This is a genomic window from Streptomyces sp. NPDC052299, from assembly GCF_040679335.1.
Classification (GTDB): domain Bacteria; phylum Actinomycetota; class Actinomycetes; order Streptomycetales; family Streptomycetaceae; genus Streptomyces.
Genome location: NZ_JBFAUP010000003.1, coordinates 1 through 225,272 on the forward strand (window position 1 = coordinate 1; position 225,272 = coordinate 225,272).

Genomic DNA, 225,272 nt, shown 5'->3' on the forward strand with positions numbered 1-225,272 from the left:
TACAAGGTGGACGACTCGGTCAACACCCACGAGGGCTGGGGACTCGGCAGCTACTGCTACTTCAACGTCGACCCCAGCATCCGCCAGGACCACGGTTTCGAGGCTCCGGTCAAGGCCGGTGTGAAGTTCCACGACCTGCTCGTCGTCTCGCTCGGCGGCCAGGGCCAGTACAACCACGTCATCAACGACACCGGGGCCCCGACCTCGGGTACGGAGACGGTCCCGTCACAGGTGGTGTCGTTCCCGTAGACCGCCGGCGGTACGGGACTCCGGTCGCCGGAGTCCTCCGCCGGGACGCCCGCCCCGTCGCTTCCGGCGGGGCGGGCGTCTGCGTGTCAGGGGCGGCCGCCCGCCATCAGGGATTCGAGTCCGGCGAGCCCCTCCAGGACGAACGCGCCCAGGCCGCGCGCCCCGATGGTGTCGACCCAGCGCACGAAGGCGACCTTGAAGACGGCGATCCCCGCCTCGGCCGCCAGACTCGCCGCCGGTTCGCTGACGCCGCGGGCCCGCAGGGCCTCCCCCATCGCAGCGGCGAGCGACGCCAGCTTGACCAGCTCGCGTTCCTGGAGCTCCGCGTTGGCCGCGATGATCCGCTGCCGTTGCCTGGCCTGCGGGTGCCGCTCGTCCAGCACGGCCGCGGCGGCCTGGAGCCCCGCCGCCACCGCGTCGATCGGGGGCGCGGACGGCGGCGCCCCGGCGAGGCCGCCGACCAGGCGTTCCTGCAACAGGGCGGAGCCCGCGAACAGCACCTCGCGCTTGTCCGCGTAGTGCCGGAAGAACGTGCGTTCCGTGAGCCCGGCCCGCTTGGCGATCTCGGTCACGGTCGTCTGCTCGTAGCCCCGCTCGGCATAGAGCTCCATGGCTGCCTGTTCCAGCCTGCCGCGCGCGTTCGGCTCCCATCGACCCATGCGGCGAGTCTATGGGATGACAGTCACTGACATCAGAGGTAGGCTGATGACAGTCGCTGACATCAGGGGTCCGGCAGCGTTCCCGCCGCCCGGATCGTCAGCCCGTTCAGGAGGTTCCTCATGCGTGTATTCATCACCGGCGCGTCCGGCTGGATCGGTTCCGCGGTCGTCCCCGAGCTCATCGGGGCCGGTCACCAGGTCGTCGGGCTCGCCCGTTCGGACGCCTCGGCCGAGGCGCTGGCCGCCGCGGGTGCCGAGGTGCGGCGCGGATCGCTGGACGACCTGGACGTGCTGCGCGAGGCCGCCGCCGACGCGGAGGGGGTGCTCCACCTCGCGTTCAAGCACGACATCGCGTTCTCCGGGGACTTCCAGGGCGCCACCGACGCGGACCGGAAGGCCATCGACGCCTTCGGGGACGCGCTCGCCGGCTCCGGCAAGCCCTTCGTCATCGCGTCCGGGCTCCTCGGGCTGGCCCCCGGCCGGGTCGCCACCGAGGAGGACGGGCAGGCCGCCGACCCGGACGCGCCCACCGGCGGTCCCACCGGCCGCCAGGACAACGCGCGGGCGACGATCGCCCTCGCCTCCCGCGACGTCCGCTCGTCCGTCGTCCGGCTGCCCCCGACGGTCCACGGCGACGGGGACCAGGGCTTCGTGGCCGGCCTCATCGCCGCCGCCCGCGCCAAGGGCGTCTCCGGCTACGTCGGCGACGGCTCCCAGCGCTGGCCGGCCGCCCACCGCACGGACGCCGCCCACCTGTTCCGGCTGGCCCTCGAAGACGCCCCCGCCGGCTCCACGCTGCACGCGGCGGCCGAGGAGGGCGTCGTGCTGCAGTCCGTCGCCGAGACCATCGGCCGTCACCTCGGCGTCCCCACGGCCTCCGTCGCCCCCGAGGACGCGCCCGGCCACTTCGGCTGGCTGGCCGGCATGGTGAGCCTGGACTCGCCCGCCTCCAGCGCCCGGACCCGGGAACGCCTCGGCTGGAAGCCGGCCGGGCCCGGGCTCATCGACGACCTGGACGAGGGGCACTACTTCGGCGCGCCGGGAGCGTGACGCCCAGGGGGTGTCCGACCGGCCCCGACCGGCAGGACGCCCCCTGGCAACCGTCGTCCTCACTGATCGCGGCGGTGCACCGCGCACACCGCCACGGCCGCCGCGACCAGCGCCCACAGGACGTAGACGGCCCATGCTCCCGCCTCCGACCAGGGGTAGAGCTCGGCCGGGGTCCGCGGAAGCGCACCGCCCGCCAGGCGTTCCCAGGCGCTGTACGGCAGGGTGTGCCGGAGCACCGCCGTCAGGTGGCGGCGGTCGCTGAGGACCATGGGGAGCAGGAGCAGCACCACCACGCACGCCACGACCGACGTTCCCGTGTGCCGGACCACCGTGCCCAGCGCGAAGCCCGTGAGCGCGGCGACCGGGGCGAGCAGAGCGGAGGCGGCGAGGACCTGGAACGTTCCCGGGTCGCCGAGGGCCACCTCGGCGCCGCGTCCGGACAGGATCGCCCAGGTCGAGGCGAAGGAGACGGCGGCGACGAGCACGCCGAAGGCCGTCGCGACGGCGGCGAGGACAAGGGCCTTGGCGGCCATCACCGAGCGCCGGGCCGGCACGGCGGCGAAGGTCGTGCGGATCAGCCCGGTCGCGTACTCGCCGGTGACCGACACGGCCCCGATCGCGGCGAGCGCCAGGACCAGCACCAGGGCGGAATTGTTGGTGAAGGCGTCGACCAGCGCCAGGCGGTGGCTGACGAAGAACTCCTGGCTGCCCTTGTCGTACTGGTACCAGTACTTGTAGTGGTCGTAGGCCGTACCGGCGTTGAACGCGACGACGGCCAGTGCGGCGACTGCGTACAGCCAGGGCGTCGAGCGCAGCGACCACGTCTTCAGCCACTCGGCGGCGATCAGGTCGGTGAAGCGCACGCGGGCCTCGACGCGCGTGACGGGGGCGGCGGTGGCGGTGGTCATCGGGGGTCTCCTGCCGGGTACTGGACGCTGTCCGCGGTGATTTCCATGAACGCCTGCTCCAGCGAGGCGCCGGGCGTGGTCAGTTCGTGGAGCAGGACCCGGTGGCGCAGGGCGAGTTCGCCGACGCGCTCGGCGGGGAGCCCGGTCACGACGAGCCGGTCGCCGTCCCCGGCCACCGAGGCGCCTTCGGCGGTCAGCAGCGACGTCAGGTCCGCCGCGTCCGGAGTGCGTACGGTGACGCTGCGGCGGGTGGAGCGGGCGGCGAACGCGCTCAGGCTCTCGGCGGCGATGAGCGCGCCGCGCCCGATGACGACGAGCCGGTCGGCGGTGTGCTCCATCTCGGACATCAGGTGGCTGGAGACGAAGACGGTACGGCCCTCGGCGGCGAGCCGGCGGAAGAGTCCGCGCACCCACAGCACGCCTTCCGGGTCGAGGCCGTTGAGCGGTTCGTCGAAGAGCAGGACGGGCGGGTCGCCGAGCAGGGCCGTGGCGATGCCGAGGCGCTGGCGCATCCCGAGCGAGAAGCCGCCGACGCGGCGGCGGGCCGCTGCCGCGAGGCCCACCTCTTCGAGGACCCGGTCGACCCGGGCGCGGGGGATGCCGTTGCTCCGGGCCAGCACGGCGAGGTGGGCGCGGGCGGTGCGGCCGCCGTGGACGTCGCCCGCGTCGAGCAGGGCGCCGACGTGGCGCAGTCCGCGCGGGTGGTCGCGGAAGCGGCGGCCCCCGACGGTGACCGTTCCGGCGGTCGGCTCCACCAGGCCGAGGAGCATGCGCAGGGTGGTGGTCTTGCCGGCCCCGTTGGGCCCGAGGAAGCCGGTCACCTCGCCCGGCCGGACGGTGAAGGTCAGGTCGTCCACGGCGGTGGCGCCGCCGTATCGCTTGGTCAGTCCGTTGGCTTCGATCACGGGTCCCACCCTGCTCGGCGGGGCCGTGCCGTGTCGTCGGGCCGTCGCTGACATCCGGGCGGCCCGGAGTGCACCCGTGGGTGTACAACCGTGGGCCGATGCGCGGGGGTTCGGCTCTGGTTACGCTCGGCGCATGTCCAACTCACCGGTCCTTCCCCTGCTCAAGCGCGTCCCACCGGGCGCGTGGGTGGCGACCGCGTGGTTCGCGGGCATGGTGCTCACCCTCCTCACGCGGGTCCGGCTGCCCGGCGAGGAGCAGGCGTCCGTCCTGCCCGGGGTCCTCTTCTACCGCTGGGACGGCCTGCTGACCCACCTGTTGTCCACGGCGCTGCTCCTGGCCGGCTGCCGGTGGCTCACCCGTCGCCCGCTGGGCGCCATGGCGGTGCTGCTCGCCGCCTCCGCGCTCGCCACGATGCCGCTCGGAGTGGCGGAGATCCCGCTGACCCAGTTCCTGGCCGTCGATGTCGCCCTGTACTTCACGGCCGCCGCCCGCCCGCTGCGCACGGGTGTCCTCGCCCTCGTCCTGTCGGTCCTCGTCCTGGTGGCCTACGTGAGCTACCGGGTGCTCGCGGGCTGGAGCGCCGGTACGTCGGCGGAGCTGGCCGTCGCCCTGACGGCCGTCGTCGCCTGGCTGGTGGGCCGCTCGGTGTACGAGAGCCGCAAGCACGACGCGGACCTGAGAGCCAGGGCCACGGACCGGGCGCTCGTCGCCGAACGGCTGCGCATCGCCCGCGAGATGCACGACATGGTGGCCCACAGCGTCGGCATCATCGCCCTCCAGGCGGGCGCTGCGGCCAGGGTCGTGCACACCCAGCCGGACGCCGCGCGGGAGGCGATGAGCGCGGTGGAGGCAGCCGGCCGGGAGACGTTGTCGGGGCTGCGGCGGATGCTGGGCGCGCTGCGGGAGACCGGGCCCGGCCAGGACGCGGCGGAGCACGAGGACGCGCCGCTGCGGCCCGCCGAGTCCCTGGCCGACATCGACCGGCTCGCCCGGACCACGACCGCCGCCGGGGTGCGGGTCGAGGTGGACTGGCGGGGGGTACGGCGCGCGCTGCCACCGGAGTTGGAGCTGTCGGCGTTCCGGATCGTCCAGGAGTCGGTGACCAACGTGGTGCGCCACGCGGAGACCGACGCCTGCCGGGTCCGCGTCGAGTACGGCGTCGAGGAGCTGGCCATCGAGATCACGGACCGGGGCCGGGGCGCGCGGCGCGACGCGGGGCGCGGCACGGCCCCCGGGTTCGGCCTGGTCGGCATGCGGGAGCGGGTGGCCCTGCTGCACGGCGAGTTCAGCGCCGCCCCGGCCCCCGGCGGAGGCTTCCGGGTCACCGCCCGCCTCCCGGTGCCGGCGCCGGAGCGTGCCCGGGGGGCGACAGCCGCGCCGCCGGAGCCGGAGCCGGTCCGGGGGGTGGCGGGATGAGCGGCGGGACGGGCGGCGGGCAGCCCGACGTGCCCGTGCGCGTCGTGCTCGCGGACGACCAGCCGCTGGTGCGGACCGCGCTGCGCATGGTCATGGCGGACACCCCGGACATCGAGGTGGTCGGCGAGGCGGGGACGGGCGAGGAGGCGGTCCGGCTGGCCGAGCGGCTGGCCCCCGATGTCGTGGTGATGGACATCCGGATGCCCGGCATGGACGGCATCGAGGCCACCGAGCGCATCACGGCACAGTGCGGCGGGACGCACGTGGTGGTTCTGACGACGTTCGACGACGACGATTACGTGTACGGGGCGCTGCGCGCCGGGGCGGCCGGATTCCTGGTCAAGGACATGGCGCTGGACGACATCCTGGCGGCGGTCCGGGTGGTGGCCTCGGGTGACGCCCTCATCGCGCCGGGCGTCACCCGACGGCTGATCAAGGAGTTCGCGGCCCGGCCCTCGCCCGCCGCACCGGCCCCGGCGCCGCTGACCGCGATCACCGACCGGGAGCGGGAGGTGCTGGTGCTCGTCGGCGGCGGGCTCTCGAACGCGGAGATCGCCGAGCGCCTGGTCATCAGCGTCGCCACGGCGAAGACGTATCTCACCCGCCTGCTCGCCAAGCTGGGGGCGCGGGACCGGGTGCAGCTCGTCATCATCGCGTACGAGGCGGGGCTGGTGTCCCCGGGACGGTGACGGCGGGGGGGCGGCGACGGCCCGGACCGGGACGCCCCCCTACAGCCAGCCCTTCTCCCGCGCCACCCGGACCGCCTCGGCTCGGTTGCGGGCGGCCAGTTTCTGGATCGCCATGGAGAGGTAGTTGCGGACGGTGCCCTGGGAGAGGTGGAGGGCGGTGGCGATCTCCGCGTTGGTCGAGCCGTCCGCTGCGGTGCGCAGGACCTCGCGTTCGCGGTCGGTCAGCGGGTTGGCGCCGTCGGCGAGGGCGGCGGCCGCGAGACCGGGATCGATGACGCGTTCGCCGGCGAGCACCTTGCGTACCGCTTCCGCCAGTTGGGAGGCGGGGGCGTCCTTGACCAGGAAGGCGTCGGCGCCGGCCTCCATGGCGCGGCGCAGATAGCCGGGCCGGCCGAAGGTCGTGACGACCACGACCTTCACGTCCGGGAGGGCGTCGCGGAGCCGGGCCGTCGCCTCGATCCCGGTCATCCCGGGCATCTCGATGTCCAGGAGCGCCACGTCGACGCCGTGCTCCCGGGCGACCGCCAGGACCTCGTCGCCGCGGGCGACCTGGGCGACCACCTCGATGTCCGGTTCCAGGCCGAGGAGCGCCGCCAGGGCCTCGCGCACCATGGACTGGTCCTCCGCGAGGAGAAGTCTGATCATGCTCATTCCGCGGATCCTAGGCCGGATTCGAACGGAACGCTGAGGACCATGGTGAAGCCTTTGCCCGAACGGGGCTGGGTGGCCCGGGTGGTGAGGGTGCCGTCCACCGAGGCCAGGCGTTCGGTGAGGCCGGTGAGGCCGTTGCCGGGCGTGGTGCCGGCGGCGCCCCGGCCGTCGTCGGCGACGGTGAGTTCGAGCACCCGCCCGTCCAGCGTCTGGCGGGGCGTCAGGGTCACCGTGCAGCGGTGCGCACCGCTGTGGCGCACGACATTGGTGACCGCCTCCCGCAGCCCCCAGGCGAGCACTTCCTCCGCCTTCTCGGACAGCCCGTCGGGGACGTCGGCCGGGACGTCGGCGTCGACCCCCGCGGCGGCCAGCGCGGTGCGGGCGCCGGCCAGTTCGCCGGGGAGGGTCGGCCGGCGGTATCCGGTGACGGCACTGCGTACGTCCACCAGAGCCTGGCGGCTGACCTGTTCGATGTCCGCGACCTGGGCGGCCGCCAGTTCGGGCCGGTCGGGGAGCATCCGGCCGGCCAGCTCGCTCTTGAGGGTGATCAGCGAGAGGGAGTGGCCGAGCAGGTCGTGCAGGTCGCGGGCGAGGCGCAGGCGCTCCTCGTTGGCGGCGAGCTGCGCGACGGTGGCCCGTGCCTGGCGCAGCTCGATCGTGGTGCGGACCAGCTGCCGTACGCCGGTCATGGCGAAGCCGCCCAGCAGGGCCGGGAAGACCAGCGCGGTGACGGTCTCGCGTGGGTCCTCCAGGGTCGCCCCGACGCCCACCAGGACGGCGGTCACGACGGGGATCAGCCACCGCGCGGTCCGCATCGGCATCGTGGCCCCGGCCGACACCGCCACGTACACGAAGAGGACCAGCCAGGGCGTGCCGAACGTCAGCGACAGCAGGACCGCGACGGCCCCGAGGAAGGCGATCGAGGCCCGGACCCGGAAGGGGTCGAGCGCCTTCGACGTGTGCCGGAAGACCAGGACCAGGTAGGCGCCGACGAAGACCAGCAGCCCGAGGACGCCAAGCGCGGTCGCCCACGGGGTGTGGTTGCCGTCGGCGAGGTCCTTGACCGGCGCGCTCATGAAGGCGAGCCAGATGCCGATCCACAGCAGCTTGATCCCGGCCTGCCGGGCGGTCGCGGGCGGTCGCCCGAGACCCACCGACGTCTCGTCGTCGTTCACGCCTTCAACGTGTCCTTCCGGTAGAGCCAGGCCGCACCGCCCGCGAAGAGCAGGAAGTAGACCCCGAGGACGGCAACGTCCCTGGCGTGCGGCGCGCCGCCCATCTCGACGGCCTGGCCGAGTGCAGCGTACGCGTGCGTGGGAAGCCACTCGGAGATGTTCTGGAGCCACTGCGGGAAGGTCGCGCTGGGCATCCAGAGGCCGCCGAGGATGGAGAGCCCGAAGTAGATGATCATCGTGACCGGGCGGACCGCGTCCCCGCTGGTGAGGTAACCGATGGCGACGCCGAGCGCGGCGAAGACGAGGGAGCCGGCCCAGATGACGCCGGTCAGCGCGAACCACTGCCAGAGGTCGAAGCGGACGTGTTTGACCGAGGCGGCGACCAGGAAGACCACGACGATGCAGGGCAGGGTGACCATGGCGGCGCCGGCGATCTTCGCGAGGACGTAGCCCCGGCCGGGCAGCGCGGTCAGCCGCAGCTGGCGCACCCAGCCCTTCTCGCGCTCCTTGGCGATGCGCTCGCTGTTGCCCATCAGGACGGCGGTCAGGGCCCCGAAGGAGGCCATGGAGACCATGAAGAAGGACTGGAGGGTCAGATCGGTGTGCGGGATCGTGTCGGTGTCGTTCTGGGTGCCGGAGATCAGCAGGTAGATCACCGACGGGTAGATGACCGAGAAGAACATGAACTTCTTGTTCCGCAGGGTCCGGGTGACTTCGAGCCGGATCAGAGTGGTCACGAGTTCCTGGCCTCCTCGGCCTCGGTGATGGCGACGAAGGCCTGCTCCAGGCCGAGTCCGGCGACTTCCAGTTCGCGCGGGTAGAGGCCGAGGCCGTAGACCGCGTGGACGGTCGCGTCGGCGTTGTGGGACTGGATGCGCACCCGCCGGCCGTTGACGTCGAGCGAGGAGAGGAACGGCAGGGCGCGCAGGGCGGCCAGGTCGATCGCGCCCTCCAGCTCGAAGGAGATCCGGCGGGCCCCGGCCTTCGCCTTGATCTCGGCCGCGGTGCCGTCGGCGAGGAGGCGGCCCTTGTGCAGGACCAGGACGCGGTCCGCGATCGCGTCGGCCTCTTCCAGGTAGTGCGTGGCGAACAGGACGGTACGGCCCTGCTCGGCCTGCTCGCGCATGGTGGCCCAGAACGCCTGGCGGGCGGTGACGTCCATGCCGGTCGTCGGCTCGTCGAGGACGATGAGGTCGTTGGCGCCGGCGGTGGCGAGCGCGAACCGTACGCGCTGCTCCTGGCCGCCGGAGAGCTTGTTGACCATCCGGCCGGCGATGGACGCGATGCCCGCCCGGGCCAGCACGTCACCGACCGGGTGGGGGCGCGGGTGCAGGTCGCAGGCCAGCCGGACCAGTTCCTCGACGGTGACGTCCTCCATCAGGCCGCCGCTCTGCAGCATGGCGCCGACCCGGCCGGCCCTGATGGCCTCCTGGGGGGTGGTGCCGAAGAGGCTGACGGTGCCGGAGTCGGCGGTGCGCAGGCCGAGGAGCAGGTCGAGGGTGGAGGACTTGCCCGCACCGTTGGGGCCGAGGAGGGCCACGGTCTCGCCGGGGTGCAGGTCCAGGGTGAGCCCGTCGACGGCGCGCACGTCCCCGTAGACCTTGCTGACCCGGTCGAAGCTGACCACCGCGGTCCTCGTCGCGGTCGCTCCGGTGGCTGTCGTTGTCATGCGTCCAGGCTGGCGGACCGGGGGGTGCGCGCGGCAGGGTCAGCGGTCGTGAATCCGGGATGACAGATGTCATGTGCCGGGGGTGATGGACGTACGGGGCGGCCGGTGCCCGTCAACGCCGCCGCCCCCGGCCGGAATCCGGTCGGGGGCGGCGGGCCGTGGTGCGGGCGGGTCAGCCGTTGCCGTCGAGGTCGATCGTGACCGTGCGCTCGGCGGGGGTCTTCCCCGTCAGCGCGCCCTTCATGGCGTAGGCCACGTCGTCCGCGCTGAGCTGGTGCTTCTTGCCGTCACCCTTGGTGATCATGACGCCGTCGAAGACACCGGCGCAGAGCCGGTCGATGGCTTCCTTGTCGTAGACGTCGACCAGCTTCCCGTCGACCGCCTTCATCGACAGGATCTGCGGCAGGGACTTCGCCGGGCCGAACGGGATCTCCTTGCCACCGGCCCGGATGGTGATCAGGCCGGACATCGCGGGCTCCGCGAACTCCTTCATCGCCCGGTCCAGTTCGGCCTGGGTGATGGTGGGTTCCTTGGTGACCACGGGCAGTTCGACGGTCCGGGCGCTGCCGGTCTCGACCTGGGCGCGGTACGCGTCCCGGACGGAGCCCATCGACTTGTTGACGTCGATCGCCTTGCCGGGCTTGCCCGGTACGGCGATGGCCTTGCCCGGCTCGAACTTGATGGTGCCGTCCTTCACGGTGCCGGAGTCACCGGCCAGGTCCTGGAGCGCGACACCCAGCTTCTCCTCGTCCACCGGGAAGACCGGCTCGACGGTCCGCTCACCGCCGAAGAGCGAGCCGATGACGGAGACCGGGTTGTAGTCGCTGCCGGCCGCGGCGCGCACGGTGGCTTGGCTGTCCAGGGAGAGCCCGGCCTTGTCCGGGGCGAGCCGCGTCTCCTTGCCGTCCACGCTCAGCTTGAGCGGCGTCGCGGCGCGCTTGGCGAGCGCGGCGTCCAGCTTCTCGACGCCGTCCTCCTTGGTGCCGCCGCCGATGTCGACGCCGAGGACCGTGGTGCCCTTGGGGACGTCGGAGTGGTTCATCAGGAGTCCGGCGCCGTACGCGACACCGAGCAGGCAGACGACCGCCGCACCGAGCAGGACCAGCTTCGAGCGGCCCTTCTTGGCCGGGGCCGGCTTCGGCGCGGGCCGGGCCGCGGCGGCCGGCTTCGGCGCCGCGCTTCCCGGGCCGCCGGGGCCGCCGGGCCCGGTGCCCATCGGGTCGCCCGGGACGTTCCGGCCGCCGGGCACGACGGGGATGCCGCTGTTCAGGGTGTCACCCGAGACGTTGCCGCCGGGGCCGCCCGGGGGCGGGGCGAACTGCGGGGTGAGGATGGCGGTGTCGTCGGACATGCGCGGCGGCGCGGCGCCCTGCCCGGGGCCGCCCGGGTTCAGCGGACCGGGACCCGGCGGGAAGGGGCCGGGGCCGTCGAGGTCCGGGGTGAGCGGCGAACTGCCCGCGGCCGGGCCCGTGGTGGGGCCGGCCGGGCCGGGGGTGCGGACGCCCAGGTCGGGGGTGGAACGCGGACCGCCGGGCGCCTCCGGGGCGTCGTTCCGCGGCCCGTCCGAGAAGTACGGCAGGTCGGTACGGGGGCCGGAGGGCGGGGAGACCCGGCCGGGGCCGGTGGGGGCGCCGGGGCCGCTCGGAGCGCCGGCACCGCCGGGAGCCCCTGGCCCGCCGGCACCCGGTGCCGGGAAGCCCGCGCCGTCCGTGTCGCCGGGGCCGCCGTCCGTCGGGGGCTTCGCGGCCGCCGGGGGCTTGCGCGGGGCGAACCAGTCGCTGCCGCCGCTCTTCTCCTTGGCCGGCTTCCCGGACTCCGCCGCGGCCGCGTCCTCGCCGGACTCCGCGGCCGGCGCCTGGGGGGTCTGCGGTGCGCCGCCCGGCGCGGAGGCGCCCGGACGCGGGGTCGAGCCGGTGCGCTCGCCCTCGCCCTCGGCATCGCTCATGGGCGTACGCATGACAACGGGCGGGATGGGGCGCGAGCCCGGAATGTTGATCCGGATGCGCGTCGTCAGCGTCGTCTCGGTCTTCGGCTCATCGGGCCGGTCCGCGCCGCCGGGTTCCTGAAACCCTTCCGGGGCGTCCTGCGACGGGTGCGTCGACGGATACTGGCGGGATCCGTACGGCGGCGTACCCGAGGGGTACGCGGCTCCTCCGCGACCCTGGGGCCCGGAGGACGAACTGTCAGTTTCACGACTCAAAGCAGGTTCTCCCGATTGGCTCCGCCGCCCGTACTTCCCCCGTGCCACAGCCCGGGCGCGCGAACCACCATACTGGCCGCCGCCCGCACACACCCCGCCACCGGGGGAAACGACTGCGCACCCCCCGGACGTACAGGGGGCATCACGGGATCGGACGGAGCACATTACTTGGCAGGTCGGCCGCTTTCGGCCCGCTGCCCGGACGATCGCGGCATGGTGGCACAGATCACAGCGACGGCCATTCCACCCAGCATGAAGAGCCCGAGGCCGAGCGCGTCACCGAAGACATAGTCCCCTTCGGGGCGCCCACTGAGGAGAAAGACGACCGAAATCAGCCATCCCGCCGCGGGAGCCACGGCGCCCGGCTGGGTGCCCGTCAGCGTGCGCCCGCCGTGGAAGAGGCCGGCGGCTGCCGCCAGGGCGAGCAGCAGCCCACCCGGGAACCAGGCGGCCTGGACGAGCGTTCCGGCGATGCCCACGACGGCGCCGAGGACCGCGAGCCCGAACAGGGCGGCGATCCGGGCGGGGTTGAGGGGTGCGGCCAGACCGCTGGCCGGAATGTCCTTCTTCTGTGCGCCCGTCCGGTCGCCGCCCGCCCGCGCCCTGCTGCTGCCGCTCACCGGTCCGCCCCCGGCACTCCCGCGAAGAGGTCCCGTTCGCGTTCGCCCGCCGGAGCGCCGGGCGTGCCGTCGGCCAACTCGTAGTACTCCGTGGTGAACACCGGCTGCCCCAGGTCGTTCGACAGCGCGAAGTAGGGCCCCTGGACGGCGATCTGGGTGGCGTGCGCCCGCATCGCGGCCGTCTTCGCGCCCTCGTATCCGGTGCCGTCGATCACGGTGGTGATCCGGTCCTCGTCGACCACACCCGGTACGTCGCCGATCGCGGCGATCCCCGGGAAGGCGTCCGGGGCCTCGGCGCGCAGCGCGGCGAACCCCTCCTCGGCGACCGGGCGCGGCACCCGGTTCCAGTAGACCTTCGCGACGGTGTGCGCGGCGCCGGAGCCGGGCCGGTACGCGGCGTCGGCGGCCAGCTCCACGGCTCGGGTGGCGACCCGGTGGGCCTGGATGTGGTCGGGGTGGCCGTAGCCCCCGTCGGGGTCGTACGTCACCAGGACCTGGGGGCGCACCTCGCGGATGACGTCGACGAGGTGCCCGGCGGCCTCGTCCAGGTCGGCGGACCAGAAGGCGCCGGGGCGGTGATTCTGCTCGGCGCCCATCATCCCGGAGTCCCGGTAGCGGCCGGGGCCGCCGAGGAAGCGGTGGTCGGTGACGCCCAGCTCCTTCATGGCCGCCGCCAGCTCACCGAGGCGGTACGGGCCCAGGGCGTCGTCGCGGTCGGAGGCGAGACGGCCGAGCGCGGGCGGGATGATCTCGCCCTCCTCGCCGAGCGTGCAGGTCACCAGCGTGACCAGGGCGCCCTCGGCCGCGTACCTGGCCATGGTGGCGCCGTTGTTGATCGACTCGTCGTCCGGGTGCGCGTGCACCAGGAGCAGCCGCCGGGCGGGAAGGTCCGTCATGGCACCAGCCTACGATTCCCCGGGACGGCCGCCCGCCGACGGGTGACCCGCTCAGAACTTGATGCCGCCGATCATGCCCGCCACGTTCGTCGTCACCTCGGAGATGGTGGGTGCGATGGACGAACTGGCGAGATAGAAACCGAGCAGCGCGCAGACGACCGCATGTCCTCCCTTCAGTCCGGACTTCCGGATCAGCAGGAAGACGATGATCGCCAGCAGCACCACCGCCGAAATCGAGAGCGCCACGGCGGTTCACCTCCATCTGTACGGTCGGGACGGGCAGCACGCATGGAGCCAGCAGGTTCATACCCACCGAGCGCTACGGATCATAACTATCCGTGGCAACGCATTGTTCGGGTCACAGCAGCACGAGGGGCGCACGGACGAGCGCTGCCGATAGGTTCGGGCGCATGACTTCGTCAGAGATCACGTTTCCGCTCCAGCTGGCCAGGACCATGAGATTCACCCTCGGGGCACCGCGTGCGTTCACGGTGTCACCCGACGGTGGACGCGTGGTCTACCTGCGCTCGGGTTCGGGTACGGACCGCGCGGGGCAGCTCTGGGCACTGGACCTGAACGAGGGCTCCGAACCGCGAGAACGCCTGGTGGCCGACCCGCAGGCGCTGCTGGGCGGTGCACAGGAGCGTCTGTCGGCGCAGGAGCGCGCCCGGCGGGAGCGCAGCCGCGAGGGCTCCTCGGGAATCGTGGGATACGCCCTGGACGGAGCCGCGGAGTCGGCCGCGTTCGCGCTGTCGGGGAAGGTGTACGTCGCGGATCTGGGCGCCGGCACGGCGCGCGCGCTGCCCGTTCCCGGCCCGGTGATCGATCCGCGCCCTTCCCCGGACGGGCGACACGTCGCCTATGTGTCCAAGGGTGCCCTGCGCGTGGTCGGGGTGGACGGCGAGGCGGACCGGGCGCTCGCGGAGCCGGAGGACGCCCATGTCACGTACGGGCTGGCGGAGTTCATCGCGGCCGAGGAGATGAGCCGCAACCGGGGCTTCTGGTGGTCGCCGGACTCCGCCCGGCTGCTGGTGGCCCGGGTCGACGACGGCCCCGTGCGGCGCTGGTGGATCGCCGACCCCGCGCATCCCGAGCAGAAGCCGGCCGAGGTCGCGTACCCCGCGGCGGGCACGCCCAACGCGGTGGTCGGGCTCCATGTCGTGGACCTGGACGGCAAGCGCACCGAAGTGGTCTGGGACCGGGCCCGGTTCCCGTATCTGGCGCGGGTGCACTGGTCCTCGTACGGGGCTCCGCTGCTCCTCGTCCAGGCCCGGGACCAGCAGAGCCAGCTGTATCTGGCGGTGGACCCGGAGACCGGGGCGACCCGGACCGTGCACGTGGACGAGGACCCGGTCTGGCTGGAGCTGTTCCCCGGGGTGCCCGCGTGGGCGCCGGACGGGCGGCTCGTGCGGGTCACGGACGAGGGCGGGGCACGGCGGCTCGCGGTCGGCGACCGGACGCTGACCGGGGGCCAGTTGCACGTCCAGTCGGTGCTGGACATCGGGGACTCCGACGTCCTGGTGACGGCGTCGGCGGGCGAGGAGGCGGCCGCGCCGGAGACCGGCGAGACCCATGTCTACCGGGTCAACGAGCTGGGCGTGGAGCGGGTCTCCGAAGGCGTCGGCGTGCACACGGCGGTCCGGTCGGGCCGGGTGACGGTGCTGGTCTCGGCGACGCCGGAGCGGCCCGGGACGACGGCGCGGGTGCTGCGGGACGGCAAGGAGATCGCCGTCGTGGAGAGCCGTGCGGAGCGCCCGGTGCTGACCGCGCGGCCGGTGCTCACCGAAGGGGGCGCACGGCGGATTCCGTGCGCCGTGTTGCTCCCCACCGGGTACTCGGAGTCGGACGGTCCGCTTCCGGTCCTGATGGACCCGTACGGCGGACCGCACGGGCGCCGGGTCGTGGCCGCCCACAATCCGCATCTCACCTCGCAGTGGTTCGCGGACCAGGGCTTCGCGGTGGTCGTCGCGGACGGACGGGGGACGCCCGGCCGCTCACCGGCCTGGGAGAAGGCGGTCAAGGGCAATCTGGCCCTCAGCCTCGACGACCAGGTCGAGGCCCTGCACGCGCTCGCGGAGCGCTTCCCGCTGGACCTGGGCCGGGTGGCCGTCCGGGGCTGGTCGTTCGGCGGCTTCCTGGCCGGGCTGGCCGCGCTGCGACGGCCGGACGTCTTCCACGCGGCGGTCGTCGGCGCCCCGGTCACCGACCAGCGGCTCTACGACACCCACTACACCGAGCGCTACCTGGGCGACCCGGCACAGAGCCCCGAGGTGTACGCGTACAACTCGCTGCTCACCGACGAGGGGCTGTCGCACGCGGCCGAGCAGGTGTGCCCGATGATGATCATCCACGGCCTGGCGGACGACAACGTGGTCGCCGCGCACACCCTGCGGCTCTCCTCGGCCCTGCTCGCCGAGGGCCGCCCGCATGAGGTGCTGCCGCTGAGCGGGGTGACCCACATGACCCCGCAGGAGAAGGTGGCCGAGAACCTCCTGCTGCTCCAGGTCGACTTCCTGAAGCGGTCACTGGGCCTCTGAACTACCAGCCGGGCGGCGGCTGCGAGGGCGGCGGGGGCGGGCCGAAGCCGCCGCCGCCCTGCGGGTAGCCGTAGCCGGGCCCCTGCCCGGGATGCGGGGGCGTGGCCGGTGCGGGGCCCCAGCCCGGGCCGCCGCTGCCGGTCCAGGGGTCCTGGCCCGGGGCGCGGACCGGGCCGGGCACGGCGAGGGCGATGAGCGCGGCCACGGCGGCCAGCACCTGGAAGACCGTGCTGAGCAGGCTGAGCTGGAGCTCGGTGGACAACTGGTCGAAGTGCTGGAGCGTTTCGTAGTGGACCATCCGGACCACCCCGAACACCCCGCCGGGCAGCAGCACCGCCCCGGCGACCAGGCCGAACGGGCGCGCGTGCGGGGCCCGGGCCGCGGCGCTGATCCCGGCGGCCACGCACAGCAGGGCCAGCGTCACGGTGGCCCAGCCGGGCGGCGGCCCGGTCAGGTACTGCCCGATCCGGTCTCCGCCCACGTACCAGTCGGGGAAGAGCTCCGGAATCCGGACCAGCTGGCGGATCTCCCAGGCGATCAGCACGGCCCCGGCGGCGCACAGCACCAGGAAGGCCATCACGCCCGCGCCCGGGCCCGGACCGGTCGGCGTCCGCTCGTAGGAGTCGACGGGCGGACGGCGGCCCGCACCGGCGGTGATGATCATCGCGGCGGCCGCGGCGACGGCGACGAAGGCGCAGATCAGGGCCCGCGAGCGCAGGTCGTCGGAGTACGCGGACTCCATCCGGCGGGTGCCGATGGTCCAGAGGCCGGGAAGCCGCACGGCGAGGGTGACCACCCCGGCGACGACGAGCGCGGAGGCGGCGGACGCGGCACGCAGGGCTGCCACGGTGACGGCGACGTACACCACGAACAGGACGAGGTCCGTGCCCGAGGTGGTGGGGAGGGCCCGCGGGGGGGTCTCGTCGTACAACCCCGACCAGTACCGCCACAGTTGACCAAAACCTGTCGCGTCGACGTCCCGTATCAGCCAGCACGCGGTGATCACCGCGAGCACGGCGGACAGGACGGCTCCGGTGACTCTTGCTCCGCGGGTGAGTATCACACCGGTGATACTTCCGTGCGTCCGCCCTCCGGACAAGAGGGCCCGCACCGCCGCCCGTACGGCGACCGGCCGGGGGGCGTCACACCCCACCGGCCGGTTCCACGGCACCCGCACGGCCGTACGTTGTCGATGATGCCGCGTCCGTATATCGGGGACGTTGCCCGCGTGTTAACGCCGCGTCAGACCGCCCGGCTGCTCCCGGAGGGCGGGGGCGGGCCCTCGTCGCGGTCCGCCGGTCCGGGCCGCTCCCCGGCCTCCGGCGCCTCTGCCGCCTCGGCCGCCCGCTCGGCCGCCTCCCCCTGACCGCCCTCCCCCGGCACCGGGTCGAGGGTGCCCTCCGGCGGGACCACCCGCTTCTCCTCCGCGAAGTGGCAGGCGGAGGGGTGCCGCGCGGGGGTGTCCACGTCCTGGAACGCCTCCGGGACCGCCAGCAACGGCACCTCCAGCTCGCACCGCTTCTGGGCCTTCCAGCAACGGGTGCGGAAGCGGCAGCCGGAGGGCGGGTTGGCGGGCGAGGGCACGTCGCCGTGCAGGATGATCCGCTCGCGGAACTCCCGCGCCGCGGGGTCCGGCACCGGCACGGCGGAGAGCAGCGCCTGCGTGTACGGGTGCGTGGGGTGGTCGTAGATCTCCGCGTCGGTGCCGATCTCCACGAACCGGCCCAGATACATCACGCCGACCCGGTCGGAGATGTGCCGCACGATGGAGAGGTCGTGTGCGATGAAGACGTAGCTCAGGTTGAACTCGGCCTGGAGCCGGTCCAGCAGGTTGACGACCTGTGCCTGGACGGAGACGTCGAGCGCGGAGACCGGTTCGTCGGCGACGATGATCTCCGGGTTGAGCGCGAGGCCGCGGGCGATGCCGATGCGCTGGCGCTGGCCGCCGGAGAACTGGTGCGGATAGCGGTTGATGTACTCCGGGTTGAGCCCGACCACGTCCAGGAGCTCCTGCACCTTGCGGCGCCGGCTGCCCTTCGGGGCGACCTCGGGGTGGATCTCGTACGGCTCCCCGATGATGTCGCCGACCGTCATGCGCGGGTTGAGCGAGGTGTACGGGTCCTGGAACACCATCTGGATGTTGCGGCGCACGGCCTTCAGCGCGCGGCCGGACAGCTTGGTGATGTCCTCGCCCTTGTACCGGATGGCCCCGGCCGTCGGCTTCTCCAGCTGGACGAGCAGCCGGGCGACCGTCGACTTGCCGCAGCCGGACTCCCCCACGACGCCCAGCGTCTCGCCGGCCGCGAGGTCGAAGGTGACCCCGTCGACGGCCTTGACCGCGCCGACCTGCTTCTTGATGAGGATGCCCTGGGTCAGCGGGTAGTGCTTGACGAGGTCGCGCACCTCCAGGATCGGTTCGCCGCCCGCGTACGCGCTCTCCCGGCGCGACTTGGACAGCAGGGTGCGCGCGGTCTCGCCCTCCTCGCGCGCTTCCTTGCGCCCCGAGTGGTCAGCGTGCATCGAGCGTCTCCTTCCAGAAGTGGCAGGCGCTCTTTCGGTGCTCGGCCACGTCGTACAGCGGCGGCACGTCGGTGCGGCAGACGTCCTGGGCCATCGGGCAGCGCGGGTTGAAGGCGCAGCCGGGCGGGATGTGCAGCAGGTTGGGCGGCAGCCCCTTGATCGCGTACAGCTCCTGCCCCTTCTGGTCCAGGCGCGGGATGGAGGCCAGCAGGCCCTTGGTGTACGGATGGGCGGGCGCCTTGTAGATGTCGTGCACGGGCGAGGTCTCCACGATGCGGCCCGCGTACATCACGGCGATCTTGTCGGCGACGTCCGCCACCACGCCGAGGTCGTGGGTGATGAGGATCAGGCCCATGTTCAGTTCGCGCTGGAGCTCCGCGAGGAGGTCCATCACCTGGGCCTGGACGGTGACGTCGAGGGCGGTGGTGGGCTCGTCCGCGATGATCAGGGAGGGCTCCAGGGCGAGCGCCATGGCGATCATGATGCGCTGGCGCATGCCGCCGGAGAACTGGTGCGGATAGTTGCCCACCCGTTCCTTGGCGGCCGGGATGCGGACCCGGTCCATCAGCTCGACGGCCTTGGCCTTCGCGTCCTTGCGGGACATCCCGCGGTGCACGACGTACATCTCGCCGAGCTGCTCGCCGACGGTCAGGACGGGGTTGAGGGAGGACAGCGCGTCCTGGAAGATCATGGCCATCTCCTGGCCGCGGATCTTCCGGCGCTCCTCCTTCTTCATCTTCAGCAGGTCGCGGCCCTTGAACAGGATCTCGCCCTGCGGGATCTTCCCCGGGGGCATGTCGAGGATGCCCATGACCGCCTGTGCGGTGACCGACTTGCCGGAGCCGGATTCGCCGAGCACCGCGAGCGTCTCGCCCTCGGCCACCGAGTAGTTGACCCCGTTGACGGCCTTCACCACCCCGTCCCGGGTGTGGAACTCCACGTGCAGATCGCGCACTTCGAGCAACATGGCAGCGGACTCCTCAGCGCAGCTTGGGGTCGAGGGCGTCGCGCACCGCGTCGCCGAGCATGATGAAGGCCAGCACCGTCACCGCCAGCGCGCCGGCGGGCCAGAGGAGCATGTGCGGGGCGTTGCGGATGTACTGGGACGCGGCGGAGATGTCGATGCCCCAGGAGACGGCGGGCGGCTTCAGGCCGACGCCGAGGAACGACAGGGTGGCCTCCAGCGAGATGTACGTGCCCAGCGCGATGGTCGCGACGACGATGACCGGGGCGACCGCGTTCGGCGCGATGTGGCGCAGCATCATCCGGCCGTTGGACGCGCCGAGGGCCCGGGCGGCCTGGACGTAGTCGTTGTGCTTGGCGGTGATGACGGAGCCGCGGGCGATGCGGGCGATCTGCGGCCAGCCCAGCAGGACGATGAAGCCGATCACCGGCCAGACGGTGGAGCTGGTCACCACGGAGAGGAAGACCAGGCCGCCGAGGACGACGGGGATGCCGAAGAAGATGTCGGTGAGCCGGGACAGGACCGCGTCCCACCAGCCGCCGAAGAACCCCGCGAGGCCGCCGAGGACGCTGCCGATCAGGGCGACGCCGAGGGTGGAGCAGATGCCGACGGTGACGGAGTTGCGGGCGCCGTAGACGACGCGGGTGTAGACGTCGCAGCCCTGTCCGTCGTAGCCGAAGGGATGGCCGGGCTGGGAACCCTGCTGGGCCTTGCCGAGGTCGCAGTCGAGCGGGTCGCCGGAGGCGATGAGCTGCGGCCAGATCGAGATGACCACCAGGAACAGGATGATCAGCGCGGAGATGATGAAGACCGGGTTGCGGCGCAGGTCGCGCCAGGCGTCCGACCACAGGCTCTGCGGTTTGGTGTCCGGCCCGGTCCCCTCGGGCCCGCCGGGGGTCTTCTCCAGGCTGTCGCCCTCCGCGAGCGCGAGGTCCGTGGGCCCGCCGGCTCCGGCGGCCGAGATCGCCTCGTCCGGTGTCTGCTCAGGCATAGCGGATCCTCGGGTCGAGTACGGCGTAGAGGAGGTCGACGATCAGGTTGGCCGCCAGGAAGACCAGCACCAGGACGGTGACGAAGCCGACGACGGTCTGCGAGTTCTGGCGCAGGATGCCCTGGTAGAGCTGGTAGCCGACGCCATGGATGTTGAAGATCCGCTCGGTCACGATCGCCCCGCCCATCAGGGCGCCCACGTCCGTGCCAATGAAGGTGACGACGGGGATCAGCGAGTTGCGCAGCAGGTGGCGGATGACGACGCGGCGCCGGGGCAGCCCCTTGGCGGTCGCGGTGCGGACGTAGTCGGCGCGGGTGTTCTCGGCGATCGAGGTCCGGGTGAGCCGGGTGACGTACGCCAGTGAGACGGAGGCGACCACCAGGCCCGGGATGAGCAGCTCGTTCAGGGGGGCCTCGGGCGAGACGGACGGCTTGATGACGCCCCACTCGACGCCCAGGAGCAGCTGGAGCAGCAGACCGGTGACGAAGGTCGGGATCGAGATCACGACGAGCGTCAGGATGAGGACCGTGGTGTCGACCGGCCGGCCGCGGCGCAGCCCGGTGACGACGCCGAGGCTGATGCCGATGACGATCTCGAAGACGATCGCGACGAGCGTGAGGCGGATGGTGATGGGGAAGGCGGTGCCCATCAGCTCGGTGACCTTCTGCCCGTTGAACGCGGTGCCGAAGTCGCCGGTGAAGACGTTGCCCATGTAGGTGAGGTATTGCTGCCACACCGGCTTGTCGAGGCCGAATTCCGAGCGGAGTTGGGCGGCGGTCGCCGGGTCGCACTGGCGGTCGCCGCAGAGACCCGCGATGGGGTCACCCATCACGTTCACCATCAGGAAGATCAACAGCGTGGTGCCGAAGAAGACCGGGATCATCTGCAGCAGCCGCCGGATCACATAACGTCCCATGAAGGGCTCCGGGGGTCGCGGGGACGGAGGCTCGGGAGTCGGGGGACGGGGAAGCCGGGCGGCCGGTGCGTCACCGCACGGTCGCCCGGCTCCGTCCCTTACTTGACCTTGATCTGCTCGTACACCGGGACGCTGAACTGGTTCAGCGAGACGTTGGTGACGTTCTCCGAGTAGCCGGCGCTGCCGTTCTGGTACCAGAGCGGGATGACGGGCATCTGCTCGACCATGACCTTCTCGGCGTCCTGGAAGGTGGAGACGGCCTTGGCCTTGTCGGACTCGGCGTTGGCCTTGTCCACGAGGTCGTCGAACTGCTTGTTGCTCCACTTGCCGTCGTTGGACGAGGCGTTGGTGTAGTACACGGGCTGCAGGAAGTTCTGGATGAGCGGGTAGTCCATCTGCCAGCCCGCGCGCCAGGCGCCGTGCAGCTTCTGCTGGGAGACCTGGCTGCGGAAGTCGGCGAAGGTGCCGACGGGGGCGCCCACGCACGCCTTGTTGTTGCCCATGACCTTGTTGATGCTGTTGCAGACGGCGTCGACCCACTCCTTGTGCGAGCCGGTGTCACCGTTGTACGAGATCTTGAGCTGGCCGCCGGGGATGCCGCCGCCGTCCTCGATCATCTTCTTCGCCTCTGCGGCGTTGTACGTGCACTCCTTGCCGCAGAGCCCCTTCTTGAAGCCGCCGTCCTCGCCGAGGACCGGGGAGGTCCAGTCGGACGCGGGGGTGCGGGTCTTCTGGAAGATCTGGTCGGTGATCTGCTGGCGGTTGATCGCCATCGACAGGCCCTGGCGGACCTTGACGGCGCCGGCGGTGTCCCAGTTCTTGTCGTAGAAGGGGAAGGCGAGGGTCTGGATGATGCCGGCCGGGGTGTTGATGTAGCGGTCGCCGAGGTCCGACTTGACGTTCTTGAGCTGCGAGGCGGGCACGTCGTCCACGAGGTCGAGGTTGCCGGCCGTCAGGTCGGTGTAGGCGGTGTTGTTGTCGGTGTAGACCTTGAGGTCGATGCCGCCGTTCTGCGCCTTGTCGTCCCCGGGGTAGTCGTCCCACTTGCGCAGGCTCATCGAGGAGCCCTTGGTGTACTTGTCGATGGTGTACGGGCCGTTGCCGACGGGCTTGGAGAGCCAGCCGGCGTGGTCGGTGTAGAAGGACTTGGGGAGCGGGGCGAAGGCCGGGTAGCCGAGGGTGTCGGGCCACAGCGAGAACTTCTGCGACAGCTTGACCGTGAAGGTCTTGTCGTTCACGACCTTGAGGCCGGACATGGTGGTGGCGCTGGCCTTGCCGGACTCCGGGTGGACCTTGTCGTAGCCGTCGATGTAGCCGAAGAAGTAGGCGTTCTTCTGGTTGTTCTTCAGGAGGGCGCCGTAGTTCCACGCGTCCACGAAGGACTTGGCGGTGATCTTCTCGCCGTTGCTGAAGGTCCAGCCGTCCTTCACCGTGACGGTGAAGTTCTGGTTGTCCTTGGTCTCGATCTTCTCGGCGAGCATGTTGGTGGCCTCACCGGTCTTCGGGTCGTACTTCTTCAGACCCCGGAAGATCATGTCGAGGACCTTGCCGCCCTGCACCTCGTTCGTGTTGGCCGGCTCCAGCGGGTTCTGCGGGTCACCCCAGGACGAGCTGACGATCCCGTCGGCGCCACCTCCACCGCCACCGCTGTCGCCCCCGCCGCAGGCCGTCGCCGCCAGGGCGACGGCCGCCGCACATGCGGCCCACTTGACGTGTGTGGCTCCGCGCATGGAGTGCCTCCTCGTTGTGCTCCGGCTTACGTGAGGTCAAATATCACCTCAGAACGGGGCGTATGCATATCTACTCCACCCATTCGGGCACGTCGACGGCCTTCCGGACGTCCGCACCCCCGCCCGGACACCGGATTCCGGACGCGTACACGACACCCTGACGGACCGCACCACCCCCTCTGACGAGCGACGAAGCAATAACGGCGGGGCAACGAACCGGCATCGACCGCATAGCGCCACATCCGGATGTACGAATTCCGAGACAACGCCGCCCGGATATCGGACTCAATGCCCGGATTGAATTGAATTGCAGGTCAATATCCCCAGGGGCAGGCAAACGCAGGGTAAAAGACTCGCCAAGCGGGAGTCATGTAAAGGCCAAGGTGCCAAAGAGCGGACCAAGGCGGCTCGACATTCATTGACCCTGCGTGAATTGCGTTGAAAAAGTCCGGGTAGCCCGTGGGTGTGCCCTGCGGAGTCCTTCGACCCTCCGGGCCAGGAGCACCATGACGATTCCAACCTCGAACGCAGCAGCCACCCTTGAGGCGGCGGATGTGACGGCGACCCTTCCGCCGGAGTCCGCCTCGGGCAAGGGGGGTGACGGCCGGTCACCCGGAAAGCTCGCCTGGCGCCGCTTCAAGCGGGACCGCACCGGCGTGATTTCCGCCTATGTGGTCATTTTCTTCTTCGTGGTGGGCATTGCCGCCCCGCTGATCGCGAAATTGTACGGAAAGGACCCGTACACGACGTACGGGCAGAACGACACCAGTCTGCTGGACGACTTCGGTTCCCCGGTCCTTCCCAACGGCGGGATCAGCGGCGACTTCTGGTTCGGCATCGAGCCCGGCCTCGGCCGGGACGTCTTCACCTTCCTGCTCTACGGCATCCGCAACTCCCTGCTCATCGCCGCCGCCACCACGCTGCTCGTCACCGTGATCGGCATCGCGATCGGCGTCACCGCGGGCTACCTCGGGGGCAAGACGGACTACCTGGTCGGCCGGGTCATCGACATCCTGCTGGCCTTCCCCTCCACGCTCTTCTTCATCGCCTTCTGGCCCGTACTGCTCTCGATCCTGGTCGACCCGGAGGAGAACACCCCGGTCTGGCTGACCGTGGTCACCCTCATCTCGGTCATGACCGCCTTCGGCTGGGCCTCCATCGCCCGTCTGCTGCGCGGTGAGGTGCTGGCCCTGCGGGAGCGCGAGTTCGTCGAGGCCGCCAAGGTCACCGGCGCGTCCCCGGCGCGGATCATCTTCAAGGAACTGCTGCCCAACCTCTGGACGCCGATCCTGATCCAGGCCACGCTCGCGCTGCCCGCCTACGTGACGGCGGAGGCGGGTCTCGCCTTCCTCGGCGTCGGGCTGACGTCCCCGACCCCGGACTGGGGCGTGATGATCCAGCGCGGCTCGGACGTCTACCAGAGCGACATCACCTTCATGCTCTTCCCCGGCGCGTCGATGGTGATCTTCGTGATCGCCTTCAACCTCCTCGGCGACTCCGTGCGCGACGCGCTGGACCCCAAGACCAAGCGCTGAATCCGCCGTACTCCGGACGGGCGACGGGGCCCACCCGGATCCACCGTTTCTCCACTCGACCAGAGCAGGAAGCCATGTCTCTCTCCCGCAGAAACTTCGTCATCGCCACGTCGGTCGCGGCCGGCAGCACGATGGTGCTCTCCGCCTGCAGCAGCGGCAGCTCCACCGCCGGCAAGGGCGACAAGAGCAAGGGCCACGGCGGCGCCGACAAGTACACCGGCTCGGTCGTCGTCGGCACCAAGGAGGACTCCACGGGCGCCGCTCCGGAGATCCCCGGCGCCAAGAAGGGCGGGACGATCCGCGGCATCGCGCCGGACGACTTCTCGCACCTGGACCCGCAGCGCATCTACTTCTCGTGGAACTCCGCCGTCGGTGACCTCTTCATCCGCTGCCTGACCGGCTACAAGATCGCCTCCGACGGCTCGATGAAGCTCGTCGGCGACCTCGCCACCGACCCCGGCACCACCAAGGACGGCGGCAAGACCTGGGAGTTCACGCTCAAGGACGGCCTCAAGTGGGAGGACGGCAAGGAGCTGACGGTCGAGGACGTGCGCCACGGCATCGAGCGCGGCTTCGCCAGCTTCACCACCGAGGGCGCCGGCTACGCCCAGCAGGCGCTCACCGGCAGCACCGACTTCCGCGGCAAGTACAAGGGTCCGTTCAGCGGCAAGCACCTCGACTCGGTCGTCACGGACGCCGCCAAGAAGACCATCACCTTCAAGCTGGCCGAGGCCCGCCCGGACTTCAACTTCACCCTGGCGATGACCTCCTACGGCGCCGTCCCGGTCAAGGGCGACAGCAAGGACAAGTACGACAAGGACCCGGTGTCCTGCGGCCCGTACCGCATCAAGTCGCACTCCGTCGACAAGTCGATGACCCTGGTCCGCAACGAGCACTGGGACCCGAACACCGACGCGATCCGCAACGCGTACCCGGACCAGTTCGTCTACGAGTTCGGCCCCGAGGGTCTCCAGGCCGCCGACCGCCTGATCGCCGACTCCGGCGACGACCAGTACGCCGTCATGGCGTACAGCGGCGTCCCGGCCGAGCGCATCCAGAAGGTCCTCACCGACGCCGAGCTGAAGAAGCGCACCTTCAACGGTCTGCTCACCGGCATCTACTACTACGCGATCAACACCAAGCGCATCACCGACCTGAAGGTGCGCCAGGCCCTGATCCACGCGTGGCCGCTGGAGCAGATCCGCAAGATCTACGGTGGCCCGTCGGCCGGTGACTACGCGACCTCGATCCTGAGCCCCGACATCATGGGCTACGCCAAGGACGACGTCTACGGCAAGCTGAAGAAGCCGCAGGGCGACCCGGAGAAGGCGAAGGCGCTGCTGAAGGAGGCGGGCAAGGAGGGTCAGAAGATCGTCTACGCCTTCCCGCAGGGCAACACCTACGACAAGACCAAGGTCGTCATCGAGAACGCCCTCAAGGCGGCCGGCTTCGAGCCCGTCCTCAAGCCGCTGGAGTCCACCAGCTACTACGACGGCGTCCAGAAGATCGACAACAAGTTCGACGTGATGTGGTTCGGCTGGTCCCCGGACTGGCCGACCGGCTACACGCTGATCCAGCCGCTGTTCGACGGCGGCACCATCGCGGACGGCGCGAACAACATCTCGCAGCTCAACGTCGACTGGGTCAACGAGGCCATCAAGAAGAACGTCACCATCGCGGACCCGGCCGAGGCCGGCAAGGCGTGGGCCGCGCTCGACAAGCGGATCATGACGGAGGAGGCGCCGATCATCCCCGAGACGTTCCAGCGCCGCTTCTACCTGTACGGCTCCAAGGTCGGCGGCGCCATGTTCCACCCGCTGTGGTCCTCGGCCGTGTTCTACAAGCTCTTCGTGAAGGCCTAGCCGACACCCCCCGAGGCGGGGCGCCCACGCGGCGCCCCGCCCGCTCCCCTCCCCCTCGTCGGCGTCTGCCAGGGAAATCCATCGCCATGTTCCGCTTCCTCCTCCGCCGGGCAATCGGCGCACTGGTCATCCTGCTGATCATCAGTGCCATCACCTTCGTCCTCTTCTACGTCGCGCCCCGCGACCCCGCCCGCGCGGCCTGCGGCAAGATCTGCACGCCGGAGACGCTGGCGCTGGTCAAGCAGAACCTCGGCATCGCCGACCCGCTGCCCGTGCAGTACTGGCACTGGCTGGAAGGCGTGTTCGTCGGACGCGACTACAGCTCGTTCGGCCACTGCCCCGCCCCGTGCCTGGGCTACTCGTTCCGCAACAGCGAGCCGGTCTTCAGCACCATCCAGGACCGCTTCCCGACGACGCTCTCCCTCTCCGCCGGCGCCGCGGTCGTCTTCGTGCTCTTCGGTGTGGGCACCGGCATGCTGGCCGCCGTGAAGCAGGGCAAGGCGCTGGACAAGATCGCCTCCTCGGCGTCCCTGATCTTCTCCTCGATGCAGATCTACATCGTCGGCGTGGTCGCCATGTACTACCTCTGCGACCAGCTGCACATCCTCAGCCGCCCCAAGGACGTCCCGTTCACCCAGGACCCGGCCGGCTGGTTCTCCGGGCTGCTGCTGCCCTGGCTGGTGCTGGCGCTGATCTTCACCGCCAACTACACGCGTATGACCCGCTCCCAGATGGTCGAGTCGATGAGCGAGGACTACGTCCGCACCGCCCGGGCCAAGGGCCTGTCCCGGCGCACCGTGTTCTTCCGGTTCGCGTGGCGCGGCGCGATGGGCCCGATCGTCACCATCTTCGGTCTCGACATCGGCCTGCTGCTCGGCGGCGCGATCATCACCGAGAAGGTCTTCGGTCTGCACGGCATCGGCGCCCTGTCGATCAAGGCGGTCTACGACAACGACCTCCCGATGATCCTGGGTGTCGTCCTGGTCGCGGCGGCGGCGATCGTCTTCTTCAACATCGTCGTGGACGCCGTCTACGCCCTCATCGACCCGCGCGTGCGCCTCGCCTAGGGAGAGACCCCATGAGCACCCCCTTCCTCTCCGTACGCGATCTGCGCGTGCACTTCTCCAGCGAAGACGGCCTGGTCAAGGCCGTCGACGGGCTCTCCTTCGACCTGGAGCGCGGCAAGACCCTCGGCATCGTCGGCGAGTCCGGCTCCGGCAAGTCCGTCACCAACCTGGCCATCCTCGGACTGCACCACCCCGACCACACCGAGATCGAGGGCGAGATCCTGCTCGACGGCCAGGACCTGCTGTCCGCGTCCGAGCGGGAGCTGGAGCGGCTGCGCGGCAACAAGATGTCCATGGTCTTCCAGGACGCCCTGGCCTCCCTGTCGCCGTACCACACGATCGGCAAGCAGATCGGCGAGACGTTCCGGAAGCACACCGGCGCCTCCAAGCAGGAGGCCCGGGCACGGGCGATCGAGATGCTCACCAAGGTGGGCATCCCGCAGCCGAACCTGCGCGTGGACGACTACCCGCACCAGTTCTCCGGCGGTATGCGCCAGCGCGCGATGATCGCCATGTCGCTGGTCTGCGACCCCGCGCTGCTGATCGCGGACGAGCCGACGACCGCGCTGGACGTCACCGTGCAGGCCCAGATCATGGACCTGCTCAAGGACCTCCAGCAGGAGTTCGGCACCTCGATCATCTTCATCACCCACGACCTCGGGGTCATCGCCGACATCGCGGACGACGTCCTCGTGATGTACGGCGGGCGCTGTGTGGAGCGGGGTACGAAGAAGGAGGTGCTGCGCACGCCGCAGCACCCGTACACCTGGGGCCTGCTGGGCTCGATGCCGAGCCTCGAAGGCCCGGTGGACGTGCCGCTGTCGCCGATCCCCGGCACCCCGCCGAGCCTCCTCAACCCGCCGAGCGGCTGCCGCTTCCACCCGCGGTGCTCCTTCACCGAGCAGGTCGGCGGCGACCGCTGCTCGGCCCAGCAGCCTCCGCTGGACCTGGTGTCCGGGCGCGGGGCGGCCTGCCACCTGACCCCGGAGCAGCGCGTGGAGTTCTTCACCGACTTCGCCGGCACCCGGGCCAACTGACGTACAAGAGACGGGACTTTCCCACCATGAGCAGCACCGATCCCCTCCTGGACGTCTCCGGACTCACCAAGCACTTCCCGATCAAGGGCGGCTTCCCGATCCGGCGGACCGTCGGGGCCGTCCAGGCCGTGGACGGACTGGACTTCACCGTCGCCGAGGGCGAGAGCCTGGGCCTGGTCGGTGAGTCCGGCTGCGGCAAGTCGACCACGGGCCGGCTGGTCACCCGGCTGCTCGAGCCGACCGCGGGCCGGATCGCCTACCGCGGGCAGGACATCACGCACGCCACCCGCAAGCAGCTGGCGCCGGTCCGCTCCGAGATCCAGATGATCTTCCAGGACCCGTACGCCTCGCTGAACCCGCGCCAGACGGTCGGCAAGATCGTGTCGGCGCCGATGGAGGTCAACGGCATCGAGCCGCCCGGCGGCCGCGAGGCCCGGGTGCGGGAGCTGCTGGAGACCGTCGGGCTCAACCCGGAGCACTACAACCGCTTCCCGCACGAGTTCTCCGGCGGCCAGCGTCAGCGCATCGGGGTCGCCCGCGCGCTGGCCCTGGAACCGAAGCTGATCGTGGCGGACGAGCCGGTCTCCGCGCTGGACGTGTCGATCCAGGCGCAGGTGGTCAACCTGCTGCAGAAGCTCCAGAAGGAGCTGGGGATCGCCTTCCTGTTCATCGCCCACGACCTGGCGGTCGTACGGCACTTCTCCCAGCGCGTCGCCGTGATGTACCTCGGCCGGATCGTGGAGATCGCGGACCGCGACGACCTGTACGGGAATCCCCGCCACCCCTACACGCGGGCGCTGCTCTCCGCCGTGCCCGAGGCCACCGCGGACGACACGCCGGCCCGTGAGCGCATCCGGCTCACCGGCGACGTCCCGTCCCCCGTGAACCCGCCCTCGGGCTGCCGCTTCCGCACCCGCTGCTGGAAGGCGACGGACAAGTGCGCGAGCGAGACGCCCCCGCTGGTGCGGATCTCCGGCAGCCGTGAGGGCCACCTGACGGCCTGCCACTACCCGGAGGACTCCCAGTCGGTGGCCGCCGTCCCGCAGGCCCGCCAGGCGGACGCCAAGCCCGCCAAGAGCCTGGAGAAGGACGGCGGGTCCGAAGACCGCGAGGCGCGAGGCTGACACCCCTCGCCTCGGCCCCGGGGCCGTACGCCCGGCGCGGGACCCGACCGGTCCACGCCCGCCGTACGGCTCCGGCCGGGGGAACCGAGCCCGCATCGGCCCACTGACCCGAGCACCCTGCGAGCCCGGTTCCCGGTACACGGGAAAGGCGCCCCGGAACCGATCGGTTCCGGGGCGCCTTTCGTCGCGCGCGGCGGGTTACGAGGCCGCGTGCACCACGTCCTTCTCCTCCGCGAAGTGGCAGGCCGACTCGTGGGCGGCCGGCGTCTTCGAGGCCTTGAAGCGCTCGGGGACCGCGAGGAGCGGCACCTCGGTGGCGCACTTGTCCTGGGCCTTCCAGCAGCGGGTGCGGAAGCGGCAGCCCGAGGGCGGGTTGGCCGGGGAGGGGACGTCACCGGAGAGGATGATCCGCTCGCGGCCCTCACGGGCCTCCGGGTCCGGGACCGGAACGGCCGACAGCAGCGCCTGGGTGTAGGGGTGCGTCGGGTGGTCGTAGATCTGGACGTCCGTACCGATCTCGGCCATCTTGCCGAGGTACATGACGCCGACCCGGTCCGAGATGTGCCGGACGATCGACAGGTCGTGCGCGATGAAGAGGTAGGACAGGTTGAACTCGTCCTGGAGCTTCTCCATCAGGTTGACGACCTGCGCCTGCACCGACACGTCGAGCGCGGAGACCGGCTCGTCGCAGATGATGATCTCCGGGTTGAGCGCGAGGCCGCGGGCGATGCCGATGCGCTGGCGCTGACCGCCGGAGAACTGGTGCGGGTAGCGGTTGATGTACTCCGGGTTGAGGCCGACGACGTCCAGGAGCTCCTGGACCCTGCGCCGCCGGTCGCCCTTGGGGGCCACCTCGGGGTGGATCTCGTACGTCTCGCCGATGATGTCGCCCACCGTCATGCGGGGGTTGAGCGAGGTGTACGGGTCCTGGAACACCATCTGGATGTTGCGGCGCACGGCCTTCAGCGCGCGGCCGGACAGCTTGGTGATGTCCTGGCCCTTGTAGAAGACCTCGCCGGCGGTGGCCCGCTCCAGCGACATCAGCAGCTTGGCGACGGTGGACTTGCCGCAGCCGGACTCGCCCACGATGCCCAGCGTCTCGCCCGCGTACAGGTCGAACGAGATGCCGTCGACGGCCTTGACCGCGCCGACCTGCTTCTGGAAGAGGATGCCCTGCGTCAGCGGGAAGTGCTTGACGAGGTTGCGCACCTGGAGGATCGGCTCCCCCTGCGACACGGGCGCGTCGATGGCGGCTACGGCCTCCGCCTCGGTCGCCGCGTCGACGGTCTCCACCTCGGAGACGTTGGGGGTGGCGTCCACGGACTCCTTCGAGATGTCAGCCATGGATCGTCTCCTTCCAGAAGTGACAGGCGCTGCGGCGGCCGGCCAGCTCGGTGCCGTCCTGCTCGGTCACCGGCTGGAGGGCCGGGATGTCCGAACGGCAGATGTCCTGGGCCATGGTGCAGCGCGGGTTGAACGCGCAGCCCGACGGCACGTGCAGCAGGTTGGGCGGCAGGCCCTTGATCGCGAAGAGCTCCTGGCCCTTCTGGTCCAGGCGCGGGATCGAGGCCAGCAGACCCTTGGTGTACGGGTGCGCGGGGCGCTTGTAGATCTCGTGCACCGGGGCGGTCTCGACGATCCGGCCCGCGTACATCACGGCGATCTTGTCGGCGACGTCCGCGACGACACCCAGGTCGTGGGTGATCAGGATCAGGCCCATGTTGTACTCGCGCTGGAGCTCCGCGAGCAGGTCCATCACCTGGGCCTGGACGGTCACGTCGAGCGCGGTGGTCGGCTCGTCCGCGATGATCAGGTCCGGCTCCAGGGCGAGCGCCATCGCGATCATGATGCGCTGGCGCATGCCGCCGGAGAACTGGTGCGGGTAGTCCGAGACCCGGGCCGCGGCGGCCGGGATCTTCACCTGGTCCATCAGCTCGATGGCCTTGGCGCGGGCTTCCTTCTTGGACAGGCCCTGGTGGACCCGGAACATCTCGCCGAGCTGGTAGCCGACGGTGAGGACCGGGTTCAGCGAGGACAGCGCGTCCTGGAAGATCATGGCGATCTTCTGGCCGCGGATCTTCCGGCGCTCCTCGTTGGACATCTTGAGCATGTCCTGGCCGCGGAAGAGGATCTCGCCCTTGGGAATCCTGCCGGGCGGCATGTCGAGGATGCCCATGATGGCCTGCGCCGTCACGGACTTGCCGGAACCGGACTCACCGAGGACGGCCAGGGTCTCACCGGCGTCCACGCTGTAGTTGACCCCGTTGACCGCCTTGGCCACACCGTCGCGGGTGTGGAACTCCACGTGCAGGTCACGGACTTCGAGCAGGGGACCGACGTGGTCGTCACCCCGGCGTGCGGACGGGACTTCGGCGGTCTTGTTGATGGTGGCCACGTTCGCCCTCCTATCGCGACTTCGGATCGAAGGCGTTGCGGACGGCTTCGCCGAGCATGATGAACGCCAGAACGGTGATGCTGAGCATGATCGACGGGTAGATCAGGATGTGCTGCGCCACCCGGATCTGGCTCGAACCGGTCGAGATGTCGATGCCCCACGAGATGGTCGGGTCGGCGAGACCGAGGCCCAGGTACGACAGGGTCGCCTCGGCCGAGATGTACACGCCCAGCGAGATGGTGGCGACGACGATCACCGGCGCCATCACGTTCGGCAGGATGTGCCGGAACATGATCCGGCTGGTGCTCGCGCCGAGCGCCCGCGCCGCTTGTACGTAGTCGGACGCCTTGGCGGTGATCACCGCGCCGCGCATGACACGGGCGATCTGGGTCCAGCCGAGGAACGCCAGGGCGAGGACGACGACCCAGACCTTGCGCTCGCTGAAGGACTGGAGCACGACCATCGCGCCGAGCAGGAAGGGCAGGCCCAGGAAGATGTTGGTGAAGCCGGAGAGGACCGCGTCCACCCAGCCGCCGAAGAATCCGGACAGCATGCCGATGAGGCCGCCGAACAGGGTCACCAGCACGGTGACGCACACGCCGACGGTGATCGAGGCGCGGGTGCCGTAGATGACGCGGGCGTAGACGCTGCGGCCCTGCCCGTCGTATCCGAGCCAGCCCTCCGAGCCGATCTTGCCCAGCTCGGGCTTCTTCAGGAAGTGCTTCCCGAGGTCCGCGTGGGTCGCCGAGGCCCCGGTGAACAGGCCGGGGAAGACGGCTATCACCAGGAGGATGACGATGAGGACGGACGACACCAGGAAGTACGGGTTGCGGCGCAGATCGGCCCAGGCGTCGCCCCAGAGGCTGCGCGCCTTGGCGGCCTTCGCCACGGAGGTCGGGTCCGTGACGGGACCGTGGACGTCCTCGGGCGCGGGTGCGGTCTTGGTCACGTCAGGCATAACGGATCCTCGGGTCCAGGACCGCGTACAGCAGGTCGACGATCAGGGTCATGAACAGGTAGACGAGCACCAGGATGGTGACGAGGCCCACCAGGGTGGTCCCTTCACGCCGGGTGATCGACTCGAAGATGGTGCCGCCGACGCCCTTGACGTTGAAGACGGACTCGGTGACGACCGCACCGCCCATCAGGGCGCCGAGGTCGGTGCCCAGGAACGTGACGACGGGGATCATCGAGTTGCGCATGAGGTGCACACCGATGATGCGGCGCTTCGGAAGCCCCTTGGCAACGGCCGTGCGCATGTAGTCGGACCGCAGGTTCTCGGCCATCGTCGTACGGGTCAGCCGGGCCACGTACGCGAGGGAGAGCGAGCCGAGCACGATGGCCGGGGTCAGCAGTTCGCTCCAGGTCGCCTCGTTCGAGACGTTGGGCGAGATGACCCCCAACTGGTCGGCGAAGACGGACTTCACGATGTGCGCCAGCACGAAGACGGGGATCGAGATGATCAGCAGCGTCAGGATGAGGACCACGTTGTCGGCCAGCCGGCCGGCACGCAGACCCGCGACCATGCCCAGGCCGATGCCGAGGATGATCTCGATGACGAAGGCCATGCCCGCAAGGCGCAGCGTGACCGGGAAGGCGTCGCCGAGCACGTCGGTGACGGGGCGCCCGCTGGCTATCTGGGTGCCGAAGTCCGCATGAAGGATCATGCCCTTCATGTAGTCCCAGTACTGCACCAGAATCGGCTGGTCCAGTCCGAGCTTGTGCCGCATCGCTTCCAGAGTGGCCGGGTCGGCCCCCTTGTCCCCGAAGAGCCCGCGCACGGGGTCGCCGGGCAGCGTGTAGACCATCAGGAAGATCAGCAGCGTTGTCCCGAGGAAGACCGGGATCATCTGGAGCAGTCGTCGTGCGACATAGCGCCCCATCATGCCTCCATGTAATAGGCGGCGGCAGCCGACGGGCCCTCCCCCGCTCCGACTGCCCCTGAGGGTGGGTCGGTTGCGTGGAAGGGCCCCCCGGCCACTGCGTGCGGCAGGCGCGGGACCGTTCTTCAGGGGTCCCGCACGTGCGCGCGGACTACGTCGGTGTGATTACTTCTTGACTTCGATCTGCGTCAGGATCGGGTCGCCGTCCTGGGCGTAGTCGACGTTCTGGACCTTCTCCGAGTAGCCGGCGTTGACCTTGTAGTACCAGAGCGGGATGGAGGGCATGTAGTTCACCAGCTCCTTCTCGATCTTCTGGTACGCGGCGACGGAGTCCTCGAGGGAGGCGGCGGAGTCGGCCTTCTTGATCTCCGCGTCCAGGCCCTTGTTCGAGAAGTCGCCCTGGTTGCCCGCGGCGCCGGTACGGAACAGGTCCGAGATGAAGTTGGCGTTCACCGGGTAGTCGAGCACCCAGCCGGAGCGGTACAGGGACTTGACCTGCTTGTCGTCACGCGCGTTGGTGTCGGCCTGGAAGTCGGCCTTCGAGTCACCGGTGCACTTGACGCCGGTCGACTGCGTGATGCTGTTGCAGACCGCCTCGACCCATTCCTTGTGGCCGCCGTCGGCGTTGAACTGGATCGAGATCTTGTTGCCCGGGACGCCGCCGCCGTCCTTGATGAGCTGCTTGGCCTTGGCGGGGTCGTACTTGGTGACGTCGCCGGTGGCGTTCGGCTGGTAGCCGAGCACGCCCTTGGCGACCCAGCCGGTGGCGGGCTCGCGGGTGCCCTGGAGCACGGTCTTGGTGATCGTGTCGCGGTCGATGCCCATCGACAGGCCCTGGAGGACCTTCGGGTCGATGTTCTTCCACTGGTCGGTGTAGAACGCGACGGCGATCGTCTGGATGGCGGAGTACGCCTTGTCCACGGCGCGGTCACCGAGGTCGGACCGGTAGACCGGGAGGTCCTTCGGGCCGATCTGGCGGAGCACGTCGACGTTGCCGGACTTCAGGTCCTCGTAGGCGGTCTCGAGGGTGGTGTAGTTCTTGAAGATCACACCGCCGTTCTTCGCCTTGTCGAGACCCTTGTAGTCGTCGTTGCGGACGACCTTGATCTGCTTCTTGTGGTCCCAGCTGACGAACTTGTACGCGCCGTTGCCGACCGGCTTCTCACCGGCGGCCTTCGGGTCCGCGTAGAAGGACTCGGGCAGCGGCGAGAAGACCGTGTAACCGAGCTTGTACGCGAAGTACGGCAGCGGGGCGTTGAGCTCGATGGTGAACGTGTAGTCGTCCACCTTCTTCAGACCGGACATGGTGTCCGACTTCGGCTTGGCCTTCGCGTCCTCCGGGTGGACGTCCGCGAAGCCCTTGATGTCGCCGAACCAGGACGCGTTGGTCTGGTTGTTCTTGATGTTGGCGGCCCAGTTCCAGGCCTTGATGTAGGACTCGGCCGTGACGGGGGTGCCGTCGTGGAACTTCCAGTCCTTCTTGAGCTTGACCGTCCAGAGCTTCGAGTCCTTGGTGTCCACGGACTCGGCGTTGATCATCTCAAGCTTGCCGGACGGGTCGTAGTCCACCAGCTGCGAGAAGATCGCGTCGGTGACGATGCTGCCGTTCGACTCCATCGTGTTCGCCGGCTGCAGCGGGTTCTGCGGCTCGCCGACCTCGACGGAGAAGATGCCGTCCGGGTTCACAGCGCCCTTGGCGGCGGGCTTGCTGCCCTTGTCGCCGTCGTCGTCGCCGCCACCACAGGCAGTCGCAGCCAGGGCGATGATGGCCGCTCCCGCGACCCACTTGGCGCTCTTGGCACCACGCATGGGTTTCCTCCTCATGAGTCCACTTTTGACTACAAGAAGGGCACTGGGTTGATACACCGACACCCCTGACGGTGATCGTTTCAGTGCCCTTAGTGTGCTCGTGAGTCGGCGCACTCCCCACAGTGCGTGACCCATTGACCCGAGCTCAATGGAGCCAACTATTAAGTACGACTGGGCCGTAAACCACACTTAAAGGGTCTCGGTTTGACAACATCCGGCCGTCACGAGGATCAAAATCCGGACAAACTGATCCCAGACAGACACCCCCGAAACGGACTGTTAACACATGTTTCGGAGAGCAACCTCCGATAATCGGACGTTTCTGTCTCACATGCTGGTCGGGCAAGCCTAAAACCGGTTGACCATGGCTCAGGGCCCCCACAGTGTCTGTGAGGGCCCTGGGCTACGGCAATGCCTGGAGCTGACGGATCGTCGGCCGGAAATCGCCTGCCGGCGCCGGCTCAGCCGTGCTTGGCGCGCGAGGCGGTGCGGCTGCGCTCCTTCTGGTCGAGGACGACCTTGCGGATGCGGACGGCCTCCGGAGTCACCTCGACGCACTCGTCGTCGCGGCAGAACTCCAGCGACTGCTCCAGCGAGAGCTTGCGCGGCGGGACGATCGCCTCGAAGGAGTCGGCCGACGAGGACCGCATGTTCGTGAGCTTCTTCTCCTTGGTGATGTTCACGTCCATGTCGTCGGAGCGCGAGTTCTCGCCGACGATCATGCCCTCGTACACCTCGGTGCCGGGGTCGGTGAAGAGCACGCCGCGCTCCTGGAGGTTCGTCATCGCGAAGGCGGTGACGGCACCGGCGCGGTCGGCGACCAGCGAGCCGTTGTTACGGGTCGTCAGGGTGCCGAACCACGGCTCGTGGCCCTCGTGGATGGAGTGCGCGATGCCCGTGCCGCGGGTGTTGGTCAGGAACTCCGTACGGAAGCCGATGAGGCCGCGCGACGGGACGACGAACTCCATGCGGACCCAGCCGGAGCCGTGGTTCGACATGTTGTCCATGCGGCCCTTGCGGACGCCCATGAGCTGCGTGACGGCGCCCATGTGCTCCTCGGGCACGTCGATCGTCATGCGCTCGACGGGCTCGTACGTCTTGCCCTCGACGTCCTTGGTGACCACCTGGGGCTTGCCGATGGTCATCTCGAAGCCCTCGCGGCGCATCTGCTCGACCAGGATGGCCAGCGCCAGCTCACCGCGGCCCTGCACCTCCCAGGCGTCGGGGCGCTCGGTGTCCAGGACGCGCAGCGACACGTTGCCGATGAGCTCGCGGTCCAGGCGGTCCTTGACCTGGCGGGCGGTGACCTTGCGGTCCTTGACCGCGGCCTTGGCGTCCGCGCCCTTGCCGGTGCCGCCCCGGCCGACGAGCGGCGAGGTGTTGGTGCCGATCGTCATGGAGATCGCGGGCTCGTCCACCGTGATCAGGGGCAGCGCGACCGGGTTCTCCGGGTCGGCGAGCGTCTCGCCGATCATGATCTCCGGGATGCCGGCGACGGCGCAGATGTCACCGGGGCCGGCCACCTCGGCGGGCTTGCGGGTGAGCGCCTCGGTCATCATCAGCTCGGTGATGCGCACGTTCTGGATCGAGCCGTCGCGCTTGATCCAGGCGACCGTCTGGCCCTTGCGCAGCTCGCCCTGCTCGACGCGGAGGAGCGCGATGCGGCCGAGGAAGTTGTCGGCGTCGAGGTTGGTGACGTGGGCCTGGAGCGGCGCGCCCTCCTCGTACGTCGGGGCCGGGACGTGCTCCAGGATCGCGGAGAAGAACGGCTCCAGGTTGGTGGAGTCCGCCGGGACCGTGCCGTCCTCCGGCTTGGTCAGCGAGGCGATGCCGTCACGGCCGCACGCGTAGACGATCGGGAACTCGATCTGCTCCTCGTCCGCGTCCAGGTCGAGGAAGAGGTCGTAGGTCTCGTTGACGACCTCGTCGATCCGGGAGTCGGGGCGGTCCGTCTTGTTGATGCACAGGATGACGGGCAGGCGCTGCTGGAGCGCCTTGCGCAGCACGAAGCGCGTCTGCGGGAGCGGGCCCTCGGAGGCGTCGACCAGGAGCACGACCGCGTCCACCATCGACAGGCCGCGCTCGACCTCGCCGCCGAAGTCGGCGTGGCCGGGGGTGTCGATGATGTTGATGGTGATGACGTCGCCGCCATCCTTGGGGTGGTACTTCACGGCCGTGTTCTTGGCCAGGATCGTGATGCCCTTCTCACGCTCCAGGTCGTTCGAGTCCATCATGCGGTCGTCGAGCGACTCGGCGGCGTGCGCGGCGAACGAGCCGGCCTGCTTGAGCATGGCATCGACGATGGTCGTCTTGCCGTGGTCGACGTGGGCGACGATGGCGACGTTACGGATGTCGTGGCGCGTGGGCATGGTGTGGCTTGCGCTTCTCTCGGATCGGGGATTCAGGCGCCTGGGTCGGTCTTGAGTCCTCGTACGCCCGCCGGGCGGACGCGCCACGGCTAGTCCCATGGTACGGGGCGGCCACGACTGCGGCCTCCCCGGCAAGTTCCGGGCCGGTGGAGGGCACGGCTCTGCCCGCCGGCGGACCGGCGGGCAGAGGGGTGGCGAGCTGCTTCCGGGCTACTTCCCCGAGCGGGCCGGGGCGCCCGCGGCCTGCGGGGCCTTGTAGCCGATGTCCTGGTAGTGCGGGACCCCGAGGCCGAAGGCGCCGACGTTCACGAGTTGCCTGCTGGTGGCGACGAGCTGGGGGCGCTGGAAGAGGGGGATCGATCCCGCGGCGGCCCAGATGCGGGCGTCCGCCTTGCGCATGAGGTCCTGGGCGGCCTTCTCGTCCAGCTCCGACGCCGCCTGGTCGAAGAGCTGGTCGATGTGGTCCGTGCCGACGCGGGTGTAGTTCTGCTCCACGAGCAGCGAGCCGTCGGACGCGGGCAGCGGCTTGGCGAAGATCGGGCGGTCGTCGGTGGCCGGGTAGGCGGTGGCGGGCCAGGAGTACAGGGCCATGTCGTAGTCGCCGGAGGCCACGTGGTCGCGGAAGTAGCTGTCGTCGGAGACCTTGGTGATCTCGGTGCGGATGCCGATCGTGTCGAGCATCGCGGCGATCTTCTCGCCGACGCTGCGCAGACCGGCCGAGCCGGGCCCGGACGGCAGGACGAAGCGCAGGCTCAGCGGCTTGCCGTTCTTGCCGAGCGGACCGCGCGCGGTGTCGGCCGCCCCGGCCGGCGCGGCGGTCCCCGCGGGCGCGTAGGCCCCGGCGGCGCCTCCGGGCTGCCGGTCCTGCGCGCGGACCGCGTCCCGGGCGTCCTCCGAGGTGCCCGTGGAGCCGAGGTGCCCGGCCTGCCGCAGCAGGGCGACGCTCTGCGCGGCGGCGTCGGGGGCCGGGGCGAGGACGTGGGTCCCGCCGGGCTTGTCGTCGCCGACGATGTAGAGGCCGTCGTCGGCGGCGGGCTCGCCCGCGGCCCGGTCCCCCTTGCCGTCGTCCGCGTCCTTGCCGGCGCTCCCCTTCTTCTCGTCGGCCTTCGTGTCGGCGTCCTTCGTCTTCTCGCCCTCGCTGCCGGCCTTGGTGCCGTCGCTCCGGCTCAGCGCGCCCTCGCGCGTCCAGCCCGCGTCGGCGAGCAGCGCCTGCGCCTGCTCGGTGTCCTGCTTGCCGAGCGCGTCGCTGCCGTCCCGGTACGCGGGCTGCCCGGCGACGGCGAGATGGCTGCCGAGCGGCTGCGCGGGCAGTCCGAGGGGCTTGAGCACGGTGTCGGCCAGCTCCTGGCGGTCCAGGGCGCGGGCCACGGCCCGGCGCACCCGGTCGTCGGCGAGCGGTCCGGTCTCGCCGTTCAGCGCGAGCTGGGTGTAGGCGGGCTCCAGGGACTTGCGGACCACGTAGGCGCGCAGCCCGCTCTGCTCGGTGGCGTACGCGTCGGCGGCCCTGGCCTTGTCGTCCCGGGCCTCCTGCTCCTCCTCGGCCGCCTCCTCGTCGGTGCCGTGCGCCACGGCCCAGGAACGCAGGGCGTCCGCCGGGCTCTGCGCGGCGCCGGGGCCGTGGGCGGGCGGTGCCCCGGCCGTGCCCTCGCGGGCCGCCTGGGCGATGCGGTGGGCGGTGGTGGAGTCGATGTCGGCGATGTCGACGGCGCCCTCGGCCAGCGCGTCGGTGCGGTCCTCCGGCTTGACGGCCTTGAAGACCAGCGAGTCCAGCTTGGCGCGGCCGCCCCACCAGCGCGGGTCGCGGGTCAGCGTGACGGAACCGGCCTTCTTGTCCACCTCGCGCAGCCGGAACGGCCCGGCCGTCGCCTTGAGGGTGGTGCGCGCGCCGTCGTTGAAGGCGTCCGGGGAGCCCGTCACCTGCTTCGGGTAGAGGGGCGAGAACAGCGAGCGCCAGTCCGCGTACGGCTTGGCGAAGGTGACCTTGACCTCCAGGTCGTCGTGGCCCCGCTCGATCTTCTCGATGCGTTCGTACCCGGCGTTGCGGGCGGTCCAGAACGCGGAGTCCTTGCCGCTGAGCGCCCGCCACTGGGCGACGAAGTCCGGGGCGCCGATGCCCCGGCCGTCGCTCCAGACGGCCTGCTGGTTGAGCCGGTAGACGACGACCTGGCGGGGCTCGGTCTCGGTCACCTTCGCGGATTCGAGGTAGTCCGGGTTGAGCTGCGGCCGGCCCTGGGCGTCGAGCGGGAAGAGCGTCGGGAGCAGTGCGCCGGTGATCCGGGTGGTGGCGCTGTCGGCGTCCGCCTGGAAGGCGTTGAAGGTGGCGGGGAGCGCGTCGATCGCCCAGGTGACCTGGCCCCCGTCGGCGACCTGGGCGCGGGCGGCGCGGGCCACGTCCTGCGGTACGGCGGCGACGTGCGCGTTCTCCTCGCCGCCCGAGCTGCATCCGGCCAGTACGGGGAGGGTGAGGACGCCTGCGGTGAGGAGGGCGGGGATGCGCCTCTTTCGGGCCGTCCCGCGCGGGACGCCGACGTGGGACATGGCTGATACCTCCGGGGACGGCCCGGCCCGCACCGGGAATGGGCCTGATTGAGCGTTTTTGGTGGCATTTGCAGTTGATCACACTGGTTCCGCCCCTCCACTGAAAACGCCCTCGCGCGGGAACGCCGTGCCGACACGGCGCGTACGCCCCGAAGCCCACCCGTACGGCGGAGCGCCGCGGCCCGGGTGGGGACCGCGGCGCTCCGGCCGGTGGGGTTCCGGTCAGCCGAGGAGCTTGACGATCTCGTCGGTCGTGCCGGTCTCCCCGAGGCGCGGGAAGATCCGCTGGAGGCTGTTGTCGTGGGCCTCGCCGCTCATGTCGGTCATCGCGTCCGTGGCCAGGGTGACGTGGTAGCCGTGCTCGTGCGCGGAGCGGGCGGTGGACTCGACGCCGATGCTGGTCGCGATGCCGGCCACCACGACCTGGGTGACGCCCCGGCGGCGCAGCTGGAGATCGAGGTCGGTGCCGTAGAAGGCGCCCCACTGCTGCTTGGTGACGATGATGTCGCCCTCGCGCGGGCCCATCTCGGGGACGATCTCGGCCCAGTCGGCCGCGGGCTGCCCGGACCGGGCGGGGCCCTCGGTGCGGCCGGGGGCGCCGCCGGTGACGCGGACGAGGACCACGGGCAGGCCCTTGGCCCGGAAGGCGTCGGCGAGGGTCGCGGCGTTCGCGACGACACCGGCGGAGGGGTGGGCGGTGGGCAGGGCGGTGATGCCCTTCTGGAGGTCGACGACGATCAGGGCGGTGTTCGGGTCGAGAACGGTGGCGGTCATGGTGGTGCTCCTTGGTGGCGCTTGGGGGGATCAGGTACGCCCGCGCAGGGCGCGGTCGGTGACGGTGAGGACGATGAGCAGGACGCCCAGGACGGCGGCGACGGCGGCCATCAGGTGCAGCCCCCGGTCTCCGGCCGACTGTCCGTAGGCCAGCGCGATGAGGCTGGAGGCGGTGATCGCCCCGATGTACTGGGCGGTGCGCTGGAGGCCGGCGGCCGAGCCGACGGAGGCGGGCGGCGCGTACGCCTGCACGGCCGCCTGGTTGCTGGTGCCGATGAGCCCCTGCGGGATGCCGAAGCAGGCACCGGCGAGCAGCAGGACGGCGACCGGTGCGTCGCCGGACAGCAGGAAGAGCATTCCGGCTCCGGCGGTGAGCAGGACGCAGGCCAGGACGAGCGGGCCCCGGATGCCCCTCGTACGGGCGCCGAGCAGCGAGCACACCAGGGCGGCGACGGACATCGGCAGCATGAGGAGTCCGGTGTGTCCGGAGGAGTAGCCCCGGGCCTCCTCCAGCCACTGCGTGTATCCGTACATCACGCAGTAGATCAGCAGGTAGCTGACGCCGTGCCGGAGGTACGTGCGCGAGAGCGCCCCGTTGCCCGCGAGCATCCGCAGGTCGATGAAGGGGGCGGGGGCCCGGAGCTGCCACCACACCAGGGCCGCGGCGAGCGCGGCGAACGGCGCGAGCAGCCACCACATCGGGTGCGCGAGGTCGAGCAGGAAGAAGACCAGGACGGTGAGCGCGGTCGCGAACAGGCCGATGCCGAGCGGATCGAGCCCCAGCCGGGGCGCCGGGCCGCCGGCCGTGCGGGCGCGGGGCGGGTCGGCGGGAATCCAGAGCAGGGCCGCGCCGAGGGCGATCAGCGCCACGGGCACGTTGACGGCGAAGATCCCGCGCCAGCCGGCCGTCATGACCAGCAGCCCGCCGAGCGTCGGCCCGACCGCCGCACTGCCGAGCGCGGCGAAGGAGAGCCTGGCCAGCACCGGGCGCGGCGTCGGCCGCCCGATCCGGGCCGACTCGTCGCGCAGCACCGCCATGGCGGCCGGGTAGGCGGCCGACGTACCGACGCCGAGCAACAGCCGCGAGACGATCAGCTCGCCGAAGCCCTGCGCGAAGGCGCCGACCAGGCCGGAGGCGACGACCACGACGAGACCGGCGAGGAAGACGCGGCGCGGCCCGAGGACGTCGGCGAGCCGGCCCAGGACGGGCTGGGCGACGGCGCTGGCGAGGTAGAGGACGGAGATCAGCCAGGCGGTGTCGGCGGCGCCGACGGAGAAGTGGTGCCCGATCGCCACCAGCGCGGTGGAGATCATGGTGGTGTTCAGGGGGTTGAGCAGCGAGCCGAGCAGCAGCGGTGCGGTGAGCCGGGCACCGAAGCCGGGCTCGGACGCCACCCGGTCGGGGCCGGCCGCCGCGCGCACCACCCGGGGCAGCACCTCGCGAGCCGTCACGAACCGACCAGGCGTTCGATGAGGGCCGCGGCCTCGGCGACCGTCCGCCGCTCATGGCCGTCCAGCTCGGCGGCGACGGCCTCGGCCAGCCAGTTCCGCTTGGCGGCCCGGACCTGGGCGAGCGTCGTGCGCCCGACTTCCGTGACCGACATGACGGACTTCCGCCCGTCGGCCGGGTCCGGCGCCCGCTCGACCAGCCCCTGCGCCTCCAGCGCGCCCAGGGTCAGCCGCATGGACTGCGGGCGGACGAATTCGGCGCGGGCCAGGTCCGCGGTGGTCGCGGCGCCCCCGTCGTCCAGCCGGGCCAGCACCGAGCGCTGGGTCGGCGTCAGCAGCGACTCCGACGAGGACGAACGCAGCCGCCGCAGCAGCCGGCCGACCACGGAGGCCAGCTGGTTCGCCACCTCTTCGGCCGTGGGGTCGGGGCCCGCCCCGGATGATTGCGTCATACATGCACCGTACGAGAACGACAGGGTGCCTTGCAAGGCACCCTGTCGTTCTCCGCCTCGTGTCGCGACCGTCCACAGAGGGACATAGCCTCACAAACGTGACGCCGTCCGAGAGCCGCACCCGGATCCTCGTACCGGGCCGGGCCGTGCTCGCCGTGCTCCTGACGGTGTGCTGGCTGGCCCTGGCCCCCGCGCCTGCCGCCCGCGCCGACGACCCGGTCACGCTGTCCCGCGACGGGCAGATCACCGACAAGGTGGGAGCCCTCGGCGGACGCCGCCCCCAGGTGGTCACGGCGCTCGACCGGCTCTACGCCGAGCACCGCCTCCAGCTCTTCGTGGTGTACGTACGCGACTTCTCCGGACGCTCCCCGCAGGACTGGGCCGACGCCACCGCCGACCGCAACGGCCTCGGCCGCGACGACGTCCTGCTCGCCGTCGCCACCCACGCACGGCAGTACGCCTACTCCGTCGACCAGGACGCCCCCCTCACCGACCCCCAGCTCCGGGACGTGGCGAACACCGCGATCGAGCCGGCGCTGAAGGAGAACGACTGGCCGGGCGCCGCGATCGGCGCCGCCGACGGCTACGGCGCCGTCCTGTCCGGCGAGCCCGTACCCGCCCCCGCGATCACCCCCGGCCCCTCCGACCCGGGCTCCGGCTCGGGCGGCACCAGCACCGGGGACCTCCTCCTGCCCGTCGTCCTGCTCTGCGCGGTCGCGGCCGTCGCCGCGTACGCGTTCCTGCGGCGCAAGCGGCGCGCCACCAGCCGTACGACACCCGGCACGACCGGCTGGGGCGGCGGCGCGCCCCAGCCCACCCCGCTGCCGGAGCTCGACGCGAAGGCCAAGGAGACGCTGGTCGCCACCGACGACGCGGTGCGTACGAGCGAGGAGGAGCTGGGGTTCGCCACCGCCCAGTTCGGGGAGGAGGCCGCCGCGCCGTTCGCCGAGGCGGTGGCGTACGCCAAGGGGGAGCTGACCACCGCGTTCCGGCTGCGCCAGCAGCTGGACGACGCGTTCCCGGAGGACGACGCGACGCGACGGCGGATGCTGGACGAGATCGTCAGCCGCTGCGCGGACGCCGACGGCCGCCTCGACGCGGTCTCCGAGGACTTCGACCGGCTGCGCGAGCTGGAGCGGGGAGCACCGCAGGCCGTGGCCGCCGCCGGAGCCGCGCTCCACGAGCTGACCGGCCGCGTCCCGGCCGCCGGGACCGCGCTCGCCTCGATGCGCGAGCGGTACGCGGACCAGGCATCGGCCCCCGTCGCCGCCGATCCCGGCCAGGCCGAGGACCGGCTCGCCTTCGCGACCGCGTCGCTCGACCGGGCCCGGCAGGCGGTGGACGGCGGCGACCACGCGGCGGCGGCCGTCTACGTCCGGGCCGCCGAGGGCGCGCTCGACCAGGCGGCCACCCTCGTCGACGGCGTGGAACGGCGGGCCCGCGAGCTGGACGGGGCGGCCGACCGGCTGTCCGCCGCGCTCACCGAGCTGGACACCGACCTCGCGGACGCGGGCGGGCTGCTCGACGGCACGGCGCAGGGGGCGTCCACCGCCGACCTGAGCGGCCGGATCGCCCGCGCCCGTGCGGTGGCCGGCGAGGTGCGCGAGGAGCGGGGCGGGCGGTACGACCCGATCGACGCGCTGCGCCGGGTGGAGGAGGCGGACCGGGCTCTGGACGAGGCGCTGGCCGGGGCGCGTGAACGGGAACGGGGCGACACCCGGGCGCGCTCGCTGCTCGACGGCGCACTGCTGACCGCGCGCTCCTCGGTGGCGGCGGCCGCGGACTTCGTCACGACGCACCGCGGGGCGGTCGGAAGCACCGCCCGTACCCGGCTCGCGGAGGCGCAGCGCCGGCTGGAGCGGGCGGCCGCGTCGGCGGGCACTGGCGACCCGCATGCCGCCCTGGCCGAGGCGAACCGCGCTGACGCGCTGGCCGTCGAGGCGCGCGGCCTGGCCGAGCAGGACGTACGCGGGTACGGCTACGGCGGGCGCGGCGGCCCCGGCGGTATGGCGGGCGGAGGTGGCGGGGGCATGGGTGGCGCGGTGCTGGGCGGAATCATCCTCGGCGGCCTGATGGGCGGGGGCGGCGGGCGCGGCGGATTCGGGGGCGGATTCGGCGGGGGCGGGGGCTTCGGAGGCGGCGGGCCCGGCAGCTTCGGCGGCGGCGGGACGCGGGGCCGCCGGGGCGGCGGCGGGCGCTTCTGACCGCGAGCCTCACGTACAGCGGCGAGCGTCCCGTACGGCGGACAGGCTCCCGTAGAGCCGATGCGTAACCCCACGAGCGGCACCACCCGACAGGAGAGGCACCCATGAGCAAGCAGACCGTCCTCGGCCGTGTCACCCAGCTGGCGAAGGCCAACATCAACGCCCTGCTCGACCAGGCCGAGGATCCGCAGAAGATGCTGGACCAGCTGATCCGCGACTACACCGCCAACATCTCCGAGGCGGAGCAGGCGGTGGCCGCCACCATCGGCAACCTCCGTCTGATGGAGCAGGACCACCAGGAGGACGTCGAGGCGGCGCGGGAGTGGGGCGGCAAGGCGCTCGCCGCGAGCCGCAAGGCCGACGAGCTGCGGGCGGGCGGCTCGGGCCCCGAGGCGGACAAGTTCGACAACCTGGCCAAGGTCGCGCTGGGCCGGCAGCTCCAGTCGGAGAAGGAGGCCAGGACCGCCGAGCCGACGATCGCGGCGCAGACCGAGGTGGTCGACAAGCTCCGGGCGGGCCTGGACCGGATGAAGGCGAAGCTCTCGGAGCTGAAGGCCAAGCGGGACGAGCTGGTGGCGCGCGCCAAGTCGGCGGAGGCGCAGAACCGGATGATGGACGCGGTGAAGGACGTCGACGTCCTGGACCCGACCAGCGAGCTGAGCCGGTTCGAGGACAAGGTGCGGCGCGAGGAGGCGCGGGCCCTGGGCAAGCAGGAGCTGGCGGCCTCCTCGCTGGACGCGCAGTTCGAGGAGCTGGACGCGCTGGGCGACAGCGCCGAGGTGGAGGCCCGGCTCGCCGCCCTGAAGACCACGAAGTGAGCCGCGCCGCCCCTAGAACATGCTGAGCAGCTCCTCCACCGAGCGTTCGGCGGCCGGTCGGCCGTCGGGCAGCGGCAGTTCGAACCAGACGGTCTTGCCGCGCGGGGTCCGCCGCGCCCCCCAGGCCGCGCTGAGGAGCCCCACCAGCTGGAGGCCCCGGCCGCCCTCGTCCGTGTCCCGGGCGCGCCGGCGCCTCGGCTGGACGAGCCCGGCGTCCCACACCTCGCAGACCAGGGTGCGGTCGCGCAGCAGGCGGAGCCGGATCTCGCCCTCGCCGTAGCGCAGGGCGTTGGTGACCAGCTCGCTGACCAGCAGTTCCGTGGTGTCGATCAGGTCATCGAGGCCCCAGCTGGTGAGCTGGCCCCGGGCCAGCTCACGGGCGCGGCCGACCGAGCGGGGCTCGCGGGGCAGCCGCCAGTCGCCGACGGCTTCGGTGGGCAGGCCCTGGATGCGGGCCATCAGGAGCGCGATGTCGTCCTCGCCGTGCCGGGTGTGCAGCGAGCCGAGGACCCGGTCGCAGACGTCCTCCAGCGGCTGGGCCGGTTCGACCAGGGCCTTGCGGAGGGCGGCCAGGCCCTCGTCCAGCGGGTGGTCGCGGGACTCGACCAGGCCGTCGGTGTAGAGGGCGAGGAGCGCACCCTCCTTCAGCTCGACCTCGACCTCCTCGAACGGTTCGCCGCCGACGCCCAGCGGCATCCCCGGTGGTACGTCGAGGAGCAGCGCGGCCTCCCCCGGCTCGACCACGGCGGGCGGCAGGTGGCCCGCGTTGGCGAAGGTGCAGCGCCGGGTGACGGGGTCGTAGACCGCGTAGACGCAGGTCGCGAGGTACACCTCGGAGAGGTCCGCCTCACGGGACTTGTGCGCGGCGCGGGCGGGCCACTGGGCTCCCCCGCCACCGGAGGCGGAGGCGGCACCGGGGGCACCGAGGCCCCGGGCGACCTCGTCGAGCGCGGACAGCACCTCGGCCGGTTCCAGGTCGAGCAGGGCCAGGGTGCGTACGGCGGTGCGCAGTTCGCCCATCGCCACGGCGGCGCGCAGGCCACGCCCCATCACGTCGCCGACGACGAGGGCGGTGCGGTGTCCGGGCAGCTCGATCACGTCGAACCAGTCGCCGCCGACCTCGTTGGCGGTGTTGCCCGGGAGGTAGCGGCAGGCGATGTCCAGCCCGGCGGCCTCCGGGTCGCCCGGGGGCAGCAGGCTGCGCTGGAGGATCAGCGCGCGTTCGTGCTCGCGGCGGTAGAGGCGGGCGTTGTCGATGCAGACGGCGGCGCGGGCGGCCAGCTCGGTCGCGAGGGCCCGGTCCCGGGCGTCGAACGGCTCGCTGCCCTTCGTGCGGGAGAAGCGGACGAGGCCCACCACCGTGTCGTGGGCGACCATCGGCACGGCGAGCGTGGACTGCACGAAGCCCCCGTCGTCGCCCGGCACGTCCTCGATGCGGCCGGTGCGCAGCGCGACGGCGCACGGCGAGCCGAAGGGGTAGCGGTGGACGGAGCCGAGGGCGGGGGGCGCGGCGTCGCCCGGCGGGCCGGAGGCGCCGCGGGCCGGGTGGGGCAGGGCGTCTGACACCGCGCTGGCGAAGGCGACGCGGCGCAGTTCGGCGGAGCCCCCGGCCGGCTCCTGGCCGAGCGGGCTCCAGCCGCCGGGCGCCGCCTCGTCCCCGGTGAGCAGGGCCTGGTAGAGGTCGACGGAGGCCAGGTCGCAGAAGACCGGGACGGCCACGTCGAGGAGTTCGCGGGCGGTGGTCTCCAGGTCCAGCGAGTTGCCGATGCGGGCGCTCGCCTCGTTGAGCAGGGCGAGGTTGCGGCGGGCGCTGGCGGCCTCGCGGGCGGCGGTGTGACGCCGGGTCACGTCGGTGGCGAGTCCGGCGATGCCGATGGGGCGGCCCGATCCGCTGTGCACCCGGTAGAGGTTCATCGACCAGTGGCGGCGCTCGGTGTCGCCGGGGGCCGTGCCGACGAGCTGGAGGTCGGTGACGGAGTTGCCGGTCTCCAGGACCCGTTCGAGCGTGGCGGTCAGGCGGTCGGCCTCGGCGCCGGTGAGGTAGTCGCCGACGGTGCGGCCCCGGTGGTCGTCGGCGCGGCCGCCGAAGACGGTGGCGAAGCGCTCGTTGGCCCGGACGACGGTGAGGTCGGTGCCGAACAGGACGAAACCGAAGGGAGATTGGCCGAAAATCGCCTGCGAGGCGGCGAGGTCCGTCTCGATGCGGCGCAGGGCGCGGACGTCCACGACGATGCAGACCGCCGCCCGTTCGCCGGTGGCCGTCTCGCTGGGCATCACATAGATCTCGGCGAGCCCGTGCGCCCCGCCCTCGCCGGGCATCCGGAAGGGGACGAGTCCCGTCCACTCCTTGCCGTCGAGCACTTCGCCGACCCTGCGGTGGCCCTCGCGGCGGACCTCGCCCGGCAGGAACGCCTCGACCGGGTCCTTGCCCACCGCCTCGTGGGCGGCCACGCCGAAGAGACCGGCGGCCCGGCGGCTCCACTGCTCGATCAGGCCGTCGGGCCCGATCGAGAAGGAGGCGACTCTGATGTAGTCGTAGATCGAGCCGGGCGGACTGCTCTGCCACACGACGTCGCCCGCTGTCCCAGGTATTTCGCTCACGCGACCGTCCCCTCCAGCTCACACACCGGACCGGTCATGCCCGCAGTATTCAGCACTACGGCCCCGTCCGGCACGGCGTTCACGATCACAGCACGGTCTCAGTCCCTTTCAGCCAGGTTCGGCCCCGACCTCCGGTGATCGCTGTGCGTCCCACCTCACTCCTAACCAGGCAGAGCCAGCTCGAACCACACCGTCTTGCCGCTCTTTCCGCGCCGGGTCCCCCAGCGCCGGGCCGCACAGGCCACGAGCTGCAGTCCGCGGCCGCTCTCGTCGTCGGGTCCCGCCCTGCGTTCGGTGGGTGGCTCGGGGAGGGGATCGGAGACTTCCACCAGCAGGCCCGGCCGGGCGGTGGAGCGGTCCCCGTCCTGGTGGGGGCGCAGCAGCCGCACCCCGATGGGGCCGGGCGTGTAGCGCATGGAGTTGGTGACCAGCTCACTGACCAGCAGCATCGCCTCGTCACCGACGGCGGCGTCGAGCCCCCAGCCGCGCAGGGTGTCCTGGACCGCGTGGCGGGCGGTGCGCACGGCACCGGGAACAGCCGGAAAGCTCCATTCGGCTCGATCGCCTTCGGTATCGGTCACGCCGATCACTCCCAGAGCCGGCAACGGTGACGCCCTGTCCGTGCGGGGCAAACAGCACATACCCGATATTGATGAGCAAATACCGCCGGGCTCGACACGCGGGGCGTACGGGTGTACGGCGGCGCGCACGTACGAGTGCCCGGGAAGCGGGGGCGCACACACGGAAGGTCGCGCGCCGCGCCATGATCCGCGCGCCGCCCTCAGGCCAGGTCGCCCGACGCCCGGAGGTCGTCGAAGAGCAGCTGGTCGACGGGCGGCACGCGGTCGCGGTCGGCGTACGAGAACCACGCCACGTCCTCGATCTCGCTGCTGGCTCTCAGCTCGCCGCTGAACCCGGCGGTGTAGCAGGCCATCCGGACCACCGCACCGTCCGGCAGGCCGGGCCCGCCGGCCTCGTACGTCCCCACGTGCACGACGGACTCCGCGTCGATACGGACCGTCAGCTCCTCCTCGATCTCGCGCACCAGGGTGTCGAGGTCGCTCTCGGCGCCCTCCCGCTTGCCGCCCGGGATGTAGAAGACGTCCTTTCCGCGCGGGCGCGCGCACAGGATGCGGCCCCCCTCGATCCGCACCCACGCCACCGTGTCGATCAGCACCGGCGCGTCCCCGCCCTCCAGTTCACCGATCGCCTCGGCCAGCCACTTCTTCTCCTCGGCGCCCGTGGCGCGGGCGATGCGCAGCATGCCCTGCCGGAAGAGCGTGGGCGCCCGCTCGGCCCGCACCGGCTCGCCGTCCCGGTAGAAGAAGCTCGTCGGCACGTCGAGGAACGCCTGCCGCCTGCGCAGGACCGCCGCCTGCCCGGCGCGGTCCGGAAGGTGGTGCAGGAACGCGAGCAGCGTGAAGAAGCGCTGCCCGTCGGTGATTTCGGCCTCCTTGGGGTGCCCGAGCCGGGCGTGCAGCTCCTCGCGTCCGGCCTCGGTGAGGGACAGGACCCGGCGGGGAGCGGCGCCCGTCCCGGGCTCGCTGCGCTGGTCGACCAGGCCCGCCTTCACCAGCCGGGAAATGGCCGGATAGAGCGCCCCGTCGCTGACCGGGCGGATGTGGCCGCTGAGGGCCTGGATGCGGGCCTTCAGCTCGTATCCGTGCAGGGGCTCCTCGAAGAGGAACCCCAGGATCGACAGTTCCAGCACGCGCCGAGCTCCTCACCACGTCCGTCATCCGCTTGCCCGTCCGGCGCCCTCATGTTATCTCTTTCCGCTGTACCTCGATTCGAGGTACAGCGGAAAGAGGGGGCGGTCATGGAGGCGGCGGAGCACCGGCGCACGCTGGTGGTACTCGCGTATCCGGTCTACTTCGAACTCCTCGCGGGGGTCACGGCCGGGATCATCAACATGGTCTGGGTGGCCCGGCTGGGCGGGGCGGCGGTCGCCGCGGTGGCAGCCGCCACCAACGTCGAGAACCTGCTGCTCGGCGTCGTCCTGGTCGCGGGCTCCGGCACGACCGTGCTCGTCGCGCGGGCCAGGGGTGCGGACGACCCGGCGGCGCTGCGCTCGGCGGTGCGCGGCGGCTGGGCGCTGTGGGCGCTGGTCACGCCGGCGGTCGCGGTGGGTGGTTACCTCTGCCGCGCACCGCTGGCGCGGCTGGTCCTCGGGAGCGGTGACGGCGGCGCGGCGGCCCTGGCCACCGGCTACTTCGCGATCGCACTGCCGGGCATCGCGGTGTTCTTCGCGACCAACGTGGTCGACGGCGTCCTGAAGGGCACGGGTGACACCCGCACCCCGATGAGGCTCGCGGTCCTCGCGAACGGCCTGATCCTCGGTCTGGACCCGCTGCTCATCCTGGGGTTCGGGCTCGGGGTGCGCGGCGCGGCGATCGCCACGGTGCTGGGCCGGACCGCCGCGCTCGCCTGCGGTCTGGTGGCGCTGCGCCGCAACGGCGTCCTGCGGCGGGCCGCCGCCACGGCCGGTGCGGGCCGGGTGCGCGGGGGCCTGGCCGCCGACGCGCGCGGGACCGCCGCCACGGGCCTGCCCATGTCGGCCGACTTCGTCGCACGGATGGCGGGGGCGCTCGCGCTCGTCGCCGTCGTCGCCCGGATCGGGGTGGCCGAGGTCGCCGCGTACGGGATCGCGACGAAGGCGATGTACGTCGCGACGATGGCCTTCTACGCGGTGCGCCAGGCCGCCGCGATCCGCACCGCCCATCTGCTCGGCGCCGGGCGCGACGCGCGGCGGGCCATCGGGCGGCAGGCGCTGCTGGTGGCCTCGGCGCTCGGTCTCACGGCCGCGGCCGTGCTCCTCGCGGGCGCGCCCTGGATCATGCGGGCCTTCGGCAGCGAGGGAGCGGTGGCCGGGGCCGGGGCGCTCTATCTGCGCTGCGCGGGACCGTATCTGCTGCTACTGGCCTGCTTCATCGCGCTCGGCGGCGTCTTCGAGGGCAGCGGCGCGAGTCCGGCCCTCGCCCGCGTCACGGCCTGCGGGGTCGCCGTCCAACTCGTGCTGGCGTACGGCATGTCGGGGTGGGGGCTGCCGGGCATCTGCCTGGCCATGGGCCTGTCGATGGCGGTGCAGTGCGCCGCCCTCGCTCCCCTGTACCGGCGCACGGCGCACTGAGCCCCGCGCGCCCCACACCCCCTACGACTGGGCGGTCTGCCCGACCCGCTCCACCCAGTACAACTGCTTGTGCCCTCGGTCCTGCAGCTTGTCGGCCGCCCGCTGGGCCTCGCCCTGCGTGGCGTACCTGCCCACGCGGTAGCGGTTGCCGTTGTCGTCCTGCCGTATCACCAGCCAGGGGAGCACGGCACCGCTGTCACTCATCGTGTTTCTCCCGAGCATCGCGCCCCTCCCCTGACCGATGTGCACACTTCTAAGGAACTCCAGGAAACCCCGGTACGCATATGCCTGACCCTACGCCTGACCTTCACGCAACGGATACGACTTTGCACAAAGAGGTACCGATCCGGCCAGGAACGGACCAACGCCCTGGGGGCGCATTCTCGCGAATGCGCCCCCAGGGCGTTGCGGTGGAAACGGGCATGACAATCAGGGCAGGCCCGACCCGCCCGCCGGTCACCTCACGGGGAGGCGGTACCCCACCCGGTAGCGGTCGGCCGGCACCACCACGTCGGCGGTCTCGACGGGCCGCCCCGACGCGTAGAAGGTCCGCTCGACCACCATCACCACATGACCGGGGACCCCGCCCAGCGCCAGGAGCTCCTCCGCAAGCCCCGGGCGCGCGCCCACCTGCTCGGCGACGTTGTCCACGATCACGTCGATGGCGGCCATCCGCTCGACCACCCCGCAGCCGCCCAGCGGACCCTCCTCGGGCAGCATCACCGGCGTGCGCCCGGTGATGGCCAGGGGCTCCCAGGAGGTGGAGAGCATCACGGGCTCACCCGCCTCCCGGAACACGTAATGCGTGCGCATGACGCGGTCGCCGGGCTCGATCGCGAGGCGGGCGGCGATCTCGGGGCTCGCGCCCTCCTGCTCGCTGCGCGACTCCCAGGTCCCGCGCACCCCGTCCGCCGCCTGCTCCTGACGGAACGGGCCCGCGCCCGCCTCGGGCCGGAAGCCGGAACGCTCGACCATGCGGGGCACCGGCCGCTCGCGCACATACGTCCCCGAGCCGGAACGGCCCTCGACCAGGCCCTCCGCCATCAGGACCTTGCGCGCCTCCAGGGCGACGGTGTCCGAGACCCCGTACTCCTCGCGGATGCGCGCCTGCGACGGCAGGCGCGTATGCGGCGGCAGCAAACCGTTGACGATCTTCTCCCTCAGATCGCTCGCCACGCGCAGATAGGCGGGCTGCTCACCGAAAGCCACAGGCCACTCCCCAAGAGGTTGACGGACTGCGACAGCGTCGCAACCGTGGGTTCCGGACCGCAAGCGCAGGCCACGGTTTCACTCGAAGTGATGACATTCCTCGGGCCTGCGCATAGTCCGCGGCGCGTGGGCCGACACCCCTTTGAACCGCCTTTGCCAAACCCTTGACCGCGTTTGGTCCAGACCAATAACTTCTGGCCTCATGCGTCGAAGAACCCTGTCTTCACTCGCCATCGCCGCCTGCGCCTTCACGCTCGCGGCCTCCCTCTCCCCCGCCGCCAACGCCTCGTCCGGACACGGGAGCCATGACCGGCCCGGCGGCACCGGCGGCCACCACGGCTCCGCCACCGACTACAAGCGCGTCGGCTACTTCACCCAATGGGGCGTCTACGGACGCGACTTCCAGGTCAAGGACCTGGAGACGAGCGGCACCGCGGCCAAGCTCACCCACATCAACTACTCGTTCGGCAACGTCGGCGCGGACGGCAAGTGCTTCACGGGCAACGTGCCCGGCGAGGCCGACGCCTGGGCGGACTACGTCCGCCCGCTCGACGCGGCCGGCTCCGTGGACGGCGTCGCCGACACCGACGACCAGAAGCTGGCGGGCAACTTCAACCAGCTGCGGGAGCTCAAGGCCAAGCACCCCGGCCTGAAGGTGATGATCTCGCTCGGCGGCTGGAGCTGGTCGACGCACTTCTCCGACGCGGCCCGCACCGCCGCGTCCCGCAGGGCGCTCGTCGCCTCCTGCATCGACCTGTACATCAAGGGCAACCTGCCGGTGGACGGGACGCGCGGCGGCGAGGGCGCGGCCGCCGGGCTCTTCGACGGCATCGACATCGACTGGGAATGGCCGGGATCGGCCGGTGACACCGACACGGTGTACCGCCCGGAGGACAAGCGGAACTTCACCGCCCTGGTCCACGAGTTCCGCACCCAGCTGGACGCGTACGCGAAGCGGACCGCGCAGGCCCAGAAGGGCCGGCAGCACGGCGCGAAGCCCAGGCACTACGACCTCTCGGCGTTCGTCCCGGCCTCCCCCGAGAAGATCGACGCGGGCTTCGACGTGCCGCGCATCATGCGGGACTTCGACTTCGTGAACCTCCAGGGCTACGACTTCCACGTCTCCGGCGAGGCGAGGACCGCCCAGCAGTCCGCGCTGTATGCGAAGGGCGACTACAGCGTCGACCGGACCGTGCGGGACTGGCTGAAGCGCGGCGCCCCGGCACGCAAGCTGGTCATGGGCATGCCCTTCTACGGCCAGGGCTGGACGGGCGTGACCGGCGGCGGCGACGGCCTCGGACAGCCGGCGGCCGGCCCCGCCCCGGCGACCTGGGCGGCCGGTTACGAGGACTACAAGGCCCTCAAGAAGCTGGCCGAATCCGGTACGTACAAGGTGCACCGGAACGTCCGCGACGGCAGCGCCTGGCTCTTCGACGGCACCACGCTGTGGACGTACGACGACCCCCAGGTGCTGCGCGCCAAGACCGCGTACATCCGCGACCACCGGCTCGGCGGCGCGATGTTCTGGTCGCTGGACGGTGACACGGAGGACGGCGAGCTGATCACGGCCGTCGACCGCGGGCTCTCCCACCGCTAGGAACACCCGGCAAGGGGCGGCTGCCGGTGCGCGGCTGCCCCTTTCGCGTGCGCGCGGTCCGCGACGGCGTGATGCGGAATCCCCGCTTGGGGAAACCCCTGGGCATTCGCCGGGTGCCTGGCAGCCCCGCCGGACTGCTCCCCACACTCGTGCGTCGGCACCGCCCTCATCACCCCACGGGACGGTGGCCGGATTCCGCCTGTACGAGGTGAAGGGACACCCCCGTTCCTATGTACACAGGAAGAGCCAGGAGGCTTCTGACGGCCACTCTGGCCTGTGCGTGCGCCTCCGCCATCGCCCTCCCCGGCACGTCGGGGGCCCCGGCACCCCCGGCACCCCCGGCAGAGCCTGCGGGATCGCGGAGCGGGCGGGGCTGAGCCAGGGGCCCGGCTGGTACGCGGTGGCGCTGGCCGAGGGCGCTGCACGCGGAGGGCCGGATCAGGCCGTTCGGCGGTGAGTTCGGGCGCGCGGCGGCTCTGCTGCGTCGTACGGCGGAGCTGGAGAGCGCCCAGGGGCAGGGCGACCCGGCGACCCGCCGCTGGCACGCCGATCTCGCGGAGGCGCCGGCCCGCTCCGGGGCGGTGGACGAGGCGGAGTCGGTGCTCGACCGGGCCCGCGCCCAGGCGGCCCGGCTCGGCCGCACCGGCGTTCTCGCGACCCTGGACCGGGCGGCCGCGGTGGTGTGCGAGGAGCGCGGGGGGGCTGACGGCTGCCGCGGTGGGTTACGAGGAGGCCGCCGCGCGCGTGCGGGCCGCCGGGTACGCCCTGGAGGAGGCGCGGACCCGGGTGGCACTGGGCCGGGTGCGCCGCCGCCTCGGCGACGAGGGCGCCGCCCATGCCGCGTTCACGCAGGCGCTCCGCGTGTTCACGGCGGCGGGGGCGGGCCTGGGTCGCGGGGGTGCGGGCGGAACGGGACCGGGCCGAGGGGGCGCCGCCGCTCCAGCGGGACGACCGGGCGTGGCCGGAGCGGCTGAGCTCGACGGAGCGCAGTGTGGTGACGCGGGTGGCGCAGGGGGCGACGAACCGGGAGATCGCGGCGGGCCTGACCCTCAGCGTGAAGACCGTGGAGGCGGCGCTCACCCGGTCCTATCGCAAGCTGGGTGCGAGGTCCCGGGTGGAGATCGCGCGCATCGTGATGACCCGCCCTGGGACGTGACACCCGGTCAAGATCTTTGCGCGCGACCCCTATTGACGCGCACACACCCATGAGTATGGTCTAGACCTAAGGTGAGCCGTGGTCGCCCTGGGCGGCCGTCGGCGTGCGCGGGGCTGCGGGCGGCGCCCTCTCGCCACCGGCCGTACCCCTGCCCCCACCGTGCCGGCACCCCCTGACAAGGCCGCTGCCCGGTGCGGGCATGTCCGACCGCTGCCGTCACCCCGCGGCAGTCCCCAGCGAAGGAGTTGGCATGAACGCGAAGCGAAAACTGGCCCTCGTGCTCGGTGCGGGAGTCGCCCCCCTGCTCGCGGTGGTCCTGCCGGCCACCACGGCCAGTGCGCACGGTTACGTCTCATCGCCGCCGAGCCGCCAGGCGCAGTGCGCGTCGGGCGTGGTCGACTGCGGTCAGATCAAGTACGAGCCGCAGAGCGTCGAGGGCCCCAAGGGCCTGCGCAGCTGCAGTGGCGGCAACTCCCAGTTCGCCGAGCTGGACAACGACGCCAAGGGCTGGAAGGCCACTCCGGTCGGGAGCTCCACGAACTTCTCCTGGACCCTGACGGCCCGTCACGCGACGAGCACCTGGCAGTACTACATCGGTGGCACGAAGATCGCCGAGTTCAACGACAACGGCGCCCAGCCCGGCGCCACCAAGACCCACCAGGTGAACTTCGGCGGCTTCAGCGGGAAGCAGAAGGTGCTCGCCGTCTGGAACATCTCCGACACGGCCAACGCGTTCTACGCCTGCATCGACGTGAACATCGGCGGCGGCAACGACGGCGGAGGCGACGGCGGGGACCCGCCCGGCGACTGCACCGCCTCGGCGTGGGAGGCGGGCCGCGTGTACAACGGCGGTGACACCGTCTCGTACAACGGGCACACCTGGCGCGCCAAGTGGTGGGTGCAGGGCGACCAGCCCGGCACGACCGGCGAGTGGGGCGTCTGGGAGGATCTCGGCGCCTGCTGACCCACCCCTCTCCGCGGGGCCCCGGCCCCGCGGAGAGGTACGTACGGGACCGGACTCACGCCGCGTACGACCCGGTCCGCGCGCTGCCCGCGGAGGCGAGGACCTTGCGCGTGACGCGCTCGGCCATGGCGGCGACCAGGGTGCGCGGGCGGCGCGGCAGCAGGTGCGCGGACAGGGCGTTGCCGAACCCCGGGGTGACGTAGGCGCGGTCGCGGTCGAGGGCGGCCAGCGCGGCGCGCACGACAGGCTCCGGCGTGCTCATCGACCCGTTGACGGCCGCCTCGCGGGTCCCGATGGCCTCGAAGAACGGCGTGTCGACGGGCCCGGGGCACAGGGTGAGCACACGCACGCCGCGGCCGCGGCACTCCTGGCGCAGCGAGAGCCCGAAGTTCAGCACGAACGCCTTGGCGGAGCCGTAGACCGCGAAGTACGGGGCGGGCGTGAAGGCCGCGGTGGAGGCGACGTTGACGACGGCGCCGGTGCCGCGTTCCAGCATGCCGGGGAGCAGGGCGTGGGTGAGCCCGACGAGCGCGACGACATTGACCATCAGCTGCTCGTGGTCGCGCTCCGCGTCGATGTCCTCGAAGCGGCCACAGGTCCCGAACCCCGCGTTGTTGACCAGCAGCCCGATCCGCAGGCCGAGCGCGTCGAGCCGGTCGGCGACGGCACGGGCGGCGCCGGGCTCGGCGAGGTCCTGGACGAGGACGTGGGCGCGTACGCCGTGCTCGGCCTCCAGCCGCGACGCGAGGGCGGTGAGCCGGCCCTCGGAACGGGCGACCAGGACGAGGTCGTGCCCGCGGGCGGCGAGCTGCGCGGCGAACTCCGCGCCGAGCCCGGAGGAGGCACCGGTGACGAGGGCGGTTGCGGACATGGAGGTCTCCTTGGAGAGGCTGAACGAGCCGAACACCTGCAACACCAGAGTACCTATTACCGAGCTAACTGCAACAGCGATGTCCCACATACTCAAGAGATGGCGCACCGGTGTTACGTTTCAGGGGTCCGGGCAGCGGAGCGAACGAGGAGTGGACGATGGCCGGCGAGACAACGGCACGGCCGCTGCGGGCCGATGCGGAGCGCAGCGTGCGCCTGATCCTGGAGGCGGCGGAACGCCTGCTCTCCAAGGACCCCGGCGCCTCGATGGAGCAGATCGCGGCCGAGGCGGGCGTCTCCCGCACGACGATCCACCGCCGCTTCGCGCACCGCCAGGCGCTGATCGACGCCCTGGCCCTGTCGGCGGCCCGCCAGCTCGCCCAGGCGGTGGACGACGGCCGCCCCGGCACCGCCCCGCCCCTGGTGGCCCTGCACCGCATCACCGCCAACGTCCTGGAGGTCAAGGGCGCGTGGACGTTCGCCCTGAGCCTCCCCGCCACCCCCGGCACGGAGGCGGCCGCCCTCCACGAGGCGATGACCGAGCACTGCCTCACGGTCCTGGCCCGCGCCCGCGAGGACCACCTCATCGCCCCCTCGGCCGACCTCCCCTGGCTGCAACGCGTCTACTACGCCCTCCTGGGCGAGACCCTGCACGGCAACCCGAACGACCCGGTGACGGACCCGGACGCACTGGCGGCGCGCGTGGTGGAGACGTTCCTGCACGGGGCGGGAGGGCGGGGCTGAGGGGGCCGGAGTGCCGACGGCTGGCTCACGCGGCCCTGGGGTCGGTACCTTCACGAGGTGACCGGCTCCCCGGACCTGGCTGCCGTCGCCGCGCTGATCGGCGACCGCACGCGCGCGAAGATTCTGCTGGCCCTGCTGGACGGCGGCCCGATGGCGGCCTCCGCCCTGGCCGAGCGGGCGAAGGTCTCGGCCCCGCTCGCGAGCGCGCACCTACGAAAGCTGACGGCCGGCGGTCTGCTGGCGGTGCAGCCGCTAGGACGTCAGCGCTTCTACCGGCTCAGCGGCCAGGCCGTAGCCGACGCCCTCGAGGCGCTGCTGCTCGTCGCGCCCCGCGTGCCCGCCCGCTCGTACCGCGAGGCGTCCGAGAACGCCGCGCTGCGACGCGGGCGGATGTGTCACGACCACATCGGCGGCCGAACGGGCGTGACGCTGACGAGAGGACTTCTGGACGGCCGTTTCCTCGAATCCCGCGGGCCCGTTCTGCACGTCACCCCTCGCGGGGCACGGGCTTTCGGCCGCCTGGAGATCGACGTCGGCGAACTGGCCCGTCAGCGACGCCCGCTGACCCGCGCCTGCGCCGACCGGAGCGAGCAGGACCACCACCTCGGCGGGACCCTCGGCGCCACCCTCGCTTCGGAGTTCTTCCGCCGGGGCTGGCTGCGCACGAGCGAGCGCAGCCGCGCCGTCTCGGTGAGCGAGCACGGCCGCGAAGTGCTGCTCGAACACTTCCGGCTGCACGACTGCGGCAAGGGGTGAACGCCCGGCGGACGGGCGCGCGTCGGCCCACGGACACTTCAACCGGCGGTTAACCGATCCGGTCCTAGCGTGGCGCCATGCCCGAACACGACGATGCGCTCTCACTGGCCGAGCGAGTGAACCGCCTGCAGATCCGCGCCGATCTCACCGACCTGGCCGACCGCTACGGCCATCTGCTCGACGACCGCGACTGGCCCGGCATCACTTCCTGCTTCACCCGGAACGGCCGTCTGAAATTCAAGGGCGGCGAGATCACCGGCCGCGAGCAACTGGATGCCTTCTACCGCGCCCAACTACCGAAGAACGAGTTCACGTTCCACTACCGGCACTCCCACGTCATCACGATCATCGACGACGAACGGGCCACCGGCGTGGTCACCGCACACGCCGAACACGGCCGCGACGGCACCTGCGTCCTGGCCGCGGTGCGCTACTACGACGACTACGCCAAGGAGGACGGCGTCTGGCGCCTCGCCTGCCGGAAGATCCGGTCCCGCTACTGCCTCGATTGGCCCGACATGGCGCGAGACTTCCACGAGGGCGCCCTCAGCCCACTGATGCGGGCCCCGGTCCCCCACGCCGGGCAAACAAGCCGTTCCTGACCACCCCGGAACGCCCGAAGGGGCCGACCCCACCGGAGTCGGCCCCTTTCGCACGGCGTGTCTTCCACGTCAGCGACGTGAAGATCCGCCCCGGCTCACACGTTGAACCGAAACTCCACCACAACCGGTCTGACCTGCGGGTTTGCGGGCGCGTCCCAGCACGGGATTTTCGACAAAGTAACAAGAGGCTTCGACACCGAGACCACTATCCAACATCCGCGGGCGCCGGTGCGCGGATGCTCCCCTGTTCGTCTCCAACTTCCCACACCATGAGGGCGAGGCTGTCCATCGATGATGCCGGTGCCCTAGTTGAGGTTGAACCAGCTAGCGCCGCGCCCCTGACTTGAGCCGAACAGCCTTTTCCCACGCCCGACTCCCTCGCCGCGCTGGACACATCCGGTTGAAGCATCGCCAGTACCAGGAACCGTCGGCCCGACGGCGCAGGTCCACTTCCTCCCCCTTGCATGCATCGCACCGAGGGGGTTTTGCGAAGTCCTCCGCATGCTCGTGAGTCAGGATCTTGCGTGCGAAGTGGCCACCCTTGATGGTCAGCATGACCTCACGCGAACGGCTCTGCGAGAGGGAGTTGAGGCTGCCCAGCAGAACCGTGTGCTCGTCGATCACGACGATCTTCTGGTGCATTACGTTGACGGAGACGACCGTCTGCACCACTGCCCGGAGCTGCTTGACCAATTCGGTCTGCTTCTTCTGACCCGTGTCGTAGGGATCACGCACGAAGACCGTCACCCGGACACCTCGGCGCACGGCCTCGTCCAGCACCGGCAGCAGCCCGATGAGACGTTTCGCGGTCCACGGAGACCAGATCCACAAGGAGTTGCGTGCTTCTGCCAGCCGTGAGGCAAACGTCTCGTAGAACGAGATCTCGTCGTCGACGTCGGAGACTTCAACATGACGGGAGAGGACATTGGCGAGACGCGTGCCGAAGGGACCGAGAGGGACGTCTGGCCGCTCGCCGGGGGCGATCAACTGAGTAGCCGGGACCGTGCGGACGCGTCGGTCGCTGATGAGGGCAGCCAGCCTACCCATGGCGGTCTGCTCACCCGCAGCAAGGATGCGCCTTCGGCTTCCGACGACGTAAAGCCTGGTCTGAACGCGGGTGACGGCGACGTTGAAGAGTCGTATCCCATTGCGCTCCCAGGCTGACGCTCCAGGCGCCCGGGATGCCCGGGACATCCAGAGACCGTCACCGTAGTCGTCCTCCACGGTGTCGAAGATGACCACGGGGAACTCGCGGCCCTGAAATCGATGAGCCGTTCCGACTTCTGCGAGCCGACTGCCGGCGCCCTCGCTGTCCCGGAGCGCCTCCAAGGTGGCTTCGGCCTGTACCGGATACGGCGTCACGACACCGGCCTCCTCACCGTCCTCTCTGTGCAGATCGATCAGGGCTCGTGCGAGCAGTGAGCCGGCCGGCCACCATCCCTTGCGACGGCCGGTTCGGTGGACCTGGGCGAGGTTCTGCAGCCCGTCGGTGTCGATGATCACGATCTCGGGGTCGTCCGAGGCGCGCCGCGCTGCACGCTGCTCAATACCTGGGCCGGGTTTCAACACGCCGTCGTACGCGAGTGAGTTCGCCAGACTCATGACGTCGTGGCCGAAGCGGTGCTGAACATCCAGTACGACGCAGCCTTGGTGATTCACAGCTGCCATCGGGGACTCGATATCGAAATGCTCGTAGACCTCACGCAGGATCCAGCGGGCAACGTCGGGCCGCTTGCTTCCGTCGAGTTGCGGCATCACGGGACCGAGCTGCATGAAGTCCCCAAGGAGCACCGCAGTGGTCTTCGCCTTTCCTACGGCCAGGAGTACCTCGGGCAGGGTCGCGGCCCCGGCCTCGTCGACAAGGACCACGTCGTAATCGCCCTCGAAGACCGCCTTCGTGGTACGAAAGCGGGCGAGGGTAGTGGCTACGACCTTGGCACCACGAATGATCTCGCCCTGGGCGTCACGCGCAAGCTTGTCGTACTCCTCCTGGAGTTCGCGATGACGGCGTTCCAGCACCGGCCGACGCTCTTGATCCTGCGCCACCCGAGGTTTCAGGTCCGCCACCTGTGCATGGCGTCGGGGATGACCGAGTCGGTCGGCCTCCTCGATACGAGCTTCAGCCGCTTGGGAAAGCCCAAGTTCCCTGGCGAGAACGGCCAGGTGGGCGCCCTCCGCCAGATGGTGTCGCCGGGCCTGTTCCAGGGCCTTGTCCACCCTCTTCAGGGTCGTCTGCCGGAGCTCGATTTCCTGCTTGCTGAACGGAATCCGAGCCCCGAGTTCCGCCAGCTGTGTCGCGACGGCGTCCTCCTGCCGGGCCAAGACCGATCGAGCGTCCACCGCCTTCTGACCGGCCTGGCGCGCGTCGGCGCGCGCCGTCTCCAGTCGAGTTCGCGCAGTTTCCCGTTCCCGCTTTGCCCGGCGCCTCGCAAAGCCTTTCAGCTGTTCAAGACCATCCACGAGCTCCTGAGCCGCCGCACACTCCCTGTCGGCAACCAGTGCCTTCGCCTCCAAGTCGGTCACTGCCCGGCGGAGTCGTTCCAGGCTTTCCTGATACTCGTCGTACGACTTCCAGTCGGTTTGAGCCTGCTTCGTCGCCCTCACCGCTTCGAGCGCGGCCTGGTGGGACCTCTCCAGCCGTACGGCAGTGTCCTCCGCATCCTTGGCATCCCGGCGTGCCTGATCGAGCGTCTGCTCCAAAGCCGCGGAAGCTCGGGCAGGATCGTCGAGTCGGACACGGTCTGCGGCGTACGCCACAGCGTCGAAGTCCGTAAGGCCCCGCTCCAGCTCCTCCAACTGCTGGGCCCGCTCCCGGGCCTCAACCAGCTGAGCGGCGACAGCACGGCGGCGCTCATCGGTTTCGGTCAATCGGTGGCGCACCATCAGCGTGAGGCAGACACTCGCGTCCTCCGCAATCTCCCTCAAGTGAGGCGGCCCCACGCGGACGAGCTCGCCATCACCATGCCGACGCTCTTTGACCACACCCCATAGGGCGTTGTCCACCGCGATATTGGTGGCCGAGACCAACAGGACCCGCTTCCCCCGGGCAACGAGATCGCTGATGGCGCGTTTGAGAACCGTGGTCTTGCCAGTGCCCGGCGGCCCCCACACCAGCCACAGACCCTCGCCCATGCATGCCCGATAGGCGCGATCCTGAGCAGGCAGGAGCATGCCGGGCGGCAGTCCAATGGCAGCAAGGCGCCCCGTGCCCGCCTCGCCTCGGGCCATGAGATGGGCCAGCGGAGCATCGGCGAGCGAGGCCATGCCTTCCCGCAGCGCCTTGACGAGGAAACCGGTGGGCTGCGGCTTCATCCACAGACAGGGATCCGCCGGGTCTGCGAACTCGGGAACACGCACGCGAAGCGCAGTGCCGTCCTTATACACGTCGAGCACGGAGTGACCTGCGTCAATGTCGCTCTCATCAGGTCCGGCCAGTCGCAGACTGTCCCCCTGGAGCTGGTCCGTCCCGGTTTCGGACCCGCGCACGTCGACTACGTACTCCCCAGGTTTCCGACCCCGGGCCGCTCGCCCCAGGAGGCGCCACCGTGGCTCGCGAGAAGCCACGCCTTCATGTGCCACCCAGGCGTCCAGTGCCGAGACGACTTCTTCCTGCCAGCCCACGTTCCCCCGCTAAAACCGCGCTGCCCGGACCTTGATCAGTGGTACCAGTCCGCACTCGCGTTCACCACTGGCAATCCCGCCAAGGTGCGGCGTCCACATCCCATTCCGGCAGGACTCAGCCAGGAAGGTGGCATCCGGGTTAGTTGCCGTTAGATCCCCACCAGCCGAACGCGATCGCCGCAGAGTTTGACCATGTCATCGATATCAGAGGTCAGCATGATCACCGGTCGATGCTGTCGCAGCGCGGCCTCGGCGACCGCCGCATCGATCGCGTACTTATGCCCGTGCAAACCAGCATCCATCAGCAACTTCGAGGCAGCCCTCGCCTCCTCGTCGCCGACCGGGACGACCCGCAGCCCGGAAAGCACCCAGTTCAGGCGGGACTTGTTCGTACGCGCGTGGACGGCTTCGATGATGGTGAGCGCACTGATGACGACCTCCATGCCGCGCGAGCGCGCCTCAGCGATCAGAGCCACCACCTGCTCGTCGTCGGCGAGCAGCTTCGAGAGTCCCTCACTGTCGAGGACCAGCGTCCCCTCGTGACTCAGCGTGCGGCGGGCCACTCGGCCTCCTCGGCGAACACCTCGTCGAAGACCTGCCGCGCCCGTTGACGGGCCGGCTCGGAGACCGGCCCCTTGCGGCTCTCGTAGTCCGCCAGGTACTCGTCCAGGACCTGCCCCCGCAGCTCACGCTCGACCGCCTCGGCGATGAACGCGGAGAACTCCCGCTTCCCCACCCGCGCCCGGATCGCCTCCGCGGTCCCCTCCGGCAGCGACAGGCTCACCCGCGTCGCCGGCCCTTCCCCGATGCTGTACGTCGTCTCAGCCATGCCCCCGATTGTGTCAAACGAGTAGGAAAAGTGCCACGTCCGCACTACCTTCACAGCTCGACCAACGCCCTGCTCACACAATTCCCAGCACGGGCGCCCTCATCCCATCCCAGCACCATCCCAGCCCGGGAGAAAACAAAGGGCCCGACCCCGAAGAGCCGGACCCTTTCTGACCCGCATGTTTGCCAGATCAGCGACGTGGTGACGCGTCACCCGCTACACGTTGAAGCGGAACTCCACCACGTCCCCGTCCTGCATCACGTACTCCTTGCCCTCCATGCGGGCCTTGCCCGCTGCGCGGGCTTCGGCGACCGAGCCGGTTTCGATCAGGTCGTCGAAGGAGATGATCTCCGCCTTGATGAAGCCCTTCTGGAAGTCGGTGTGGATGACACCGGCCGCCTCGGGGGCCGTGGCGCCCTTCTTGATCGTCCAGGCGCGGGTTTCCTTGGGGCCTGCCGTGAGGTACGTCTGGAGGCCCAGGGTGTCGAAGCCGACGCGGCCGAGGGTGGCGAGGCCGGGTTCCTCCTGGCCCATGGACTGGAGGAGTTCCAGGGCCTCGTCGTCGTCCAGCTCGATCAGCTCGGACTCGATCTTGGCGTTCAGGAAGATCGCCTCGGCGGGGGCGACCAGGGCGCGCTGTTCGTTCTTGAAGTCCTCGTCGACCAGCTCGTCCTCGTCCACGTTGAACACGTAGATGAAGGGCTTGGTGGTGAGCAGGTGGAGCTCGTGGAGGAGGCGGCCCTTCTCCGTGGAGGCCGTGATGCCCGCGTGGAAGAGGGTGTCGCCGGCTTCGAGGATCTTCTGCGCCTCCTCGACGGCCGCCAGCACCGCGACCTTCTCCTTCTGGAGGCGGGACTCCTTCTGGAGGCGCGGGATCGCCTTCTCGACCGACTGGAGGTCCGCGAGGATCAGCTCGGTGTTGATCGTCTCGATGTCGTCCTTGGGCGAGACCTTGCCGTCGACGTGGACGACGTTCTCGTCCTTGAACGCGCGGATGACCTGGCAGATCGCGTCCGACTCGCGGATGTTCGCGAGGAACTTGTTGCCCAGGCCCTCGCCCTCGCTCGCGCCCCGCACGATGCCCGCGATGTCCACGAAGTCCACCGTCGCAGGCAGGATCTTCTGCGAACCGAAGATCTTCGCCAGGGCGTCCAGACGGCGGTCCGGGACGCCGACCACGCCGACGTTCGGCTCGATCGTGGCGAACGGGTAGTTGGCCGCCAGCACGTCGTTCTTGGTCAGGGCGTTGAACAGGGTCGACTTGCCGACATTCGGCAGTCCGACGATTCCGATACTAGTACTCATGCCACAAACGTCCGCTCAGGATCAAGAAGGGTGGGGTCGGCCGCGACGGCGGCCCAGGCGCGCCATCGTCCACGTGCGCGTATCACGGTACAGGGACCGGGGCGAGGAGATCTCCTCGGTCAGAACCAGTGCAGGCAGTGTGGGGAGACGTCGCTCGCGAACAGCGCGTCCGCGCGGGCAGCGGCGGCCGGGTCGTGGGCCCGGATGTGTCCGGCCCGTACGAGGGTGCTCGGACGGGTGCCGCCGAGGTAGACCGAGCCCAGGTCCCGGACGTCCAGGGACAGGTCGGGCCGCCGGTCCGTGGCCACGCACTCCGCCCTGCCGTCGCGGACCGCGAGCAGGTAGCGGCCGTGCTCGCCCAGGAACGGGTCCGCGACGTCCAGCACGAGCTCCCCGTCCGTGAACCAGCCGCGCGCCGTCAGCGCACGCGGTACGTCGAGCAGGCGCACCCAGAGCCAGTCGGTGTGGCCGCCGACCTCGCCGGCCCGGACGTCCGCGAGCTGCCAGCGCAGCGGGTGCTCCGGCGGAACGTGCCGGAACACGACCTGGGAGACCAGGTCGTGCCCGAGGGCGTACCGGGCCAGGGCGGTGAAGGCCGCGTCGCCGAGGGCGATGGTCTCGTCCACCGTCAGGGTGCCGGACTCGGTCGAGTAGCTCGCGTACCCGTCCGGAGCACCGTCGGCGTCCCGGTGGACGGCCACGTAGCGGGGGGCCCGGGAGACCGGCGGCTGGCCCGCGCCCAGCTCCCACCAGCGGTGCGGCCGGGACAGCGCGCCGGGCTGGGCGCGGCGGTACCGGTCGTAGACCGCTTCGAGGAGATCGCCGCAGTCGGCGCGGCGCAGGACCTCGACGGAACCGGTGGCGTCGTCGGCCGCCCCGCCCCGCGCCTCCGCCCACTCCCCCTTGTGCCGCGCCACCGTCAGCCGCGCCGTCGACGTCGCCGGGCCGTACCCGAAGCGGCCGTAGATCCGCGCCTCCGACGCCAGCAGCACCGACAGGAACTCGCCCCGCTCCCGCACCTCGGCGAGCTGGTGGCGCATCATCGCGGTGAGCGCGCCGCGTCGCCGGTGCGAGGGCAGGACGCCCACGGCGGTCACTCCGGCGGCCGGGACGGGCTTTCCGCCGGGCAGGGTGAGCTCGAAGGAGTACGCGGCGGCGGTAGCCACGGGCTTCCCGTCCGGGGCCACGGCGAACAGGCCGCGGTCCATCTCCAGGGCCGACCACCAGCGTCCGCCGTCCGCGACCGGGGTCTCCGGGAACTGCCCGAAGGCCGTGTGGACGGTCTCGACGAAGACCTCGAAGTCCTCGTCGGTCGTGGGACGGATCTCCATCACTGCCGCTTCTCCTCGGGTTCGAAAGGGGCCCAGCGTACGGGTGGCCGCGCGCCGGGCGCACCGGATTACTCGTGGGCGGTGCGCAGGGTCACGGCACCGCGGAAGCCCCCCGGCGCCATCCTCGACATCGCGTCCAGCGACGCGTCCGGCACCGGCAGCAGATGGGCGTCGACCCAGGTGTCCCCGGTCGCGCCGTTCGCCCACGGGTCGTCGATCACCACCGCGCCGGGCACGACGCCGTGGCAGAGGACCCAGTGCGGCACCTCGAACCCCTGCATCGCGGCGAGCGAGAGCAGCAGGAGTACGTGCTCCCGCCGCCCGATCGCCTCCCGGACCGCGCTCAGCGGGAAGGGGTGCGGGTCGACCGGGACGCCGGTGCGCTCGGCCTCCGTGCGGGACACCCGCTGGAGCAGCGCGCGCCACTCCTGGTCGCCCGGGCCGAGGTGGTCGAGCATGACGGGCCGGTCCGTGTCGAGGTGGACCGTCACCCCGGACGACGGCCGTGCCCGGCGCAGGGCCACGCCCAGGCCGACGGGCTCGCAGGCCATGAAGTTGGTCGCGTCCCGCCAGAGCGTCAGCTCCGCAGTGCGGTCCAGCGCCTCGCGCGGCAGGACGCCCGCGTGCGCCTGCGCGACGAGGGCGGTGACGGCGCCGCAGCTGAAGTGGGTGGTCTGCCCGTAGTACGGGGGCGCGGTCACCGCGTCGTCGTTCAGCCAGCGGACGTAACCGGCATCCGGTCCCGCCGCGCCCTCCGACTGCGAGAGCGGCGGGTCCAGGGCGGCGAAGCCCGCGGCGGCGGCCTCCTCCGGCGTGACCGTCCAGCCTTCCCACTTCAGCTGGACGAGGCCCCGGTCGCGCGCGTGGGCGGCGACGGCCTCGATGACGGCCGGTACGTCACCCACGGCGTCCACGATCTTCAGATACGCCGTGCCCGGGCGGGCGGTCACGAGCGCGGCGCCCGCCCGCTCCTCGCCGTCGCCGTCGCCGGGGACGGCCACGAGGTGCGGGGCGTGGGCGGCGCGGTCGACCGCGCCCCAGCGCTCCGCCACCTCCGGGGGCACTGGCGGGGCCGGTGCGGTGCCGGGCTCGTACGGCATGACGATGCTGTTCACGGACGGCCCGGGGCCTTCCTGCCGGGAGGACGTCATTCGATTGCTCCAGAGAAGGTCACGCGCGGGACTGCCTCAGCACCCACACGAAGTACGGCGCGCCCACCAGCGCGATCATCAGCCCCGCCGGAACCTGGGAGGGGGCTGCGACGGTGCGCCCGAGCGCGTCCGCCACGCACACGAGCACCCCGCCGAGCAGCATCGCGACCGGGATCGTCCGGGCCTGCCGGGCGCCCACCAGGGAACGGGCGAGGTGCGGGGCGACGAGGCCCACGAAGCCGACGACACCGATGGCGATCACGCTGAGCGCGGCGAGCACCGCGGCGATCGCCAGGGCCGCGAAGCGGGTGCGCGCCACCCTGACGCCGACGATGCGCGGGGTGTCCTCGTCGACGGCGAGCAGGTCGAGCCGTTCGCGCATGGACAGCAGGACGGGGAGGGCGAGGGCCAGGGCCACGGCGACCGGGACGGTGTCCGAGAACGTACGGCCGTAGGTCGTGCCGGAGAGCCAGGTGAAGATGCGGGGCGTGTTGTACGGGTCGGCGCGCAGCAGCAGGAACGTGGTCACGGCGCTGAGGCCGTACCCCATGCCGATGCCGATCAGGACGAACCGGTCGGGCAGGAAGCCCCCGCGCCAGGCCAGCAGGGCGATCACGGCGAAGGTGGCGAGCCCGGCCGCGACGGCGACCGCGACGAGCACCGCCTGTCCGCCGCCGAGGCCCGAGGTGACGACGCCCGCGGCACCCAGTCCGGCGCCCGCCGTGATGCCGAGGATGCCCGGCTCGGCGAGCGGGTTGCGTACGGTGCCCTGCACCACGCTTCCGGCGAGTCCGAGCGCCATGCCGGCGAGGATCGCGGCGGTGACCCGGGGCACCCGGTCGTCCAGGGCTGCCCCGATCAGGCCGGGGGCGTTGCCCTGGATCCAGAGGGCGAGGTCCCCGGTCTTCAGCCAGAGGCTCCCCGCCAGGGTCCCGACGAGGGCGGCCACGGCCAGCAGGGCCGCCGCGGCGGTCACGACGAGGAGGTAGGCGCGCCGGGAGCGTGCGGCGACCCTCGCCCGCGGCGGCTGCTGGGCCCGGCCCGTGTCGCGCAGCCGCAGCGCGAGGACCACGATCACGACCGAGCCGAGCAGCGCGGTCGGCACCCCGGTGGGGATGGAGGCCGCCCCGTCCGCCCCCTGCACGGCGCGCAGGACCGCGTCCGCGAGCAGGATGAGCAGCGCGCCGAGCAGGCCGGCCGCGGGGATCAGGAGCAGGTGCCGGCGCAGCGCGCGGACCCGCCCGGCGATGAGGCGGGCCAGGACGGGGGCGCCGAGGCCGACGAACGCCATCGGGCCCGCGAGGGTGACGGCGGTGCTGGTGAGGAGGACCGCGCAGACCACGGCGAGGACCCGGGTGCTCCGGATCGGCACGCCGAGGGTGGCCGCGGTGTCGTCCCCCAGGTTCATCACGTCGAGCCGCCGGGACAGCGCGAGGGCGGCACAGAGCACCAGGACGACCAGGGGGACGGCGCGCAGCGACGCGTCGATGTCGAGCTGCGAGAGCGAGCCGCTGCCCCAGGCGTAGAGGCCGGTGGTGTTCTGCTTGAACAGGATGAGGAGCATCCCGGTCGCGGAGTCCAGGGCCATCGCCATCGCCGATCCGGCGAGGATGAGGCGGGTGCCCGCGGTGCCCGCCGCCCGGCCCGCCAGGAGCAGGACGAGCGCCGCCGCGACCAGACCGCCGGCGAAGGCGACGACGCCCGAGGCCCACAACGGTACGGAGAGGCCGAAGGCGGCGACGAGCGAGACGGCGAAGTAGGACCCGGCCGAGACCGCGAGGGTGTCGGGCGAGGCCAGCGCGTTGTGCGTGACGGACTGGAGCAGCGTGCCGGCGCAGCCGAGGGCGAAGCCCACCGCGACGCCCGCGAAGAGGCGCGGCAGGCGGGAGCCGGTGAGGATCTCGCCGACCGGCGCACCGTCGGCGCTGTCCCGCTGCCCGGTGAGGTGGCGCAGCAGGTCGCCGACGCCGACGCCCGAGGTGCCTTGGGTCAGGTGCCACAGGCCGACCAGGACGGTGGCGGCGAGGAGGACCGCGAGGACGGCCGCTCCGGCGGGGGCCCCGCCGCGTTCCCGGGGTGGACGCGGCGGGGCCTCCGCTGTGCGTACGGCGCTCACTTCTTGTCGAGTACGTCGACGTAGGCGTCGATCGCCTGCTCGTTGGAGCGGGGGCCGCCCGCGCCCCAGACCCGCGCCGGGAAGGCGTGGGCGCGGCCTTCCTCGACGGCCGGAAGCTTCTTCCAGATCGGGTTCTTCCGGAGCGCGGCGACGTAACCGCCGGCGCCTTCGTCGTTGGCGTAGAAGAGGTTGGCGTCGCCCACCGCGACGAGTCCCTCGACGTCCGTCTGCGCGAGGCCGTAGGCGGGGTCGACGCCTCCGTCGCCGTGCTCCTTGTTGACGCTGCTGGTCCACGCGGGCTTCAGGCCGAGTTCCTTGCCCAGTTCGGTGAAGAGGGCGCCGTCGCTGTAGGGGCGGACGGTGAGGTTGTTGCCCTCGAGCCAGCCGTCGAAGAACACGAAGTCCTTCGTCGGCAGGTCGGCGTCGGTGACCTGCTGCTTCGCCTTCGCGAGGTGGGCGTCGAACTCCTTGAGGACCTGGTCGGCGCGCTCGGTGCGGCCCGTGGCCTCGCCGATCATGCTGAAGACCTGGCGCATGTTCCCGATCGGGTCCTTCGGGTTCGCGCCGCGCGTGGCCAGCACGGGGACGCCCCGCTTCTCCAGCTTCTTGATCATCTCGTCCTTGGCGTCGAACGCCTCCACGACGATGAGATCGGGCTCGGCCGCGTAGAGGGTGTCGAGGTCGGGCTCCTCACGGGTGCCGATGTCGGTCACCCCGCTGGGCAGCTTCTCGGCGCTGACCCAGGTGCTGTAGCCCTTGGCGTCGGAGACTGCGGCGGGGGTGACGCACAGGGTCAGCGCGTCCTCGACCTGCTGCCACTCCAGGACCGCGATGCGCTGGGCGGGCTTGTCGAGCTTCACCTGCCGGCCGACGCCGTCCGTGAGGGAGACCGGCCCGGTCGACGTGGTGGTGGTGTCGTCGGCGCAGCTCTTCGACGCGGGGGCGGCCTTGGCGCTGCTCCTGGCCGTGACGTCGGCGGCGTCGGTCGTGCCGCAGGAGGCGAGGGCGAAGACGGCGAGCCCGGTCGAGGCTGCGGCCGTCAGGCGGCTGACGCGGTTCATGGAGGGTCCTCTTTCTCAAATGTTCGAGCTGTGCGTCGGAGCGCGGCACGGCCGCTCCGGAAAAGGGGTGGCGTCCTCGTCAGGTGAGGTGGCGCCCGAGGGGGTCGATGCGCAGCCGGCCCGTACGCGGGTCGAGGGCGACGTCGACGCGGATGTCGTAGACCTGGCCGATGTTCTCGGCGGTGAGCACGTCGGCGGGCGCGCCCGCCGCGTGGATGCGGCCGGCGTGCATGAGGACCAGCGTGTCGGCGACCCGGGACGCCTGGTCGAGGTCGTGGAGCACGATGCCGACGGCGAGGCCGTGTCGTTCCACGAGGTCCCGCACCAGGTCGAGCGTCTCGAACTGGTAGCGCAGGTCCAGGTGGTTGGTCGGTTCGTCCAGCAGCACGACGCCGGTGTCCTGGGCGAGGCAGGCGGCGAGCCAGACGCGCTGCATCTCGCCGCCGGAGAGCTCCCCGACCTGCCGGTCCGCCATGTCCCGGACGCCGGTGACGCCCATGGCGCGGTCGACGGCGGCGCCGTCCTCGGGGGCCGGTCCGGCGAAGCCGCGCCGGTACGGGTGACGCCCGAACGCCACGACCTCCGCGACCGTCAGCCCCTGCGGGGCGGGCCGCGACTGGGAGAACAGGGTGACCTCGCGGGCGAAACCGCGGGGACTCAGCAACGCCGCGTCGCGCTCGGCCGCTCCGTCGGCGCCGCCGAGGGTGACCCGGCCGCCGTCCACCCGGTGCAGCCGGGAAAGGGCGCGCAGCAGCGTGGACTTGCCGCTGCCGTTCGGCCCCACGAGGGCGGTCGCGCGGCCGGGCTCCAGGGTGACCGAGACGCCGTGGACGACCGGTTCGCCGCCGTAGCGCAGCACCAGGTCCCGCCCGTGGAGCGCGGACGCCGGCGCGGCGGGGCCGTCGGCGAGTCTTCCGGCACGGCGGAAGGGGCTTGTGAGCATGACGAGGTCCGGGTGATCGGAGGGGCGCGGTGTGGGCACCCCCGCTCGGCCTTCACGGGCCGGGCCCGCAGGCCCTGCCTTACGCGGGCAGCACCGCATACGGGCGTACGCGGGCAGCACCGTGCACGGCGAGCAACAACTAAGGGTTACCTAACTCGAAGAAGACTATATTCCGCTTGTCAGGCGGACAATCCGGGGTTCTCGCCACCCGATACGGGATTCCGGACATCCCGGGAGGCGGTCACGGCTCCGAGGAACGCGCCGGGCGTGGTGCCCATGACGCGCCGGAAGGCGGCGATGAAGGAGCTGGGCTGCGCGTAGCCGAGGAGCTCGGAGACGGACGTCACGTCGAAGCCGTCGGACAGGAGCGTCAGCGCCCGGTGCACGCGCAGCATCTGCCGCCACTGTGCGAAGGAGAGCCCGGTCGACCGGCGGAAGGCGCGGGTGATCGTGCGGTCGCTGGTCTCCAGCAGCCGCGCCCACTCCTCCAGTGAGCGGCTGTCGGCGGGATCGTCCAGCAGGGCCTCGGCGATGGCGTCGATCCGTGCGTCGCCGGGCAGCCGCAGCGCCAGCTGGTGCTCCGAGGGCTCGATCACGTCGAACACGACGGCCTCCGCCCGCAGCCGGGCCGCCTCGGCGAGGTCCGTGCGCGACAGGTGGGTCAGCAGCGATACGAGCAGCGGGGTCATCGCGATGGCCTTCGGCTCCCCGAACGCGAACGGGGTGCGGTCCGGGGCGAAGAAGGCGCTGTGGAAGCGGGCGCCCTCCGTCGCCCGGCCCGCGTGCACCACTCCGGCGGGCATCCAGAGCCCGTGCCCCTCGAAGACGGTGAAGACCCGGTCGCCCACCCGGGACGTCAGCGTCCCGCCGCGGACCCAGACGAGTTCGTGCAGCCGGTGCGCGTGCTCGGCCCACTCCGTGGGGGCGGCGACGATCCGGAAGTCGGCGACGACAGCACCGGAGTCCGGCACCCGCTCGGGAAGCGCCCCGGCCCGGCGCAGCACCGTGCCCGCCTCGCGCCGCCACAGCCCCGGGCTCACCTCATCACGGGACGACCGGACCATACGGGCGAGTCTAAGCCGCGCCCCCGACCCGGTTCCCGTTGCGCCGTGTGGCATCGAACTCATCGCCAAGGTCGGCCAAAGGGCGTGTCCCGCACCTGATTCCGGCATCCCGGCGACCTACGTTGTCCCGGTGGAGCAGCACAGGACACGTCCCCCGCAGCGCAGGCAGGCCCGGCAGACCCCGTTGTCCCCGCTGGGGGCGGCCAAGGGAGCCAGGAAGGCCGACGGCACGGGGGCCCTCGGTCACCGGGTGATGAGCGCGCCCGCCGGGCGGCCCGTCCCGCCCGCCGTGGGCGCCCTGCGCCGGCTGCCCAATCCCCGGCTCACCGGGATCGGCGCCGGGCTCTTCGCGGCTGCCGCGATGTTCCTGATCGGCTGCGTGGACTGGCTGCTGTTCGACGAGTCCGCCGTCGTGTTCGGCGTACTGTTCCTGCCGGTCAGCGCGCTCACCGCGCTCTGGGTGCGGCCTGCGGACCTGGTGACCGCGCCCATCAGCGTGCCCATCGCCTTCGCGCTCGGCATCGCCCCCATCGCCGGGGGCGGCGGGGGCCTCGGCGGCCGGACCATGGCCGTCGTCACCGCGCTCGCCGTCCACGCCGGCTGGCTGTACGGCGGCACCCTCGTCGCGGGCCTCATCGCCTCCGTACGCAAGGTGCGGCTGATGCGGGCCCGGCAGCGGCGCCTGATGCCGGCCGCGCAGACCGCCCGGCCGGCCGCCGCGGCACCGGCACCCGCGGGGCGCTCGGCGGGGCGGCCGCCCCGCCGGCCCTCGCAGCGCTGAGCCGCCTGCCCCGCGCCGGGCCGTCAGCCCGAGGCGGCGGCCTTCGCGGCCATCGCCGCGCCCACGATCCCCGCGTTGTTCTGGAGCTCCGCCGGGACCATCTCCGCCCGTACGTGTTCGATCAGCGGCAGGAACTTGTCGGCTTTACGGCTGATTCCGCCGCCGATGATGAACAGTTCGGGCGAGAACAGCATCTCCACATGGGCCAGGTACTTCTGGACCCGGCGGGACCAGTGGTGCCAGCCCAGGTCCTCGTCCTCCTTGGCCTTCGTGGAGGCGTGCTTCTCCGCGTCGTGACCGTGGAGCTCCAGGTGGCCGAGCTCCGTGTTGGGGACGAGCCTGCCGTCGATGAAGAGCGCGCTGCCGATCCCCGTACCGAAGGTCAGCATGATCACCGTGCCCTTGCGGCCCCGGCCCGCGCCGAACGTCATCTCGGCGATGCCCGCCGCGTCCGCGTCGTTGAGCACGGTGACCGGGAGGCCCAGCTTGTCGCCGAGCAGCCGGCGTGCGTCCTGGTCGATCCAGCCCTTGTCGACGTTGGCCGCGGTGCGGGTGAGGCCGTCCGTGACGACCCCCGGGAAGGTGATCCCCACCGGGCCATTCCAGTCGAAGTGGCCGACGACCTCGGCCACGCACCCGGCCACGTCCTTGGGCGTCGCCGGGTGCGGTGTCAGTACTTTGTGGCGCTCCCGCGCCAGGTCTCCGCGGTCCAGGTCCACGGGAGCACCCTTGATCCCGGATCCGCCGATGTCCACGCCGAAGATCTCCATGTGATCCACGGTACGGGCAGCGGCGCGCGCCCACTCCCGGAACGGCGCCCGAGGGCCCCGGTTACTCGCCCTTCAGGGCCGCCGCCTCCGCGCGCAGGTCGCGGCGCAGTTCCTTCGGCAGCGAGAAGACGATCGACTCCTCGGCGGCCTTCACGATCTCGACGTCCTCGAAGCCCCGCTCGGCCAGCCACGCCAGCACGCCGTCGACCAGCACCTCGGGCACCGAGGCGCCGGAGGTGACGCCGACCGTGGACACGCCCTCCAGCCACGCCTCCTCGATCTCGTCGGCGCCGTCGACCAGGTGGGAGGCGCCCGCGCCCGCGCCGAGGGCGACCTCGACCAGGCGGACCGAGTTGGAGGAGTTCTTCGAGCCGACGACGATCACCAGGTCCGCGTCGGCGCCCATCTGCTTCACGGCGGTCTGGCGGTTCTGCGTGGCGTAGCAGATGTCGTCGCTCGGCGGCGAGATCAGCAGCGGGAACTTCTCCTTGAGGGCGCCGACCGTCTCCATCGTCTCGTCGACGGAGAGGGTGGTCTGGGAGAGCCAGACGACCTTCGACGGGTCGCGCACCTCGACGTTCGCGACGTCCTCGGGGCCGTCGACCAAAGTGATGTGGTCGGGGGCCTCGCCGGAGGTGCCGATGACCTCCTCGTGGCCCTCGTGGCCGATGAGGAGGATGTCGAAGTCCTCCTGCGCGAAGCGCACGGCCTCCTTGTGGACCTTGGTGACCAGCGGGCAGGTCGCGTCGATCGTGGCGAGCTTCCGCTCGGCCGCCTCCTGGTGCACGGTCGGGGCGACGCCGTGCGCGGAGAACATCACGATCGAGCCCTCAGGGACCTCCGCCGTCTCCTCGACGAAGATCGCGCCCTTCTTCTCCAGGGTCTGCACGACGTACTTGTTGTGGACGATCTCGTGGCGCACGTAGACCGGGGAGCCGTACTGCTCCAGGGCCTTCTCCACGGCGATCACGGCACGGTCCACGCCCGCGCAGTAGCCACGGGGAGCGGCGAGGAGGACGCGTCGGGGGGTCGTAGCAGTCATGCGTCCCATCGTAAGGCCGTATCGGACGGGCGTGGGGGGCAGCAGGTCGGGAGACTGATCTTGACGCGACCAATGGAGGGCTCATGGCCGACAGCGGTACGGAATCCGGCAGCCACGGCTCCACGGAACAGGCGGCGCTGCGGCGGACCCTCGGCTTCCGGGACCTGGTGGTCTACGGGCTGCTCTTCATCGCCCCGATGGCCCCCGTCGGCGTGTTCGGGACTCTGGACGCGAAGTCGGACGGGGCGGTCGCGCTGGTGTACGTCGCGGCGACCGTCGTGATGGCGTTCACCGCGTTCAGTTACGCACAGATGGTCCGGGTCGCCCCGATGGCCGGGTCGGTGTTCGCGTACGCCCGCAAGGGTCTCGGCGAGGGGCCGGGATTCATCGCCGGGTGGATGGCGATGCTGGACTACCTGCTGATCCCGGCGGTGGCTTACCTCTTCAGCGGGATCGCGATGAACTCGCTGGTCCCCGAGGTCTCGCGGTGGGTGTGGACGGCGCTCGCGGTGGTGGTGACGACGCTGCTCAACCTGTGGGGCGTGCGGGCCGCCGCCCGGGTCGGCTTCGCGGTGCTGGCGATGGAGATCGTGGTGCTGCTGGTGTTCGTGGTGTCCGCCGTGGTGGTGCTCGTACGGGACGGGGCGCAGCGGGGCTGGCTTTCGCCGCTCACCGGGGATTCCGGTTTCTCCACGACGGCGGTGCTGGGCGCGGTGTCCGTGGCGGTGCTCTCGTATCTCGGGTTCGACGCCATCGCCTCGTTCGCCGAGGAGGTGACGGGCGGCTCGGGGCAGGTGGCGCGGGCGGTGCTGTTCTGCCTGGTGCTCGCGGGTGCGCTGTTCGTGGCGCAGGCGTATCTGGCCGCCCTGCTGGAGCCGATGACCTCGGCGGAGCTGACCGCCGATCCGGGGGCGCAGGGCTCGGCGTTCTACGACACGGTGGACGCCGCGGTGGGGACCTGGCTGCACGATCTGGTGGCGGTGAGCAAGGCGGTCGGGGCGGCGTTCGCGGCCCTGGCGGGGCAGGCGGCGGCGGGGCGGCTGCTGTTCGCGATGGCCCGCGAGCGGCGGCTGCCCGGGCTGCTGTCGCGGGTCGATCCGCGCTCCGGGGTGCCCCGGGTGGCGATCCTGCTCGCGGCCGTCGTGACGCTGGTGGCCGCGGTGTGGGCGGCGCGGCGCGACGACGGGCTCGACCATCTGGTCTCGGTCGTGGACATCGGGGCGCTGACCGCGTTCGTGCTGCTGCACGCCTCGGTGGTCGGCTGGTTCGTGGTGCGGCGGATGGAGGGGGCGCCGAGCTGGTGGCGGCATCTGGTGGTGCCGGTGGTGGGCGCCGGGGTGCTGATCGCGGTGATCGTGGAGGCGACGGAGAGCGCGCAGGTGGTGGGCACCTGCTGGCTGGTCGTGGGGCTCGTGGTGGTGCTGGTGCAGCGGGGGCGGCGGGGCGTGGCCCCGTAGGCCGGGACGGGTCCTCCTGTCGGTCCCGGCGGTTACGCTCGCTCGCATGGCTCTGAACACTTCCCCGGAAGCGCCGCTGCCCGTCGGTGACGTGTCGCGGCTCATCGGCGGCTGGATCGACCGGCTCGGTTCGGTCTGGGTCGAGGGCCAGATCACGCAGTTGTCGCGGCGGCCCGGCGCCGGGGTGGTGTTCCTGACGCTGCGCGACCCGTCGCACGACATCTCGGTGAGCGTGACGTGCTTCCGGCAGGTCTTCGACCGGATCGCCGACGTCGTCTCGGAGGGCGCGCGGGTCGTCGTCCTCGCCAAGCCGGAGTGGTACGCGCCCCGGGGGCAGCTGTCGCTGCGGGCGACGGAGATACGGCCGGTCGGCATCGGCGAGCTGCTGGTGCGCCTCGAACAGCTGAAGAAGTCCCTGGCCTCCGAGGGGCTGTTCGCCCTGGACCGGAAGAAGCCGCTGCCCTTCCTGCCGCAGTTGATCGGCCTGGTCTGCGGCCGGGCCTCGGCGGCCGAACGGGACGTCCTGGAGAACGCCCGACGCCGCTGGCCCGCCGTCCGCTTCGAGGTCCGCAACACCGCGGTGCAGGGGGTGCACGCGGTCAGCCAGGTCGTGCGGGCGGTCAAGGAGCTGGACGGCATCCCGGACGTGGACGTGATCGTCGTGGCGCGCGGCGGCGGCAGCGTCGAGGACCTGCTGCCGTTCTCGGACGAGGAGCTGATCCGCACGGTCGCGGCCTGTCGTACGCCGGTGGTCTCGGCGATCGGGCACGAACCGGACTCCCCGCTGCTCGACCTCGTCGCGGACGTGCGGGCGTCGACGCCCACGGACGCGGCGAAGAAGGTCGTGCCCGACGTGGGCGAGGAGCTGGACCGGGTGCGGCAGCTGCGGGACCGGGCCCTGCGGACGGTCCAGGGGCTGCTCGACCGGGAGGAGCGGGGCCTGGCCCATGCGCTGGGGCGGCCCTGCATGGAGCACCCGCAGCGGATGGTGGACGAGCGCGAGGCGGACGTGGACGCGCTGGCCGGGCGCGCCCGCCGGGTGCTGGGCCATCTGCTGGACCGGGCCGATTCGGAGCTGGCCCACACCAGGGCCCGGGTCCTGGCGCTGTCGCCCGCCGCGACGCTGGAGCGCGGTTACGCGGTGCTCCAGCGCGCCGACGGGCACGTGGTGCGGGAGCCCGCGGAGGCGGGCGCGGCCGGGGAGCCGCTGCGGGCCCGGGTGTCGGGGGGCGAGTTCGCGGTGCGGGTCGCGGAGTAGCGGGCCGGGATCGACACAGGAGCCGGACACATAGGGTGGATGACATGACGGACGACGGGACGGCGGCCGCCGCAGCGACGAGCCCGCTGGGCTACGAGCAGGCACGCGACGAGCTGATCGAGGTGGTGCGCCGGCTGGAGGCGGGCGGGACCTCGCTGGAGGACTCCCTCGCGCTCTGGGAGCGCGGCGAGGAGCTGGCGAAGGTGTGCCGGCACTGGCTGGAGGGCGCCCGCGCCCGGCTGGACGCCGCGCTCGCGGGCCCGGCGGACGACGAGGCGTAGCGGCTTATTCCGGCTTGGCCGAGTGAGTCTCCCCACTCCCCATTTAGTTGAAAGTTAATGCACTTTCCCCGTACGGTGATCGTCGTGGCCGGGTCCTCCGCGCCCGTGGCCCGATCCCCCCGTGTACGTCCGGAAGGTAATACGCACGATGTCCCTCGTTCTTGACCCCGCCGCCCAGGACCTCCTCTTCCGCGAGGCCCGCACCGCCAACACGTTCACCGACGAGCCGGTGACGGACGAGCAGGTCCAGGCCATCTACGACCTGGTCAAGTACGGCCCGACCGCCTTCAACCAGTCGCCGCTGCGCGTCGTGCTGGTGCGCTCCGACGAGGCCCGCGCGCGTCTCGTCCAGCACATGGCCGAGGGCAACCAGCCGAAGACCTCGACCGCGCCGCTGGTCGCGATCCTGGCCGCGGACAACGAGTTCCACGAGGAGCTGCCGGCCCTGCTGCCGCACTTCCCGCAGGCCAAGGACATGTTCTTCTCGGAGCGCCCGGTCCGCGAGTCCGCCGCCTCGCTGAACGCCGCCCTGCAGGCCGCGTACTTCATCATCGGTGTGCGCGCCGCCGGCCTGGCCGCCGGCCCGATGACCGGTTACGACGCCGCGGGCATCGAGAAGGAGTTCCTGGACGGCGACCACAACGTCCTGATGGTCGTCAACATCGGCAAGCCGGGCGAGGACGCCTGGTTCCCGCGCCTGCCGCGCCTGGCGTTCGACGAGGTCGTCAAGACCGTCTGAGCCACGGCCGTACGAGCCACCGCCGTTCCCGGAACGGCGAACACGGGGAAGGCCCCGGAGCGAGTGCTCCGGGGCCTTCCCCGTGTTCGTGCGCCGTACGGCGGTCAGGACGTCTTCAGCGCCGCCGCCATCTCCTCCAGCCGCTCCGCCCCGGCCGAGCCGGTCACCACCGTCGTGGCGCCCTTCTCCTCCCGCACCAGCGCGTCGTACTTCGGGCCCTCCCAGCGCTGCCAGGTCTGCCCGGCGACCTCCTGGGTGCGCCCGGTGTCCTTGGCCTCCTGGCTCACCTGGCTGATGTAGGACTTCGCCGGGGCCGTGGACTGCTCCACCGCGACGTACTTGCCGTCGGGGTCGAGGAAGCCCAGGTGCCAGCTGTTGCCCTTGTCCCGTTCGTACGTGACCGAGGTGGGCTTCCAGCCCGCGGGCAGGCCGTCGGGGGCCGCCACCGGATACGGGGCGGCGCGCCGCGCGGTCAGGAGCTCGACGCGGTAGTCGACCGCCTTGACCGGATCGGCCTTGTCGTCGTGCGGGATGAAGATGTAGACGACACCCGCCACGGCGGCGATCGCCAACAGCGACAGGATCATGTCCCGGACGGTCTGCTTGCCTTGCTTGCTTGCCACGCACCCATGGTCGCATCAGCGCCCGTGCGGCCGAACCGGGGGCCACCCCGCTCAAACGTGCCCCGGTCTGCTCATTTTATCGGCCTGGCGATAGAGTCAGATCACCCTCATCCGGTCGTCGCCGTACAGAAAGGTGCGCTCCGATGTCCGAGCATCATCTGCCGTCCCAGCTGGAGGTCTCCCCGGAGGCCCCCGACCGCAACCTCGCCCTGGAGCTGGTCCGGGTGACCGAGGCTGCCGCCATGGCCGCCGGGCGCTGGGTCGGCCGCGGGGACAAGATCGGAGCCGACGGCGCCGCCGTGAACGCCATGCGGACCCTCGTCTCCACCGTGTCCATGAACGGCGTCGTCGTCATCGGCGAGGGCGAGAAGGACGAAGCCCCCATGCTGTTCAACGGCGAGCACATCGGGGACGGCACCGGGCCCGAGGTGGACATCGCCGTCGACCCGATCGACGGCACGACCCTCAACGCCAAGGGCATGCCGAACGCGATCGCCGTCCTGGCCGCCGCGGACCGGGGCGCGATGTTCGACCCGTCCGCCGTCTTCTACATGGACAAGCTGGTCACCGGCCCGGAGGCGGCCGACTTCGTGGACATCAACGCCCCCGTCTCGGCGAACATCCGCCGCGTCGCCCGGGCGAAGAACTCCACGCCGGAGGACGTCACGGTCGTCGTCCTGGACCGCCCGCGGCACGAGGGCATCGTCAAGGAGATCCGGGAGACCGGCGCCCGCATCAAGTTCATCTCCGACGGCGACGTGGCCGGATCGATCATGGCCGCCCGCGAGGGCACCGGCGTGGACCTGCTCATGGGCATCGGCGGCACGCCCGAGGGCATCATCTCGGCCTGCGCCATAAAGTGCCTCGGCGGTGTCATCCAGGGCAAGCTCTGGCCGAAGGACGAGGCGGAGCGGCAGCGCGCCCTGGACGCCGGGCACGACCTGGACCGCGTGCTGTCCACGGACGACCTGGTCAGCGGGGACAACGTGTTCTTCGTGGCGACCGGGATCACCGACGGCGAGCTGATGCGCGGGGTGCGCTACCGCTCGGAGACGGCGACCACGGAGTCCATCGTCATGCGGTCCAAGTCCGGCACCATCCGGACGATCAGCTCCACCCACCGGCTGTCGAAGCTGCGGGCCTACAGCGCCATCGACTTCGACCGCGCGAAGTAGCCACCGCGCACCCGGCGGAAGAGGCGCCCCCCCATGTGCGGTGGGGGCGCCTCTTCGCACGTGCGGATACGGAACCGGTGGGGCCCGGTCAGCCCGCGGCCTTCAGCTCCACGTCGCGCCGTCTGCGGCGGGCCAGCGCCACCCGGCGCTCGGCGGCCGTGAGACCGCCCCACACCCCGTACGGCTCGGGCTGCATCAGGGCGTGCTCGCGGCACTCGACCATCACGGGACAGCGCGCGCAGACCCGCTTCGCGGACTCCTCGCGCGAAAGGCGGGCGGCGGTCGGCTCCTTCGACGGGGCGAAGAACAGCCCGGCCTCGTCCCGGCGGCACACCGCCTCCGAATGCCAGGGGCCTGCCTGGTCCTCCCGAGCGGGGACCCGCTGCGGGGGGACGGCGGCGACCTGCAGGGGCTGATGCGGCAGTTGCAGCACGGTCCACTCCTGACGACGGCTTCGCGAGCGAGAGACGATGCAGCAGTCCCTACCCGCTGTGCGCGCGCCTATGCACTGAGTGGCACTCAGGTCCGTACCGCGCAATTGCGGTCGAGGCTCTTTTCGGCCGGATGAAAGCGGAGGGAAACGGCTCAGTGACCGAGGTGCTTACGCAGCCGGTCCTGAAGGTCCGTGATGAACTTGCCGCGTTTCGGCTTCGCCTCGACGCTGCCGAACACCGAATAGCCATTGACGACGACCACGGGCGCCTCGGGATCGGCGGATTCCAGCGTGCGGACTTCGAAACTGCCGAAAATACCCGTTCCGCTGCCGCGCATCGAGATGTTCTCGGGGACCCGGATCTCCACGCTGCCGAAGACGGACGTCGCGTTGATGACGGTGAGACGCTGACCGAAAAGCGCCTCCGTCAGGTCGATTTCCACGCTGCCGAACAGCGAGAACGCGTTGGTGCGGGGGCCCACCCGCCAACGCCCCCTGCGGGTCGAGCTGCTGAAGATCGCCACCAGATTGTCCGCGGGACCGGCGGCCGGCTCGGGGCCGTACGCGTACGGCGTGCCGGCGGCGGCCCTGGGTGCTCCGCCCGGCGACGGCAGGTCCCGTACGAGCGGTTCGAGCTCGCCGACGGTCTTGGCGCGGTAGACGGAGTCGACCCGCTCCGCGTGCTCGTCGGCGGTCAGCCGGCCCTCGGCCAGCGCCTCGCGCAGGATGTCCGCGATCCGGTCGCGGTCCGCGTCGGAGGCACGGATGGCGTCGGTGTCCGCCGGTGCGGTGGGCTGCTGGGGCTGCTTGTCGAGGTCCACCGCCCCAGCGTACCGAAACGCGATAGATCGCGACAGGGGCGGGGGCGGCGCGGCGGGCCGCGAGAACGGCGCCCGGCACGCCCGGATGCGGCCCCGGCCGGTTGAGCCCTACCTCACAGGCCCGCCGGTCCCGGCGCGTCCTACCCTGGTGGGTGCGCTGTCCAAGGGTGGCCAGCCACTGTCTGCCGAGTGAGGAATGGCCGTAATGCCAGAGTTTGCGTACTCCGATCTGCTCCCGCTGGGAGAGGACACCACGCCGTACCGCCTGGTCACGGCCGAGGGCGTGTCCACCTTCGAGGCCGACGGGCGTACGTTCCTCAAGGTCGAGCCGGAGGCGCTGCGCACCCTGGCCGCCGAGGCCATGCACGACATCTCGCACTACCTGCGGCCCGCGCATCTGGCGCAGCTGCGGCGGATCGTGGACGACCCGGAGGCCTCGTCCAACGACAAGTTCGTCGCGCTCGACCTGCTGAAGAACGCGAACATCGCCGCCGCGGGCGTCCTGCCGATGTGCCAGGACACCGGCACCGCGATCGTCATGGGCAAGCGCGGGCAGAACGTGCTGACCGAGGGCGGTGACGAGGAGGCCCTGTCGCGCGGCATCTTCGACGCGTACACCAAGCTCAACCTGCGCTACTCGCAGATGGCCCCGCTGAACATGTGGGAGGAGAAGAACACCGGCTCCAACCTCCCCGCGCAGATCGAGCTGTACGCCACCGACGGCGGCGCGTACAAGTTCCTCTTCATGGCCAAGGGCGGCGGTTCGGCCAACAAGTCGTTCCTCTTCCAGGAGACCAAGGCCGTCCTCAACGAGGCGTCCATGATGAAGTTCCTCGAGGAGAAGATCCGTTCGCTGGGCACCGCGGCCTGCCCGCCGTACCACCTGGCGATCGTCGTCGGCGGTACGTCCGCCGAGTTCGCGCTCAAGACCGCGAAGTACGCCTCCGCGCACTACCTGGACGAGCTGCCCTCCGAGGGCTCCCCGACCGGGCACGGCTTCCGCGACAAGGAGCTGGAGGAGAAGGTCTTCGAGCTGACGCAGAAGATCGGCATCGGGGCGCAGTTCGGCGGCAAGTACTTCTGCCACGACGTCCGCGTGGTGCGCCTCCCCCGGCACGGCGCCTCGCTGCCCGTCGCCATCGCCGTGTCCTGCTCGGCGGACCGCCAGGCCACCGCGAAGATCACCGCCGAGGGCGTCTTCCTGGAGCAGCTGGAGAAGGACCCGGCCCGCTTCCTGCCGGACACCACCGACGAGCACCTCGACACCGAGGGCGACGTCGTCCGCATCGACCTGAACCGCCCGATGGACGAGATCCTCGCGGAGCTGACCAAGTACCCGGTCAAGACCCGGCTCTCGCTGACGGGACCGCTGGTCGTGGCGCGCGACATCGCGCACGCCAAGATCAAGGAGCGCCTGGACGCGGGCGAGGAGATGCCGCAGTACCTGAAGGACCACCCGGTGTACTACGCGGGTCCGGCGAAGACCCCCGAGGGGTACGCCTCCGGTTCCTTCGGCCCGACGACGGCCGGCCGCATGGACAGCTACGTCGCGCAGTTCCAGGCGGCGGGCGGCTCCAAGGTGATGCTGGCGAAGGGCAACCGCTCCAAGCAGGTCACCGACGCGTGCGGCGAGCACGGCGGCTTCTACCTCGGCTCGATCGGCGGCCCCGCGGCCCGGCTCGCGCAGGACTGCATCAAGAAGGTCGAGGTCGTCGAGTACGAGGAGCTGGGCATGGAGGCGGTCTGGAGGATCGAGGTGGAGGACTTCCCCGCGTTCGTCGTCGTGGACGACAAGGGCAACGACTTCTTCACCGAGCCCGCCCCGGCGCCCACGTTCACCAGCATCCCGGTGCGCGGCCCGGGCCTGGGCTGAGCCCCGCGCCGCCGGAGGGGCGTGCCCTTCCGGCGGCGGTCAGCCGTCGAGCAGCCCCGAGGGAGCAAACCGGGCAGGTCCCGTGCCGGCTGGTGTCGATGGAGCAAGACCTTGTGGGTCGCTGGCCTGCGGGGCTTCCTGGGCCAGGCCAGGAATCCCCCGCTTCAGCTGGGGAGGGTTCAAAGGGTGCGGATTACCGGTTTTGGCGCCCACGGGCGGGAAGGGGCCCGAGCAGCCAACGGTCCGCGCGGTGAGCGCGTGTTCCGTTTTCTGGTGGCCGGATACGCCGTCTCTTCGTACGGCACGTTCCTCAATATGGTGGCGCTCAATCTCTTCGTCTACGAAACGACGGGGCGGGCGCTCGCGATGGGGCTGTTCATGGCCCTGCGGCTGGGTGCCGGATTCCTCGCCGGGCTGATCGCGGGCGGGCTGCTCGCGCGGTGCTCGGCGAAGAGCGTGATGCTCTGGACGAATGTCGCGCAGGGCGCCGTGATGATCCCGCTGATTCTCGCGCCGGACGGCCTGCGTACGCCCGCCCTGTTCGCCGTCTCCGTGGTCGTCGGGGCCTGCGGGACGCTGTTCATGGTGGCCCTGCGCAGCTCCGTGCCGGAGATGGTGGGCGAGGAGCGGCGGTCCTGGGCGAACTCGTTGACCGTGACGGGGCGTTCGCTGGCGATGGTGGCGGGCTTCGCCTCGGCGGGTGTGGTCGTGTCGCTGGTGGGGTACACCGCCGCGTTCGTGGTGGACCTGGGCACCTTCGCCGTCTGCGCGCTGACGGTGGCGCTGCTGCCGGTCGTGGGCGGCGGGAAGGGGCGCGCCGATGCGGTGCCCGCCGAGGAGGACGGGCCCCGGCGGCGGAGCCCGGTCGCGTTCGCCGCGCTGGCCGCGGTGCCCGGTCTCGGGCTGATGGTGGGGCTGCGCGGGGTGGACGCGCTCGGCTCCTCCTCGCACAACGCGGCGCTGCCCGTGCACTCCGCCGCGCTGGACGACGCGCACCCGGCGCTGTTCGTCAGCGCGTTCTGGTGCCTGTGGGCCGTCGGGAACATCGTGGCGCAGCAGGTGATCCAGCGGTACGCGCGCCGCACCGGCCGGTCCGTGGGCGCGGCGGGCTTCGGCTACGGGACCTGCGTGATGTCGGCGGCGTTCATCCTGGCGTTCGCCGGGTTCCCGGCGGCGGCCACGGCCGTGATCGCGCTGGTCGCGGGCGCGGCGGACGGCCTGACCGAGGTCTCGTACACCTCGCACCTCCAGACCCTGCCGGCCGGGCCCCGGGCGCACGCCTTCGGGCTGTCCGCGACGGTGGAGAACCTGGGCTTCGGGGCCGGGATGATCGCCGTGGCGACGGCCCTCGAACACTTCAGCCCGCTCGCGGTCGTCGGCTGGTCGCACGGCGCGGCCCTCGCCGTCGCGGTGGTGTTCCTGGTGCGCACCGCGGTATCGCGGCGGGCGCGGACGGCCGCGTCGGCGCCGTGACGGGGCGGCGCCCGGGGTGAAACCGGGCCCCTACACGTACATCGGAAATCAGCCAATCTCGCGCGACCTCTGCGGCGCCCGCCCGACGGTGCCGGCCGGACCCGCGGGGACTCGGCACGGACCGGAGCGGGGCCCCGGGCGCCCGTCCGGCCTCCGCGGCGCCCCGCGGCGCACCGCCGCTTTCGCGCACCGGGTCGCCCGCCGGGCTTGCGGGGCACCACACGAATGCGGTGGGTTGTCCGGCGTTGCCGGAGAACTCCGCACCGCCGGGCGGCAGCGCCACCCTCACCACTCCGGAAAGGCGGACACCGCATGACGCCGGTCCCCCACCGCAGCCATGCCGACGACCTGCTCACCTTCATCGCCGCCAGCCCCTCCCCGTACCACGCCGTGGCGAGCGCGGCCCAGCGGCTGGAGAAGGCGGGCTTTCGTGAACTGCGCGGAACCGACGACTGGACGGGCACCACGGGCGGCGCCTTCGTCGTCAACGGGGGCGCGCTGATCGCCTGGTACGTTCCCGGGTCGCTGCCCGCCCACACCCCGTTCCGGATCATCGGCACGCACACCGACTCGCCGAACCTGCGGATCAAGCCGACGCCCGACACGAGTTCGGCGGGCTGGCGGCAGGTCGCGGTGGAGATCTACGGCGGGGTTCCCCTCAACACCTGGCTCGACCGCGACCTGGGCATCTCCGGACGGCTCGCGCTGCGCGCACCGGGTGGCGGGACCGAGTCCCGGCTGGTGCAGATCGACGAGCCGCTGCTGAGGGTCCCGCAGCTGGCGATCCACCTGGACCGCACGGTCAACGACGGGCTTGCCCTGGACCGGCAGCGCCACATCGCGCCGGTCTGGTCGCTCGGCCCGGCCGACGAGGGGGCGCTGCTGCGCCGGGTCGCGGCGGCGGCCGAGGCGGAGCCGGACGAGGTGCTGGGCTGGGACCTGATGCTGCACGACGTGCAGGCACCCGGCTATCTGGGCGCGGAGCGGGAGTTCCTGGTGTCGTCGCGGCTGGACAACCTGGTGTCGGTGCACGCGGGGGTGACCGCGCTGACCGCCGCGGCGACGGCCGCCGAGCCGCCCGCGTACATCCCGGTGCTCGCGGCCTTCGACCACGAGGAGGTCGGCAGCGGCTCGGACACGGGGGCGCAGAGCCCGATGCTGGAGCGGGTGCTGAGCCGTTCGGTGTCGGCCCGGGGCGGCAGCGGCGAGGACTGGGCGCGGGCGCTGGCCGGGGCGTACTGCGTGTCCGCCGACATGGCGCACGCGGTGCACCCGAACTACGCGGAGCGCCACGACCCGGGCCACCAGCCGCTCCCCAACGGCGGCCCGACGGTCAAGGTCAACGTCAACCAGCGGTACGCCACCGACTCGACCGGGATCGCCCTGTTCGCGTCGGCCTGCGAGCGGTCGGGCGCGCCGTGGCAGCCGTTCGTCTCCAACAACGCGATGCCGTGCGGCACGTCGATCGGTCCGCTCACGGCGGCCCGGCTGGGTGTGCCGACGGTCGACGTGGGGGTCCCGGGCCTCTCGATGCACTCGGCCCGTGAGCTGTGCGGGGCGCGCGACCCGGGCCATCTGGCGTCGATCCTGACGGCGTTCGTGACGTCCGCGTAAGGGGGTACGGGGAAGGGCCGCGCGGCCTCTCCCCGTACCCGTGCCCGCTGGGGGTTACGCGAAGCGCTGCTTCGCGGTGCCGTCGCAGGGTTGCAGCGTCAGCGGGTCGTGTGCGCCCGCCAGGGTCGCGCACAGGCCCGTGGCCGCGGCCGGGCGGAGGGTGCCCGACTGGCGCACGAAGCGCTGGTTGGCGGCGCCCGAGCAGTTGTAGAGGATGAGCGGGGCACCGGCCTTGTAGTCGGCGCCGGGGACGTCCAGGCAGCGGTCGTGGCTCAGCTCGGTGCGCAGGGTCCGCGTGCCGGAGTCGTACCACCAGCCCTGGTTGCGGCCGCCGTGGCACTCCCAGCCGGTGACCCCGGTGCCGTTGCGGGTGACGGACGCGGGGGCGTCCAGGCAGGTCGAGGCCGCCTCGCCGCGCAGCGGCCCGAAGACGTCGTCCCAGGCGACCGGCTGGAGCACGGGCTGCCCGGTGCTCGCCGGGTCGGCGCAGCTCGCCTCGCGCAGGCCGGAGTTGTAGATCTGGGTCAGGCAGGAGGCGAAGGCGCCGTGCCCGGCCGCGTTGGGGTGGAAGGACTGGCGCACCGAGTTGGAGTCCGGCGGGAAGTGCGACAGGTCGATGTAGAGGCCGCGCGCCCAGGTGGACTCGCTGCACACCTCGTGGCCGTGGAAGAGCCGCGAGTTGTCGAGGTAGACCGCGCCGGTGTCGGCCGCCGCCCTGCGCATCCCGCGCTCGAATGCGGGAACGGCGGTGTTGCGGCCCCAGGCGGCGTCGGAGTCGTATCCGGCGCAGCCGCCGGGAAGCTTGCCGGGGAAGTCCGGGTTGTCGGCGAAGTCCGGTCCGATGGGGCTCGGGTAGCCCATGACCACGAGCTTGTAGTCGCTGTCCGCGTAACCGGCTCCGGTCATCACGGTGCGCAGGTCGCGCACGGTCTTCTCGACCTTGGGGACCAGCCCGTCCACGCGGGCCTGCCAGCCGGGGGCGTACTTGGGCTCGCAGGTGCCCTGGGAGAGGACCCAGCGCGTGACGCAGTCCGTCATGACCGGCCCGAACTGGAGGTCGTCGTTGGCGCCCGCGACGAGCACGATCATCTTGATGCGGGTGTTGCGCGCCTTGATGGCCAGGTTGTCGCTCTGCACCAGCTCGTCGGCGTACTGCCTGGAGCCGCCGATGACGATGTTTCCGGTGTACGCGCCGGAGCACGAGACGTTGTACGTGACGTCGGCGGGGATCGCCGTACGGTGGATGGCGGCGTCGGGCGAGCGGTGGCACCAGTTGTCGGGGCCGTTGGTGCCCGCCTCGTACGTGCCGACGCCCTCGCCGGAGATCTCGCTGTCGCCGAGCGAGATGAGCCCCGTCCTGCGCTCGGCGAGCGGGCGCTCGGCCGGGTCGCCGTACAGCCGGGTGGCCTCCGCGGCGCGGATGGCCTCCAGTTCGGGCGGCAGGGGGGTGGATGCGGTACTGGTGGTACGGGGCTGAGCGGCTGCCGGTCCGGCGGCGGCGGTCATCCCGCCGAACGCCGCCGCGATGGCCGCGGCGGCCGCGACGGTACAGCGGAGTCTGTGCCTGGTGCGCCTCATTGCGCCTCCCCGGGTTGTGGTTACCCCCGGTATTTACTGGTCGGTAGGCGACTTGGGAATACATCGAACAAGACAAGTGCTCATCTTTTTGGGTGACTTCAGAGAGGTTGAACGATGACGGATCAGGGAACCGCAGGGGGCTACCGCGTCGAGCACGACTCGATGGGCGAGGTCAGGGTCCCCGCCGCCGCGAAGTGGCGCGCCCAGACCCAGCGGGCCGTGGAGAACTTCCCGGTCTCCGGCCAGCGCCTGGAGCGGGCCCACATCGAGGCCCTGGCCCGCATCAAGGCCGCCGCCGCCAAGGTCAACGCCGAGCTGAAGGTCCTCGACCCGGACATCGCGGAGGCCATCCAGGAGGCGGCCGCCGAGGTGGCGGAGGGACGCTGGGACGCGGAGTTCCCGGTCGACGTCTTCCAGACCGGCTCGGGCACCTCGTCGAACATGAACACCAACGAGGTCCTGGCCACCCTCGCCACCGAGCGCCTGGGCCGCCCGGTCCACCCCAACGACCACGTCAACGCCTCGCAGTCCTCCAACGACGTGTTCCCCTCCTCGATCCACATCGCCGCCACCGCCGCGGTCACCGCCGGCCTGATCCCCGCCCTGGACCACCTGGCCGCCGCCCTGGAGCGCAAGGCGGAGGAGTTCGCGACGGTCGTGAAGTCCGGGCGCACCCACCTCATGGACGCCACGCCCGTCACCCTCGGCCAGGAGTTCGGGGGGTACGCCGCCCAGATCCGCCACGGCGTCGAGCGGCTGCGCGCCTCGCTGCCCCGCCTCGCCGAACTCCCCCTCGGCGGCACGGCCGTGGGCACCGGCATCAACACCCCGCCCGGCTTCTCCGCCGCCGTCATCGCCGAGGTGGCCCGCGTCACCGGCCTTCCGCTCACCGAGGCCCGCGACCACTTCGAGGCGCAGGGGGCCCGGGACGGCCTGGTGGAGACCTCGGGCCAGCTGCGCACCATCGGCGTCTCGCTCACCAAGATCTGCAACGACCTGCGCTGGATGGCGTCCGGGCCGCGCACCGGCCTCGCCGAGATCACCCTGCCCGACCTGCAGCCCGGCTCCTCGATCATGCCGGGCAAGGTCAACCCGGTCATCCCCGAGGCGGTCCTGATGGTCGCCGCCCAGGTGACCGGGAACGACGCCACGGTCGCCGCCGCGGGCGCCGCCGGGAACTTCGAGCTGAACGTCATGCTCCCGGTCATCGGGAAGAACCTGCTGGAGTCCGTACGGCTGCTCACCAACGCCTCCCGGCTGCTCGCCGACCGCACGGTGGACGGCATCACGGCGAACGCCGAACGGGCCAGGGAGTACGCCGAGTCCTCGCCGTCCGTCGTCACCCCGCTGAACAAGTACATCGGCTACGAGGAAGCGGCCAAGGTCGCCAAGAAGTCGCTCGCGGAGCGCCGGACGATCCGTGAGGTCGTCCTCGAATCGGGCTACGTGGAGCGCGGAGACCTGACCGAACAGCAGCTCGACGAGGCCCTGGACGTGCTGCGCATGACCCGGCCGTGACGGGCGCCGCCGCGCCGGGGCGGCGCGCTCCGTAGGATCTCTCCATGACGGGTACCGGAGGGACCGAGCGCTGGGCGCCGGGTGACCAGATTCTGTGGCGCTACCGCGGCAACGGCCCCGGACGGCCGGATTCCGCCGCTCACGCGTTCCACATCTGCCGCCCGGTCACGGTCGTCCAGGACACCGAGGACCTGCTCGCGGTGTGGGTGGCGCCCGGCACCGAGTGCGTCAAGCCGGTCCTGGCGGACGGCACCGACGTGCACGCCGAACCGCTCGCGACCCGGTACACCGCCCCGCGCACGACGGCCCGTTCGCCCTGGCTGGGCAACGGCGTCCTGAAGCTGGCCAGGCCCGGCGAGCCCTGGTCCGTCTGGCTGTTCTGGGAGCGCGGCTGGCAGTTCCGCAGCTGGTACGTGAACCTGGAGGAGCCGCGCACCAGGTGGGCCGGGGGCGTCGACTCCGAGGACCACTTCCTGGACATCTCCGTCTACCCGGACCGCAGCTGGCTCTGGCGCGACGAGGACGAGTTCGAGCAGGCTCAGCGGGTGGGCCTGATCACGCCGGACACGGCACGCCGGGTGCGCGCGGCGGGCCGCGCGGCGGTCGGCCTGATCCGCTCCTGGGGGGCGCCGTTCCGGGACGGCTGGGAGGACTGGCGACCCGATCCGGCCTGGCGGGTGCCCGAACTCCCGGACGACTGGGACCGCCGGCCGGACGGTTCGGACCGTACGGCTTCCGCCATGCCGTCGTGAGACCCTTGATGCACCCCAGGGGGGCAAACGTAGGATCGTCCCGAGGAGCGCGGCCAGGCCCCAACCGGCAGGCGGGGTGCAGCACCTGACCGCGAGTCATCGGCTCGTCGCGCGGACCGCGCCCTCAGAGGGGCGCGTCGGCGTCACGAGTCGCACGAGTTGCCCGCATCGCATGAGCCACTACGAGGGGGTGGAGACGTGCCCGCCGAACGCTGCCGCCCCCATGGAAACGTTGTCACCGGCATCCTGATCGGACATCGCGTTTCGGCCCCGTTCGACGGGGAAGGCGATGTCAGCCGTTGTTATCGCCGCTCCTGCCGGGGCACAGTAGCGCCCCACAAGGTGATTGCCTCATACAACCGGCCCGGACGGACGGAATCCCACGCGTGACGGAGCATCCCACCTCCCACGAAGGCCGGCAGCCTCTCGCCGCCCGGCCGCAGGAACGCACCCGGCCGCGGCAGCGGGACGCCGCCGTGGCGGCCGCCGCTGCCGCCACGGCGATCCCGGCACCCGCCAAGGGCCCCGCGGGCGCGGCCCCCGACCCCCAGGCGGCGACGCGGCGCGAGGGCGACCGGCTGCGCTTCGTGGGGGCCGCGACCCGGCGGATCGCCCGGGGCATCGACCTGGACGAGATCGTGCTCGGGCTGTGCCGGGCCAGCGTGCCGACGTTCTCCGACGCCATACTCGTCTACCTCCGCGACCCGCTGCCCGTCGGTGACGAGCGGCCGGTCAACCCGTTCGTGCTGCGGCTGCGCCGCTCGGACCGGCTGCGGCTGACCGACGAGGAGACGGAGAGCCTGTCGGAGACGGAGCGGCTGCGGCTGCCCGCCCTCGACCCGCAGGCCGACCTGATGCCCGCCGCCGAGCTGTGCGAGGTCCGGCCCGGGAGCGCTCTCGCCGAGGTGCTGCGCGGGGTCCGGCCGGTCTTCGGCGACTCCGCGGCGGCCCGGGTCGCGCTGCCCGAACTGCTGGGCGCCGACCGCTCGGTGCCGTCCGGCCACCGGGTGGTCCTGGCCCCGCTGCGCGGCCGGCGGCGGGTGATCGGGGCGGCGGTCTTCCTGCGCGGCGCCGAGCGCCCGGCCTTCGAGGCCAACGACCTCCTGGTCGCCGCCCAGCTGGCCACGCACACCGCCCTCGGCATCGACAAGGCCGTGCTCTACGGGCGCGAGGCGTACATCGCGGACGAGCTCCAGCGCACCATGCTGCCCGACTCGCTCCCCCAGCCGACCGGCGTGAAACTCGCCTCGCGCTACCTCCCGGCCGCCGAGACGGCCCGGGTCGGCGGCGACTGGTACGACGCGATCCCGCTGCCCGGCAGCAGGGTCGCCCTGGTCGTCGGGGACGTCATGGGCCACTCCATGACCTCCGCCGCGATCATGGGCCAGCTCCGGACCACCGCGCAGACCCTGGCCGGGCTCGACCTGCCCCCGCAGGAGGTCCTGCACCATCTGGACGAGCAGGCGCAGCGCCTCGGCAGCGACCGCATGGCAACCTGCCTGTACGCGGTGTACGACCCCGTCGCGCACCGCATCACCGTCGCCAACGCGGGCCACCCGCCGCCCGTCCTGCTCCACCTGGGCGGCCGCGCCGAGGTCCTGCGGGTGCCCCCGGGCGCCCCGATCGGCGTCGGCGGGGTGGACTTCGAGGCCGTCGAGCTGGACGCACCGGCGGGCGCGACCCTGCTGCTGTACACCGACGGGCTCGTCGAGTCGCGGCTGAGGGACGTGTGGACGGGCATCGAGATGCTGCGGGAACGGCTCGCCGCGACCGCCCGGCTGACCGGCCCGGACCACTCGCCGCCGCTGGAGGCGCTGTGCGACGACGTGCTGGACATGCTGGGCCCCGGTGACCGCGACGACGACATCGCGCTGCTCGCCGCCCGCTTCGACGGGATCGCGCCGAGCGACGTCGCCTACTGGTTCCTGGACCCGGACGACTCCGCCCCCGGCCGGGCCCGCAGGCTGGCGCGCAGGGCGCTCAGCCGGTGGGGCCTGGACGACCTCTCGGACTCGGTGGAGCTCCTGATCAGCGAGGTGGTCACCAACGCCGTGCGGTACGCGGAGCGCCCGGTCACCCTGCGGCTGCTGCGCACCGAGACGCTGCGCTGCGAGGTCGGCGACGACTCCCCGCAGCTGCCCCGGCAGCGCCGCGCCAAGGACATGGACGAGAACGGGCGCGGCCTGTTCCTGGTCAACCGCCTGGCCCGCCGCTGGGGCGCGACGCGCCTGTCGACGGGCAAGGTGGTCTGGTTCGAGATGCCGGTGCGCGGGTAGCGCCCGGCCCGGGAGACGACGGCGGGCGGTGTACGAGGCTCCTCCTCGTACACCGCCCGTTCGCGTCGCCGGGTCCGGCGGGTCAGCGGGTCACTGATCGTCGTTGTGGCCGGGCTTCTTGTCCCCCGGGAGGCCCGGGAGGTCCACGGAGGACGAGGGGTCCGGGCCCGGTTCGGTCGACGGGTTGGGGGGCGGTTCGCTCGTGGGGCCGCCCGAGGGCGAGGCGGGCGGGGAGCTCTGCGGGGACTCGCTGGCCGGCGGGGGCTCGGAGGACGCCGAGCCGGACGGCGAGTCGGAGGGCTCGGGCTTCTCGGACGGCGAGGTGCTCGGGCTCGGCGAGTGGGAGGCGGGCGGCGGGCTGACCGCGGCGCCCATGTCCGTGTCGAGGTCGAACTCGCGGGCCTTGCCGACGGAGTGGCCCATGTAGTCGGCCCAGATCTCGGCCGGGAAGCCGCCACCGTTGACGCGTCCGCCGCCACCGGCGCCCTGGAGGGTCACCTGCGCGTTCTTCTTGATCGTTTTCCCGTCGTCGTCGGTGCGGTCGAAGGCGGCCTCGCCGAACAGCCCGACCGAAGTGACCAGGTTGGAGGTGTAGCCGGTGAACCAGGCCGACTTGTTGTCGTCGGAGGTACCGGTCTTGCCGGCGATGTCCTTGTCGGAAAGCCCTTCCGCGTCGCGGACCGACTTGCGGGCCGTACCGTCGTCGACCACGCCGGTCAGCACGGACGTCACCGAGTCCGCCGCCTGGCGGGAGATCACCTGGTCGCCGATGGCGTCGGGCAGGTCGAGCGGGGCGTCGCCCTGGTGCACGGCCGACTTCACGATCTGCGGGGTGACCTGCTTGCCGTGGTTGTCGAGCGTGGCGTAGACCCCGGCCATCTCCAGCGGGCTCGCGCCCATGGAGCCGAGGGTCATCGCGGGCGCGGCCTCCAGCCCCTTCACGTTCATGCCGAGCTCACCGGCGGTCGCCAGCACCTTGTCCATGCCGACGTCCACGCCCATCTGCGCGAAGACGGAGTTGACGGACTGGTTCATCGCGGTCTGGACGGTGATCTGCCCGTAGTTCTGGTCGTCCTCGTTCTCCGGCGCGAAGTACCGGTCGCCGCCGACGACCGGGCGCTTGCTGGTGCCGTCGTAGCGGGTGTTCGCGGTGATCCGCTCGTCGTCCTGCGTCTTCGACTCGTTGTCGAGGGCGGCGGCGAGGATGACCGGCTTGAAGGTGGACGCGGGCTGGTAGTCCCTGCGCCCGGCGTTCGAGATCCAGTGCTCGCTCTGGCCGCGTCCGCCGTACAGCGCGACCACCGCGCCGGTCTTCGGGTCGACCGAGGCGGCGCCCGCCTGGATGTCCTGGTCGAGCTTGCGCTTCTTGGTGTCCAGCTTGTCGAGCAGCTTGGCCTCGACCGACTTCTCCAGCTGCGCCTGCTTCTTCTTGTCGATGTTGACGGTGATCGTCCAGCCGCCGAGGTCGAACTGGTCCTCGGTGATGCCCGCCTGCTTGATCACGGCCTCGCGGGCCGCCTGGACGATGTAGCCCTTCTGGCCGGCCGTTCCGTTCAGCGGCTTGGGTTCGTGCGGCACCGGGAACGTCTGCTTCTGGCGCTTGGCGGAGTCGAGCCAGCCCTCCTCCACCATGTTGTCCAGCGTGTAGGCCCAGCGCGCCTTGACGAGCCGCTTGCCGTTCGGACCGGCGACGGCCCAGTCGTACTGGCTCGGTGCCTGGAGCAGCGCGGCGAGGTAGGCGCCCTGGGAGACGTTCAGGTCCTTGGCGTCCACGCCGTAGTACGCCTGCGCTGCGGCCTGGATGCCCCAGGCGCCGCGTCCGTAGTAGCTGGTGTTGATGTACCCGGCGAGGATTTCCTTCTTGGACTTCTTCTGGTCCAGCTTCAGGGAGATGACCAGCTCCTTGAGCTTCCGGCTGACCGTCTGCTCCTGGTCCAGGTAGTAGTTCTTGACGTACTGCTGCGTGATGGTCGAGCCACCCTGCTTGCCCTTGCCGGACAGGGTGTTGAGCAGACCGCGCGCGGTGCCCTTGAAGTCGACGCCGTGGTCCTTGTAGAAGGACTTGTTCTCGGCGGCGACGAAGGTGTCCTGCACCTCCTTGGGCACTTCGGCGAGGCTCACGATCTCGCGGTTCACCTCGCCGGTCCTGGCGAGGAGGCTGCCGTCGGCGTACTTGTAGACGTTCGCCTGCAACTCCATCTTGGGGTTGCCCTCGGGCACGTCCACGAGCATGTAGAGCACGGCGAAGGCGCCCATGCCCAGCAGGATCACCCCGAGGGCGGTGCCCAGTAGTTTGCGCCAGGTGAAGAGCCTGCGTATGCCGCCGCTCTTCGCAGCCTGCCGCTGGGCTCGTCGCGCTTCCGCTCGACCCATCGCTTGGTCGCTCCCGTTTCTCTGCTCTGCTCTGCCGAATCAGTCCGGACCTGCCAGCTAACACCGTTGGCAAGGCCGAAAAGCCCACGATCCGAGGTTTTACGGACGTGAGAATCAGCACCCGTCCCCGATGGAACCGACTCCTGAGGGGTGCGCAAGGTTGCGAGAACCATTAATGTGTAATCACATTGCTAGCGATCGGCTAGCCGACCACCACGGGGGCCACCATGATCGATCCGCACGACCCCAGCACCGCCGCCCAGCCGCCCGCCGGGCTCGCCCCGGACGCGCCGGACATGCCGGAACCGCAGGTCCGGGAGACGAGGGCGCACAGCATCGCCGGCGGCCTCGGCCTGCTGCTGACCGTGCTCGGCGTGATCGCCGGCATCGCGCTCGCCATCGCCGGGGGCGTCATCGGCTCGAACGGGAACAACGCCGTGGGCATCCCGCTCTGCGTCCTGGGCGTCCTGCTCGCCATCGCCTCGTTCTTCTGCATGGGCGGTGTGAAGATGGTCGCACCGGGCGAGGCCCGGGTGATCCAGCTGTTCGGCCGGTACGTGGGCACCATCCGCACCGACGGACTGCGCTGGGTGAACCCGCTGACCTCCAGCCGCAAGATCTCCACCCGGGTCCGCAACCACGAGACCGCCGTCCTCAAGGTCAACGACGCCTACGGCAACCCGATCGAACTCGCCGCGATCGTCGTGTGGAAGGTCGAGGACACCGCCCAGGCGCTCTTCGAGGTGGACGACTTCCTGGAGTTCGTGGCCACCCAGACCGAGTCCGCCGTCCGGCACATCGCCCTTGAGTACCCGTACGACGCCCACGAGGAGGGCGGCCTGTCGCTGCGGGGCAACGCCGAGGAGATCACCGAGAAGCTGGCCGTCGAGCTGACCGCCCGGGTGCAGGCGGCGGGCGTGCGGATCATCGAGTCGCGCTTCAGCCACCTCGCGTACGCCCCCGAGATCGCCTCCGCGATGCTCCAGCGCCAGCAGGCGGGCGCGGTCGTCGCGGCCCGGCAGCAGATCGTCGAGGGCGCGGTCGGCATGGTCGAGATGGCGCTGACCCGGATCGCCGAGCAGGACATCGTGGAGCTGGACTCGGAGCGGAAGGCGGCCATGGTGAGCAATCTGATGGTGGTCCTGTGCGGTGACCGCGCCGCCCAGCCGGTCCTCAACACGGGCACGCTCTACCAGTGACCGAGGAGAGCCCGGGGGAATCGCCCCGCCCCCGGCCGCGGCAGCGCAAGCAGATGCTGCTGCGGCTGGACCCCGCCGTGCACGACGCACTGGCCCGCTGGGCGTCGGACGAGCTGCGCAGCGCGAACGCCCAGATCGAGTTCCTGCTGCGCCGGGCGCTCGCCGAGGCGGGCCGGCTGCCGGGCGGCGCGGCCCCCATCCCCCGCCGGGGGCGCCCGCCGAAGGCCGCCGAGGAGCCACCGGGCGAGGAGTGACAGGTCAGAGGCCCGTCCCGCGAGGGGCGGGCCTCTGACGTGCACCTTTCGGGTGTACCCCCCGCGTATACACGGCAGGTATACACACCATGTAGAGTGCTTCGCATGTCAATCGGCCACACCCTGCTCGGGCTCCTGGAGTCCGGCCCCCGCCATGGTTATGACCTCAAGCGGACGTTCGACGAGAAGTTCGGGCACGACCGCCCCCTGCACTACGGGCAGGTCTACTCGACCATGTCCCGGCTGCTGAAGAACGGCCTCGTCGAGGTCGACGGCGTGGAGAGCGGGGGTGGCCCCGAGCGCAAGCGGTACGCGATCACGGACGCCGGCATCACCGATGTCGCCACCTGGCTCGCGCAGCCCGAGAAGCCGGAGCCGTACCTCCAGTCGACCCTGTACACCAAGGTCGTCCTGGCCATGCTCACCGGCCGCGACGCGGCCGACGTGCTGGACGCCCAGCGCTCCGAGCACCTGCGCCTGATGCGCATACTCACCGACCGCAAACGCCGGGGCGACCTCGCCGACCAGCTGATCTGCGACCACGCCCTGTTCCATCTCGAAGCCGATCTGCGCTGGCTGGAACTGACCGCCGCCCGCCTCGGCCAGCTCCAGAAAGTGGTGGCCCCGTGACCCCCGCCGGCTCCCTGCTCTCCGCGCACGACCTGCACAAGACCTACGGCTCGACCCCCGCCCTCGACGGCGCCTCGTTCTCCGTCCACCCCGGCGAGGTCGTCGCCGTGATGGGCCCCTCCGGCTCCGGCAAGTCCACGCTGCTGCACTGCCTGGCCGGGATCATCACCCCGGACTCCGGCACCATCACCTACGACGGCCGCGAGCTGTCCGCCATGTCCGACGCGGAGCGCAGCGCCCTGCGCCGCAGCGACTTCGGGTTCGTCTTCCAGTTCGGCCAGCTCGTGCCCGAGCTCACCTGCGTGGAGAACGTCGCCCTGCCGCTCCGCCTGGCCGGCACCCGCCGCAAGGACGCGGAGCGCACCGCCCGCTCCTGGATGGAGCGCCTGGAGGTCGAGGACATCGGCGCCAAGCGCCCCGGCGAGGTCTCCGGCGGCCAGGGCCAGCGCGTCGCCGTGGCCCGTGCCCTCGCCGCGTCCCCGAAGGTGATCTTCGCGGACGAGCCGACCGGCGCGCTGGACTCCCTCAACGGCGAGCGCGTCATGCAGCTGCTCACCGACGCCGCCCGCTCCTCCAACGTCGCGGTGGTCCTGGTGACCCATGAGGCCCGCGTCGCCGCCTACTCCGACCGCGACATCACCGTGCGCGACGGCCGGGCCCTCGACCTGGAGCACGCCGTATGACGCTCCTGGACGAGAAGCGGCCCCCGGCCCCCGCCCCCGCGCAGCCGCCGTCCCGCCCCTCCCGCACCGCCCCCTGGCTGCGCGACCTCGCCCTCGGCGTCCGGTTCGCCGCCGCCGGCGGGCGCGAGGGCTGGACCCGCACGCTGCTCACCGCGATCGGCGTCGGCCTCGGCGTCACGCTGCTCTTCCTCGCCGCCTCCGTGCCGCACGCGCTCGACGCGCGCAACGACCGCGACACGGCCCGCAGCGAGACGAAGATCTCCGAGAACCCCGACGCGCAGGGCAGGAAGTCCGACACCTCGGTCCTGCGGATCGGGGCGGACAGCGAATACCACGACCGCAGCATCAGCGGCTATCTGATGCGCGCGGAGGGCAGCCACCCCGTCCTCCCGCCGGGCATCGACGCGATGCCCGGCGCCGGCGAGATGGTCGTCTCCCCCGCCCTGAAGGACCTGCTGGACGACCCGGACAACGCCCTGCTCAAGGAGCGGTACCCGTACAGGATCACCGGCACCATCGCGGAGGACGGCCTGCGGTCGCCCAACGAACTGTGGTTCTACGCCGGCAGCGACACCCTGACCCCGGCCACGGGCGGCCACCGCGTCACCGGATACGGCGACCCCGAACCGACCCCGCCGCTCGCCCCGCTGCTCGTCGTGCTGGTGGTCATGGGCTGCGTGGTGCTGCTCGCACCCGTCGCCATCTTCATCGCCACCGCCGTGCGCTTCGGCGGCGACCGCCGCGACCGCCGGCTGGCCGCGCTGCGCCTGGTCGGTACGGACATCAGGTCGACCCGGCGGATCGCGGCGGGCGAGGCCCTGTTCGGCTCCGTGCTCGGTGTGCTCATCGGCCTCGCCCTCTTCCTGGTGGGGCGGCAGTTCGTGAGCCACATCGAGGTCTGGGACGTCAGCGCCTTCCCCTCGGACCTCGCCCCCGACCCGCGGCTGTGCCTGCTCATCGCGTTCGCCGTCCCGCTGACCGCCGTACTGGTCACGCTGTCCGCGATGCGCTCCGTGGTCATCGAACCGCTCGGGGTCGTGCGCAACAGCCGGGCCCGCAAGCGCCGCCTGTGGTGGCGGCTGCTGCTCCCGCTCGCCGGACTCGGCGTCCTCGCGCTCAACGGTCAGTCCGGTGAGTACGAGGTCGTCCACCCGGACGTCATCGTCACCGGCGCGGTCCTGGTCCTCGTCGGACTCGCCCTGCTGCTGCCGTGGCTGGTCGAGGCGTGCGTGAACCGGCTGCGCGGCGGCCCGGTGCCCTGGCAGCTCGCCACCCGCAGGCTCCAGCTGAGCAGCGGGACCGCCTCCCGCGCGGTCAGCGGCGTCACCGTGGCGGTGGCCGGCGCGGTGGCCGTGCAGATGCTGTTCGCCTCGATGAACGCCGACTTCAACAAGGTCACCGGACAGGACCCCAGCCGCGCCCAGTTCTACGCCGTGTCGCAGCAGGTCGGCGGCAACGCCGCCGTGGAGACCATCAAGGAGTTCCGCGCCACCAAGGGCGTCACCGCCGTCATCGGCATGATCGAGGCGTACGTCAGCAAGCCCGGGAAGTACGGCGAGGACGACATCCAGCCCACCACGTCGCTGAACGTCGGTGACTGCGCGACCCTGCGCGAGGTCGCCCGCATCGACTCCTGCGAGGACGGCGATTCCTTCGTCGTGCACCCCAGGAACGACAAGGAGATGGCCGGCTGGATGGACAAGACCGCCCGCAAGGGCAAGGAGGTCGAGTTCGAGTCGGGAAGCGGCAGGAAGCTGCGCTGGACGCTGCCCGCCGACGCGAAGACCGTCGTCAGCCGCAAGGACCCGATCGGCGAGGACCGCTGGGGGATCATGGTGACCCCCGGGGCGATCGACGCGACCACCCTGCCGGGCGCGATCACCGCCTCGCAGATCCGCATCGACGAGAGCGTCCCGGACGCCGCCGAGTACGTGCGCAACACCGCGGCCCGCATCGACCCCGGCATGCGCCTGGTCACCCTGACGTCCGTCTCACGCGACCGCCAGTACGCCAGCGTCCAGACCGGCCTCCAGGTCGGCGCCACGGTCACGCTGCTGCTGATCGCCGCCTCCATGCTGGTCTCCCAGCTGGAGCAGCTGCGCGAACGCAAGCGGCTGCTCTCGGTGCTGGTCGCCTTCGGCACCCGGCGGGCCACCCTCGCCTGGTCGGTGCTCTGGCAGACCGCGCTCCCGGTGGTCATCGGGCTCGCGGTCGCGGTGGCCGGCGGCCTCTCGCTCGGCGCGGTGCTGTGCTGGATGGTCGAGAAGGAGGTCGACGACTGGCTGGTGTTCCTGCCTCTCGCCGGAGCGGGCGGGGCGCTCATCCTGCTGGTCACGCTGCTGTCCCTGCCGCCGCTGTGGCGCATGATGCGCCCGGACGGGCTGCGCAGCGAGTGACGCCGCGGAGGGCGGCCGGACTTCAGGTCCCGCCGCCCTCCGTCACGCGTACCGGCAGCGGCCGCAGCGCCTCCCGCAGCGCCGCCGCCAGCTCCTCGAACTCCTCCTGCCGCGCCGCCCCGGTCCGCATCGCCAGCGCCACCCGCCGCGTCGGGGCCGGGTCCGCGAAGTACCCCGTGGTCAGCGCCTCGTTGCGGGCCGTCTCGACGGTGACCGCGGTGCGCGGCAGCAGTGTCACGCCGAGCCCGCCGGCCACCAGCTGCACCAGCGTGGAGAGCCCGGCGGCGGTCGTGGTGACCGGCGCTCCCTCCGTACGGCCGGCCTCGCGGCAGATGTCGAGGGCCTGGTCGCGCAGGCAGTGCCCCTCGTCCAGGAGCAGCAGCGGGAGCTTCCGGAGGGCGTCGCGGGGGATGTCGGCGCGCCCGCCGAGCGGGTGGCCGCGGTCCATGACGAGCACGAAGTCCTCGTCGAAGAGCGGGAGCTCGCTGACGCCGGGGACACCGAGGGGCACGGCGAGCAGCAGCAGGTCGAGCCGTCCGGTGCCCAGCCCCTCGATCAGCGAGGAGGTCTGCTCCTCGTGCACCTGGAGGTCGAGGGCCGGGTAGCGCTCGTGGACCAGCCGCAGCACGTCCGGCAGCAGATACGGGGCTACGGTGGGGATCACGCCGAGCCTGAGCACTCCCGTGAAGGGCGCGCGGACCGCCTCGGCCTCCTCCATCAGCTCGCCGACGGCGTCGAGCACGACCCGTGCCCGCACCGCGAGCCGTTCCCCGGCGGGCGAGAGCAGCACCTTGCGCGTCGTACGCTCGATGAGCTGGGCACCCAGTGCCTCCTCCAGGGCGGACACGGCCCCGGAGAGCGCGGGCTGACTCATCCCGATTGCGGCCGCCGCGTCCCGGAAGTGCAGATGTTCGGCGACGGCGACGAAGGCGCGCAGCTGCGAGAGGCTGGGCTGTTTGGGACGGTTGCCCGGATTGCTCTGTACCACTGATAGGTACCTCCGATCATCACGACCGAGTGTAGCTATTTCCGCGATCAATGCACTCTGTGCCAAGGTGGAGATCGTCCAACCCCCAGGAACTCCCTCAAAAGGGGAGGACCTACGCTGCAAGGAGAGCGCGTGCTCACTGTCGGTGACAAGTTCCCCGAGTTCGACCTGACCGCCTGCGTGTCGCTGGAGAGCGGCAAGGAGTTCGAGCAGATCAACCACAAGACCTACGAGGGTCAGTGGAAGATCGTCTTCGCGTGGCCGAAGGACTTCACCTTCGTGTGCCCCACCGAGATCGCCGCCTTCGGGAAGCTGAACGACGAGTTCGCCGACCGTGACGCCCAGATCCTCGGCTTCTCCGGCGACTCCGAGTTCGTGCACCACGCCTGGCGCAAGGACCACCCGGACCTCACTGACCTGCCCTTCCCGATGATGGCCGACTCGAAGCACGAGCTCATGCGTGACCTCGGCATCGAGGGCGAGGACGGCTTCGCGCAGCGCGCCGTCTTCATCGTGGACCAGAACAACGAGATCCAGTTCACGATGGTGACCGCCGGTTCCGTGGGCCGTAACCCCAAGGAGGTCCTGCGGGTCCTCGACGCCCTGCAGACCGACGAGCTGTGCCCGTGCAACTGGAGCAAGGGCGAGAACACCCTGGACCCGGTCGCGCTCCTCTCGGGCGAGTGAGCTGATACCACCATGGCCCTCGACGAACTGAAGTCCGCCATACCGGACTTCGCCAAGGACCTGAAGCTGAACCTCGGCTCGGTCATCGGCAACAGCGAGCTCCCCCAGCAGCAGCTCTGGGGCACCGTCCTGGCCTGCGCGATCGCCTCGCGCTCGCCGAAGGTGCTGCGCGAGCTGGAGCCGGAGGCGAAGGCCAGCCTCTCCGCGGAGGCGTACACCGCCGCGAAGTCGGCCGCCGCCATCATGGCGATGAACAACGTCTTCTACCGCACCCGCCACCTGCTCTCGGACCCCGAGTACGGGAACCTGCGCGCGGGTCTGCGGATGAACGTCATCGGCAAGCCGGGCGTGGAGAAGGTCGACTTCGAGCTGTGGTCGCTCGCCGTCTCCGCGATCAACGGCTGCGGCCAGTGCCTCGACTCGCACGAGCAGGTGCTCCGCAAGGCCGGCGTGGACCGCGAGACCATCCAGGAAGCCGTCAAGATCGCCTCGGTGATCCAGGCGGTGGGTGTGACCCTCGACGCCGAGGCCGTGCTGGCCGAGTAGTCGCCGTACCCTGAATACGGGAAGGGCCCCGAGGACGACCGACCGTCCGAGGGGCCCTTCTTCCTGTGCGTACGCGCTACGAGGCGTCCGGCGACGACTCGTCGCCGCCCTTCTCCGACCTCTCCGGCGGGCCGGCGGAGGCCCGGGCGGGCGCCGCGTCCAGCGCGGTCGCCCCGTGCGGTGGCGGCGAGTGGCGGCGCGACTCCTCCTGCCCGTAACTGCGCAGATAGCCGACCACCGTGTTGGTCACCGCGACCAGCGGCACCGCCACCACCGCACCGCCGATCCCGGCGATCATGCCGCCCGCGGCGACCGAGAGCACCACGGCCAGCGGGTGCACCCGCACCGCCCGGCCGAGGATGAACGGCTGGAGGACATGGCCCTCGATCTGCTGCACGGCGAGGACCACGGCCAGCACCATCAGCGCGGTGAACACGCCCTCCGTGACGAGGGCGACGACGACCGCCAGTGCCCCGGAGACCACCGCGCCGACGAGCGGGATGAAGGCGAACAGGAAGATGAAGACGGCCAGCGGCACCGCCATCGGCACGTTGAGGAAGTAGATCCCGAGCCCGATGAAGATCGCGTCGATCAGGGCCACGATGACCGTGCCGCGCACATAGGCGGTCAGCGTCCGCCAGGCGCGCGGTCCGGCCCCGGCGACACCGGGCCTGGCCTGCGCGGGCACCAGCTTGAGCACCCACTGCCAGATGCGCGCGCCGTCGTAGAGCAGGAAGAGCGTCGAGAACATCGCGAGCAGCGCGCCGGTCATGAACTCCACGACCACGGTGACGCCCTGGAGGCCCGCGGTGGTGATCGCCTCGGTGTTGGTGCCGACGGTGTCGCTGAGGTTCTTGGCGATGTCGTTGATCTGTTTGTCGGTCACATGGAACGGGCTGTCGAGGAGCCAGTTCTTGAGGTCGTCGATCCCCTTCGTCACCTTGTCGGACAGGGTGTCGATGTTGTCCATGACCTGCCACACCACGAACCAGCCGACCAGGCCCATGATGACGAAGCCGGAGATCGCGGTGACGGCCGTCGCCAGTCCTCTCGGCAGCCCGTGGCGCCGCAGCCGGGCCACGGTCGGCTGGAGCAGCGCGGTGACGAGCAGCGCGGCGACGAAGGCCAGCACGACCAGTTGCACGGCGCTGATGACCCGCATCAGCACCCACAGGGTCCCCGCCAGCACCAGCAGCCGCCAGCCCGCCTCGGCCGCGACCCGCATCCCCCACGGGATCGCCGCGACCGGATCGGGCCGCGCGGCCACGGTGGGCGCGTAGCTGGGCGGAGCGGGCACCTTGTCGACGTGGGCCGGTTCGTCCTTCCCGGCCCCCGCGGCGACCGGACCGGACGGGCCCCCGAGCAGGGGGTCGTCGGCCTCCGTCTCGGCCCGTCGTTCGTCAAGGCGCTCGCTCAGCCTGCTCAGCTCGGCACCCAGTTGTCCGAGCCACCCCGGCAGTTTCGACATGACGTTTCCTCTACCCCCGTCCGCTCACCCCACCGCTCCCCCGGGAGCGTTCCGCACGACCGTACACGCGTGAAGCCCCCCACCGAAGGACGGCGAGGGGCTTCACGAGGTTGAGCTGGTGAACCCTGCTTCTAGTACCAGTGGTTGGCCTGCCAGAAGGACCAGGCACCGCAGGGGCTGTCGTAACGGCCGTTCATGTAGCTGAGGCCCCACTTGATCTGGGTGGCCGGGTTGGTCATCCAGTCGGCACCGGCCGAAGCCATCTTGGAACCGGGGAGGGCCTGTACGAGACCGTAGGCGCCCGAGCCCGGGTTGCTCGCCCGGTAGTTCCAGCTCGACTCGTGGTTCACGATGTTGCTGAAGCACTGGAACTGGTCGGCCGGCACGATCTGCCGCGCCATGGCCTGGACCTCGGCCACGGTGTACGAGCTCTGCACGGCGAACGACGCGGTGGAGCGGACCTCGGAGCGGCTGGCCCGCTCGCGCTCCTTCCGGTCCTTCTCCGCCTGGCGCTCGCGCTCCAGCCGGTCCTCGGCGGCCTGCTTCTTGGACTTCGCGTCCTTGGCGGCCTGGACGCGGGCGGTCTCTTCCGCGGACTTCTTCGCGGCGGCGTCGGCGGCGGACGCCTGGGCGTCGGCCTGCTGCGTCAGCGAAGCGGTCTGCACCTGGGCCTGCTGGCCCGCGGGGATGTCTGCGAGCAGCGTGGTGTCGGCTGCGGTCGCCTCGAAGTTGTTGTCGTCGGCAGCAGGGGTGCTGCCCGATGCAACGCCTACGACGGCGCCTACGGTGGTGACCGCGGTGGCGGATGCCACGGCGAACCCCCGGACCGAAATCCGGCTCACACGGTGTCCTTCCAGCATCGCCCGCTTAGGTGACCTCGCGGGCGCAATCGTGCCCCTGACACTGGCCTCCCTACTGCTTGGGTCACGGGAGGCACGGGCCCGGTGGGCGACTCCCCTGGAGGAGCGCCGCGTGGTACTCGCGGGCGGCATACGGACGGCGGTTGTTGAGTTGTGTGGTGCGTGGCGCCTCTGGAGGTGCCGGTGTGCCGTATGCGGGGCCTGACGGAAGCAAGACTCTGCCGGAACGGGCCCGCGGGAAGCAATTCTCCGTTGCGTGTGAAAGGTCACACCCCGTTTGGCGGACCTGAATTACGGAAAAGGCGCCGCAACACAGCGCCGCCCGGCTAGGCTGCTTGGCCCGCCGGGCGGCGTCAACGTCCCAACCCGTATCAGATCTGACCTTCCTCCAGCATTTCGGTCACCAGTGCGGCGATGCGGGAACGCTCCGAACGCGTGAGCGTCACATGAGCGAAGAGCGGGTGCCCCTTCAGCTTCTCGACCACGGCGACCACTCCGTCGTAACGGCCGACCCTGAGGTTGTCCCGCTGGGCCACGTCGTGCGTGAGCACGACCCGGGAATTCGTGCCGATCCTGGACAACACGGTCAGCAGGACGTTCCGTTCGAGCGACTGGGCCTCGTCCACGATCACGAAGGCGTCGTGCAGGGAACGGCCCCGGATGTGGGTGAGCGGCAGGATCTCCAGCATGCCGCGCCCCAGCACCTCCTCGATGACCTCGCGCCCGGAGACGGCCGAGAGGGTGTCGAAGACGGCCTGCGCCCAGGGGCTCATCTTCTCGGCCTCGCTGCCGGGGAGATAGCCGAGCTCCTGCCCGCCCACCGCGTACAGCGGGCGGAAGACCATCACCTTCTTGTGCTGCCCGCGCTCCAGCACCGCTTCGAGCCCCGCGCAGAGCGCCAGCGCCGACTTGCCGGTGCCGGCCCGGCCGCCCAGCGAGACGATGCCCACCTCCTGGTCGAGCAGCAGGTCCAGGGCGATGCGCTGTTCGGCGCTGCGGCCGTGGATGCCGAACGCCTCCCGGTCGCCGCGGACGAGCCGCACGTTGCCCTCGGGCGTGACCCGGCCGAGCGCCTTGCCGCGTTCGGACTGGAGGACCAGCCCGGTGTGCACGGGCAGCTCGGCGGCCTCGGGGACGTACAGCGTCTCCTCGGTGAAGAGCAGGTCCACCTGGTCGGCGGCGAGCGACAGTTCGGCCATGCCCGTCCAGCCGGAGTCGGTGATCGCCAGCTCCGCGCGGTACTCCTCGGCGAGGAGGCCGACCGATGACGCCTTGATGCGCAGCGGGAGGTCCTTGGAGACGACCGTGACGTCGTACCCCTCGGCCTGGAGATTGCGCGCGACCGCCAGGATGCGGGAGTCGTTGTCCCCCAGCCGGTAGCCGGCGGGCAGGACGCCGGGGTCGGAGTGGTTGAGCTCGACGCGGAGCGTCCCGCCGAGATCCCCCAGGGGGATCGGCGCGTCCAGCCGGCCGTAACGGATCCGGAAGTCGTCCAGCAGGCGCAGGGCCTGGCGCGCGAAGTAGCCGAGCTCCGGATGGTGCCGTTTGGCCTCCAGTTCCGTGACCACGACGACGGGGAGCACGACCTCGTGCTCGTCGAAGCGGGCCATGGCGTTCGGATCGGCCAGCAGGACGCTGGTGTCGAGGACGTAGGTGCGCCTGTCGGGCAGGCGGCGCTTTGTGCTGGTCACCACGGAAGGACGTACCCCCTCGGAAGAGGCTGGCGTGCGACGGCGGGCCGTCGCGGAGCATCCCGCTTGTCATCGGCGCCCACCTGGTTGGCGACCGGGCGCCGGCCTGTCAGGGATATGCCCTCATACCCGGTCGGCCATGCCGACCGGATCTCTTCCGGAGGGAGTACAGCAAGGGCGGAGGCCGCCCCAGGGCGTGTTTCGAAAGTCCCGCCTGTCCGGCGACGCCTGGTGCGCACGCTCGCCGCGTTGTCGGGATCACCCCGATACAACCAGTATCGGGGCGACCCTCCGCCTTGCGATCGCACGCACCAGACGCCGCCGGACCCGCCCTACGGGCGGACGGCGCTACTTTCGAAACACGCCCTAGCCTCCGTAGCGCCGGTGGCGGGCGGCGTAGTCGCGCAGGGCACGCAGGAAGTCGACCCGGCGGAAGGCCGGCCAGAAGACCTCGCAGAAGTAGTACTCGGAGTGCGCGCTCTGCCAGAGCATGAAGCCGGAGAGGCGCTGCTCGCCACTGGTCCGGATGACGAGGTCGGGGTCGGGCTGGCCGCGGGTGTAGAGGTGCTCGGAGATCAGGTCGGTGGAGACGATCTCGGCCAGGTCCTCGAAGGAGGTCCCCTTGGCGGAGTGGTCCAGGAGCAGGGAGCGCACGGCGTCGGCGATCTCCTGCCGGCCGCCGTAGCCCACGGCGACGTTGACGAGTATCCCGTCGACCCCGACGGTGGCCTGCTCGGCCTCCTTGAGCACGGTCTGGGTGTGGGCGGGCAGCAGGTCGAGCGTGCCGACGTGGTGGACCCGCCAGCGGCCGTCGGCGGCCAGGCCGCGCACCGTGTTCTCGATGATGCCGAGCAGGGGCGTCAGCTCGGACTCGGGCCGGTCGAAGTTGTCGGTGGACAGCAGCCAGAGCGTGACGACCTCGACGTCGGTCTCGCTGCACCAGCCCAGGAGCTCCTTGATCTTGTCGGCCCCGGCCTGGTGGCCCTCGGCCGCCGTGCCGCCGGACGCCTTGGCCCAGCGCCGGTTGCCGTCGAGGATCACGCCGATGTGCTTGGGCACCTGGGAGTGGTCGAGGCGGGCCTCCACCCGGCGCGCGTAGAGCCCGTACACCAGGTCGCGCAAGTTCACTGAGTCCACCTCTCGGTTCCGTGCGGGCCCGCCGGCCCCTTCGCCAGGGGTCCGGGGTCGTCCCCTGGGGATCGGATCGCCGCACTGGAAGGGGGCGGATCGCCCCGCCGTGTCATGGCAGTCCCGTCAGGCCACATTACTGCGCGGGCCCCGCACCCACCCAACCCGGCCTGTCACAAGTCCGTGATAAGGAGAGATTCGTGACTGATTCCTCTTCCCCCTACCAGGCCGCCGCGAGCCGCTACGACTCCATGGAGTACCGCCGCAGCGGACGCAGCGGTCTCAAGCTGCCGGCCGTCTCGCTCGGCCTCTGGCACAACTTCGGTGACGACCGGGCACTCGGCTCCCAGCGGGCCATCCTGCGCCGCGCCTTCGACCTCGGTGTGACCCACTTCGACCTGGCCAACAACTACGGCCCGCCGGCCGGCTCGGCCGAGCTGAACTTCGGCAAGCTCTTCCGCCAGGACTTCGCCCCGTACCGGGACGAGCTGCTGATCTCGACCAAGGCGGGGTACGAGATGCACCCCGGGCCGTACGGGGAGTGGGGGTCGCGCAAGTACCTGCTGTCGTCGCTGGACGCCTCGCTGAAGCGGATGGGCCTGGACTACGTCGACATCTTCTACTCGCACCGCTTCGACCCGGAGACCCCGCTGGAGGAGACGATGGGGGCGCTGGCCTCCGCCGTACAGCAGGGCAAGGCGCTGTACGTCGGGGTGTCCTCGTACGACTCGGCGCAGACCGCCGAGGCGGCTCGGCTGCTGCGGGAGATGGGCGTACCGGCCCTGATCCACCAGCCGTCCTACTCGATGATCAACCGCTGGACCGAGGAGGACGGGCTCCTGGACACGCTGGAGGCGGCCGGGATGGGCTGCATCTCCTTCGTACCGCTGGCCCAGGGCCTGCTGACCGGCAAGTACCTGAACGGCATCCCGGAGGGATCGCGGGCCACGCAGGGCAAGTCCCTCGACCCGGAACTGCTGTCGCAGGAGGTGGTGCGCCGGCTGAACGGGCTGAACGACATCGCGCGCCGCCGGGGCCAGACGCTCGCCCAGTTGGCCCTGAAGTGGGTGCTGCGCGACAGCCGGATGACCTCCGCCCTGATCGGCGCGTCGAGCGTGGGTCAGCTGGAGGAGAACGTCGCGGCGCTGGCGGGTCCGGAGCTGTCGGCCGAGGAGCTGAAGGAGATCGACGTCTTCGCCGTCGACACCGAGGGCACCAACATCTGGGCCGCGCGGGGCTGAACGCGTGCCCGGCCCGGCGCCGGGCACAAAAAACGGGCCGGTCCGTGGGGGGGGGTTACGGACCGGCCCGAGGGGGGGTTTCCACCATAACCCTTCGTAAGTGATGCTGGGCGCCGCGGCGCGAAATAATTACTCTCCGAGAGTGAGAGGCTTCGCTCCGGTCACCATGCGGCGCTCGCCACACGCCCCTGACCTGCGGAGACCTGGTCCGGCCCGGGACGGGCACCGGAAACACGCCCGAGACGTCCACAGGATGTCCACATTCCGCTCGTCAGTGGCCGCCCCGGGGCTTCACACAGCCCGTTCCCTCCATGTAGCGGCCGTGCGCCCTCGCGTTGACGAGCCCGTTGACGGCGCCGTCCAGCGAGCCGTCCACGCAGAGGGTCCCGAGGGTCACGGTGAAGGAGGTCCGGTGGGGGCCGAAGGTGCCGGTGGTGACCGATCCGTCGGGGTATCCGAGGGCGTGGAGCGCGTGGAAGACCGAGTCCTCGGTGGACTTCTGCCCCTCCGCGAGCGCGGCGAGCCCCTGCTTCACCCGCTTCACCTCCGCCTCGCCCCGGGCACGGTCCGCGTCGGACAGGTCGAGGGTGGACTGGAAGGCGTGGTTCTCGGCGTAGTGCGGGTTGGCGTCGCCCTGCTCGGCGCCCGGGGTCGACGGGGCGGCGGGCGGAGCCGCGTCGCCGGGGGTGGCCAGGATGTGTCCGCAGCCGGTGAGGGTGGCGGCGGTCAGGAGCAGGACGGCCGTGCGTCTCGCGGAGGTCATGCGTACGAGTGTGGAACGGCAACCCGGCGTGCGGCGGCGGGAGTTGGCACCCGATACCGTTTCGTCACGTCACGTCACGTCGCGGCCGCCGCGCCGCGGTGGCCGCGGCTGAAGCGGACGCCCACGGTGTCCCCGCCGACGACCACGAAGCGGCCGCCCTCGCAGCGGATCACCGCCTCGTGGACCTCGCCCCGCTCGTCGCGGCGCTCGTCCGTGCTGAGTACCGTCCAGCCGCCCTCGGGGGGCCGGGGCAGGCCGGCCAGCTCGGCGAACTCCCACTGGGCGGTGGGCACACACCAGTCGGGCAACCGCGGCCAGGTGCCGGCGCCCACGTGCAGGGTGCCGTCGGAGGCGCAGGTCAGGCGGACCGACTGGCCGTCGTCCAGGACGAAGGAGACGGCCTCGGGCTCGCCCATCCGCCCCTCGGGGCGGTAGAAGACCCCGAGGACGCGGACGATCCTGGCGCCCTTGAGCCACTCGGCGCCACCCCGGCGCGCGCAGCGCGCGGCATCCCCGTCGGTGCCGAGGTTCATGGCCAGCTCCTTCCCCGAGTGCTCGGGACCAGAGTGCCATTTTTCGGGCCCTGTGGGGGTGTTGGCCTCACGCGGGTTTACGGGCCTCGATCAGGAAGCGGGTGGTGTGGGCGACGAACGGGCCCTCGGTCTCCAGGCGGTGGTGCAGCGCGCGGAGTTGGGGCCGGTACCGCTCGACGGTGAAGCCGGGCACCATCCAGATCACCTTGCGCAGGAAGTAGACGACGGCCCCGATGTCGGAGAACTCGGTGCGCAGCCGCTCCGACCGCAGGTCCACGACGTCGAGCCCGGCCGCTTCGGCGTCGGCCCGCGCCCGCTCCGGATCGCGCGCGCCGCGCACCTCCGGGGGCTGCGGCCCGAGGAAGTACTCGACCAGCTCGAAGACGCTCGCGGGGCCCACCTGTTGCGAGAAGTACGTGCCGCCGGGGGCCAGCACCCGGGCGATCTCCGACCACCACGTGGTCACCGGATGCCGGCTGACCACCAGGTCGAACGCCCCGTCCCCGAACGGCAGCGGCGGCTCGTCCTCGTCGGCGACGACGGCCACCCCGCGCGGGTGCAACAGCGCCGTGGCCCGGGCGATGTTCGGCGGCCAGGACTCGGTGGCGACGACGAGCGGCGGCAGCTCCGGCACGGAGGCCAGCACCTCACCCCCGCCCGTCTGAATGTCGAGCGCGGCCCGCGCCCGCCCCATCCGCTCCCCCATGGCACGCGCGTACCCCCACGAGGGCCGCTGCTCGGTGGCCCGCCCGTCGAGCCAGGAGAAGTCCCAACCGTCGACGGAAACACGGTCCGCCTCGGCGACGAGAGCATCGAACCGGGCGGCTTCGCCGGGCGTGGGCGGGGTGGCTTCGGATGCGGCGCACATACGCCCATCGTCCCAGCCGGACCGGGGGGACGGCGACCGCATTACGGGGCGGCACGGGCTCACCAACGGCGCTCGGGCGCGCTGAGCCCTCCAAGTCAGGCCGCCAGCCCGCCGAACAGCAGTCCCAGGAACGCCCCCGTGATCATGAACGGGCCGAACGGGATGCCCGTCCTGCGGTCCGCGCGCCGCAGTGCGACGAGCGCTGCCCCGTACACCGCGCCCAGCAGGAACCCCGCGAAGCCGCCCGCGAAGACGATGGGCCAGCCGTACCAGCCGAGGGCCGTGCCCAGGGAGAGGGCGAGTTTGACGTCGCCGAAGCCCATGCCGCGCGGGTTGATGAGGAAGAGCAGGAAGTAGAACGCGCCCAGGACGAGGCCGCCGAGCAGGGCCGAGAGCCAGGAGCCCGCGTGTTCCGGCAGCAGGGATGCCAGACCCAGGAGTACGGCGGAGGCTCCGGCGGCCGGGAGCGTCAGGCCGTCCGGCAGCCGGTGCACGCGGTGGTCGATGCTCGCGAGGAGCACGGCGACCGGGGCGAGCAGTAGCCAGGCCGCCAGTTCGGGGCGCGTGCCGGTGGACCAGGCGAGGGCGGCGCAGGCAAGGGCGGTGACGACGGGGGCGAGCCGGTGCGGGATGGCAGAGGGCGCGGCCTCGGGCGGCACGGCGCCGGGGGTGCCCGTGCGCACCTCGGCGATCGCCTCCGCGCATCCGCCGCAGCGTGCCGCGCCGAGCCAGGCGCGGGCGGGGCCGGTGAGGGGGTGGCCCGCCGGGCAGGCGTCCCGCCAGGGTTCGCCGGGCGGAACGGAGAACCGGTAGGCGGCGCGCGGGACCAGGAGCCCGGTCGCGGCGCCCCAGATCGCGGCGACTCCCATCAGCATGGCGTACACCTGAGCGATCCTAATCGGCCCGGCCCGGGCGGGGGTTGGACCTGTGGATTCGGGTCCGGCGGCGGGCCGGCGCCGCTACCGTCGGGCCATGGCTCGATGGCGCGATGGCGCGGGGACGCTGACGATCACGGACCGGGACGGGGTGACCGAGACCCGGGTGCCGCTGCGGATCGCGGCCTCCTACCGGCACCGGGCGCGCGGGCTGCTCGGCCGGGACGGGGTCGACGGGGCGCTGATGATCACGCCGTGCGGAAGCGTGCACTCCTTCCGGATGCGGTTCACGATCGATGTGGCCTATCTGGACCGGAAGTTCAACGTGCTGGCGGTCCACACGATGAAGCCGGGCCGGCTGGGCCTGCCCCGGCCGCGCGGCCGGCATGTGATCGAGGCGGAGGCGGGCGCGATGGCGGCGTGGGGGCTGCGGCCGGGCGTACAGGTCCGGGTCGAGCAGGCTCCGTAGGCACGCACGGGCTATCTGCGGGGCACGTCGCTGCCGTAGACGACCCACGGCGACTGCGGGAAGGAGTTCACGCCGGACAACTGCGGCTGGGCGGCTGCCACTTCGGGAAGCAGTGCGAGCGTGTCCGGCCAGCAGTCGAAGTACACCGAGCCCTTGACGATGAAGCCCGCCCAGTCGGTGGCCGCCGACGCCCCCTCGCGGTCGAGCACGAAGCCCACGCAGAGCAGGGAGGCCCGTCCGATCGCCTCGCGCACCGCGCGGACCACCCGTTCCCGGTCGTCGCGGTCCAGCGCGCCGAGGCCGAAGCGCAGTTCCACCGTGCCGTCGTCGCTCCGGCCGATGCGGGCCCGTATCTCCTCGCCGCCGGGCAGCCAGAGCAGGAAGTCGACCCGGTCGAGGCGTTGCAGCCCGGCCAGCAGCACGAGTTGGTCCCGGCTCACCCAGGACTGCGTACCGGAGGGTTCGGTGCCGGGGCTGATCAGGGTGATGCGCCGGGTGACCGGGTGGTCCGCCCGCACCCCCGCAGCCTCCAGGTCGCCGAGCAGCGACTCGGCGTCGGGGCGGCTCCAGCACAGGTGGTACGAGCAGAAGAAACCGTCACTCATCGGCGCGTCACCTCGGTACTCGTGGTGGCTGCCCGCCCCGCCCGCGTCCACCGCACGGGGCGGCGGCGTGGGGGGCCGGCGGGTGGTCGGTATCCGAGCGTACGGGCAACCCCTGGTCCGCGGGGCGGGCCTGCGTCCCCGCTCGGTCATCGGGCCGGCTCGTACACTCGCCCGGCGGGCCTGCCGGTCCGCGAGGGCGGGGACGGCAGGAGCCACGACATGGCCAGATGGGTCCAGCGGACGGGCGCCGAGGCGCTGTTGGCGCGGCAGGACGGCATACGGCGGACCTACGCGGAGGCGTTCGCGGGCCCGCCGTGGCACGAGGACCCGGATCAGGCCGACGGCTACGTCCAGCGCCTGGCGCAGGACGCCGCCCGTCCTGGATTCAGGGCCGCGCTCGCGCTGGACGGTGTCCCGGAGGAGCCGGACGCCGCCTCGGTGGTGGGGTTCGCGACGGCCTGGACCACCGCCTCCCCCTTTCCGTCCGCCCGGGGCTACGCGACCGTCGCCTCGGTCCTGGGCCCCGAACGGACGGCGGACTGGCTCGTCGGCGGGCTGGAGGTGGACGAACTCGCGCTCAGCCCGCACGCCCGGGGGACCGGCCTGGCGGCCGCGCTCCTGGAGTCCGTCACCGCGTCCGCGCCCGGGGGCCGCTGCTGGCTGCTGACCTCGGCGGACGCCGGGCCCGCGGTGCGGCTCTACCAGCGGCTCGGCTGGCGCCGGGTGCCCGGCCCCGCGGGCGGCCCGGACCTCGCCGTGTTCCTCGGGCCCGGGCATCCGGCGCTGCGGCACCCCGCCCTGCGCGTCGGGCCATAAGCGGTGGACAACCCCGTCCCGCGCGGGGAAGCTGTGCGGCGATGACACGCACCGATACGCCTCCCGCATGGGACGAGCGCACCCAGCTGACCACGTTCCTCGACTACACCCGTGCCACCGCCGTCGCCAAGTGCGAAGGGCTCTCGCAGGAGGACGCCGTCCGCGCGCCCCTGCCCGGCTCCCCGCTGATGACGCTCGCGGGGGTGGTCAACCATCTGCGCTGGGTCGAGTACTACTGGTTCGAGGTGGTGTTCCTCGGCGGCGAGGACGAGGGCCCGTGGACGGACGAGGACCCGGACCGCGAAATGCGGATCGCCGTCGACATGCCGCTCGCCGATGTGCTGCGGGAGTACGAGGAGCAGTGCGCCCGCTACCGGGAGCTGGTCGCGGCCCACGGCCTGGACACCCGGGCCGAGCGGAAGCGCTCCAACGGCACGAGCCCCGATCTGCGCTGGATCCTGCTGCACCTCATCGAGGAGACGGCCCGTCACAACGGCCACATCGACATCATCCGCGAGATCGTGGACGGGACCACCGGGGACTAGGGCGTGTTCCGGGCCCGGTCCAGCTCGACGTTGAACTGGGCCCCGGACAGCAGCGCCAGGTTGGTGAACCAGACCCAGATCAGGAACACCACCAGCCCCGCCAGTGAGCCGTACAGCCGGCTGTAGGAGCCGATGTACGTGGCGTACAGCGCGAAACCCGCCGAGGCGACCAGCCAGAGCAGCGCCGCGAGCACCCCGCCGGGCAGCGCCTGCCGGGCCCGGCGGGCCGGCTCCGGGCCGGTGCGGAAGAGGACCGTGATCAGCCCGGCGACCAGGCACAGCAGCAGAGGCCACTTCAGCACCGCCCACAGCGCGTCCCCCACATGGGTCAGGCCGAGCCGGTGCCCGGCCCAGCGCGCAGGGGGCCCGGTGAGCACGAGGGCGAACGCGCTGGTCATCATCAGCAGGAGCAGCCCGACCGCCCACGCCAGGATGATGTGCGCCTGGCGCAGCGCCGGCCGGGTGTCGCGTACGCCGTGCATGGCGTGCAGCGCCCGCCGGAACACGGCGAGATAGCTGGACGCGGACCACAGCGCGCTGACGGACCCGGTCGCGACGAGCAGCCGGACGGCGCCCCGCTGCTGGGTGGCGGCCTCCAGCGGTTCGCGCAGCGCGGCCGCCGCCTCGGCGGGCGCGAAGGCGGTGATGTCGGCGATCAGCGCACCGGTGGCGCCGGGGCTGGCGAGCCCGATGACGGACACGGTCACCAGCAGCGCGGGCAGCAGGGCGAGGATCGCGTAGTACGTGAGGGCCGCGGCCCAGTCCGCGATGTCGTCGTTCCACAGCGAGACGGGCGTACGGCGCAGCGCGAGCGACCAGCGCCGGGCCCTTCCGGGAGCGGGGGCGGTCGCCGGGGCTGCGCGCGGGTGGGGCGGGGCCCCGGCGGCGGTGTCGCCGGACTGACTGGACACGGTTGCGGCTCCGGGGACGTGAGCGGTGTGAACGAGGCTGCGCCGGGGTGGGTGGGGCGCCCCCGCCTCTCCTCTTCTGCTCGCGTTCCCGCCCGGTACACCCAGGGCCGCACCGGGGGAGCCGTCGGCCCCTCGTTGTCGTTCCGAGCTGCCCGGGATGCGCGACCCGGACCTCGTCGCGGAGCTCGCCGCGGGCCCGGATGCCGTGGAGGTCGCACCGGAGGGCCGTGAGCGCCGGAAGTGACGGTCGGGCGACCGTAAACCGCTTGCCGGTGCCCTGGACGCCGCCTACCTTGGTGCGCATGGGTTCTCTGTGATACTCCCCCTGCGCCTGCGTTGAGCCCGGCTCCGCAGTAGCGCATTCTCCTGCGCGTCCGCGCTCCCACGCCTCCACGGCTCCGTGACGCCTGCCTGCCTTCGGGCACGCGGCCCCGGTGTGCCGTCGGCGTGCGCGGACGCGCCCCGACCACCGCGCGCCGATCGGCACGGGCCGAGAATCAGGGGGCTTTTCATGCACACCGGACAACTCACCCTTCAGCACGTCACCCGCCGCTACGACGACCGCGTCGTGCTGGACGACGTCAGCTTCAGCATCAGGCCCGGCGAACGGGCCGGCATCATCGGCGACAACGGGGCCGGCAAGTCCACGCTGCTCCGGCTGATCGCCGGGCTCGACCGGCCGGACAACGGTGAGCTGACCGTCGTCGCGCCCGGCGGCACCGGCCATCTCGCCCAGTCGCTCGCCCTGCCCGCCGGGGCCACCGTCCAGGACGCGGTGGACGCGGCGCTCGCCGGGCTGCGGGAGCTGGAGGCCCGGATGCGCCGGGCCGAGGCCGGGCTCGCGGGCCTGGCGGGCGCGGAGCTGGCCGCCGCGCTCGACGCGTACGCGCGGCTGGTCGCGCGGTACGAGGCGCGGGCGGGTTACGAGGCCGACGCGCGGGTCGACATCGCCCTGCACGGTCTCGGGCTGCCCGGCCTGGACCGGGACCGGCCGCTGTCCACCCTGTCGGGCGGCGAGCGGTCGCGGCTCGCGCTGGCGGGAACGCTGGCATCCCGGCCGGAGCTGCTGCTGCTGGACGAGCCGACCAACGACCTGGACGACCGGGCGGTGGAGTGGCTGGAGGACCACCTGCGGACGCACCGGGGCACCGTGCTCGCGGTGACGCACGACCGGGTGTTCCTGGAACGGGTCACCACGACGGTCCTGGAGGTCGCCGAGGGCCGGGTGACGCGGTACGGGGACGGCTACGAGGGCTACCTCACCGCGAAGGCAGCCGATCGTCGGCGCCGGCTGCGGGAGTACGCGGACTGGCGCGCCGAGCTGGCCCGCAACCGCGAGCTGGCCGCGTCCAACGTGGCCCGGCTGGATGCGATCCCGCGCAAGGTGCCGCTCAGCGTGTTCGGGCACGGCGGGTTCCGGGCGCGGGGGCGGGGGCACGGGGCGATGGTCCGCATCCGCAACGCGAAGGAGCGCGTCGAGCGACTCACGGAGCGGCCGGTCGCGCCGCCGCCGGATCCGTTGGTGTTCGCCGCCCGGGTGACCACCGCGGAGGCGGCCGCTCCCCGGGTCGCGGCGGAGCTGGCCGGAATCCGCGTCGGCCGTCGCCTCTCGGTGCCGGAGCTGCGGATCGGGGGCGCGGAACGGCTGCTGGTCACGGGGGCGAACGGAGCCGGCAAGTCGACGCTCATGCGGGTGCTCGCGGGTGAGCTGCGGCCGGACTCGGGGAGCGTGCGGACGTGGGGGCGGGTCGGGCATCTGCGCCAGGAGGAGACGCCGTGGCCGGCCGGTCTGACGCTCCCGGAGGCCTACGCCCACGGGCGCGGCGGTGATCTCGACGCGCACACGGAACACCTGCTGTCGCTGGGCCTGTTCGGCCCGGCGGACCTGCGCCTGAGGGTGGGCGAGCTGTCCTACGGGCAGCGGCGCCGGATCGAACTGGCCCGTCTGGTCGGCGAACCCGTCGACGTGCTCCTGCTGGACGAGCCGACGAACCACCTCTCCCCGGCGCTGGTGGAGGAGCTGGAGGGCGCGCTGGCCGGGTTCGGGGGTGCGGTGGTGGTCGTCACGCACGACCGGCGACTGCGGGATCGCTTCCGTGGTCGGCGGCTGGAACTGGAGGGTGGACGGGTGGTGGAGCGTACGGAGGCGGCGTGACTGGCCGGTGAACCACCGGTGCGATGGCTGAAGGCCCTGTCCTGATGCCCCGTGCGGCGGCGGGCCGGTCGCGGTGCCGCCGCCGCACGGTGCGGGTCAGCTCTGCGAGCCGGTCTCGCCGCGCTGGAAGGACACCTCCACGCGGCGGTTCTTCCGGCGGCCCTCCTCGTCCTCGTTGCTGGCGATCGGGTAGTCCTCGCCGTAGCCCCGGATCTCGAACGTGATCCCGGAGCCGCCGAGCGCTTCGTCGAGCACGTTGTGGACGGCCTCGGCGCGCTTCTTGGACAGCACGTCGCCGTGCTCGGAGGAGCCTAGGTCGTCGGTGAACCCGAAGACCCTGACCTTCTTGGCGTCCTGCCGCTTGATCTCCTCGGCGATGGCGTTGATCCGCCCCTTGGCCTCACCGCTGAGCTTGGCGCTGTCCTTGCCGAAGAGCACTTCCGCCTGGAGGGCGAACTTGATGTCGGCGTTGGTGTCCTCGCGGCGCTCCTCGCCGCCGAGGTCCTCGATGACGGACTTGATGTCGAGGACTTTGGGCGGGGCGAGGGTGGCGCCGTCCGGGAGCTTCAGATCGGAATCGTTGGAATCGACCTCTACCGGTGGCTCCGCCGATGCGGACGGATAGGGACTGTCATCGGCGACCGCCTGTGTGGCTTCGGTTGCCCCGAACGCCAGCGCTACCGCGAACGCGGTCATGACAACACGTGTCCTCGTCCCCTTCGTGACGTCGGTGTCGGCACTCATCCGGAGATCTCAATCGTCGCGTTCGGGAACCCTGGGAACTGGAGATCCACCTTGTTCGTGGTGCTGGGCGGGGATGGGAACTGGGCAAAGAAGTTCAGACTCTGCCCTGGGTCGATGCTCGACGTGTAGTTACTCGTGGTGAGCGGGCGGTTGTCGGTGTCCCGCAGCACGTAGTAACGCTTCTTACCAACCGAGTCCACGAGCGTCATGCCGGCCAGCGAAGGACCGGTATCGGTGACCGCTTCCTCCTGCCCGCTCCATTCGAGCGGTGTGGTGAACCCTTCTCCGCCAGTGTTCTTGAAGTCGCCGCTGACGGTCAGGAATCCGCCGCTGTCCCGCTTGGCCGAGTACACGATCATCTCGACGCCCTTGTCGTTCTTGAGGGTCGCGAGTGTCTTGCTGCGATCAGGAAGCGTTTCGCTCTGCGCACCACGCTTTCCCTGACCCTTGCCCGCATCGGACGACGCCGCGGGCTCCTCCGCTCCTCCGTCGTCGCCACCACAAGCCGCCACTGAGAACAGCAGAGACGAGGCCAGGAGCGCGACTGCCCCAGCCCGGCGCACTTTCCCCACCTGCCGGAAATTCATTCGAGTTCCTTTACGTCATTCGTGATCACTTTTCGGCCAAACGCACGGAGAATAGATCGGCCATGTCAGGCATGAGCGTCAGATCTTCGGAGTCCACCACCCAGTCCAGGTCCCCACCACAGCGGACCTTGCCCACTGGCATGGTCGTCGCCTCCGGATCCGGATCATCCGTGTCCGGAGAGCTCGTCGGCTCCGGGGCGTTGTCCGACTCCGGAGTGAACGTACAGCGGGGTTCGACCACGGCCACGGCCACGGCTTCCGCCTTCTTGCCCCCGGTGCCCGGCACTATGTCCGTGCTCAAAGCCTTCGTGGACTGCAAGCGGACCTCGTACCCCCATCTACCGTCGGCCAGTGGCTGACAGCGGACGATCCCCGCCTTGTTCAGGACAGCGAACGAGGCCGCCCTCCAGCAGGCGTTGTCCGACCCCCCCAGGAATGACGGGCTGAACATCGATGCAAGGTAATCGGGGTCCGCGAGATGCGCCTTCAGGTCGGGTTCGAGCAGGCTACGGGATTCCTTGGCCGCCGCCAGCGCTGCTGCGTCTGCTGCGCTCTGCGCGCCATTTCGCTGAATGTCGGCTTCACCGAATGCAAAGAAGATCAAGGCAAGGAAGAGCAGACCCACCACAGCTGTAATGTACAGCGGCAGGGCCTGTCCCGAGTCCTCGCAGACCTCCGGTCTCACTTGCCAAGGACCTTGTTGATCTTTTCCTTGAACTTGTTCCCGATGGTGGTGCCCATCTTGGTGTTGATCAGAGCGATCACGATCGCCACCACCAGAATCGTGATGCCGACGTACTCGATCGCCCCCTGCCCCCTGTCCTTCCGACGCGTCATGCGGTCCACGGTGGTGTGCGCCCAGTGGTTCACATAAGTCTGCGTCCGCACCGCCGCCCTGAGCGCGATGTCCTTCATGGCGATGTCCCCCTCCGGGTTCGACCGACCGGGAATCGGTCGACGTTGGTCCGTAAGTCCGTGTGTCGTGGGCAAAGTACGTCGGTGCAGTGGCCCTCGTCGCGGGCTGCCGGGCCCATTCCCGCTTCTGGGGCCCGTCAGACGTATCGCTTTCAGCCATGCCGTCCCTCCCGCCCCCCTCAGCTCCGAATGTCCCACAAATGGCCCTCTGGGGAGAGCACTTCGCGAGGTCAGCTGCCGAAGATCTCATTGATGTTCACGTTCGCCGCGTAGTAGAAGCCGACCGCGATCAGGATGATCGTGCCCGGGAGCATGAAGCTCGTGACGATCAGCGTGGCCTTGGGGACCGCCTTGGCGGCCTTGCGGCGGGCGTTCTGGGCGTCCGTGCGACGCATGTCGTTGGCGATCTGGATCAGCGTGTCGACGATGGGCGCGCCCAGCTCCTCGCCCTGCTGGAGGGCGGAGACGAACATGGAGACCTGTTCGGAGTCGTTGCGGCGGCGGAGCTGGTCGAAGGCGTCGCGTCTGCTGACGCCCATGTCCATCTGGCGAAGGGTGATGCGGAGCTCGTCGGACCACGGGCCGGTGTACTTCTCCGCGACCCGCTCCAGCGCCTGCCGGAAGCCGAGACCGGCCGAGACGACGACCGCGAGGACGTCCAGGAAGTCGGGCAGGGTGCGCTCGATGTCGTCCTTGCGCCGGGCGATGGCCGCCCGGATGATCACGTCCGTCCAGAACAGGCCGTAGACCAGCAGGATGACGGCCAGGACCACCTGGCCGTTCATCAGCATCGCCAGGGCGGCCAGGATGCCGAGCCCGCCGAAGACCGCGCGGCGGGCGGCGTAGCGGTCGACCGTCAGGCCACGCGGGTTGCCCGCCATGTCGAGCTTCCGGCGGATGCGGTCGACGCGCCTGGGGCCCATCAGCGACAGGACCCGGGGCGCGTACCGCATGCCGATGCGGTCGATGGCCGAGCCGGTGGCGCTGGTGCGGCTCGCGCCGATCTCCAGGGCGACGGCCAGGTCGCCGGGGAGCTTGGCGTCCGCGCGGTACATGCGGACGCCCTGGAAGGCGCCGAGGACGGCGAGGCCCATGACGGCGGCGAGCAGGATCTCCATGTGCTTCTCCTCTCCGGCCGTCAGATGCGGACGCGGGTCAGGCGGTTGATCAGGAAGAAGCCGAGGCCGTAGAGCCCGGCGGCGACGACGATCGCGATGCGGCCGGGTGTCGCGGCGGCCATGTCGTCCAGCGCGCCGCCCCTCATGGTGTTGATGAGGAGCAGGAAGAGCAGCCCGAGGACGGGGACGGCGACGGCCGTGACCTTCACCTGCGAGAGGAGGGTGGTGACCTCGCGCCGGGTCTCCTTGCGCTCCTCCAGCGTGTTGGTGAGGTTGCGCAGCGAGGAGACGATGGTGCCGCCCGCCCGGTTGGAGAGGATGAGGGTCGAGACGAGGACGGTCAGCTCGCGGGAGGGCAGCCGTTCCACGAGTTCGTTCAGGGCGTCGTCCAGCGAGTGCCCGATGGCCAGGCGGTCCGCGACCCGGCGCAGTTCCTCGTGGGCGGGGTCGTCCAGCTCCTCGACGGCCATGGAGATCGCGGTGCGCAGGGCGAGTCCGGCCTGGGTGGCGTTGGCGAGGACGCGGGTGAGTTCGGGGAGCTGGCTGATGAACGCCTCGGTGCGTTTGGCCCGCTGCCAGTTGAGGAAGGCGTTGCCGCCCCAGGCGCCGATGAGGACGGCGAGGAGCCCGAAGAACGGGGCGAAGACGGCCGCGGTGACGAGGTAGAGCCCGAGGAGGGCGCCGACGACGTACACGGCGTACTCGCCGGGCGTGAGGTCGAGGCCGGTGACCGCCAGCTTCCGCTCGATGCGCTTGCCGAGGCCGGTCCGCCGCAGCCTGCGGTCGACGGACCGGAAGCGCCGGACGCGTCCCTCGATCGCCGGGGGGCCGGTCCGGGACAGGCGTTCGATGAGCGCCCGTTGCTGTTCCCTGCCGGAGGCGAAGACATGCAGGCCGACCACGGCGAGCACACCGGCGAGCAGGGTCACGCCGACCGTCAGGAGCGGCAGGTTGTCCATGTCGGGAAGCGCCTTTCAGGCGGTGGGCGTACGGGTGAGCAGCTGCTCCTCCGCATGGGCGACCCCGAACGCCGGGGGGACCGTCTCGTTCGCCATGTAGAAGCGGTCCGCGACCCGGCGGGGCACCGGGAAGTAGGCGAACTGCCCGTACACGCGCCCGTCGGCGGCCATCGGGAGGGCGTCGAAGCGGCACACGGACACGATGCGGTAGTCCTCGCGGCCGTACGAGTCCACGACCGCGATCTCCGTGACGCGGCGGGAGCCGTCACCGTGCCGGGTCAGCTGGATGATGACGTCGACCGCGCTGTTGATCTGGTCGTGGATCGCGGCGAACGGGATCTCGACCTCGGACATTGAGCTGAGGGTCTGGAGCCGCATCAGCGCGTCCTCCGCGCTGTTGGCGTGGACGGTGGCGAGGGAGCCGTCGTGGCCGGTGGACATGGCCTGGAGCATGTCGAGGGTCTCGCCGCCCCGGACCTCGCCGACGATGATGCGGTCGGGCCGCATGCGCAGGGAGTTGCGGACGAGGTCCCGAATGGTGACCCGGCCCTTGCCCTCGACGTTGGGCGGGCGGCTCTCCAGCGTGATGACGTGGGACTGCTGGAGCCGGAGCTCGGCGGAGTCCTCGATGGTGACGATGCGCTCGCCGTCGGGGATCAGGCCGGAGAGCGCGTTGAGCAGGGTGGTCTTGCCGGTGCCGGTGGCGCCGGAGACGATCACGTTGAACTTGGCGCGGACGAAGCCGGCGAGCAGGAGCAGCATGTGCTCGTCCAGCGAGCCCAGCGCGATCATCTCCTGGAGCGTGAAGGCGCGGGGGAAGCGCCGGATGGTGAGGATCGGCCCCGACAGGGAGAGCGGCGGGATGACGACGTTGACGCGCTCGCCTGACGGGAGCCGGGCGTCGACCATCGGGTTCGACTCGTCCACGCGGCGGTTGACCGTGGAGACGATGCGCTCGATGGTCTGCATCAGCTGCTCGTTGGAGGAGAAGCGCATCGGGAGGAGTTCGAGGCGGCCGCCGCGCTCCACGTAGACCTGTTCGGGGCCGTTGACCATGATCTCGCTGATGGAGGCGTCCTCCAGGAGCGGTTCGAGGATGCCGAGACCCAGGGCCTCGTCCACGACCCGGCGGATGAGCTGCGAGCGCTCCACGGAGGACAGGACGGGGCCCTCGCGGCTGATGATGTGGCCGAGGACGCGTTCGAGCCGGGCCCTGCGGTCGGCCGCGGGGAGGGCGGACATCTCGGCGAGGTCGATCTCCTCCAGCAGTTTGGCGCGGTAGGCGCCGACGAGCCGGCTCTCCTCGCTCATCCCGTTCACGGGTTCGGGACTGCTGATGCGTGCCCGCAGGCTCATGTGCTCAACTCCTTCGGTTCCGGTCGGCGCCGCTTCGGTCCTGGGTCAGTCACGGGGCATCGTCGCGCTCTTCTCGACGGAGCCGAAGGAGAGCATCGGCAGCAGGCTGGGGATGGAAACCCGCACCTGCACGGTGACGGCCTCGCCGCCCGTCTCCCGGGTGACCGTGGCCCCGTCGGCCAGCCAGCCGCTCATGGACTGCTTCGCCACGGCCGCCGCCCGGTGCTCCTGGTCCTCGGTCGACGCCACCCGGGCCGCGGCCCGCGCGGCCGTGCCCGCCTGCTGGGCGGCGTAGACGGCGATGCCGAGCTGCGCGACGGCGAGCGCGACGAGGAGCAGCAGGGTGAGCACGCCGACGTACTCGACGGCAGCCTGCCCGCGCTGCCGGGAGCACGCGTATCGCCGCCGGGTCACCATGCGTCCCGCCTCTCGTTCCGGGCCTTCGCCTCGCCCGTGGCGTGCAGGGGCACGCTGAACGCCCCGGGGAACAGCAGCGGCACGTCCACGCGCACCTTCACGCTGACCAGTTCGCCGGAGCCGTCGCAGCCCTCCACGGTCGCGGACCAGCCGCCGGGGACGTCCTCGCGAATCGCCCGCGCGCAGGCGGCGCCCGGGTCCCCCTCCGCGACGGCGGCGGCCCGTACGGCCTTGTCGGCGGCGTTCCCCGCGAGGATGTACGTGTAGCAGACGAGCCCCGCCTGCCAGAGCAGGGCGAGGGTGAGGAGGATCAGGGGCAGGGTGCCGACGAACTCGATCGCGGTCTGGCCGCGGTCGGAGCGGGCGTCACGGCGCACGTCCGCACGTAAGAGGTTCATGGCGCTCCACTCCCCCTCGGTGTTCACTTCGCCCGCGCCCGCCGGCCGCCCGACGCGCCGCGGTCCCCCTTGAGCCTGCCCACTCGGACGGCCGCTTCCGCGTTCTTGACCAGACCGAGGTCTCCGGCCAGCCCCCACAGGGCTTGTTTCACAGTGGACTTGGCGTCCAGGTCCTGGAGGCGTCCGGCGTCCACGACCGCCTGGAGTTCCTTGAAGTTGGCCGGGACGGCGATCCGGGCGACCCTGGTGGCGGTGATCTTCTCGATCAGCGCGGGCTGGATCTCCGTGTGGCGGGTGTGGCGGTTGACCAGCGTGATGGTCTCCTCGGCCTTGCGGACCTGGAGCCGGTCCCAGAGGCGGACCATGCGCTTGGCGGCCCGGACGGTGATCACGTCCGGGGTGGTGACGAGCACGGTGCGGTCGGCCATCTCCACCGCCGCGGCGTTGGCCGAGTTCATGTACGTACCGCAGTCGATGACGACGACCTCGTAGCGGTGACGCAGGGCGCTGACCGTCTGACGCACGACGCGGTCGGTGACGTCCTCGCCGCGCTCGCCGTCGGCCGGTGCCAGGAGCAGGGCCACACCGGATTCGTGGTTGTACAGGGCGTCCTGGAGGACCCGGGGCGAGATGTCCTGGATGGTGGCGAGGTCCACCACGGACCGGCGGAACTGCACGTCGAGGTAGGAGGCGACGTCTCCCGACTGGAGGTCCAGGTCGGCCAGCGCGACGGTGTGCCCGGAGGCGGCGGCCGCCAGGGCCAGCTGGACGGCGGTGACCGTGGTGCCGACGCCGCCCTTCGCACCGCTGACGGTGACGACGGTGCCGCCCGGTCCGGTGTGCAGTTCGGCGCCCGCCCCGAGGTGGCGGCGCACCCCGACGGACCAGCCGGAGGCGGCCTGGACGCGCTGTGCCAGCTCCTCGTACGAGAGGGGCAGGCCGACCAGGCCGCGGGCGCCGGAGTCCATGGCGGCCGAGTAGAGCCCGGGGCTGGTGTCGGCGGTGACGAGGACGACGCCGACGGCCGGGAAGCGCAGGGCCACTTCGCGGATCAGCTCCAGGGCCGGGACCGGGCCGATCCGTTCGTGCACGAGGACGACCTCGGGGAGCTCGTCCAGGGATTCGGCGGCGAGCCGGGCGAGGGTGTCGAGCAGTGAGGTCGAGTCGCCGAGCGGGGCGGCCGGTTCCGCGTCGGGGAGCTGGCCGAGGAGCCCGGAGACGGCGCGGGCGGCGTCGGCGTCACCGACGGCCGGGAGGATGCGTGTGCTCATCCGGTCCTCACTTGTTCTTGTCTTCGTCGAGGTCGTAGCTGCCCTCGCCGGGGCGCAGGGTGGTCGTGCCGCCGGCGGGGAGCAGGGCGAGGCGTACGTGTTCGGCGAAGGACTCCGCGTAGGCGACGCGCTGGGCGTCGTCGGTGTCCAGGGCGAAGGTGATCGGCACGGCCTCGGTGGGGCCCTCGCCGCGGTCCTCCGGCTTGGGGTCGAGCGAGGTGAGCGTGCCGACGTCGATGACCTGGGCGTTGGCCACGATGACGCGCGAGGTGGCCTTCTCCCTGTCGGTGCGGCCGGCGAACGTGGCGTAGATGTTGACGAGGTTGCCGGGCCTGATCTTGCCGGCGACGCCGGTCGCCGCGTCGATCATGATGGCGATCTCCTGCTGCCCGCTCTTCACCTTCGGGCGGTCGACCAGCATGTCCTCCTGGAGCAGGGAGCCCGGGTGCAGTTCGGTGACGGCGATCTTGCCGCGGAGGGCGGAGAGGTCGGTGACGGCGCTCTTGGAGAGCCACCGCTCGGGCATCGAGACCTTCTCGAACTGGCTGGATTCCAGCGGCTTGTAGGGCGCGATGGTGGTCTTCACCCGGTACGCGGTCACCTCGGGTCCCACCTTGGAGTTCACGTCACCGATCACCCAGAGCACACCGGCGAAGGCGGCGAGGGCGCACAGGACCGACAGAACGAGCAGGATGACGCCGCGGCGTTGCCGTGAATTCATGGGCGGAGCGACCTCGTTGGGGTATGGGGGCCGACGGTCGGGGCGGTTCGGGGGACCTCAGGGATTCAGGGCGGCGGGGCCGCGCGTGCGGTCCTCGGGCGGGTTCAGGGGGGCGTTGCACAGGCCGCAGCGGTCGCCGATGAGTTCGTTTCCGCACCACGTACAGACCTCTCTGCGCACCGAGGAGACCAGTTGGTAGATCAGTGAGATGTCGGGCAGATAGGCCACGAACTCGATCATCTTCGGGGTGCCCCACCAGCCGGGGGACTCGTCGGGCAGAACGGCCTCGTGCACCGCCTGCACCTGCCACGCGCGGGCCAGCGTCCCGGTCACCCACTCCGACGGGGACTGCCCCCGGGCGACCAGGAGATGCGTGGCGAACCGGGGACCGGAAAGCTCCCCCGTCCCGGCCCTGACGAGCTGGGGCTCCGGGTTGGCGAGCACGCCGAACTGGGCGCCGGGGACCCAGGACTTGGCGTGCGACTTGAGGCTGACGGGCACCCGGTCGAGCCGGGTCACGGAGTGGAGCAGCGCCCCGGCGTGCACGTAGTGGGACAGGAGCCGCGCGGCGGAGGCGATCACCCCGGCGCTGAAGTCGCAGACGGACAACTGCCGTAACTGGCGCACCAGTACGGCGACACCGAGTGGCGGCAGGTCCGATTTGAGCAGGGCGATCCGGTCGCTCTCCAGGACCGAGCGGACCGTGTGCAGCCGGCGTTCGTGTGCGGCGGGGATGCCGGCCGGGTAGACGGCGATGACGTGCCCGTGCTGCTCCAGGAGGAGCCGCATGTCGTCCACCGCCTGGTCCAGGGACTGTTCGCCGGGGGCGCGCAGGACGACCGCCGGGGGCGTCTGGCGGTCCTGCGGGGGCAGCACGAGGCCGGGACCGGTCACTGCTATGGCTGTCGGCACGCCGCTCCCCGTTCCTCGGGCCGCCGCGTACGGCCGCACTCGCTCCCGCCGGGCGCTTCCGCTCGGATGCTCCCGCCTGAGCACTTTATCCACGTACGGCAGGACAGAGAACACTTTCAAGAAGCCCGCGGAGCACGGGTGATGAGGTCACGGACGGTTCCGGGGGGACCGGAGAGCGCCAGAGGTCTTGACAACTTGATTGGTCTGGACCAGTTTATCGGCCAGCGGTGGCCACCGTTCCTCGAATCCACACCCCGGCACCCCCGTGTCGTCCCCCCGCCATCCCCCGACTCCTCCCGGAGGCAGCAAGTGGATCGTTCCCCCGCCCCGAGCCGCAGAAGGCGCCGCACCCGCCCGGTCCTCGGCTCCGCCATGGCCGTCGTCGCGGCCGGCGCCCTGACCCTCACCGGCCTCGTGACCAGCGCCGAGGCCGCCGACGTCAACGTCGCCAAGAACGCCGGCTTCGAATCGGGCCTCGCCAACTGGACGTGTACCGGAAACTCCGGCACCACGGTCTCCTCCCCCGTGCACGGCGGCACCTCCGCCCTCAAGGCCACCCCGGCCGGCCAGGACAACGCCAAGTGCTCGCAGACCGTGGCGGTCAAGCCCAACTCGACGTACCAGCTCAGCTCCTGGGTCCAGGGCGGTTACGCGTACCTGGGCGCCAGCGGCACCGGAACCACCGACGTCTCCACGTGGTCGCCCGGCTCGACCGGCTGGACGCAGCTGAAGACCAGCTTCACGACCGGCGCGAACACCACGTCCGTGACCGTGTACACGCACGGCTGGTACGGCCAGGCGGCCTACCTCGTGGACGACTTCTCGGTGACCGGCCCCGACGGTGGCGGCGGCACCGACCCCGGCCCGTCCATCCCCGGCGCCCCGGCCGGGCTCACGGTCGGCTCGACCACCACGTCCTCCATCGACCTGACCTGGAACACGGTGTCCGGCGCGACCGGCTACACCGTCTACAAGGACGGCGTGAAGGCGACCACCTCGACCGGCACCTCGGCGACCGTCACCGGTCTCGCGGCCGACACCGCCTACCAGTTCGCGGTGACCGCCACCAACGCGGCCGGTGAGTCGGTGAAGTCGGCGACCGTCAGCGGCCGGACTGCCAAGTCCGGTGGCACCGAGCCGAATCCGGGCACGTCGGTGCCGAAGCACGCGGTCACCGGCTACTGGCAGAACTTCAACAACGGCGCGACCGTCCAGAAGCTCAGCGACGTGCCCGCGAACTACGACATCATCGCGGTCTCCTTCGCCGACGCGACGACCACCCCCGGCGCCGTCACCTTCAACCTGGACTCGGCGGGCCTCAACGGCTACACCGTCGACCAGTTCAAGGCCGACATCAAGGCGAAGCAGGCGGCCGGCAAGAACGTCATCATCTCGGTCGGCGGTGAGAAGGGCTCGATCTCGGTCAACAGCGACGCGTCCGCGACCAACTTCGCCAACTCGGTCTACGCGCTGATGCAGGAGTACGGCTTCAACGGCGTCGACATCGACCTGGAGAACGGGATCAACTCCACGTACATGACGAAGGCGCTGCGTTCGCTGTCGCAGAAGGCGGGCTCCGGCCTCGTCATCACGATGGCCCCGCAGACCCTCGACATGCAGTCGACGGGCACCGAGTACTTCAAGACGGCGCTCAACATCAAGGACATCCTGACCGTCGTCAACACCCAGTACTACAACAGCGGCGCGATGCTCGGCTGCGACGGCAAGGTCTACTCGCAGGGTTCGGTGGACTTCCTCACCGGGCTCGCCTGCATCCAGCTGGAGGGCGGTCTCGACCCCTCGCAGGTCGGCCTCGGCGTCCCCGCCTCCACCCGGGGCGCGGGCAGCGGTTACGTCGCCCCGTCGGTCGTGAACGCGGCCCTGGACTGCCTGGCCAAGGGCACCAGCTGCGGCAACTTCAAGCCGTCGAAGACCTACCCGGCCCTGCGCGGCGCGATGACCTGGTCGACCAACTGGGACGCGACGGCCGGCAACGCCTGGTCCAACGCGGTCGGCCCGCACGTCCACGGCCTCCCGTAAACCACATCCCCATGACCAGCAGCGCCGCCGCTCCCCCGGCGGCGCTGCTGCGTGTACGGACGGCAACCGCGGGCCCCGGCTTGGATACCGGTAACGCAACAGTCCTGTACGGGAGTTGCCTCGGCACATGGCTGTCCGCGCCCGCACGTGGCACCGTTGTGGGGCGCGGTGCTGGGGCGATGGGGGGAGTGACATGGCCGGGGCGCGGATCGAAGCGCTGGGCGGGGACGATCCGGTGACACTCGGGCCGTACCGGCTGCTCGGGCGGCTGGCGTCCGGCGGCATGGGCCGGATCTATCTGGCCCGGGCCGGCGGACGGGACCTCGTCGCCGTGAAGACGCTCCTCGCGGAGGGCCGGGTCAGCGACACCGACCGACGGCGCTTCGCCCGCGAGGTGGCGGTGGCCCAGCGGGTGGACAGCGCCTACACCGCGCGCGTGCGGGACGCCGATCCGGACGCCGAGCGGCCGTGGATGGCCATCGACTACATCGCCGCGCCCCCGCTCTCCGAGCTGGTCCGCTCCTGCGGGGTGCTGCCCGCCTCGGCCGTACGGTGGATCGCGGCCGGCACCGCCCAGGCCCTGGTCACCCTGCACGGGGTGGGGATCGTCCACCGCGACGTGAAGCCGCAGAACGTGCTGCTGCCGCTGGACGGGCCCCGGGTCATCGACTTCGGCATCTCGCACGCCAGCGACCTCACCCTGACGGGCCTCACGCTGGGCACGATCGCCTTCACCTCTCCGGAGCAGGCGCGCGGCGAGGAGTCCACGGCCGCGTCCGACGTGTATTCGCTGGGCGCCACGCTCTTCCTGCTCGCCACCGGCCGGGCGCCCTACCGCGCGGACGGCGACACGCTGCGGCTGCTGGCCCGGGTGCAGCGCGGCGAGCTCGATCTGACCGGGCTGCCCAAGGAGCTGGTCGGGACGATCCGGCCGTGCCTGGCCGTGCAGCCCCGGCACCGTCCGACCCCCGCCGAGCTGCTGGCCCGCTTCCGGGAACAGCAGGCCGGGCTGCCGGTGACGACGAGCGGTACGCGCTGGCTGCCGCCGCGTTGGACGGCCCTGATCGACGCGTACGCGAAGCAGGGCCTGGAATGGGCGGGCGGCCGGCCCCCGGGTGGCCCGTCGCACGCCCCGACCGTGACGCAGCGGACGCGCGCGGTGCCGAAGCCGCCCCCGACGCTGGTGTATTCGCCGCAGCGGCAGGCCCGGGCCGACCGCGACCGCACCCGCCGCGAGATGGCGGCCCTCGCCCAGCTGGCCGAGCGGCAGCGCGCGGAGCGGGAGCAGTCGGAGCGCGAGGAGGCGGCGCGCGCGGCCCGGGTGCGGGCCGAGCGGGAGGAACGCGAGCGCGCGGAGGCCGCCCGCCGCGAGGCCGCCCGCCTGGAGGCCGAGCGCGTGGCCCGGGCGCGGGCGGCCCAGGAGCGGGCCGACCGCGAGCGGGCGGAACGCGAACGGGCGGCACGGCAGCGCGCCGAACGGGAACGGGCGGCCCGGCAGCGCGCCGAGCGGGAGCGCGCCGAGCGGGACGCGCGGGCCCGTGCCGCCTCGCCCTCCCCGGCCCCCGCCCCGGCGGGCCCGCGCACCGGCTCGTCGTCCTCCGGCGCCACCGCCCTGGGCTGGCTGCTCGCACTGGTCGCCGTGGCGGGGCTGCTGACGTGGCAGCCGTGGGAGAAGACGGGGGACGATTCGGCGTCGGGCAGCAGCGCGTCCGGCTCCGTCACCTCGGGCAGCGACCTCGACACGCACACGGACGACAGCGCGACCGCCGACACGGACACATCGAGCAGCGGCGGCTCGACGGACAGCGACTCCGACACCGACACCGATTCCGACGACACCGTCACGGAGGAGCCGACGCCGACCCCGACACCCACCCCCAAGCCGACCATGGACGCCACCGACCGCGCCTTCGCCGCCGTGCACGCGGGCGACTGCCTCGACGTGTACAACGACGGCTACGACAACATGAGCGCGAGCCGCCCGATCCGGGTGAACTGCGGCGCCTCGAACGCGTACATGCACGTCAACCGGGTGAGCACCCGCACCGGTGCGTCCAGCTCCTGCGACACGGGCGCCGGTTTCACCTGGTGGAGCCGGTCGGGCGACGACGGGATCACACGGACGCTGTGCCTGGACCGGGTGTACAAGGCGGGCCAGTGCTTCCCGGCGAAGGTGAACGGGGAGACCAACGCGGACCTGACGGTGGTGTGGCGCTGCAACGCGTCCAAGGTGCCCAAGGCGGGCCAGTCGATCCTGCGGATCACCGGCTTCTACCGGGCCCCGAAGAAGGGCCAGAACTGGACCTGTCCTGCGGGGCCCGGCGAGCGGTTCTGGTACTGGCAGGTCAACCAGGGCCGCAGCATCATCTGCGCCTCGGCGGCCTGACCCGTACGCGTAACTCGTGGACGAAGGGCCCTAGATCACCAGGCTGAGCAGCGCGGCGACCGCGAACCCGGCGACCGACAGCACGGTTTCGAGCACGGTCCAGGACTTCAGGGTGTCGCGTTCGGAGATGCCGAAGTACTTCGACACCATCCAGAAGCCGCCGTCGTTGACGTGCGAGGCGATGATCGAGCCGGCCGAGATCGCCATGATGATCAGCGCGAGGTGGGCCTGCGAGAAGCCCTGGTTCTCCACGAGCGGGACCACGATGCCGGCGGTGGTGACGATGGCGACGGTCGCCGAGCCCTGGGCGATGCGCAGCACGGCCGAGATCAGCCAGGCGAGCAGGATGACGGGCAGGCCGACGTCGTTGAAGGTGTCGGCGAGCGCGTCCGCGATGCCGCTGCCCTTGAGCACGGCACCGAAGATGCCGCCCGCGCCGACGACGAGCAGGATGTTCCCGACCGGCTTCAGCGAGGAGGTCGACACGGATTCCAGGGACTTGCGGGACCAGCCGCGCCGGATGCCGAGCAGGTAGTACGCGAGGAGCAGGGCGATCGTCAGGGCGACGAAGGGGTTGCCGAAGAACTCGATGACCGAGCGGCCGGTCGAGGGGTCCATGGCGATCGAGGAGAACGTGGCGGCGAGGATCAGGATCAGCGGGGTGCCGATGATGGCGAGCACGGTGGAGAGCGCGACCGGCTCCTCGCGCGGGGTGACCCCGGCGGCCCGCTGCTCGGCGACGACGGCGGCCTTCGCCTCCTCGGCGGCCTCCACCATGTCCTGCGGGACGTCCACGAAGATCCGCTTGCCGATCCAGGCGGCGTACCCCCAGGCGGCCAGCACGGACGGGATGCCGACGAGGGCGCCCATCAGGATGACCCAGCCGAGCGAGACGTGGAACAGCCCCGCCGCGGCGACCGGGCCGGGGTGCGGGGGCAGGAACGCGTGGGTCATGGAGAGCCCCGCGAGCAGCGGCATGGAGTACAGCAGGATCGATTTGCCGGACCGCTTGGCGGCGGCGTAGACGATCGGCGCGAGGACGAAGATGCCGACGTCGAAGAAGACCGGGATGCCGAAGATCAGACCGGTCAGGCCCATCGCGAGGGGGGCGCGCTTCTCCCCGAAGAGCCGCAGCAGCCGGGCGCTCAGCACCTCGGCGCCGCCGGAGACCTCCAGGATCGCGCCGAGCATCGTGCCGAGGCCGATGATGATCGCGACATGGCCGAGGATGCCGCCCATGCCGGATTCGATGACGGAGACGGCTGCGGACTTCTGCACGGTGCCGAAGAGTTCGGTGACCGAGAGCCCCGCGCCCAGGCCGACGGCTATGGAGACCGCGAGCAGCGCGACGAACGGCTGGAGCCGGACCTTGATGATCAGGAAGAGGAGGAGCGCGATGCCGAGGACGGCGACGGTCAGCAGACCGGCGGTGCCGTCGATGAGGAGGAGGAGTCCACCGGTGTGGGGTGGCGTCTCGGGCGGGGTGGGGCCTGCGGCGAGCTGCATGGGTAACTCCGTTGTTCGTCCATGATTCCGGGCAGGGGGGACCGCGGCACGGCGCCGGTGTGCTGTGCGGCGCCGTGCCGGGCGGGGTGGGGACTACGGGGATGGGCTCAGCCCAGGACGGCGAGGGCGTCGATCTCGATGAGGAGGCCCTTCGGGAGGCCGACGTAGACCGTGGTGCGCGCCGCCGGGGCCTCCTTGAGGTTCTGCTCGGCGAAGTACGCGTTGTAGATCTCGTTCATCTCGGCGAAGTGGTCCACGTCCGTGAGGTAGACGCGCATCATCATCACGTCGTCCCAGCTCGCGCCGCCCTCCTCCAGGATCGCCTTGACGTTGGCGAAGGTCTGGAGGGTCTGCTCGCGCAGGGTGGGCCCGGCCGGGGTGGGCGCCTGGCCCTCGACGGCGGGCAGGAAGCCGACCTGGCCGGCGACCTGGAGGATGTTGCCCTTGCGCACGCCGTGCGAGAACTTCGCGGGCGGGGTGGTGTGGGTGCTGGGGGTGAGCGCGGTCTTGTCGGTCATCGCAGATCAGGCTTTCTTGGGTCGGTTGCTGCCGGAGTACTCCCGGCTGATGGTGTCGGCGGTGCGACGGACCAGGGGGAGCAGGGTGAGGAGTTCCTCGGCCGTGACGACCACGTTCGGCGCGGAGACCGACATCGCGGCGACGACGCGCCCGTCGGCGCCGCGAATGGGGGCGCCGACGCAGTTGATGGACTCCTCGTGGCCGCCGAGGTCGGTGGCCCAGCCCTGTTCGCGGACGGCGGCGAGCTCCTTGAGGAACGCGGCGGCGCCGGGCGTCGAACGGGACGTGTACATGGGGTAGTCGAGCTTGTCGGCGATGGCCCGCCGCTCGGCCTCGCTCAGGTCGGCGAGGAGCAGCTTGGCCACGGCGGCGACGGTGATGGCGACGGGCTTGCCGATCCGCGAGTACATCCGGACCGGGTAGCGGCTCTCGACCTTGTCGATGTAGAGGACCTCGTTCTCCTCGTACACGGCGAGGTGGACGGTGTGCCCGCACTGCTCGTTCAGCTCGACGAGGTGCGGGTGGGCGATCTCCCGTACGTCGAGGTTCTCCACGGCCTCCTGCGCGAGGGCGAACAGCCGGGCGCCGAGGCGGTAGCGCTGGTCCTGCTGCCGGTAGACGAGCCCGTGCTCGTGGAGCGTACGGAGCAGGCGCAGCGCGGTGGACTTGTGGACGCCGAGGCGGTCGGCGACCTGTCCGAGGTCGGCGGGCCCCTGGGCGAGGAGCGGCAGGATGCTCAGCGCGCGGTCGACGGTCTGGCTCATGTCGTACGTACCTCCGTGTCGTCCCCCGTCCACCCGGGGCCGAGACGCAGTCTCCCCCACGCGTCGTCGTCCAGTGCCGCGAGGCGGTCCGCGTGCGCGCGGGCGGGGGGCGCGGTGAGGTCGCCGGGGACGGTGAGGACGGCGGCGGCCATGAGGTGCCCGTGGCGGGCCCGGTCCCGTACGGGGAGTCCGCGGAGGGTGGCGGACAGGAACCCGGCGGCGAAGGCGTCGCCCGCGCCGACGGGGGCGACGACGTCGACGCGGAGGGCGGGGACGTGGGTGACCTCGTCGGCCCCGCCGGCGTGCGAGGCGGTGGGTCCGGAGCGGAACCCCGGTTCGCGGGAGAACACCGTCACCCCGTCGGCGCCCCGCTTCACGACCACCACCCCCGGCTCCGGCAGCGCCTCCCGGATCGCGGCGGCGCCCACGACGCCCCACGCCTCCTCCGCCTCGTCCTCCCCCACGAACACCACGTCCGCCCGCCGCGCCAGCTCCAGCAGCACCGCGGGGGACCCCCCGCGCCACAAACCCGGCCGGTGGTTCACGTCGAACGAGATCAGCGGCCGCTCGGCCCGCGGGGCGGTCAGCTCGTGGAGCAGGGCCAGGCAGTCCGCCGACAGCGCGGCCGTGATGCCGGAGAGGTGCAGGATCCGCCCGGCGGGCAGGCCGTCGCACGGCACGGTGGACGGCGACATCGCGGAGGCCGCCGACCCGGCCCGGTAGTACGCCACCTCGTGGACGTCCGTGGCCCGGTCCGTGGCCGTGCGGAAGTAGATCCCCGTCGGCCGCGAAGGATCGCGCCGCACGAAGGACGTGTCCACGCCGTACGCGGCGATCGCCGCCACGAGGTGGTCGCCGAAGCCGTCCGCGCCGACCCGGCTCACCCACGCGGCCCGGTGCCCGGCCGCGGCCAGCGCGCAGGCGACGTTGGACTCGGCGCCGCCGATGCCCCGGTCGAAGGACGGCACGTCGGCGAGGCGCCCGGGCCGTGAGGGCAGGAACGTCACCATGGACTCACCGAGGCACACGACATCGGCGGGCGTCGTTCCGGACACGCGGGGCTCCTCAGCAGTCGGGCGGCGGCGCCGGCACTCACCATTGACCGGGCGTCGGCTCGGATGTTAGACAGCCCTGAGCGATATACGCAATGGGTGTTGCACATGATGCAACACCAGCTGACCGGACCCGGACCGAGGAGACCCCATGGCCGCCGCGCACGACGTGACCGCTCTCGCCGACGAACCGGTCGACCACCGGTTCAAGGGCCTCCCGCCCGACGCCGAGGGCCTGACCGTCGGCGCCCTGGCGGCCGAGCGCCGCAACCTCTTCGGCGGCGGGTTCACGACCCCCGTGCTCGCGCTGTCCGCCGAGTCGGTCGAGCACAACCTCGCGCTCCTGGAGACGTACGCCGAACGCCACGGCCTCGCCTTCGCCCCGCACGGCAAGACGTCGATGTCCCCGCAGCTCTTCGCCCGCCAGCTGGAGCACGGCGCGTGGGGCATCACGGCCGCCGTGCCCCACCAGGCGCGGGTCTACCGCGCGTTCGGGATCGGCCGGATCTTCCTCGCCAACGAGCTGGTCGACGCCGCCGCGCTGCGCTGGCTGGCGGGCGAGCTGGACGCCGACCCGGACTTCGCCTTCGTCTGTTACGTGGACTCCGTGCGCGGGGTCGAGCTGATGGACGAGGCCCTGCGCGCGGCGGGCGCCGCCCGCCCGGTCGACGTCGTGGTTGAGCTGGGCGCGGGCGAGGGCGCGCGCACCGGCGCCCGGACCGAGGCGGACTGCGCCGCCGTGGCGGACGCGGTCGCCGGGGCGGCGAACCTGCGCCTGGTCGGCGTGGCCGGTTACGAGGGCGAGGTGCCGGACGCGGACGGCGACCGGGTCCGGGCCTGGCTGCGCAGGCTCGTCGCGCTGGCGGCGGACTTCGACGCGGCGGGCCGCTTCGGCGCACTGGGGGCCGGTGAGCGCATCGTGGTCAGCGCGGGCGGCAGCGCGTGGTTCGACGCGGTGGCGGACGTGTTCGCCGGAATCCCGGAGCTCTCCGCCCCCGTGCTCAAGCTGCTGCGCTCGGGGGCGTACGTCTCGCACGACGACGGCCACTACCGCCACCTCACGCCGTTCAACCGCGTCCCGGAGGAGGGCGCCCTGCAGCCCGCGTTCCGGCTGTGGGCACAGGTGGTGTCGCGCCCGTCCGCCGGGCAGGCGTTCCTCAACGCGGGCAAGCGGGACGCGGCCTACGACCTGGACCTGCCGGAGGCGCAGGTGGTGCGCTCGGGCCGGGACGGCTCGGTGCGCCCGGCCGAGGGGATCACCGTGACCGGCCTGTCCGACCAGCACACCTGGGTCCGTACGGACGAGGGCGCGCACCTTGAGGTCGGGGACTGGGTGGGGATGGGGCTGTCCCACCCCTGCACGAGCTTCGACAAGTGGCAGTTGATCCCGCTCGTGGCGGCGGACGGCACGGTCACGGACTTCGTCCGCACGTTCTTCTGATCCGGGCCCAGCCCTCCGAGAAAGGCCAAGGCCCCATGGACCTCGTCATCCGCGACGCCCGCGTCATCGACGGCACCGCGACCCCCTCCTACCGCGCCGACGTGGCCGTCACCGACGGCCGCGTCACGGAGATCCACCGCGAGGACTCCCCGGGCCCCCGTCCCACGGGGCGGCGCACGGTGGACGCCGACGGCCTCGCCCTGTCCCCCGGCTTCATCGACATGCACGCCCACAGCGACCTGGCGCTGCTCCGCGACCCGGACCACAGCGCGAAGGCCGCGCAGGGCGTCACGCTGGAGGTCCTGGGCCAGGACGGCCTGTCGTACGCCCCCGTGGACGACCGCACGCTCGCCCAGGTCCGCCGCTCCATCTCCGGGTGGAACGGCGACGGCGAGGACATCGACTTCGACTGGCGGACCGTCGGCGGCTACCTGGACCGCCTCGACCGCCAGGGCATCGCGGTCAACGCCGCCTACCTCATCCCGCAGGGCACGGTCCGGATGTACGCGGTGGGCTGGGACGACCGCCCCGCGACCGAAGCCGAGCTGGACCGGATGCGGCAGCTCGTGGACCAGGGCATGCGCGAGGGCGCGGTCGGCATGTCATCGGGGCTCACCTACACCCCCGGCATGTACGCGGACGACGCCGAACTCACCGAGCTGTGCCGGGTGGTGGCCGCCCACGACGGCTACTACTGCCCGCACCACCGCTCGTACGGGGCGGGCGCCCTGGAGGCGTACGAGGAGATGGTGCGGCTCACCCGCAGCGCGGGCTGTTCCCTGCACCTGGCCCACGCCACCATGAACTTCGGGGTCAACGAGGGCCGCGCCCCCGACCTGCTCGCCCTCCTGGACGACGCGCTGGACGCGGGCGCCGACATCTCCCTCGACACCTACCCGTACACCCCCGGCTGCACGACCCTCGTCGCGATGCTGCCCAGTTGGGCGAGCGAGGGCGGCCCGGAGGCGGTCCTGGCCCGGCTGGCCGACGCGGGAACGGCCGCCCGCATCCGCCACGACCTGGAGGTCGTGGGGTCGGACGGCTGCCACGGGGTGCCGATCGAGTGGGACACCATCGAGATCTCGGGCACCGGCGAGCCCGCACTCGCCGGATACGTCGGGCGCACGGTGGCCGAGTCGGCGGCCCTGCGGGGCGAGGAGCCCTGGGTGACCGCGCGTCGGCTGCTGGTCGAGGACCGGCTCGGGACGACGATCCTCCAGCACGTCGGCCACGAGGAGAACGTCCGGCAGATCATGCGCCACCGGGTGCACACGGGCGGCAGCGACGGCATCCTCCAGGGCGACAAGCCGCACCCCCGCGCGTACGGCACCTTCCCCCACTACCTGGGCCGTTACGCGCGCGAGCTCGGCATCCTCTCCCTGGAGGAGTGCGTCGCCCACCTCACCGCCCGCCCGGCGGCCCGGTTGCGGCTCCCGGACCGGGGCCTCGTGCGCGAGGGCTACCGCGCCGACCTGGTGCTCTTCGACCCGGCGACGGTGGCTGCGGGCTCGACGTTCGAGGCGCCCCGCACCCTGCCGGTGGGCATCCCGCACGTGCTGATCGACGGCCGCTTCGTGATCGAGGACGGCCGGCGTACGCAGGTCCTGGCGGGGCGGGCGGTGCGCTCGGCGGCGGGCGCAGTGTAGTTTCCCGGCCCGCCGCCAGGGCAACCGGCTGTCATGGATATCTCTGCGACAGCCTCGAAGAGTCACGTGAAGGCGCGACGGGCGGGCAACAGCACGGCTGTGGAAGCGGCCGGCCGTGCGGGGTTCGCGGCGCGCGGGGTCATCTACTTCCTGGTCGGCTTCCTCGCACTGCGCATCGCGTCCGACGGCAGCGGGAAGCAGGCGGACCGGGGCGGGGCACTCGCGGAGATCGCGCAGAAGCCCTTCGGGCACGCACTCCTGTGGGTCCTGGGCATCGCGCTCGCGGGGATGGCCCTGTGGCGGCTGTCCGAGGCGGCGTTCGGCGCGTCGGGCCCCGACGGGCACAAGGCGACGAAGCGGCTGGCCTCCGGAGGGCGCGCGGTGTTCTACGGCTTCGTGGCGTACTCGGTGCTGATGTTCGCCGCCGGTGACAAGGGCAGCGGCAGCGGCAAGGGGGACGCGCGCTCGCAGGACGTCACGGCCCGGGCGCTGGACCTGCCGGGCGGACGCTGGCTGGTGGGCGCGGCCGGGGTGGGCATCGCCTGCGCGGGCCTGTGGATCGCGGGCCGGGCGGCGCTGCGGAAGTTCCACAAGCACCTGCGCATGGACGACATGTCCCGGACCATGCGGCGGGCCGTCGACACCACCGGGGTCTTCGGCGGTGTCAGCCGGGGGCTGGTCTTCGCGGTCGCCGGAGGTTTCGCGGTGTCGGCGGCGGTGAAGGCGCGGTCCGGCGAGGCCAAGGGCATGGACGACACCCTCCGCTCCTTCAGCGCCACCCCGGCCGGGCCGTGGCTGCTGGGCCTCATCGCGGCGGGCCTGATCGCCTTCGGCCTCTTCTCCCTCGCCAACGCGCGGTGGCGCAGGATCTGAACCGGATGACGCGCGACGAAGGGGCGGGGCCGCGGCGGCCCCGCCCCTTCTCACGTACGACGGATCACGGCTTGGGCAGTGTGCACCCCGCACGGTTCAGGTCGAAGGCGCTGCCGGTGCCGATGCACGCGGCGATGCCGTAGGTCTGCTGGGCGTAGTTGATGCCCTGCCGGACGGTCACCTGCCCGTTCTCGTCGACCTCGCACGGGTTGTTGTCCGTGCAGCGCTCGCCGTCCTCGTTGCCGGTGTTGTTGACGGCGACCACCTTGCCGGTGGCGTTGTCGATCACCGGCGAGCCGGAGGTGCCGCCGATGGTCTGGCAGGCGGAGGTGTAGCGGACGGAGTCCTTCCAGGTCCAGCTGCCCTCCTTGAGGCGGTAGACGAATCCGTCGATGTTGCAGCTGTACAGGCGCTTCCAGTAACCGGACGCGACGGTGATCGCGGTGCCCGCGACGGGATGCGTGGTGCTGAGCTCCAGCGCCTTGATGCCGTAGCGGCTCTCGATCTGCGCGTACGTGGAGGTGAGCTGGTACACCGAGATGTCGGTGTCCGTCATCGTCCCGTACGCGATCTTGCTCGCCCGGAGCGTGCCGACGCCGCTGCCCGAGGCGTTGAGCAGGGTGAAGCTGCGGCTGGACGAACGGTTGAACACGACCGCGCCGGGGGCCGGGAAGCCGGTCTCCAGGCAGTGCCCGTTGGACAGCACGAGGGCGGGGTCGCCCGGCTGCGAGGAGGGCGTGCGGACGACCGAGCCGGAGCAGTTGCTGAGCGCCACGGTCCCGGCGAAGCCGACGGCCTTGGCCTTTATCTCCTTCTCGGACTTCACCGCGGTGTGACCGGCCGGTGCCGCGCCGTGGCTCGTGGCCGCGGTCGCGGGAGCGATGCCCGCTCCGAGGAGCAACACCGCGAAGAGTGCACCGACGAGAGGCTTTTTCATGTGGGGGTCCCCTCTTGCGACTGAACAGAGCACGACTGGCCTCTGCGACCGAAGTTCCTTCGGTTTGACATGCGCATGCTGGCGCACGGAGAGGGGGCGCACAAGGGGCGGATTCCGGCCGCGCGTTCAGGTCACCAGACCCTGGCGGTACGCGTAGACGACGGCCTGGACGCGGTCGCGGAGCCCGAGCTTGGCGAGGATGCGCGAGACGAACGTCTTCACGGTCTCCTGGCTGATCACGAGCGCGGCCGCGATCTCGCTGTTGGAGAAGCCGTCCGCGATGAGGCGCAGGACCTCCAGTTCGCGCGGGGTCAGCGGAATGTCGGCGGCGGGGTCCCCGGTGGGGCGGATCCGGGCGGCATAGCGGCCGACCAGCCGGCGCGTCACCTCCGGGTCGATCAGCGCCTGGCCCGCGTGCACGGTCCGGATGCCGTGCAGCAGCTGGGCGGGCGGGGCGTCCTTCAGCAGGAACCCGCTCGCCCCGGCGCGCAGCGCCTCGTACACGTACTCGTCCAGGTTGAAGGTGGTCACCACGAGCACCTTCGCGGGCCGCTCCACGCCCGCCCCGGCCAGCAGCCGGGTCGCCTCGATGCCGTCGAGCTCGGGCATGCGGATGTCCATCACCACGACGTCCGGGCGCAGCCGCCCGGCCATCTCGACGGCGGTCCGCCCGTCCCCGCACTCGCCCGCCACCTCCAGGTCCGGCTGGGCGTCGATGATCGTGGCGAGGCCGGTGCGGACGAGCACCTGGTCGTCGCAGACGAGGACGCGGGCCGGGGCGGTCACGACGCGCTCCCCGAGGGTATGCGGGCCCGCACGGTGAAGCCGCCGTCGGGACCGGGCTCCGCGCGGAACTCGCCGCCGAGCACACCGACCCGCTCGCGCAGCCCGGCGAGCCCCCGCCCGCTGCCCGCGGGCACCTTGGCGCGCCCGCCGGAGCCGTCCGTGCCGACCTCCACGGTGATCTCACTTCCGTCGTGCCGCACGCGCACCGAAGTCCGGCCGCCCTGGGCATGCTTGAGGGCGTTCGTCAGCGCCTCCTGGACCACGCGGTAGGCCACGAGATCGGCGCTCCCGGTGGACTCGGCGGGGGTGCCCTCCTCGCTGAAGTCCACCTCCTGCCCCGCCTGCCGCGCCTGCTCGACCAGGCCCCGGATGCGGCCGGCGGCCGGTGTCCTGGCCCCGGCGCCGTGGCCCGGGTCGAGCAGGTCGAGCAGGTGGCGCAGGTCGTTGACGGCCCGCCGCCCGGTGTCGGTGACGCTGCTCAGGGCGCGGTCGAGTCGGTCGGGCGCGGCGGTCAGATAGCGGGCCGCCTCGGCCTGGACGATCATCGCCGTCACGTGATGGGTCACCACGTCGTGCAACTCGCGGGCGATCCGGGCGCGTTCGGCGTTGCGGCTCTCCTCCGCGACCCGGAGCCGGCGGTCGGCCTCGGCGGCCCGGGTGGCGCGCAGCCACGCCCCGACGCCCCAGACGAGGGCGAGCACCAGATAGAACGTCAGGAACTCGTCCGCCGGTTCCGTGCCGTACCGGTGCAGGGCGAGCGCCAGCGGCACGTACGCGGCGGTGAACGCGACCGCGGCGACGCGGCGGTGGCGGTCCAGATGGGCCCCCGCGCTCAGCACGGCGAAGGGCAGCGCGGTCCCGGCGACCAGGTGGTAGCCGCCCAGCTGGTCGACGGCGAAGCCCAGCGAGACCAGGGCCAGGCAGATCACCGGCCACCGCCGCCGCAGGGCGAGCGACAGGCTCTCCAGCACGGCGGCCACCGCGGCCAGGGCGTCGAACGGGCGCTCCGCCACGGCGCCGAGCGCCGTCCCGTGCCGGTGCAGGGCGGGCACGAGCGACATGGCCAGGAGCAGCAGCCCGAACGGCAGGTCGCGGACGACGGGGTCGAGCCGCTGCCACCGCACCGGCAGCCGGACGGCGGCACCCAACCGCCGCCACCGGGCCGGTACTTCGCGAAGACTGATCACCGGGGCACTGTAGTGGCGGCCGGGGCGGCGGCGGCGCGCCGTCCGCCACGCGGCGCCAGATGCCCGCGCCGGCGGGCCAGCCACAGGAACGCGAGGGTCACGAGCACCCCGAAGACCACGGCGTACGCGCTGGCCTCCGGCCCGAAGTCGCCTCCGGTGACCAGCTCGGAGCCGGTGGCCGTCGAGTCCAGGAGACCCTGCGAGGCGCCGTTGCCCGAGACCTCCGAACTGAAGATGCCCGCCGCGGCGAAGTTCCAGGCGAAGTGCAGGCCGATGGGCAGCCACAGGCTGCGGGTGGCGGCGTACGCGGCGCCTAGCATGCCGCCCGCCTCGATCGCGATGGCGAGCGCGCCCCACAGGTTCGCGTCCGGGTTCGCCAGGTGCATCAGCCCGAACAGCAACCCGGTCGAGGTCAGCGCGATCAGCGTCCCGGCGCGTTCCTCGACGAGCCGGAAGAGCACGCCCCGGAACACCACTTCCTCGGTGACGGCGGCAGCGGCCATGAAGCCGACGAAGCCGACCGCGCCCGTGACCGACCCCAGGCCGTTGACCTCGTAGTCCCCGAGGAAGGCGATGTTCGCGATGACCGCCACGAACAGCACCAGCCCGATCAGCGCGCCGCGCCCCAGGGCCGGTACCGCACCCTCCCGGGCGAGCTCGGTGACCGGGCGGTGCTCGGTGCGTCCCACCACCCAGCGGTAGACCAGGACGGCGAGCACCGCCGTCACGAGGCCGATCGCGAGCGTGAGCCACGGGTTCCCGTCCACCGCGCTGACGCACTGACCGCCGATCGCCCAGACCGCCACGACGGCGAGAAGCTGCCACACCACTCTCATGAGTCCCCCTTCGACGCGCCGCGGCGGGTCGCCGCGGCTGCCCCTGAACGCTATGAACGTCCGGCGCCGAAAGCGTCACCGCTGGGTGGACACCTGCGCGTAGCTCGCACGGGGGACAACGCGGGCCGGACTACGGTTTCGCCGCCGCGGCCACCGCCGCCGCCTCCCGCGACAGCTGCACGGCCTGCCGCAGGCTCAGCCCCGGCTCGGCCGCCCGCAGCGCCTTGACCGCCGCCACCGCGTCGAGGGGTCCGTCGTATCCGCCCGCCGTGATCCGCCGCGCGGCCCAGCGCCCGCGCAGCTCCGCGTCCGGGACCCCCGTCCGCGCCTCGGCCAGCGCGAGGGCCCGCTCCAGGCCGGGGCGGTCCGCGTCCGTCGCCCGGGCCAGCTCCTCGCGCAACGCGGCGACCAGGGCGTCCGAGTCCCGCACCACGATCACGGCCATGTCCTTCTTCCCGTTTCCGATCATGTACCGACCCTCCCCCGAAGCGCCCGGGCGCATACGGCTGTTGAGCTGTTTCAGAGGTACGGGCGGACCGGGACGGACCGGGACCGCGTTCGCCCGGTGCCCTTCCGCAGCACCTGCCGGAGGGCGCGCGGCTTCCCGCGTGAGCCCCGGCGCACACCACTCCGTGGCGTATGTCACCCGTTCCGGTCCGTCACACCGCCGGGCCACCCCATTCCAAGCCCGGGGCCTTCCGTGACCGGCGTTCCCACGGTCGCGGAAGGCGGGCGCATGGCGATGAAAGCCCGGGCGGAGCCGTGCCACCGCCCGAGCGGGCCAACCGTCGGGCAAAGCCCGGGCGGCCCGTGAAACACAGTCGTAAGCTCGCTGACATGCAGGTCATCCAGTCCACGAAGCTCGCCAACGTCTGCTACGAGATCCGCGGCCCCGTGCTCGAGGAGGCGATGCGGCTGGAGGCGGCCGGGCATCGCATCCTCAAGCTGAACACCGGCAACCCCGCCGCGTTCGGCTTCGAGTGCCCGCCCGAGATCCTCGAGGACATCCTGCGCAACCTCTCCGGGGCGCACGGCTACGGCGACGCGAAGGGGTTGCTGTCCGCGCGCCGGGCGGTGATGCAGCACTACCAGACCAAGGGCATCGACCTGGACGTCGAGGACGTCTACCTCGGCAACGGCGTCTCCGAGCTGATCCAGATGTCGATGCAGGCGCTGCTCGACGACGGCGACGAGGTGCTGGTCCCGGCCCCGGACTACCCGCTCTGGACGGCCTCGGTCTCGCTGGCGGGCGGCACGGCCGTGCACTACCGCTGCGACGAGCAGTCGGACTGGATGCCCGACCTCGCCGACATCGAGCGGAAGATCACCGACCGCACCAAGGCGATGGTGATCATCAACCCGAACAACCCCACGGGCGCGGTCTACGACGACGAGATGCTGCGCGGCCTCACGGAGATCGCCCGCCGGCACAACCTGGTCGTCTGCTCCGACGAGATCTACGACCGCATCCTGTACGACGGCGCCACGCACACCCCCACCGCGACGATCGCCCCGGACCTGATGGTCCTCACCTTCAACGGGCTGTCGAAGAACTACCGGGTCGCCGGATACCGCTCCGGCTGGATGGCGGTCTGCGGCCCCAAGGCGCACGCCTCCTCGTACATCGAGGGGCTGACGATCCTGGCCAACATGCGGCTGTGCGCCAACATGCCCTCGCAGCACGCGGTCGCCACCGCGCTCGGCGGCCGGCAGTCCATCAACGACCTGGTGCTGCCCGGCGGCCGCATCCTGGAGCAGCGCGACGTGGCGTACGACCTGCTGACGCAGATCCCGGGCGTGACCTGCGTGAAGCCGAAGGGGGCGCTGTACCTCTTCCCCCGGCTCGACCCCAAGGTCTACAAGATCAAGGACGACCGGCAGATGGTCCTGGACCTGCTGCGGGCCGAGAAGATCATGGTGGTGCAGGGAACGGGGTTCAACTGGCCGGACCCGGATCACTTCCGCGTGGTGACGCTGCCCTCGGCGGAGGACCTGACGGACGCGATCGGCCGGATCGCCCACTTCCTGGACGGCTACAGCCAGGTGTGACGGACCCTCGCTCCACCATTTCTCGAAGACGAACAACTTTAGACCGAATCCAAGCTAGGATGGTTCTCACAGCACCACCAGGAGGCCATCCATGTACGAACCGATCCGCACCAAATCGGTCCACACACCGGCCGACCATGCCGGCGACTTCCCGCACCGCAGCCGCGAGGAGGAGCTGGACATCCAGCTCGCCGGACACCTGGCCGCTCTGCTCGCGGTCACCGACGAGCTGGGGCTCGGCGAGGCGGGCGACCGCATCGCCGGGCAGGTCGCCAGGTTGCGAGGCGCCCCGCCCGCCCGGCACGCCGCACTGAGCGACGCCCCCGCGACCGCCCTCCACCGCCGCGCCCACGCCCTTGCGGGCCGGGCCCTGGTGGTGGCCGCCTCACGCGCCGACACGGCGGCCGCGATCCTGTCGGCCGAGCGCATGGACGCCCACACCGAGGCGCTCGCGGCCGACGCCCGGACGCCGGTCGGCGCCCGCTGACGGCCCCGGTCCACGCACCGCGAAGGCGCGTGGACCGGGTGCCACCCAGGCCCCCTCAAGGGCCGCGCGAAGTCTCTTTCCGGGGCGTGCCCGTGGAGTCGAAGGTCACGTCCCCGAGCTCGCACCCGGCGCGACCCCACACCGGGACCGGCCCGGTGACCCGCCCGGACGCCGTGGCGCCCACCGCCAGGCGGGCCACGGTCACACCGCCCTCCCCCGCTTCCACCCCACGCCCCTTGGCACCCCGCAGATCCCGGAACACCACGTGCACGGTGTACGTCCCGGGCCGCGCCGCCTCGCTCGTGACCCGTATGCCTGCCACCGGGCGGCCCGTCACCTCGTCCCGGTCGCAGGAGGTGACGGTGACGTCGTCGGCCGGGAACCGCATGTCCGCGTGGACCTCGCCGTACCCGTGGGCGAACACGATCAGACCGACGAGCCCGCCCACCACCGCGAGGGCGATCAGTCCGCCCACGGTGACCAGGGCGACCGTCATGCCGCCCATCCGGTGGCCGGGGAAGAGCGGAGGACCGCCCTCCGACGTTTTCGGGTACGGCGGATACTGCATGCCGAGCGGCCCCCTCCGCTGCCGCGCACCGGCGGCGCGACCAGGGCAACCGTACGGCCGCGTGCATCACCCCCGTGGCTCCGCAGGGTCACAACCCGACTACGAACAAGGGGCGTTGAGCACGGCGACGGCCCCCGAAGCGGCTTCGGGGGCCGTCGCCGTGCGTACGCGGGGGCTCAGCCCAGGCGCTCGACCAGTGCGCGGTACTCGTCCCACAGCTCCTTCGGCGTGTGGTCGCCGAAGGTGTTGAGGTGCTCGGGGACCAGCGCCGCCTCCTCGCGCCAGACCTCCTTGTCGACCTTCAGCAGGAAGTCGAGGTCGGACTCGGAGAGGTCCAGGCCCTCGGTGTCGATCGAGCCCTTCGCGGGAAGGATGCCGATCGGCGTCTCGACGCCCTCCGCCTTGCCCTCCAGGCGCTCGACGATCCACTTCAGGACGCGGCTGTTCTCGCCGAAGCCGGGCCAGACGAACGTGCCCGCGTCGTTCTTGCGGAACCAGTTCACGTAGTAGATCTTCGGCAGCTTCGACTGGTCCGGCTTGTCCGCGCCGACCTTGAGCCAGTGGCCCATGTAGTCGCCCATGTTGTAGCCGCAGAACGGCAGCATGGCGAACGGGTCGCGGCGCAGCTCGCCGACCTTGCCCTCGGCGGCGGCGGTCTTCTCGGAGGCGACGTTGGCGCCGAGGAAGACACCGTGCTGCCAGTTGAAGGACTCGGTGACCAGCGGGACGGCCGAGGCGCGGCGGCCGCCGAAGAGGATGGCCGAGATGGGCACGCCCTTCGGGTCCTCCCACTCGGGCGCGATGATCGGGCACTGCCCGGCCGGGACGGTGAAGCGGGCGTTGGGGTGGGCGGCGGGCGTCCCGGACTCGGGGGTCCAGTCGTTGCCCTTCCAGTCCGTGAGGTGCGCGGGCGGCTCCTCGGTCATGCCCTCCCACCAGACGTCCCCGTCGTCGGTGAGCGCGACGTTGGTGAAGACGGAGTTGCCCCACATCGTCTTCATGGCGTTGGCGTTGGTGTGCTCGCCGGTGCCGGGCGCGACGCCGAAGAAGCCCGCCTCCGGGTTGATCGCGTACAGCCGGCCGTCCTCGCCGAACCGCATCCACGCGATGTCGTCGCCGATGGTCTCGACGGTCCAGCCGGAGATCGTGGGCTCCAGCATGGCGAGGTTCGTCTTGCCGCAGGCGGAGGGGAACGCGGCAGCCACGTACTTCGCCTCACCGCGCGGCGGCGTGAGCTTCAGGATCAGCATGTGCTCCGCGAGCCAGCCCTCGTCGCGGGCCATCACGGAGGCGATGCGCAGCGCGTAGCACTTCTTGCCGAGCAGCGCGTTGCCGCCGTAGCCGGAGCCGTACGACCAGATCTCGCGGTCCTCCGGGAAGTGCGAGATGTACTTGGTCTCGTTGCAGGGCCAGGGGACGTCCTCCTGGCCCTCCGCCAGCGGTGCGCCCAGGGTGTGGACGGCCTTGACGAAGAAGCCGTCGGAGCCGAGCTCGTCGAGCACGGGCTGTCCCATGCGCGTCATCGTGCGCATCGAGACGGCGACGTACGCGGAGTCGGTGATCTCCACGCCGATCGCGGACAGCGGCGACCCGAGCGGGCCCATGCAGAACGGGACGACGTACATCGTGCGGCCGCGCATCGAGCCGCGGAAGACGCCCCGCTCACCCGTGAAGATCTCCCGCATCTCGGCGGGGTCCTTCCAGTGGTTCGTCGGACCGGCGTCCTCCTCCTTCTCGGAGCAGATGAACGTACGGGTCTCGACGCGGGCGACGTCACTGGGGTCGGAGGCCGCGTAGTAGGAGTTCGGGCGCTTGATCTCGTCCAGCTTGGTGAAGGTGCCCTTGGCGACGAGCTCCCCGCACAGGCGCTCGTACTCGGCCTCGGAACCGTCGCACCAGACCACCCGGTCCGGCTCGGTGAGTGCTGCGATCTCGTCCACCCAGGAGACCAGCTCCTGGTGGTTGGTGGGAACAGTGAGGGGAGCCGCGATGTCGCGCGCCACGATCGCTCCTTGATGAGGGTGTATTCGGTTGGTGCCCGTGCCCCGTGGGGGCTGCGACCCGGATGCGTGTACCCCTTCGAATTCCCCTTGGCGCTCATCCGGTGCCGACCGCACTCATTTGATCATCCGACCCTCGCGCCCATATGTCCAGAGGGCCGCCCATGTGAGCATCCACACTCGGTTCCGGCCCATATCCCCTACCTACGGGGCCGTAGGTACGATGCGGGAATGACTGCTGCCGCCCCCGCGCACGAACACGCAGGCCCCCGTCCGGCCACGCTCGCCGACGCCCCGCTGAAGCCGCGGATGCGCGGTTGGCTGCATGCGGGGATGTTCCCCGCGGTCGTCATAGCGGGGCTGGTGCTGGTCGCCCTGTCGGACAGCACCCGGGGCCGGATCGCCTGTGCGATCTACGTCCTGACGGCGTGCCTGCTCTTCGGCGTGAGCGCCCTCTACCACCGGGGTACGTGGGGACCGCGCGGCGAGGCGGTGCTGCGCAGGCTCGACCACGCCAACATCTTCCTGATCATCGCGGGGACGTACACCCCGCTGACCCTGCTCCTGCTGCCCGAGTCCACGGGCACCCCGCTGCTGTGGGCGGTGTGGGCGGCGGCGCTCGCGGGGATCGCCTTCCGGGTCTTCTGGGTCGGCGCCCCGCGCTGGCTGTACACCCCGTGCTACATCGCGATGGGCTGGGCCGCGGTCTTCTTCCTGCCGGACTTCATGCGGACCGGCGGGATCGCGGTGCTGGTGCTGGTCGTCGTCGGCGGCGTGCTCTACAGCGCGGGCGGCGTCATCTACGGCATCAAGCGGCCGAACCCGTCACCGCGCTGGTTCGGCTTCCACGAGGTGTTCCACTCGCTGACGCTGGCCGCGTTCGTGGTGCATTACGTCGGCATCTCGCTGGTGGCGTACAACCACAGCTGACGCCTTCACGGGGGGGGCGCCTCGGGGGCGCCCCCGCACAGGTGTCACGCCCCGCCGAGCGCGCGGGCCAGCGCCTCCGGGTCCGTCGTCGGGGCCTCGCAGACGAAGTGCCTGCAGACGTACGCGGTCGGCGCGCCGTCCGCCATCGGCCGGCCGGCCAGCAGCGGGAACTCCACCCCGCCCGGCTCCCCCGCCGCCACGACCGCGCCGGGCGCCCGCCCGAGGAGGGCGGTGCGGTGCAACTCCCCGCCGACCGGCCCGGCGACGGCCACCTCGCGCGGCCCGTCGAGCAGCGCCTCGGCCACGGCGAGCCCCCAGCCGATGAAGCGCGGTGCGCGCGGGCCCAGCGCCTTCACGACGCCCAGGGCCTCCTCGGCGGCGGTGCGGTGCGGCTCGGAGCCGGTGTGCGCGGCGTACGAGAGGAGCGCCCCGGCGGCGGCCGTCCAGCCGGCCGGGGTCGCGCTGTCGGTGGGGTCCTGGGGGCGCCGGATCAGCTGCTCGGCGTCGTCCGCGGTGTCGTACAGCTGACCGCCCTCGCCCCGGAAGTGCTGGAGCACGATGTCCAGCAGGAACCCGGCGAACTCCAGCCAGGCCCCCTCGCCGGTGACCCCGGCCAGCGCGAGGAAGCCCTCGGCGACGTCCCCGTAGTCCTCGAGGACCCCGGCGTGGTCACCGGCGCGCCCGTCCTTCGACGTCCGCACGAGCCGGGCGACGGGGCCCATGTGCACCCGCACCAGCAGGTCGGCGGCCTCGGTGGCCCGCTCGACCAGGTCGGGCCGGTCGAAGAAGGCGCCGGTCTCCGCGAGGGCGGCGATGGCGAGCCCGTTCCAGGCGGCGACGACCTTGTCGTCGCGCCCGGGTCGCGGACGCTCCTCGCGGGCGGCGAGCAGCCGCTGCCGTACGCGGGCGGCGCGGGGGTCGTCGGGGTCACCGGTCAGCTGGAGAACGGAGGAGCCCTCTTCGAAGGTGCCCTCCTCGGTCACCCCGAAGTGCTCGGCGGCGAACGCGGCGTCCTCCTCGCCCAGCACCTCGCGCAGCTGCTCGGGCGTCCACACGTAGTACGCGCCCTCGACGTGCCTGCCGTGCGCGTCCTCGCTGTCGGCGTCGAGCGCGGAGGCGAAGCCGCCCTCGGGCGTCCGCAGCTCGCGCACCATGAAATCGGCGGTCTCCAGGGCCACCCGCCGGGCGAGTGCGGACCCGGTGGACCGCCAGAGGTGGGCGTACACGCGGCAGAGCAGCGCGTTGTCGTACAGCATCTTCTCGAAGTGCGGGACGACCCACTCCCGGTCCACGGCATACCGGGCGAACCCGCCGCCGAGCTGGTCGTAGATCCCGCCCCGGGCCATCGCCGCGCAGGTGTCGGCGGCCATCTGAAGCGCCCCGTCCGCGCCCGTGCGGGCATGGTGGCGCAGCAGGAACTCCAGCGCCATGGACGGCGGGAACTTGGGCGCCCCGCCGAACCCGCCCCGCTGCTCGTCGTAGTCCCGGGTCAGCCCGAGCAGCGCCTGCGCGAGCTCCGCCTCCCCGGGCGGCCCGTCCCCGCCATGGGCGAGGCTGCGCTCGGACAGGTCCCGCACGATCCGCCCGGCGACCTCCCCGACCTCGTCGCGCCGGTCCGTCCAGGCGGCGGTCACGCCTTCGAGCACCTGCCGGAAGGACGGCATCCCGTGCCGGGCCTCGGGCGGGAAGTAGGTCCCGAAGTAGAACGGCTCCGCATCCGCGGTGAGAAACACGGTCATCGGCCACCCACCCTGCCCGGTGGCCGCCTGCACCGCCTCCATGTACACGGCATCCACATCGGGCCGCTCTTCACGGTCCACCTTGACGGACACGAAGTGCTCGTTCATGTACGCGGCGGTCACCTCGTCCTCGAACGACTCGTGCGCCATGACGTGACACCAGTGACAGGACGAGTACCCGACACTGAGCAGCACCGGCACGTTCCGCCTTCTGGCTTCCTCGAACGCCTCGGGCGACCAGGGCCACCAGTCGACGGGGTTGTCCGCGTGCTGAAGCAGATACGGGGAGGTGGACTGTGCAAGTCGGTTCGCCATGCCCCAATCCTTACGCACCGGTCCCCACGACGGGCCCGCGCCACGGGGCGGGGTGTGAAGGGGCAGGTGAGACCGGTCGGGGCCGTCGATGCCGGGCGGCGTGGCATCGACGGCCAGTAGGCTGGCCTGGGCAGCACCGGGACTGTTGAGGCTCCTCGAAGGAGGTACACGATGACCGCCGAGATGGTGGCGCCTGCGTGGATGCATATGCAGATCAGCGCGGAGCAGTACGACTCCTGGTCCGAGGAGCAGTGCGCCGGCATCGAAATCGTGGACGGGATGGTCGTCGTGAGCCCGAGCGCCTCCAAGCGCCACAACCGACTGGCCCGCGTCCTGGCGAACGCCCTGGACGCGGCGGCGGGCCCCGACTGGAACGCGGACACGGACTTCGACGTCCGCTTGCAGGATGTGCCGCTCACCAACCGCCGTCCGGACGTCACGGTCTACCGGGCGGAGACCATCGACCTCACACCTACGCGCCCAGAGCACGTACTCCTGGTCGTCGAGGTCGTGTCGCCCGGCTCGGAGACCACCGACCGGATCGTGAAGGTGAACCAGTACGCCAAGGCCGGCATCCCCTTCTACTGGCGAGTCGAGCAGGCCGCCGCCGGGGTCCCGATCGTGTACACCTACGTCCTCGACCCCGCCACCGGGACTTACCGGGACGGCGAGATGTTCACCGGCGCGGTGAAAGCCACCGCACCTTTTTCCGTCGCGGTCGATCTTGGGGGCATGTAGGAAACGGGAAGTCGCCGCACACAGCGAAGCGAATGCGGCTCGGTGCGCCCGCCTCCGGGCTGTGGTTCACGAGTCCGGCAGCGACGGCCGTCAGGGTCTGCAGCCGTTGCCCGGTGTTTCCCGCGGCCATGGCCGTGGCGGCGGCCTCGTCCCCTGCGTGAGCGAGGACCTGAGCCACGGCGTTGACCAGGTCGGGCTCGCCCGCTCGGTGTCAGCCTCCCTGCCCTTCGCCTTGCGCTCCTTCTCCGTGTTCTCCACAGCCTTCCGCGCTGCCAAGAACGCGCGGGTTCCGACGGGGACACGCCTTGGCAAGCACAGGTTCGAGGGGACGACGTGGACGCTGTACGGGCATGGATGGTTACTGAACATCGAAGTGCGATCCGTCGAATCCAGCCCGGCTTCCTGCGCCATGGACGGGCTCGCCGAGATCGTCGCGGCCCATGAGGAGGAGCACGGCGCGCTCACGGGACAGGAGATCGAAGCCGCACGGGGCGGCGGGCCGGGTCCGTACGCGCGTCATGCGGACATTTATCCGGGCCCCCTACCCTGCGGCGCATGGTTCGTCTCGGGGGAAGGAATCTGGGTGTGTACACCATCGTCGTGGTACCCGGGCCCGGTATGCGGCCCGGTGAGAAGGTGCGGCTGGCGCCCGGGGAGGCGTTGCGGTTCGGGCGGGGGGTGTCCGGGCGGGGGCTGGGCATTCCGCATGACGGGGTGTCGCGTTGCGCGGGGGAGATCGTCGCGACCGACACGTACTGGGCGCTCAGCAATCTGAGCCGGACGGCGACCTACGCCGTCGAGAACCCCGAGGGCGCCGGGGAGCACATCAAGGTGGCGCCCGGGCGGCTCGGCGCGCCGGTGGCGTTCGAGTTCGCTCGGGTCGTGCTGCCCGCGGGGCACGAGCTGGTGAGCTTCGACGTGTGGGCGCCGCGCCACGATTACGCGGCGGAGGCCGAGGTGGTGGGCCGGGACGGGGAGGCGACCGCGCTCGCCTTTCCGCTCGACCGGTCGAAGCGGTACTTCACCGTCCTGGCGGCCCTGTGCGAGCCACGGCTGCGCGGTGAGCCGTATGCGCCGCTGCCCACCGTGGAGCAGGTCGTGGAGCGGCTGCGTCCGCTGTGGCCTGCGGCGAACCGGGCGGCGGTGCAGTGGAACATCGACTACCTCGCGGTGAAACTGCGGCTGAAACCCGGGCCCGAGTCCTGCGGGACGGGGCCCCGGCTGAACGGCAAGAAGGACGCGCTCGTCGCGCTGGCGCTGCGGTTCGACCTGGTGCGCGAGGACGACCTCGCGGCGCTGCGCCCCGTGGTGAAGGGGGCGGCCCGGTGAGCGGGCAGCGGCCGTACGCCGTCGCGTCCGTGCCGCCGGGCTACCGCGTCGGGCCGTGGATCGTGGAGAAGCCCCTGGGCGCGGGCGCCTTCGGGAACGTGTACGCGGCCCGTCACGAGATCCCCGGCGCCCAGCCGGAGCGCGCGGCGCTGAAGTTCCTGCCCACCGGGACGCACACGCCCCGTCAGCTGCGCCACCTGCGGGAACTGGCCGAGCGCGAGCTGGCCCTGCTCCGCCGCCTCAGGTCGCCCCGTCTGATCCGGATGTACGAGGCGCTCACCGTGGACGATCCGGAGCATCCCGAACTCGACGGCGCCACCGTGCTCGTGCTGGAGGAGGCGCGCAGCTCGCTGGACGCGTTACTGGGGACGGACCGCGCGCCGGAGAGCGGCCCCGCCCTGCTGGTACAGGTCTGCGAGGGGCTGTGCCAACTGCACGACGCGGGCTGGGTCCACGGGGATCTCAAGCCAGGCAACGTACTCCTGATGAAGGACGGCACCGCCCGGCTCGGCGACTTCAACATGGCCGCCGAACTGGAGGGCACCCATGCCTACGCGCCCGCGTTCGGAACCGCCGACTACACGCCGCCCGAGCTGCTGTGGTCCGAGGTCGGCGAGCGGGGCATGCGGATCCGGACGACCGCGGACATCTGGGCGTTCGGGGTGCTGGCCCATCTGGTCCTGACCGGCGCCTTCCCGCTTCCCGGGGGCACGCCGGCCGCCCGCCGGGACGCGGCGGTGCGCTTCGCGCGCGGCGAGGAGGAGCTGCGCCTGGCGGACGAACTGCCGGACGCGTGGCGGGAGATCGTACGGGGCTGTCTCGCCCGCACCCATGAGGAGCGGGCCCCGCACGACGCGCCGTCGCTGCTGCGCCGGGTCACGGCCGCCGCGGCGGGCCGGGAGCCACGCCCGCGCCGCGGCCGCCGCCCCCTGCTCGTCGCGGTGGCCGCCGTACTCGCCGTGACGGCGGCGGGTCTCGGGGCGTGGGCCCCGTGGGACGACGACCCGGCCCGGAAGCCCGGAGCCCGCGCGAGCGCGAGCCCGGTCGCAGCGGCGGAGGAGGCGCACGAGGCGGGGTACGCGCGCTGCCCCGCCCGGTCCGTCTGCTTCTTCCCGGAGCCCGACGGCAAGGGCGACATGTGCGCCTGGGACGGCGACGACCCCGACTGGGCGGACGGCATGAACGACTGCGCGTGGGCGTCCGGGAAGCCACCGGGCTCGGTCTTCAACAACGGCGGCGCCGACCCCAACGGCTTCGTGAACGTCACGTACTTCAGGGACCAGCAGCTGCGCGGGCGCCTCGGCTGCGTCGGGCGGGGGGAGCGGAGGAACCTCGCCCTCACCTCGCACGTGCAGTCCCACACCTGGGCGAAGAGCTGCGCCCTCTGACGTACGAGGTACCGCCCCGCCCGCCCCGGCGGGATGGTGTGGGTGTGCCACCGGGGGGTGGCACACCAACGGGGGTGAGGGCATGAATCGGGGGATCATCGCCGCGTGCACGGTCGCGGTGGCCTTGGCGGTCACCGCGACCGGGTGCACCCACGAGGGCGCCTCCGAGCAGGGATGGAAGCGCGACGCCACGCCCGCGGAGCGGCTGCGGATCTCCGACGCCGTCCAGGTGCTGACCGAGCGGTGCATGGAGCGCCAGGGGTTCCGGTACTGGCCCGGTGTCCGGCTGAGCCAGGAGGAGAGCCGGGTCGCCGGTTACGTCAACGACGACGTGGCGTGGGCCGCCGCGCACGGCTACGGCAGCCGCATCGACGAGAAGGCCGACCGGGCCCGGCGGGCGAACCCGAACGGGAAGTACCGCGCCGGTCTGCCACCGCGGCGGCGCGCCGCGTACGACAAGGCACTCGACGGCGGCCCGGACACCCCGGTCGTCACCGCAGAGGTCCCGACGCCGAACGGAACGGGCCGGATCGGCAAGCGGCTCGGCGGCTGCTCGGCGGAGGCCGAGGAGAAGCTGTTCGGGGACGCCGCCGCCTGGTTCCGCGCGGACAAGGCCGTCACGAGCCTCCAGGGGCTGTACGTGCCCCGGATCACCCGTGACGCGAAGTTCACCGCGGCGCTCGCGGACTGGTCCCGCTGCATGGGCCGGGCCGGCCACCCCTACCCCGACCCGCCCGCCGCGCGGGACGCGGTGGCCCGGAAGTCCGCCGGACTCCCGCGCGACGAGGCGTTCGTGGCGGAGAAGCGCGTCGCCGTCGCCGAGGCGCGGTGCGCCCGGGAGAGCTCGCTCGCGGCTGTCGCCCGGGAACGCGAGACGTACTACCGAGACCGCCTCCCCGACCGGTACCGCGAACTGATCGGCACGCACCGGCGGCTGGAACACCAGGCGTACGTGCGCGCGACCGGGCTCGCCGGTCCGCGCGTCTGACCGGGCCGCCCCACCACAGACCTCCACGGCTCCCTGCCGTGGGCCACCATGCCTCCGACGAGGCAGACACACAGGAGCGAACCATGCGAAAGCTGGGCATGTCCCTCGCAGCACTCGGTCTGGCCGCCGCCGGGCTTCTCGTCCCCGCGACGAGCGCCCAGGCGTCCGCCGCGTCCAACCACTGCAACGACATCTGGCCGGGCCGGAACGGCTACGTGTACGCGTACGACTCCACGTACTGCTACAACAAGCTGGGCTCCGCCGCCGGGAACGACGCCGACTGGGGCGCCTCGGGCGGCGGCTTCGAGAACGCCAGGGACAAGGCGTCGTCCGTGCTGAACGCCGGCTACACCGGCGACCTGTCCACGGTGAAGTTCTACTGGTGGCAGAACTACGAGAACGGCTACGCCTGCATCTCCGCGGGCGAGTTCTTCGTGGACGACCTGTCCCGGAACGAGTTCACCGACGGCAACAACGTCAACAACAACATCCGGTCCCACAAGTGGGTCAACAGCTGCGACAACTGGATGCACTGACCCCAACCACCCTGCGGCCCACCGGCGTTCCCGGCCGGTGGGCCGTTCCCCTCCCTCGCGCGGACGCGCCGTACGAAGGACACTGGACCCTCGCGACCGGCGGAGCCGGAGGGGGAACGGATGCAGATGAGGGACGGCCACCGGGCCGACGCGGAACGGCTGTTGGTCCGGGCCGTGGAGGAAGAGGCACGACGCAGCGGCGGACGGACCGACCCGTCCGTCCTGCTGACCCGGGCGCGGACCGCCCTGGACACCATCGCGGAGGGCGCGGCGGAGGAGTACGCGGCGTACGTGCGGGCGCTCGACGACTCGGCGGGCGAACAGCGCTTCAGCCGGGAGAGCATGGCGACGCCGTTGCTGGTCACGGGTGTCGCCGCCGCCGCGGCGTTCGGCGCCGACGTGGCGCTCGGCACCGCGTCCGGTCTCGCGCTCGGCGCGGGCGCGGTCGTCGCCGTGGCGGGGGCCACCGCGACGGTCGCCAAGGCCACCGTCTCGCACCGGCCGGCGGCCCGGGCGGGCGCGAGTCCGGAACAGCTGCGGCTGCAGTGGCTGGCCGCCCTGGACGTACGGGGCATACGCCCTTTCCTCGACCAGCAGCGGATGCTCGCCGCCACCACTCGCGCCCCGGCGAAGAAGGCCGCGGCCAAGGCGCGCACGCCGCTGCGCGGCGGGGACCGCAGCGCGGCCGCGCGGATGCGGTCGCTCCTCGAGCAGTCGTTCGGGCATCTCCCGGCGGCGGACGGGCTGTTCGCGGGGCGGCGGGCCGAGCTGGCCCGGATCGGCCAGTGGGTGCACGCGGCCCGCGCGTCGACCGAGACGAAGCCGACCGTCGTCGTGCTGCACGGCCCCCCGGGCGCCGGGCGCACCACGCTCGCCGTGCGGGCGGCGCACGAGCTGAAGGACCAGTTCAAGGGCGCGTGCGTGGTGGACCTGCGCGGTGCCGCGGAGGGCGAGGCTCCGCTGCCGACCCGGGACGCGCTGCTGCATCTGCTGAACCGGCTGGGCGCGCCCCGCGAGCAGCTGCTGTTCCGGGACGGAGCGTCCGCCGAGCAGCAGGTGCGCAGGCTCAGCGAGCTGTACCACCAGCACCTGACGGGCACCGCCGTGACGATCGTCCTGGACGACGCCCGGGACGCGGAGCAGGTCGCGACGCTGATCCCGGAGCGCTCCGAGAGCCTGGTCCTGGTCACCGCCCGCGAGCCGCTCGACCTGCCCGACTCGCTGCCCGCCTGGGTGCACCGGCTGGAGGTCGGGGCCCTCGATCCGGGCGGCGCGGAGGAGCTGCTGCGCGGGGTCTCGCAGGAGGCCGAGCCGGGTCCGTACGACTATCCGTCCAGCGAGGCGATCACCGAGCTGTGCGGCGGGCTGCCGCTGGCCCTGCGCGTCGCGGGTTCGGCGCTCGGGGCGCGTACGGCGGACGTGCTGGCCGCGGACCTCGCCGCTTACGGCCCGGTGCCACCGGTCGAGCGCGCCCTGTGGCTGCGCTACACCGACCAGTCCGAGCAGGCCAGGCGGCTGCTGCGCCGGCTCGCGCTGGCGGGCCGGGCCAGCCTGGGCGCGGCGGCGGCAGCGGCCCTGCTCTCCGCCGACGAGCAGGAGGCCGGCCGGCTGCTGACGGCCCTGTCCGGGGCCGGGCTGATCGACCACGTACGGGGCTCCCGCTACCGGCTGCACGACCTGGTGCGCGGCTTCGCCCTGGCCCGGCTGCTGGACGAGGAGGAGCCGGCGGAGCGCGCCGCCGCGCAGGAACGGCTGATCGCGAACTACGCGGAGCTGGCCGGTGCGGTGATCAGGATGGTGGACGGCAAGATGTCGACCCGGGCCGGCCAGTTCGGCTCGCACGGCTTCAGTTCGCTGGACGCGGCCCTGCGCTGGCTGGACGACGAGTCGAGCTTCATCACCTCCGCCCTGCGGCACGCGGAGGGCGTCGACCAGGCGGCGGTGCTCGCCCTGCTCGGCGCGCTGTGCGACTACTGCCTGCTGCGCGGTGACCTCTACCGGCTGGGTGAGATCAGCGAGCTGTCCCAGGCGGTCGACCAGGGGCTGCTGGAGCGGTCGGTGCGGTGGCGTACGGGCATCGCGGCCCGGCAGCTCGGTGAGCTGGACAAGGCCCGCACCACGCTGTCCTCCGTCGTCGGCCTGTACCGGGAGGCGCAGAACGACGCCGGTACGGCGCTGGCGCTGTGCTCCCTCGGCATCACGCTGCACCACCAGGGCAACCTGACCGAGGCGGCGGCCCGGCTCCGCGAGGCGATGGAGCTCCAGCTCGCCGCCGGGCAGGACGAGGACCGGGCCTGGTCGCTGCACGCGCTGGCCGCCGTCGAGCGCGACCGGGGCAACCTGGCCGAGGCGGTGGCCCTGCTGGACACCGCGCTCACCCTGCACCGCGAGGGCGAGTCGCTGCACGGCGAGGCGTGGACGCGCTTCCAGTCGGGCCAGGTCCGGCTGCGCCTGGGCGAGGTGGCGGAGGCCGAGACCGCCCTGCGGGCCGCCCTCGATCTGTACGGGCGGACCCGGGACGAGCGCGGCACGGCGTGGGCGACGACCCAGCTGGCCCGGGCCCGGCTGCTGGACGGCGACCCGGGCGCGGCCGTCGAGCAGCTGACCGGGGCCCTGGCCCGGCACCGCGACAACGAGGACGCGCGCGGCGAAGCGTGGACCCTGTACTACCTGGGCCAGGCGCTGGAGGAGACCGGCGACACGGTCGAAGCCGTACGGCAGCTGGAGCGGGCCCGGACGATGTTCTCGCGGATGCGCGACGTCTACGGGCTCGCGTGCGCCCGGCACCACTCGGGGCGCGTCACCCGGGACCAGCGGGCCGCGCAGACGGGCAACCTGCGCAATTCCGGGTTCGCCCGCCAGCTGCTGGCCGACGCGCGGGCGGACTTCCGGCGCATCGGGGTCGCCCACGGCGAGGCGTGGGCCTGCCTGGACCTCGCGCTGATCGACGCGGGCAACCAGCGGACGCCGCAGGCCCTCGGGCTGTGCGACGAGGCGGTCGCCCTGTTCGAGTCGTACGGGGACGCGCGCGGCGCGGACTGGGCACGCTTCCTGCGGTGCACGCTGCTGCCGTACGCCTCGCCGGGCGGCGTCGAGGTGGGCACGGTGGTCGCCCAGCAGGAGCTGGCCGAGCTGCGCGCGGCCGGCCACCCGGCCAGGGACCCCAAGGTGGACGACTGCGCGGACACGTACCGGGTGGTCCTGGACCGGGGCCCGGACCTGGAGACGGGCTGGCAGGCGTGGTCACTGAACCTGACGCCGTCCCGGCGAACGCGGGAGATCATGGGTGTGACGGTCCGCTCGAGCCCGCCCGGCGATTGAGGGCATCTTTTCAGCCGAACGACGGCGGCGGGGGCAGCATCCGCTCCCCGCCCCGCCGTACTACTTCCGCTTCGCGGACACCGGCTCGGCCGACTCCTCGGACGCCGGCTCCGCCGGCCCCTCCTCGAAGTTCACCCGCCCCATGTGCCGGTTCATCGACTTCATGAGCGCCCACACGCCCACGGCGAGCGCCGCGAAGACGATGAAGCCGAGGACCCCGGGGGTCACCTTGTTCTTGTCGAGTTCCTCGGCGAGCGGGACGAGGTTCGTCAGTGCCTGAGTCGCGTACATATCAGGCATTGTCGCGGATGCCCGCGAAGAGGTCGCTCTCGGGGAGGGAGGTATCGACCAGAGACTTCGCCAGCTCGTACTCCTCGGTCGGCCAGACCTCCCGCTGGATGTCCATCGGGACGCGGAACCAGCCGCCGTCCGGGTCGATCTGCGTGGCGTGCGCGATCAGCGCCTTGTCGCGGATCTCGAAGAAGTCCGCGCACGGAACGTGCGTGGTCAGGGTGCGCTCGGCGCGCCCGAACTCCTTCCAGCGCTCCAGCCACTCCCCGTACGGCGACTCCATGCCGCGGGCGATCAGCGCCTCGTGCAGGGCGACCGTGCGCGGCCGGTTGAAGCCCTGGTTGTAGTAGAGCTTCTGCGGGGTCCAGGCCGGGCCGAATTCCGCCTCGGGGAACTTCTCGGTGTCCGCCGCGCCCTCGAAGGCGATCATCGAGATGGTGTGGGTCATGATGTGGTCGGGGTGCGGGTAGCCCCCGTTCTCGTCGTACGTGGTGATGACCTGCGGCCGGAACGCGCGGATCTTCGCGACGAGGCGGCCGGCCGCGACGGTCTCGTCCTCCAGGGCGAAGCAGCCCTCGGGAAGCGGGGGCAGCGGGTCGCCCTCGGGCAGGCCCGAGTCCACGAAGCCGAGCCACTCCTGCTTCACGCCCAGGATCTCCCGGGCCTCGTCCATCTCCTTGCGGCGCACCTCGTGGATGTTCTCCTCGATGTACGCGTCGCCCTGGAGTTTCGGGTTGAGGATGGAGCCGCGCTCGCCTCCCGTGCAGGTCACGACCAGCACGTCCACCCCCTCGGACACATACTTGGCCATGGTGGCCGCGCCCTTGCTCGACTCGTCGTCGGGGTGAGCGTGTACGGCCATCAGTCGAAGCTGCTCAGTCAAGACTCGATCCTCAGTCATTCGTCGCAATGTGCGGCTTCTATAGTGACCGAACCGGGGGGTGGAAAATTCCTCGATCCCCGGCACGGGAGGAACGATCATGACAGCGGTGCGCGAGGCGCTTCCCGAGAACCGCTACGGCCGCTCCGCGGACCGGCGCGCGGACCGCAAGCTCAAGATCATCGGCTCGGTGCTGGGCGTCGCCCTGCTGGGCGTGGTCGGCTGGATCGGCTACGGCTATGTGACCGGGCAGGGCCTGAGCGGCGAGATGATCAAGTTCAAGGTGACCTCGGACACCAAGGTCGAGGTGCACCTGGAGGTCCGCAAGGACCAGGACGCGAAGGGCTACTGCACGCTCCGCGCGCTGAGCGAGGACAACTCCGAGGTGGCCCGCAAGGACTTCCGTTTCGACGGTGACAGCGGCCGGATCGACCAGATCCTGACCCTGCGGACGACCTCCAGGGCGACCGCCGTCGAGCTGCTGGGCTGCACGGAGGACGGCGGGGCGTCGAGTTGACCGCAGCACGCCCGTCGTAACCCCATTTAACGGGGCCTGACCTGCGGTTTTCATGGTCGGGACTTTTACCTTCTCCCCCTTTTCCCGGTGAATTGTTAGGCTCGTGGTTTCGCCCACCCGTAGCAGCGCATGCTTGCGGGTAGGGCGTTGCTTTGTATTCCCAGTACCGACGAGGAGCACCCTGTGACCCAGACCAGCGAAAACGTCACCTGGCTCACGCAGGAGGCGTACAACCAGCTCAAGGCCGAGCTGGAGTACCTGTCTGGTCCCGCGCGCACGGAGATCGCCGTCAAGATCGCGGCGGCCCGTGAGGAGGGGGACCTGCGCGAGAACGGCGGGTACCACGCGGCCAAGGAGGAGCAGGGCAAGATGGAGCTCCGGGTGCGCCAGCTGACCCAGCTCCTCGAGCACGCGAAGGTCGGCGAGGCGCCGGCCGACGACGGCGTGGTCGAGCCCGGCATGGTCGTGACGATCGCCTTCGACGGCGACGAGGACGACACCATGACCTTCCTCCTGGCCTCCCGTGAGTACGCGAGCGCGGACATCGAGACGTACTCCCCGCAGTCGCCGCTCGGCGTGGGCGTGAACGGCAAGAAGACCGGTGACGACGCCGACTACGAGCTGCCGAACGGCAAGACCGCCACGGTGAAGATCCTTTCGGCGAAGCCGTACACCGGCTGACCCGTACGTGAGGGAGCCCCGGCCGCGCGGTGCGGCCGGGGCTCTTCCGTGTCCGGGGCCTCAGTGGGAGACCGAGCGGTACTTGCGTACGGCCAGGGTCCGGAAGACCACGATGATCAGCACGGACCAGATCAGCGACGCCCAGACCGGGTGCTCCATCGGCCAGGCGCCGGTCACCGACTTCGGGACGCCCTCGATGGTGTTGCCGAACAGTTCACGGGCCGCCGCCACCGTCGCGCTGAACGGGTTCCACTCGGCGACGTACTGGAGGAACGTCGGCATGCCGTTGACCGGCACGAAGGCGTTCGAGATGAACGTCAGCGGGAAGAGCCAGATCAGGCCGCCGGAGGTGGCCGCCTCCGGGGTGCGGACGGTGAGGCCGATCAGCGCGCCGATCCAGGTGAACGCGTAGCCGAGCAGGAGCAGCAGGCCGAAGCCGCCGAGGACCTTGCCGATGTTCTCGTGGGTGCGCCAGCCGACGAGGAGCGCGACGCCCGCGAGGACGACGAGGGTGACGGCGGTCTGCACGAGGTCGGCGAGCGTCCGCCCGGTCAGCACCGCGCCCCGGGCCATCGGCAGCGAGCGGAACCGGTCGATGAGGCCCTTGTGCATGTCCTCGGCGATGCCCGCCCCGGCGCCCGCGGTGGCGAAGGTGACGGTCTGCGCGAAGATGCCGGCCATCAGGAATTCCTTGTACGCACTGGCGCTGACGCCCGCGCCCGGGATGGCGATCGAGCCGCCGAACACGTAGGTGAAGAGCACGACGAACATGACCGGCTGGATGATCCCGAACAGGATCATCTCGGGGATGCGGGTCATGCGGATGAGGTTGCGCTTGCCGATGACCAGCGAGTCGCGGACCGACTGGCCGATGCCGCCGCCGGGGCGCGGGGCGTTCGTGCGGGCGGTTTCGCCGAGGGCGCTCATTTCTCCGTCTCCGTTCCGGGGTTCCCGGCCTCGTTCTTCTCCTGCTCGGCCGCGTGGCCGGTGAGGGAGATGAACACGTCGTCCAGGGTGGGGCGGCGCAGCCCGATGTCGTCGATCTCCACGCCCTGGGCGTCCAGGTCGCGGATGACCTCGGCGAGGAGCTTGGCGCCGCCGTCGACCGGGACGGTCAGCTTGCGCATGTTCGGCAGGACGGCGGTCTCGCCCTTGCCGAGGCGGGTGAGGACGGCGCGGGCCGGCTCGATCTGCCCGGGGTCGTGGACGACGACCTCGACGCGCTCGCCGCCGATGCGGGCCTTGAGCTGGTCGGAGGTGCCGCGTGCGATGACGCGTCCGTGGTCGATCACGCAGATGTCGTGGGCAAGGTGGTCCGCCTCCTCCAGGTACTGCGTGGTCAGCAGCAGGGTCGTACCGCCGGCGACCAGCTCCTCGATGACCTCCCAGAGCTGCTGGCGGTTGCGCGGGTCGAGCCCGGTCGTCGGCTCGTCCATGAACATGACCGGCGGCGAGACGACGAGCGCCGCCGCCAGGTCGAGGCGGCGGCGCATGCCTCCGGAGTACGTCTTGGCGGGGCGGTCCGCGGCGTCGGCCAGGTTGAACCGGTCCAGGAGCTCGCCCGCCCGGGCCTTCGCCGCGCGTCCGCTCATCTGGTAGAGCTGGCCGACCATGCGGAGGTTCTCGCGGCCGGTGAGATATTCGTCCACGGCGGCGAACTGGCCGGAGAGCCCGATCGAGCGCCGCACCTCGTTGGGGTGTTTCAGGACGTCGATGCCCGCCACGAAGGCGCTGCCGCTGTCCGGCCTGAGCAGTGTCGTCAGGACGCGGACGGCGGTCGTCTTGCCGGCCCCGTTGGGACCGAGGAGGCCGAGGACGGTGCCTTCCGGCACGTCGAGGTCGACACCGCCGAGTGCTCGCACGTCTCCGAAGGTCTTGACGAGCCCTTCGGCGTAGATGGCGCCTGGCATATGGGAATCCCCCAGTGCGTTCGGGTGGCTACCTCTGGGATCCAGATCCTAGGTACGCCGGGGGCGCGATGCCCGATGAACACACAAGTGGGGCGCACGTGTCAGCCCATCACCAGGTACCCCGCGTCCCGCAGCGCCGCCTTCACGTCGTCGCAGTGCTCCGGGCCCTTGGTCTCCAGGTGCAGCTCCACCTCCGCCTCGGTGAGGCCGAGCCGGGGGTCCGTACGGGCATGGCTGACGTCCAGGACGTTGGCGTCGGCGACCGAGAGGACGCCGAGCATGGCGGCCAGCGCGCCGGGCCGGTCGGTGAGCCGCAGGCGCAGGCTGAGGTAGCGGCCGGCCGCCGCCATGCCGTGGGTGAGGATGCGCTGCATGAGCAGCGGGTCCACGTTGCCGCCGGAGAGCAGCGCCACCACCGGGCCCTGGAACGCCTTCGGGTCGCTGAGGAGCGCGGCGACCGGGCTGGCCCCCGCGGGCTCGACCACCATCTTGGCCCGCTCCAGGCAGAGCAGCAGGGCGCTGGACAGCTCGTCCTCGGAAACCGTGCGGACCTCGTCCACCAGGTCCCTGACCAGGGCGAACGGCACATCGCCGGGGCGCCCGACCTTGATGCCGTCCGCCATGGTCTGGAGCGTGCCGATGGAGACGGGGCGGTCGGCCGCCAGGGACGGCGGGTAGCACGCGGCACCGGCGGCCTGCACGCCGACGATGCGCACGTCGGGCCGGACGGCCTTGACCGCGACGGCGATGCCCGCCGCGAGCCCGCCACCGCCGATGCCGACGACGATCGTCCGGACCTCGGGGCACTGCTCCAGGATCTCCAGGCCGACCGTGCCCTGCCCGGCGATGATGTCGGCGTGGTCGAAGGGGTGGATGAACACCGCGCCGGTCTCGCGCGCGTACTCCTGCGCGGCGGCCAGGGTCTCGTCCACGACGGTTCCGTGCAGCCGCACCCGGGCCCCGTACTCACGGGTGGCGGCGACCTTCGGCAGCGGGGCCCCGACGGGCATGAAGACCGTGGAGCGTACGCCGAGAAGCGCAGACGCGAGGGCGACACCCTGCGCATGGTTCCCGGCGCTCGCGGCCACGACGCCTGCGGCGCGTTCGACCGGGGTGAGCCCCGAGATGCGTACGTAGGCGCCCCGCAGTTTGAACGAGCCGGTCCGCTGCAGGTTCTCGCACTTGAAGAGGACGGGCGCGCCGACGAGGCCCGAGAGGTGGCGGCTTCCTTCGAGCGGGGTGACCTTGGCGACCCCGGAGAGCATCTTCTGCGCCCCCCGTACGTCATCGAGGATCACGGAGGGGAAGCTGCCGGGCGACGGGAAGTTCATACCGCAAGTCTTGCAGCTCGCAGGGGTCGCGGCCGCCGCTTGCGGGGCCGTCCTGCGCCGATGTCCGCAGGTTTGTGCAGCGCTGGTACACGTTGCCCCGGGGCCGCGTACTCTGTCCCCCACCCATCCGACACCGCACGAAGAGAGCCCCCGGCCATGCCCCCTCAGGACATGACGACTGCCTCGTCTCCTTCCGGGGGCGCTGCCCCGGAAAACCCGGGTCCCGACCACGTTCTCGACACCCTCCAGCATCAGGTGGCCGTATTCGCCCGCCGGGCCGAGCAGACCCGTCTCGGCGGGGTGGGCCAGGTGCGCAACTCCATGGACCGGGCGGCCTATCTGCTGCTGAACCGGCTGGACCGGGAAGGGCCGATGGGCGTCAAGGCGCTGGCCGCCGGGATGGGGATCGACTCGTCCACGGTGACCCGGCAGGTCGCGCCGCTGGTGGACACCGGACTGGTGAAGCGGACCTCGCATCCGGAGGACGGCCGGGCCGTCGTGCTCCAGCTGTCGCCGCGCGGGCAGGCCCGGCTGGACGAGGTCCGGGATTCGCGGCGGGAGTTGATGGCGCAGGTGACGGACGGGTGGAGCGAGGAGGAGCGGGACACGTTCTGCGCGCTGCTCACCCGCTTCAACGCGGCGCTGGCGGCCCGGCAGACCGCGCACCAGACGGCGCAGGCGAACTGAACACCCGCCGGGCGCCCGGGGGTTGACCTGAGGGCCGCGGCGCGTTCGGATTGACGTGTGCGAGAGCGTCATGCGGGCCCGCTGCGGGGCCGCGCCCAGGACTTCGAGTCCTTCGTCGCGGGCGCGGCGGGCCGTCTGCTGCACACCGCCGCGCTGCTCACCGCCGAACCGGCGGACGCGCCCGGCGCCCACCCGCACGCGCGGCGGCTGCTCACGGCCTCGCTGGCCCGGACCTTCGCCGACTGGGAGCGGCTGCGGGGCGAGGACCCGTACAACCGCACCCGGCAGGAGCTGGTGGCCAGGTTCGCCCGCGAGACGTGGCGCCACCACCGGCCGCGCGGCGGCCTGCTGGACCGGCTGACCCCGCAGGAACGTCTCGTGCTGGTGCTGCGGCTGTACGAAGGGGTCCCGGAGGAGCAGACGGCGGCCCTGCTGGGGCTGCCGGAGGACCGGGTGCGCGCGGTCTGCAACCGGTCGGTGGCCACGATGCGCGGCACCAGGACCCCGACCGCGCGCCGGGGCCCGGCCCGGCTGCTCGGCGCCGCGCCATGAGCGGCACCGGGCGGCGCGAGGACGAGGTGCGCCGGATGATGGAGGGCCCGCATCCGCAGGTCCCCGCCGATCTGGCGGCGTCGGCGGCGGAGCGGGGCGCCCGGCTGCTGCGACGACGGCGGGCGCTGCGCCGGCTCTGGGTGCTGACTCTGGTCGCGGCGGTGACGGCGTTCGCGGTGTGGGCCCTGGCGGCCCGGCCGTGGGAGGCGCCGCCTGCGGAGACGACGCCGGTGGAGAGCTGGTAGACGCGGCGGGGCCGGCGTTCCGGACTACCCTGGAAAGGAGTGGTCAGGAGGCTGTCATGACTCGAAAAATCGCTGACTGCCGCAAGTATCCGAGTGAGATGAACTGCTCGCTGACGATCGCCGGCGAGGAGGAGGAAGTCGTGCGGGCCGCGAGCGAGCACGCCGTCTCCGTCCACCAGCACACCGACAGCCCCGAACTGCGGGAGCAGGTCCGGGCGTCGCTGGAGGACGAGCCGGCCTGAAGCCCGGGCGGGACCGGCAGACCGGCCCCGCCCTTTCACGTCTCAGCCCAGCGCCTGCGCCAGGTCCGCGAGCAGGTCGTCCGCGTTCTCGATGCCGACGGAGAGGCGGACCAGGTCGGCCGGGACCTCCAGCGGGGAACCGGCCGCCGAGGCGTGGGTCATGCGGCCGGGGTGCTCCAGCAGCGACTCGACGCCGCCCAGGGACTCGCCCAGGGTGAACAGCTTCGCCCGGTTGCAGACCTCGACCGCCGCCGCCTCGCCGCCCTCGACGCGGAAGGACACCATGCCGCCGAAGGCCCGCATCTGCTTGGCGGCGACCTCGTGGCCCGGGTGCTCGGGCAGGCCCGGGTAGAGGACCTGGGTGACCTTGGGGTGCCGGGTCAGCAGCTCGGCGACCTTGGTGGCGTTCTCGCTGTGGCGGTCCATGCGCACGGCGAGCGTCTTGATGCCGCGCAGCACCAGCCAGGCGTCGAACGGGCCCGCGACACCGCCCATGGCGTTCTGGTGGAAGACCAGCTCGTCGGCCAGGTCCGGGTCGTTGACGATCAGCGCGCCGCCGACGACGTCCGAGTGGCCGCCCATGTACTTGGTGGTGGAGTGCACGACGACGTCCGCGCCGAGCGCCAGCGGCTGCTGGAGGTAGGGGCTCGCGAAGGTGTTGTCCACGACGAGCCGCGCACCGGCCTCCCGGGCGACCTGGGCGACGGCGGCGATGTCCGTGATGCCGAGCAGCGGGTTGGACGGGGTCTCCACCCAGACCGCCTTGGTGCGCGGGGTGACCGCCGCGCGGACCGCCGCCACGTCCGAGGTGTCGGCGACGGAGAACTCCACGCCCCAGCGCGCGGCGACCTTCGCGAACAGCCGGAACGTGCCGCCGTAGGCGTCGTTCGGGATGACCACGTGGTCGCCGGGGGTCAGCAGCGTACGGAGCAGGCAGTCCTCGGCGGCGAGGCCGGAGGCGAAGGCGAGGCCGCGCCGGCCGCCCTCCAGGGCGGCGAGGTTCTCCTCCAGCGCGGTGCGGGTCGGGTTGGCGCTGCGGCTGTACTCGTAACCGCCGCGCAGCCCGCCCACGCCGTCCTGCTTGTACGTGGACACCTGGTAGATGGGCGGAACCACGGCGCCGGTGAGGGGGTCGGCGGTGTTCCCCGCGTGGATGGCACGGGTTTCGAAGCTGTGCTGGTCGCTCATGGGGCCGAGCGTAGTTCGTCACGAGGGGCCTCACGGGCCGCACGGCCGTCCGGTGACAATGGGGGCATGGAGATTCTGTGGTTCCTGCTCGCGCTGTGCCTGCTGACCGCCGCGATCGGCCCGTACGTGCTGCGCCGCCGCGGCGGCGGCATCCGGCTGGCCGCGCCGGGCTCCCCCGACGCCGCCGACCCGCAGGACTACGGCTTCGTGCGCCAGGAGGAGCTGGACGTCCGCACGCCCGGGCCGGACCAGGACCTGCTGGACGTGCTGGAGGTCGTGCAGCACACGCAGGAGTGGCGGGCCGCGTCCCAGCTGCTGGCCGGGACGCCGAAGGAGGGCGAGCTGCGCTGGCAGCGGGTACAGGCGTTCGCCGGGGCAGCCTCGCTGGAACTGCTGCGACAGCCGGGCGTCGGCGGGGCGTGGCTGCGCAAGTGGCGGGCGGAGGCGCCGAAGGACGCGGGCGCCGCGGCGGTGCACGCGGAGTTCCTGGTGCAGCAGGCGTGGCGCTCGTCCACGGCGGGTACGGACGACTTCCGGATCATCCTGGAGGAGGCCCGCACGGTGATCGGCGAGGCCGCCCTGCTGGCCCCGGGCGACCCCGTCCCGTACATCGTGGAGCTGGCGGTCGCGCGCGGACTGGGTTATTCCGGCGAGGAGTTCGACCAGCTGTGGGCGAAGATCATCGACCGTGCTCCGGCGCACCTGGGCGCGCACATCGCGGCGCTGCACTTCTGGAGCGAGCGCTGGCACGGCTCGCGCGAGGAGGCCGACCGCTTCGCGACGGCCGCCGCCGCCCGCGCCCCGCAGGGCTCGCTGCTGGCGGGGCTGCCGCTGTTCGCGGTGTACGAGCACCTGCCCGAGGTCAATCTGGTGCGCGGCTTCTACGAGAGCCAGGTGGTGACCCGGGCCGTGGAGGGCGCGATGTACGCGGTGCACTCGGCGCGCGCGGACGACCCGATGCTGCCGCACGTGCGCCATCTGCTGGTGCTGTTCCTGGTGCGGATGGAGCGCTGGGCGGAGGCGGTGCACCAGCTGGTGCACATCGACGGGTACGTGGGCGCGCTGCCGTGGACGACGAGCGAGGACCCGGCCGCGGAGTACGCGGTGTACCGGGCGCTGGCGGTCGCGGGCTACGAGGCGAACGGCGGCAGCCCGGCGTCGCTGCCGCGCTGAGCCCGGCAGGAATCCGCCGGGGCCCCGGAACGTTGTACCGACAGCACGCCCGACCCAGGAGGAGCCCCGCATGTTCCTGCACCGCCGCACCCCGCAGCTCCCCACCCCGGAGGAGGCCCTGCGCGGCCGTCCCGCCCCCGAGTTCACCGTCCCGGCCCGCCACACGGTGCTGGGCAACCCGCTGCTGGGCCCGTACCCGGAGGGCCTGGCGGTCGCGGACTTCGGTCTCGGCTGTTTCTGGGGCGCCGAGCGCAAGTTCTGGCAGACGGACGGCGTCTGGACGACGCTCGTCGGCTACCAGGGCGGCTATACGGAGAACCCCGCGTACGAGGAGGTCTGCTCGGGCCTCACCGGCCACACGGAGGCGGTCCGCGTGGTGTACGACCCGGAGACCGTCACCTACGCGGAGCTGCTGAAGCTGTTCTGGGAGTCCCACGACCCGACCCAGGGCTTCCGCCAGGGCAACGACGTCGGTACGCAGTACCGCTCCGCGGTCTACACCCACTCCCCCGAGCAGGCACGGGCCGCCGAGGCGTCCCGCGAGGCGTACCAGAAGGTCCTGACGGCCTCCGGCCACGGCGAGATCACCACGGAGATCCTGCCCGCCGAGGGCCGCCCCTTCTACCCCGCCGAACCGGCGCACCAGCAGTACCTGGACAAGAACCCGGGCGGCTACTGCGGCATCGGCGGCACGGGCGTCTCCTGCCCGGTGGGCGTGGCACCGGCGGGCGGGTGACGGCGGGGCCGTTCAGCTGCCCGTGTAGGTGAAGCCGGCCCAGCAGTACGCCGGGGCGTGCTCGGACGCGTTCTCCCAGAGGCGCAGGCCCGGGCCCTGGAGGGGCGGGGGCGTGAGGAGGTGCGGGAAGCGTTCCCGCACCTCCCGGTTGGTGGCGGAGCGGAGCCAGATCTGGGCACGCCGCAGGGCCTCGGCCGGTTCGGTGTCCCCCTGCCAGTACTCGTAGAAGGCCGCCATCAGCAGGTTGGTGGACGCGTCCGGCACCGGCCAGAGCGACCCGATGATGCCGGCCGCTCCGGCGGCCAGGAAGGCCGACGGCAGGCCGGTCGACTCGTCCGGGAGCCGCAGGCCGGGCACGGCCGTCTCGCACGCCGACAGCACCGCGAGGCGTACGTCCACCCGGGTCTCGACGAGGGTGCGCAGGGTCAGTCGTTCCCCGCCGGCGAGGAGCAGGGCGCTCTCCAGCGGCTGGTCCGGTCGTGCCACGCCGTGGCAGGCGAAGTGCGCGACATCGCAGTCGGCGAGTGCCGCCAGGGTCGCGTCGAGCGTCGCGTCGGCGCCCTTGAGGTGTACGTGGCCCGGGAAGCGGGCCCTTGCCGCGGCGATCTCGGCCTCCGTCGTCAGCGGCGCGGAACCGGGCTGCGGGTCGTCCACGGCCAGCAGCCGACCGGGGCGCCCGTGCCGGGCGGCCCAGCCGCGGGCCACCAGCGCGGCCCTGGCGTTGGGGGCGTAGGTGAGCAGCAGGGAGTCGAGCGCCCGGCGGCCACTGGCCGCGTCCCCCGTCGAGGCGGCGTGCAGGGGCAGGAGCGACAGCAGGCCGGCCGGTACCAGCGTGGCTCCCAGATGCCCGTCCAGGGCCGTCAGCAGTGGGTCCATGACGGCCGGTCCGAGCGCTTCGGTGACCTCGTCGGCCACCCGTCTCATGCCTATCCCCCGGCTGCCGAGCAGCCGGGTCACCGCCGACACCACGAAGGCGTCGGTGAGCGCGGGCAGCGCGACCGAACGCGCCTCGCCATCGCCCTCGACGATGATCGCCCGCCCCGCCCAGGGCGTGCTGACCAGGTAGACCAGCGGCTGGTGGGCGGCGGCCTCGACGATGTCCTCGTAGCGCGGGCGGGTGAGGAAGCCGGCGTAGCCGTCCACGCCGCGGATCTCGTCGATCACCTGGTCGAGTTCGGCCCGGCGCTGCCGGAGCAGCCCGGTCAGGTCCTCTCCGGCGGCGGAGCCCCCGTCGCCGCGGGCGGCCGCCCGTTCCAGGCCGGAGAGGGCCAGCGCGGCGGCTTCGTAGGCTTCGGCCAGGTCCCCGCGCCCCTTCCCGGCGAGCCTGCCGAGGTCGGTGCGCTCGCGTTCGAGCGTGTCGGCGAGTTGCAGGGCCAGGCCGCTTTCCAGCAGGAGGGCGGCGCCCGCGTGGTCGCCGAGTTCCGTACGGGCGAAGGCGCCGGCCGCGACCAGCCGTCCGGCCTCCGTGAGCCGGGCTTCCCGGTGCGCCCGGGTGAGCTGGCTGCGGAAGAGCCGGTGGGCGGAGTCCAGGCCGAGGTCCGCCGCCTCCGCGACCTCGTCCCAGGCCCCGCGACCGCCCGCCCACCGCGCCCAGTTCGAGGCGGCCCCGTGGGTCTCCACGCCCAGCTCGGCCGCGAGCCGGCAGGCCGAGCGCAGGGCGGCGACGGCCCTCTCCATGTCGGCGGGGCGGTCCGTGGCGGCGTGCCGCAGCGCGAGAGCCGAACCGAGGGCGCTCAGGAGCAGGGGCAGCATGGCCGAGCCCTCGGCCTCGTAGGAGAGGGACACTTCGAGCCGCCGCACCGCCTCGTCGAGGTCCGCCACCGGTCCGCCGGACCGGTGCCGGGCGGTCAGGGCGCCGGCCAGATTGGCCGGCAGCCGGGTGCCGACGGTGCCGGGTCCCTCCTCGCCCACGGCGGCCCGCAGGCAGGTGATGGCCTCGTCCAAGTCGGCCGGGTCGCCGCTCAGTCCGTAGCGGCGCAGCAGCACGGTCCCGACGTCTCCCTCGGCGTGGGGCCGCAGCGCCGATCTCGGGTCGGTGCGGTCGCGCAGCTCGCGGTAGAGGCCGACGGCCCCGTCGACGTCCTCCGGGGCGTGGAGCCGGCCGCCCCGGTTCTCGAGGGCGGCGGCCAGTGACCGGGCGACCTGCTGCCCGTGAGCTCCCCGGCCCTGCGCCTCACCGTGGGCCTCGCCGAGTACTCCGACGGCCTCGTCGAGGTACGCCAGGTCGCCGGACGCCTCGGACAGGGAGACCAGCGCCTCACCGAGGAGGGCGACGGCCTCCTGGTCCCGCTCGGGAGCCGGCCGCGCGTCGCGCACGCCGCGCAGCAGTGCGACGGCGCGCCGCACGTGGGCGACGCGGCCGGTGGCCTGGTACAGCAACCGGAGCAGCTCGGCCAGGGTGGTGGTCGCGCGGACCACCCGCTCACCGGTGGCATCACGGAGTACGGCTTCCGTCGTGGCGACGGCGATGTCCAGGTGCGTCCGGTCCCCGGTGCGTTCGTACAGGCGTCGCCGCAGATCGGCGGAAGCGCCCACCAGCTCCGGTACGGTGCCGGCCACGCCGTCGCCCTCCAGCAGTTCGGCGATCCGGACGGCCTGCCGGGCATGCGCGCCCCCGGGACCGGGGTGGAGCGAGGCGTCGGTGAGCAGCAGACCGAGCATATGGGCGAGCACCAGGTGCCGGGCCGTGCCGGACGGCGCCAGGTCCAGTGCCTCGGAGAGCAGGGGCACGGCCTCGGCCAGCCCGGCTTCGTCGTTGCAGTCGATCAGCAGCCGGGCCAGGTCGTGCAGCACCCCGAGGCGCTGGCCACCGATGTCGCCGCGGAGCAGGTCGCGCCCCAGCGCGGCGGCCCGGTCAGCCGATTCGCGCGCCTCCGTCGCCTCGAAATCGCGGTGGAGCAGTCCCATCAGCCGAAGGCGCGCCGCCAGAAGGTCCGGGGCCGCGGGCTCGCCCAGCCGCTCCAGCGCGTCGACCGCCGACTGAGCGAGCCCGATCGCCCGGGTCAGCTCCCGGTGCCCGTCCGGGGCCGTACGGGCTCGTACGGCCATGGCCTCGGCCAGGCAGCTGCGGTAGACGGCCGACGCGGCGGGGTCCGTGGTGGCCTCCGCGACGGGTTCGAGCAGCCGCACCGCCTCGTCCGCCTCGTCGGCCGTCGGGGAGTGCAGCAACAGCATGCTCGCAAGGACGTAGGAGAGCTCCGGTGCTTGTTCGGGCGGGGCAGTGGCGACGGCGGCGCGCATCCCGTCGACCAGCAGGCCGAGCCGGGCGGTGTGTTGGGGCAGCCCGCTCGCGGTCACGGCCTCGGTCATCAGGGGCAGCGCCCACGCGGTGAACACGGGCGGCAGCCGCGGCCAGCTCGGATGCGTCAGGAGCAGGTCCGCGGTGCGGGCCGCGTCCTCGGCCCGGGTGCCGACCGTGCGGTGCAGGTGGACGTAGTCCCGCAGCCGCATCGCCAGCACGGCGATGTCGTCGTCGACCACCCCGCGGTAGCCGCTCAGTTCCGCGAACGCCGGGAGGGTGCCCAGCTCACGGACCAGCTGCACGGCGCGCAGGGTCGCCTTCAGCCCTTCGAGCGACTCCTCCGGAGCCTCGGCCTCGAAGCGCCGGACCAGCTGGGCCAGCTCCGCGGAAGCCGCGGCGAGGGCGTCGGGTTCGGCCAGGACGAGGTCCAGCATGTCGGACCAGGTGGGCGCGCTGAGCAACTGGGCCGCCAGTTCGCGGGCCCGGGCGCCGGGGCCGGCCGCGGAGTCGGTCGGCACCCCGTGGGGTTCGGCGAGCCGGCGGCGGGCGGGCTCGGCGATCTCCGGCGGCCCGTCCAGGCACTGCTCCCACTGCCGGCGGGCCTCCTCGAACCGGTGCAGGGCGTCGAGCACCACTCCCAGGTCGAAGCGCGCCCGGTACGAGTGGAAGGGGTGGCGGAGTGCGACGGCCCGGCGCAGCACCGCTTCGGATTCCGCCGTCCGCGCCTCCCGGAAGAGCAGTTCGCCGATGTTGGTGAGTGCCCGGGCGTGCTGTTCGACGTCCGGGCCCTCCGCCGCCGCGTGGTAGGCGGCCAGCGCCTCCTCGGTCCGGCCCAGCCGCGCCAGAAGCAGCCCCAGGTTGACCGCGGCCTCGCCGGCGCCCGGGGTGTCCCCGTCGGCGGCCGTCCCGTACGCCGCGATCGCCTCCTCCGCCCTCGCGGACCCGGCGTCCGTCACCGCGGAACTCAGCAGGTTGCCGAGGCTGTTGGCGGCCGCCGCGCGGACCTCCCCGTCGCCGTCCGCCATGGCCCGCCGAAACGCCCGCTCGGCGCCGGCCGCGTCGCCGAGCCGCCCCAGTAACAAGCCGAGCCGGTACGCCGACGGGCCGACGTGCGGGCCCTCGGTCCGGCACGCCCCGGCGAGAATCCGGGCCGCGCGGTCCGGCTCCCGTTCGGCGAGCAGGCGCGCGGCCTCCATGGCGGCCCACCGGGAGTCCTGGGTGCCGGCTTCCATCGCCCTCTCGTACGCCGTCAGCGCCGCCTTCTCATCGTCCGGTTCGTGGGCGATCCCGAGCCACAGGTCCGCGGCGGCCCGCTCCGCGCCGTCTCCCGCCTCCCGCGCCCTGGTCAGCGCGGCCACGGCCGCAGCGGCCTCACCGCGTGTCAGCCGCAGCACGCCGAGGTTGAACCACTGACCCGGCGTGAGGCCGCCCACGCCGTCGGCGGTACGCCGTGCGCCCGCGAGCAGCAGAGCGGCGTCCATGTCGTAGCTGTCGAGGAGTGCGGTGTTGGCCGCGATGAACTCCCTGACGCCGTCGCGCCCCCGGTTCAGGAGACGCGCCAAGTGCGGTGCCACCGCCTCCGGTTCGTAGCGCACCTTCCCCGATCCGGACGGCCATGTCACGGGTAGTGTCCCTTCCCTGCGTCCGATGCTCCCGCACCATTGTCGTCCGGGCGCTCCGGCGGCGTCGGCCTTCCGGCGTTCCCGGCCGTCGTCCGCCGCACGGGGGCGTGTTCGTACCGAAGGGGAAGCAGCGATGAACCAACTCCTCATCACCGCGAGGACGGTGCGCGGGTACCTCACCGAACTGCTCGGCCCGGCGGAGGGGGCGAGGATCGACGCCCTGCTGGCCGACGCCCTGGCGCGCGCGGCGGCCGGGGAGGACGTCGGGGAGGAGGTGGCCGCCGTGCTGGGGCAGCGGCCCGATGTGCTCAGCCTGGCCACGTCGATCCTCGCGGACCCGGACCACCGGCCGCCCCAGGTCCGGGCGGCGTGGCTCAGCGGTGACGGCGAACCGGTCGACGCGCATCGCTTTGTCTGCGCCGAAGGCGACTACATCTGGTACCGGTTGGACATCGGGCAGCGCGTTCCCCGGTGCCCGACGCACGGATCGGTGCTGCTCGCGGACGGCGGGGCGCCGTGATCGGCAAGTTCTGGGAGTCGGTCGGCGGGAAGCTGGCCGAGCGGTGGGCGGCTGCGGCCGGGCCCGCCCTGGTGTTCTGGACGGGCGGCCTCCTGGCCTGGACGTACGGCCATGGCGGCTGGAGCGCGCTCGGCGGCCTCGGCACGTGGCTGCAGGGCCGGACCGCCGCCGTGCAGGTGGTGGTCCTGGTCGGGCTGCTCATCGGCGTGATGGCGTCCGGGATGGCCGTCAAGGCGGCCGCCGGGAGCGCGCTGCGGGTGCTGGAGGGCTACGTGCCGCGCCGGCTCGCCCCGCTGCGCCGCGCGCTGGTGCGCCGGGTGGCACGTGCCGCGGACCGCCGGAACGCCCAGTTGCAGGCGCTGGCCCCCGCCGTCCTGGAGGGCAGGGCCACGGCGGAGGAGCAGACGCGTTTCCAGCAGCTCGACCGTGCGCGGCGGCGGGTGCCGAGCAGCCCGGAGCGGCTGATGCCGACCAGGGTGGGCAACGTCCTCCGCGCGGCGGAGAGCCGGCCGGTGGACAAGTACGGTCTGGACCCGGTGGCCGTCTGGCCCCACCTCTGGCTGCTGCTGCCGGAGCACGTGCGTACGGAACTGCTGGCGGCACGGGCGGCCGTGGACGGTGCGGTGATGGGCCTGCTGTGGGCTCTGCTGTCGGCCGGTTTCACCGTGTGGACGTGGTGGGCGCTGCCGGTCGGGCTCGGCACGGCCGCGCTCGCCCTGCTGGTCTGGCTGCCCGCCCGCGCCGCGACCTTCGCCGACCTGTTCGAAGCGGCCTTCGACCTGCACCGGCTGGACCTCTACCGCCAGCTGCGCCGGCCGTTGCCTTCGGGTCCCGGGGACGAGGTCGCGGCCGGCCGGCGGCTGACCCGTTACCTGGTACGCGGTGCCTCGGCCGGAGAACCGGCGTTCGTGCCGGCCGAGGCGCCCTGAGAGCCGGTCAGATGAGCCCCTGGGCCAGCATCGCGTCGGCGACCAGTTCGAAGCCGGCGATGTTGGCGCCGACGACGTAGTTGCCGGGGCTGCCGTACTTCTCGGCGGTGGTGTAGCAGGAGTCGTGGATGTGGCGCATGATCTCCGCGAGGCGCTGCTCGGTGTGGGCGAAGGTCCAGGAGTCGCGCGAGGCGTTCTGCTGCATCTCCAGGGCGCTGGTGGCCACGCCGCCCGCGTTGGCCGCCTTGCCGGGGGCGAAGGCCACACCGGCGTCCTGGAAGACGCGGACGGCCTCCGGGATGGTGGGCATGTTGGCGCCCTCGGCGACCGCCTTGACGCCGTTGCGGACGAGGGCGAGCGCGTCGGCCTCGTGCAGCTCGTTCTGGGTGGCGCAGGGCAGGGCCACGTCCACGGGGACGTTCCAGACGCCGGTGCCCTCGACGTACTTCACGTGGGCGCCGCGCCGCTCGGCGTACTCGGAGATGCGGCCGCGGCCGCGCTCCTTGATCTCCTTGAGCAGGTCGAGGTCGATGCCCTTGTCGTCCACGACGTAGCCGCCGGAGTCCGACGCGGTGACGACGGTCGCGCCGAGCTGCTGGGCCTTCTCGATGGCGTAGATCGCGACGTTGCCGGAGCCGGAGACGGAGATGCGCTGGCCGTCCAGGGACTCGCCCCGGCTGCGCAGCATCTCGGCGGTGAACATGACGCAGCCGTAGCCGGTCGCCTCGGTGCGGACGAGGGCGCCGCCCCAGCCGAGGCCCTTGCCGGTGAGGACGCCGGACTCGTGGCGGTTGGTGATCCGCTTGTACTGGCCGAAGAGGTAGCCGATCTCGCGGCCGCCGACCCCGATGTCACCGGCGGGCACGTCGGTGTATTCGCCGACGTGGCGGTGGAGCTCGGTCATGAAGGACTGGCAGAACCGCATGATCTCGGCGTCGGAGCGGCCCTTCGGGTCGAAGTCCGCGCCGCCCTTGCCGCCGCCGATGGGCATGCCGGTGAGGGCGTTCTTGAAGATCTGCTCGAAGCCGAGGAACTTCACGATGCCGAGGTTGACCGAGGGGTGGAAGCGCAGTCCGCCCTTGTACGGGCCGAGCAGGCTGGAGAACTCGACGCGGAAGCCGCGGTTGACGTGGATGTCGCCCGAGTCGTCCGACCACGGCACGCGGAAGATGAGCTGCCGCTCCGGCTCGCATATGCGCTCGATGACCCGGGCGTCCACGAACTCCGGCCGCTTGGCCAGCACGGGGCCGAGGGTCTCCAGGACCTCCCGGACCGCCTGGTGGAATTCCTTCTCGCCCTGGTTGCGGCGCAGGACCTCGGCGTACAACGGCTCGATGATGCGGTTCTCGGCGGCGTGCGAGGTGGCGGAGTCAGGGGTGACCGGCATCTGATCAAGACCTTCCATGGGTCGGCTCATACGCGGGGGCGCCCCCGTCCCGGGGGGCGCCAGGTCCCCCTCCCCATTGAGGGTGTCGCCGGAACATCGCGCGTACCGCTCGCGAGCGCGGCGTGACAGGACCGTCGTGGCGTATCGATTCTCCCAGTGGCCCGGTGCCCCGGCCCGTGGCAGCCACCTGCCGATCGGGCGCCCAGAGGCCCCGGACCTGGGCCAACGGCCTTGTGGGAGGCCGGTTCCGGGCACGATTGGCCGGGTCGGGGCCGCGACCGGACCACCGCCGAAGTGGTGAATCTCACAGCCGCGCCGCCTCGACGGTGAGGATTCGGAAATCCAGGCGTTACGCCGGTGGAGTGGCGCCCCGCAGCGCCGCCGCGGTGGCCCTCGGGTCGTAGTCCGGGGCGACGCCCTCCACGAGCACCACGTCGCCCGCCATGTTCCGCGCCCGCAGCGGCACCAGCTCCTGGTAGGCCGGGGAGGCATACCAGGCGCGCGCCTCCTCGATGGTGGGGAAGCCGACCACGACCACCGCGCCCGGCCACGCGCCCTCGATCACCTCGACCGGCGCGTTGTGGACCAGGAAGCGCCCGCCGTACGGGTCCAGCGTCGCCTGGATGCGTTCGATGTAGTCGATGACCTCCGCGTTGGGACGGCCCTCGGGGTACAGGTGCGCGATGGCGTAAGCGGTCATGGTGGGCCCTCCGGTGCGTGCGGTCGTCGGTTCGGCTGATGGAGTCCATGCTGCCGAGGGCACCGGAGGGCGTCGATTACCCCTGAGGTCATGCGGTCAGGCGGGGGCGTTCTCCGTGATGGTGACCTTGCCCTTGCGGATGGTGGCCAGGCGCGGGGCGCGGCGGGCGATGGAGCTGTCGTGGGTGACCATGACGAAGGTGAGCCCGTGCTCCTTCCACAGGGTCTCCAGGACCTCCATGATCTCGTCGCGCATGGACTCGTCCAGGTTGCCGGTGGGCTCGTCCGCGAGCAGCACCTTGGGCCGCTTGACGAGGGCCCGGGCGATGGCGACGCGCTGTTGCTGGCCGCCGGACATCTCGCCGGGCACGTGGCCCAGGCGCTCGCCGAGCCCGACGGACTCCAGTGCCTCGGCCGCCCTTCCGCGCCGCTCCGACGCCTTGACGCCGAGGGGGACGAGGGCCGTCTCGACGTTCTCCTGGGCGGTGAGTGTCGGGATGAGGTTGAAGCTCTGGAAGACGAAGCCGATGTTCTCGGCGCGCACCTTGGTGAGCTTGGCCTCGCTGAGCCTGGCCAGGTCCATCCCGTCGAGCTCGATGCTCCCGGCGGTGGGCCGGTCCAGGCCGCCGAGCATCTGGAGCAGGGTGGACTTGCCGCCGCCGGTGGGCCCCTGGATGACCAGGCGGCCGCCGTCCTCGATGGTGAGGTCGACGCCGTCGAGGGCGCGCACGGTGGACTTGCCGCGCTGGTACTGCTTGGTGACGCCTTGAAGGGTGTACATGGGTGGTCTCCTGACGGGGTGTGGGGTCCGGGCTGCTATTCGACGCGGCGGAGCGCGTCCGCCGGGCGCAGCCGGGAAGCGCGCCAGCCGCCGAAGGCGCCCGCGATCAGCCCGCCCGCCACGGCCAGGGCGACGGCGGTGAGGATGACGGAGAGGGAGACGGGCGCGGTGAGCGCGATGTCGAGGGCCTTGGACGCGCTCTGCCGGGCGAAGCCGGGCCCGCCGCCGCCCATCATGCCGCCGCGCGCCCCGCCGCCGGAGGAGCCGAGCTCGGCGGTGAGCGTGGGGCTGACGGCGGTGACCGCGTAGGCGCCGGCCAGGCCGACGGCGATGCCGAGCACGCCGCCGATGAGGCCGTTGACCAGGGCCTCGCCGACGACCTGGCGGGTGACCCGGCCGCTCTTCCAGCCGAGGGCCTTCAGCGTGCCGAATTCGCGCACCCGGCGGCTGACGGCGGACGAGGTGAGGAGCCCGGCGACGAGGAACGCGGCGACCAGGACGGCGATGGACAGCCACTTGCCGACGCCGGCGGCCAGGTCGGACGCGGTGGACAGGGAGCCGGAGACGGTGTCCGCGAGGTCGGCGGAGGTGGTGACGGTGGTGCCGGAGATGTTCTTCTGGATGGCCGACTTGACGCCGTCGATCTTCTGCGAGTCCGCGGCCTTCACGTAGACCGTGGTGACCTTGTCCTTCGAGTCGGAGAGCGTCTGCGCCTGCTTGAGCGGGATGTAGACGTTGGCGGCTGCGTCGCCGCTGTCGGCCGTCGAGACGCCGATGATCGTGAACTTCGTGCCGTGGACGGTCAGGGTCTTGCCGGTGGCGAGGCTCTTCTCCTTGGCGTACGCGGAGTCGACGACGGCCACCTTCGCGTTGGTCTCGGTCGTCTTGAACGTGCGGCCGGAGGTGATCTTCGAGGAGGTGAGCGGGCCGAGGTCCTGCTGGGTGACGTCGGTGCCGTACACCGTGTAGGAGTTGACGTCGAAGGAGGCGCCGCCGCCCTTGACCTCGCCCTGCGGCATGCCGCTGCCGCCGCCGGGCCCGCGTCCGGTGCCGCCCTGGCCCGTACCGCCCTCCTGCTTGAACTCGCCGCGCTTGAACTGGCCGTCCACCTTCATGACGGACAGGCTCAGCCCGCCGACCGCACCGGCGACGCCGTCCTGCTCGCCGACCTTCGTGACGGTGGAGGAGGCCAGGGTCTGGAAGCCCTGGACCATGACCCGGTCCGTGCTCTGGGTCGCGTCGTCGTCGCTGTCCCTGGCGTCGAACTCGAACTTGGGGCGGCCGGTGGAGCCGGACTTGGGCGCGGTGGCCGCCTTGGTGACGGTCATGTCCGTGCCGAGCCCGTACAGCGATTCGAGGACCTTGTCCTGGGCCTTGCTCATGCCCGAGGAGACGGAGCTGACGACGATGACCAGCGCAATCCCGAGGGCGAGCCCGGAGGCGACGACGAGCGCCGCCTTTCTGCGGCGGCGCAGCTCGCGCCGGAGGTAGGTGAAGAACATGGCGCGAGGCTAGGAACGGCTCGTGATGGTGGGTTAAGGCCGCCATGAGAGCCGGATGAGAACAGTGTGTACGCCGAAGGCGGCGGCACCGGGTGGGGTGCCGCCGCCTTCGGCGTACGGGGTGGGGTTCGGCCGGGAGCGGACCGGTCAGGCGGTGGAGCCCGCCGTCCACTCGGCCCAGCTGAGGTTCCAGCCGTTCAGGCCGTTGGAGGGCTGGATCGTCTTGTCCGGGGAGTTCTTGACGATGACGACGTCACCGATCAGGGAGTTGTTGTAGAACCACGCGGCGGGCTGTTCGGCGTCACCGGCGCCCTTGACGTCCTGGAGGCCGACGCAGCCGTGGCTGGTGTTGACCTTGCCGAAGATGCCCTTGCCCCAGTAGTTGCCGTGGATGAAGGTGCCCGACGTGGACAGCCGCATGGCGTGCGGCACGTCCTTGATGTCGTACTCGCCCTTGCCGTCGTCGTCCGTGAAGCCGACGGTGGCACCGTTCATCCGGGTCTCCTTGTACTTCTCGGAGATCACCATCTGACCGTTGTACGTGGGGTTGTCGGGCCCGCCCGCGGAGATCGGGATGGTCTTGATGGTCTTGCCGTCCCGGGTGACGGTCATCATGTGCGTCTTGGCGTCCACCGTGGAGACCTGGGCGCGGCCGATCTTGAAGGTGACCGTCTTCTGCTGGACGCCGTAGACGCCGTCCGAGCCCTCGACGCCGTCCAGGGACAGCTTCAGGGTGACGGTCGAACCGGCCTGCCAGTAGTTCTCGGGGCGCAGGTCGAGGCGCTGGTTGTTGAACCAGTGGCCGACGACCTCCTGGCCGCTGCTGGAGGTCACCTTGATGCCGTCCTGGACGGCCTTGGTGTCGGTGATCGGCTTGTTGAAGTTGATGGAGACGGGCATGCCGACGCCGACGGTGGAGCCGTCCTCGGGGGTGAAGTTCCCGATGAAGCTCTTGTCCGGCGAGACGGTGGTGAAGGAGGAGTTCTCGTGCGCCTCGCGGCCCTTGGCGTCCTTCGCCGTGGCGCTGACCTTGTAGGTGGTCGAGCGCTCCAGCTGGGCGTCCGGCTGCCAGCTCGTGCCGTCGGCGGCGAGGGTGCCCTGGACGCTCTTGCCGTCCGCGCTGGTCATCGTGACCTCGGTCAGCTTGCCCTTGGCGACGGTGACCTTGGCGGCGTTGTTGATGCTCGCGTTGGTCGCGCCGTTCTTGGGCGCGATCGTTATCTGCGCCTCGGAGGTCTCCTGGGCCGCCGCCTTGTCGACGTCGGCCGCCTGGGACTTCGAGCTCTCGGGGCTGGGCCCGGCCTTGTCCCCGCCGTCGTCACAGGCGGAAAGCACCAGTACGCCGCCGAGCAGTGCGGACGCGGCCATCAGGCCCTTGCGCCGCTTGCTGTCCGTCATCACACGCTTCTCCATCGTTGCCGAAATCCCCAAAAACCCCGAACAAGGCCGCCCAACGGCGAAACCCCGTCAATGTTCCAAGAACCCCTTGTACGGGATCCCCGTTCCACGTGCGCCGAATGTGTGGGGAACACCACTCTTCGACGCCGTGCCGGGGGCGGTGGTTCCCGCGTCCGCGACACGGACCGGCTCCGGTCCGCCACGAGCGGGCAGGGCCTGCGTTCCCGCAGGTCGGGCCCGCCGCTCCGGGCCGCCGCAGCCGTCGCCCTCCCTCCCATTGTGCGGGACGCCAGGGGCTCGCCCCGTCGTGCACGCCTTCCCCGGCGGCCCCGCCGCCATGCGTTCGGCGGGGCCCTGGCGTGATCCGGACGGCAGCCCTAGCATCGGGACGAGCCGGACGTCCGGCCGTCGCAAGGGGGACCGATTCCGTGGCCATCGCCCGCCGCCCGCTCCTGACCGCCGCCGCCGCGGGGGCGCTGCTGTGCGCCCTGTGGTTCGTCCCGTCGGCCAACGCCACGGGCGATACGGGGGCCGCGCCCGGCACGGCGGCGACGACGGGCGCCGACGCGGATTCGGGCGCGCTCCCCGAGATCGGGCTCAGGCCAGCGGACCGGTGACCGGTTCGACCGCGGAGACCAGGCCACCCGCCCGCACGAAGGCGTCGGCCGCGGCCAGGTCCGGCGACAGGAAGCGGTCGGGACCGGGGCCCTCGACACCGGCGGCCCGGAGCGCCTCGATGACGGCGCGCGTGGCGGGGGCCGGGGTCAGCCCCTGCTGGGCGCGCAGCTCGACCGCGCGGGTCGCCGCGTAGAGCTCGACGGCGACGATCCGGGCGAGGTTGCCGACGGCGGTACGCAGCTTGCGCGCGGCGGACCAGCCCATGGAGACGTGGTCCTCCTGCATGGCGGAGGACGGGATGGAGTCGGCGGAGGCCGGGACGGCGAGCCGCTTCATCTCGCTGACCAGGGCGGCCTGGGTGTACTGGGCGATCATCAGCCCCGAGTCCACACCCGCGTCGTCGGCCAGGAACGGCGGCAGCCCGTGCGAACGGTTCTTGTCGAGGAGCCGGTCGGTCCGGCGCTCGGTGATCGACCCCAGGTCCGCGGCGGCGATGGCCAGGAAGTCCAGGACGTACGCGACGGGCGCCCCGTGGAAGTTGCCGTTCGACTCCACCCGCCCGTCGGGAAGCACCACCGGGTTGTCCACGGCGGACGCCAGCTCGCGGTCGGCGACGGTCGCGGCGTACGCGAGGGTGTCCCGGCCCGCCCCGTTCACCTGCGGCGCGCACCGCACCGAGTAGGCGTCCTGGACGCGCGGCGCGTCGTCCTGGTGATGACCGGTGAGGCCCGACCCGGCGAGCACCCGCAGCATGTTGTCCGCGCTGGCGCCCTGGCCGGGGTGCGGGCGGATGGCGTGCAGCTCGGGGGCGAGGACCTTGTCCGTGCCGAGCAGGGCCTCCAGGGAGAGGGCGGCTGTGATGTCGGCCGAGGTGTAGAGCGTCCGCAGGTCGGCGAGGGCCATGATCAGCATGCCGAGCATGCCGTCGGTGCCGTTGAGGAGGGCCAGGCCCTCCTTCTCGCGCAGCTCGACCGGGGCGATGCCGTGCGCGGCGAGCAGTTCGCCGGCCGGGCGGACGGTGCCGTCGGGGCCCTCCGCGTCGCCCTCGCCCATCAGGGTCAGCGCGCAGTGCGACAGGGGCGCCAGGTCGCCGGAGCAGCCGAGCGATCCGTACTCGTGGACGACGGGGGTGATCCCGGCGTTCAGCACGTCGGCCATGGTCTGCGCGACCTCGGGGCGGACACCGGTGTGGCCGGAGGCGACCGTCTTCAGCCGGAGGAACATCAGCGCCCGGACGACCTCGCGCTCGACGCGCGGGCCCATGCCGGCGGCGTGCGAGCGGACGATGTTGCGCTGGAGCTGCGCGCGCAGCTCGGGGCTGATGTGGCGGCTGGCCAGGGCGCCGAAGCCGGTCGAGACGCCGTAGACCGGCTCGGGCTTGGCGGCGAGCGCGTCCACGATCTCGCGGGCGGCGGCCAGCGCGGCCACCGCGTCGGCGGAGAGCTCGACACGGGCGTTGCCGCGGGCCACGGCGATGACGTCCTGAGCGGTGGTGCCGGACGTCCCCACCACGACTGTATGCATATCCATATTCAGCAGCGTACGGATTGAAACCCGCCATGTCACCAGTGGTCGGCGGGTTGACCCCTTACGCCGGTGCCGACGCGCGCACCGGGCGTACGGGTCACGCCTCCGGCGGGTTGCCGCGCAGGTGGCGGCGGTCGTGCGGGGACTTCGGCGGGGCGTCGGCCAGCCGGATGACCTCGTCGTCCCGCCCCGCCACCACCGGGCGCGCCGCGCGGGCCGCCTTCGCCCGGTACTGCGCCGCGTCCGCCAGCCGGAACAGCCGCCGGGCCGAGACCACGGGCCCGACCTCGTCGCCGGTGGACGCGATCCCGCAGGCGACCCCGTTGCCGAATTCCAGCCCGGCCGCCCGCTCGCACAGCTCGGTGGCCACGGCGACCACCTCGTCCGCCCCGGGGCCCACCGCCAGCAGGCAGAACTCGTCGCCGCCCAGCCGGGCCGCCAGCGCGCCGGGCAGTATGGCCCCGCACCGGGACAGCACGGAGCCGAAACGTTCCAGCAGCCGGTCGCCCACCGCGTGGCCATGGGTGTCGTTGACCCCCTTCAGCCCGTTCAGGTCGCAGACGACCAGGCTGACCACCGCACCCTCCGCCCGGTGCGCCTCCAGCGCCTCGTCCAGCCGCACGTCGACGGCCCTGCGGTTGGCGAGGCCGGTCAGCGGGTCCGTGAAGGCCAGCTTGCGGACCTCCTCCAGGCGCTCGGTCTGGGCGAGCCCGGCGGCCACCACGGCGGCCAGCACCGTCGCGAAGTCGGCGTCCGCGCGCCCGAAGACCGGTTCGCCCACCGGCCGCGCCACGTACAGCTCGCCCCAAGCCCGCCCGTGCAGCACGATCGGCGCGACCACGCAGCACCCCCGCCCGCGACGGCGCAGCGCCGCAACCCGCTGGTGGCAGTAGCCGGGTCCGTATCCGTGCGCACCGGCCGCGGGCTCCCGGCCCGGACCGCCGTCCACCGGGCCCTCGGCGGTCTCCACCCAGGCGTCCGGCTCACCGCCCCCGGCCCACCGCTCGTGCAAGAATTCGGTGATCTCCGGGAACCGGTGGACCGGGTAGACCTCCTCGTCGGGGAACTCCTCCTCGCCCTCGGCCCGCTCACCCGCGTTGACCAGGACCCTCAGCCTGCCCCGGTCGCGCTCCCAGACCGAGAGCGCGGCGAAGCTGCCGCCCAGCGCCTGGCAGGCCCCCAGGGCGGCGGCTCGCCAGCACTCCCGGGGCGTCTGCGCCGCGGCCATCGTCTGCGCCAGCGAGACCACGGCGCGCAGTCGTGCGTCGTCACCACCCATTGCGCCAGTTTAGGGCGATATGGCCTCGACGATCACTCGGCGACTCCGGAGCGTGACCGGCCGGGCGGGAAACGGACACCCAGGGTCACTCCCCCGGCCAGTTCGCCTTCCGCTTCTCGTTGAACGCGGCCACGCCCTCCGCCCGGTCCCCGGAGAAGGCCACCGACCGCCACGCGGAGTCCTCGACCTCGAGCCCGGCCCGCAGGTCGAGCCCGTGCCCGAGCCGCAGCGCCCGCTTGGCCGCCCGCAGCCCGACCGGCGAGTGGGCGGCGATCCGGCCGGCCAGGGCCAGCGCCTCGGCCCGGTCCTCGCCCTCCGCCACCAGCTCGTCCACCAGGCCCAGCTCCCGGGCCTCGGGACCGTGCACCCGACGGGCGCTGAAGATCAGCTCGGCGGCGCGCGCGGCTCCGACCCGGCGCGGCAGCAGCTGGGTGCCGCCGCCGCCCGGGATGACGCCGACGGACACCTCGGGCAGGCCCACCAGGGCGGTCGGGTCGGCGACGATCAGGTCGCAGGACAGGGCCAGCTCGAAGCCGCCGCCCAGCGCGAAGCCGTGCACGGCGGCGATCGTCGGCATGGGCAGCTCCAGCACGCCGGTGTAGGCGGCGCGCGCGGTGGGCCGCTGGCGCACCAGGTCGGCGTCGGAGAAGGAGTTGCGCTCCTTGAGGTCCGCGCCCACGCAGAACGCCCGCTCATGACTGGAGGTCAGGACGGTGACGCGCACGTCACGGTCGGCGGCGAGCGCGTCGCAGGCGGCGGCGATCGAGCGGGCCATGTCCGTGGACACCGCGTTCATGGCCTTCGGCCGGTCGAGAACCAGCTCGGCGACGTGCTCCAGGCCCTCGTGGGCCCGGACGACGACGAACTCCCCGTACCGCTGCTCGGACGTGACGGTCATGGCTGCACCCCTGTCGGTTAACGAGCGTTACCGAAGGGATCCTAGAGCTCACCCCCGAAAGGGTGTGCGGAACGGATTCAGGACGTGCCGCGCCGGGCCAGCAGCCAGGGCTCGACCACGCCGAGCCCGCGGACCGGGCGCTGCCACATGGGCTGGAGACCGAAACGGTATTTCGGCACGGGGACCACCTCCGCGTCCGGGCCCTCCTTGGCCCGCTCGGCCGCCGCCGCGGCCTCCTCGGCCGCCCGCGCCTCGGAGACCGGGGCGTCGCCCGTACGCGTCAGCTCCTCGGCGAACGCCCCGTCGACCAGCACCGCGTCCTTGGGCGCTATCGAGGTGAGCCGGCTGGCCAGGTTCACCGTGGTGCCGAAGACATCGCCCATCCGGGTGGTGACCGTGCCGAAGGCGATGCCGACCCGGAGCGCCGGCATCGTCTCGTCCACGGTCATCGCCTCGACCAGGCGCAGCGCGATCTCGGCCGCGGTGCCCGCGTCGTCGGCGGCGAACAGGACCTCGTCGCCGAGGGTCTTGATGAGCCGGCCGCCGTGCGCCGCGACCAGGTCGGCGCAGGTGGTCTCGAAGGACTCGACCAGCTCGCCGAGCTCCTCCTCCTCCAGACGGCGGGTGAGCCGGGTGAAGCCGACGAGGTCCGCGAAGCCCACGGCCAGGCGCCGGTCGACCATCTCGTCGTCGTCCGCCGCCTGCACGACCCGGCCCGTGGCGGCGGCGAGCTGGCGCCGCCACACGTAGACCAGGAACTCCTCCAGCTCGGGCAGCAGCAGTTCGACCAGGGGGTACGTGACCTCGGTGCGGGTCATGCCGGGTTCGGGGGGCTCGGTCAGGCCCTCCAGGAAGGAGTCGATCTGCCATTCGGCCAGCCGGGCGGTGGTCTGCCCGGTCGACCGGGCGACCTGGATGGCCATCGGCTCGCTGAGCAGCCCGGCCTCCACGAGACCGGAGAGCCGCCGCAGGGCCAGCACGTCGGCCTCGGTGAGCGCCTTGGCCTGGCCGATGTCCGCGAAGCCCATGGCCCGCCAGAAGCGGGAGGCCAGGTCCATGGAGACGCCGGCCGTGCGGGCCGCCTGGAACGGCGTGTAGCGGCGGTCGGCGCCCAGGATCAGCTGTTCCAGCCGGATCGCGAGGGGGTCGTCGGTCGGCTCGGCCGTGTGGTCGACTTCGTGGTGCGGTGTGGAGTGCACCGAGGGGTCCGGTGACTGCTGCGCGCCATCGCCGGAGGTCGTGTCGTCGACGGTCACCAGCCGCCTCCTGCCCGTTCCCTGCGCACTGCCCTGCCGATCTGTCCGTCGGTGGATCACCTCAACGATACGGCAGGTGTGCCCTACCTCACGTCCTCAGGGCACGAGCCCGGGGCGCTCCCGGTTCAGGTCAGGCCGCCCGCCACGCCCCGCAGGTGCACGATGTCGCCCGCGGACACCGGTTCGCGCAGCCCGCCGCCGGTGGCCAGGACGAGCCGGCCGTCCCCGTCGACGGCGACGGCCTCCCCGGTGAGCGTGCGGTCGCCGGGGAGCTGGGCCCGTACGGTCTTGCCGAGGGTCGCGCAGCCCGCCGCGTACGCCTCCTGCACCCCGCTCGCCCCGGCGTCGCCGTCCGCGTCGCGCCAGAGCCCGTACCAGTGCTCCAGCGAGCGCAGGACGCCCCGCAGCAGCGTCTCTCGGTCGGTGGAGACCGCACCGGCCAGGGCGAGCGAGGCGGCGGTGGGGGCGGGGAGCTCGTCGGCGCGCAGGGAGACGTTGAGGCCGATGCCGATGACGACGCCGTCGCCGGCCCGCTCGGCGAGGATTCCGCCGGTCTTGCGCTCCTCCCCCTCGACCGTGACGAGCAGGTCGTTGGGCCACTTCAGGGCCATGTCGACGCCCGCCGCGCGCGCGAGGCCGGTCGCGGCGGCGACGCCGGTGAGCAGCGGCAGCCAGCCCCAGCGCTCGGCGGGCACGTCCCCGGGCGTCAGGTAGACGGAGAAGAACAGACCGGAGCGGGCCGGGGCGGTCCAGGTGCGCTCCAGGCGCCCGCGCCCGGCGGTCTGCTCCTCGGCGACGAGGACCGTGCCCTCGCTCAGGCCCGCGGCGCGCGCGGCGAGATCGGTGTTGGTGGAGCCGGTGGACCCGACGACGTCGAGGGCGGTCCACAGGGAGCCCTCCCGCAGCAGTCCGCGGCGCAGCGCGGGGACGTTGAGGGGCGGCCGGTCCAGGTCCGACCAACGGCTCTGTGGCGCATCCGAAGGTGTCATGCAAGCCACCCTAGGTGTGTCAAAGGACGCACTGCCGAACCGTATCCGCGCCGATACGCTACGGCTCAGTAGCTGTTCGTTCAGCAGCCAAGTCGTCCCCGTGACCAGGCAGGGAGCCGCCACCCGATGTCCGAGCCGGAAGAGACCGACATCCACACGACCGCGGGCAAGCTCGCGGACCTGCAGCGCCGTATCGAGGAGGCGACCCACGCCGGGTCGGCGCGCGCGGTGGAGAAGCAGCACGCGAAGGGCAAGCTGACGGCGCGCGAGCGCGTCGAGCTGCTGCTCGACGAGGGTTCCTTCGTGGAGCTCGACGAGTTCGCCCGGCACCGCTCGACCAACTTCGGCATCGAGAAGAACCGGCCGTACGGGGACGGCGTCGTCACCGGCTACGGCACGGTCGACGGCCGTCCCGTCTGCGTGTACTCGCAGGACTTCACCATCTTCGGCGGCTCGCTGGGCGAGGTCTACGGTGAGAAGATCGTCAAGGTGATGGACTTCGCGCTGAAGACCGGCTGCCCGGTCATCGGCATCAACGACGGCGGCGGGGCGCGCATCCAGGAGGGCGTCGCGGCGCTGGGGCTGTTCGCGGAGATCTTCCGGCGCAATGTGCACGCCTCGGGCGTCGTCCCGCAGATCTCGCTGATCGTCGGCCCGTGCGCGGGCGGCGCGGTGTACTCCCCCGCCATCACGGACTTCACGGTGATGGTCGACCAGACCTCGCACATGTTCATCACGGGCCCCGACGTCATCAAGACGGTCACCGGTGAGGACGTCGGCTTCGAGGAGCTGGGCGGCGCCCGTACGCACAACACCACCTCGGGCGTCGCGCACCACATGGCGGGCGACGAGAAGGACGCCATCGAGTACGTCAAGTCGCTGCTGTCCTACCTCCCGTCGAACAACCTCTCCGAGGCCCCGGCCTTCCCGGAGGAGGCGGACCTGGCGGTCAGCGACGAGGACCGCGAGCTGGACACGCTCATCCCGGACTCGGCGAACCAGCCGTACGACATGCACACCGCGATCGAGCACGTGCTGGACGACGGCGAGTTCCTGGAGACCCAGGCCCTGTTCGCGCCGAACATCATCACCGGCTTCGGCCGCGTCGAGGGCTACCCCGTCGGCGTCGTCGCCAACCAGCCGATGCAGTTCGCCGGCTGCCTGGACATCAACGCCAGCGAGAAGGCGGCGCGTTTCGTCCGCACCTGCGACGCGTTCAACGTGCCGGTGCTGACCTTCGTGGACGTGCCGGGCTTCCTGCCGGGCGTCGACCAGGAGTACGGCGGCATCATCCGCCGCGGCGCCAAGCTGATCTACGCGTACGCGGAGGCGACGGTCCCGCTGATCACGGTGATCACGCGCAAGGCGTTCGGCGGCGCGTACGACGTGATGGGCTCCAAGCACCTGGGCGCCGACATCAACCTCGCCTGGCCGACCGCCCAGATCGCCGTCATGGGCGCGCAGGGCGCGGTGAACATCCTGCACCGCCGTACGATCGCCGCCGTCACGGACGCCGACGAGAGGGCGGCCACCCGCGCCGAACTGATCGCGGACTACGAGGACACGCTCCTCAATCCGTACGTGGCGGCCGAACGCGGCTACGTGGATGCGGTGATCATGCCGTCCGACACCCGGGCACACGTGGTCAGGGGCCTGCGCCAGCTCCGGACCAAGCGCGAGGCCCTGCCGCCCAAGAAGCACGGCAACATCCCCCTCTAGAAAGGGTCCTGGCCATGATCAAGGTCGTACGGGGCAACCCGACCCCCGAGGAACTGGCCGCCGCGCTCGCGGTGGTCCGGGCCCGTGCCGCCGCGGTGTCCGAGGTGCCGTCCAACACCCCGGAGCCCCCGGCCGGCTGGTCCCACCCCAGCCGCCTGGCCCGCCGCGGCCGCCACCTGCCGGGCCCGCGCGCCTGGGCCCGCACGTACTGGCCCGCGTAACCGCTGGTGACGCGAGGGGCGGCGGTTGAGTACGCGTACTCAGGCGCCGCCCGAACCCCCCGCAGCAGGATCGACCCATGCTCTGGTCCGACCCCGAGAACAAGCCCCCCAAGGAACTCCGCGACGCGGAAACGATGATGCGCCGCGCAGGCCTGGTCCTGGCCCTGGCGATGGTCGTCGCGATGTTCGTACTGGGCACGCGCTGACTGAAACCAAGCCCCTCCGGCGGCAAAACCAAGTCCCTCCGGCGGCAAAACCAAGCCCCTCCGGCGATTGAGGGGCGGGGGCCCGGGGGCAGCGCCCCCGCAACGGCCCGCGTCCGTACGATGGCGCGCATGACCGCACCCCGCCGCCTCGTCCTCGCCTCCGCCTCCCCCGCCCGCCTCGGCCTGCTCCGCCAAGCCGGCCTCGCCCCGGAAGTCATCGTCAGCGGCGTCGACGAGGACGCCCTCACCGCCCCCACCCCCGCGGATCTCGCGCTCGTCCTGGCCGAGGCCAAGGCGGCCGCCGTCGCCGCGCTCCCCGAGGCCGCCGGGGCCCTGGTCATCGGCTGCGACTCGGTGCTGGAGCTCGACGGACAGGCGCTCGGCAAGCCGGGCGACGCCGAGGAGGCCACCGCCCGCTGGAAGTCGATGCGCGGCCGCGCCGGGGTCCTGCGGACCGGGCACTGCCTGACGGACACCACGACCGGCCGCACCGTCTCGCGGACGGCGTCCACCACGGTGCGCTTCGGGGAGCCGACGGACGCCGAGGTCGCCGCCTACGTCGCCTCCGGCGAACCGCTGCACGTGGCGGGGGCCTTCACCCTGGACGGGCGCTCGGCGCCGTTCGTGGACTCCATCGAGGGCGACCCGGGCAACGTCATCGGGCTCTCGCTGCCCCTGCTGCGCCGCCTGCTGGGCGAGCTGGGCATCCAGGTCACCGACCTCTGGGCCTGAGCGGGATCAGGCCGGCCCGGGCTCCGGCTCGGGACCGGCCGCCGTGGGACCGGCCGCCGCGGGACCCGCCTTCTCCGGCCCGGCGGCCGGCTCGGGGCCGTACGCCACCAGGACGAGCACGATCAGACCGAGCGTCACCATCATCCAGGCGAACGCCGCCCAGCCGACGAGTCCGACCGTGAGCGCGCCGAGCACGCCGTGGACGACCGCGCAGCAGATCAGCACGATCCGCGCGACGCGCCCCGGGGCCCGGTCGCGGGCGCCCGCCAGCACGAGGAACGCGGCGCACAGGAGCAGGAAGACGCCGGAGACCCCGCCGAGCGCCCAGGTGCCCTTGGACATCGCCCCGGGGTCCGTCCCGGCGAGTGACATGTCCTGGTTCTTCACGACCGTGCCCAGGACCACGTTGACGACCACGACACCCGCGGCTTCCACGGCCAGCACGAGCGCGGCCAAGAAGGCGACCAGCCTGCGCACCACGACACTCACCCCCTGTTACCAGCAGTACGTGCGATAGCGCGGACCCTACTAACGAGTAATGGCCACGACAAGAGCCGTGCGCGCCCCGGACGCACCCCCGCTTATCCGGGCTTTCGTGGGTCGGGCAAAGAATTGCCCACCCCTTAGTGGGAACTCCACAAAGAATCACGGTAAGTCGCTGCTCGTGCCGATAGAGACCTGGGCCACACCTGGTCGCTACTGTGCGGTTTCAGAACCCGGCGTACCGTGGTGGCACAAGGGATTTCGCGACTCGAGCACACCTCGAATCACACTCCGTGTGGGCAAGCTCACCATTGGGGACGGGTCGTAGGACCGTGTCGGTAGTCCCTAAACTCAGCTTGTTTCAAGGAGGGAGCCATCGTGCGCAAGGTGCTCATCGCCAACCGTGGCGAAATCGCTGTTCGTGTTGCCCGGGCCTGTCGGGACGCGGGTATCGGCAGCGTGGCCGTCTACGCCGATCCGGATCGTGATGCTCTGCACGTCCGTGCGGCTGATGAGGCGTTCGCTCTGGGCGGTGACACTCCGGCGGCCAGTTACCTGGACATCGCCAAGGTGCTCCAGGCTGCCGAGGATTCCGGGGCGGACGCGATCCACCCGGGTTACGGCTTCCTCTCGGAGAACGCCGAGTTCGCCCAGGCGGTGCTGGACGCGGGTCTGACGTGGATCGGTCCGCCGCCGCACGCGATCCGGGACCTGGGTGACAAGGTCGCGGCCCGTCACATCGCGCAGCGTGCCGGTGCCCCGCTGGTCGCGGGCACGGCGGATCCGGTTTCGGGTTCCGCGGAGGTCGTCGCTTTCGCGCAGGAGCATGGGCTGCCGATCGCGATCAAGGCGGCGTTCGGTGGTGGCGGGCGTGGTCTGAAGGTCGCCCGCACGCTGGAGGAGATCCCGGAGCTGTACGACTCCGCGGTGCGTGAGGCGGTCGCCGCGTTCGGGCGCGGGGAGTGCTTCGTGGAGCGCTACCTCGACAAGCCGCGGCACGTGGAGACCCAGTGCCTGGCCGACACGCACGGCAACGTGGTCGTGGTCTCCACGCGTGACTGCTCGCTGCAGCGCCGTCACCAGAAGCTGGTGGAGGAGGCCCCGGCCCCCTTCCTGTCGGACGCGCAGAACGCGGAGCTGTACGCGGCGTCCAAGGCGATCCTGAAGGAGGCCGGCTACGTCGGCGCCGGCACGGTCGAGTTCCTGGTCGGTCTGGACGGCACGATCTCCTTCCTGGAGGTCAACACGCGTCTTCAGGTCGAGCACCCGGTGACCGAGGAGGTCTCGGGCATCGACCTGGTCCGCGAGATGTTCCGGATCGCCGACGGCGAGGCCCTGGGCTACGACGACCCCGTCTCGCGCGGTCACTCCTTCGAGTTCCGGATCAACGGCGAGGACCCGGGCCGCGGCTTCCTGCCGGCACCGGGGACGGTGACGAAGTTCGAGGCACCCAGCGGACCGGGGGTGCGCCTGGACGCGGGTGTGGAGTCCGGGTCGGTCATCGGCCCCGCCTGGGACTCCCTGCTCGCCAAGCTCATCGTGACCGGCGCGACGCGTGAGCAGGCACTCCAGCGCGCGGCCCGCGCTCTCGCGGAGTTCCAGGTGGAGGGCATGGCGACCGCCATTCCGTTCCACCGTGCGGTCGTGGTCGACCCGGCGTTCACCGCCGACCCCTTCCGTGTCCACACCCGCTGGATCGAGACGGAGTTCGTCAACGAGATCAAGCCGTTCGCCGCTCCGGCGGAGGCGGAGGCCGATGACGAGTCCGGGCGCGAGACGGTCGTGGTGGAGGTCGGGGGGAAGCGTCTGGAGGTCTCGCTGCCCTCCTCGCTCGGGATGAGCCTGGCCCGTACGGGTCTCGCGGCGGGTGCCAAGCCCAAGCGCCGCGCGGCGAAGAAGTCCGGCTCGGCCGTCTCCGGCGACACCCTCGCCTCCCCGATGCAGGGCACGATCGTGAAGATCGCCGTCGAAGAAGGCCAGGAAGTCAAGGAAGGCGACCTCATCGTCGTCCTCGAAGCCATGAAGATGGAGCAACCGCTCAACGCGCACCGCTCCGGCACGGTCAAGGGCCTGGCCGCCGAGGTCGGCAGCTCGATCTCCTCGGGCGCCGTCATCTGCGAGATCAAGGACTGACCCGCGTCCTTCTCCGCCGGTGCCCCGGTCATGTCGTCGGACGTGACCGGGGCACCGGTGCATTCGGGGAACGGCGGCCGCCCGCGCGATGGCATCCTGGAGACCGGGGAGAGACAGGCCGGGAAGACTGGAGGGACCGCACCATGGCGACGAGCCAGGCAGGGGCACCGGCCCGGCCCATGCGTGCCGACGCGCGCCGCAACTACGGCCGGCTGCTGGCGGAGGCCCGTACCGCCTTCGCGGAACACGGCACCGACGCGTCCCTGGAGGACGTCGCCCGGCGCGCGGGGGTGGGCATCGGCACGCTGTACCGCCACTTCCCGACCCGGCACGCCCTGATGAGCGCGGTCTTCCAGGAGGCGGTGACCTCCCTGATCATCCGCTCCCGCGAACTGGCCGGCGCGGAGCGGCCGTGCGCCGCGCTGGTGGAGTGGCTGGGCGCGATCGTCACCCACGCGGGCGAGTACCGCGGCCTGGCCCAGGCCCTCATGTCGACGTGCCGGGACGAGAGTTCGGCCCTGGCCCGTTGCAACACCCCGCTGCGCGAGGCGGGTTCGACGCTCCTGACCCGGGCCCAGTCGTCGGGCGCGGTCCGCCCGGACGTCTCGATCGACGACCTGATGCAGCTGACGAACGCCATCGCCCTGGCAGCGGAACAGTCCCCGGACGACCCGGAACTTGCGGACCGCCTGCTGAAGCTGACGCTACGAGGACTGACGAATCCAGGCCCCTCCGGCGGCACACCAAGCCCCTCCGGCGATTGAGGAGCGGGGGCCCGGGGCAGAGCCCCCGAGCTACCGCCGCCGCAGATCGGCGACCCGCCCCCGCTCCCGGTCACCGACCCCCGGCTCCCCGAGCGCCCGCAAGCCCTGCCCCTGCGTACGCCGCTGCCCGGGCAACGGCATCTCACGCCGGGCGGCGGGCCGCCCCCCGGCCCCCGGGTCCGCGGCGGCGGAAGACGCTCCCCCGCCCCCCGCGACAGCGATCCGCACGCCCTGATCCGCCAGCGCCTGCAACTCCGCGGCCGACCGGTCGTCGTGCGCGGCGGGCTCGTCCGTCACCAGATGGGTGATGAGATCCGTCGGCACGGTCTGGAACATCGTGTCGGAACCGAGCTTCGTGTGGTCCGCGAGGACCACCACCTCCGCCGCGGCCTGCACCAGCGCCCGGTCCACGCTCGCGGAGAGCATGTTGGACGTGGAGAGCCCGCGCTCGGCGGTGAGCCCGCTCCCGGACAGGAAGGCCCGGGAGACCCGCAGCCCCTGGAGGGACTGCTCGGCCCCGCTGCCCACCAGGGCGTAGTTGGAGCCGCGGAGGGTGCCCCCGGTCATCACCACCTCCACCCTGTTGGCATGGGCCAGCGCCTGGGCGACGAGCAGGGAGTTGGTGACGACGGTCAGGCCGGGGACGCGCGCGAGCCGGCGGGCCAGCTCCTGCGTGGTCGTACCGGCACCGACGACGATGGCCTCGCCCTCTTCGACGAGGCCGGCGGCCAGGTCGGCGATGGCCGTTTTCTCCGCGGTGGCGAGATGGGATTTCTGCGGAAAGCCGGACTCCCGCGTAAAACCGCCCGGCAAGACCGCACCGCCGTGCCGGCGGTCGAGGAGTCCTTCTGCCTCCAGTGCCCGCACGTCCCGCCGTACGGTCACTTCGGAGGTCTGGACGACGCGGGCGAGCTCACGGAGCGATACCGCCCCGTTGGCGCGCACCATTTCGAGGATCAACTGACGACGTTCTGCAGCGAACACGAAACTGACAGTAACGTGACCGCGCGAGACTTTTCAGCAGTTTGCGCCGAATAGCAGAAGTTGTACATACAGGCGGTCACCAAGTGATATAGGAGGCCGCCTTGTTGTCGTCTCCTGATCGCGCAGCGGTCACGCCCCGCCCGTGCGCTTACGGCTGTGCAACTGACGAGCCACTTCGGCGATCGATCCCGACAGGGACGGGTACACAGTGAAGGTGTTTGCGATCTGGTCGACCGTCAGATTGTTGTCGACCGCGATCGAGATCGGGTGGATCAGCTCGCTCGCCCGGGGAGCGACGACACAGCCGCCGACCACGATGCCGGTGCCGGGGCGGCAGAAGATCTTGACGAAGCCGTCCCGGATGCCCTGCATCTTCGCGCGCGGGTTGCGCAGCAGCGGCAGCTTGACGACCAGCGCCTCGATCTTGCCCGCGTCGACGTCCGCCTGGGTGTAGCCGACGGTGGCGATCTCCGGGTCGGTGAAGACGTTCGAGGAGACCGTCTTGAGGTCCAGCGGGGCCACCGCGTCGCCCAGGAAGTGGTACATCGCGATGCGGCCCTGCATGGCGGCGACGGAGGCGAGCGCGAAGATGCCGGTGACGTCACCGGCCGCGTAGACGCCGGGCGCGCTGGTACGCGAGACCTTGTCGGTCCAGATGTGCCCGGAGTCCTTCAGCCGGACACCGGCCTCCTCCAGGCCCATGCCCGCGGTGTTGGGGATGGCGCCGACGGCCATCAGGCAGTGCGTGCCGGAGATGACCCGGCCGTCGGCGAGGGTCACCTCGACCCGGTCGCCGACGCGCTTGGCGGACTGGGCGCGGGAGCGGGCCATGACGTTCATGCCGCGCCGCCGGAACACGTCCTCCAGGACGGCCGCCGCGTCGGGGTCCTCGCCGGGGAGCACCCGGTCGCGCGACGAGACGAGGGTGACGCGCGAGCCGAGGGCCTGGTAGGCGCCGGCGAACTCCGCACCGGTCACACCGGAACCGACGACGATGAGCTCCTGCGGCAGCTCGTCGAGGTCGTAGACCTGGGTCCAGTTCAGGATGCGCTCGCCGTCCGGCTGCGCGTCCGGGATCTCGCGCGGGTGCCCGCCGGTCGCTATCAGCACGGCGTCCGCGGTGAGCGTCTCCTCCGTACCGTCGGCGGCCGTGACGACGACCTGGCGGGAGCCGTCGGCGGCCTGAAGGCCCTCCAGGCGGCCGCGGCCGCGCATGACGCGGGCGCCGGCCCGGGTGACGGAGGCGGTGATGTCGTGGGACTGGGCGAGCGCCAGGCGCTTGACGCGGCGGTTCACCTTCCCCAGATCGACGCCGACCACCCGCGCCGCCTGCTCCATGTGCGGGGTGTCGTCGGCGACGATGATGCCCAGCTCCTCGTACGAGGAGTCGAAGGTGGTCATCACCTCGGCCGTCGCGATCAGGGTCTTCGAGGGCACACAGTCGGTGAGGACGGACGCGCCGCCGAGGCCGTCGCAGTCCACGACGGTCACCTCCGCGCCGAGCTGGGCGCCCACCAGTGCCGCCTCGTACCCGCCGGGTCCGCCGCCGATGATCACGATCCGGGTCACGAAAAGTCCGCCTCGCGTTTCTCGTCCCGCGGCCGTCTGCTGCCCCGGCCGGGGGTCCGGGGGATCGCCCCGGGGGAATGCAGTACGTACTTCATTGTCCCGCACGCGCCAAGGTGCTTCTCCCCGGGGCCCTCCATACGTGCGCCGGGGCGCACGGCGCACGCACGCGGCGGACGCGGCCGCCCCGTTCCCGCCCCGCCCCCGGGGGTCGTTCCTCCCAGGAACCGGCATGCCCGCCGCCACCTCCCGTACCCTCGATCCCATGTCGCTCTACGCCGCGTACGCCGGCAACCTCGACGCGCGGCTGATGACGCGCCGCGCCCCGCACTCACCGCTGCGCGGCACCGGCTGGCTGAACGGCTGGCGGCTGACCTTCGGCGGGGAGCAGATGGGCTGGGAGGGCGCGCTGGCCACCGTGGTGGAGGCGCCCCGCTCGCAGGTGTTCGTCGCCCTGTACGACCTGGCCCCCATGGACGAGGACTCCATGGACCGCTGGGAGGGCGTCGGCCTCGACATCTACCGCCGCATGCGCATCCGGGTGCACACCCTGGACGGCGAGGAGCCGGCCTGGATCTATGTGCTGAACGGTTACGAGGGCGGCCTGCCGTCCGCCCGCTATCTGGGCGAGATCGCGGACGCGGCCGAATCGGCGGGCGCCCCGCACGACTACGTGATGGAACTGCGCAAGCGCCCCTGCTGACGGGCGCGCTTGTCGGAACGCACGAACGAATCCGGCAAGACTCTGTACAGGGGCATCTACGCGCGTAGGGATTCAGCGGTTACGCTCATCCGCGTGAACGCATCACTTATCCCGGACCACATTCAGGGCGACCCGCACGCCGCCGCCGCCGACGCCGCCGCCCGCCTGCGCGAGCTGACCGGTGCCGAGACTCACGACGTCGCCCTCGTGATGGGCTCCGGCTGGGCGCCGGCCGCTGCCGCGCTCGGCGTTCCGGCGGCCGAGTTCCCGGTGACGGCCCTGCCCGGCTTCCCGGCGCCCGCCGTCGAGGGCCACGGCGGCACGATCCGCTCGCACGTGATCGGTGACAAGCGGGCCCTGGTGTTCCTCGGCCGCACGCACTACTACGAGGGCCGCGGCGTCGCCGCGGTGGCGCACGGGGTCCGGACCGCGGTCGCCGCGGGGTGCCGGACGGTCGTGCTGACGAACGGCTGCGGCGGCCTGCGGGAGGGCATGCGCCCCGGGCAGCCGGTCCTGATCAGCGACCACATCAACCTCACGGCGGCGTCGCCGATCGTCGGCGCGAACTTCGTGGACCTCACCGACCTGTACTCGCCGCGCCTGCGCGCGCTGTGCCGGGAGGTGGACGAGACGCTCGAAGAGGGCGTGTACGTGCAGTTCCCCGGCCCGCACTACGAGACCCCGGCCGAGATCAACATGGTCCGCGTCATGGGCGGCGACCTGGTCGGCATGTCCACGGTCCTGGAGGCGATCGCGGCCCGCGAGGCGGGGGCCGAGGTCCTGGGCCTCTCCCTGGTGACGAACCTGGCGGCGGGGCTGAGCGGGGAGCCGCTGAACCATGAGGAGGTCCTGCAGGCGGGGCGGGATTCCGCGACGCGGATGGGGTCCCTGCTGGCGCGGGTGCTGGACCGGATCTGAGGCGCCGCCGCTGTTTCGGGGGCGCTGCCCCCGTACCCCCGCTCCTCAATCGCCGGAGGGGCTTGGTTTTCGCCCCGCAATCGCACATCTGCGACGGCGAGGGGCAGAGATCAGCCCCGCCGGCGTTTGAGGCGCGGGGTCCGGGGCGGAGCCCCGGTTTCGGGAAGGGGCGGGTAGGGGACAAGGCCCGCCGCAGGCGCAACGCACCCGCACCGCACACCGCACACGAAAGGCACCCCGTGACGACACCCCCGGACCTCCTCGCCCGCGCCAGCGCCTGGCTGGCGGAGGACCCCGACCCCGACACCCGCGAAGAGCTCGCCGAGCTCATCGCCGCCGAGGACACCCCCGAGCTCACCGCCCGCTTCGCGGGCACCCTCCAGTTCGGCACCGCCGGGCTGAGGGGCGAGCTCGGCGCGGGCCCGATGCGCATGAACCGCTCCGTGGTCATCCGCGCCGCCGCCGGGCTCGCCGCGTACCTGAAGGACCAGGGGCGGACCGGCGGTCTCGTCGTCATCGGCTACGACGCCCGCTACAAGTCCGCCGACTTCGCACGGGACACCGCCGCCGTGATGACCGGTGCCGGGCTGCGGGCCGCCGTGCTCCCCCGCCCGCTGCCGACGCCCGTCCTCGCGTACGCGATAAGGCATCTGGGCGCCGTCGCCGGGGTCGAGGTGACCGCCAGCCACAACCCGCCCCGCGACAACGGCTACAAGGTCTACCTCGGCGACGGCTCGCAGATCGTGCCGCCCGCCGACGGCGAGATCGCCGCGGCCATCGCGGCGGTCGGCCCGCTGGACACCGTGCCCCGCCCGGAGAGCGGCTGGGAGACCCTGGGCGAGGAGGTCCTGGACGCCTACCTGGCCCGTACGGACGCCGTGCTCGACGCGGGCTCGCCGCGCACCGCCCGCACCGTGTACACCGCGATGCACGGCGTCGGCACCTCGGTGCTCACCGCCGCGTTCGACCGGGCCGGCTTCCCGGCCCCGGTGCTCGTCGCGGAGCAGGCCGAGCCGGACCCCGCGTTCCCCACCGTGGCCTTCCCCAATCCGGAGGAGCCCGGCGCGATGGACCTCGCGTTCGCCACCGCGCGCCGGGCGAACCCGGATCTCGTCATCGCCAACGACCCGGACGCGGACCGCTGTGCCGTCGCCGTGCCGGACCCGGCGGCCGAGGGCGGCTGGCGGATGCTGCGGGGCGACGAGACGGGCGCGCTGCTCGCCGCACACCTGGTGCGCCGGGGAGCGACCGGCGTGTTCGCGGAGTCGATCGTCTCGTCCTCGCTGCTGGGCCGGATCGCGGAGAAGGCCGGCCTGGGCCACGAGGAGACCCTGACGGGCTTCAAGTGGATCGCCCGGGTCGAGGGGCTGCGTTACGGGTACGAGGAGGCGCTCGGCTACTGCGTGGACCCGGAGGGCGTCCGCGACAAGGACGGCATCACGGCCGCGCTGCTCGTCGCCGAGCTCGCCTCCGTACTCAAGGAGCAGGGGCGGACGCTGCTGGACCTGCTGGACGACCTCGCGCTCGAACACGGGCTGCACGCGACCGACCAGCTCTCGGTGCGGGTCGAGGACCTGTCCGTCATCGCGGACGCGATGCGCCGGCTGCGCGAGCACCCGCCTGCCGCGCTGGCGGGTCTGCCCGTGACCTCGGCCGAGGACCTGTCGCGGGGCACGGACCGGCTGCCGCCGACCGACGGGCTGCGTTACACGCTCGACGGCGCCCGGGTGATCGTGCGCCCGAGCGGCACCGAGCCGAAGCTGAAGTGCTACCTGGAGGTCGTCGTGCCGGTGGGCTCCGCCGACGCGCTGCCGACGGCGCGCGCCCGGGCCGCGGAGCTGCTGGCCGGCGTCAAGCGCGACCTGGCGGCAGCGGCGGGCATCTGAGACGGGGCGGCCGGGGCCCGGCCCGGCCGCCCTCCGCTCAGCCCGCCACCCGCGCCATCCACGCCTCGACCTCGTCCGCCGAGCGCGGCAGCCCCGCCGACAGGTTCTCGTGGCCGGAGTCCGTCACGACGAGGTCGTCCTCGATGCGGACGCCGATGCCGCGCCACTCCTCCGGGACCGTCAGGTCGTCCGGCTGGAAGTACAGCCCGGGCTCGACGGTCAGCACCATGCCCGGCTCCAGCACCCCGTCGACGTACGCCTCGCTGCGCGCCCGGGCGCAGTCGTGGACGTCCAGGCCGAGCATGTGGCCGGTGCCCGCCATGGTGAAGCGGCGCTGGAGGCCGAGTGCGTAGGCCCGGTCGGCCGGGCCCTCGATGAAGCCCCACTCCACGAGCCGGGCGGCGAGATGGCGCTGCGCGGCCTCGTGGAAGTCGCGGTAGTGGGCGCCCGGCTTCACCGCGGCCATGCCCGCCTCCTGCGCCTCGTACACCGCGTCGTACACCTTCCGCTGGAGCGGTGTGAACGTGCCGCTGATGGGAAGGGTGCGCGTGACGTCGGCGGTGTAGAGGGTGCGGGTCTCGACGCCGGCGTCGAGCAGGAGCAGGTCGCCGGGGCGCACGGGCCCGTCGTTGTCCCCCCAGTGCATGATCGTGGCGTGGTCGCCGGCGGCGCAGATGGAGCCGTAGCCGACGTCGTTGCCCTCCAGGCGGGCGCGGCGGAAGAACGTGCCCTCGATCCACCGCTCCGAGGTCGCGACGGCCCCCGAGAGGTCGGCGATCACGTCGGTGAAGCCGCGCACCGTCGAGTCGACGGCCTTGCGCAGCTCGCCGATCTCCCACGCGTCCTTGACGAGGCGGAGCTCGCTCAGCGCCTCCTCCAGCTCCGCGTCCCGCTCCTCGTCGGTGACGACCGCCCGCTCCAGGGCCGGATCGATGCCCCGGACGATCCGGGTCGGCACCCCGCCCCCGGCAGCGGCCAGCGCCTCGGCCGCCGTGCGGACGTCGCGACAGGGCAGCCCGAGGACTTGGGCGGACTCGGCGAGGGTGCGGCGGCGCCCGGTCCACAGCTCGGCCGTGGCCCCGGTCCAGAACTCGTCGTTGTCCCGGGTGTCGCGCGGCAGCTGGAAGCAGTACGCGTCGTGGCCGCCGTCCGCCCGGGGTTCCAGGACGAGGGCGCCGTCGCGGACCTGGTCGCCGGTCATGTGGACGTAACCGGAGTAGGGCCGGAAGGGGTAGTCGTCGTCGTTCGACCGGGTCTTGAGGTTCCCGGAGGGAATGACGAGGCGTTCGCCGGGGAAGCGCGCGGAGAGCCGGGCGCGCCGGGCGGCGGCGTGCGGGGCCTGCTCGTCGGGTACGAGGTCGTGCCGTTCGGTGTCCGCCCATCCGGTCCTCATCAGGGCGGAGAGTTCCGCGGAGATCTCCGTGTAGAGCCCGTTCTTCCGGCCTTTCGCCACGTCATGCTCCCTCTCTGGACGTGTTGGACCGCCGGGTCCTCACCGGCGGCACCCGGAAGCTACCGCCGTCAGGGGCGTGCGGGTGCGCGGCTGTGCCAGTGGCACCGATCGGCCATCGCCGTGCCTCTTGCCGGGCGGACAATGCCGTACATGACGAACGCGAAGCTGGCCGATGCCCTGCGGCTCCTCGGGGTGGGCGAGGCGGCGGCCCGGGTCTACCAGGCGCTGCTCGACCTGGCGCCCGCGCCCCTGGCCGCGATCGGCCGGGCGGCCGGTCTGGACGCCCCCGCGCTGTCGGCGGCGTACGGGGAGCTGGCCGACGCGGGGCTGGTCAGCGGGGCGGGCGGCGGTGCGGACCTGGTCGCCCCGGTCCCGCCGGGCGACGGGCTGGAGATCCTGGTCAGGCAGCGGGCGAGCGAGGTCGAGGAGTCCCGGATCGCGGTCGGGGGCGCGTTCGAGTCGTTCCGGCGGCAGCGGCTCGCCGCGTACGACGACCATCTGGTCGAGTCCGTGACCGGGGACGCGGTCGGGCCGAGAATCCGCCGGGCGTGGGCGAGCGCGCGGGAGCAGATCCGGCAGCTGGAGTCGCCGCCCTACGTGCCGCAGCCCGGGGCGACGCAGGACGCGCTGGCCACGCTCGCCCGCGGGGTGACGCAGCGCGTCGTGTATTCGCGGGAGTCGCTGGAGCACCCCGGGCATCTGAGGGACGTCATCGAGCCGTGCGTCCGGGCCGGGGAGCAGGCCCGGGTGGCGCCCGCGGTGCCGGTGAAGCTGGTGATCATCGACGACGCGTCGGCGCTGGTGTCGCTGTCGATCCGGGAGGCGGACGTGCACAACACCATGCTGGTCGTGCAGCCGTGCGGACTGCTGTCGGCGCTCATCGCGCTGTTCGAGCAGTACTGGCAGAACGCGCTGCCGTTCAGCGGCCGGACCACGCGCCCGGGCGGGCTGCCGCCCGCGGACCGGCGGTTGCTGTGGCTGCTGGCGGGCGGCACGAGCGACGAGGTGATCGCGCGCGAGCTGGGCATCAGCCGCCGCACGCTGTTCCGCCGCCTCCAGGTCCTGATGGCCAGGCTGGGCGCCACGAACCGCTTCCAGCTGGCGTTGCAGGCGCAGCGCCAGGGCTGGCTGTGAGCCCGCAGGGTCAGCCGGTCGCGCCCAGTACCACGAGCAGCACCGCGCCGACGACGGCCGGGGCGATGACCTCGTACGCCCAGCGCACCGAGGCGGCGGGGGCGTCGGGCGCGGGCTTGTCGCCGGCGCGCTCGGACAGCTCGCGCAGGTCCGCTACGGTCTGGTCGGCGGCCGCGGTGCGGGCCTTGGTGTTGCGCACGTCGGCGATCGTGGACGTGCGCCGGTACGGGTCCTCCACCGCCTGCCGGGACTGCTGGCGGGCGGCCTTCTTGCGCTGCCGCAGCGACACGGGGACGGCCCAGAGCTGGAACTTCGTACCGTCCTGCGTGAAGAGCTCGCTCGAATACCCGGCCCGCACGTCGGCGACGTCGCTCCACGGCAGGGTGATCGTGCGGAACGGGTTGCGGATGCGGATGCGCCGGTCGTTCGCGGCGACCACCGGGCGCAGCGTGAAGGCGACGATCAGGGGCACGGCGGTCAGCATTCCGGCGAGCGCCATCCACGGCACCCGGCCGTCGCCCCGGAACAGGGCGTCGCCGCCGATCCCGCAGACGAGCACGAGCAGGAGGACGCCGCCGGCCAGCCCGGCGGGCGACCGGAAGGTCCGGTCGGCGTAGGTGGGCTCGTCGGCAGGCGTGGGGCTCGTCATGAGCCCGATTGTGCCTGACGCGCCCGCGAGGCGCGGTGGCGGCCGCCGCGCGGGCGCGGACGCGTGGGACGCGCGGATGGCCGGAAGGCGTCTCCGGGGTCCCTGTACAGGTCGCTACGCGCGTAGATATGCTCATGTGGTGACCATGCCCACCACCCTCCCCGCATTCGCCGACGCGACGGCGTCCGACAGTGCGCTGCGCCGCTTCCTGCACGGGCTGCCCGGCGTCGACCCGGTCGGCCTCGAAGCACGCGCCGCGGCCCTCGGTACCAGGTCGATCAAGACGACGGCCAAGGCGTACGCCATCGACCTCGCGATCTCGATGATCGACCTGACGACGCTCGAAGGCGCGGACACCCCCGGCAAGGTCCGGGCCCTCGCCGCCAAGGCCGTCAACCCCGATCCCACCGACCGCACGACGCCGCGCACCGCCGCGGTCTGCGTCTACCCCGACATGGCGGCCACCGCGGCCGCCGCCCTGGCCGGCTCCGGCGTGAAGGTGGCGTCCGTGGCGACGGCCTTCCCCGCCGGGCGCGCCGCGCTCGACGTGAAGCTCGCGGACGTCCGGGACGCCGTGGCGGCCGGGGCCGACGAGATCGACATGGTGATCGACCGGGGCGCGTTCCTGGCCGGCCGCTATCTGAAGGTGTACGAGGAGATCCTCGCCGTGAAGGCGGAGTGCGGGTCCGCCCGGCTCAAAGTGATCTTCGAGACCGGTGAGCTGTCCACGTACGACAACATCCGGCGGGCCTCCTGGCTCGGGATGCTGGCCGGCGCGGACTTCATCAAGACCTCGACCGGCAAGGTGGCGGTGAACGCCACGCCCGCGAACACCCTGCTGATGCTGGAGGCGGTGCGCGACTTCCGCGCGCAGACCGGCGTCCAGGTCGGCGTGAAGCCGGCCGGCGGCATCCGCACCTCGAAGGACGCGATCAAGTTCCTCGTGCTGGTCAACGAGACGGCGGGCGAGGACTGGCTGGACAACCACTGGTTCCGCTTCGGCGCCTCCAGCCTGCTGAACGACCTGCTGATGCAGCGCCAGAAGCTCAGCACCGGCCGTTACTCCGGCCCCGATTACGTGACGGTGGACTGATACCCATGGCATCCGCATTCGAGTACGCACCGGCGCCGGAGTCCCGTTCCGTCGTCGACATCGCCCCCTCGTACGGCCTGTTCATCGACGGTGAGTTCACCGACGCGGCCGACGGCAAGGTCTTCAAGACGGTCAGCCCGTCCTCCGAGGAGGTGCTGTCCGAGGTCGCCCGGGCCGGGGCCGAGGACGTGGACCGGGCCGTGAAGGCGGCCCGCCGCGCGTTCGAGAAGTGGTCGGCGCTGCCCGGCTCCGAGCGTGCCAAGTACCTGTTCCGGATCGCCCGGATCATCCAGGAGCGCAGCCGCGAGCTGGCCGTCCTGGAGACCCTGGACAACGGCAAGCCGATCAAGGAGACCCGCGACGCGGACCTCCCGCTGGTCGCCGCGCACTTCTTCTACTACGCGGGCTGGGCCGACAAGCTGGACCACGCGGGCTACGGGCCGAATCCGCGCCCGCTGGGCGTGGCCGGACAGGTCATCCCGTGGAACTTCCCGCTGCTGATGCTCGCGTGGAAGATCGCCCCGGCGCTCGCCACGGGCAACACGGTCGTCCTGAAGCCCGCCGAGACGACGCCGCTGTCCGCGCTGTTCTTCGCGGACATCTGCCGCCAGGCCGGCCTGCCGAAGGGTGTCGTGAACATCCTGACCGGGTACGGCGACGCGGGCCAGGCGCTCGTGGAGCACAGGGACGTCGACAAGGTCGCGTTCACCGGCTCGACCGCCGTCGGCAAGGCCATCGCCCGCCAGGTCGCGGGGACGGACAAGAAGGTCACGCTGGAGCTGGGCGGCAAGGGCGCCAACATCGTCTTCGACGACGCCCCCATCGACCAGGCCGTCGAGGGCATCGTCACCGGCATCTTCTTCAACCAGGGCCAGGTCTGCTGCGCGGGCTCCCGCCTCCTGGTCCAGGAGTCGGTCCAGGACGAGCTGCTGGACGCGCTCAAGCGCCGCCTGTCCACGCTGCGTCTGGGCGACCCGCTGGACAAGAACACGGACATCGGCGCGATCAACTCCCCGGAGCAGCTGGCCCGGATCACGGCGCTGGTGGAGACCGGCGAGGCGGAGGGCGCGGAGCGCTGGAGCGCCCCGTGCGAACTCCCGTCGGCCGGTTACTGGTTCGCCCCGACGCTGTTCACCAACGTCACCCAGGCGCACACCATCGCCCGCGACGAGATCTTCGGCCCGGTGCTCTCGGTGCTGTCGTTCCGCACGCCGGACGAGGCGGTGGCCAAGGCGAACAACAGCCAGTACGGCCTGTCGGCCGGCATCTGGACGGAGAAGGGCTCGCGCATCCTGGCGGTCGCGAACAAGCTCCGGGCGGGCGTCGTCTGGGCCAACACGTTCAACAAGTTCGACCCGACCTCGCCGTTCGGCGGTTACAAGGAGTCGGGCTTCGGCCGCGAAGGCGGCCGTCACGGCCTGGAGGCGTACCTCGATGTCCGATAACCGTCTGAGCGTCTTCAAGACCTACAAGCTGTACGTCGGGGGCAAGTTCCCCCGCTCCGAGAGCGGCCGGGTGTACGAGGTGACGGACTCGAAGGGCAAGTGGCTGGCGAACGCGCCGCAGTCCTCCCGCAAGGACGCGCGCGACGCGGTGGTGGCCGCCCGCAAGGCGTTCGGCGGCTGGTCCGGCGCGACCGCGTACAACCGCGGCCAGATCCTCTACCGCGTCGCGGAGATGCTGGAGGGCCGCCGCGAGCAGTTCGTGCGCGAGGTGGCCGACGCGGAGGGCCTGTCGAAGTCCAGGGCGGGGGCCGTCGTGGACGCGGCGGTGGACCGCTGGGTCTGGTACGCGGGCTGGACGGACAAGATCGCCCAGGTCGTCGGCGGCGCGAACCCGGTCGCGGGCCCGTTCTTCAACCTCTCGACGCCCGAACCGACCGGCGTGGTCACGGTCCTGGCGCCGCAGGAGTCCTCGTTCCTCGGCCTGGTCTCGGTGATCGCCCCGGTGATCGCGGCCGGGAACACCGTGGTCGTGGTGGCCTCCGCGAAGGCTCCGCTGCCCGCGCTGTCGCTGGGCGAGGTGCTGGCCACCTCGGACCTGCCGGGCGGTGTGGTCAACGTCCTGTCGGGGAGGACCGCGGAGATCGCGGCGCCGCTCGCCGCCCACCAGGACGTGAACGGGATCGACCTGACGGGGGCGGACGCGGAGCTCGCGAAGGAGCTGGAGATCGCGGCGGCCGACAACCTGAAGCGCGTGTCCCGTCCACAGGGTGGGGAAAGCGACTGGGTGGCCGACCCCGGTACGCACCGCCTGACGGCGTTCCTGGAGACCAAGACGGTCTGGCACCCGACGGGCGCGCTGGGCGCCTCGGGCTCCTCGTACTGACCGCACACGGCGACGGCCCGTTCTCCGGAGGTGCCTCCGGGGAACGGGCCGTCCCGCTGCCCGCGCGGACTCAGCCGCGCAGCCCTTCCACGACCGGGCCCACCACGGGCAGGTCCTTGATGGCGCCGCCGCTCGTCAGCGGGTCGGTGACCAGGGCGGTGGAGAGCGGCTTGAAGTCGGCGACCTGGGTGCCCACCGCGTTGTCCAGCGGGTCGGTGCCGGTGCCGGCCAGCGGGTCGAGCCGCAGGTGGGTGACGGGCGCGACGCCGTGCTCCAGCGACTGTCCGAGCGCCCCGGTGACCGCGCCGCCGGCCGCCTCGGTGGCCTCCGCGAGGCCGACGTCGGCCCCGGTCTCCTGGACGACGGGCAGCGGGGCGGCCTGCGCCGCCGCACCCCCCGCGCCGAGCGCGGCGCCGACCGCGGTGACGGTCAGACCTGCGCGCAGCAGGGTGTGGCGCCGGGACTTGGAAAGTGCGTGACGTGCCATGGATTTCCCACCTGATCGGGACGATCGGACCAACGGTCGTGTAATCGACCGAATGCAAAGAGTAGTTGAGGTGTGATGCGCGATACCAACAGGACCTCCGGGGGGTCCCACGTGCGGGTCAATGCCTCACACTCGTGTCCTGTGAGTTCCCAAGCGCTTTCGACCCGCGTCGTCCTGTTGACGGGCCCCTCCGGCTCCGGCAAGTCGTCCCTCGCCGCCCGCACCGGCCTCCCGGTGCTGCGGCTGGACGACTTCTACAAGGAGGCCGGCGACCCGACCCTGCCGCTGGTCACCGGCAGCACGGACATCGACTGGGACTCCCCGGACTCCTGGGACGCCGACGCGGCGGTCACCGCGATCACGGAGCTCTGCGGGAGCGGACGCACCGACGTCCCGGTGTACGACATCGCCACCAGCTCCCGCACCGGGCAGGAGGTCCTGCACATCGGGCGCACCCCGCTGTTCGTGGCCGAGGGCATATTCGCGGCCGACATCATCGACCGCTGCCAGTCGCTGGGCCTCCTGGCCGACGCGCTCTGCCTGCGCGGCCGTCCCTCCACGACCCTCCGCCGCCGCCTCCTGCGCGACCTGCGCGAGGGCCGCAAGTCGGTGCCGTTCCTGCTGCGGCGCGGATGGCGCCTGATGCGTACCGAACGCCGCATCGTCGCCCGCCACGTGGCGCTGGGCGCGCACGCCTGCGCGAAGCCGGAGGCGCTGGGCCGCCTGGCGGCGGCGGCCGCGGGGCGGTGCCGGTTGCCGGCACATTCAAGCCCCTCCGGCGATTGAGGAGCGGGGGGCCGGGGGCAGAGCCCCCGAAACGCACCGCGGGGCCGGACAGGACCCCCCGGCCCGTCCGACCCCGCAGCTTCCCCGTATCCCCGTTGTCCCCCGAGATACCCCCGTATCCCCCGGGCCCCCGTTCCCCCCAGCCTTCAGGCCACCAGCTCGCCGAAGGACTCCTCCTCGTCACGGCCGAAGCTGAGGACCTCGTCCTCGCGCAGCCGGCGGAGCGACCGCCAGATGCTCGACTTCACCGTGCCGACACTGATGTCGAGGATGGACGCGATCTCGGGGTCCGTACGGCCCTCGTAGTAGCGCAGGACGAGCATCGTGCGCTGCAGCTCGGGAAGGCGCGCCAGCGCCTGCCAGAGAACGGCGCGCAGCTCCGTACCGCGCATCGCGTCCGTGTCGCCCGCCGTCTCCGGCAGCTCCTCGGTCGGGTATTCGTTCAGCTTGCGCCTGCGCCAGGCACTGATGTGCAGATTGGTCATCGTGCGGCGCAGATAACCGCCCACAGCGGCCTTGTCGCTGATGCGGTCCCAGGCCCGGTACGTCGAGAAGAGGGCGCTCTGGAGCAGGTCCTCGGCCTCGAACCGGTCACCGGTCAGGTGGTAGGCGGTGGCGTACAGGGAGGCGCGGCGCTCCCGGACGTAGGCCGTGAACGCCGCTTCGGCGTCCCCGGACCGCTCCGGTGACTTCCGCTCCCCCGAGTCCTCCCCGTACGCGTTTCCCCCGTTGCCCCCCGCGTCAACCACCGTCATGAATGACGTGTGCTGACGCCCGGCGCCTCGAACGCACCCCCGTCCGTTCACTGCGGCGCCGGACTTCTCGGTGTTCCGCCCGACATCGTGGAGACGCGTGACAACTGCGCTTGCGTTGATGCTGTGAGTTGCGTTCATCTCGCGCCCCCCATCGGTGGAGTCCGTCCGTTCCTTGTGCCAACGAGCTTGCCGGGGCAGTTTCATGGCGCTGTCCGCCGACTGTCACAGGGCTGTCACAGGGCCCGGCGGGGTCACGAACCCGTGCTTCCGGATGCATGAGGGACGTATGGGGCACGCATCAGGGGGGACCGACTGTCGAACTGGGGCGCCCCATGGGTCAGAATGACCAAGTGCCTTTCCTGTTGCTGATCGAGGACGACGACGCCATCCGCACGGCCCTCGAACTCTCGCTGTCACGCCAGGGCCACCGTGTGGCCACCGCGGCGACGGGAGAGGACGGCCTCAACCTGCTGCGCGAGCAGCGCCCCGACCTGGTCGTGCTGGATGTGATGCTGCCCGGGATCGACGGTTTCGAGGTGTGCCGGCGCATCCGCCGCACCGACCAGCTGCCGATCATCCTGCTGACCGCCCGCAGCGACGACATCGACGTCGTGGTGGGCCTGGAGTCCGGCGCCGACGACTATGTGGTCAAGCCCGTGCAGGGGCGGGTGCTCGACGCCCGCATCCGCGCGGTGCTGCGCCGCGGCGAACGGGAGTCGACCGACTCCGCGACGTTCGGGAACGTGGTGATCGACCGCTCCGCCATGACCGTCACCAAGAACGGCGAGGATCTGCAGCTCACGCCGACCGAGCTGCGCCTCCTGCTCGAACTGAGCCGCCGCCCCGGCCAGGCCCTGTCCCGGCAGCAGCTCCTGCGCCTGGTCTGGGAGCACGACTACCTGGGCGACTCCCGGCTGGTCGACGCCTGTGTCCAGCGGCTGCGCGCCAAGGTGGAGGACGTCCCGTCCTCACCGACCCTGATCCGTACGGTCCGGGGCGTGGGTTACCGGCTGGACTCGCCGCAGTGAGCACGGCTGTGCGGCGGGGCCTGCGCGCCGGGCTCCGCTGGACCAGCCTGCGACTGCGGCTCGTCATCGTCTTCGGTCTCGTCGCGCTGACCGCCGCCGTGTCGGCCTCTGGCATCGCGTACTGGCTCAACCGCGAGGCCGTGCTGACGCGTACGCAGGACGCGGCGCTCGGGGACTTCCGCCAGGAGATGCAGACCCGGGCGGCGTCGCTGCCGCTGCGCCCCACCAAGGAGGACCTGCAGACGGCCGCCGTGCAGATGGCGAGCAGCAGCCCCGGCTACAGCGTGCTCCTGATCGACGAACGCGACCCGGGCAAGCCCATCGTCGGCAACAGCGACCTGGACACCTTCACCCGCGACAACGTGCCGCTGTCGTTGCAGGAGCAGGTGGATCGCAAGCAGCCGGTCAAGGCGGGCAACAAGTACGAGTACCACCTCTTCTGGCAGCGCACCTCGATACGCGGCACGCCGTATCTCGTCGCGGGCACGAAGATCATCGGTGGCGGGCCGACCGGCTACATGCTGAAGTCGCTCGACCAGGAGCGGCAGGACCTGAGTTCGCTCGCCTGGTCGCTGGGGATCGCCACGGCGCTCGCCCTGGTCGGCTCGGCGCTGCTCGCGCAGGCGGCGGCGACGACCGTGCTGCGGCCGGTGCAGCGGCTCGGGGACGCGGCCCGCAAGCTCGGCGAGGGCAAGCTCGACACCCGGCTCGTGGTGTCCGGCACCGACGAACTCGCCGATCTGTCGCGGACGTTCAACCGGACGGCCAGCTCGCTGGAGAAGAAGGTCGCGGACATGAGCGCCCGCGAGGAGGCCAGCCGCCGCTTCGTCGCCGACATGTCGCACGAGCTGCGTACGCCGCTGACGGCGCTTACCGCGGTCACGGAGGTGCTGGAGGACGAGGCCGACAGCCTCGACCCGATGATCGCGCCCGCGGTGAACCTGGTGGTCAGCGAGACCCGTCGGCTGAACGACCTCGTGGAGAACCTGATGGAGGTGACCCGCTTCGACGCGGGCACCGCCCGCCTCGTCCTGGACGACGTGGACGTCGCCGACCAGGTGACCGCCTGCATCGACGCCCGCGCCTGGCTGGACGCGGTCGAGCTGGACGCCGAGCGCGGCATGATGGTCCGCCTCGACCCGCGCCGGCTCGACGTGATCCTGGCCAACCTGATCGGCAACGCGCTCAAGCACGGCGGTTCGCCGGTACGGGTCTCGGTGCGCATCGAGGGCGAGGAGCTGGTCATCGAGGTCCGGGACCACGGCCCCGGCATCCCCGAGGACGTCCTGCCGCACGTCTTCGACCGGTTCTACAAGGCGAGCGCCTCCAGGCCGCGTTCGGACGGCAGCGGACTCGGGCTCTCCATCGCCATGGAGAACGCGCACATCCACAACGGCGACATCACCGCCCGCAACTCCCCCGACGGCGACGGCGCGATCTTCGTGCTGCGCCTGCCCCGGGACCCCGGGGCGCCGGACCGTCCCGCCGGGGATCAGGACGCACCGATACCGGACCACCAGGAGGACGACGCGACGTGAGGCGCAGCGAACGCCGGGGACACCGAACCGCCGCCGCCCTGGCAGGTGCCGCACTCTGTGCCGTACTGGGGGCGGGCTGCGGCATCCGTACGACCTCGGTGCCGGTGGACGCCGGTGCCGCCCCGTCCCGGGTGCCGTGCGCGATGCCCGCCGAGGACGCCGCGGCCCAGGCCGGGCGAGGCATCCCGGTGCAGGTGTACCTGGTCTGCGCCGCGCAGCTGGTGACGGTGGACCGGACGGTTCGGGTCCAGGGGGCCGAGTCGGACCGCCTGGCGGTCGCCACGGAGCTGCTGGACGAGCTGCGCAGGCAGCCCACGGCCGGCGAACGGCAGGCGGGCTTCTCCACCGACGTGCCCGGGACGCTCCGGGTCTTCGGCCCCCGCTTCGGCGACGCGAAGGACGTGCTGCGGCTCAACGAGCAGCCGGAGGACCTGCCGGCCGAGGCCCTGGCCCAGGTCGTCTGCACCTTCGCGGACAGCGAGGCCCTGACCCCCGACGACACGGTGATGCTGGGCGGCCCCGGCGACTACCCGGCCCGCGGCTACCTCTGCACGGCGGAGACGAAGGCGAGCCCGACGGCGGTGCCGAGCACGGTGGGAGTGCCGTAGAGGGCTCGCGCCTTTCGTGAGGCAGGTCTCCCCAGGTCCGGCGGAACCGTTCCCGCCGCCGCCCGCGTCTAGGGCATCGTGCGTCAAGGTACGGACGGCCGGGCCGTCATCCGCTTCCGCGCGGTCGGGGTGTCGCTGCTCCTCGCGCATCTGCTGCTCGTCGGGTGGCTCACCCTGCGTCCGCTGGACGTGCCGTGGATGACCGCCGCCAACCTCTCACCGTTCGCCGGCATCAGGGCCGATCTGTCGCTGGGCCCCGCCGCCGCCTTCCGCCGGATCGGCGGCGGGCTGCTGCTCCTGGCGCCCCTGGGTGTGCTGCTCCCGATGGCCGGGGGGCGGCTGTACGTGCACCCGTGGCTCTCGCTGGCCCGTACGGTCGCCGCCGGCTTCCTGATCTCGCTCGCCATCGAGCTGGGGCAGACCGGGGTGCCCGGCCAGGTGGTGGACGTGGACTCGCTGTTCCTGAACACGGCGGGCGTCGCCCTCGCCCACGTCCTGGTGGTGCCCGCGTGCCGGGCGCGCCTGCGGCGGCGCGGCGGAGCGGCGGGGACGCGGGTGGTGGCGCGGAGGGGGCACGAGGTCCCTCAGGGTTCGATCCCTCAGGGTTCGACCCCGACGATTTCCGGGGTCGGGATGGCCCCGTAGAGCGATGCTTCGTCCGTTTCGTCGCGGGACGATGGACGCATCGGGAGCACAACGGACTGCTCCCCGCAACGGTTCGCGAAGGAGCCCACCATGGCCGCACTTGCCCGCCCCCGTGACGGACGCATGCTCGGCGGAGTGTGCGCAGCGCTGGCGCGGCGTTTCGGCACGTCGGCGAGGACCATGCGCATCATCTTCCTGGTCTCGTGCCTGCTGCCGGGCCCGCAGTTCCTGCTCTACCTGGCGCTGTGGCTGCTGCTGCCCCAGGAGGGGCCGTCGTCCTCGGCCGCCTGGTAGTCGTTCCCGCACACATGCCGGTGGGCGGGCACCCGTTCGGGGTGCCCGCCCACCGGCGTGTTCCGGCTTCGGCTCAGCCGCCGAGCGGCAGACCGTTGGCGGACAGGCCGCTGGTGCTCAGACCGCCGGCCGGCATGCCGCCGAGGAGGCCCTTGACGGGGGTGGTGGCGTCGCCGACGAGCTTGGTCTGGCTGGTGCCGAGGAGCTGGTCGGCGGTGTCCTTGACCGGCAGCGTCGAGGTGGCGTCGGCCACGGCACCGGCGACGGGCAGGACGCTGGTCGCGGTCTCCAGCGGCAGCGCGGAGGCGGACGCGGTGCCGGCGGCGGCAGCGGCGAAAGCGGCGCCGAGAACGGCGACACCGAGAGTCCTGGCGGCAGACTGCTTCATATGACATTCATCCTTGGGGAAGGGGATGTGAGCGGCTATGCAACGTAGTCAGCCGCGCCCCGGCCCCGCAAACACCCGACACGAAGGAAAACGGCCGGGAAATCCTTTCCCCGGCCGTTTTCCGTACGCCTCCGTCAGCCCGCGAGCGAGGAGGACACGCTGGTCGCAGCGGTCTGCTCGAAAAGCCATTCGGACTTGAGCTCGGCGTAGCCGGGCTTGATGACGTCATTGATCATCGCCAGACGTTCATCGAAAGGAATGAACGCCGACTTCATTCCATTGACGGTGAACCACTGCATGTCGTCGAGCGTGTATCCGAAGGCCTCGGTCAGCTTCTCGAATTCCTGACTCATGGTCGTGCCGCTCATCAGCCGGTTGTCGGTGTTGACGGTGGCCCGGAAGTGCAGCTTGCGGAGCAGCCCGATGGGGTGCTCCGCGTACGAGGACGCGGCCCCGGTCTGGAGGTTGGACGTCGGGCACATCTCCAGCGGGATGCGCTTGTCCCGTACGTACGAGGCGAGCCGGCCCAGCTTCACGGAGCCGTCCTCGGCGACCTCGATGTCGTCGATGATGCGGACCCCGTGCCCGAGCCGGTCGGCGCCGCACCACTGGATGGCCTGCCAGATCGACGGCAGCCCGAACGCCTCGCCCGCGTGGATCGTGAAGTGGTTGTTCTCGCGCTTGAGGTACTCGAAGGCGTCCAGGTGCCGGGTGGGCGGGAATCCCGCCTCGGCGCCCGCGATGTCGAAGCCGACGACGCCCTGGTCCCGGTAGCGGTTGGCCAGTTCGGCGATCTCCAGGGAGCGCGCGGCGTGCCGCATGGCGGTGAGCAGGGCGCCGACGCGGATGCGGTTGCCGTCCTGCCGGGCCCGCCGCTCGCCCTCGCGGAACCCCTCGTTGACGGCCTCGACCACCTCTTCGAGGGTCAGCCCGGCCTCCAGGTGCTGCTCGGGGGCGTACCGCACCTCGGCGTAGACGACCCCGTCGGCGGCCAGGTCCTCGGCGCACTCGGCCGCGACCCGGACCAGCGCGTCACGGGTCTGCATGACCGCGCAGGTGTGGGCGAACGTCTCCAGATACCGCTCCAGCGAACCGGAGTCGGCCGCCTCCCGGAACCAGATGCCGAGTTTGTCGGGCTCGTTCTCGGGAAGCGCGTCGTAACCGATCGCCGCCGCGAGGTCGACGATCGTTCCGGGGCGCAGACCGCCGTCGAGGTGGTCGTGCAGAAGGACCTTGGGGGCACGCCGGATCTGGTCCGGGCCGGGCACGTGGAGGGTCGGGCTCATCATCCAGGCACTGTAGCGCCTACGCGCGTAGAGCGGGCTGGTCGTTGCATAACGGTACGGTCGAACCTTCCCGCGCCCCGCTGCGTAACAGACCCCGCGAACAGGGGTGGCGGACGCGCGCTCGTCTGACACTGTTACGCCATGGCACAGCGCGCACTCCCCCAGCCCGCGGCACGGCTGGGACGGGCCGTCGGAGCGGCGGCCGGAACGGCAACGGTCGGCGGCGTGGTCCTGCTGCTCCCGGACGGCGAACCCCACTCGCACCGCCGCCCCTCCGCCCTCTCCCACGCCCGCCTGCTCCCGCTGGCCCGCGCCCTGGCCCACGCGGGCCGCGCCGACGGCCTCACCGCCCATGTGGTGCGCTACCGCTGCCGCGGCTGGAACGAGGACGACGCCCATCTCGCGGCGGACGCGGAGTGGGCGGTGGACGAGGCCGTACGCCGCTACGGCGACGTCCCCCTCTGCCTGGCCGGCCACGGCATGGGCGCCCGAGCGGCCCTCCGCGCGGGCGGCCACCCGGCGGTCGGCGCGGTCCTGGCCATGGCCCCCTGGCTCCCCGGCGACCCGTCCGCCGCCCCCGAACCGGTCAAACACCTGGTCGGCCGCCCGGTCCTGCTGGTCCACGGCACCAACGACACGCGCTGCGCCCCGGAGTTGTCCTTCCGCCTGGCCGAACGCGCCAAGAAGGCCAACCGCGACACCTGCCGCTTCGAGGTCCACTCGGACGGCCACGGGCTGCGCCAACACCGCTCCGAAGTCGCGGCCCTGGCCGCCGACTTCGTACGCGGCACGCTGTTCGGCCACGCGTACGCCCGCCCGGTGACGGACGCGCTGGCGGCTCCGCCGCCGCTGGGGCTGCGGATGCCGCTGGCGGTGGGGTTCGGGGAGTCGTTGGGGGTCAGCTGAGGATCCGGTCGTTGTCGGTGTCCCGCGGTGTGCCCAGGTGCTTTTCCGTAATGGCGTAGACGGTGGCGAGGGTGTCGGGGGCGATGTGGGACAGGGCCGGGATGGCGTGATGCCAGCCAGGTGTCGCCAGGGCGTGTTGCAGGGACCTCGCGGCGGGCCGCACGGCGGCCGGTGCGGCCCGCGTCGTGTGGAGCGCCAGGCACTGAACGGTGTGCGTGAAGGCGTCCGTGCCGACCGGGTCCGGGACGGGGCAGGGACGGCACGGCACACGGGCGAGGTGCACGGCCACCGCGGTCAGCGCCACGGCTCTGTGGCGGGGTGCGGCGGAAGACATCGCCACGCGGTGCGCGGCGGCGTGGTCGCCCAGGGCCGCGTGCAGCACGGCCAGCGCGGCGGTGGGGGAATGCTCGGCCCCGCGATGGGCCGCGTCCCGGGTCAGCCAGTCCAGCTGTTGGGCGGGCTCTTTCCCGTCACCGATGAGAAGGAACGCCTGCACGAGGAGGTCTTCGGGGCGCCAGGCATGCGGGTTGCTCCGCGTCGCCTGCTCCTGCGCGGCTGCCATGACCTCGTGGAACAGCTGCTGTTGGTGGGGCGGCAGGTCTGCAACGGCTGGGAGGAGTTCTGCCAGCAAGGGCAACAGCCCGTGGCTTCGCATCGCCCCCGGGGCTGCTCGTAGACGTTCCAGCAACGGACGGACCAGTTCGTACGCCGCTTCGGGGTCGTGTGACGCGAGCTCGGCCGCGACGGCGACGCGCGCTGCCCGGTCCGCCGTTCGCCAGGCGGCCCGCCCGCCGGGGCGCTGCGGCGGCCGGTGCCGCTCGACGTGGTCGACGGCGGACGTCACCTCTCCTACGCGGGCCAGAGCCTGCGCAACATACGCCCAGCCCCTGCCGGCAGCCCCACGGGCCGCTTCCCGCGCGTGGTGGCGTGCCTCGGCCTGTCGGTCGCAGTCCGCATGGGCCAGGGCCATGGCGGCGTGTACGCGTACCCGCTCGTCCGGGTGCCGCGCGAGGCCGGGCAGCACCTCGGGATCGACGGCTGCGCCGGTACGGACGAGCGCGCCCGCGAGGTCCGGCAGCCAGACGGGTCCCCGGCCGCCGCGTCCGGCCGGGGGGAGGAGGGCCAGCGCCTGTTGCAGATGGTGCTCCGCGTCGTCCACGGCGCCGCGTCCGGCGAGGTGGACGGCCTGCTCGGCAAGCGCGGTGGCTTCGGTGAACGCGTGATCCTCGGCGACGGGCTCTTCCGGGGCGTGTGCGGGCTCCGGGGGCACGGCGCGCCGTCCGAGCTCCAGGATGCGGGTGGCTTCCTCCGGTGGTGCCCCCACGTCGGTGAGGGCCCGGGCGAGCACGGCGAGCGTGTGCGGGAAGCCGAATTCCAGGTGGAAGGCGTCCGCCGGCGAGCGCTCCCCGGCGTCGACGTGCAGGACGCGTTCGAGGTGGTGGCAGGCGGCGGCCGCGAGTTGCCCGGCCTGCGCCGGACGGGTGGGTGCCACGAAGGAGGCGGTTGCGGCGAGCGTGGCCACGGCCTCCAGTGAGGGGGCCTCCTGCCACGCCCTCGTCACGTGCTCCAGGGCGAGGTCGTGCAGACGGCCGGCGCGGTCCGAGTCCGCGGCCGCCACCGTCTGCCAGAGCTGCACCGCGACGGCCACGCCTTTGCCGTCCATGGGATCGGCCTGCTGTTCCAGTTCGTCCAGGAGTCGGGCCGCGTCCTGTGGATGGTCCGGTGCCAGCAAGGCGGCGGCCGATGCCCAGGTCTCGCTGCGGGCCGACCCGGTGCCCCGGGTGGAACGGAGCAGCGCGAGGCCATCCGCGTACTGCTCCTGGCGACTGCGGCCCTCTGCCGTCGTGAGCAGGGCGAGAGCTGCCCGCGCGGCCGCGCCCTCGGCCTCGTCGGTGACGTAACCGGCCCCCTCCGCCTCCCGCAACGCCGTGCGCGCCCACCGCTCTGCCTCCCGGGCGGTGACGGCGGCCTCCTGCTCGTCCATCGCCCACACCATCTCCGCCAGGTCGGCGAGCCGCAGCGCCTTGTCCACGGCGCTCCCCGACGCGATCGCCAGCGCTCGTGCCCGCCCCGGGTCCCCGAGCCGGGCAACGGCCTGTGCGACGGCCCCGGGGACCGGCCGCGCCCGGCCCAGCAGCATGTCCCGGGAAACGGCGGCCGCGACGGCCGGCCCCAGTGCCGCGTGCTTCCCGCGACGGGCGGCGACCAGACCCAGATGGGCGAGGGCGACGTCGGCGCCGGAGCGGTCGGCGAGGCGCAGTTGGTAGCACGGATCGAGAACGAGGGCGTCGAGACGCTCGGTGTCCGCGGAGTCCTGGAGGAGGCGGATGTAGCCGGTCAGAAGATAGTTGGGCGTGTTTTCGGGCCAGCCCTGGTCCTGGTACGCCTGCGCCCAGCGGTGCAGGTCGTCCCTCCGTTCGGCGAGGTCGGGCTCCCCCAGCTCCTGGCACACCGTCCTGAGGATCGCGTCGTGGGCCAGCACGAACGCCTGGCGGTCCTCTTCTGCCTCCGCTCCGGTCCGTCCGTTCAGGGCGAGGCGATCGACGCGCGTGGGCGCGAGTGAACGGCTGACCACGGTGCCGAGCCGGAGCCGCACCTCGCGCGGCCGGACGCGGAGGATCTTCGCCAGATCCGCTCGCGTGAGGGCTCCTCGCGCGGTGGCGAGCAGCCCCAACACCTGTTGGCCGATGCGGGGGTCGCCCAGGAGCTCGTCCAGCTCCACCAGAGCCATGTCCCGGATGGCCCGTGCGGCCGGAGAGGAGGTGAGCTGCCGGACGATACCGGGATCCCGCAGGGGGTGATCCCCCGCCAGTTTCAGCGGGGCCGAGGGGTGAGCACGGCCGCTGACAATGACGCGCATGCCGTGCGGCGGGGCTTTGGGGAGCAGCCCGGCGATGCCCATGCCGTCCCGATCCACGTCGGCGTCCTCGTCAAGCCCGTCAACGACCAGTACGAGCCGACGATTGCGCTGCTCGCAGGCTTGAGCGGCCGCCGCGTACGCCACGGAGAAGTCCTTGAGGGCGGCAGCAGGCAGACGTCGCATGCCCGACGCGGCAGCCAGTTGCTGCCCGACCACGCGCGTGAAGTCCTCGCATCGATCCGTGCCCAGGCGCCCCGAGATGAAGTGGTGGGCGATGTCGATCCCGGGCAGCCGGTAGCGGTCGGCGAACCAGGCCAGCAGCGCAGTCTTCCCCGCCCAAGGGCCCGCCTGATACCACCGGTAATCCGGCCCGTCCTGACCCGCCGTCACGAATGCGACCAGCTCGTCGAGCTCGTCCTCCCGGCCCGCGAACTCACGTGGCAGTACGTCCAAGAGGGCCGGGGATGGCCCGGCCAGCAGACGCCCTGGGGACGTTCCGTGCACCCGGGGGCCGGAAGGGCTCTGCTTCCTTTGGCGGACCGTGTTGGCAGCCAAAAAGCGGGCCTGCCACGTGGCCTTGGTCCGGCCGACATAGGTACGCGACCGGCTCTTCGCACACTTCTCCAACGTGGGGATCAGCTGACCCAATACATAAGGCATGTTCTCTTCACGAGGGAGCGTTTCACCCCGCAGCCACGTACTCAGGCTTGAGACCCTGACCGTGCACCCCTCAAGGGCGGCCAGTTCGTGAAGCCCCGGCCCCTTGGACCGGCCGCCCGCTGCCTCATCCAGCCTCCTGAGGTCGTCGCGGAAATCAGGCGCTGCGGGTGAGTGCTCTGGAATGTTTTTCATCCGTCCCTGACCTGCATGTTTCGGGCGTGTACGGGTCCCGAACGTTTCTGGAATCCGGACGCACGGTGGATACCTGAGGCACGCCGCCCGGCGGAGTAGCCACGGGCGACACCCCTGAGGAGATCCGCATGTCCGGCCTGCCGCCCGTCCTCGAGTCCGTCCTGCAAGGGGCCGCCGCCACCGGCCTCGCCTACGTCGGGGCCGTCGTCACCGTCGCCACCTCCTCCGTGCTGTTCCGCAGCCCGGAGCGCCGGCGCGACGCGCGGGCGACCCTGACGATCCTGTTGCGACGCGGCGGTGGGAAGCGGTGATGTCCGCGGGGCTGGTCGCGGCGGGGCCCGAGGGCCTACTCTCGGCGCTTGCCGGAGGTTCCCCGCACGTGCGGGGATGGCCCCCGTTAGGAGCAGTTTCTACTCGGCCCCCGCGTGCGCGGGGACGCTCTCCGCCGGTCAACGCGCCAATATCAACCCGCAGCTGTACGCCCGCGCGTGGCCCAGGCCGTTCGACAGGGAGGCCACCAGGGTTTCCGGGTCGGTGACCGTCAGGGTGCCGCGGATTTCCGCGCGGCCGATGCGGAGGGGTTTGGCGCGGTGGGTGCTGGACACCGTCGGCAGCATGCGGATGCCCAGGGTCTCCGGGTCCGCGGTGGCGCCGATGCGGGTGACGCCGTCCTCGGCGACCGAGGGCTCGCCGGCGGCCTGGAGGCGCCGTGCGAACCAGCGCTTCACGTGTTCCGGGGTGGTGTGGGCGGTACGGGTGCCGCGCACCTTCTCCGCGGGCGGGCGGCCCGACGGCCTGCTGCGTGTGGGGTTCACGACCGCGCGGAAGCCGAAGACCTCGCCCCGCTCGAAGGTGCGGTCGACGGTGATGATGTGCGGGGCCGTCGTCAACGCTTCGGGGGGGATGCGCGTCCAGTCGCCCGGGACCCGGGACTGGACGACCAGGACGAGGGCCCCCGCCTTCAGGTCCACCGACCAGGTGGACAGGACGCCCATCTGGGCGCGCGCCTCGGGTTCGCCGTCCTCGACCCAGCCCCGGAAGCCGCTCATCACCGTGCGGTGCATCTCCTGGGCGTCGACCAGGGACTTGGCGACCAGGGGGTGGCGGGCGTTCAGGGTGAGAACGGAGTGGGTGGCGACGAAGCGGGCCGTCGAGGCCCGGGTGCTCTTCACGGGATGATGTCCCATCCGGTTGCGGTCGGTGCGATGGTGATGCGCGTACGGGTCTCCCAGCGGGTGACATGGGCCCGCCGGCCCGGGTCGAAGCTGACCGGCTCGTCGTTGACCTGGAGCGCGCCCCGGGTGCCCGGCGCGGCCTGGATCCACGCCCAGGGACGCCGCCCCGAGGTGTCGGGCCCCTCGGGCCCGGGAAGCAGGATCTTGCCCGTGAACGCGGCGGCGATCGTGCCGGGCAGGATCTCTGCGGCCAGCGTGCCGGAGGGCGGGCAGGACTTCCGGCCGAGCCACAGCAGCCGCTTCGGGTGTTCGAGGGCGTGCGCGACCTCCTCCAGGAGCGCCCGGTCCTGATGCTGGAGTCCGACGACGAAGGCGGCGTCCGACAGGTACCAGCGCTCGGTGATCAGCGCCGTACGCGACAGCTCGGCCGATACGAGCGCCCCGGAGACGGGGTCGGCGGTGATCTTCTTCGGCGCCCCGTACCAGCCGGCCAGCTCGTGGTGTCCGAAGCCCTCGCCGTCGGCCGCCTCCATGCTCGCGGCGACGGCCGCGGCCCGCCGGTGGTCGGTGATGACGTCCCGGGGCCGCAGGGGAAACCGCCCGGCGCCGACCGTGTGGTAGTCGCGCACCGGGGTCCCCGGGTGGTCGGCGCGGACCCCGAAGGCGAGCGTGGCCAGGTCGTCCACGGGGTCGGTGCGTTCCCGGCCGAGGGCCGCCGCACACATGCCGATGACCGCCGACTTGGTGGGGCGGGCGTGCGTGTCGCGGTGCGAGAACCGGGACGCCACTCCCCAGGACTGGAGCGGCGCGGCAAGCCGTACAAGCAGGACGTGCGGGGTCACGCCGTCAGCTCCTCGGCCGAGGCGACGGCCAGGGCGCCGGTGTCCTCGAGCGTGCCGAGGAGTTCCTCGATGCGCGGGTCGTAGGTGAGGACGCGGCCGGTCCTGATGTCGGGGCGGCGGCGGCTGACGAACGCGTGGTGCTTCAGCAGCCGCCGCACCGCGGCCGGTCCCGCGGGGCCCTCGCCGTCCTTGTCCACGGGGTTCTCGTCAATGGGGGCCTGGAAGGCGGCCGCGTAGTTGTAGGGGCGCTCGCCCTCGAAGGCGAGGACGAGTGCGGGCAGCGAGCCCGTGGAGGCGGTCGAGTTCTTCTTCGCCTCCGGGAAGGCGTCGACGAAGGCCGTGACGAATTCGGCCTCGGCCGCGACGGACGCCTCCTCCGCCTCCTCCGCGGTCATCCCGGCGGCGCGGAGGTTGTTGCGCAGCTTCACGCGGTCGAGGACGGCGTGCCGGTAAAAGGTGCCGGTGATGAGGGACTGGTAGCCGGTCATGCCCGCTCCGGCGTCGTCCGCCGCGTCGAGGAAGTCCAGCGCGTTGGCCTTGCGGTCCAGCTTCGCGTCGTCGGCCGCCGCATAGAAGTCGTCCACCTGCTCCGCCTCGTGCACCGTGAAGGCGTGGCTGCTCTGTACCGCGCCGTCGACGTTCGGGGAGTCCGCGATCTCGGCGAGGAAGCGTCCGTACAGGGCGATGTCGACGGCGTCGCGCGGGGCGAGCGCGGTGAGGACCGCCGCCCTGGTCGCGCCCGGCAGCGCCGGCAGCTTGGCGTCGGCCGCCGGGGTGTCCGCGCCCTCGGCCGGCTCGTCCTGGACGGCTCCCTTGCGGGCGCCCTTCTTCGCCTTGGCCCTGGCCGCCGCGGTCTGCGCCGCCACGTACTCCTCGGTCCAGGGCCGGAGGGCCCCGGCCTGCTCCTCGATGTGGGCGGCGATGCGCGTGCCCGCGTCCTCGGGGGCGAAGAGGAGCACCTTCGTCAGGTTGGCGACGGTCTTCTTGGCGGGGTCCCCGAACTTCAGCCCGGTGGCCTCGATGACGGCGCGGGCGGTACGGATGGCCTCGTCCCACTCCCAGCCGTGCGCGGAAACGAGGGCGCGCGCGGTGGTGAGCGCCCACTCACGGGTCCGGACACCGGTGCGGTGGCCGGCCAGGGCGCCGACGCCCGCGTTGGCCCGGTTGCGGGTGTGGACGCGTTCGGCCCTGCGTCGCGCCTGACTCGTGATCATGTGGCGTTCGTAACCGCCGTACACGATCGACTTGGGCGCCCCGTTCTCGTCGCGTACGGGCAGGACGGCCACCAGGGTCTCCAGCAGGTGCAGGGAGAGGAACTGGCTGCCGGAGGATGCGGCGTTGCTGGTCATGCGAGGGAGCCCTTCTCGGGGTCGGCGGCGGCAGTCGGCGGGGCGGTCCGGGCGGGCGGCATGTGGAAGGCGGCGCCCCACTCGTACGAGATGCGGGCCTTGCGGTCGTGCCAGAGGCAGAGGTCGTCCACGAGCCGCGCCCAGGACGGCGGATGCCGGTCGCAGGAGCGCAGCCGTGCGACGGCGTGCTGCAGATGACGCCATGGGATACGGCGGCTGGACACGATGCGGTCCACCAGACGGGCCGCGCCGGGATCGTCGGGCCCGTGCAGGGCTCCGCCGCCGATACGGCGGGCCGCTTCGCCGAGACTGCCGTACCCGAAATCGGGCTTCCCACGCCCCTGGTGGTATACCGCGAACAGGAAGGCGACCTGGCCGTAGATCTCTCGCTGGGCCTCGGTCGGGCTGTACCAGAGGGCTCGGAAGTGGGGTTCGCGCTGGACGCGGGGGCGTCGCAGTTCGGCGAGGCTCGCGTAGTCGTTGTTGTGGACCAGGCTGGCGAGCCAGGCCGTGAGCGCGGCGCTGCTCTCGCTGGTGCGGGCGTCGGCGCCCGTGCGGGTGGTCATGACGTGGTTCCCCCTCGGATCTCGGCCGGGGCCTTCGGTGCGCTCATCTCGGCGTCGAACCTCCTCAGCGCGGCTGCCCGGGTCTTCGCCCCCTGCGCGTTCCTGGGCAGCGCGTCGAGGCGTTCGGCGAGGAACCGGCGGGCGGCGGCGGTGACGGTGGCCGCGTACTCGTACAAGGAGGCGTGGACGTCCTCGCCGAGCGTCGTCTCCTCCATCAGCAGGTCGAACGGCTCCAGGGTCGCCGCCCAGTGCTGGGCGCGGGCGTCGAAGCGGTCGATCTGGGCGGCCTTGTCGGCCGGTTTGGGGTTCGGGTACGCCACGGTCCAGGCCGCGTACGCCGCCTTGGACAGGGCGGACGCCACGTACTCGGCGATCTCCGAACCTCCTCGGGAGGCCGTATACAGCCTGGCTTCGAGGCCGGGGGCGAACGGGAAGACGCCGTCGACCCAGGCGATGGCCGTGGTCTGCCTGGCCACCAGCCCGACCGCCCAGAGGTCGATGCGCCGGGCGGGCTGCTGTCCGGGCTCGGGGGCGACGTCCTGGGCCGGAAAGAGCGCGAGCCGCCGGTACAGGGTGCCCCCGTCGTTGCCGCCCACCGGGTGCGACCGCGCTTCGGCCACGGCGGCGTAGAGGGCGTGCGCCTCCCGCCAGACGGCCCGGGTGGCGGAGGCCCACAGCGGCTTCCTGGTGCCGTCCGCCCTCTTCGCGTACACGGCGTCCTGCCGGTGCTCGTCGCTCAGTGCGAGCAGTTCGCCGGCCCCGAGAAGCACCCGGTCCACGTGGTCCCCGGTACGGGTCGGGCGGAGCAGGACCGACCGGCCGAGGGAGCTGTGCAGG

205 protein-coding genes and 2 pseudogenes (1 of these 207 running past the window's edge) are annotated in these 225,272 nt (G+C 72.0%); 89 read left to right on the top strand and 118 right to left on the bottom strand.

All coding sequences use genetic code 11. The features are described from left to right. Window positions 1–249: pseudogene (locus AB0L33_RS05545) on the top strand (coagulation factor 5/8 type domain-containing protein); the annotation flags it as partial. 86 nt (window positions 250–335) lie between these two features. Here the strand turns inward: AB0L33_RS05545 and AB0L33_RS05550 are convergent. Further along, window positions 336–908 carry a helix-turn-helix domain-containing protein gene (locus tag AB0L33_RS05550; protein ID WP_365677939.1) on the bottom strand — a complete coding sequence of 191 codons (573 nt, stop codon included), beginning with the start codon at window positions 906–908 and terminating at the stop codon, window positions 336–338. A 120-nt stretch (window positions 909–1,028) separates the two neighbouring features. On the opposite strand from AB0L33_RS05550, the gene AB0L33_RS05555 reads away from it, so the two are divergent. After that, the gene (locus tag AB0L33_RS05555) at window positions 1,029–1,958 is read left to right on the top strand and encodes an SDR family oxidoreductase (protein ID WP_365677941.1); all 930 of its coding nucleotides are present in this window, start codon (window positions 1,029–1,031) and stop codon (window positions 1,956–1,958) included. Window positions 1,959–2,017: 59 nt separating this feature from the next. On the opposite strand, the gene AB0L33_RS05560 is transcribed toward AB0L33_RS05555, so the two are convergent. Continuing rightward, window positions 2,018–2,866, bottom strand: coding sequence for an ABC transporter permease (locus tag AB0L33_RS05560; protein ID WP_365677943.1), 849 nt, complete (start codon window positions 2,864–2,866; stop codon window positions 2,018–2,020). Next, window positions 2,863–3,771 (bottom strand): ABC transporter ATP-binding protein, encoded by a 909-nt coding sequence (locus AB0L33_RS05565; protein ID WP_365677945.1) that lies wholly within the window; start codon window positions 3,769–3,771, stop codon window positions 2,863–2,865. The genes AB0L33_RS05560 and AB0L33_RS05565 overlap by 4 nt, the downstream gene beginning before the upstream one ends. 133 nt (window positions 3,772–3,904) lie before the next feature. Here AB0L33_RS05565 and AB0L33_RS05570 point away from each other — a divergent pair, with 133 nt between their 5' ends. Next, window positions 3,905–5,188 (top strand): sensor histidine kinase, encoded by a 1,284-nt coding sequence (locus AB0L33_RS05570; protein WP_365677947.1) that lies wholly within the window; start codon window positions 3,905–3,907, stop codon window positions 5,186–5,188. Next, complete coding sequence (locus AB0L33_RS05575; RefSeq protein ID WP_365677949.1) at window positions 5,185–5,877, top strand: response regulator transcription factor; 693 nt, start codon at window positions 5,185–5,187, stop codon at window positions 5,875–5,877. The genes AB0L33_RS05570 and AB0L33_RS05575 overlap by 4 nt, the downstream gene beginning before the upstream one ends. 39 nt (window positions 5,878–5,916) lie before the next feature. Here the strand turns inward: AB0L33_RS05575 and AB0L33_RS05580 are convergent, their stop codons facing one another. From AB0L33_RS05580 to AB0L33_RS05615, 8 genes are all read right to left on the bottom strand, one after another. Continuing rightward, the gene (locus AB0L33_RS05580) at window positions 5,917–6,528 is read right to left on the bottom strand and encodes a response regulator transcription factor (protein ID WP_365677951.1); all 612 of its coding nucleotides are present in this window, start codon (window positions 6,526–6,528) and stop codon (window positions 5,917–5,919) included. Then, a complete protein-coding gene (locus AB0L33_RS05585; protein ID WP_365677953.1) occupies window positions 6,525–7,703 on the bottom strand; it encodes a sensor histidine kinase in 1,179 nt (392 codons plus the stop codon). The genes AB0L33_RS05580 and AB0L33_RS05585 overlap by 4 nt, the downstream gene beginning before the upstream one ends. Further along, the gene (locus AB0L33_RS05590) at window positions 7,700–8,440 is read right to left on the bottom strand and encodes an ABC transporter permease (RefSeq protein WP_365677955.1); all 741 of its coding nucleotides are present in this window, start codon (window positions 8,438–8,440) and stop codon (window positions 7,700–7,702) included. The genes AB0L33_RS05585 and AB0L33_RS05590 overlap by 4 nt, the downstream gene beginning before the upstream one ends. After that, window positions 8,437–9,372, bottom strand: coding sequence for an ABC transporter ATP-binding protein (locus AB0L33_RS05595; protein WP_365677957.1), 936 nt, complete (start codon window positions 9,370–9,372; stop codon window positions 8,437–8,439). Before AB0L33_RS05595 ends, AB0L33_RS05590 begins: the two co-directional genes overlap by 4 nt. A 172-nt stretch (window positions 9,373–9,544) precedes the next feature. Beyond that, window positions 9,545–11,317, bottom strand: coding sequence for a hypothetical protein (locus AB0L33_RS05600; RefSeq protein WP_365677959.1), 1,773 nt, complete (start codon window positions 11,315–11,317; stop codon window positions 9,545–9,547). Between the two features lie 419 nt (window positions 11,318–11,736). Beyond that, entirely contained in the window at window positions 11,737–12,132 is a 396-nt protein-coding gene (locus AB0L33_RS05605) for a DUF6113 family protein (RefSeq protein WP_365678643.1), read from the bottom strand. 56 nt (window positions 12,133–12,188) lie between these two features. Further along, complete coding sequence (gene mshB, locus AB0L33_RS05610) at window positions 12,189–13,088, bottom strand: N-acetyl-1-D-myo-inositol-2-amino-2-deoxy-alpha-D-glucopyranoside deacetylase (protein WP_365677961.1); 900 nt, start codon at window positions 13,086–13,088, stop codon at window positions 12,189–12,191. A 51-nt stretch (window positions 13,089–13,139) separates the two neighbouring features. Continuing rightward, on the bottom strand, window positions 13,140–13,334 hold the full coding sequence (locus AB0L33_RS05615) for a hypothetical protein (protein WP_365677963.1): 195 nt from the start codon (window positions 13,332–13,334) through the stop codon (window positions 13,140–13,142). A 164-nt stretch (window positions 13,335–13,498) separates the two neighbouring features. Here AB0L33_RS05615 and AB0L33_RS05620 point away from each other — a divergent pair, with 164 nt between their 5' ends. Beyond that, the gene (locus tag AB0L33_RS05620; RefSeq protein ID WP_365677965.1) at window positions 13,499–15,625 is read left to right on the top strand and encodes an alpha/beta fold hydrolase; all 2,127 of its coding nucleotides are present in this window, start codon (window positions 13,499–13,501) and stop codon (window positions 15,623–15,625) included. A 1-nt stretch (window position 15,626) separates the two neighbouring features. On the opposite strand, the gene AB0L33_RS05625 is transcribed toward AB0L33_RS05620, so the two are convergent. The 6 genes from AB0L33_RS05625 to AB0L33_RS05650 all read right to left on the bottom strand — a co-directional run bounded on the left by AB0L33_RS05625 (window position 15,627) and on the right by AB0L33_RS05650 (window position 22,746). Next, window positions 15,627–16,688: a hypothetical protein gene (locus AB0L33_RS05625; protein WP_365677967.1), complete on the bottom strand. Its 1,062-nt coding sequence runs from the start codon at window positions 16,686–16,688 to the stop codon at window positions 15,627–15,629. Window positions 16,689–16,867: 179 nt separating this feature from the next. Continuing rightward, window positions 16,868–18,145, bottom strand: a complete 1,278-nt coding sequence (locus AB0L33_RS05630) for a dipeptide ABC transporter ATP-binding protein (RefSeq protein WP_365677969.1) — start codon at window positions 18,143–18,145, stop codon at window positions 16,868–16,870. Continuing rightward, the gene (locus AB0L33_RS05635; RefSeq protein ID WP_365677971.1) at window positions 18,135–19,112 is read right to left on the bottom strand and encodes an ABC transporter ATP-binding protein; all 978 of its coding nucleotides are present in this window, start codon (window positions 19,110–19,112) and stop codon (window positions 18,135–18,137) included. Before AB0L33_RS05635 ends, AB0L33_RS05630 begins: the two co-directional genes overlap by 11 nt. 13 nt (window positions 19,113–19,125) lie before the next feature. Beyond that, window positions 19,126–20,100, bottom strand: a complete 975-nt coding sequence (locus AB0L33_RS05640; RefSeq protein WP_365677973.1) for an ABC transporter permease — start codon at window positions 20,098–20,100, stop codon at window positions 19,126–19,128. After that, on the bottom strand, window positions 20,093–21,016 hold the full coding sequence (locus AB0L33_RS05645) for an ABC transporter permease (RefSeq protein ID WP_365677975.1): 924 nt from the start codon (window positions 21,014–21,016) through the stop codon (window positions 20,093–20,095). Before AB0L33_RS05645 ends, AB0L33_RS05640 begins: the two co-directional genes overlap by 8 nt. 98 nt (window positions 21,017–21,114) lie before the next feature. Next, window positions 21,115–22,746 carry an ABC transporter substrate-binding protein gene (locus AB0L33_RS05650; RefSeq protein WP_365677977.1) on the bottom strand — a complete coding sequence of 544 codons (1,632 nt, stop codon included), beginning with the start codon at window positions 22,744–22,746 and terminating at the stop codon, window positions 21,115–21,117. A 506-nt stretch (window positions 22,747–23,252) separates the two neighbouring features. On the opposite strand from AB0L33_RS05650, the gene AB0L33_RS05655 reads away from it, so the two are divergent. From AB0L33_RS05655 to AB0L33_RS05675, 5 genes are all read left to right on the top strand, one after another. Next, complete coding sequence (locus AB0L33_RS05655) at window positions 23,253–24,281, top strand: ABC transporter permease (protein WP_365677979.1); 1,029 nt, start codon at window positions 23,253–23,255, stop codon at window positions 24,279–24,281. Between the two features lie 74 nt (window positions 24,282–24,355). Continuing rightward, the gene (locus AB0L33_RS05660) at window positions 24,356–26,143 is read left to right on the top strand and encodes an ABC transporter substrate-binding protein (RefSeq protein ID WP_365677981.1); all 1,788 of its coding nucleotides are present in this window, start codon (window positions 24,356–24,358) and stop codon (window positions 26,141–26,143) included. A gap of 86 nt (window positions 26,144–26,229) precedes the next feature. Continuing rightward, complete coding sequence (locus tag AB0L33_RS05665) at window positions 26,230–27,210, top strand: ABC transporter permease (RefSeq protein WP_365677983.1); 981 nt, start codon at window positions 26,230–26,232, stop codon at window positions 27,208–27,210. An 11-nt stretch (window positions 27,211–27,221) separates the two neighbouring features. Next, complete coding sequence (locus AB0L33_RS05670) at window positions 27,222–28,247, top strand: ABC transporter ATP-binding protein (protein WP_365677985.1); 1,026 nt, start codon at window positions 27,222–27,224, stop codon at window positions 28,245–28,247. Window positions 28,248–28,273: 26 nt separating this feature from the next. Further along, a complete protein-coding gene (locus AB0L33_RS05675) occupies window positions 28,274–29,371 on the top strand; it encodes a dipeptide ABC transporter ATP-binding protein (protein WP_365677987.1) in 1,098 nt (365 codons plus the stop codon). A gap of 198 nt (window positions 29,372–29,569) precedes the next feature. On the opposite strand, the gene AB0L33_RS05680 is transcribed toward AB0L33_RS05675, so the two are convergent. The 10 genes from AB0L33_RS05680 to AB0L33_RS05725 all read right to left on the bottom strand — a co-directional run bounded on the left by AB0L33_RS05680 (window position 29,570) and on the right by AB0L33_RS05725 (window position 43,040). Continuing rightward, window positions 29,570–30,715, bottom strand: coding sequence for a dipeptide ABC transporter ATP-binding protein (locus AB0L33_RS05680; protein WP_365677989.1), 1,146 nt, complete (start codon window positions 30,713–30,715; stop codon window positions 29,570–29,572). Beyond that, window positions 30,708–31,766: an ABC transporter ATP-binding protein gene (locus AB0L33_RS05685; RefSeq protein ID WP_365677991.1), complete on the bottom strand. Its 1,059-nt coding sequence runs from the start codon at window positions 31,764–31,766 to the stop codon at window positions 30,708–30,710. The genes AB0L33_RS05680 and AB0L33_RS05685 overlap by 8 nt, the downstream gene beginning before the upstream one ends. A gap of 10 nt (window positions 31,767–31,776) precedes the next feature. Next, window positions 31,777–32,724 (bottom strand): ABC transporter permease, encoded by a 948-nt coding sequence (locus tag AB0L33_RS05690; RefSeq protein ID WP_365677993.1) that lies wholly within the window; start codon window positions 32,722–32,724, stop codon window positions 31,777–31,779. Then, window positions 32,717–33,649: an ABC transporter permease gene (locus tag AB0L33_RS05695; RefSeq protein WP_365678645.1), complete on the bottom strand. Its 933-nt coding sequence runs from the start codon at window positions 33,647–33,649 to the stop codon at window positions 32,717–32,719. The genes AB0L33_RS05690 and AB0L33_RS05695 overlap by 8 nt, the downstream gene beginning before the upstream one ends. Before the next feature lie 165 nt (window positions 33,650–33,814). Beyond that, the gene (locus AB0L33_RS05700) at window positions 33,815–35,458 is read right to left on the bottom strand and encodes an ABC transporter substrate-binding protein (protein ID WP_365677995.1); all 1,644 of its coding nucleotides are present in this window, start codon (window positions 35,456–35,458) and stop codon (window positions 33,815–33,817) included. A gap of 461 nt (window positions 35,459–35,919) precedes the next feature. Continuing rightward, window positions 35,920–37,827: a translational GTPase TypA gene (gene typA, locus AB0L33_RS05705; protein ID WP_073964160.1), complete on the bottom strand. Its 1,908-nt coding sequence runs from the start codon at window positions 37,825–37,827 to the stop codon at window positions 35,920–35,922. Between the two features lie 210 nt (window positions 37,828–38,037). Continuing rightward, window positions 38,038–40,365 (bottom strand): ABC transporter family substrate-binding protein, encoded by a 2,328-nt coding sequence (locus AB0L33_RS05710; protein ID WP_365677998.1) that lies wholly within the window; start codon window positions 40,363–40,365, stop codon window positions 38,038–38,040. Between the two features lie 222 nt (window positions 40,366–40,587). Then, window positions 40,588–41,139, bottom strand: a complete 552-nt coding sequence (locus tag AB0L33_RS05715; protein ID WP_365678000.1) for an isochorismatase family protein — start codon at window positions 41,137–41,139, stop codon at window positions 40,588–40,590. Window positions 41,140–41,169: 30 nt separating this feature from the next. Next, complete coding sequence (locus tag AB0L33_RS05720) at window positions 41,170–42,576, bottom strand: MFS transporter (RefSeq protein WP_365678647.1); 1,407 nt, start codon at window positions 42,574–42,576, stop codon at window positions 41,170–41,172. Between the two features lie 11 nt (window positions 42,577–42,587). Beyond that, window positions 42,588–43,040, bottom strand: a complete 453-nt coding sequence (locus AB0L33_RS05725) for a MarR family transcriptional regulator (protein ID WP_365678002.1) — start codon at window positions 43,038–43,040, stop codon at window positions 42,588–42,590. Window positions 43,041–43,138: 98 nt separating this feature from the next. On the opposite strand from AB0L33_RS05725, the gene AB0L33_RS05730 reads away from it, so the two are divergent. Both AB0L33_RS05730 and AB0L33_RS05735 read left to right on the top strand, forming a co-directional pair. Beyond that, on the top strand, window positions 43,139–45,244 hold the full coding sequence (locus tag AB0L33_RS05730) for a TPM domain-containing protein (protein ID WP_365678004.1): 2,106 nt from the start codon (window positions 43,139–43,141) through the stop codon (window positions 45,242–45,244). A 104-nt stretch (window positions 45,245–45,348) separates the two neighbouring features. Beyond that, window positions 45,349–46,062 carry a PspA/IM30 family protein gene (locus tag AB0L33_RS05735; RefSeq protein WP_365678006.1) on the top strand — a complete coding sequence of 238 codons (714 nt, stop codon included), beginning with the start codon at window positions 45,349–45,351 and terminating at the stop codon, window positions 46,060–46,062. Window positions 46,063–46,074: 12 nt separating this feature from the next. Here the strand turns inward: AB0L33_RS05735 and AB0L33_RS05740 are convergent, their stop codons facing one another. From AB0L33_RS05740 to AB0L33_RS05755, 4 genes and pseudogenes are all read right to left on the bottom strand, one after another. Next, on the bottom strand, window positions 46,075–48,630 hold the full coding sequence (locus tag AB0L33_RS05740) for a SpoIIE family protein phosphatase (protein WP_365678649.1): 2,556 nt from the start codon (window positions 48,628–48,630) through the stop codon (window positions 46,075–46,077). A gap of 194 nt (window positions 48,631–48,824) precedes the next feature. Further along, window positions 48,825–49,253, bottom strand: a complete 429-nt coding sequence (locus AB0L33_RS05745) for an ATP-binding protein (RefSeq protein ID WP_365678651.1) — start codon at window positions 49,251–49,253, stop codon at window positions 48,825–48,827. A gap of 191 nt (window positions 49,254–49,444) precedes the next feature. Further along, entirely contained in the window at window positions 49,445–49,840 is a 396-nt protein-coding gene (locus AB0L33_RS05750) for an NUDIX domain-containing protein (RefSeq protein WP_365678653.1), read from the bottom strand. A gap of 12 nt (window positions 49,841–49,852) precedes the next feature. Further along, window positions 49,853–50,374: pseudogene (locus AB0L33_RS05755) on the bottom strand (PadR family transcriptional regulator); the annotation flags it as partial. A 108-nt stretch (window positions 50,375–50,482) separates the two neighbouring features. Here AB0L33_RS05755 and AB0L33_RS05760 point away from each other — a divergent pair. Further along, window positions 50,483–51,793, top strand: coding sequence for an MATE family efflux transporter (locus AB0L33_RS05760; RefSeq protein WP_365678008.1), 1,311 nt, complete (start codon window positions 50,483–50,485; stop codon window positions 51,791–51,793). A 21-nt stretch (window positions 51,794–51,814) separates the two neighbouring features. Here AB0L33_RS05760 and AB0L33_RS05765 read toward each other — a convergent pair whose 3' ends face one another. Both AB0L33_RS05765 and AB0L33_RS05770 read right to left on the bottom strand, forming a co-directional pair. Further along, the gene (locus tag AB0L33_RS05765) at window positions 51,815–52,015 is read right to left on the bottom strand and encodes an SPOR domain-containing protein (protein WP_365678010.1); all 201 of its coding nucleotides are present in this window, start codon (window positions 52,013–52,015) and stop codon (window positions 51,815–51,817) included. A 234-nt stretch (window positions 52,016–52,249) separates the two neighbouring features. Beyond that, on the bottom strand, window positions 52,250–53,002 hold the full coding sequence (locus AB0L33_RS05770; RefSeq protein ID WP_365678012.1) for a GntR family transcriptional regulator: 753 nt from the start codon (window positions 53,000–53,002) through the stop codon (window positions 52,250–52,252). A 202-nt stretch (window positions 53,003–53,204) separates the two neighbouring features. On the opposite strand from AB0L33_RS05770, the gene AB0L33_RS05775 reads away from it, so the two are divergent. The 3 genes from AB0L33_RS05775 to AB0L33_RS05785 all read left to right on the top strand — a co-directional run bounded on the left by AB0L33_RS05775 (window position 53,205) and on the right by AB0L33_RS05785 (window position 56,719). Beyond that, window positions 53,205–54,599: a glycoside hydrolase family 18 protein gene (locus tag AB0L33_RS05775; protein ID WP_365678014.1), complete on the top strand. Its 1,395-nt coding sequence runs from the start codon at window positions 53,205–53,207 to the stop codon at window positions 54,597–54,599. A gap of 835 nt (window positions 54,600–55,434) precedes the next feature. After that, on the top strand, window positions 55,435–55,755 hold the full coding sequence (locus tag AB0L33_RS05780; protein ID WP_365678016.1) for a helix-turn-helix transcriptional regulator: 321 nt from the start codon (window positions 55,435–55,437) through the stop codon (window positions 55,753–55,755). 250 nt (window positions 55,756–56,005) lie between these two features. Then, window positions 56,006–56,719 carry a lytic polysaccharide monooxygenase gene (locus tag AB0L33_RS05785; protein WP_365678018.1) on the top strand — a complete coding sequence of 238 codons (714 nt, stop codon included), beginning with the start codon at window positions 56,006–56,008 and terminating at the stop codon, window positions 56,717–56,719. Between the two features lie 55 nt (window positions 56,720–56,774). Here AB0L33_RS05785 and AB0L33_RS05790 read toward each other — a convergent pair whose 3' ends face one another. Next, window positions 56,775–57,590, bottom strand: a complete 816-nt coding sequence (locus AB0L33_RS05790) for an SDR family oxidoreductase (RefSeq protein ID WP_365678020.1) — start codon at window positions 57,588–57,590, stop codon at window positions 56,775–56,777. 158 nt (window positions 57,591–57,748) lie between these two features. Between AB0L33_RS05790 and AB0L33_RS05795 the strand changes: the two genes are divergently transcribed. The 3 genes from AB0L33_RS05795 to AB0L33_RS05805 all read left to right on the top strand — a co-directional run bounded on the left by AB0L33_RS05795 (window position 57,749) and on the right by AB0L33_RS05805 (window position 59,691). Further along, on the top strand, window positions 57,749–58,333 hold the full coding sequence (locus tag AB0L33_RS05795) for a helix-turn-helix domain-containing protein (protein WP_365678022.1): 585 nt from the start codon (window positions 57,749–57,751) through the stop codon (window positions 58,331–58,333). Window positions 58,334–58,390: 57 nt separating this feature from the next. Then, window positions 58,391–59,089: a helix-turn-helix transcriptional regulator gene (locus tag AB0L33_RS05800; RefSeq protein ID WP_365678024.1), complete on the top strand. Its 699-nt coding sequence runs from the start codon at window positions 58,391–58,393 to the stop codon at window positions 59,087–59,089. Between the two features lie 77 nt (window positions 59,090–59,166). Then, window positions 59,167–59,691, top strand: a complete 525-nt coding sequence (locus AB0L33_RS05805; RefSeq protein WP_365678026.1) for a nuclear transport factor 2 family protein — start codon at window positions 59,167–59,169, stop codon at window positions 59,689–59,691. A 324-nt stretch (window positions 59,692–60,015) separates the two neighbouring features. Here the strand turns inward: AB0L33_RS05805 and AB0L33_RS05810 are convergent, their stop codons facing one another. The 10 genes from AB0L33_RS05810 to AB0L33_RS05855 all read right to left on the bottom strand — a co-directional run bounded on the left by AB0L33_RS05810 (window position 60,016) and on the right by AB0L33_RS05855 (window position 73,112). Further along, complete coding sequence (locus AB0L33_RS05810; protein WP_365678028.1) at window positions 60,016–63,084, bottom strand: AAA domain-containing protein; 3,069 nt, start codon at window positions 63,082–63,084, stop codon at window positions 60,016–60,018. Between the two features lie 377 nt (window positions 63,085–63,461). Further along, window positions 63,462–63,875: a DNA-binding protein gene (locus AB0L33_RS05815; RefSeq protein WP_365678030.1), complete on the bottom strand. Its 414-nt coding sequence runs from the start codon at window positions 63,873–63,875 to the stop codon at window positions 63,462–63,464. Beyond that, entirely contained in the window at window positions 63,857–64,141 is a 285-nt protein-coding gene (locus AB0L33_RS05820; protein WP_365678032.1) for a hypothetical protein, read from the bottom strand. Before AB0L33_RS05820 ends, AB0L33_RS05815 begins: the two co-directional genes overlap by 19 nt. A 216-nt stretch (window positions 64,142–64,357) precedes the next feature. After that, window positions 64,358–65,446: a redox-regulated ATPase YchF gene (gene ychF, locus AB0L33_RS05825; protein ID WP_365678034.1), complete on the bottom strand. Its 1,089-nt coding sequence runs from the start codon at window positions 65,444–65,446 to the stop codon at window positions 64,358–64,360. A gap of 119 nt (window positions 65,447–65,565) precedes the next feature. Then, window positions 65,566–66,777: a GNAT family N-acetyltransferase gene (locus AB0L33_RS05830; protein ID WP_365678036.1), complete on the bottom strand. Its 1,212-nt coding sequence runs from the start codon at window positions 66,775–66,777 to the stop codon at window positions 65,566–65,568. 68 nt (window positions 66,778–66,845) lie between these two features. Then, window positions 66,846–67,928: a peptidase C39 family protein gene (locus AB0L33_RS05835; protein ID WP_365678038.1), complete on the bottom strand. Its 1,083-nt coding sequence runs from the start codon at window positions 67,926–67,928 to the stop codon at window positions 66,846–66,848. Window positions 67,929–67,947: 19 nt separating this feature from the next. Continuing rightward, window positions 67,948–70,044 carry an iron ABC transporter permease gene (locus tag AB0L33_RS05840; protein ID WP_365678040.1) on the bottom strand — a complete coding sequence of 699 codons (2,097 nt, stop codon included), beginning with the start codon at window positions 70,042–70,044 and terminating at the stop codon, window positions 67,948–67,950. Then, window positions 70,041–71,105, bottom strand: a complete 1,065-nt coding sequence (locus AB0L33_RS05845; protein ID WP_365678042.1) for an iron-siderophore ABC transporter substrate-binding protein — start codon at window positions 71,103–71,105, stop codon at window positions 70,041–70,043. Before AB0L33_RS05845 ends, AB0L33_RS05840 begins: the two co-directional genes overlap by 4 nt. A gap of 79 nt (window positions 71,106–71,184) precedes the next feature. Continuing rightward, a complete protein-coding gene (locus tag AB0L33_RS05850; RefSeq protein WP_365678044.1) occupies window positions 71,185–72,048 on the bottom strand; it encodes an ABC transporter ATP-binding protein in 864 nt (287 codons plus the stop codon). Between the two features lie 179 nt (window positions 72,049–72,227). Beyond that, the gene (locus AB0L33_RS05855; protein WP_365678046.1) at window positions 72,228–73,112 is read right to left on the bottom strand and encodes an AraC family transcriptional regulator; all 885 of its coding nucleotides are present in this window, start codon (window positions 73,110–73,112) and stop codon (window positions 72,228–72,230) included. A 253-nt stretch (window positions 73,113–73,365) separates the two neighbouring features. On the opposite strand from AB0L33_RS05855, the gene AB0L33_RS05860 reads away from it, so the two are divergent. Then, window positions 73,366–73,893, top strand: a complete 528-nt coding sequence (locus AB0L33_RS05860; protein ID WP_365678655.1) for a DUF6542 domain-containing protein — start codon at window positions 73,366–73,368, stop codon at window positions 73,891–73,893. 23 nt (window positions 73,894–73,916) lie between these two features. Here the strand turns inward: AB0L33_RS05860 and ppgK are convergent, their stop codons facing one another. Further along, the gene (gene ppgK, locus AB0L33_RS05865; protein ID WP_365678048.1) at window positions 73,917–74,663 is read right to left on the bottom strand and encodes a polyphosphate--glucose phosphotransferase; all 747 of its coding nucleotides are present in this window, start codon (window positions 74,661–74,663) and stop codon (window positions 73,917–73,919) included. A gap of 61 nt (window positions 74,664–74,724) precedes the next feature. Beyond that, on the bottom strand, window positions 74,725–75,714 hold the full coding sequence (locus tag AB0L33_RS05870; RefSeq protein ID WP_365678050.1) for a 4-hydroxy-3-methylbut-2-enyl diphosphate reductase: 990 nt from the start codon (window positions 75,712–75,714) through the stop codon (window positions 74,725–74,727). Between the two features lie 74 nt (window positions 75,715–75,788). Here AB0L33_RS05870 and AB0L33_RS05875 point away from each other — a divergent pair, with 74 nt between their 5' ends. The 4 genes from AB0L33_RS05875 to AB0L33_RS05890 all read left to right on the top strand — a co-directional run bounded on the left by AB0L33_RS05875 (window position 75,789) and on the right by AB0L33_RS05890 (window position 79,440). Continuing rightward, window positions 75,789–77,162: an APC family permease gene (locus tag AB0L33_RS05875; RefSeq protein WP_365678052.1), complete on the top strand. Its 1,374-nt coding sequence runs from the start codon at window positions 75,789–75,791 to the stop codon at window positions 77,160–77,162. A 46-nt stretch (window positions 77,163–77,208) separates the two neighbouring features. Beyond that, entirely contained in the window at window positions 77,209–78,420 is a 1,212-nt protein-coding gene (xseA, locus tag AB0L33_RS05880; RefSeq protein ID WP_365678054.1) for an exodeoxyribonuclease VII large subunit, read from the top strand. A gap of 44 nt (window positions 78,421–78,464) precedes the next feature. Continuing rightward, window positions 78,465–78,701: an exodeoxyribonuclease VII small subunit gene (locus AB0L33_RS05885; protein WP_365678056.1), complete on the top strand. Its 237-nt coding sequence runs from the start codon at window positions 78,465–78,467 to the stop codon at window positions 78,699–78,701. A 148-nt stretch (window positions 78,702–78,849) separates the two neighbouring features. Then, window positions 78,850–79,440 carry a malonic semialdehyde reductase gene (locus AB0L33_RS05890; RefSeq protein ID WP_365678058.1) on the top strand — a complete coding sequence of 197 codons (591 nt, stop codon included), beginning with the start codon at window positions 78,850–78,852 and terminating at the stop codon, window positions 79,438–79,440. A gap of 104 nt (window positions 79,441–79,544) precedes the next feature. On the opposite strand, the gene AB0L33_RS05895 is transcribed toward AB0L33_RS05890, so the two are convergent. Continuing rightward, on the bottom strand, window positions 79,545–80,063 hold the full coding sequence (locus tag AB0L33_RS05895; RefSeq protein ID WP_365678060.1) for a DUF4245 domain-containing protein: 519 nt from the start codon (window positions 80,061–80,063) through the stop codon (window positions 79,545–79,547). 143 nt (window positions 80,064–80,206) lie between these two features. Here AB0L33_RS05895 and glpX point away from each other — a divergent pair, with 143 nt between their 5' ends. Then, a complete protein-coding gene (gene glpX / locus AB0L33_RS05900; protein ID WP_365678062.1) occupies window positions 80,207–81,238 on the top strand; it encodes a class II fructose-bisphosphatase in 1,032 nt (343 codons plus the stop codon). Window positions 81,239–81,326: 88 nt separating this feature from the next. Here the strand turns inward: glpX and AB0L33_RS05905 are convergent, their stop codons facing one another. Beyond that, complete coding sequence (locus AB0L33_RS05905) at window positions 81,327–81,671, bottom strand: WhiB family transcriptional regulator (RefSeq protein ID WP_018519019.1); 345 nt, start codon at window positions 81,669–81,671, stop codon at window positions 81,327–81,329. Between the two features lie 152 nt (window positions 81,672–81,823). After that, a complete protein-coding gene (locus tag AB0L33_RS05910; RefSeq protein ID WP_365678064.1) occupies window positions 81,824–82,492 on the bottom strand; it encodes a DUF1707 domain-containing protein in 669 nt (222 codons plus the stop codon). A gap of 205 nt (window positions 82,493–82,697) precedes the next feature. Between AB0L33_RS05910 and AB0L33_RS05915 the strand changes: the two genes are divergently transcribed. The 3 genes from AB0L33_RS05915 (at window position 82,698) to AB0L33_RS05925 (ending at window position 87,452) form a co-directional block, all read left to right on the top strand. Beyond that, entirely contained in the window at window positions 82,698–84,365 is a 1,668-nt protein-coding gene (locus AB0L33_RS05915; protein WP_365678066.1) for a fumarate hydratase, read from the top strand. Between the two features lie 273 nt (window positions 84,366–84,638). Next, window positions 84,639–85,838: an MFS transporter gene (locus AB0L33_RS05920; RefSeq protein WP_365678657.1), complete on the top strand. Its 1,200-nt coding sequence runs from the start codon at window positions 84,639–84,641 to the stop codon at window positions 85,836–85,838. A 312-nt stretch (window positions 85,839–86,150) separates the two neighbouring features. Next, window positions 86,151–87,452 carry a M18 family aminopeptidase gene (locus AB0L33_RS05925; protein ID WP_365678068.1) on the top strand — a complete coding sequence of 434 codons (1,302 nt, stop codon included), beginning with the start codon at window positions 86,151–86,153 and terminating at the stop codon, window positions 87,450–87,452. Window positions 87,453–87,506: 54 nt separating this feature from the next. On the opposite strand, the gene AB0L33_RS05930 is transcribed toward AB0L33_RS05925, so the two are convergent. Then, window positions 87,507–89,030, bottom strand: coding sequence for a ricin-type beta-trefoil lectin domain protein (locus tag AB0L33_RS05930; protein ID WP_365678070.1), 1,524 nt, complete (start codon window positions 89,028–89,030; stop codon window positions 87,507–87,509). 114 nt (window positions 89,031–89,144) lie between these two features. Here AB0L33_RS05930 and AB0L33_RS05935 point away from each other — a divergent pair, with 114 nt between their 5' ends. From AB0L33_RS05935 to AB0L33_RS05945, 3 genes are all read left to right on the top strand, one after another. Continuing rightward, window positions 89,145–90,548 carry a class II fumarate hydratase gene (locus AB0L33_RS05935; protein ID WP_365678072.1) on the top strand — a complete coding sequence of 468 codons (1,404 nt, stop codon included), beginning with the start codon at window positions 89,145–89,147 and terminating at the stop codon, window positions 90,546–90,548. Between the two features lie 44 nt (window positions 90,549–90,592). Further along, the gene (locus AB0L33_RS05940; RefSeq protein WP_365678074.1) at window positions 90,593–91,300 is read left to right on the top strand and encodes a DUF402 domain-containing protein; all 708 of its coding nucleotides are present in this window, start codon (window positions 90,593–90,595) and stop codon (window positions 91,298–91,300) included. A 386-nt stretch (window positions 91,301–91,686) separates the two neighbouring features. Continuing rightward, window positions 91,687–93,576, top strand: a complete 1,890-nt coding sequence (locus AB0L33_RS05945; protein WP_365678076.1) for an ATP-binding SpoIIE family protein phosphatase — start codon at window positions 91,687–91,689, stop codon at window positions 93,574–93,576. 90 nt (window positions 93,577–93,666) lie between these two features. Here the strand turns inward: AB0L33_RS05945 and AB0L33_RS05950 are convergent, their stop codons facing one another. Continuing rightward, window positions 93,667–95,949 (bottom strand): transglycosylase domain-containing protein, encoded by a 2,283-nt coding sequence (locus AB0L33_RS05950; RefSeq protein WP_365678078.1) that lies wholly within the window; start codon window positions 95,947–95,949, stop codon window positions 93,667–93,669. A gap of 227 nt (window positions 95,950–96,176) precedes the next feature. Between AB0L33_RS05950 and AB0L33_RS05955 the strand changes: the two genes are divergently transcribed. The 5 genes from AB0L33_RS05955 to AB0L33_RS05975 all read left to right on the top strand — a co-directional run bounded on the left by AB0L33_RS05955 (window position 96,177) and on the right by AB0L33_RS05975 (window position 101,111). Beyond that, complete coding sequence (locus AB0L33_RS05955) at window positions 96,177–97,148, top strand: SPFH domain-containing protein (protein ID WP_365678080.1); 972 nt, start codon at window positions 96,177–96,179, stop codon at window positions 97,146–97,148. Next, window positions 97,145–97,402, top strand: a complete 258-nt coding sequence (locus AB0L33_RS05960; protein WP_365678082.1) for a hypothetical protein — start codon at window positions 97,145–97,147, stop codon at window positions 97,400–97,402. Before AB0L33_RS05955 ends, AB0L33_RS05960 begins: the two co-directional genes overlap by 4 nt. Before the next feature lie 105 nt (window positions 97,403–97,507). Beyond that, complete coding sequence (locus AB0L33_RS05965; protein WP_365678084.1) at window positions 97,508–98,032, top strand: PadR family transcriptional regulator; 525 nt, start codon at window positions 97,508–97,510, stop codon at window positions 98,030–98,032. Next, the gene (locus tag AB0L33_RS05970) at window positions 98,029–98,715 is read left to right on the top strand and encodes an ABC transporter ATP-binding protein (protein WP_365678086.1); all 687 of its coding nucleotides are present in this window, start codon (window positions 98,029–98,031) and stop codon (window positions 98,713–98,715) included. Before AB0L33_RS05965 ends, AB0L33_RS05970 begins: the two co-directional genes overlap by 4 nt. Continuing rightward, on the top strand, window positions 98,712–101,111 hold the full coding sequence (locus tag AB0L33_RS05975; RefSeq protein WP_365678088.1) for an FtsX-like permease family protein: 2,400 nt from the start codon (window positions 98,712–98,714) through the stop codon (window positions 101,109–101,111). The genes AB0L33_RS05970 and AB0L33_RS05975 overlap by 4 nt, the downstream gene beginning before the upstream one ends. A gap of 22 nt (window positions 101,112–101,133) precedes the next feature. Here AB0L33_RS05975 and AB0L33_RS05980 read toward each other — a convergent pair whose 3' ends face one another. Then, entirely contained in the window at window positions 101,134–102,099 is a 966-nt protein-coding gene (locus AB0L33_RS05980) for a hydrogen peroxide-inducible genes activator (protein WP_365678089.1), read from the bottom strand. A gap of 132 nt (window positions 102,100–102,231) precedes the next feature. Between AB0L33_RS05980 and AB0L33_RS05985 the strand changes: the two genes are divergently transcribed. Both AB0L33_RS05985 and AB0L33_RS05990 read left to right on the top strand, forming a co-directional pair. Then, window positions 102,232–102,786, top strand: a complete 555-nt coding sequence (locus tag AB0L33_RS05985; RefSeq protein ID WP_365678091.1) for a peroxiredoxin — start codon at window positions 102,232–102,234, stop codon at window positions 102,784–102,786. Between the two features lie 12 nt (window positions 102,787–102,798). Next, window positions 102,799–103,332 (top strand): alkyl hydroperoxide reductase, encoded by a 534-nt coding sequence (locus tag AB0L33_RS05990; RefSeq protein ID WP_365678093.1) that lies wholly within the window; start codon window positions 102,799–102,801, stop codon window positions 103,330–103,332. A 76-nt stretch (window positions 103,333–103,408) separates the two neighbouring features. Here AB0L33_RS05990 and AB0L33_RS05995 read toward each other — a convergent pair whose 3' ends face one another. From AB0L33_RS05995 to AB0L33_RS06010, 4 genes are all read right to left on the bottom strand, one after another. Then, window positions 103,409–104,800 (bottom strand): AI-2E family transporter, encoded by a 1,392-nt coding sequence (locus AB0L33_RS05995; protein ID WP_365678095.1) that lies wholly within the window; start codon window positions 104,798–104,800, stop codon window positions 103,409–103,411. A 131-nt stretch (window positions 104,801–104,931) separates the two neighbouring features. After that, the gene (locus AB0L33_RS06000) at window positions 104,932–105,642 is read right to left on the bottom strand and encodes a transglycosylase SLT domain-containing protein (protein ID WP_365678097.1); all 711 of its coding nucleotides are present in this window, start codon (window positions 105,640–105,642) and stop codon (window positions 104,932–104,934) included. 389 nt (window positions 105,643–106,031) lie between these two features. Beyond that, window positions 106,032–107,354: a PhoH family protein gene (locus tag AB0L33_RS06005; protein ID WP_365678099.1), complete on the bottom strand. Its 1,323-nt coding sequence runs from the start codon at window positions 107,352–107,354 to the stop codon at window positions 106,032–106,034. Between the two features lie 363 nt (window positions 107,355–107,717). Further along, window positions 107,718–108,479, bottom strand: coding sequence for an isoprenyl transferase (locus AB0L33_RS06010; RefSeq protein ID WP_018100938.1), 762 nt, complete (start codon window positions 108,477–108,479; stop codon window positions 107,718–107,720). 200 nt (window positions 108,480–108,679) lie between these two features. Between AB0L33_RS06010 and mgrA the strand changes: the two genes are divergently transcribed. After that, window positions 108,680–109,720 (top strand): L-glyceraldehyde 3-phosphate reductase, encoded by a 1,041-nt coding sequence (gene mgrA / locus AB0L33_RS06015; protein ID WP_365678101.1) that lies wholly within the window; start codon window positions 108,680–108,682, stop codon window positions 109,718–109,720. Between the two features lie 271 nt (window positions 109,721–109,991). Here the strand turns inward: mgrA and AB0L33_RS06020 are convergent, their stop codons facing one another. The 4 genes from AB0L33_RS06020 to AB0L33_RS06035 all read right to left on the bottom strand — a co-directional run bounded on the left by AB0L33_RS06020 (window position 109,992) and on the right by AB0L33_RS06035 (window position 112,768). Next, the gene (locus AB0L33_RS06020) at window positions 109,992–110,483 is read right to left on the bottom strand and encodes a hypothetical protein (RefSeq protein WP_365678103.1); all 492 of its coding nucleotides are present in this window, start codon (window positions 110,481–110,483) and stop codon (window positions 109,992–109,994) included. A gap of 74 nt (window positions 110,484–110,557) precedes the next feature. Next, the gene (locus AB0L33_RS06025; protein ID WP_365678105.1) at window positions 110,558–111,016 is read right to left on the bottom strand and encodes a hypothetical protein; all 459 of its coding nucleotides are present in this window, start codon (window positions 111,014–111,016) and stop codon (window positions 110,558–110,560) included. Window positions 111,017–111,083: 67 nt separating this feature from the next. Further along, entirely contained in the window at window positions 111,084–111,884 is an 801-nt protein-coding gene (locus tag AB0L33_RS06030) for a class I SAM-dependent methyltransferase (protein ID WP_365678107.1), read from the bottom strand. Between the two features lie 95 nt (window positions 111,885–111,979). After that, window positions 111,980–112,768 (bottom strand): A24 family peptidase, encoded by a 789-nt coding sequence (locus AB0L33_RS06035; RefSeq protein ID WP_365678109.1) that lies wholly within the window; start codon window positions 112,766–112,768, stop codon window positions 111,980–111,982. An 88-nt stretch (window positions 112,769–112,856) separates the two neighbouring features. Here AB0L33_RS06035 and AB0L33_RS06040 point away from each other — a divergent pair, with 88 nt between their 5' ends. Continuing rightward, window positions 112,857–113,228, top strand: coding sequence for a DUF192 domain-containing protein (locus AB0L33_RS06040; protein WP_365678111.1), 372 nt, complete (start codon window positions 112,857–112,859; stop codon window positions 113,226–113,228). Window positions 113,229–113,239: 11 nt separating this feature from the next. Here AB0L33_RS06040 and AB0L33_RS06045 read toward each other — a convergent pair whose 3' ends face one another. Then, entirely contained in the window at window positions 113,240–113,833 is a 594-nt protein-coding gene (locus tag AB0L33_RS06045; RefSeq protein ID WP_365678113.1) for a hypothetical protein, read from the bottom strand. Between the two features lie 219 nt (window positions 113,834–114,052). Between AB0L33_RS06045 and AB0L33_RS06050 the strand changes: the two genes are divergently transcribed. Together AB0L33_RS06050 and AB0L33_RS06055 are read left to right on the top strand one after the other, a co-directional pair. Next, window positions 114,053–114,649 (top strand): GNAT family N-acetyltransferase, encoded by a 597-nt coding sequence (locus AB0L33_RS06050; RefSeq protein WP_365678115.1) that lies wholly within the window; start codon window positions 114,053–114,055, stop codon window positions 114,647–114,649. Window positions 114,650–114,690: 41 nt separating this feature from the next. Beyond that, window positions 114,691–115,194, top strand: coding sequence for a DinB family protein (locus AB0L33_RS06055; protein ID WP_365678117.1), 504 nt, complete (start codon window positions 114,691–114,693; stop codon window positions 115,192–115,194). Here AB0L33_RS06055 and AB0L33_RS06060 read toward each other — a convergent pair. Further along, window positions 115,191–116,105, bottom strand: coding sequence for a YihY/virulence factor BrkB family protein (locus AB0L33_RS06060; protein ID WP_365678119.1), 915 nt, complete (start codon window positions 116,103–116,105; stop codon window positions 115,191–115,193). The genes AB0L33_RS06055 and AB0L33_RS06060 overlap by 4 nt on opposite strands. Window positions 116,106–116,616: 511 nt before the next feature. Between AB0L33_RS06060 and AB0L33_RS06065 the strand changes: the two genes are divergently transcribed. Further along, the gene (locus AB0L33_RS06065) at window positions 116,617–118,260 is read left to right on the top strand and encodes a TlrC/CarA/OleB/SrmB family ABC-F type ribosomal protection protein (RefSeq protein WP_365678121.1); all 1,644 of its coding nucleotides are present in this window, start codon (window positions 116,617–116,619) and stop codon (window positions 118,258–118,260) included. A 96-nt stretch (window positions 118,261–118,356) separates the two neighbouring features. On the opposite strand, the gene AB0L33_RS06070 is transcribed toward AB0L33_RS06065, so the two are convergent. From AB0L33_RS06070 to AB0L33_RS06125, 12 genes are all read right to left on the bottom strand, one after another. After that, window positions 118,357–118,956: an OmpA family protein gene (locus tag AB0L33_RS06070; RefSeq protein WP_365678123.1), complete on the bottom strand. Its 600-nt coding sequence runs from the start codon at window positions 118,954–118,956 to the stop codon at window positions 118,357–118,359. Window positions 118,957–119,000: 44 nt separating this feature from the next. After that, a complete protein-coding gene (locus tag AB0L33_RS06075; RefSeq protein ID WP_365678125.1) occupies window positions 119,001–119,591 on the bottom strand; it encodes a hypothetical protein in 591 nt (196 codons plus the stop codon). Window positions 119,592–119,616: 25 nt separating this feature from the next. Further along, window positions 119,617–120,276 (bottom strand): pilus assembly protein TadG-related protein, encoded by a 660-nt coding sequence (locus AB0L33_RS06080; RefSeq protein ID WP_365678127.1) that lies wholly within the window; start codon window positions 120,274–120,276, stop codon window positions 119,617–119,619. Beyond that, window positions 120,273–120,506 carry a hypothetical protein gene (locus tag AB0L33_RS06085; protein ID WP_365678129.1) on the bottom strand — a complete coding sequence of 78 codons (234 nt, stop codon included), beginning with the start codon at window positions 120,504–120,506 and terminating at the stop codon, window positions 120,273–120,275. Before AB0L33_RS06085 ends, AB0L33_RS06080 begins: the two co-directional genes overlap by 4 nt. Window positions 120,507–120,736: 230 nt before the next feature. Continuing rightward, window positions 120,737–121,624: a DUF5936 domain-containing protein gene (locus AB0L33_RS06090; protein ID WP_365678131.1), complete on the bottom strand. Its 888-nt coding sequence runs from the start codon at window positions 121,622–121,624 to the stop codon at window positions 120,737–120,739. Window positions 121,625–121,644: 20 nt separating this feature from the next. Further along, a complete protein-coding gene (locus AB0L33_RS06095) occupies window positions 121,645–122,583 on the bottom strand; it encodes a type II secretion system F family protein (protein ID WP_365678133.1) in 939 nt (312 codons plus the stop codon). A gap of 15 nt (window positions 122,584–122,598) precedes the next feature. Next, the gene (locus tag AB0L33_RS06100; protein ID WP_365678135.1) at window positions 122,599–123,939 is read right to left on the bottom strand and encodes a CpaF family protein; all 1,341 of its coding nucleotides are present in this window, start codon (window positions 123,937–123,939) and stop codon (window positions 122,599–122,601) included. 45 nt (window positions 123,940–123,984) lie between these two features. Continuing rightward, complete coding sequence (locus tag AB0L33_RS06105) at window positions 123,985–124,356, bottom strand: TadE/TadG family type IV pilus assembly protein (protein WP_365678137.1); 372 nt, start codon at window positions 124,354–124,356, stop codon at window positions 123,985–123,987. Next, entirely contained in the window at window positions 124,350–124,754 is a 405-nt protein-coding gene (locus AB0L33_RS06110; RefSeq protein ID WP_365678139.1) for a TadE/TadG family type IV pilus assembly protein, read from the bottom strand. Before AB0L33_RS06110 ends, AB0L33_RS06105 begins: the two co-directional genes overlap by 7 nt. A 23-nt stretch (window positions 124,755–124,777) precedes the next feature. After that, window positions 124,778–126,025, bottom strand: a complete 1,248-nt coding sequence (locus AB0L33_RS06115; protein ID WP_365678141.1) for an AAA family ATPase — start codon at window positions 126,023–126,025, stop codon at window positions 124,778–124,780. A 7-nt stretch (window positions 126,026–126,032) separates the two neighbouring features. Further along, entirely contained in the window at window positions 126,033–126,746 is a 714-nt protein-coding gene (cpaB, locus tag AB0L33_RS06120; RefSeq protein ID WP_365678143.1) for a Flp pilus assembly protein CpaB, read from the bottom strand. Window positions 126,747–126,803: 57 nt separating this feature from the next. Beyond that, complete coding sequence (locus AB0L33_RS06125) at window positions 126,804–127,640, bottom strand: hypothetical protein (protein ID WP_365678659.1); 837 nt, start codon at window positions 127,638–127,640, stop codon at window positions 126,804–126,806. 327 nt (window positions 127,641–127,967) lie between these two features. Here AB0L33_RS06125 and AB0L33_RS06130 point away from each other — a divergent pair, with 327 nt between their 5' ends. Together AB0L33_RS06130 and AB0L33_RS06135 are read left to right on the top strand one after the other, a co-directional pair. After that, window positions 127,968–129,698, top strand: coding sequence for a glycoside hydrolase family 18 protein (locus AB0L33_RS06130; protein WP_365678145.1), 1,731 nt, complete (start codon window positions 127,968–127,970; stop codon window positions 129,696–129,698). Between the two features lie 193 nt (window positions 129,699–129,891). After that, entirely contained in the window at window positions 129,892–132,084 is a 2,193-nt protein-coding gene (locus AB0L33_RS06135; RefSeq protein ID WP_365678148.1) for a serine/threonine-protein kinase, read from the top strand. Window positions 132,085–132,114: 30 nt separating this feature from the next. Here AB0L33_RS06135 and AB0L33_RS06140 read toward each other — a convergent pair whose 3' ends face one another. The 4 genes from AB0L33_RS06140 to AB0L33_RS06155 form a co-directional block, all read right to left on the bottom strand. Next, the gene (locus AB0L33_RS06140) at window positions 132,115–133,590 is read right to left on the bottom strand and encodes a gluconate:H+ symporter (protein WP_265541798.1); all 1,476 of its coding nucleotides are present in this window, start codon (window positions 133,588–133,590) and stop codon (window positions 132,115–132,117) included. A 107-nt stretch (window positions 133,591–133,697) separates the two neighbouring features. Continuing rightward, window positions 133,698–134,108, bottom strand: a complete 411-nt coding sequence (locus AB0L33_RS06145; protein ID WP_018100981.1) for a RidA family protein — start codon at window positions 134,106–134,108, stop codon at window positions 133,698–133,700. Window positions 134,109–134,114: 6 nt separating this feature from the next. After that, on the bottom strand, window positions 134,115–134,873 hold the full coding sequence (locus AB0L33_RS06150) for an IclR family transcriptional regulator (protein WP_365678151.1): 759 nt from the start codon (window positions 134,871–134,873) through the stop codon (window positions 134,115–134,117). Beyond that, on the bottom strand, window positions 134,870–135,928 hold the full coding sequence (locus AB0L33_RS06155; protein WP_365678153.1) for a sugar kinase: 1,059 nt from the start codon (window positions 135,926–135,928) through the stop codon (window positions 134,870–134,872). Before AB0L33_RS06155 ends, AB0L33_RS06150 begins: the two co-directional genes overlap by 4 nt. A gap of 148 nt (window positions 135,929–136,076) precedes the next feature. Here AB0L33_RS06155 and AB0L33_RS06160 point away from each other — a divergent pair, with 148 nt between their 5' ends. From AB0L33_RS06160 to AB0L33_RS06170, 3 genes are read left to right on the top strand one after another with little or no spacing between them, the layout of a single operon-like run. Then, a complete protein-coding gene (locus AB0L33_RS06160; protein WP_365678155.1) occupies window positions 136,077–137,366 on the top strand; it encodes an alanine racemase in 1,290 nt (429 codons plus the stop codon). A 35-nt stretch (window positions 137,367–137,401) separates the two neighbouring features. Then, entirely contained in the window at window positions 137,402–139,012 is a 1,611-nt protein-coding gene (locus AB0L33_RS06165) for a D-aminoacylase (protein WP_365678157.1), read from the top strand. 33 nt (window positions 139,013–139,045) lie between these two features. Next, window positions 139,046–139,885: a DUF1206 domain-containing protein gene (locus AB0L33_RS06170; protein WP_365678159.1), complete on the top strand. Its 840-nt coding sequence runs from the start codon at window positions 139,046–139,048 to the stop codon at window positions 139,883–139,885. A gap of 64 nt (window positions 139,886–139,949) precedes the next feature. On the opposite strand, the gene AB0L33_RS06175 is transcribed toward AB0L33_RS06170, so the two are convergent. The 5 genes from AB0L33_RS06175 to AB0L33_RS06195 all read right to left on the bottom strand — a co-directional run bounded on the left by AB0L33_RS06175 (window position 139,950) and on the right by AB0L33_RS06195 (window position 144,100). Next, window positions 139,950–140,822 carry a serine protease gene (locus tag AB0L33_RS06175; RefSeq protein ID WP_365678161.1) on the bottom strand — a complete coding sequence of 291 codons (873 nt, stop codon included), beginning with the start codon at window positions 140,820–140,822 and terminating at the stop codon, window positions 139,950–139,952. 126 nt (window positions 140,823–140,948) lie between these two features. Further along, window positions 140,949–141,608, bottom strand: a complete 660-nt coding sequence (locus tag AB0L33_RS06180; RefSeq protein ID WP_365678163.1) for a response regulator transcription factor — start codon at window positions 141,606–141,608, stop codon at window positions 140,949–140,951. Continuing rightward, the gene (locus AB0L33_RS06185; protein WP_365678661.1) at window positions 141,605–142,756 is read right to left on the bottom strand and encodes a histidine kinase; all 1,152 of its coding nucleotides are present in this window, start codon (window positions 142,754–142,756) and stop codon (window positions 141,605–141,607) included. The genes AB0L33_RS06180 and AB0L33_RS06185 overlap by 4 nt, the downstream gene beginning before the upstream one ends. Window positions 142,757–142,791: 35 nt before the next feature. After that, a complete protein-coding gene (locus tag AB0L33_RS06190; protein WP_365678165.1) occupies window positions 142,792–143,631 on the bottom strand; it encodes a CPBP family intramembrane glutamic endopeptidase in 840 nt (279 codons plus the stop codon). A 130-nt stretch (window positions 143,632–143,761) separates the two neighbouring features. Further along, on the bottom strand, window positions 143,762–144,100 hold the full coding sequence (locus AB0L33_RS06195) for a hypothetical protein (protein ID WP_365678167.1): 339 nt from the start codon (window positions 144,098–144,100) through the stop codon (window positions 143,762–143,764). 368 nt (window positions 144,101–144,468) lie between these two features. On the opposite strand from AB0L33_RS06195, the gene AB0L33_RS06200 reads away from it, so the two are divergent. Both AB0L33_RS06200 and AB0L33_RS06205 read left to right on the top strand, forming a co-directional pair. Further along, window positions 144,469–145,680, top strand: a complete 1,212-nt coding sequence (locus tag AB0L33_RS06200; protein WP_365678169.1) for a pyridoxal phosphate-dependent aminotransferase — start codon at window positions 144,469–144,471, stop codon at window positions 145,678–145,680. 91 nt (window positions 145,681–145,771) lie between these two features. Then, window positions 145,772–146,167: a hypothetical protein gene (locus AB0L33_RS06205; RefSeq protein ID WP_365678171.1), complete on the top strand. Its 396-nt coding sequence runs from the start codon at window positions 145,772–145,774 to the stop codon at window positions 146,165–146,167. A 55-nt stretch (window positions 146,168–146,222) separates the two neighbouring features. Here AB0L33_RS06205 and AB0L33_RS06210 read toward each other — a convergent pair whose 3' ends face one another. Together AB0L33_RS06210 and AB0L33_RS06215 are read right to left on the bottom strand one after the other, a co-directional pair. Continuing rightward, a complete protein-coding gene (locus AB0L33_RS06210; RefSeq protein ID WP_365678173.1) occupies window positions 146,223–146,735 on the bottom strand; it encodes a hypothetical protein in 513 nt (170 codons plus the stop codon). 176 nt (window positions 146,736–146,911) lie between these two features. Further along, complete coding sequence (locus tag AB0L33_RS06215; RefSeq protein ID WP_365678175.1) at window positions 146,912–148,738, bottom strand: phosphoenolpyruvate carboxykinase (GTP); 1,827 nt, start codon at window positions 148,736–148,738, stop codon at window positions 146,912–146,914. 228 nt (window positions 148,739–148,966) lie between these two features. Here AB0L33_RS06215 and AB0L33_RS06220 point away from each other — a divergent pair, with 228 nt between their 5' ends. Then, entirely contained in the window at window positions 148,967–149,665 is a 699-nt protein-coding gene (locus AB0L33_RS06220; protein ID WP_365678177.1) for a hemolysin III family protein, read from the top strand. A gap of 44 nt (window positions 149,666–149,709) precedes the next feature. Here the strand turns inward: AB0L33_RS06220 and AB0L33_RS06225 are convergent, their stop codons facing one another. Further along, complete coding sequence (locus tag AB0L33_RS06225; protein WP_365678179.1) at window positions 149,710–151,719, bottom strand: thioredoxin domain-containing protein; 2,010 nt, start codon at window positions 151,717–151,719, stop codon at window positions 149,710–149,712. 171 nt (window positions 151,720–151,890) lie between these two features. Here AB0L33_RS06225 and AB0L33_RS06230 point away from each other — a divergent pair, with 171 nt between their 5' ends. The 6 genes from AB0L33_RS06230 to AB0L33_RS06255 all read left to right on the top strand — a co-directional run bounded on the left by AB0L33_RS06230 (window position 151,891) and on the right by AB0L33_RS06255 (window position 160,019). After that, window positions 151,891–152,457, top strand: a complete 567-nt coding sequence (locus AB0L33_RS06230; RefSeq protein WP_365678181.1) for a Uma2 family endonuclease — start codon at window positions 151,891–151,893, stop codon at window positions 152,455–152,457. 585 nt (window positions 152,458–153,042) lie between these two features. Continuing rightward, the gene (locus AB0L33_RS06235; RefSeq protein WP_365678183.1) at window positions 153,043–153,786 is read left to right on the top strand and encodes an FHA domain-containing protein; all 744 of its coding nucleotides are present in this window, start codon (window positions 153,043–153,045) and stop codon (window positions 153,784–153,786) included. After that, on the top strand, window positions 153,783–155,174 hold the full coding sequence (locus AB0L33_RS06240) for a protein kinase (RefSeq protein WP_365678185.1): 1,392 nt from the start codon (window positions 153,783–153,785) through the stop codon (window positions 155,172–155,174). The genes AB0L33_RS06235 and AB0L33_RS06240 overlap by 4 nt, the downstream gene beginning before the upstream one ends. Window positions 155,175–155,256: 82 nt before the next feature. Further along, entirely contained in the window at window positions 155,257–156,162 is a 906-nt protein-coding gene (locus AB0L33_RS06245) for a hypothetical protein (protein WP_365678187.1), read from the top strand. A gap of 83 nt (window positions 156,163–156,245) precedes the next feature. Then, window positions 156,246–156,698 carry a hypothetical protein gene (locus AB0L33_RS06250; RefSeq protein WP_365678189.1) on the top strand — a complete coding sequence of 151 codons (453 nt, stop codon included), beginning with the start codon at window positions 156,246–156,248 and terminating at the stop codon, window positions 156,696–156,698. 126 nt (window positions 156,699–156,824) lie between these two features. Next, window positions 156,825–160,019: a tetratricopeptide repeat protein gene (locus AB0L33_RS06255; protein WP_365678663.1), complete on the top strand. Its 3,195-nt coding sequence runs from the start codon at window positions 156,825–156,827 to the stop codon at window positions 160,017–160,019. A gap of 60 nt (window positions 160,020–160,079) precedes the next feature. Here AB0L33_RS06255 and AB0L33_RS06260 read toward each other — a convergent pair whose 3' ends face one another. Further along, window positions 160,080–160,310 carry a hypothetical protein gene (locus AB0L33_RS06260; RefSeq protein ID WP_365678191.1) on the bottom strand — a complete coding sequence of 77 codons (231 nt, stop codon included), beginning with the start codon at window positions 160,308–160,310 and terminating at the stop codon, window positions 160,080–160,082. Between the two features lies 1 nt (window position 160,311). Continuing rightward, entirely contained in the window at window positions 160,312–161,193 is an 882-nt protein-coding gene (gene mca / locus AB0L33_RS06265; protein ID WP_365678193.1) for a mycothiol conjugate amidase Mca, read from the bottom strand. A 97-nt stretch (window positions 161,194–161,290) separates the two neighbouring features. Here mca and AB0L33_RS06270 point away from each other — a divergent pair, with 97 nt between their 5' ends. Both AB0L33_RS06270 and greA read left to right on the top strand, forming a co-directional pair. Further along, window positions 161,291–161,707: a DUF4307 domain-containing protein gene (locus tag AB0L33_RS06270; protein WP_365678195.1), complete on the top strand. Its 417-nt coding sequence runs from the start codon at window positions 161,291–161,293 to the stop codon at window positions 161,705–161,707. A gap of 183 nt (window positions 161,708–161,890) precedes the next feature. Further along, entirely contained in the window at window positions 161,891–162,388 is a 498-nt protein-coding gene (gene greA / locus AB0L33_RS06275; RefSeq protein ID WP_365678197.1) for a transcription elongation factor GreA, read from the top strand. 60 nt (window positions 162,389–162,448) lie between these two features. On the opposite strand, the gene AB0L33_RS06280 is transcribed toward greA, so the two are convergent. The 3 genes from AB0L33_RS06280 to ilvA all read right to left on the bottom strand — a co-directional run bounded on the left by AB0L33_RS06280 (window position 162,449) and on the right by ilvA (window position 165,629). Further along, complete coding sequence (locus tag AB0L33_RS06280; protein ID WP_365678199.1) at window positions 162,449–163,315, bottom strand: ABC transporter permease; 867 nt, start codon at window positions 163,313–163,315, stop codon at window positions 162,449–162,451. Further along, complete coding sequence (locus tag AB0L33_RS06285; protein ID WP_365678201.1) at window positions 163,312–164,298, bottom strand: ATP-binding cassette domain-containing protein; 987 nt, start codon at window positions 164,296–164,298, stop codon at window positions 163,312–163,314. The genes AB0L33_RS06280 and AB0L33_RS06285 overlap by 4 nt, the downstream gene beginning before the upstream one ends. Window positions 164,299–164,399: 101 nt before the next feature. Next, a complete protein-coding gene (ilvA, locus tag AB0L33_RS06290) occupies window positions 164,400–165,629 on the bottom strand; it encodes a threonine ammonia-lyase (protein WP_365678203.1) in 1,230 nt (409 codons plus the stop codon). Window positions 165,630–165,785: 156 nt separating this feature from the next. Here ilvA and AB0L33_RS06295 point away from each other — a divergent pair, with 156 nt between their 5' ends. From AB0L33_RS06295 to AB0L33_RS06310, 4 genes are read left to right on the top strand one after another with little or no spacing between them, the layout of a single operon-like run. Then, on the top strand, window positions 165,786–166,316 hold the full coding sequence (locus AB0L33_RS06295; protein ID WP_365678205.1) for a MarR family transcriptional regulator: 531 nt from the start codon (window positions 165,786–165,788) through the stop codon (window positions 166,314–166,316). Between the two features lie 57 nt (window positions 166,317–166,373). Beyond that, window positions 166,374–166,868 carry a sigma factor-like helix-turn-helix DNA-binding protein gene (locus AB0L33_RS06300; protein WP_365678207.1) on the top strand — a complete coding sequence of 165 codons (495 nt, stop codon included), beginning with the start codon at window positions 166,374–166,376 and terminating at the stop codon, window positions 166,866–166,868. Further along, window positions 166,865–167,113 carry a hypothetical protein gene (locus tag AB0L33_RS06305; RefSeq protein ID WP_365678209.1) on the top strand — a complete coding sequence of 83 codons (249 nt, stop codon included), beginning with the start codon at window positions 166,865–166,867 and terminating at the stop codon, window positions 167,111–167,113. Before AB0L33_RS06300 ends, AB0L33_RS06305 begins: the two co-directional genes overlap by 4 nt. Before the next feature lie 56 nt (window positions 167,114–167,169). Further along, window positions 167,170–167,355 (top strand): DUF1059 domain-containing protein, encoded by a 186-nt coding sequence (locus AB0L33_RS06310; RefSeq protein WP_365678211.1) that lies wholly within the window; start codon window positions 167,170–167,172, stop codon window positions 167,353–167,355. A gap of 42 nt (window positions 167,356–167,397) precedes the next feature. Here AB0L33_RS06310 and AB0L33_RS06315 read toward each other — a convergent pair whose 3' ends face one another. Next, window positions 167,398–168,543, bottom strand: coding sequence for a cystathionine gamma-synthase (locus AB0L33_RS06315; RefSeq protein WP_365678213.1), 1,146 nt, complete (start codon window positions 168,541–168,543; stop codon window positions 167,398–167,400). Window positions 168,544–168,609: 66 nt separating this feature from the next. On the opposite strand from AB0L33_RS06315, the gene AB0L33_RS06320 reads away from it, so the two are divergent. Both AB0L33_RS06320 and msrA read left to right on the top strand, forming a co-directional pair. Further along, window positions 168,610–169,716, top strand: coding sequence for a hypothetical protein (locus AB0L33_RS06320; RefSeq protein WP_365678215.1), 1,107 nt, complete (start codon window positions 168,610–168,612; stop codon window positions 169,714–169,716). 70 nt (window positions 169,717–169,786) lie between these two features. Next, window positions 169,787–170,452 (top strand): peptide-methionine (S)-S-oxide reductase MsrA, encoded by a 666-nt coding sequence (gene msrA, locus AB0L33_RS06325; protein WP_365678217.1) that lies wholly within the window; start codon window positions 169,787–169,789, stop codon window positions 170,450–170,452. A gap of 12 nt (window positions 170,453–170,464) precedes the next feature. On the opposite strand, the gene AB0L33_RS06330 is transcribed toward msrA, so the two are convergent. Further along, entirely contained in the window at window positions 170,465–175,315 is a 4,851-nt protein-coding gene (locus tag AB0L33_RS06330) for a CHAT domain-containing protein (protein ID WP_365678219.1), read from the bottom strand. Window positions 175,316–175,448: 133 nt separating this feature from the next. On the opposite strand from AB0L33_RS06330, the gene AB0L33_RS06335 reads away from it, so the two are divergent. Further along, on the top strand, window positions 175,449–175,835 hold the full coding sequence (locus AB0L33_RS06335; protein ID WP_365678221.1) for a hypothetical protein: 387 nt from the start codon (window positions 175,449–175,451) through the stop codon (window positions 175,833–175,835). Then, on the top strand, window positions 175,832–176,764 hold the full coding sequence (locus AB0L33_RS06340; RefSeq protein WP_365678223.1) for a hypothetical protein: 933 nt from the start codon (window positions 175,832–175,834) through the stop codon (window positions 176,762–176,764). Before AB0L33_RS06335 ends, AB0L33_RS06340 begins: the two co-directional genes overlap by 4 nt. 7 nt (window positions 176,765–176,771) lie before the next feature. Here the strand turns inward: AB0L33_RS06340 and gdhA are convergent, their stop codons facing one another. The 5 genes from gdhA to AB0L33_RS06365 all read right to left on the bottom strand — a co-directional run bounded on the left by gdhA (window position 176,772) and on the right by AB0L33_RS06365 (window position 182,546). Next, the gene (gdhA, locus tag AB0L33_RS06345; protein ID WP_365678225.1) at window positions 176,772–178,151 is read right to left on the bottom strand and encodes an NADP-specific glutamate dehydrogenase; all 1,380 of its coding nucleotides are present in this window, start codon (window positions 178,149–178,151) and stop codon (window positions 176,772–176,774) included. 349 nt (window positions 178,152–178,500) lie between these two features. Continuing rightward, window positions 178,501–178,851, bottom strand: a complete 351-nt coding sequence (locus tag AB0L33_RS06350; protein WP_365678227.1) for a DUF1330 domain-containing protein — start codon at window positions 178,849–178,851, stop codon at window positions 178,501–178,503. A 96-nt stretch (window positions 178,852–178,947) separates the two neighbouring features. Continuing rightward, the gene (locus AB0L33_RS06355) at window positions 178,948–179,631 is read right to left on the bottom strand and encodes an ABC transporter ATP-binding protein (RefSeq protein ID WP_365678229.1); all 684 of its coding nucleotides are present in this window, start codon (window positions 179,629–179,631) and stop codon (window positions 178,948–178,950) included. Window positions 179,632–179,666: 35 nt separating this feature from the next. Beyond that, entirely contained in the window at window positions 179,667–181,133 is a 1,467-nt protein-coding gene (locus AB0L33_RS06360) for an ABC transporter permease (protein ID WP_365678231.1), read from the bottom strand. Window positions 181,134–181,280: 147 nt separating this feature from the next. Continuing rightward, entirely contained in the window at window positions 181,281–182,546 is a 1,266-nt protein-coding gene (locus AB0L33_RS06365) for an Ig-like domain-containing protein (RefSeq protein WP_365678233.1), read from the bottom strand. Window positions 182,547–182,959: 413 nt separating this feature from the next. Here AB0L33_RS06365 and AB0L33_RS06370 point away from each other — a divergent pair, with 413 nt between their 5' ends. Then, window positions 182,960–183,148 (top strand): hypothetical protein, encoded by a 189-nt coding sequence (locus AB0L33_RS06370; protein WP_365678235.1) that lies wholly within the window; start codon window positions 182,960–182,962, stop codon window positions 183,146–183,148. On the opposite strand, the gene hutH is transcribed toward AB0L33_RS06370, so the two are convergent. From hutH to AB0L33_RS06395, 5 genes are all read right to left on the bottom strand, one after another. Further along, complete coding sequence (hutH, locus tag AB0L33_RS06375) at window positions 183,129–184,673, bottom strand: histidine ammonia-lyase (RefSeq protein ID WP_365678665.1); 1,545 nt, start codon at window positions 184,671–184,673, stop codon at window positions 183,129–183,131. The genes AB0L33_RS06370 and hutH overlap by 20 nt on opposite strands. Before the next feature lie 100 nt (window positions 184,674–184,773). Further along, window positions 184,774–185,955, bottom strand: coding sequence for a GGDEF domain-containing protein (locus AB0L33_RS06380; protein WP_365678237.1), 1,182 nt, complete (start codon window positions 185,953–185,955; stop codon window positions 184,774–184,776). Window positions 185,956–186,040: 85 nt separating this feature from the next. After that, a complete protein-coding gene (locus tag AB0L33_RS06385; protein ID WP_365678239.1) occupies window positions 186,041–186,853 on the bottom strand; it encodes an enoyl-CoA hydratase-related protein in 813 nt (270 codons plus the stop codon). 77 nt (window positions 186,854–186,930) lie between these two features. Further along, entirely contained in the window at window positions 186,931–188,109 is a 1,179-nt protein-coding gene (locus AB0L33_RS06390) for an adenylate/guanylate cyclase domain-containing protein (RefSeq protein ID WP_365678241.1), read from the bottom strand. Window positions 188,110–188,234: 125 nt separating this feature from the next. Continuing rightward, window positions 188,235–189,098, bottom strand: a complete 864-nt coding sequence (locus AB0L33_RS06395) for a biotin--[acetyl-CoA-carboxylase] ligase (protein ID WP_365678243.1) — start codon at window positions 189,096–189,098, stop codon at window positions 188,235–188,237. A gap of 126 nt (window positions 189,099–189,224) precedes the next feature. On the opposite strand from AB0L33_RS06395, the gene AB0L33_RS06400 reads away from it, so the two are divergent. From AB0L33_RS06400 to AB0L33_RS06415, 4 genes are all read left to right on the top strand, one after another. Further along, window positions 189,225–190,817, top strand: coding sequence for an acyl-CoA carboxylase subunit beta (locus tag AB0L33_RS06400; RefSeq protein WP_365678245.1), 1,593 nt, complete (start codon window positions 189,225–189,227; stop codon window positions 190,815–190,817). A gap of 14 nt (window positions 190,818–190,831) precedes the next feature. Continuing rightward, entirely contained in the window at window positions 190,832–191,038 is a 207-nt protein-coding gene (locus tag AB0L33_RS06405) for an acyl-CoA carboxylase epsilon subunit (RefSeq protein WP_365678247.1), read from the top strand. A 77-nt stretch (window positions 191,039–191,115) separates the two neighbouring features. Beyond that, window positions 191,116–191,244, top strand: a complete 129-nt coding sequence (locus tag AB0L33_RS06410) for a hypothetical protein (protein ID WP_265871413.1) — start codon at window positions 191,116–191,118, stop codon at window positions 191,242–191,244. A 120-nt stretch (window positions 191,245–191,364) separates the two neighbouring features. Further along, on the top strand, window positions 191,365–191,976 hold the full coding sequence (locus AB0L33_RS06415; RefSeq protein WP_365678249.1) for a nucleoside triphosphate pyrophosphatase: 612 nt from the start codon (window positions 191,365–191,367) through the stop codon (window positions 191,974–191,976). A gap of 6 nt (window positions 191,977–191,982) precedes the next feature. Here AB0L33_RS06415 and AB0L33_RS06420 read toward each other — a convergent pair whose 3' ends face one another. Continuing rightward, window positions 191,983–192,465, bottom strand: coding sequence for a hypothetical protein (locus AB0L33_RS06420; protein ID WP_365678251.1), 483 nt, complete (start codon window positions 192,463–192,465; stop codon window positions 191,983–191,985). A 372-nt stretch (window positions 192,466–192,837) separates the two neighbouring features. Here AB0L33_RS06420 and AB0L33_RS06425 point away from each other — a divergent pair, with 372 nt between their 5' ends. Further along, entirely contained in the window at window positions 192,838–194,592 is a 1,755-nt protein-coding gene (locus AB0L33_RS06425) for a biotin carboxylase N-terminal domain-containing protein (protein ID WP_365678253.1), read from the top strand. Window positions 194,593–194,735: 143 nt separating this feature from the next. Beyond that, on the top strand, window positions 194,736–195,356 hold the full coding sequence (locus AB0L33_RS06430; RefSeq protein ID WP_365678255.1) for a TetR/AcrR family transcriptional regulator: 621 nt from the start codon (window positions 194,736–194,738) through the stop codon (window positions 195,354–195,356). Between the two features lie 30 nt (window positions 195,357–195,386). On the opposite strand, the gene AB0L33_RS06435 is transcribed toward AB0L33_RS06430, so the two are convergent. Further along, window positions 195,387–196,340, bottom strand: coding sequence for a DeoR/GlpR family DNA-binding transcription regulator (locus AB0L33_RS06435; protein WP_365678257.1), 954 nt, complete (start codon window positions 196,338–196,340; stop codon window positions 195,387–195,389). A gap of 129 nt (window positions 196,341–196,469) precedes the next feature. Further along, window positions 196,470–197,909, bottom strand: coding sequence for an NAD(P)H-quinone dehydrogenase (locus tag AB0L33_RS06440; protein WP_365678258.1), 1,440 nt, complete (start codon window positions 197,907–197,909; stop codon window positions 196,470–196,472). Window positions 197,910–198,171: 262 nt separating this feature from the next. Between AB0L33_RS06440 and AB0L33_RS06445 the strand changes: the two genes are divergently transcribed. The 3 genes from AB0L33_RS06445 to AB0L33_RS06455 all read left to right on the top strand — a co-directional run bounded on the left by AB0L33_RS06445 (window position 198,172) and on the right by AB0L33_RS06455 (window position 201,413). After that, the gene (locus AB0L33_RS06445; protein ID WP_026171252.1) at window positions 198,172–198,609 is read left to right on the top strand and encodes a gamma-glutamylcyclotransferase; all 438 of its coding nucleotides are present in this window, start codon (window positions 198,172–198,174) and stop codon (window positions 198,607–198,609) included. 93 nt (window positions 198,610–198,702) lie between these two features. Further along, on the top strand, window positions 198,703–199,527 hold the full coding sequence (locus AB0L33_RS06450) for a purine-nucleoside phosphorylase (RefSeq protein ID WP_365678260.1): 825 nt from the start codon (window positions 198,703–198,705) through the stop codon (window positions 199,525–199,527). Between the two features lie 239 nt (window positions 199,528–199,766). Further along, window positions 199,767–201,413, top strand: coding sequence for a phospho-sugar mutase (locus tag AB0L33_RS06455; protein ID WP_365678262.1), 1,647 nt, complete (start codon window positions 199,767–199,769; stop codon window positions 201,411–201,413). A 37-nt stretch (window positions 201,414–201,450) separates the two neighbouring features. On the opposite strand, the gene AB0L33_RS06460 is transcribed toward AB0L33_RS06455, so the two are convergent. Then, a complete protein-coding gene (locus tag AB0L33_RS06460; RefSeq protein WP_365678263.1) occupies window positions 201,451–202,866 on the bottom strand; it encodes an aminopeptidase P family protein in 1,416 nt (471 codons plus the stop codon). A 150-nt stretch (window positions 202,867–203,016) separates the two neighbouring features. On the opposite strand from AB0L33_RS06460, the gene AB0L33_RS06465 reads away from it, so the two are divergent. Continuing rightward, complete coding sequence (locus AB0L33_RS06465; RefSeq protein ID WP_365678265.1) at window positions 203,017–204,000, top strand: LuxR C-terminal-related transcriptional regulator; 984 nt, start codon at window positions 203,017–203,019, stop codon at window positions 203,998–204,000. 10 nt (window positions 204,001–204,010) lie between these two features. Here the strand turns inward: AB0L33_RS06465 and AB0L33_RS06470 are convergent, their stop codons facing one another. Then, a complete protein-coding gene (locus AB0L33_RS06470) occupies window positions 204,011–204,649 on the bottom strand; it encodes a PH domain-containing protein (protein ID WP_365678267.1) in 639 nt (212 codons plus the stop codon). Window positions 204,650–204,794: 145 nt separating this feature from the next. Here AB0L33_RS06470 and deoC point away from each other — a divergent pair, with 145 nt between their 5' ends. Genes deoC through AB0L33_RS06485 form a run of 3 tightly spaced genes read left to right on the top strand, consistent with a single transcriptional unit; the run spans window position 204,795 to window position 208,070 of the window. After that, window positions 204,795–205,742: a deoxyribose-phosphate aldolase gene (gene deoC, locus AB0L33_RS06475; protein WP_365678667.1), complete on the top strand. Its 948-nt coding sequence runs from the start codon at window positions 204,795–204,797 to the stop codon at window positions 205,740–205,742. 5 nt (window positions 205,743–205,747) lie between these two features. Further along, window positions 205,748–207,187 (top strand): aldehyde dehydrogenase family protein, encoded by a 1,440-nt coding sequence (locus tag AB0L33_RS06480; protein WP_365678269.1) that lies wholly within the window; start codon window positions 205,748–205,750, stop codon window positions 207,185–207,187. Continuing rightward, complete coding sequence (locus tag AB0L33_RS06485) at window positions 207,177–208,070, top strand: aldehyde dehydrogenase family protein (protein ID WP_365678271.1); 894 nt, start codon at window positions 207,177–207,179, stop codon at window positions 208,068–208,070. The genes AB0L33_RS06480 and AB0L33_RS06485 overlap by 11 nt, the downstream gene beginning before the upstream one ends. Window positions 208,071–208,140: 70 nt before the next feature. On the opposite strand, the gene AB0L33_RS06490 is transcribed toward AB0L33_RS06485, so the two are convergent. Beyond that, entirely contained in the window at window positions 208,141–208,557 is a 417-nt protein-coding gene (locus tag AB0L33_RS06490) for a hypothetical protein (protein WP_365678273.1), read from the bottom strand. 177 nt (window positions 208,558–208,734) lie between these two features. Here AB0L33_RS06490 and AB0L33_RS06495 point away from each other — a divergent pair, with 177 nt between their 5' ends. Further along, complete coding sequence (locus AB0L33_RS06495; protein WP_365678669.1) at window positions 208,735–209,343, top strand: ATP-binding protein; 609 nt, start codon at window positions 208,735–208,737, stop codon at window positions 209,341–209,343. Window positions 209,344–209,489: 146 nt separating this feature from the next. On the opposite strand, the gene AB0L33_RS06500 is transcribed toward AB0L33_RS06495, so the two are convergent. Beyond that, window positions 209,490–210,236, bottom strand: coding sequence for a SigE family RNA polymerase sigma factor (locus AB0L33_RS06500; RefSeq protein WP_365678275.1), 747 nt, complete (start codon window positions 210,234–210,236; stop codon window positions 209,490–209,492). 212 nt (window positions 210,237–210,448) lie between these two features. Here AB0L33_RS06500 and afsQ1 point away from each other — a divergent pair, with 212 nt between their 5' ends. From afsQ1 to AB0L33_RS06525, 5 genes are all read left to right on the top strand, one after another. Beyond that, entirely contained in the window at window positions 210,449–211,126 is a 678-nt protein-coding gene (gene afsQ1 / locus AB0L33_RS06505) for a two-component system response regulator AfsQ1 (RefSeq protein WP_026171255.1), read from the top strand. After that, window positions 211,123–212,664: a HAMP domain-containing sensor histidine kinase gene (locus AB0L33_RS06510; protein ID WP_365678278.1), complete on the top strand. Its 1,542-nt coding sequence runs from the start codon at window positions 211,123–211,125 to the stop codon at window positions 212,662–212,664. The genes afsQ1 and AB0L33_RS06510 overlap by 4 nt, the downstream gene beginning before the upstream one ends. Next, window positions 212,661–213,272, top strand: coding sequence for a hypothetical protein (locus AB0L33_RS06515; protein ID WP_365678280.1), 612 nt, complete (start codon window positions 212,661–212,663; stop codon window positions 213,270–213,272). The genes AB0L33_RS06510 and AB0L33_RS06515 overlap by 4 nt, the downstream gene beginning before the upstream one ends. Window positions 213,273–213,350: 78 nt before the next feature. Next, the gene (locus AB0L33_RS06520) at window positions 213,351–213,917 is read left to right on the top strand and encodes a VanZ family protein (protein ID WP_365678282.1); all 567 of its coding nucleotides are present in this window, start codon (window positions 213,351–213,353) and stop codon (window positions 213,915–213,917) included. A gap of 90 nt (window positions 213,918–214,007) precedes the next feature. Continuing rightward, window positions 214,008–214,211 (top strand): PspC domain-containing protein, encoded by a 204-nt coding sequence (locus tag AB0L33_RS06525; protein WP_365678284.1) that lies wholly within the window; start codon window positions 214,008–214,010, stop codon window positions 214,209–214,211. Window positions 214,212–214,284: 73 nt separating this feature from the next. Here AB0L33_RS06525 and AB0L33_RS06530 read toward each other — a convergent pair whose 3' ends face one another. Together AB0L33_RS06530 and AB0L33_RS06535 are read right to left on the bottom strand one after the other, a co-directional pair. Then, window positions 214,285–214,599, bottom strand: coding sequence for a hypothetical protein (locus tag AB0L33_RS06530; RefSeq protein WP_365678286.1), 315 nt, complete (start codon window positions 214,597–214,599; stop codon window positions 214,285–214,287). A 134-nt stretch (window positions 214,600–214,733) separates the two neighbouring features. Beyond that, on the bottom strand, window positions 214,734–215,888 hold the full coding sequence (locus tag AB0L33_RS06535) for an adenosine deaminase (RefSeq protein ID WP_365678288.1): 1,155 nt from the start codon (window positions 215,886–215,888) through the stop codon (window positions 214,734–214,736). A 222-nt stretch (window positions 215,889–216,110) separates the two neighbouring features. Between AB0L33_RS06535 and AB0L33_RS06540 the strand changes: the two genes are divergently transcribed. Continuing rightward, a complete protein-coding gene (locus AB0L33_RS06540; RefSeq protein ID WP_365678671.1) occupies window positions 216,111–216,791 on the top strand; it encodes a prolyl oligopeptidase family serine peptidase in 681 nt (226 codons plus the stop codon). On the opposite strand, the gene AB0L33_RS06545 is transcribed toward AB0L33_RS06540, so the two are convergent. Further along, window positions 216,784–220,104: a hypothetical protein gene (locus tag AB0L33_RS06545; protein ID WP_365678290.1), complete on the bottom strand. Its 3,321-nt coding sequence runs from the start codon at window positions 220,102–220,104 to the stop codon at window positions 216,784–216,786. The genes AB0L33_RS06540 and AB0L33_RS06545 overlap by 8 nt on opposite strands. Window positions 220,105–220,631: 527 nt before the next feature. Between AB0L33_RS06545 and AB0L33_RS06550 the strand changes: the two genes are divergently transcribed. Further along, window positions 220,632–220,814 (top strand): hypothetical protein, encoded by a 183-nt coding sequence (locus tag AB0L33_RS06550; protein ID WP_073862727.1) that lies wholly within the window; start codon window positions 220,632–220,634, stop codon window positions 220,812–220,814. A gap of 138 nt (window positions 220,815–220,952) precedes the next feature. On the opposite strand, the gene AB0L33_RS06555 is transcribed toward AB0L33_RS06550, so the two are convergent. The 5 genes in view from AB0L33_RS06555 to AB0L33_RS06575 are tightly spaced (each overlapping or abutting the next) and all read right to left on the bottom strand, a layout consistent with a single transcriptional unit that may run on beyond the window. Continuing rightward, window positions 220,953–221,675 carry a type I-E CRISPR-associated protein Cas6/Cse3/CasE gene (locus tag AB0L33_RS06555; protein WP_365678292.1) on the bottom strand — a complete coding sequence of 241 codons (723 nt, stop codon included), beginning with the start codon at window positions 221,673–221,675 and terminating at the stop codon, window positions 220,953–220,955. Further along, window positions 221,672–222,520 carry a type I-E CRISPR-associated protein Cas5/CasD gene (gene cas5e, locus AB0L33_RS06560; RefSeq protein ID WP_365678294.1) on the bottom strand — a complete coding sequence of 283 codons (849 nt, stop codon included), beginning with the start codon at window positions 222,518–222,520 and terminating at the stop codon, window positions 221,672–221,674. Before cas5e ends, AB0L33_RS06555 begins: the two co-directional genes overlap by 4 nt. After that, on the bottom strand, window positions 222,517–223,869 hold the full coding sequence (locus tag AB0L33_RS06565) for a type I-E CRISPR-associated protein Cas7/Cse4/CasC (RefSeq protein WP_365678296.1): 1,353 nt from the start codon (window positions 223,867–223,869) through the stop codon (window positions 222,517–222,519). Before AB0L33_RS06565 ends, cas5e begins: the two co-directional genes overlap by 4 nt. Beyond that, entirely contained in the window at window positions 223,866–224,435 is a 570-nt protein-coding gene (gene casB, locus AB0L33_RS06570) for a type I-E CRISPR-associated protein Cse2/CasB (protein ID WP_365678298.1), read from the bottom strand. Before casB ends, AB0L33_RS06565 begins: the two co-directional genes overlap by 4 nt. Next, on the bottom strand, window positions 224,432–225,272 hold the 3' portion of the coding sequence (locus AB0L33_RS06575; RefSeq protein WP_365678673.1) for a type I-E CRISPR-associated protein Cse1/CasA. 761 nt of this gene lie beyond the right edge of the window; the window shows 841 of its 1,602 coding nt (coding positions 762–1,602); its start codon lies beyond the right edge, outside the window; its stop codon occupies window positions 224,432–224,434. The genes casB and AB0L33_RS06575 overlap by 4 nt, the downstream gene beginning before the upstream one ends.

Bases quoted from the DNA above. Each gene is read 5' to 3' on its own strand.
- AB0L33_RS05550 (WP_365677939.1), bottom strand. From the start codon at position 908: ATGGGTCGATGGGAGCCGAACGCGCGCGGCAGGCTGGAACAGGCAGCC.
- AB0L33_RS05555 (WP_365677941.1), top strand. From the start codon at position 1,029: ATGCGTGTATTCATCACCGGCGCGTCCGGCTGGATCGGTTCCGCGGTC.
- AB0L33_RS05560 (WP_365677943.1), bottom strand. From the start codon at position 2,866: ATGACCACCGCCACCGCCGCCCCCGTCACGCGCGTCGAGGCCCGCGTG.
- AB0L33_RS05570 (WP_365677947.1), top strand. From the start codon at position 3,905: ATGTCCAACTCACCGGTCCTTCCCCTGCTCAAGCGCGTCCCACCGGGC.
- AB0L33_RS05575 (WP_365677949.1), top strand. From the start codon at position 5,185: ATGAGCGGCGGGACGGGCGGCGGGCAGCCCGACGTGCCCGTGCGCGTC.
- AB0L33_RS05580 (WP_365677951.1), bottom strand. From the start codon at position 6,528: ATGAGCATGATCAGACTTCTCCTCGCGGAGGACCAGTCCATGGTGCGC.
- AB0L33_RS05595 (WP_365677957.1), bottom strand. From the start codon at position 9,372: ATGACAACGACAGCCACCGGAGCGACCGCGACGAGGACCGCGGTGGTC.
- AB0L33_RS05600 (WP_365677959.1), bottom strand. From the start codon at position 11,317: ATGAGCGATGCCGAGGGCGAGGGCGAGCGCACCGGCTCGACCCCGCGT.
- mshB (WP_365677961.1), bottom strand. From the start codon at position 13,088: ATGACGGACCTTCCCGCCCGGCGGCTGCTCCTGGTGCACGCGCACCCG.
- AB0L33_RS05620 (WP_365677965.1), top strand. From the start codon at position 13,499: ATGACTTCGTCAGAGATCACGTTTCCGCTCCAGCTGGCCAGGACCATG.
- AB0L33_RS05630 (WP_365677969.1), bottom strand. From the start codon at position 18,145: ATGCACGCTGACCACTCGGGGCGCAAGGAAGCGCGCGAGGAGGGCGAG.
- AB0L33_RS05635 (WP_365677971.1), bottom strand. From the start codon at position 19,112: ATGTTGCTCGAAGTGCGCGATCTGCACGTGGAGTTCCACACCCGGGAC.
- AB0L33_RS05640 (WP_365677973.1), bottom strand. From the start codon at position 20,100: ATGCCTGAGCAGACACCGGACGAGGCGATCTCGGCCGCCGGAGCCGGC.
- AB0L33_RS05645 (WP_365677975.1), bottom strand. From the start codon at position 21,016: ATGGGACGTTATGTGATCCGGCGGCTGCTGCAGATGATCCCGGTCTTC.
- AB0L33_RS05650 (WP_365677977.1), bottom strand. From the start codon at position 22,746: ATGCGCGGAGCCACACACGTCAAGTGGGCCGCATGTGCGGCGGCCGTC.
- AB0L33_RS05655 (WP_365677979.1), top strand. From the start codon at position 23,253: ATGACGATTCCAACCTCGAACGCAGCAGCCACCCTTGAGGCGGCGGAT.
- AB0L33_RS05660 (WP_365677981.1), top strand. From the start codon at position 24,356: ATGTCTCTCTCCCGCAGAAACTTCGTCATCGCCACGTCGGTCGCGGCC.
- AB0L33_RS05665 (WP_365677983.1), top strand. From the start codon at position 26,230: ATGTTCCGCTTCCTCCTCCGCCGGGCAATCGGCGCACTGGTCATCCTG.
- AB0L33_RS05670 (WP_365677985.1), top strand. From the start codon at position 27,222: ATGAGCACCCCCTTCCTCTCCGTACGCGATCTGCGCGTGCACTTCTCC.
- AB0L33_RS05675 (WP_365677987.1), top strand. From the start codon at position 28,274: ATGAGCAGCACCGATCCCCTCCTGGACGTCTCCGGACTCACCAAGCAC.
- AB0L33_RS05680 (WP_365677989.1), bottom strand. From the start codon at position 30,715: ATGGCTGACATCTCGAAGGAGTCCGTGGACGCCACCCCCAACGTCTCC.
- AB0L33_RS05690 (WP_365677993.1), bottom strand. From the start codon at position 32,724: ATGCCTGACGTGACCAAGACCGCACCCGCGCCCGAGGACGTCCACGGT.
- AB0L33_RS05695 (WP_365678645.1), bottom strand. From the start codon at position 33,649: ATGGGGCGCTATGTCGCACGACGACTGCTCCAGATGATCCCGGTCTTC.
- AB0L33_RS05700 (WP_365677995.1), bottom strand. From the start codon at position 35,458: ATGCGTGGTGCCAAGAGCGCCAAGTGGGTCGCGGGAGCGGCCATCATC.
- typA (WP_073964160.1), bottom strand. From the start codon at position 37,827: ATGCCCACGCGCCACGACATCCGTAACGTCGCCATCGTCGCCCACGTC.
- AB0L33_RS05710 (WP_365677998.1), bottom strand. From the start codon at position 40,365: ATGTCCCACGTCGGCGTCCCGCGCGGGACGGCCCGAAAGAGGCGCATC.
- AB0L33_RS05715 (WP_365678000.1), bottom strand. From the start codon at position 41,139: ATGACCGCCACCGTTCTCGACCCGAACACCGCCCTGATCGTCGTCGAC.
- AB0L33_RS05725 (WP_365678002.1), bottom strand. From the start codon at position 43,040: ATGACGCAATCATCCGGGGCGGGCCCCGACCCCACGGCCGAAGAGGTG.
- AB0L33_RS05735 (WP_365678006.1), top strand. From the start codon at position 45,349: ATGAGCAAGCAGACCGTCCTCGGCCGTGTCACCCAGCTGGCGAAGGCC.
- AB0L33_RS05760 (WP_365678008.1), top strand. From the start codon at position 50,483: ATGGAGGCGGCGGAGCACCGGCGCACGCTGGTGGTACTCGCGTATCCG.
- AB0L33_RS05765 (WP_365678010.1), bottom strand. From the start codon at position 52,015: ATGCTCGGGAGAAACACGATGAGTGACAGCGGTGCCGTGCTCCCCTGG.
- AB0L33_RS05775 (WP_365678014.1), top strand. From the start codon at position 53,205: ATGCGTCGAAGAACCCTGTCTTCACTCGCCATCGCCGCCTGCGCCTTC.
- AB0L33_RS05780 (WP_365678016.1), top strand. From the start codon at position 55,435: ATGCCGCGTTCACGCAGGCGCTCCGCGTGTTCACGGCGGCGGGGGCGG.
- AB0L33_RS05785 (WP_365678018.1), top strand. From the start codon at position 56,006: ATGAACGCGAAGCGAAAACTGGCCCTCGTGCTCGGTGCGGGAGTCGCC.
- AB0L33_RS05790 (WP_365678020.1), bottom strand. From the start codon at position 57,590: ATGTCCGCAACCGCCCTCGTCACCGGTGCCTCCTCCGGGCTCGGCGCG.
- AB0L33_RS05795 (WP_365678022.1), top strand. From the start codon at position 57,749: ATGGCCGGCGAGACAACGGCACGGCCGCTGCGGGCCGATGCGGAGCGC.
- AB0L33_RS05805 (WP_365678026.1), top strand. From the start codon at position 59,167: ATGCCCGAACACGACGATGCGCTCTCACTGGCCGAGCGAGTGAACCGC.
- AB0L33_RS05820 (WP_365678032.1), bottom strand. From the start codon at position 64,141: ATGGCTGAGACGACGTACAGCATCGGGGAAGGGCCGGCGACGCGGGTG.
- ychF (WP_365678034.1), bottom strand. From the start codon at position 65,446: ATGAGTACTAGTATCGGAATCGTCGGACTGCCGAATGTCGGCAAGTCG.
- AB0L33_RS05830 (WP_365678036.1), bottom strand. From the start codon at position 66,777: ATGGAGATCCGTCCCACGACCGACGAGGACTTCGAGGTCTTCGTCGAG.
- AB0L33_RS05835 (WP_365678038.1), bottom strand. From the start codon at position 67,928: ATGACGTCCTCCCGGCAGGAAGGCCCCGGGCCGTCCGTGAACAGCATC.
- AB0L33_RS05845 (WP_365678042.1), bottom strand. From the start codon at position 71,105: ATGAACCGCGTCAGCCGCCTGACGGCCGCAGCCTCGACCGGGCTCGCC.
- AB0L33_RS05850 (WP_365678044.1), bottom strand. From the start codon at position 72,048: ATGCTCACAAGCCCCTTCCGCCGTGCCGGAAGACTCGCCGACGGCCCC.
- AB0L33_RS05855 (WP_365678046.1), bottom strand. From the start codon at position 73,112: ATGGTCCGGTCGTCCCGTGATGAGGTGAGCCCGGGGCTGTGGCGGCGC.
- AB0L33_RS05860 (WP_365678655.1), top strand. From the start codon at position 73,366: ATGAGCGCGCCCGCCGGGCGGCCCGTCCCGCCCGCCGTGGGCGCCCTG.
- ppgK (WP_365678048.1), bottom strand. From the start codon at position 74,663: ATGGAGATCTTCGGCGTGGACATCGGCGGATCCGGGATCAAGGGTGCT.
- AB0L33_RS05870 (WP_365678050.1), bottom strand. From the start codon at position 75,714: ATGGGACGCATGACTGCTACGACCCCCCGACGCGTCCTCCTCGCCGCT.
- AB0L33_RS05875 (WP_365678052.1), top strand. From the start codon at position 75,789: ATGGCCGACAGCGGTACGGAATCCGGCAGCCACGGCTCCACGGAACAG.
- xseA (WP_365678054.1), top strand. From the start codon at position 77,209: ATGGCTCTGAACACTTCCCCGGAAGCGCCGCTGCCCGTCGGTGACGTG.
- AB0L33_RS05885 (WP_365678056.1), top strand. From the start codon at position 78,465: ATGACGGACGACGGGACGGCGGCCGCCGCAGCGACGAGCCCGCTGGGC.
- AB0L33_RS05890 (WP_365678058.1), top strand. From the start codon at position 78,850: ATGTCCCTCGTTCTTGACCCCGCCGCCCAGGACCTCCTCTTCCGCGAG.
- glpX (WP_365678062.1), top strand. From the start codon at position 80,207: ATGTCCGAGCATCATCTGCCGTCCCAGCTGGAGGTCTCCCCGGAGGCC.
- AB0L33_RS05915 (WP_365678066.1), top strand. From the start codon at position 82,698: ATGCCAGAGTTTGCGTACTCCGATCTGCTCCCGCTGGGAGAGGACACC.
- AB0L33_RS05925 (WP_365678068.1), top strand. From the start codon at position 86,151: ATGACGCCGGTCCCCCACCGCAGCCATGCCGACGACCTGCTCACCTTC.
- AB0L33_RS05930 (WP_365678070.1), bottom strand. From the start codon at position 89,030: ATGAGGCGCACCAGGCACAGACTCCGCTGTACCGTCGCGGCCGCCGCG.
- AB0L33_RS05935 (WP_365678072.1), top strand. From the start codon at position 89,145: ATGACGGATCAGGGAACCGCAGGGGGCTACCGCGTCGAGCACGACTCG.
- AB0L33_RS05940 (WP_365678074.1), top strand. From the start codon at position 90,593: ATGACGGGTACCGGAGGGACCGAGCGCTGGGCGCCGGGTGACCAGATT.
- AB0L33_RS05950 (WP_365678078.1), bottom strand. From the start codon at position 95,949: ATGGGTCGAGCGGAAGCGCGACGAGCCCAGCGGCAGGCTGCGAAGAGC.
- AB0L33_RS05955 (WP_365678080.1), top strand. From the start codon at position 96,177: ATGATCGATCCGCACGACCCCAGCACCGCCGCCCAGCCGCCCGCCGGG.
- AB0L33_RS05965 (WP_365678084.1), top strand. From the start codon at position 97,508: ATGTCAATCGGCCACACCCTGCTCGGGCTCCTGGAGTCCGGCCCCCGC.
- AB0L33_RS05975 (WP_365678088.1), top strand. From the start codon at position 98,712: ATGACGCTCCTGGACGAGAAGCGGCCCCCGGCCCCCGCCCCCGCGCAG.
- AB0L33_RS05990 (WP_365678093.1), top strand. From the start codon at position 102,799: ATGGCCCTCGACGAACTGAAGTCCGCCATACCGGACTTCGCCAAGGAC.
- AB0L33_RS05995 (WP_365678095.1), bottom strand. From the start codon at position 104,800: ATGTCGAAACTGCCGGGGTGGCTCGGACAACTGGGTGCCGAGCTGAGC.
- AB0L33_RS06020 (WP_365678103.1), bottom strand. From the start codon at position 110,483: ATGACCTCCGCGAGACGCACGGCCGTCCTGCTCCTGACCGCCGCCACC.
- AB0L33_RS06025 (WP_365678105.1), bottom strand. From the start codon at position 111,016: ATGAACCTCGGCACCGACGGGGATGCCGCGCGCTGCGCGCGCCGGGGT.
- AB0L33_RS06030 (WP_365678107.1), bottom strand. From the start codon at position 111,884: ATGTGCGCCGCATCCGAAGCCACCCCGCCCACGCCCGGCGAAGCCGCC.
- AB0L33_RS06040 (WP_365678111.1), top strand. From the start codon at position 112,857: ATGGCTCGATGGCGCGATGGCGCGGGGACGCTGACGATCACGGACCGG.
- AB0L33_RS06045 (WP_365678113.1), bottom strand. From the start codon at position 113,833: ATGAGTGACGGTTTCTTCTGCTCGTACCACCTGTGCTGGAGCCGCCCC.
- AB0L33_RS06050 (WP_365678115.1), top strand. From the start codon at position 114,053: ATGGCCAGATGGGTCCAGCGGACGGGCGCCGAGGCGCTGTTGGCGCGG.
- AB0L33_RS06055 (WP_365678117.1), top strand. From the start codon at position 114,691: ATGACACGCACCGATACGCCTCCCGCATGGGACGAGCGCACCCAGCTG.
- AB0L33_RS06065 (WP_365678121.1), top strand. From the start codon at position 116,617: ATGCACACCGGACAACTCACCCTTCAGCACGTCACCCGCCGCTACGAC.
- AB0L33_RS06070 (WP_365678123.1), bottom strand. From the start codon at position 118,956: ATGACCGCGTTCGCGGTAGCGCTGGCGTTCGGGGCAACCGAAGCCACA.
- AB0L33_RS06075 (WP_365678125.1), bottom strand. From the start codon at position 119,591: ATGAATTTCCGGCAGGTGGGGAAAGTGCGCCGGGCTGGGGCAGTCGCG.
- AB0L33_RS06085 (WP_365678129.1), bottom strand. From the start codon at position 120,506: ATGAAGGACATCGCGCTCAGGGCGGCGGTGCGGACGCAGACTTATGTG.
- AB0L33_RS06090 (WP_365678131.1), bottom strand. From the start codon at position 121,624: ATGGAGATCCTGCTCGCCGCCGTCATGGGCCTCGCCGTCCTCGGCGCC.
- AB0L33_RS06095 (WP_365678133.1), bottom strand. From the start codon at position 122,583: ATGGACAACCTGCCGCTCCTGACGGTCGGCGTGACCCTGCTCGCCGGT.
- AB0L33_RS06100 (WP_365678135.1), bottom strand. From the start codon at position 123,939: ATGAGCCTGCGGGCACGCATCAGCAGTCCCGAACCCGTGAACGGGATG.
- AB0L33_RS06105 (WP_365678137.1), bottom strand. From the start codon at position 124,356: ATGGTGACCCGGCGGCGATACGCGTGCTCCCGGCAGCGCGGGCAGGCT.
- AB0L33_RS06110 (WP_365678139.1), bottom strand. From the start codon at position 124,754: ATGAACCTCTTACGTGCGGACGTGCGCCGTGACGCCCGCTCCGACCGC.
- AB0L33_RS06115 (WP_365678141.1), bottom strand. From the start codon at position 126,025: ATGAGCACACGCATCCTCCCGGCCGTCGGTGACGCCGACGCCGCCCGC.
- cpaB (WP_365678143.1), bottom strand. From the start codon at position 126,746: ATGAATTCACGGCAACGCCGCGGCGTCATCCTGCTCGTTCTGTCGGTC.
- AB0L33_RS06135 (WP_365678148.1), top strand. From the start codon at position 129,892: ATGGCCGGGGCGCGGATCGAAGCGCTGGGCGGGGACGATCCGGTGACA.
- AB0L33_RS06140 (WP_265541798.1), bottom strand. From the start codon at position 133,590: ATGCAGCTCGCCGCAGGCCCCACCCCGCCCGAGACGCCACCCCACACC.
- AB0L33_RS06145 (WP_018100981.1), bottom strand. From the start codon at position 134,108: ATGACCGACAAGACCGCGCTCACCCCCAGCACCCACACCACCCCGCCC.
- AB0L33_RS06150 (WP_365678151.1), bottom strand. From the start codon at position 134,873: ATGAGCCAGACCGTCGACCGCGCGCTGAGCATCCTGCCGCTCCTCGCC.
- AB0L33_RS06160 (WP_365678155.1), top strand. From the start codon at position 136,077: ATGGCCGCCGCGCACGACGTGACCGCTCTCGCCGACGAACCGGTCGAC.
- AB0L33_RS06165 (WP_365678157.1), top strand. From the start codon at position 137,402: ATGGACCTCGTCATCCGCGACGCCCGCGTCATCGACGGCACCGCGACC.
- AB0L33_RS06170 (WP_365678159.1), top strand. From the start codon at position 139,046: ATGGATATCTCTGCGACAGCCTCGAAGAGTCACGTGAAGGCGCGACGG.
- AB0L33_RS06175 (WP_365678161.1), bottom strand. From the start codon at position 140,822: ATGAAAAAGCCTCTCGTCGGTGCACTCTTCGCGGTGTTGCTCCTCGGA.
- AB0L33_RS06190 (WP_365678165.1), bottom strand. From the start codon at position 143,631: ATGAGAGTGGTGTGGCAGCTTCTCGCCGTCGTGGCGGTCTGGGCGATC.
- AB0L33_RS06195 (WP_365678167.1), bottom strand. From the start codon at position 144,100: ATGATCGGAAACGGGAAGAAGGACATGGCCGTGATCGTGGTGCGGGAC.
- AB0L33_RS06200 (WP_365678169.1), top strand. From the start codon at position 144,469: ATGCAGGTCATCCAGTCCACGAAGCTCGCCAACGTCTGCTACGAGATC.
- AB0L33_RS06205 (WP_365678171.1), top strand. From the start codon at position 145,772: ATGTACGAACCGATCCGCACCAAATCGGTCCACACACCGGCCGACCAT.
- AB0L33_RS06210 (WP_365678173.1), bottom strand. From the start codon at position 146,735: ATGCAGTATCCGCCGTACCCGAAAACGTCGGAGGGCGGTCCTCCGCTC.
- AB0L33_RS06220 (WP_365678177.1), top strand. From the start codon at position 148,967: ATGACTGCTGCCGCCCCCGCGCACGAACACGCAGGCCCCCGTCCGGCC.
- AB0L33_RS06225 (WP_365678179.1), bottom strand. From the start codon at position 151,719: ATGGCGAACCGACTTGCACAGTCCACCTCCCCGTATCTGCTTCAGCAC.
- AB0L33_RS06230 (WP_365678181.1), top strand. From the start codon at position 151,891: ATGACCGCCGAGATGGTGGCGCCTGCGTGGATGCATATGCAGATCAGC.
- AB0L33_RS06245 (WP_365678187.1), top strand. From the start codon at position 155,257: ATGAATCGGGGGATCATCGCCGCGTGCACGGTCGCGGTGGCCTTGGCG.
- AB0L33_RS06250 (WP_365678189.1), top strand. From the start codon at position 156,246: ATGCGAAAGCTGGGCATGTCCCTCGCAGCACTCGGTCTGGCCGCCGCC.
- AB0L33_RS06255 (WP_365678663.1), top strand. From the start codon at position 156,825: ATGAGGGACGGCCACCGGGCCGACGCGGAACGGCTGTTGGTCCGGGCC.
- AB0L33_RS06260 (WP_365678191.1), bottom strand. From the start codon at position 160,310: ATGTACGCGACTCAGGCACTGACGAACCTCGTCCCGCTCGCCGAGGAA.
- AB0L33_RS06270 (WP_365678195.1), top strand. From the start codon at position 161,291: ATGACAGCGGTGCGCGAGGCGCTTCCCGAGAACCGCTACGGCCGCTCC.
- AB0L33_RS06280 (WP_365678199.1), bottom strand. From the start codon at position 163,315: ATGAGCGCCCTCGGCGAAACCGCCCGCACGAACGCCCCGCGCCCCGGC.
- AB0L33_RS06285 (WP_365678201.1), bottom strand. From the start codon at position 164,298: ATGCCAGGCGCCATCTACGCCGAAGGGCTCGTCAAGACCTTCGGAGAC.
- ilvA (WP_365678203.1), bottom strand. From the start codon at position 165,629: ATGAACTTCCCGTCGCCCGGCAGCTTCCCCTCCGTGATCCTCGATGAC.
- AB0L33_RS06295 (WP_365678205.1), top strand. From the start codon at position 165,786: ATGCCCCCTCAGGACATGACGACTGCCTCGTCTCCTTCCGGGGGCGCT.
- AB0L33_RS06305 (WP_365678209.1), top strand. From the start codon at position 166,865: ATGAGCGGCACCGGGCGGCGCGAGGACGAGGTGCGCCGGATGATGGAG.
- AB0L33_RS06310 (WP_365678211.1), top strand. From the start codon at position 167,170: ATGACTCGAAAAATCGCTGACTGCCGCAAGTATCCGAGTGAGATGAAC.
- AB0L33_RS06315 (WP_365678213.1), bottom strand. From the start codon at position 168,543: ATGAGCGACCAGCACAGCTTCGAAACCCGTGCCATCCACGCGGGGAAC.
- AB0L33_RS06320 (WP_365678215.1), top strand. From the start codon at position 168,610: ATGGAGATTCTGTGGTTCCTGCTCGCGCTGTGCCTGCTGACCGCCGCG.
- msrA (WP_365678217.1), top strand. From the start codon at position 169,787: ATGTTCCTGCACCGCCGCACCCCGCAGCTCCCCACCCCGGAGGAGGCC.
- AB0L33_RS06335 (WP_365678221.1), top strand. From the start codon at position 175,449: ATGAACCAACTCCTCATCACCGCGAGGACGGTGCGCGGGTACCTCACC.
- gdhA (WP_365678225.1), bottom strand. From the start codon at position 178,151: ATGCCGGTCACCCCTGACTCCGCCACCTCGCACGCCGCCGAGAACCGC.
- AB0L33_RS06350 (WP_365678227.1), bottom strand. From the start codon at position 178,851: ATGACCGCTTACGCCATCGCGCACCTGTACCCCGAGGGCCGTCCCAAC.
- AB0L33_RS06355 (WP_365678229.1), bottom strand. From the start codon at position 179,631: ATGTACACCCTTCAAGGCGTCACCAAGCAGTACCAGCGCGGCAAGTCC.
- AB0L33_RS06360 (WP_365678231.1), bottom strand. From the start codon at position 181,133: ATGTTCTTCACCTACCTCCGGCGCGAGCTGCGCCGCCGCAGAAAGGCG.
- AB0L33_RS06365 (WP_365678233.1), bottom strand. From the start codon at position 182,546: ATGGAGAAGCGTGTGATGACGGACAGCAAGCGGCGCAAGGGCCTGATG.
- hutH (WP_365678665.1), bottom strand. From the start codon at position 184,673: ATGCATACAGTCGTGGTGGGGACGTCCGGCACCACCGCTCAGGACGTC.
- AB0L33_RS06380 (WP_365678237.1), bottom strand. From the start codon at position 185,955: ATGGGTGGTGACGACGCACGACTGCGCGCCGTGGTCTCGCTGGCGCAG.
- AB0L33_RS06385 (WP_365678239.1), bottom strand. From the start codon at position 186,853: ATGACCGTCACGTCCGAGCAGCGGTACGGGGAGTTCGTCGTCGTCCGG.
- AB0L33_RS06395 (WP_365678243.1), bottom strand. From the start codon at position 189,098: ATGACACCTTCGGATGCGCCACAGAGCCGTTGGTCGGACCTGGACCGG.
- AB0L33_RS06400 (WP_365678245.1), top strand. From the start codon at position 189,225: ATGTCCGAGCCGGAAGAGACCGACATCCACACGACCGCGGGCAAGCTC.
- AB0L33_RS06405 (WP_365678247.1), top strand. From the start codon at position 190,832: ATGATCAAGGTCGTACGGGGCAACCCGACCCCCGAGGAACTGGCCGCC.
- AB0L33_RS06410 (WP_265871413.1), top strand. From the start codon at position 191,116: ATGCTCTGGTCCGACCCCGAGAACAAGCCCCCCAAGGAACTCCGCGAC.
- AB0L33_RS06415 (WP_365678249.1), top strand. From the start codon at position 191,365: ATGGCGCGCATGACCGCACCCCGCCGCCTCGTCCTCGCCTCCGCCTCC.
- AB0L33_RS06430 (WP_365678255.1), top strand. From the start codon at position 194,736: ATGGCGACGAGCCAGGCAGGGGCACCGGCCCGGCCCATGCGTGCCGAC.
- AB0L33_RS06445 (WP_026171252.1), top strand. From the start codon at position 198,172: ATGTCGCTCTACGCCGCGTACGCCGGCAACCTCGACGCGCGGCTGATG.
- AB0L33_RS06465 (WP_365678265.1), top strand. From the start codon at position 203,017: ATGACGAACGCGAAGCTGGCCGATGCCCTGCGGCTCCTCGGGGTGGGC.
- AB0L33_RS06470 (WP_365678267.1), bottom strand. From the start codon at position 204,649: ATGACGAGCCCCACGCCTGCCGACGAGCCCACCTACGCCGACCGGACC.
- deoC (WP_365678667.1), top strand. From the start codon at position 204,795: ATGCCCACCACCCTCCCCGCATTCGCCGACGCGACGGCGTCCGACAGT.
- AB0L33_RS06480 (WP_365678269.1), top strand. From the start codon at position 205,748: ATGGCATCCGCATTCGAGTACGCACCGGCGCCGGAGTCCCGTTCCGTC.
- AB0L33_RS06485 (WP_365678271.1), top strand. From the start codon at position 207,177: ATGTCCGATAACCGTCTGAGCGTCTTCAAGACCTACAAGCTGTACGTC.
- AB0L33_RS06490 (WP_365678273.1), bottom strand. From the start codon at position 208,557: ATGGCACGTCACGCACTTTCCAAGTCCCGGCGCCACACCCTGCTGCGC.
- AB0L33_RS06500 (WP_365678275.1), bottom strand. From the start codon at position 210,236: ATGAACGCAACTCACAGCATCAACGCAAGCGCAGTTGTCACGCGTCTC.
- AB0L33_RS06525 (WP_365678284.1), top strand. From the start codon at position 214,008: ATGGCCGCACTTGCCCGCCCCCGTGACGGACGCATGCTCGGCGGAGTG.
- AB0L33_RS06530 (WP_365678286.1), bottom strand. From the start codon at position 214,599: ATGAAGCAGTCTGCCGCCAGGACTCTCGGTGTCGCCGTTCTCGGCGCC.
- AB0L33_RS06535 (WP_365678288.1), bottom strand. From the start codon at position 215,888: ATGATGAGCCCGACCCTCCACGTGCCCGGCCCGGACCAGATCCGGCGT.
- AB0L33_RS06550 (WP_073862727.1), top strand. From the start codon at position 220,632: ATGTCCGGCCTGCCGCCCGTCCTCGAGTCCGTCCTGCAAGGGGCCGCC.
- AB0L33_RS06565 (WP_365678296.1), bottom strand. From the start codon at position 223,869: ATGACCAGCAACGCCGCATCCTCCGGCAGCCAGTTCCTCTCCCTGCAC.
- casB (WP_365678298.1), bottom strand. From the start codon at position 224,435: ATGACCACCCGCACGGGCGCCGACGCCCGCACCAGCGAGAGCAGCGCC.